Source organism: Paenibacillus sp. MCAF9 (genome assembly GCF_052114265.1).
In the GTDB taxonomy this organism is placed as follows: domain Bacteria; phylum Bacillota; class Bacilli; order Paenibacillales; family Paenibacillaceae; genus Pristimantibacillus.
On the sequence record NZ_JBFREL010000002.1, the window covers coordinates 346,030 to 576,715 of the forward strand.

Consider the following 230,686-nt stretch of genomic DNA (forward strand, 5'->3'; position numbering starts at 1 on the left):
AGCAAAATATCAGGATTTGTAAGCAGCCAGCGAGCTAACAGCACCTTCTGCTGATTACCGCCGGATAGGTTGCGAATCAGTTGATCAACAGACGGCGTCTTCGTCTTGAATTTCTCAACACCTTTTGCTGCTTCCGATCTCATCTTTGATTCATTTAAGAAACCAAAGCGATTCTGATATAAATCGAGATTAGCGATCGCTGTGTTCTCGGTTACGGACAACACCGGAAAAATCCCCGTCACCCTGCGCTCCTCAGTTAATAGTGCAATTTTGTGGCGCTTTGCATCGATTGGCGACTTAATCGTAATCGATTTTCCGTCCTTGTAGATGACACCTGATTTTACGGATCGAAGCCCGAACAACGCCTCAATCAGTTCAGTACGCTGAGCCCCAACCAGTCCGCCTATTCCGAGAATTTCACCTTTTCGCAGCTCGAACGATACATCCTTGAAGGAATGTGCATGCGGCGAGGTTAATCCCTCCACGCGCAGCATGATTTCTCCTGGGATGTTCGTACGCTCCGGGAAACGATCCGATAAATCGCGGCCTACCATACGTGTAATAATCGTATCGATGGTCAGCTCAGGTGCTGGCCATGTACCGATATATTTACCATCGCGCATGATCGTCACGTCATCGGAGATTCGTAATATTTCTTCCATTTTGTGCGAAATATAAATAATCGAGACGCCTCTTGCACGCAGCTTATTGATGATGTCGAACAGCTGCTCTACCTCATTGCCTGTAAGTGATGAGGTGGGCTCATCCATTACGATAATTTTTGAATTGAAGGATACCGCTTTGGCAATTTCGAGCGATTGGATTTTGGATACCGATAATTCACCGACCAGCTGGTTCGGATCAATCGTCATATTCAAATCCTCGAACAGCTGAGCTGTGTCGCGGTACATCTTTTTATGATCAATGAACCGGAAAGGCGCAATGCCTCTTACCGGAAATCTGCCAAGCCAAATGTTCTCCATCACGCTGCGCTGCGGCACCGGATGCAGCTCCTGATGAATCATTGAGACGCCGTAATTCAATGCGTCCTTGGAGTTTTTAATATCAACCTTTTGCTCATCGAGAATGATTTCGCCGTTATCCGGCTTATAAATCCCAAACAAACATTTCATCAATGTAGATTTACCTGCACCGTTCTCGCCCATGAGCGCATGAACCGTGCCTGGCCGTACTTTTAACGTAACATCATCTAGCGCCTTAACACCTGGAAACGTCTTGGTAATTCCGTTCATTTCTAGCAAATAAGGATGCTGCTTTGCCATCGTTTAGCCTCCTTTTGTCCAGCCCGCCAAGAAAGTAGGCGAAAAAAAACAGGGGCAACGCAAGTGACGTTATTCCCCCGCTCTTGATCATCCATCTTTACCGCTTATCTTATTTGCTCTCTTGTGTTACTTTTTGGTATGGAATCCAAACATATTTACCGTCTGTAATTTCAAAGCCTGTATTTTCTTTCGTTGGTGTTTCGCCTGCAGCAAGAACGCGCATAAGCTCAACCGTTGCTTTGCCTTGGTTCGTCGCATCGTTTAGAACGGTTCCGAGCAAAGTGCCTTCTTTCAGCGCTTGCTTTGCTGGGTCTGTTGCATCTACGCCAACAACCGGCATAAATTTATTGTCTTTAAAGTAGCCAGCAGCCTTCAATGCTTCAATTGCGCCAAGCGCCATGTCATCATTGTTTGCTAGAACAGCTTCGATTTTATCGCCTTTGGAAGCAAGGAATGCTGCCATCTTTTCTTGGCCCTTAACACGATCCCACATCGCAGTATCTTCAGCTATGTTCTCGACTTTGATGCCAGCATCTTGAATCGCCTGGACAGAGAACTTAGTCCGAAGTTCAGCATCTTGATGCCCCGGCTCGCCTTTCAGCATTGCATATTGCAGCACGCCGTCACCGTTTTTGTCCGCTTCCGGATGCGCCTTCCAATACTCAGCGATGATTTCGCCTTCCATTGTGCCTGACTCTTCCGCTTTTGCGCCTACAAAAAACGCTTTGTCCCATTTACCCAAATCATCAGCAAGCGGCTCGCGGTTAATGAATACTACCGGAATATTAGCCTTTTGTGCTTTATCAATAACGATGCCAGCAGCTGTACGGTCAACCGGGTTAACTGCCATTGCTTTTACTTTTTTAGTTATAAACAAATCTACTTTATCATTTTGTGTGGGCTGCGAGTTTTGGCTATCTACGATATCTACTGCCAATTTACCTTCTGCCGCTGTATCGATCGCGCTGCGCACACCGCTCATAAATGTGTCGTCAAATTTATAAATGGCTACGCCTGCCTTAGGCAAGCTGCTTGCGCTCCCGTCACCATTTGCGCTTCCGCAACCTGCTGCTGTAACTGCTAATGCTCCAATAACGAGCGCTGCTGTCCACTTTTTCATTATTTATATCCCCCTGGTGGATGAATTAACTACTGCTTCATTATGTCGTAATTTTGGAGGGATTCACATGTAATATCCTCATCACTTTTATTAATATCCTCATCTATTTGTATATAAAATGAGCATTATTGCACAACAGGGAACAATAACTTCTGATTTTTAAGCCAAAACATATTCTCTTCCGTTATAAGCTCCATACTCATTTCCACCTTCTCGGGAACCGCTTGTCCATTTGCTGCTGCTAATGCATGTTTGACACTTAGATAGCCCATGCTGAAGGGATTTTGTACAATTAATGTTTGCAGCTGATTTTCCTGAAGCAGCTCCAGCAGCTCCGGAGAGCTATCGAAGCCTACTAGCTTGATCTTATTGCCCGCTTGCCTGCGCTTCAGTTCATGCGCCGCTCCTATCGACGTTTCTGTGTTAAGTGTTAATATGCCGTCTACCTTCTGCTTATCTAAAATACTGCTGACGGTTTGCTCACATTCTTGGTACGCCTCCGAGCACAATTGACTGCCCACAAGGTGGAGGCCCTCATATTCGTTAACTGCATCACGGATGCCCCGCTCCCGCTGAATGCCATTAATTCCACCCTTGCTATACGTTACTATCGCAACATCGCCATTGCCCCCAAGCTGTCTAGCGATTTCCCTCAGCGCTTCTTTGCCAGCCAAGTAATTGTCCATACCGACATAGGAAGCTGTCTTCCCCGAGGTTAGCAAGCTGTCCATTGCGATAACTGGTATATTCCGCTTTGCTGCTTCCTCCAAAAAAGGCTGAAATGCTGAATCATCATTTGCTCCAAGTACAATTGCATCTGGCCGAGTCTCCAGCGATTGCATGGCTGATTGCAGCTGCCCTTTGATGTCCCCTTCATCCGCGCCAGCAGAAACATGCAGAGTTATGCCAAATTCTTTGACGGCGGCCTGTGCGCCCATCGTCACATTTTTCCAGTAGTCGCCTTTGCTCGTCCGAAGAATAAGCTGAATTGTCTTCCCCGTCTGCTCCTGCTTTGGCACTTCTGGACCCGGGTAAAGAGCGGAATACAATAAGAGGGCAGCTATGATGAAGAGCAGCAAGCTTATGACCCAGCCTTTGAAATTAACCATTTTGCTTTCCCCCTCCTTCTGCTTGCTGCAGCGTAAGCGCAGGGAACCGAATCGTGACGGTTGTGCCCACTTCCTGCTCGCTCTCGAAATGCAAGCCATAAGAAGGACCGAAGAACAGCCGAATTCTCTCCTGCACATTCATAACCCCAACACCTGATCCCTTCGAGCTTACGACTGCACCTGTGAGAATTTTACCCAGTCTCTCCTCCGACATGCCAAGCCCATTATCAACGATCTTGACCACAATTTCACTGCCTTCAAGCCTCATGGAAATAGCAATATGCCCCTTGTCAACGGAGGGCTCAATGCCATGCAAGAGCGCGTTCTCAATTAGAGGCTGAACAATAAGCTTTAAGGTAGCAAGCGACAATGCCTCCTGCTGCAAATCAAAGGAATAGTCGAATTTATTTTTGAACCGCATTTGCTGGATAACCAAATAGTTCCGTGCATGCTCCATCTCATCTGACAGCGTGATTAGGCTTTTCCCCTTGCCTATACTAATGCGAAACAGCTTAGACAGCGACGTAATCGTCGTAATCACTTCTTCATTTTTGTTCATGCCCACCATGCGTACGACCGTATTTAACGTATTGTATAAAAAATGTGGATTGATCTGCGCTTGCAGCGCTTCCAGCTCATACTTTCGTTTGCTCTCCTGTTCCCTTACAATTCGGTCCATCAGCTGCTTGATCGTACCGATCATAATGTTGTACCGATCTGCAAGACGCTTGATCTCAAGCGGCCCTTCGCCGCTGGCGGCCAGGTTGAAGTCGCCCCGCTCTACGCTTTTCATCGAAAGCTCCAGTCTTTTGATCGGTCTTGAGATTCTCCGTGCCACTAAACTTGATATCAAAAATACGATTAGCGCTAGTCCGATAACAAGCTTGGACATCGAACGGTTCAATTGCCCGCTTGTCGTCATCACCTCATCCAAATAGGATACGCCCACTACCTTCCAGCCGACGTTGCCAATCGTTTGAACGCTTATCATTTTTGCTTCATCCGTAGAATCGTCAATAAAGCTGCCGTATGTATGCTTAAGCGCCAGCTCGACATTCTCATCTTTCAGCTTCGCATAGATGAGCTCCAGCTGCGGATGATATACAATGTTGCCCGCAGACTCATCCAGCATGTACACGTAACCCTTTTGCCCCAAGCTCACTCGTTCCGACAGCTCGTCAATCGTATTGAAATTGACATCCATCAGCAAAACGCCATGAACCTGCTTGCCCTGATGCTGGACAGTGATGTTTTTACTCATGGATACGACCCAGCGAAATTGCTGCTTGTACAAATTTTGAACATGAGGAAGCGATATGGATAAGTGACCTGCTGAATCGAGTGCGCTTCGAAACCAGCCTTCTTCCGTCACTTTCAACGTTTCCTTCAGCTCTACATTAGGTAAATCGATTAGCATCTGACCTTTCTCATCGAATAAGGCGAGTGATACCGTGTCCGAACGTGTCGACATCATTGACTCCAACTGATGGCGCATCCCATCAGACTTTACATCAGCGCTTTGTCCGATGGAATGATGCATCATGTTGAATAAGTCAGAGGTGACCTCTATATAATTTTCAAGATTATAGCTTACTTGATCGACAATTTGCTGTGAGTTGCGAAAGGCATTCTCCTGCGCGGTTGCAGAGAAACGGCCATATAGTACAACGCTGACAAGCAATATAATAAACACAGAAAATATCGTAAAAGAAACGGTTAAAATAAACTGTATGCTTTTTCGTTTTATCATTTCTCTTGTCCCATTAAGCCGCTGCGATATTCCTTGGCAGACAATCCGGCATATTTCTTAAAGCTGAGGCTAAAATAATTCGGATCGGCAAATCCGATTTTCTCCGCAATCTCAAATGCTTTGAGCTCTGTCGTGCGAAGCAGCTCCTTCGCCTGTTCCATTCGAAGCTGCAGCAAATAAGCACCGAACGTCATTTTCAATTCTTTCTTGAACAAGCCGCTAAAATACCCTGCGCTGATATGCAAATGAGCACACACCTTCGCAATGGACAAATCACTATCGTGATAATGCTCTTTCGTATAATGAATGGCATCCTCTACGATTTGTTTATAGGTATGCTGCCTGCGGCTGGCGATACGAGCTCTCACCTTAGCACATAAATCTCCAAACCAAGCCTTCGTTTCCTGCATGCTGTTCAGCTTCTGGTATTGATTCAATATGCCCCACCCGCCTGCGAAAATATCATCATTGTCACTCACATAGGCTTTGGTCAGCTTAATAATTGCCGTTACCATTTCGAGCAAATAATGCTGATACTCGTGAACAGGAGCCTGGACACGGGATATTTCATCAAACAGTCCATCAATTACTTCTTCCAGCTCTTTCTCGGTACCAAGCTTCACTGTTCGAACTAGATTCTGCTCCTTCCATTCGTCGAAGAGAAGCTTGTCATGCATGCGACTTTCCATATCATCGATACAAATGATAAGGTTATTGCCAAGAATCCGGCGATAATCAAGAGCAACTGTTGCTGCCTCATAGACATACTTGAGGTTTCCCACATCTTGTGTGAAGGTCCCAACGCCAATCATAACTGGAAAACGCAAAAACCTCTCGATGCTTTGCAACACTTCCTTTAGCGCATCCTGCGTTTGCTCCATAACCAGTCCCTTATTGGGCTCTGGGCTGACCGTGAACAGTACAACTTGATCTTGATGAATAAAAACTTTGCCAAGCTCATGCCTATTCCATATTTCAGCCGCAATATTGCATACGGAGAACAGCTTTAGGTCCAAATCCGTTGACGAAGCGAGTGAATGTGAGGGTGGCTGAAACTCTCCATCCTTCTGATGCTCAGAATGATTAACTGCAATAATGGAGACAATGTACCCCTCGCCATCCAGCTCCATGCCGTATTTCGCTGCTTTTATAAAAATGTCCTTATGAGACTGTTTGCGAGTAATTAAAGAGGAAAGAAATTTCTCACGAACGATAGGCAGACTGGTGCGGTAATGCTCCTCCAGAAGCTCAATATTGGTTCGCTTCTCACGCTCCTCATCCATGCGCTTCGCTACTTCCGCAATTGTGTCCGTCAGCTGCTTTGCCGAGAACGGTTTCAAAACATAAGCCTCTACCTGCAAATGTATGGCCTGCTTCGCGTATTCAAATTCATCATGACCCGATAAAATGACAATTCGCGTAATAGGATACAGCTTTCTAGCCCATTCCGAGAGCTCCAAACCGTTCATATATGGCATGCTAATATCTGTAATGAGCACATCAGGCTCCATTTTTTCAAAAATCTCCATCGCTTCCTTGCCATTCCCTGCCGTTCTAACTTCTGAGAACCCGCAGCTCTTCCAATCAATCTCACTCATTAATCCTTCCGTAACTTCCGGCTCGTCATCAACGAGCAGCAGCTTGTACACATGTACCCCTCCAAAATTATTGCTTTTTGACGAAGCACCTGTTCAAACACCTCGTTTCGCCACTCCCCATTTAACCATAGATTTTATGAATGTAAATAAGAAATCAATGGATTAGGTTAGAGTATGTCTTACTCCTGTCTTCTTATTCATGCATGAAAATAACTTTTGAAGCCTAGAAGAGCATGCAAAAAAACCGTAATCCTCAAGAGGAGCTTACGGCTTATTTTTTGCACATTTACACCCTATAAATACAACATCCTTGCTTCCTTTATTGACGACGTCGTGCCCGCACAACAACAACCCCAATGATCATAAAAAGGGCTAGCGCACCTATGATGATCTGCAGCTTTGTTACTCCGCTTTCGTTAGCATGCAAAACCTCGCCAGCGCTTAAGGGCAGCGGATTATAACCATTGCCTAGTACCTTCAACTCTTCTCCTGCAGCAGAAACCAGCTTCGTTAAATCACATATTCCTGTTTCAAGCTTTCCTGACCTGTCATTAGCAGACACGATATAGGTATCACCTGCATTAAATTTTTCATATCCGCAGCTTGCAGAGCTCATCGCTGTATATACAGCTGTCTGCTGCTTGAGTTTTCCTTTCCATACCGTTGCTACTTCAAAGTCTACTTGAACGAGATCAGCAGATGACATCGTTTTTTTCTTAGGAGGCTGTGTTACCTTGATTACTTTTCCAGTGAAAATGGCGGTCTTGCGTTCAAGCTCATCTTTTACCTGCGTCTCTGCAGACGGCGACATTGCACACGAGCATGCGAAAGCTGCTTTAGGGTTAACAATAAGTGCTGTACTTAACAGAATGACTCCACATAAAAGGTATATCAGAATTTTTTGGTTCATCATCATCACCTCATAACCTAGACGGGCTGAAAATGATAAATGTTCCCACAATAATGGATCGTTATGAAATAACGTTTACCTTAGCCGCTGGCTATTTACTCATTAAATTGATATATTACCTAAGGTGAGCGAGCTTCATGCAATGGCAACGAGCTCCTTAGACTAAAGAACCGTAGGTGACTAACATGATTGAGGTAAAGACTTCTAAGCTTAGCGATGGAGAATTTAATAGAGGAGTATTTGCGAAGGTTGATATTGCAAAAGGCGTTCTGTTTCATGAAGCCCCAGTCATTCCTTTCCCGAATGAGGAGCATGAGCACATAGAGAAAACGATGCTTGCTGATTACGTGTTTGAGTATGGCGCTAATCACACTGCGATCCTGCTTGGATACGGCATGTTGTTCAACCATTCCTATACCCCAAATGCTTATCACGATCTTGATTTTGACAATCATGTCGTTAACTTCTTTACTTACTCAGACGTAAAAGCTGGCGAAGAGCTTCTTATCAACTACAACGTGGATAACGATGATCCGATGTGGTTTGATGAGAAAGTGAATGAGGACGAAAAATAGCAAGTGAGCTTTCAGCCCTTATTCTAAGCTTCACGGCGTAACAAAAGACGAGTCCTTTCCGCAGAAACTGCGATCGGACTCGTCTTTTTCGTTTACAACAATATTATACAAAACCGCCGTTCACCCGGATCGTCTGACCTGTCATCCACTGTGACTCGTCACTGGACAAAAACAGCACCACACTCGAAATATCCTCAGGTTCACCCAATCTTCCGAATGCATTCATATTGGCAATACCCGATATTTGCTCCTCTGATTTCCCTACCTTAAAGAGCTCCGTGTTAACAGGACCAGGTGCAATGGCATTAATGGTAATCCCCTTTGGACCAAGCTCCTTCGCCAGCTGGCGAGTGATCTGTTCAACTGCTCCTTTCGTTGCTGCATACACGCTATACGTCGGAAACATCGCACCAACAACCGAAGTCGAGAAATTAATAATTCTTCCGTTAGCGTTCATATGCAAAGCCGCTTGCTGGCAAGCAAAAAATGTGCCCTTCACATTAATAGCGAACTGCTTATCGAAGTCTTCCTCCGTCATATTAGCAATCGGCTTCGTAATCATAATACCCGCGTTATTCACAAGAATATCTATTTGTCCAAAAGCTTCTAATGTTTTGCTGAACATAGCCTCTACTTCCGCCACGATGCTAATATCAGCTTGTATCGCTATAGCCTCACCACCTAAACGCTTAATGCCATTTACTACTTCTTCTGCTTTGCCTGGGCTACTCGTGAAGATCACAACAACCTTTGCACCGTTACCCGCTAATTGCTCAGCAATCTCCCGACCAATTCCCCTTGACGCTCCCGTTACCAATGCTACTTTCCCAGCTAAACGCTTCTCCAAAAACATTCCCTCCTTGGCCTCTACAATATTATGCTCTGATTATATTCTCGCCACAGACAAATATCAAGTGACAATTTTTATTATTTGTCATTAAGTTTGAAGAAGATTTATCTTTAAATAAAAAAAGCCCCTCTGATTAAAATCATCATGGGGCTTCACATTATAGGATTCCACTAAGCAGTAAATTCCATACGAAATTGAACTGTTCATCAATGTCTTCTGCCAACCATTCATTGGCGTGTGCAGGATGATGAAATTTCGACGTTGCAAAAAACACGGCCTTCGCTAAGTTCTCAGCTTGTCCAGACTTGAATTCGTTTGAACGTATTCCTTCATCTATGATTTGCGTGATCTGCCTGATCAAGCGGTTCACATGATCGGTGATCATTTCAACCGCATTTACAGTGACAGCCGCGTACATCGCAAACATCTCTGAATCATTGGCTGCATAATTCCGTTTGCTGCGGATAAGCGTCTCCATCCATAAACGCAAACGATCTGAAGAGCTGCCGCCGGTTTGATTGGCTATCGCTTCTAAAGGCAATGCGATGCATCTCTCCAGCCAGCGCCCCGTTACCGCTTCTCGCAATGCAGCTTTACTTGCAAAATGGCGATACAACGTTCCATGGCTCACTTGCAGCACCTTAGCAACATCCACAACCGAGCTTTTATCGGGCCCATAGCGTCTAAGCACCTGTTCAGCTGCATCTAAAATCGTTTCCTTATTCAACGGAAGATCATTTGTCATATTGGGCAGCGAGCGATTCATCCGCTTCTGACAGCTGGATAATCCAATAGCTCAGCTCTCTCCCCCTCTCGGTGATTTTAGCCTACTATATCAAATCAAGAGTGTAATGACAATATCGTTATTTTGTTATTCGTTTTCATATTGTTACTGTCGTTTTAAATCTTGTAATAAGCCATTAAACATCAAAACATTGAGGTCATAATATTACAATAAAGCCGAATGTCCTCCAATAAGAGGCATTCGGCTTTATATAGAGAGCTATTGACCAATAAAGGTTGCAGAGCCGTTATCACCTGTAAAAGGAGGTGCGCCAGGCGTTGTTACATAACAAATAATCATTTTGTAGGACTTACCCTTGGAAATGTTCTGGTTAAAGGTAAGCACAAAGCTTTGGTTTTGACTGTCTGCCGCAGCTATCGATACTTTACTCGCTGTTAATGAATTGCTAGGATTCACTTGATCATTTTTACCAAGGGTTGCGATGCCTGTTGGCATAACATCCGTTGTGCTCTGAATCCAATAATTTGTTGGCGTTATGCCTTTTGTTTTATCAACTGGCTGGTCGTAAGTGATGAGCAGTTGATTAGGTGCTGTTTGTTTCACCTCGCGCAGCATTGGTATGGTCTGCTCCCTAGCGCTTGCTGCCTGAGGAGCAACAATCGCCAGAGCAAAAATACTGATCAACACGAGCCTTGTCATAAACTTACTCATTTTGTTCCTCCCTATTCAATAAGTGAAGTATTTGTTGCCTTTAAGCATAATGCCCTTACGAGTAATCATTTATCCAAAAAGAGAAAAAAATGTATATCACAAAAAAAGACCAGGTCCCCCCTCATAAAGGGGAAACCTAGCCTTCTTTTTCTTTATGTATGAACATTTAATGATAGCGAACAGCTTAAAATTAATGATCAATAACGATGCTTTCTAGTTTCACGTTAACCGGATGTGCGATTGTGTCGCCAACTGGACATTTGCTCTCTAGAAACTTCACGAATTCCTCAACCTTTTCTTTTGGCGAATCGGTTTTGATATAGAAGGTATAGCGAATATCCGAGTAGCCAGGACGCACATCCGATTTATTGAAAAATCCATCAAGATCGATGTCGCCTTCTACCTCTACTCGGAAATCATCCAGTTTAACATCAAACTTTGGAGCGTAAACTCTAGCAACAATCGATTGGCAAGCTCCTAATGAAGCGAGCAGCGCTTCAACAGGATTCATCCCCGTATCTGTCCCGCCCAAGCTTTTGGGCTCATCGATCGTGAGCTCGAAATGTCTAGACTTCGTTAAAACCTTTACTCCCTCTTGTAATTGAGCAGTTGCTTTAAACGTTTGAACAGCCATTTTGTAGTCTCCTCTAGTTCATTTGTTTTTTTGTAGACCAATTACAAAAAACCAAGTTATTTACTAGGTATTATATGTTTATTCTAAATTTATGTCAATCCTTGGAATCGCAGCCATGCAGCTTTTCTACTCTTTATTATTCCTCGAATGAAAGATTAGACGGCCCATCCAGCAGCTCGCTTTCCATCTCAAGATTAGTTGTTGGCACGCTGAGATCAACCTCTTCGAACTTGAAGCTATCTACCCATACATGCCCTTTGCCCATAAGCAGTACACCAATAGATATGGTCGCGCTGTTAGCAGGAACATCCAATACGATAGCGTAATGATTCCAGCCCGTATCACCAATAATTTTTCTATTATTCATATTATCAAACTGCAAAATATCCTGAGCGTTGTTGTCCACCCTCATCCACAAGCCGCAATATTCCTGTACCCCGCTTGTCCTTACAAAACCTGTGAATCTCATTCTGCGACCAACAAACTTCTCAGCTTTAAATTGCTGCATCATCGTACCAAATTGACCCGGGTCCTCTGCAATAAGCGCCTTCAAATACCCCGATGCATTTCCTTGATGAACAATGCTGCGGTCAACCCCCATTTCATAGTTTTGAGGCTGGCTTCCCGTCAGGAACCAGTCTTTCACAGGTGAAGCTTGATCCATATAATCTCCTCCTAAAGTAGAATACGTATGTGGTGCAAACATTTTACGGTAACGGCCCGGCGGCATGCTGTACATCTTCTTGAACGCTCTTGTAAATGCTTCCTGGCTTTCAAAATAGCAGGTCAACGAAATCGCAATGATCGTTTCATCCGTGTTTAGCAGCAGTCTAGATGCATAACAAAGTCGGCGGCTTCTCAAATAATCCGCTATGTTTATGCCTACTTCCTTTCGGAATAAACGGTGAAAATGGTATGGAGAAAAACCAGCGTGTGCAGCTATTTGTTCAAGTGTCAGTTCATCCTGAAGGTTTTCCTCCATGTACTGGATACTTTTTTGAATGATGTTGTGAGTAATCAACGGTGCGCCTCCTTTGACTCTAGAATAGCAGAAGGAAGAGGGCTGTTTTTGATATTTTTTGCTAAGTTATCATTGCTGCAAGCTTAATTCTCTATTTTAGTAAAAATCACTTTTGGTGAAATTACACTTGTGTGAAATCAGTAAAGTTTAAGTATAAATAAACAGCACCTTGCCGTGCCTATTTCCACTAAGCATAATAAATTTAGGCATGGTATCAACAGCACCTAGAGTATCACCTCTACTACGTTAAAAGGAGTGATGATGTTTGAATAAGAGCAATCAAATCAAAAAGCATGTGAGAGGTTTACATTTATAATTAAATAAACCTCTCACATACTTCTGGGAGGAAATAAGTTTATGTATATTTCGAAAGCGATAGGAACGGAACTTGCCAGCGAAAACTTCTCTAAAGCAGCAGCACTTTTTGGAGCTTTGAAGCACCATTTATCGATTCAAGGTGTCATTGAAGGTGTTTTGCACGGCAGAGTTTTCTTGTCCATTGACAGCGCGACAGCTGTATTAACAAGCCCTCAAGGTATATTTTTAGGCGGGAGCCCGGAAAACCATTTATTTTTTGAAGAAGTTAACAAGCTGTTTAAAGAAGAGCTTTTGCCGAAGCTTGCAGCGGTCGGACGGCTGGATTATGTGCTCTTCTATCCCTCGGATGAGAAATGGGAAAATATGCTCAGACTCGTGATGAAGGATCTGCTGCCTCTGCGAAGCGGCCGAATGACGTTTACTCACGATCTTGACGGAATAGAGACTACGCTTGCTGATCATATTTTCCCGATAGATAGCAGCTTTCTTAAAAGAAAAGATTTAATAGGGCTCGATGGCGTCATCAGTGAAATTCAAGGCGGCTGGGCCTCCATTGAAGCTTATGAGGATAGAGGTTTTGGATGCGCTGCAATTCAAGACACGGATGAAGGACCCTCCATCATCAGCTGGTGCCTGACCGATTGGGTAGTCGGGGATGAATGTGAGCTTGGCATTCAAACAGATGAACATTATCGAGGCAACGGATGGGCGCGAAAAACAGCGTTAGGCGCACTGTCACTTGCGAAGCAACGAGGCATGACAAGAGTAGGCTGGCATTGCTGGTCAAGCAATATAGGATCGCAAAAAACCGCTATAGCTGCTGGGTTCAAGCTGCTTATTGATTTCCCCGTTTTGTTCGGATGGAATCTGCCTCTAAACAATCTCCTCGTTAACGGGAACCACTATCTGCGCGGAGACACGAGATATGGCGTGGAACGAGACTATGCCCGTGCAGCATGGAGCTACGCACAAGCGCTTGATCAAGGCTGGGATTGGAACGGAGATGCCGCGCTGTATTGGAATGCCGCTTGCTTGTTTTATTTGACCGGAGAGCAGGATCGTGCCATACATTATTACAAAAGCGCGGTGGAAAAAGGTTGGCAGGGCATTCATAAGCCCCATTATCATGATTATGTCTATAGAGAAGCGGACAGTGAGCAGATGGCTCGTATTTTCGCTGAAGCATGTAAGTCATAGAGGTTGACCTCTGTTACCCTCCGCCAATGTCTAACATACAATGCATGGTGGAGGTGATTCTTTTATGCTTCAAATGTCATGGTATTCGAAGGCTTTGGGATTAGTCGGCCAGCCAGTTGGGGTCTCTTTACTGAACGGACAAGGTGTAACGGGCGTTTTATGCAGCATTACCGGGGGTAATTTAGTGCTGCAGGAATACTTGTATCAGAGTCAATTTGCGACGAAGCAATATCCCCTTAATACGATTCAAGATGTTAATTCCTTTCCAGGCTGCAGCGTGCCTGGTCCTTTATTCTAATACCAAATCAATGATCACCAAGAGCACGGGGCGTTTTAAAAGTCATATTGCGATTTTTGAGCACTACTTATAACTTATTTTCTTCGAGAAAAAGGACCTCCAGCTCCACTATACAGTGGAATTAGGGGTCCTTTCATTTGAAAACGAGGATGTTCCCCTGTCATGCGAAGACTTTTGCGGCAGCGCCTGCAGCAGCTTCATCTAAGCACAGAAATGCACTTATTTAACCAAATCTTTTTCAATTCTGCTCAATTAGAGGTATTTGTACACCTATTTGCATCATTTCAATCTTGTTTATTAAAAACAGGTGCACTTTTGCACTTGTTTACTCTCCACTATCGGTTCACGCACATTACAATCATACAACATGCATCGCAGATGCTGGATATGGTGGAGAAGAGAATTACGCTAAAAATAGCAGTACAGGAATAGATCTCCTGTACTGCTATTTTTCATATATTTTCCAATACTTCCGTTCAACGCGAGCTATTCCTCCGCGAACTTGATGCTTATGGGACAGCCCCTTTTCTTTATGATGAGCGCTATCCATTGTAATTGAGAATAGTTATCATTTATAATGATAGAAGTCGATGGAATTATCATCATCCAGAAAGAGTGAACTGCCTATGTCCCCTGCTTGTGAAGAAATGTCCCTTGCCTCCCATTTATTTTATATGCCTGTCCAAGTAACTAGAATAGATAATGAAACGGTGGCAGACCGCTTCTTTGAAGAATTGGCGCCATTTTCCCGTATTCTCATCGTATCAAGCGGTACAGCTGAGCTTTCTATTAACGATCAGCTGTATGAGATAACGCGTGGAAGCGTCGTGTTATGCGATGCCCATCAGCGATTAAAATGGAAGGCATCTCCCTCGCTGCGCGGTATCCAGATTGCTTACCGCTGCTTGACTTCGGAGGGCTCCGAGCATCGTGGGCTCAATCACCCTGCACCGCTGCATCGCTGTCCGGTCGGAATCCTTAGATTAGCCGGCGAGCTGGAAACGGTGTGGAGAGAGCCCCAATTAAGTGTACCGCTTCAGTCTCAACAGTTGTTTATTGAGCTGCTTGCCGAGCTGTACAAAGAACGTAATGCTTTGCAGCAGCCGTCCAACTACTGGCTGGAGCATGCCATTCAATATATGGAGACGCATTATAATAAGGATCTGACGCGGGAGCAAATGGCTGAACAAGCTCATGTAAGCCAAGAGCATTTCTCACGTACATTCCGCAAAAATACAGGACGCACCTTCAATGCCTATCTGACCTTGCTGAGAATTCGCAGCGCGCAGCGGCGTATCCTTGTCGGAGCTCCTGATCTGAATACTCTCGCTCAAGAAGTCGGCTATAAGGAAGGCTTTTATTTAAGCCGTAAATTCAAAGAAGCTGTCGGGCTTTCCCCCACCGCTTATCAACGCAAGCACAAACGGATTGCCGCATTGAATCTAAATCATACCGCTAGCCTAATGGCGCTCGGCGTTATCCCAGAGCTAGGCGTCTATACAAACTGGTTGGAGCATTCCAATAACAAGTTGAATGTAAACACCAGTCAGAAGTTAAATACCTATGGCCAAACTCCCTCCACCTATTATGAAGCGATCGCCGCTGCAAGGCCTGATGTCATTATCAGCTACAACATGGCTGAAGAGAATAAAGGCCTGCTTCCGCTCGCGCCAGTGGTGGAACTTCCTTTTATGACGATGAACTGGCGCGAACAATTCCTTATGATTGCTGACATTGTAGATAAACGTCAGACAGCTGAAGCGTGGCTCGCCAATTATGATCAGTTGATCATTAGAAGCAATCATAGGCTGGATCGCCAGCTTGGCTTTCGCGGTACCGCCGTCGTATGGGAGATTCATTCGAACAAAGCTTATTGCTGCAGCAGCAGTCACGGCAGAGGTAGTCAAATTCTTTATGATGATCTCGGCTTTCAGCCTCCCTCCGAATTGCTGGAACAAGGCTTTTTCGCTCGCGGATATGTGGAAGCAGATATCGAAACCATTGCTTCTTATCCGGCCGACCATATTTTCATTACTTCATTGCCTTCTTGCCCGCGTGAACTGAGCCAAATGGATCGTTTATTTCGCTCCCCTCGCTGGATTGAGCTGAAAGCTGTCCAGAATAAGCAGGTATACCTGCTCAATGAGCCAGATATGTTTTGCGGATACGACCCGATCTCTACGCAAGCGCAGCTTCGAGAGCTGCTTCGTGCGATGACCTCACGTCACAAATTTGCATGACCAAACATCATTTTTGTCCATAGTCATTTCCAAGATTACACGGTAAAGTGTTAATGAGAATGATTATCGTTTTAAATAAGGGGGATATGGCATTGTTTTCTTTTCAACAGAAGTTTTACAGCAGCCGTCGTTTCATTTTTGCCGTTTCATTACTATTGTTAGCGGTTCTAGTTTCCGCTTGTGGAACAGAAAAAGCTTCAACCAACGCTGGAGCACCATCAAGCAGCACCGAAGAGACCACACCGGAAACGGCCGTGCCGGAAGCTGCGAAATTCAAGACGGTGTCCACGGTTAAAGGCGACATCGAAATTCCGGTTCATCCGAAGCGAATTGTAGCTGAAGAATACTTGGGCAGCCTTATTGCTCTTGATGTAATTCCGGTAGGATCTCCGGGTGTTACGATAGAAAACTACTATTTCAAAGAAGCGCTGGCTGGCGTTGCAGATACAGGAGTTTATGGAGAGCCATCCGCTGAAAACATAATCAGCCTCTCCCCCGATCTCATCATTACAGCCAACGGAGACAGCTACGAGCAGCTCCGAAAAATTGCGCCAACGATTGTTATTCCATACGGAGAATTAAAAAATGTTCACGCAGAGTTGACCTATTTCGGAGATTTATTCGGCAAAGAAGATGTAGCTAAGTCATGGCTGGCCGAATATGATCGCCGCATTGCGGAAGCCAAAGCTAAAGTTGATAAAGCTATTCCAGCGGGTGCAACCTTCTCCATCATGGAGTACAGCGATAAAACGACTTGGGTTTACGGTGACAACTTCGGTCGCGGCGGCCAGCCCATCTATCAATCATTAGGCCGTAAACCACCTGCCGATGTTGCCGATGAAATCATGAAGAAGCAGTGGGCTGAAATTTCATCAGAAATGCTGTCCAAGTACGCTGGCGATTATATTATTTTGACATCCAATGACCGTACGTTAGAATATTTTCAAAATGATCCGATCTGGGGCAATCTTCCGGCTGTAAAAAACGGTCACATCTACATATGGCCTGAAGAGCGATCCTGGTATTTTGACCCCATCGCTGTTCTAGCTCAATCTGAAGAGCTGACAGAGTGGCTCGTGAATCGGGTCAAATAAAACGAAAAAAAGCCTTCAAAACCACTGATAAGGTGGCTCTGAAGGCTTTTTTAATAGAACAGCAAATACCGATTTAAGACATCTTATATATATATGTAAGGATGTCTTTGCTATTGACCATTGATCCAATAATCGATGAATTGCTGCTTTTCCGTCTCGTCATCCTTCGCTTTCTCCCACCACCATACGCCAGAACCTGCTACGTTTGCTCCTGCCGCAATCGCATCATTCACAGCAGTAGAGTGGTTCATCGAATTCTCATAAGCCGGGTGATAAATATCTATCGTATCTACACCAACTCCGAGTGGTATAAACTGGCAGTTGGTAGAGCTCAAAGCATTACTGATTCGAATCGTATTCTCTTTTATAGCAAGCTGATAGGATTCGGCATCTGTCGTAAAAGGGTTAGCAGGCCAAGGCGCTCCTGGCTCATCTGCACCTGTGTCATAATCCATCATAATGATCATATCCAACAAAGCGCCGTATTGCGTTAATTCATGATCCGGCATATATTGCGGGAACGGGTTCCCACAGATTGAGAGATGTTTGCCGGGACCGATGGCTGCTCTAACTTTAACAATTAAAGCCCGATAATCATTGGCCGACGAGCCTGATCTCAGCGGTTCAAAATCAATGTTGATGCCATCTAAGCCAAATGTATCAACCAAATATTTGGCTTGCGCTGCAATTCTATCATGCATCGTCGCTTTATCTACAGCAGGAGTATGCATATTGCCAAACCGATCGGTCCAAGACAGATTCTGAATGTGCATAAAGCTGTTCCCACTTAATGCCCCGATTAATTTAATATCAGGATTAGTCGCTCTTGATACGGTAACCCAGTGCTGAAGTTCTGCATAGGCAGCAGGATCAAGCGTTCCGTCGATCGCACCGTCCTCGACTGTATCCTCGAAGGTTGCTGTATTCGCCACCCGATCAAAAAAGCCTACATCTATCATTTGATATTTGATTTGATAAGAAGTCATTTTTTCTACCGTTTGCTGAATGAAGCTATCCGTACGCGGGAACATCACCCATTCCGGATTTAGGAATGTGACATTATTCGTTCGGTATTCAGGAGGCTCCGCCCATGCTTGAACCTCAACATAATGATTGTACGGATTAAGATCCCCATTTGGCTTGGTGCTTCCATTGGAGTAAACTCTTAAATACCTAGCATTAACCTTAGCAAATGAGATAGCCTTCCCTTCGCTTGTTTCCGCGTATTCCCCGTCCATGCCTATGCCCAAATCCGCGGAACCATCTGTATCGTTATTATAAACCGTCGTGGACGAGCCAAATGAAGGATCATCGGATAACTGAACAATTACATCATGGTAGGTTCTTCCATCACCATAATAATGCCAGAGGTTAACCGCATTAATATTATAGCTAGCGCCAAAGTCAATTTGGATATAGCTTAATCCAGAATCCGCATCTGTCAACAAGTTAAGATCGTCTGTGATCCCGTCAGTAGCATACACTGAATCAACAACTGCAGCATTAGAGGTCAAAATTTTGCCAGCAGCCACATTTCTCGGTTTAACTGGTGACAATATAGGCTCTGGCAGCTCTACTGGTCTTGTTGCAGTCGTCCATGCCTCAACTTCAACATAATGGTTATACACGCTTGTACCTCCGTTTTGTTTGGTACTGCCGTTAGAGTAAATTCTTAAATATCTTGCGTTCACAGCAGGAACAGCAATCGCTTTGCCTTCTTCGGATTCAGCATATTCAGCATCTGTGCCTTCATTAAGACCAGCAGAACCGTCTATGTCATTATTAAAAACAGTTGTGGAAGCAGTAAAATCAGCATCGTTGGATAGCTGGACTATGACATCGTGATACGTTCTACCATCTCCAAAATAATGCCATAGATAAATGGAGTTGATCGTCTGATTTGCACCAAAATCTATTTGAATATATTTCAGCCCGGATTCCGCCTCGGTAAACAGATCGGTGTTATTTATTTTCCCGTCAGTTGCCAACGTACTGTCTACTAGTAGCGCATTTGAGGTCAGGCTCTTCCCTGCTGCTGCGTTAAAGGGCGTTGGTGATGGTGACATGGTTGGGGCTGTTGTTGGTGCTGTTGTTGGGGCTGTTGTTGGGGCTGTTGTTGGGGCTGTTGTTGGGGCTGTTGTTGGTGCTGTTGTTGGTGTCGGTGTAGGTGTATACGTTGGAACGGACTCTTTCGCACGTAAAGCTCGGCTTAGAGATACAACCGCTTCCGCTCTAGTAATCTCTCCCTCAGGGCGATAGGTTCCATCTTCATACCCTCTCATCAATCCTTTTTCTGCGACGGCTGCGATTGCCGGTTTGCTCCACGCTGCGATTTTCTGCATATCCTTATAACGATTTAAACTCTCAAGCGGGGCAGTCTTTGTTTCAAGCTTGAGCAGGTTGCTTAAGATTTGTGCTGCTTCTTGACGGCTGATCTTTTGATCTGGGCGAAATGTATGATCCGAATATCCGCTTATGTAACCTTCTTTCAACGCTTTCCCGATCTCTGCATATTTCCAGCTGGAGCTGGCAACATCCTTGAAATCAATGGAAGCCTCCTCTGCAAAACCGAAAGAACGGTTGATCATCGTCACAAACTCAGCCCGTGTCACCGCTTTGTCCGGCTTATAGCTGCCATCCGAATAGGCGGTAATATAACCTTTGGCTATCCAATCCGCTAGCTGCTCCTCCGCCCAATGGCCTAAAACATCAGAGGCTTTTGCGCCGAATACTGTTCCGTAAGAGAAGACCGTTGACACTAGAATAATCAATGAGAGCGTTAAAGAAGTTGTTTTTTTCAATAGCATCACTATAACCTCCATTTGTTAACGTCTGTTATGAGATCGCTTTCATGTTAATCTGATAAATGATTGACTTCATTACCTATTTTAATGAAAGGGCTATTCCAATAGGCCAGAACAGACCTATCGGAACAGCCCTGCTGCTTCAATTCATGGATACTAATTGCCGTTCATTTTCTTCAAGTTATTTTGCCATTTGTCAGTCATGAAGGATTGGAGCTTGCTGTAACCCATAGACTGCGCATCTGCTTCTGCTTTGTCCAAGATAGATATAACATCTGCCTCACTCTTAGCCAGCAATGCTTTCGCACGTACCTCTTTAAATAGGTCATCTAGTTGCTTCCAGATAATTCCTTCTTCTGATTCCGGCAGCGGATCTAAATTAACAAACTGCGTAGCATCCGACTGTGTTTTCCATGTAATTGTAGTTTGCTGCTCCGTAGCCCAACTGCGCTTATCTTCCGGCAGCGACATTTCAAATTTCGCTTTAGACTTATCCACGAACACAGTATTACCTGCCCATTGGAAATCTGTAATCGCAGCCATTAATTTGTCTCTGCCTTCGTTGTCGGACGAATATTTTTCGGTGAAGTTTGGTGAACCTTCCGTATCAAATCCATCCCAATACAGACCAGGAGGACCCCACATGCTTACACTTTGCCCTTCAGGACCAGTGAGCCAATCCAAGAAAGCAAAGATGGCTTCTGGGTCTTTAGCCGCTTTCGTAATAACGCTCACATTCCAACCAAGCTGATTATACGTACCTGGCCAAATTTTATTTTTGTCTAAGCCTGCTTTATGGATCGGCCAGATCATGAAATACCCAGCTTCAGGATCATCTTTTTTCAAAATGGCATTCCCTGGATCAGCATATTTAGTAGGGCTAGCTCCAGCAAACACAGCAACTCGGCCGTTTAGTACCTTCTCCTTCACTTGATCAGCTGTTTGATTCATCGCATCTTGCGTCATTAATTTTTCGCGGAATAACTTATTGGAATATTGCATGGATTCACGAAAAACCGGATCTGTGAAAAGAGATGTCAATGTGTCGTCTTTCGGCACCGCCCGCATACCGAGATATCTGACCGAATAATCTTCGCCGAAAGCGGAGAACAGCACATCAAGCCCATCCCCTTGCGCGGCTAAACCGACTTCAAACGGAACAACGTTCTTATATTTCTCTTTTACTAATTTAAGATAGTTATAAAGATCGTCAGTCGTTTCTAAAGCAGGAGAACCAAGCTCCGTGTAGATTTTTTTGTTGATGACATATCCGGCATTTCCGTTTGGCTGACCCGTATACCAGTTCGGGAATTGATATAACTTGCCGTCCTCGGAACGAAGCATATTAATGCCATCTTCTCCAAGCCATTTTTTTAAGTTAGGATACTTATCTAAATACTCATCGAAGGATACAAGCATACCAGCCTCACGAAGCTTCTCAACATCCGGCCCCCGCTCCATCCACATCACGTCAGGCAGCTCATTAGAGGCAATCATCATGTTGTATTTGGTTGCTGCATCGCCGCCGGATTGCACTGGGGTAATATTAACTTTCTTGTTTTCTTTAATCCAGGCAGTCGCTAGATCATTTCCCCATGGCGGCATCGTGTACCAGTCATAGTTGCCATAGAAAGTAAATTGCACAGGCGTGGTTCCAAGCTCAAATGCACTTTCTGGAGCGGCGGTTTCACTTGTCTTCGTGCTTGGAGTGTTCGTGCTCTCTTCGCTCGAATTTGTTCCATTTCCTTTTGAACAGCCGCTCAATACCACAGCAGAAACAAGCAATGCCATAATGGAGCTCATTAACAGCTTCTTCATCTCTTTAATCCCCTCTCTCATGTAAACCTAATCTTCTATGTGCATAAGCCATATGGCTTCAAACACCACACATTAAGCCCTCGGCTATTCCTTCATGGAGCCGATCAAGACACCTTTGACGAAATACTTTTGTACAAAAGGGTAAACCATGACGATCGGGAGTGTAGCGACCATCATCGTGGCCATTGAAAGAGATTTGGACGTAACGCTTTTCATGCGCTCTGCGGCGCTTTGTGCTGCGGAGTCGAGCTGCGCCATTTGTTCGGACATAATATTAGCATTTAGAATTTGCTTGAGCATGGTTTGAATAGGCAGCAATTTTTCATTTGTGATATAAATACTAGGTGTAAACCAATCGTTCCAATGATAAATCGCGGTAAAAAGGGAAAGGGTTGCAATGACTGGCCCTGATAACGGAAGAACGATTCTAAGGAAGGTTCCCCAGTTGCCGCAACCGTCAATCTTCGCAGACTCATCAAGACCCGGCGGCAGGCTCATAAAGAAAGTTCGGAAGATAATCATATTCCACACACTGATAAGGCCAGGAATGATCATGACCAAAAATGAATTCGTTAACCCAAGCTCTCTCATCAGCATGTATGAAGGAATCAATCCTCCGCTAAAATACATCGTAATAAGGCCGACAACCATGTAAATCTTGCGTCCGGCTAGTTCGCGCTTCGTCATGCCGAATGCAAAAACCGCCGTACACAGAATAGAGGTGAATGTACCTATGGTCGTTCTCAGTATAGAGATAAAAAAAGCATGCGTAATTCGATCATCTTGAAAAACGATATTGTAGTTTTCCATCGTAAACGCGCGTGGCCAGAAGGTTACTCCACCTAATGCTGTGTCAGATCCGCTGTTTAACGAGATAACCATTGCATTCCAAAAAGGATAAAAGGTAACAAACGCAAGCAATACGAGAATGATATAAATCGTCACCGACAAAATCCGGTCACTCACACTGTAGTTCATCGACAACCCCCGCTTTTTTGTTCTACCACAAGCTGTTACCTGACCTGCGGGCAATAAGATTAGCCATGGTCAGCAAGCCAATGCTAATTATTGCTTTAAACAAGCCAACCGCTGTTGCGTATGAAAATCTCGAGCTTTTGATCCCTACCCGGTACACATAGGTATCAAGGACATCTGAGACATCCCGTAGAGCTGGATTGGCTGCAAGCAGCAATATATCTTCGAAGCCGGCGGTCAGAAGATTGCCGACTGCCAGAATCATGAATATGATAATAACGGGCATAATGGACGGAATGGTAATTAGAAACATTTGCTTCAGTCTGCTAGCACCATCCATAGATGCCGCCTCATACATATCGGGATTCACTCCTGCAATCGCTGCCAAATATATAATCGACGCAAATCCGATTTCTTTCCAGATGTTCGTGCTGATCAGAATCCCCCAGAAGTAGCTCGATGTTGAGAGCCAATTAATTGGTTCATCGATTAAATGGAGTGATTGAAGCAGCATGTTAACGCTTCCGTTATCTGTTGAGAGCATCGACATTGTGAATCCAGCAACAATGACCCATGACATGAAATGTGGTAAATAACTAATCGTTTGCACGATTCGCTTGAACGCTATTTTTCGAACCTCGTTCAGCATCAGAGCAAGAAAGATTGGTGCAGGAAAACCCAAAGCAAACTTCAACAGGCTGATTACGACGGTATTCCGCATGACGTTCCAAAAATCCGGTGAATGAAAAAACATTTCAAAATGTTTAAATCCAACCCAAGGGCTCTGCCAAAAACCTTTGAAAATATTAAAGTCTTGAAACGCCATCAGCGTACCATACATGGGTATGTAGCTGAAGATCAATATAAATAATATGGCCGGGACAACCATCATCTGAATGTCCCATTGCTTGAGCACTCTCCTGATCAAATGCACTCCTCCTTACCGGAAATAGACGTTTTCCAATTCATTACGCGTGTTTGTATTTCACATGGTAATATTAATATTATTTTATTTTGTACTGTGTCCTTATTAATTATATGGTACTCAGGACTTTATATTAAATTTCTGCAGAATATGGACTTTTTCCTGCCCATTACCTTACCGGTAGACCAGAAACCTTCCTTGCCAATGCCTTCATACTTTCATTACCCGAAGTACAAACGAGGACAACAGAGCTCTCTTCCGGCAACTCATCAGCATCATATGGATTGCGCAACACGATACACACATGCGGCTTTGAAGCAGCGCATAATCGCGCAAGCGACAATTGATTTCTAAACATATGAGCGTTTCTCGTTACTTGGAGAATCGCATCAGCCTGCTTGATCCTCCTCTCTACCTCCAATAGCTCTGCTTCATCGGGGTTCATGGAGGTATAAACCATTTCCACCTTTATTCCTTTATCCTTCAAATAATGATGCAGCATAAACGCTTTATTGAAAGTCGTATCCGCCTGCGTAAGCTGCTTCGTCTCAGGCACAATCATGATGTAATTGCAATCATGCAAGGGAAGCAACTGCAAAGGATCTCGATGGACGACAATTGCAGCCTCAGCGATTTGAGCTGCATAAGACTCCCATGCCGACTGTGGAATAACCTTCGCATCTTCATGATATTGCAGCATCGTATTTTGTAATTTTCGGATGCGTTCGACGGATTGATCAATCCTCTCCTCCGTAATGACCCCCGACTTTACCGCATTGACAATCCCTAAGCATACTTTCTCTTGGAAGTGCCGTGTATGGCACATGATGATTTGATCATTGCCTGCCAATACAGCAAGCACGCCTATTTCTTCAGGCTCGTAATAATTCTTGATCGCTTGCATTTCAATATCATCCGTACAGATAACGCCTTCAAATTGCAAATTCTCTCTTAAGAGATGAGTAACAAAAAATGGGGATAAGGACGCGGGTAAATTGTTTGATTGCAAAATATTCGGAAATACGATGTGAGCGGTCATGATTGCCCCTACTCCTGCTTCAATCGCCGCTTTGAAAGGCTTAAGCGTGCGCTCGTGCAATTGCTCCAGAGTCAAATTACAAATAGGAAGCTCGACATGTGAATCTGCATCAACATCTCCATGTCCTGGAAAATGCTTCGCAGTGGAGACTATACCACTCTCCTTCAGCCCTCTAATATAGGCTGCTCCATATGTAGCTACTAGTTCGGGATCCTCACCGAATGAGCGGATACCAATGACGGGGTTCAGCGGATTTGAGTTAACATCCAGAACCGGTGCCCAGTTCAGCATGAAACCTAGCTCGTGAAGCTGGCTGCCAATTAATCTTCCGCTTGCATAAGCGAGCTGTGGATCATTCGCCAGACCGATCGCTCGATTGCCGGGAACGTCCGTGTAAAATTCTGTGAAGTTCGCGAGTGACCCGCCTTCTTCATCGATGGCAATCATGAATGGTTCCGGTAACAGTAGGTTGCTCTTAGCCCAATAATTCAAGTCGGACATTATGTTCTTCAATTGTATTTCATTCTCGAAATTATGTGGGAACAGTCCAAGTCCACCATAGTGTCTGCTGGTTAATGTCTTCTTAACTTCCTCGGTCACTTCGTTCGAGGGCATACCCACAACGCACATAAGCCCCACTTTTTCTTCCAAGGACAGTGCCTTCACTAGCATTCCCCTTCCAAAACAATAAATATTGAACTATCAAATATTTAATTCGTACACTTTACAAATTAAATATACAATCAACTTTACATGTTGTCAAACAAAAAATTAAGGCTGTTTTCAAGGTCATTAATACCCCTAGAAACAGCCCATTTAAATCAAAAATAATCTTCAAATACTTTGTGCAGCATAAGTATTGATGCCCCAATGATGAAGTTTCTCTCTTCAAAAGTCGCGGGTACCACTCTATTCTGTTCGAAAGGCAGCGGAAAAGGAAACGATGCAAGTCCCTTCTTTAGTTCATTCATAAACTTCTCGGAATGACACATCCACCCATGCAGCACAATAAGCTCGGGACTGATAAAGTTTATAAATACGGATAACGTATTTACGAGCAAGGAGCAAACTTTAGAGACCACCTCTTCAGCAAGCGCTTCCCCTGCTTCATACCTTCTTAGCAATTCATCAAACGTCTGTGGAACGTTATCTATATTTCTCAGAATTGCCAGTGCTTCCGCTCTTGCCAAAACAGCAGGTTCCGTAAGCACCATCGCTATGCATCCGTTTTGACCGCAATCCTCACATCGCTGTCCCTCAGGGTCAATGAGCATATGCCCGATCTCACCTGCTAATCCATTGTATCCGGAATAGACTTTACCATCTATGACTAGTCCCATCCCAATGCCCGAATCAATAGACAAGAATAACAAATTATCTGTTCTTATTTTCCCTTCAAAATACTCAGCATAAGCCGCTGCCTTCAAATCATTGACCACGATGACCGGGTATTCAAACTCCCTGCGAAGCATTCTCTTTATTTCCAAGTTATCGATTCTAAGAAAGGTGGACTTGACGATGACCTCCCTCTGATCGTCGATCACGCCGGGGGTAGAAATTGCAATCCCTTTTACCTGCAGGGGGTCTTTGACCATTGCGGATTCGAGCAATCGGTTTATCGCAGTGACCATGAATGCTAGTACGTCACTATTTCCTTTGACGACTGGCTCCGTAAATTCAAAAACGATCTCATTTCTGAAATTCAACAGCGCTCCGTGGAAGTAATTGTTGCCGAGTGCAATGCCAATGATATAGCCTTTGTCTCGACTAATCTCTAACGCAATCGCTCTTCGACCCGCACCAGGCGACGACTTCTCCCCAACCTCGTCGATAAGGCCTTGCTTGATCAGTTCATCAACCAATGAAGATACCGTTGTTGCGCTCAGTTTCGATTTCTGAGCTATTTCAGCTCGGGATAAACTACCTTCCCTAAGCAACATATGAAGAATAAGGGAGCAATTAATTTTTTTCATCAATTGTAAATTACCTTTTTGAGCTTTCATACTCTGCATTTTCCTTTCAAGATAAAGATTGTTCATCCCATCCATTATGCCTGACAAGGTCTCTATAATTAATAAGGACTCTTTAATAATATCCACAAACTCTCAAAATTTCAACCTGTTACATTGTATAGACTAGACAAACTGATCAATTAAGTATTGACAAGTAAAAGAAAAATGAATTATTTTATTAATTAGTACAGTGTGCTTATTAATTAATTGTCTTGCAAAACACGACGAAAGGATGACCGTTATGAAAATGAAATCGTTTCGCACAAGCCTCATTTTGACGCTAGCTATCGTACTTGCCACTACCGTTTTTGCTTCTGAACAGCGCGTGCACGCAGCAGCCGCACAGAACATAGCTGCGGGTAAAACCCCTACCTCCAACGCCAGCCTTGTGAATGCCTCCCTTGCAACCGATGGAGCCAGCAATAACAGCAATGCTTTCACGGAAGCAGGAACGGGTAAGAAATACATCCAAATTGATTTTGGAGGAAGCTATTATGTAAACAAGATTATGTTATGGCACTATTTCGCAGACAGCCGAACATACAAGGATGTCATCGTTAAGCTTTCAGAGAACTCCGCGTTCAGCAGCTCTACTACAGTGTTCAACAATGATGCGGACAACAGTTCTAGTCAAGGCGCCGGATCAGATGCCGAATACGCGGAGAGCGCCGCAGGCAAAACGATTGTATTTAATCCTGTTAAAGCACGCTACCTCCGAATCTATTCCAACGGTAGCAGCATCAATGCCTACAACCATTACGTTGAAATTCAAACATGGTCTGTTGACAACTCCTATCGCGAAAACAACGTCACCTTTACCAATCCAGAATGGGTCATGTCACCTCAAACCGATGCTTTCATTCAAAACGTTATTAGCAAAATGAACAATTACAAAATCAAATATCAAATGATAGACGCTGGTTTCTTCGATAGGGATTCCACTACAGGTCAATACGAGGATGAAGACAGTCAGCCCATCGACGGAACGATGAGCTGGTACGCCTACGATGAACTAGAAAATTGGGTTAACAAATCCAGGCAGTACGCTCCCAATATGAAGCTGATTGGCGTCGTCAACGGTAACAAGTGGCTGCATGTCCAAGGCGTTCCATATACAGATAGAAACAATGTTCTGCACACACCAGCCGTTTCTAAGTCCGCAATGCACGATAATATCGCGGCGCATTGTGCTTTCCTTGTCAATTACTACGGTCTTGATGGTATCAATCTCGACTTTGAGCCTGTTAGTGCAGGGACGGCGAGCATCGATTACAGACAGCTGATTCAAAAAGTAAGAGCTGCCATAGGTCCGAATAAACATCTTTCTATCGACGGCAATCCTTTCTCCAATAATATGCCCGATAATGAAATCGCTCAGTTTGGCGCATTGCTCGATATGATTGTAATGATGAACTACGATACAGCCGACTTGACCGTTTCAGCTTATCCAGCTAACCCTTCTACAACAAACGCTGCTAATTATAAGCTTGCTATGAAAGAAAATATTAAAAGAATCAGCAATGCTCTGCCTGCATCCTGCGCCTTCATACCACTTGGTCCCGGCGTTTACAATCTTACCGATTCCCATCAATCTTACGAGAATGCTCAGAACCATTCCGTTGCCGTCAACGATGCGATCTTGGAGGGCGCTCGCGTCGCTGGATCCGGAGTTTGGTGGTTTAACGGCTCGATGAACAATGTAGCCGAGACGCAGCAATTTACGGACTACTGGATTAATGGCACACCTTAAAATTGACTTCACAGGAGGCACTTCCATTGCATTATCAACCCAGCAATCAAAGATACGAAAACATGAAATACAACAGATGTGGCGAAAGTGGCCTAAAACTTCCTGCCATATCACTTGGCCTATGGCATAATTTCGGAGACGGCTATGTTTTCAACAACAGCCGTGAAATGGTGAGCCGAGCGTTCGATCTAGGGATCACACACTTCGATGTCGCCAACAACTACGGCTGGCCAGGCGGTTCCTCCGAAGAAACCCTCGGTAAAATATTAAAGTTGGACTTTGCATCTCATCGCGATGAAATGATCATCTCGACCAAAGCAGGCTGGGATATGTGGCCGGGACCATACGGGGATGAAGGCTCCAAAAAATATTTGGTGGCGAGCCTCGACCAAAGCTTAAAACGTTTAGGACTTGATTATGTAGATATTTATTATCATCATAGACCAGATCCGAACACGCCGATTGAAGAAACAATGGGCGCACTTGATCTTCTCGTTCGTCAAGGAAAAGCCTTATATGTTGGTATCTCATCCTACGACGAAGCAGAGTCTAAAGCAGCTATAGATGCACTCAATAAGCTTGGAACACCTTGCTTAATTCATCAGCCTTCTTACTCCATGCTTGATCGGACAGTTGAAAATGGACTTCTTAACTTGCTTGAGGATGAAGGAGTCGGAAGTATCGCATTTTTCCCTCTGGCGCAAGGACTTCTAACGAATAAATATCTGACGGGGATCCCTGCCGATTCAAGAGCCGGAAGCGGAGTCAGATTCCTAAAGCCGGAGCATATTACGGAAGATGTTTTGAATAAAACTCGCCAATTAAACGAAATTGCTGCATCAAGGGAGCAATCCTTGGCCCAAATGGCCATCGCCTGGGTTCTGCGCGGCAACCGTGTTACATCTGCGCTTGTTGGCGCAAGCAGAGTTATCCAGATTGAAGAAAACGTTGCTGCATTAAATAATTTGGAATTTACTTCAAGTGAATTGATAGCCATTGATCAAATCTTAAATGCGGAATAAGCCTATACAACAAGTGGCCCAACCTTTAAAGGTTGGGCCACTTGCACTGTAGCAATCTTTTTAGAATTATAACTCAGCCATTTACTTCGCTACAACCGGTTTATCTTGAGATACGGCAAGCTGATGCAGATAAATGCCCGTTCCATCTCCAATGGCGTAATTGAGTATACGTTTATTAACTGGAACGATAACAGCGCGATACAGCGTTGGAAATACAGGAATATCTTTCACCATCAGCTCCTGCCATTCCTTGTAGATGCCTTGACGTACCTTCACATCAAAGGCCGCTTCTGAAATCCCTTCTTTAAGCAATCTATCCTGTTCGTCACTAGCATAACGCGGGAAGTTATAGATCGCATCGCGCCCATACAAGCCTGATGGATCGACGTCAATGCCTACGCCCCAAGCGCCTTGATACACATCTACTGTTGGATCATCTTTTCCTGTGCTTCCGACACGATCATAGAAAGTGTTGAACTCCACCATTTCCAGATTTACATTCAAGCCGATTGCTTGCCATGACTGTACATAATACTGGGCCAGCGGCTGTGCAATATCCCCGCCTGTCATGGAAATAAAGTTAATAACTAACTCGCTGCCATCTGGATTTGTACGGAATTTGCCATTCATTTTGTAACCGGCATCGTCCAAAATTTTGTTAGCTAGTTCTTTGTCAAAGGCAAGGCCTTTATTAGTAGCATCATGGTATTCAGGGTGGGAAGGCGGAATAAGTGTCGTCGCATTCCAGCGCAGGCCGTGATAGAATTGTTTGCCGACCTGATCGTTATCAACCGCATGCCACATCGCTTTCCGCAAGTTCACATCGCCCATTTTGGCTTTTGCATCAGGAACGACCTTGCCAGCCTCGGCATCCCACTTGCCTAATTTAAAGCCAATATACGTATATGCACGATCAATTGCACCTAAGAATTCAAGATTAGATATATTTGCATTATCTGGATATTGATCTGTCGGGAATGCATCAACAAGATCAACTCCGCCGGTTTTTAATTGTTGAACGACAGTCGTAGGACTAATTACTTTCAGAACAACCTCATCCAAGGCTGGCTCTCCGCGCCAGTAATCTGTATTTTTTTCAAAAACAACAGATTCTCCTGGAACGATGCTTTTCACTTTAAACGGCCCGAAGCCGATTGGTTTCACACGAACCTCTGGAGAAGCAGAAATCTTAGCAACGTCCATATTGCCGAATATATGTTTTGCTAGCGGATAGTTCCACACACCACCAGTCAAAAGGGAAGGTGAAGATTGAATATAGGTAATTTTCAGCTTCTTCTCACTTAATACTTCAATACCAGATATCGTTTTTGCTTTACCTTCATGGAACTCCGTCATCCCTACGATATTAGTGAAATTTGAATCATACCGCGGTCCATCATATTTGGGATTCCCGATGACTTCATGAGCGAACAACCAATCCTCTGCAGTTACAGGCTTGCCGTCATGCCAGTTTACATTATCGCGGATCGTAAGCGTAAATGTTTTGCCATCCTCAGACACTTCATACGTTGCTGCTCCATCATTTGTATAAACATAACTTTTATCCCATGTAAGCAGCCCTTCATCAAACCAGTTTAGCACTTGTGAATCCGGATCGCCGGAATAAAAGTTCCAGTTCAGCGTCCCTTCAAATGGCGTATCTGATACAAGGCCAAATGTAATGGAGCCCCCCTTAATGGCTTCACCCTCATTTTTCTTCACATTGCTGAAATCCGAAATAGAATAAAGACCATCGTCAGGAGCAGGCTTCTCGGTTTCCGCAGGAGCGGTACTCTCTGTCGGCTTCGCGCCATCAGTCGGACTCGGAGTGTCTACTTTTCCATTGTTAGATGAACAAGCTGCAAGAAAGACTAGTAATGCGAGCATAAGCGGTAGAAACAAAGACCTTGATAACATTGTTTTCTTCTTCACCATCATTTTCCTCCCTTATCATCCTTTTCTTTGTCTTGCATCCGTCGCACGCTTTAGCGCTTGACCGACATTGTTTATACTCAACATCAGTACCAGAATCAGTATCGATGCAGGTAACCATATCCACCATCTCATCTCTAGCGTTTGCGGGTCTCTAGCGTAACTGACTAAAGTACCTAAGCTCGGCATGCTCTCTGGAAAGCCAAAGCCGAGGAATGAGAGCCCAGATTCTAAACCGATATTCGCCGCCAAATTCAAAGTCATCGTTACAATAATAATGGAGCTTAAATTCGGCAAAACCTGTGCCATCATAATTTTAAAGTTAGACGAGCCTAACGTTTTGGATGCCTGAACATAATCAAGCTCCTTCTCCTGCAGCGCTTTCGAGCGAATCAATCTGGCAATCCCCATCCATAAAAAAGCGGTCATAATAAACGAAAAAGACCAGATATTATATTTGGGCACAGCTGTCACAAACGCAATAACGATCATTAAAGTCGGCAATATCATAAAAAAATCCACAAAACGCATAAAGATGTTGTCTACTTTTCCTCCGTAATAACCGGAAATGAGTCCTATAAAAATACCAATAATACCTGTTAATACAGTAACAATGAAAGCGATCGTTAATGAATTCCGAGTTCCGACAATTAACTGCCCAAACACATCGCGGCCTCCATAATCCGTACCTAACCAATGCTCGGATGACGGCGGCTTCTTCAATGAAAACAAATCCACCGTTACAATCTGCTCCTGATTCAGAACAGCAGATATTCCGTATACAGATAAAATAATTAAGCTTATGAACAGCAATGATATAAAGGCTATTTTGTCTCGAATAATTTCTCGCCAAACGATTTTCCACCCTGACGGACTTTTGTCCGACTCTTGCAGCGCGTTTATAGGAATGCTCGTCTTTCTCATTTCTTTCACCTCAACGTTTCGAGTTCTTATTTAATTCGAATACGCGGATCAACGATACTTAATACGATGTCAGAGATTAATGCTCCGATAATAGAGGCTACTCCGTACAATAAAACAAGCGCAGTAACGACACTGAAATCCCTCAGCGCGATAGAGTTTAAGAAAAGGTAACCCATACCCGGATAACTGAAGATGCTCTCTATGAACACCGAACCTCCGATGAGACCCGTAATTTCATAACCAAAAAAAGCAGCGATCGGCAGTAACGAATTCCGTAAAATATGGCGATTATAAACGCGGGATTCAGATGCCCCCTTTGCTCTTGCCGTTATAATAAAGTCTCTTTGCTTCGTATCGATAATCTCGCTTCGAAGATATTGTACAGTTGATACTGTGGCGATAAGCGCCATCGATATGGCTGGAAGCAGCAAATGATAAAGTTTGCTCATAAAATGTTGGAAAGTACCAGGCACCAGACCCGGTGCAACGCTTCCTCCCGTCGGAAACCAACCAAAATGAAAGCCAAACACCCACAACATCAATAAAGCGAAAATAAAAAGCGGGGCTGCAAATCCAATATAGGTATACCCGGTTATAAACCGATCCGCCCATGTGTCGTTATATCGTCCGCTTGTAATCCCAAGCGGTATCGCAATCAAGTAAGTAAGTATTAATGTTACAATGGATAACCAAATGGTGTTCATCATACGCTCGCCAATTAATTCAGACACCGGCATTTTGAAGCGAAACGATTGCCCAAAGTCACCTTGAACAGCCTTTGTAATCCAGTCCCAATATTGCACATACCATGGGTTGTTGAGCCCCAGCTTCTCACGCTGGGCATCAAGCGCAGCCGGATCTATGCTCGGATCAAGCAGACCCGTCAGCGCGTCCCCCGGCATAGCCTTGGCCATTATAAAAACGAGAACGCTTAATAATATAATTTGAGGAATCATAATGACTATTCTTCGTAAGACTGTGCGCCACATCGTCCTCACCCTCTCCCAGGCAAAGCCACGAAATGTGTTTCTGAAACGGGTTTTAACGGATAAGCCAAACCATCCTCGTCAAAATAATTCTCATAGGCTTGTTCATATTCCACCTTAACCGCCTTCCGAAACGAGTGTTTTTCCTCTCGTTTCGTTGGATCAATGTCAGGAATAGCCGAGATAAGACGCTTCGTATAAATATGCTGAGGTTGATTGAATATATCAGCTGTCGTTCCTCGTTCAACGTAACGGCCTTTGTACATAATGCCAATATGATCGCACATATGCCTTATAATGCCGAGATCATGACTAATGATCAGATAAGTAAGGTTTAACTCCTTCTGAATATCCTGCATGAAGTTTAGTACCTGCGCTTGAACGGATACGTCCAGCGCAGACACAGGTTCATCGGCTATAATCAGCTTTGGTTTTAAAGCGATGGCTCTCGCAATTCCGATTCGCTGCCGCTGGCCTCCTGAAAATTCATGAGGATATTTATAAATCGATTCCGGGCTCAAGCCCACTTGCTCCAGTAATTGTTGTACACTGCGCTTCTCTTCGCCAGCAGACTGCTTTTCAAAATTTCGCAGCGGCTCAGCGATAATATCAAGCACGCGTTTCTTAGGATTCAAGGAGGAATAGGGATCTTGGAAGATCATTTGAATATCTCTGCGGAAGCCTGCATGGCTTCGAAGTCCGCCAGCAGCAAGCTGCTGGCCTTGGAAGAGAACACTACCTGATGTAATTGCATTTAAGCCTATGATGGCCCTGCCTGTCGTGGTCTTGCCAGAGCCAGACTCGCCTACTAGTCCATAGGTCTGTCCCTGCTCCAAGGAGAATTGTATACCGTCTACCGCTTTGATCGGTGGACCCTTTTTACTGAAAAGACTCCCGCGATTCGAAAAATGTACCTTTAGATCGCTGATCTCAAGAAATGACATGTTGATGATCCTCCTTCTCGTCAGGGAAGTGAAAATGCTTGTAGCAGCTGCATCTGACGAAATGGCCCGGAGAAATCTCATGCATTTCCGGGTTCGCTTCATGTGCAGCCTCAGCAATCCAAGGCGTCCTTAATCGAAAACGACAGCCCTGCCTCGGGAGGTTCTGAAGAGAAGGCACAATTCCCTGAATAACATGGAGCTTAGACTTTGCTTCATTGACAGTTGGTATCGATTGCAATAATGATCTAGTGTAGGGATGCTGCGCTTTAGCAATGATTGTGTAGATATCGGCAATTTCAACAATTTGTCCGGCATACATAACAGCGACTCGGTCAGCCATCTCGGCCACAACGCCTAAGTCATGCGTGATTAAGACGATGCCAGCCTTGCTTTCATCCTTCAATCGCCGCAGCAATTCAAGAATTTGCAATTGTATCGTTACATCCAGCGCTGTAGTCGGTTCATCTGCAATTAATAGCTTAGGATCATTGGCAATCGCGATGGCAATAATGACACGCTGCCTCATCCCGCCGGACAATTCATGGGGGTAACGCCCGTATGTATGCGCTGGGCGAGGAATACCCACTTTAGTTAAAAGCTCGATCGCCCTGTTCGCTCTTTCCTTGCTAGAGAGTTTGGGCTGGTGCAGGAGAATAACTTCTTCAATCTGAGAACCGATAATCATAAGGGGATTTAATGCGGATAATGGGTCTTGGAAGATCATGCCTATCTCTTTCCCTCTCAGCTTATTTAGCGTGGAGGGCGACATTTGGACAATATCCTGTCCTTGGTAATAAATATTTCCTTCTATCTTTGCTCTCGTATGGAGGCCCATGATGGAGTAGGCCAGCGCACTCTTGCCGGAGCCCGACTCCCCCACTATGGCAAGAACCTCATTTTCTTTTACCGTTAGCGTCACATCATCCACTGCTGCGTAATAACGATCCGCAATTCGAAAAGAAGTCGTCAAATTCTCAATTTTCAGCAGCTCTTTTTTCAATAGAATCCTCCTAACGTAGTGATTCTAAACTTACAATATTCATAATTTTCCGAATTTTCAAACCATAGATTTATCATATCTAATATAAGCATAAAACAATTTAACTGCAACTATAATTTATAGCATATTCAATATATATATTCTTGTTTTTGGATTTCATTACTCTAATGGATCATATACTAATGTCTATAGTAAACGCTGTCAAGCTTTAATGTGATGTATTACATTTTTGTGGTAGTTATTTGTTAGGTTTATACTGTTATATAATTACATTTTATAAAATATGTATTTTCTTTTTGTAAATATAATCTCCGTTTTACTCATTACTTCAATCATTACTTTAAAAATATTTAAGAAATTTTCAGCAAACGAAACTCTTATTAACTATTTTTCAATATTAGTTTACGAGTTAGATTCCTCTCTGTTTTTATGCAATAATATGTACATAATCTTTTAAAATGAAACAGAAACAGAAAAGATTTCCCTTAGTCTAAACGAATTTATTAATGGCGATAATAATATTCGATACTAAAAACAATTCATAGCAGATGGAGTGAGCGCCCTGATTTCTTTAAACCGATTTATTAAAATTTGTTTCGCTGTTATTTTAGTTCTTGCCATTATTTATTTAGCTTCACTTGTCGATTTTATTTTCAAGCCCTTCGTTTCTTTGTTCAGCATTGTGATGATTCCGTTGATGCTCGCCTCTTTTTTCTATTATCTATTACGCCCGCTTGTAAACTGGATGGAGCGGCCTAAATTAAAGAGACCTTGGGTTATTCTCATCATTTATTTAGCAGCAGCTGTGCTGTTTAGTTTATTTATCGTTGGCGTATTTCCTTCGCTTCGCACTCAGTTTTTCAATTTAGTAAATAACGCGCCTAATCTTTTCAATACGTTGGGCAAGCAGCTGCAAGATCTGGAACAGAACGGGTTTTTAGCAGACATTTTACCTGAAGATGTAAGTCCTTTTTCAAAAATAACCGAATACCTGAATAAAGGATTTTCATTGTTGACTAACTATTTAACGGGGATGTTTTCTTTTATTTCTAATTTCGCACTCATTTTGTTCACCTTCCCTATTCTTCTTTTTTACATGTTGAAGGAAGGGGATAAATTCGGCCAGAAAATCGTCAGCTTCATGCCTAAGAGATACCACGCTGAAGGTGAAAAAACGATGCAGGAGATTGATACGGCTCTAAGCGGATTCATTGTGGGAAGAGTCGTTGTAAATCTGGCGCTCGGTGTTCTGATGTATATCGGCTTCCTTATCATCGGTTTGCCCTATGCTCTTTTACTGACTGTCGTTGCTGTTATTATGAACTTTATTCCTTTTATAGGTGCCATACTGTCTGCTGTACCGATCGTCATTATTGGTTTAATTGAATCGCCATCTGTTGTGATTTGGTCATTAGTGGTCATTCTGCTCTCACAACAAATACAGGATAATATTATTTCACCTTATATTTTCGGAAAACAGCTCGATATTCACCCTATTACAACTATTCTATTGGTGCTGGTGGGCAGTGACGCTTTTGGAATCATAGGCGTAATCATTATTATACCGGTATATATGATGCTGAAAATCGTTGTTACCAAGGTATATCAGCTGTTCTTCAAACAGAAATGGGAAGACGCGTAAGTATTAAGCTTTACAAGCAAAAGGGGATCACATTGATGTGGTCCCCTTTTGCTTACCCGTAGCCATTGTTGATTTCTGTTTTTGCCAAAATCGTATTGCCGTCATCCACCACCAATCTCGATTCTAGTTTATTCACCCTCATATATTCTATGATAATTAATAGATTTTGGTGTTACAAAACATCCCTATTCTCGATATGCCGAACCGTTGACCAGGCGATCGCTACGCCAAATACTGCTAAAGCAAGCGGAATGTAAATGATGGTTGCCAGTGAGAAGACAGGATTGCTCGAACTCGTCAGCATGACGATTAGGAGTGAAGAGAGAATAGTTGCTGGGACCGAATGCTTGCGCATGCCGAAATAAAGCGGCACTAAACTTGCTCCTGCTGATGCAAAGGCAAAGCTTACGATGCTTGCTAGCTGCGCAGCATAATTCATCGGTACAGGCGCTTCCTCTATAATATGAAAAAAGTGATTTATGCCAATAAGCATAGACAATGTGAAAATATGCGAGATGACGATTGCAACAAAAGTAAGGATAGCTACAATTGCCAGCTTGGAAGCAAACAGCTTTTTGCGACTAACCGGGTACATAAACATAACTAGAATTGTCTTTTTCTTATACTCATCAATAATTAACTTGCTAATTAGAACGGCAGCCATGACGATAAACGTCGATCTAACCATAGCGCCAGCTATAATATACAGCTCTCCAATATTTGCAATCTCGTTTTTAACTTCTACACCCTCAAAGTAGCCGATCATGAACATTAGCGTAACAATTACGACATTCGCTATGATCGCTGCCTTCATATACCAGCCTAATCCCATTTTCGCTATTTCCAGCTTCATAAGTTTAATCACGGATGCTTCACCTCGTCCCCTTGAATCAAATCGAGGAAATACTGCTCCAAAGAAGTGTACTTCTTGTTCAGCGACTCGATATTCACATCGTTTAGTGCAAGCGACTTTGAAATCGTCGTCTGCATCGCTCCCGATTCAAAGATGCGAATCATATTGTCATTTATAATTTTAAAATTAGTGAGCCTCAGCTCATTGGCTAGCACAGCGCACGCCTTTGTCCGATCCGGCGTTATGAGCTCGATATATTCTGAATTCTGCCCCCTTACATCTGCCATCGACACCTGTTTAATGAGCCTGCCTCCGCTGATCACGCCAATCGTATTGGCCATTTGTTCTATTTCACTGAGCAAATGGCTCGATATGAGAATAGTAACTCCATAATCTGTACTTAGCATTTGAAGCAGGTTACGAATTTCTTTAATGCCGGCAGGATCAAGCCCATTAATCGGCTCATCCAATATGAGCAATTCAGGCCTGTTCATAATCGCTCTAGCGATCGCCAGTCTTTGCTTCATCCCGAGCGAGAAGTTTTTGACCGCTTTATCATCCACGTTACGCAGGGCAACCATGCCGAGCACCTCTCCGATAACCTTGTCATCATGGCAGCCCATGTACTCGTTATGCAGCTGCAGGTTTTGTTTGGCAGTCAGCTTGTCATAAAAAACCGGCATTTCAATGATGCTTCCCATTCTTTTAAATACATCATACGTGTTAGGCCTAAGCGGCTCATTAAACAATTCGATCTGCCCCGCAGTCGGCTTAATCAAATTCGTTAGCATTTTCATAACGGTCGTTTTCCCTGCGCCATTTGGGCCAAGGAAGCCGTATATTTCGCCCTTCCGCACGCTCATGCTTACATTGCTTACGACTTCTTTGCCCTCAAATGCTTTCGTCAGGCCGCTCGTTCTCAAAATATAATCCACTCGTTCTCTCCTTCTTTCCATGTTGTAACTAGTTCTCAGTTTATCGAACACCTTTATCTTATTTGTTGCTTATTTCTAACAAAAATCTTAAGTTGCTAATAGGTCATGCGTTTGAGCTTAACCGTGAACGTCGTTTTCTCAAACGGGATGCTATGCAATGTGATCTCGCCATTCATTTCCTCCACGAGTCTTTTCGTAATCGTTAAGCCCAATCCACTTCCCTGGAAATCCTTGTTTCTAGACTCCTCCAGCGTAAACATCCTTTCAAAAACAAGCTCCTGATTTCGAGCGCTAATGCCTTTGCCGCAATCCGAAACGTCAATCCTAACATGCGAATCGTCAACGCTCATAACAATCCCAATTCTCTTCCCATCGCTGCCGTAACGAATGGCATTGGACAATAAATTGCTGAGCACCCGCTCCAGCGCTTCCTCATTCCCTAAAGCATAGATCGCTTCTTCTGGAATTTGAATATCTGCTTCATAACCGCTTGCCTGCACCAGATCGTAAAAGGACAAAATGCTTTTTTTGCACAGCTCGTTCATATGTATTCGCGATAGCGTGATGTCGTTGTCACCCGCTTCTAATCTAGCTAAATCGAAAAAAACGTTCATCAGCTTAATGATCTCCAGCGTTTTTTCATGAATCAGCCGCAGAAGACGCTCTCTTTCTTCAAATGCCATCTCACGGCTGCCTTGTATCATCTCGGCATAGCCGAGCACGACGGTTAGCGGTGTTTTTAGATCATGCGAGAAGTTAGCAAGCATTTTCCTCATGGAATGGTTCGTTTTAGTAAACTGTGCCAGCTTATTTTGATTATCTGTGAAGAGGCGGTTTAACTCGACCAGCAGCAGCTTCAATTCGCGATCATCTGTCATGAGGAGCAGCATTTCCGAAGAGTGCTGCTCCAGCTGTCTGCTGATCTGGTTTGCAATATACCGTAAGTCGGAGCTTCTAGCCCGCTTCATTTGATACTGAATGACATTTAAAATGGCGAGTATGACAATGATACCTACTAAGCTATAAACCATATTAAAATTCTCCCAGCTTATATCCGATGCCCCATAACGTCTTTATATATTGCGGCGATGATGGATCGTCTTCGATCTTCTCTCTCAAACGGCTGATATGAACGTTTATTACGTTCTCATCTCCAAAGTAATCATCGTTCCATACCGACCTGTAAATTTGCTCCTTCGTAAACACTTTGGTTGGGTTCATCGTTAGAAGCTTTATGATCTGCCATTCCTTTGAAGTAAGCTTAATCGACTTGCCCCGTTTGTTTACATCAATATTGTCCGTATCGATTGTAAGCTCATGAACATGAAGTACACTAGGCGCTGCCTGATTCTGAACACCTGAGTATAGCGTTGCTCTGCGAATTGCAGCTTTTACTCTTGCGAGCAGTTCGATCATAGAGAACGGTTTGGCCAGATAGTCATCCGCTCCGAATCCTAATCCTAAAGCTTTGTCCACATCGCCATCCTTAGCAGATAAAATGAGAACTGGAAGAAGACTATGCTCCCTAATCTTCTTCAGAAAATCAATGCCATTCAGCTTAGGCAGCATGACATCCAGCAATATTAAATCATACGTTTCCTGAGAAAATAACCGCAGTGCTTCTTCACCATCTGCCGCATGTACGATATGAAAGCCTTCTAACGTCAAATAAGCCTCTACCATTTCGCTAATCGATCGATCGTCCTCTACGAGCAATATGCGTTGTTTCAAGCCGTCCCACCTATCCTATCTATGTAAAGTCATTATATATTTTCATTCTATTTCCTTACTATACCATAGCCTATTTGTGTCAGATGACAGGAACATTGTCCAATAACTAAAAAAAAGCCCGCGATTTTACGCGGACTTAAGATTCATTTATTTCACTTCAACTACAAAAGGGCTGATAAACGTTTTACCGTTTCGTTGAAATTGCCCCCAGATCTTATATACACCGGCACTCGGGAAAGTCGTCATGAATTTCGCATCCGGGCCTTTCGCTTTTTCCTCCAGCGGGTGTACATGCAAATACTGCTCTGTATCTTCGCTTAGAATCACAACGTGCCCAACTGCGCCTAGGTAAGGCTCTAAATCCGTTATCGGATCTTTGGATTTCGCATCCGAAAGTTTGAAGTTCAACTCCATTTCTTTACCGGCTTTCGGATGATTGTTTTCGAGTGTGATTTCTACTCCGTCCACGATTACGGAATGTTCATCCGATGGTTTAATCGGAACTTGTTCAGCGGCTAGCCCTTCTACCTTGATCCATTCAGACTTCGTTGTGGCGGAGCCGCCGGTAGGAATATAGTCGGCGAATAACTTATAGTCTCCACCGAAAGGGAACGATGTCGTGATTTCGAATTGCCCATTCCCTTTGTACTCCGGATGGATGTGGTCAAAGTAAGATAAATCTTTGCTGACTGCGATGAGATGGAGCTTCTTCTCGTGATTAATATCAAATGCCTCGATGGCCTTTCCGTCCGTATCTTGAATTTGTACGGTTATTACGGTTTTCTCTCCAGATTTCGGCGTTTCTTCTGACCATTTCCAAACGGGATTCGTCTCTAGCTTCTTCGTCTCGCCAGCATGTTCTCCTCCGTGAGCTCCGTGCTCTCCGGCACTGGATGCAGCGGGTGATACAGCTTGAGAATGCCCGCCATGAGCACCATGATTTTCTGTTTCTTGTTTATTTTGTTTTCCGCAAGCAGCAACAAAAACGAGTACAGCTAGCAATCCGATCAAATAAATTCGTTTCATCTTAGCCTCCAGGATATGAATAACTTTAAACTTTTGCCCTTTGTAGACGCAGCGCATTCAGCACAACGGAGACGGAGCTTAAAGCCATAGCTGCTCCAGCGAGCCATGGTGCAAGGAATCCAAGCGCTGCAATCGGGATGCCGATGACATTATAAGCAAGCGCCCAGAACAAGTTTTGCTTAATGTTTACCATCGTTTTCTTACTCATCGAGATCGCGTCCGGAATACTGTTCAAGTCACCGCGCATTAAGGTAACATCCGCAGCCTCCATGGCCACATCGGTTCCCGTTCCGATTGCCATCCCGATATCCGCAATTGCCAATGCTGGTGCATCGTTAATTCCATCTCCAACCATTGCGACCTTCTTACCGCTCTCTTGCAATCGCTTGACCTCGTTGGCTTTGCCATCAGGCAGCACTTCCGCCAGCACATGGTCGATTCCAACTTGGCTCGCAATGGCTTTCGCCGTACGTTCATTGTCGCCAGTCATCATCACGACTTCCAAACCGAGCTGCTTTAATCTGGCAACTGCTTGCTTCGACGTATCTTTAATCGTGTCTGCTACGGCTACCATTCCAGCGTACTTTCCGTTAACCGCAACCAGCATCGCTGTTTTTCCAACCGACTCCAGTCGGCTCATTTCCTCAAAAGCGGACTCCGCGTTCACGTTAGCTTTCGCCAATAACTTTCGGGTTCCTATTAGCAATTCGTTCCCTTGAACTGAAGCTTCAATGCCAAAACCAGGTATCGCTTGAAAGGAATCGGTCGATGGGAGAGAAATACCTTGCTCTTGAATGCCAGCCACGATTGCTTCCGCTAACGGATGCTCCGAATTCTTCTCCGCTGCAGCAATCCAGGACAAGAGCTGTTCCCGATTATAGCCTTGCTCAATCCGTACATCCGTCAATTCCGGCTTGCCTTTCGTTACCGTTCCCGTTTTATCCAATATAATGGTGTTAATGCGATGCGTGGATTCTAAATGCTCGCCGCCTTTGAACAAAATACCGAGTTCAGCGGATCGACCCGAACCAGCCATGATCGATGTTGGCGTAGCAAGACCTAGCGCACACGGGCATGCTATAACCAGAACGGCAATTGCCTTCTCCAACGCCTCTGCGAAATTGCCTGCATCAACAGCGAAGTACCAAATCAAGAAAGTGACGATCGCGATCCCTACAACGATCGGGACGAATATGCCAGAGATCACGTCAGCTACCCTTTGAATCGGCGCTTTCGAGCCTTGCGCTTCCTCTACGACTTTGATGATTTGGGAAAGCGCCGTTTCTTTTCCGACTTTAGTCGCTCTAACTTTAAGCACGCCATTTTTGTTCAGCGTTGCTCCAATGACTTGATCTCCTGTCTGCTTATCTACCGGGATACTTTCACCGGTTAACATCGATTCATCGACTGCCGATAACCCTTCAAGCACTACACCATCGACTGGCACTTTCTCGCCGGGTTTAACTAGGAATACATCTCCAGTTACTACGTCTTCTATTGGAATACTAACTTCCTGACCATCCCGTATGACGATAGCCGACTTGGCTTGTAAGCCCATCAATGCTTTAATCGCTTCTGAAGATCGGCCTTTCGCCAGCGTCTCGAATAATTTACCCAGCAAAATTAATGTAATCAGCACAGCACTCGTCTCATAATACATCTCAACCTGATGATGTGCGGATGCATTTATTGATTCGATCGTTAAGTAAACACTATAGAAGTAGGCGGCAGATGTGCCGAGCGCTACCAATACATCCATATTCGCACTGCCATTGCGCAGCGCCTTGTAGGCTCCGACATAGAAACGGCTGCCAATAATGAACTGTACCGGGGTAGCTAATATCAATTGAAACCATGGATTCATGAAAATCTCAGGCACCCATATCCATGACGTAAAGGAGAAATGCCCAACCATAGCCCAGAGAAGCGGCAAAGAGAGAATAGCTGATACAATCAACCGTATCTGCAGGCTGCGGACTTCCTTTTTCTTATGATCGCTTTCATTCGTCTGCTCGCTCTTTGGTTTAGCTTTATAGCCGATCTGCTCGACTTTCTTGATCATATCCGCAGCACTTGTCATGGATGGAATAAATTCCACATGCGCCGTCTCCAAAGCTAAGTTTACCGTCGCTTTTACGCCGCTCATTTTGTTTAGGCCCTTCTCGATGCGCGTGGCGCATGCTGCGCAGGTCATGCCTACAATATCGAAGTCAATGGACTCCTTTACCGTACCGTACCCCAGAGCTTGAATTTTCTGTTCCAATTGGGACATGTTCACTTGAGAAGGGTCAAAGTTGACGGATGCTTGCTCCATGGCGAAGTTTACGTTTGCTTGTGCAACGCCTTCCAGCTTATTCAGACCTTTCTCTATACGGCTCGCACATGCTGCGCAAGTCATGCCAGTGATCTGTAGTGTGGCTTGCCCGGTAGATACTGCTTGATTAGAACTGCTCATGATCATCACCTATTCTTCTGTCGTATTACCATCTTATCTATGCGACGTTTTTATTTCACGACATCGTAACCCTGTTTCTCAATCGTTTCGACAATGGCATCCAATGAGATTTCACTGTCGTCATACACCAATTCAACCAGGCCTGCGGCTCGATCAACAGTTGCTTTTGCACCGAGAGTTTCGACTGCACCTTCAATCCTACGAACACAGCTGCCGCAAGTCATTCCTTCTACATTTAACATTACGTTTTTCATTTTTAATTCCTCCGTCTCATTTGTTTCGTCAACATACAATACCCCACTATAGTATATTAACGACAAAATAATAAATTATTGATGGCTTCCTTGAAGTTGATTCAACCGACAAGCTTAGTAACACTTCCCTTTCGCAAACGGTTCACTTGTTCCAAGGGTGCAGCCTGCATACCCGATTTTATTAGAATCGACACTTCCAAGCCGGTGAATGCTTCATCCAGCCAATGAACGAATGGCATGCCCACTTCTTCCGCACCTTTATGAGAGTGGGGTTGCTAAAGCTGCTTTACGAAGACTCCAACACGATCTTTGTAATTAATGGTAACGATAAGTATAGAATACCCCCGTACCCTATATTTGTCAAGCGAAGTTGATGAATAAAATTTAAAAGCAAATGTGCAAACGCACATTTGCTCCGAACATCATTTCATTAGTTTATTTATTGTCGTCAGCAATTCATCAATGACTCCATGTTCGCCCGATTGAATTTTTTCAACGACACAGCTTTTCATATGGTTCTCGAGAAGTAATTTTCCGACGCCGTTTAGAGCCGATTGAACCGACGCGATCTGATTGAGCACGTCATCGCAGTACGTATCTTTTTCGATTAACCCTTTGATCCCTCGAATTTGTCCTTCAATTCGGTTCAGGCGACTGGTCAGGTTTATCTTGGTCTTCTCGGAGTGATGGCTATGTTGATGATGGTGATGATTTTCATGTCCAGCGGATGCAACCGTTAATTCATTTTCCATGGCTTATCCCCTCCCCTTATGCCCTATTATACCCCCTAACCCTATCTGATGCAAAGCTCTGATAAAGCAGCAAATCAGCCGTGAATAACACGACTGATTATTATGCTATCTCATTTTCAATTCTCTGACGTTTTCCCTTTACGGATAAAAATCAACGCGATAAGCGCACCCACGATAGCTATGATAGCTGCTCCAACGAATGCGGAGTGAAAACCCGTATTTAATGCTGCGATTTGATCGATCCCTTTATCTAGCTCCCCTTTTGTCCAGGAAGAGGATACGGCAACCATGACAGCTAATCCAATGGCTGAACCAATCTGATAGCTCATATTCGATAAGCCCGACGCCAAACCGGATTCTTCCGGCCTTGCCCCCGACAAGGAGGAAATTGTTGCCGGGATATAAGCCATTGACATGCCAAGTGCCCCGAGTAGAGAAGCCCATAGTACGTTGGTAACGAAGTTTCCATCCTCTGGCGTATTCCCAGCGAACAGCAACAGTGATCCTGCTAATATAAGCATACCAATGACGAGATTTCCTTTGATGCCGAACTTGCCGACAAGCCTTCCCATGACTGCGACCATCAAGATCATGATGAGGATCGTCATCGGCACCAGAGCAACCCCGCCCATGAATGCCGAATACTTCAAAACCTGTTGAAGATACAGATTTAAGAAAAACCAAAGCGGAATCCAAGCACCTGAAAGAGTTGCCAAAATGACATTGCTCGCAAGTAGATTTGGAGCTCTAAATATCCGTAGAGGTACGAGCGGATCTTTTTTCTTCGCTTGCACGATCAGAAACAGAATGAACAGTACAGCAGCAATGGCCAATAGACCAAATGTTTGCGCCCCCCATCCGTTATGCTCCGAAGTGACGATCGCATATACCGCCAGCACCAACGCAGCTGTGACCGTCAGTGAGCCTAAGATATCAATGCTGCCTTTGCTTTTTGTTCCTTTTGGAAGGACATACAGACTGTACAAAATAGCGAACAAACCAACGGGGATGTTGATTAGGAATGTCCAATTCCAACTGAGCCATTCCGTGATGACTCCTCCAAGGAAAACCCCGGCGGTTCCGCCTGCTGCTGCGGATGCTCCCCAGAAGCCGAAAGCTTTGTTTAACTCCTTAGGGTTAGCGGCAAAGAGTTGCATGATGATGGTCAATGCAGCTGGAGCGATTAGCGCAGATCCAAATCCTTGAATGGCGCGGCCGATATTCATCGACTCCTGGGACCAAGCTAATCCGGCTAACAGCGAAGCAAGTGACAAAATTATAAATCCGAGCATAAACATCTTGCGTTGACCGAATAGATCGGAAAGTCGGCCCCCTAGCAGCAATAATCCCCCGAAGAAAATGACATACGCATTAAATACCCATTGCAGGTTGTTTTGCGAGTAACCAAGTGCTTCTTTAACAGCTGGGAGAGCAACCCCGATGATGGATGTATCCATGATAACGATGAACTGAGCCAAGCATAGCAAAAACAATGCCTTCCATCTTAGCGGATTCACATTAGTCAAAGCTTTTGAATTTCCTGACATTTCGTATTCCTCCTTGATTTGATTTACATTCGTATAGTATACCCCCCTACCCTATGTTGTCAATAACTATTTCCATAAAAAAGCTGCTGACTTTAGATCAGCAGTGGCTTGATTTGATTTAAATCCACTATGGGATGAGTTGATTGATGGCGCCCGTTAACGTTTCTTTCGGTACAAATCCTGTCACTTTCCCGACTAGCTCACCCTTTTTGTAAATAAACAAAGCTGGTAAACTCATGACTCCCATTTGCTCTGTCACTTTCGTTTCCATGGCTACATCCACCATGGCCACCGTTACTTTACCTGCATAAGCTTGATCGATTTCCTCTAGAATCGGCTTCATTTGTTTACAGAGCGTACACCATTCCGCCCAAAATTCCACCAAGACGGCATCCTGTTCAGAAACCAACTTATCGTAGGTGTTGTCCGTTAAATTTAAGATAGTCATTGCTATATTCCTCCTCTTATGTAATTCACCCTGATAGGTACATAACCACCACACGCAACACACAGTTTATGTTGATGGAGAATCTTAATATACTTTTACTTCATAAAATTAGACAAACACTATAATAACTCAAATACCGCCAATTTAAAATTTAAGATAAAAATCTATTTGTAAGTTAACATGATCTCCGTCGGAATTGAGGCAATTTTGTCTTTATCAGCGGATCGACCTATTAGACTTAAGACGTAGCCGCAGCTCCGTCGCCAGCCGCTTGAGGCGGAATAAGCTTAAATGATACATTTTCATTAACAGTAAATAACGATGAAATTCGGAGGTAAACTGATGCGTGTACGAGGAAGTGCCGGTCGTTCGTGGTCGCTTGGAATATTGGCTTTTTTGGCGTTAGCGGTTGGGGCATACGCTTTGCTTTTGTACGGATCACCTGACGGCATTAAGGAGCAGGGCTTTGTCACAGAAAAAGGAAGCATGCCTGACCTATGGTACAGCGTTCTATGGGGCCATGCCGTTTCTGCTGGAATAGCGATTGCAATCGGCTGGTTTCAATTCATCAAGCGGTTTCGGCATCGCTCGCCAAAAGTACACCGCACGATCGGCTATATTTATGCTGCAATGATTGGAATTGGCGGCATCACTGGCCTGTATCTCGCTTTTTACGCGAACGGCGGGCTGGTCGCAAAGGTTGGCTTCGGCACCTTATCTATTTTATGGCTGTATTCCCTTTATCGCGCGTTAAAAAGCATTATCGCCCACCGGAATAAGGCTGAGCATGGACGCTGGATGGCGAGAAACTATGCTCTTACCTGCGCTGCAATTACACTCCGCTTGTATACTGCACTCGCAGCTGGTATTTGGAAAATAACGGATACGAATGAATCATTCTTCGTTATTGCTTGGATTTGCTGGGTACCAAATCTACTGTTTATTGAAATGCTAATGAGTAGAAAAAAGCGTATTGGCACGACGCATGAGACCGGTATATATCCAAAGATATAAACAGAAAATGAGCAAGGACGGCTAGAGCCCATCCTTGCTCTTTCCTTGTTATCGTCCTGCTTTTAAACGCGGTTATGATCCGCTCGCCACTTCGTAATCGATTTCTTGATCGTCCCGGAATTCATTCCCGCTTCAACAGCCTTCACGCATAATGCAGGAAAAGCATCATCCTCCGCAAAACGCAAAGCAATGATTTGCTGCACGCTAAGTCTTGTATCCAATGGTTTGCCTGTAAGCCTGAAATGCCGAAAATTCTCCTCGTGAACAATGCTGCGATCCTGCAGCTTCGTTGCGAACTGACGGACAACCGCACCCAATAGAACTGCACATACAGAAAGACCAAAAATTAATAGCGAAGAGAAGCTGAATTGCTCTTTAAATATATGAACAATCGACGCAACAAATAGGATAAGCGCAATGGGCGCCAGTATAAAATGATACAAAGGTGCATATTGCCCATGGTTCTCATAGCTTTGCGTTTTCACATTGCTCATAAATATTCCCCCAATATAATGACTAATTCATTCTTTTTTGAAAAACTGAATCACGCCAAATGCAAGACCTTCAGAGTCTTCGCAATAAGCAAAGTCGCCGACTTCAGCAATTTCCATCTTGGCGGAGGTAACTTTGCCGCCTGCCCGCTCGACCTTGCCCAAATATTCATCCAGATCCGCCACGGTAATTGAATTAACGGTTCGCAGTGCCTCTTCTGTAGAGCTGCGCATGAGCCCACCGTCAATTCCTTCCTCTCCATCCTCGCCCGTAATGATTATCCAGTACCCCTCCATCATCTCTTGGAACTTCCAACCAAAAACCTCTTCGTAAAATGCCATTTTTCCCTCTGGATTTCTAGTTTCTATTTCAAAATGAATAACGCGTGACATAACGTTCACTCCTCTTTTTGCAGTAGTCTGATAAGACTCTACAAAAAGAATAGCCATAAACCGTCAATTTTGCTTCTTCTAGTTTGCTATCTTTTATCCCTCCAGCCTATTTAGAAAAGCTTGAACGAGAACGGGAAAGGAAATCAATATAGGCGGATCATAAAACGTTGGAGGTCGAAGGGTAACATTGGATTCGCCTTTAGCAACGCCATCTGTTACAGTGATTTTCCCGCTTGCCTTGCCACGCCAAGAGTGCTGCGGATGCAGATACTCATCGAGAGAAGCATCCCATGAAAATGCGATAGACATGATATAGTACGTTCCATCGGGAACATTCGGTATCACGTATGCTCCTGACTCAAACACCATGGTGCATCCCACTGGCTTGCCCATAGGAATTGGCCTAGGAAACAAGCCGATACAAATCACGCCATGAAGCGATTCTGACGCCATAACATACCCCTCTACGGCCGAAAGAGTCTTAATGCCCTCTGGCAAACGAATGGATCGAAGTTCATTGAGCCCAAGCGACCTGCTCTCTATAAAATGTCTAAACTGCTGCGGCGAAAGCCCGATAAAACTTGAGAATTTGGAAGAAAAGGTGCTAAAACTGCTGTATCCCACCGTTTGACCAACATCAGTGGCTGATAAAGTAGATTTCAATAGCAGCTTTTTACTCCATTGAAAGCGAAGAGCAGATAAATACAGCCGAGGCGGAATGCCTGTGGTGGAGCGAAAGATACGATCAAAATGAAAAGGACTGTACGAAATAAGCTTTGCCAGCATCCCCGTCGAAAGAGTCGAATCTTCCATACGTTCTACCATCTGAACAATTGCTGCTTTTACAGCGGCTTCATGATCAGATTCCGTCGTTTGCTTCAAGCCTGCCGTCTTTTTTTCGTAAACTTCTTGAACGGAGTGACTCACACCATTACTCCCCCACCTCTGCCATGTAGTCTACCTATTAGAATCATTAAACATGGTGACGTTGAACACTTACAACATATGTAAATCATTATACATGATAACTTTCTATTGTCAGAAAAAAATAAAGTATTTTTAATAATGCTATCTGCATTTCCCTTACTGTCCATCCTGTTTTATGATTCTATAAAAAGGGAAGGGATTCTTCTGCCTATGGAATTATCCTGCTCCACGGTTTGGATCATGTTATTTTCTTTTATCCGCTGAGGTCTCTCATCGTTGCACTTATACTTATTTGGATTCTCACCAAAACCCTAAGGAAAAGGGGACGTATAAGGAATTTGACCTTATTTTGGCTGCTCTCATGAGGGATGCGTTCTATAATAATTTTGCCATTGGTGAAAACAATCTGACGGTTCGAAAGTTAATCGACCATATGCTCGTCAATCTTGAAAAACCATTCCAAAATCCATCAAACAAAGAGCCAAATCAAAATCTGGACCACTATATCGAAGCTCAGGTTCATGGTGACATTTCACTTAAAAAAGACGTTAAGACGCTTATTGCCGATCCATCATTTAAGGGCACGCATACAGGACGAATCTTAGAACAGCTATGTTTAAAGTATTCCATTGATCTTTACTGGCATAGGGGCTTTACCCTTTTAGTGGATGAGGTTCCTATCCATTTTAGAGGTCCTTCGATGCCTTCGCTAGCCAAAAGAATTGCGCAAAGTGATTTTATTGATGTCAATATGATTGGCGCAGCAGCTATGGACTTGAAACGAAATCCAAATCATTGGAGCGATAGAGGAACCTACAAAGAAGTTCTGCAAGAATTAAAATTACTCTGGCATGTTTTAGTGAGATATGGAAAGCCAATGGAAAAGTGAAAGTTAGCGTAATCGGAGGTTAACAAAGGAAAATAAAAAAAGAGGAGCCCGCAGCTCCTCCCCTCTAAACCCTATGTTCTACCGATTCTTTGCTCTGATCTGCATCTGATCTAACCTTGATTCGATATTCCTGCGGCGATATTCCCTCAAGCTCCTTAAACACACGAGAAAACTGCTTGCTGTTCTCAAAGCCAACGGCGCTGCCGATTTCCTGCATCTTCTGATTGCCTTCGAGCAGCAGCTCTTTGCTTTTGCGAATACGAATTTTTTTCAGAAACAATACAAAATTCTCGCCTGTATGAACCTTGAACGCTTCACTGAAATAGGAGTAATTAAGGCCAACATAATTGCTCACAACAGCCATATTAAGCGAACGATAATAGTTATCCTCCATATAATTAACCGCTGCTTTAATCTCTGAATGCTCACTATACGCTGAGCGTATGCCTCTGACATAGTCGTTCACGCTTGAGAGCAGCAGCTCCAAGCTCCGATAATAGTCGTGAAAGCTGCGGAAATTATCCATACTGCCCACTTTACGATACAGCTTCAATACCTCGATCGACTCTTCACCGTAAATACGAAATACTTCGTCCAGAACCTGCTCATTGATCATTTTGCCTACCAGCTTTAAGTAGCCAATATCTACATTTGGTATATCCTCGGTATGGAAAATTTGCTTCAGCAGCTCCTGAACCTCCCGTTCCCGATCGGTTCCGAGCATGTTGCCAAGCTTGCGAATTTCTTCTTCTGGCACCGGATAATACTGCCGCTTAGCTCGAATGTCTTCATGATGCAGCAGACGGCAATTCGAATAAATGAATGAATATTGCAGCGCCTCAGAAGCTTGCTTATAACAATGAAACAGATCTTCGATTTCATTCCCCTCGGCGCTTATCCCCATGCGCAGTCCATCCAGTTCCTTCCCGCCAGCCTGCCTAAACAATTCTTCGAACTGCAATGCTGGGCTGCCAATCAGAACGAGCTTGCCTTCACTATCTAGAAACGAGACATCCAGTACGCCTTTAATCGGCTGCATCATTTTCTCCACTAGCAGCTTGAATTCTTCTTTGTTCATGGAGTCGCCGCTCTCCGATTTATATTTCAGGACGGCAACAGTAAGCGGTCTAGTAAACTGCTCAAATCCGATTTTAGCTTCCAGATCATTTGCAAAATCGTAAGCAGGGTCATCCTGCCTGAACCATTCCTTCAGCCTGTTTATCCGCAGCTGTTCACGGTACGTATCGCTTACCGCTACCCGCTCAGCTAATTCAGCTTGCGCTTGCAGCGTGTGCTCGCTCTTTGTGAGTGATTCAAACAGCTCGTCCCGCCGAATCGGCTTAAGCAAATAATCTTTAACCTGGTATTCAATCGCAGCCTTCGCATAGGAGAAATCGTCATAGCCGCTTAAAATAATGAAGATCGGTTTCTGCTCAGGCTTAGGCTCCTGAGTTAGCTGCTTAATGAGTTCAATTCCATCCATCACCGGCATGCGAATATCTGTAATTACGATATCTGCTCGTTCATTGCGATATTGTGTTAACGCATCTTCTCCATGAATCGCCATTCGAATGTGATACAATTCGGGAAATTCTCTCTCAATCATTGTCTTGAGCCCTAAACGGATATTTTTCTCGTCATCTACGATCAGCATTGTTCTCATATCCGGAACTTCCTCCCATCAACAGTACCTTAGGAAGGGTAATGACTACTTCTGTGAATTGCCCTTCTCTGCTATATACCTGTAATCCATATGGCTTGCCATAATAAAGCCGAATACGCTGATGAACATTGCGCAGGCCGATTCCAAACGCTTGTTTTCCTTTTCCCGCTTCTTTCTCTGAAGAAATCCCGTTACTATTATCGGTGTGAATCATTTCATTTAACCGCTCCAAGCGGGCCGCTTCAATACCCATGCCGTTATCTCTTAGCCTGATGATAATGCCTTCATCCTCATCCTCAATAACATCAATTAATATTTTGCTCGTACTCTCTTCCACACCCGTCCACGCATGTTTTACTGCATTTTCTACGATTGGCTGCAGGGACATCTTAAGCACTTCAATCTCCAGCAGCTTCGGTGGTATATTTAGTTCCAGCTGAATCGGTTCGTCGAACCGAATATTCATGACGGCAATATAATTCTGAATATGGCGAAGCTCATCCTGTAAGCTTACATACTCGCCAGACCACTTGAAATTATAACGCATCATCCCGCCAAGCGAGGTGAGCGAATCGGATATCGTCCGCTGGTTTTCCATCTCTGCGAGCATCTTAATATTCTCGAGCGTATTGTACAAAAAATGCGAGTCGATCTGACTGTGCAGGGTGCGCAGCTCCGCCTCTTTCGTTAGCGCCTGCTTCTTAACTCCCTGGGCAATTAGCTCATTAATGGTATGAATTAATTTGTTAAAATGATGCGCTAGCTCGCCTATTTCTCCGCCTCCGCCCAAAGGAAGCCCCGTTGGCATTTCTCCTCTTCTTACTTTCTTCATTGCCTCTGTGAGACGACTCAGATTTTTGAGAATAAAGGAGTTCATTAAATACGTTATGAAGGACAATAGACCGATCAAAATAATATTAGCAGCGATGATTTGTCTCTCGGCTCTGGATACGCGTTCATCAACATTTTTTAACGACACCACATTAAGAATATGTGCACTGACTTGTTCCACAGGCGTGGAGACCAGCAAATAAGGATGTTTATTTACAGAAAATCGCTTTTCCTTAACCCCTTGCTCATTCATTTCACGGAACTCTTGCAAAATGGCTTGATGAAGCTCTGGATCACTGCCGACAAACGGTTGATTGTCATCCATAAAAATAGTTCCGTTGCCATCAGCAAGCATCATCTGTGACCCGTCATCCTTAATATTGGCAAACGCTTTAGGCGAGAACTGCTTCAGCAGCATTTCGACTTGGATAATCCCAATACGCTTGCTTCCGGAATTCACGACGCGCAGGAGTGAAACCTTCGGCATTTGCTCGTTAACATCCGTCACGTAACGATGCAAAATGTCGAGATCCTGCTCTTTGAATATCCACATCTCCTTGCCATCCAATTGATCCAGCTTGGCGTACCACGGCTCTTTTTGAATCCGGCGTTCATGGAAAATAATCGGCCAAACTTCGGACATATGATCATTGTTTGCAAACAAACGAAGATGGGCAATATTCGGATTATTGATTTGAATGTTGATCATGTCGGTAAGGGCGCCGCGATATAATTCGAGGAGCTCTTCAACAGGAAGATCTTCATCCTTTGAAATATAATCCAAAATTTCAGATTTCGATAGCGTGAGCTGGGCAGCCCGTTCCATAGCTTCAATCTGATTTAGAACATTCACTTTCTCCATTTCAAGCAAGTATTGGCTTTGCTTAAAGGTATCGTTAATATAACTATCCCTAATCTGATTAAAGAGATAGTTCGATACGCCGATGCTAGGGATTAATAATATGACGATATAAGCCGCCACAAGGCGGCTTTGCATCGATCGATGTCCCAGCCAATTCGTAGCAGACTGAAGATGTAACCGAAATTTTCTGCCCATAATGCTCTCACTTCCGCTCTGTATTTCATTAACTCGATTAACTTCTCCATCAAGCAAAAACAGCTATTCTTATATTGCACAAAAAGCACCCCAGACCGTTTCCGGTTCTGGAGTACCTTTCGCTGGGGTCTTCCCTCTAAGTGGTAGAAATGATTATATTATTTTGCTGCGTCCAACTTCGCAACATTTTCTTCGTATTTCTTTTGTTTGTAGGCTTGTACTTTGCTGAATCCAAGAGTCTCACGTTTCTTTAGGAAATCGCCCCAAATTTTATCGAACTCTGCATCCGATTTAGCAAGCACTAGTTTTGGCAACACTTTTCCAAACTCTTGATCTATCTTTGTGTTCATAATACCTTCAGCTGAAGTGCCAGTTGGGTTCAACTGGTCGAATTCCGACAAGCTCTTCGCCTTGCCGCGAGTCCAATCTTCCAATTGCTTGAATGGCTCAACAGCTGGCGGAGACCAGATTGGCGTTAGGTTCGTATCCATCATCATCCAGAACGTGTGGGATGCGCCAAGCTGCTTGTCGAAAGCGCCACGATCTGTATTCAATAGATTCAATGCGTCTGGCAAGAACTGATCTTTGCCATCAATGTTATCCCAAGTTACGCCTTGTTTACCGAAGAACGTATCATGCTGTCCTTCTTCCGAGATCAAATAGTCTAGGAAACGAATCGCGCGCGCTTTGTCTTTCACATCTTTGGAGATCAGAGTTACCGTCCAACCTGAGATCGATGGACCAGCAAGCGTCGGCTGATCAAGGTTAGTATTAGCAGGACCGTCTACAGCAATGTAGATGGAGTTCGGATCATTTGCAAATAGTGCATTTTGTTGGTTTGCAAGGTCAGATCTAGCGTAAAGCATTGCGAAATAACGGCCTTGTGCAATTTTTTCTTCCATTTGCGGGCGCTTGTCAATGAAGATATCTTTCGACAGCAAGCCGTCTTCGTTCGCTTGACGCATTGTTTTCAGCCATTTTACGTATTCAGGATCTGTATTGCGATCATACAGCTGACCATCTTTATCGTAAGGAATAGCAAGGAAGTTCTGAATATAATGTTGAAGCGACGCGTTGCCTGTGTCGCTGAAATCATACATGCCTAGTGGAATAAGCGGTTGGCCATTCACATCAGGATACATTTTTTTCGCAGCCTCAAGTGCATTCAAGAAGCCTTCCGGCGTACGCATATCCGGTTTGCCTAGTGCTTCGTACATATCTTTGCGCACAAGGAAGGTTTGCGTGGATGTAATGTTGTCTCCGAATTTCTCATAGTCCTTAGGTGATGAGGAAGAGTTCGGATAACCGTATACATTGCCGTTTTCTTGTTTGTACCAAGAAAGCTTAGCAGGGTCTGTTACTTTGTAGAAGTAAGGGTCATATTGATCAGCAAGCTCGTTCAGCGGAAGGACTAGATCGCCTTCGATCATTTTCTTAACCGCATCTTCGTACCAGCCTAGTGTAATAAAGTCAGGCAAAGAGCCCGAAGCGATCATTGTATTCATCTTCTCAGCTTCGTTGCCGGCTGGAACGATGAAGTTAATGTTAACGCCAGTTTTTTCAGTAATATATTTCGAAGTCGCATCTACGCCCCATTTGTTCGGGAACCAAGAGAAGTTGATGTACCAGTCGAACGTAATTGGGCTTTTGTCCACTTCCCAGCCCTTATCGTCCTGAGTAAGCTTCACTTGCTCAGCAGGAGCGCCATTGCCCTCTTCCTTGCCATTGTTTTTGTTGCCGCCTGAAGAGCAAGCGGTCGTAAAGACTAGAACCGTTGCGACCATCAGCATCAATACATTTTTGAGCTTAAGCTTCTTGTTCATGTTTGTCTTCCCCTTCTCTGTATGAATGATTATATATGCAATCCTCTGCTCAATAAAGGGCGGAAGGTACTGCCATAAGTTAACCTTTAATCGAACCGATCATCATTCCTTTTACGAAATACTTCTGCAGGAACGGATAAGCGATAACGATTGGAAGGGTCGTGACAACCATCGTAGCCAGCTTGATGGATTGTGTAGTAACGGATTTCCCTATACCTCCAGGGATAGCGGCCAACATTTGGCTAGAGCTGGACTGAGCAACAATACGGTACAAATAAGTTTGGATCGGCTGCATGTCCATGTTGTTCATGTAGATAACGCCGGCAAAATAATCATTCCATTGGTATACCCCGTGGAACAAAGCGATTGTAGCGATAACCGGCATCGATACGGGCAAAATCACTCGCACAAAGATCGACCAGTCATTTGCTCCGTCAATTTTGGCTGCTTCCTCAAGGCCATCCGGAATATCCCGGAAGAAGGTCATGAAGATAATAAGATCGAAGAAGCTGAACATGGCAGGAATGATATAGACCATGAAGTTATCCAGCAAATGCAGATCTCTCATAAGCAGGTAGGTCGGAATTAGACCGCCGCCGAAGAACAAAGTAACCGTTCCGAAGAGAATATATATTTTGCCGCCGATGAGGCCTTTGCGTGAGAATGCATAAGCAACCATCGCCGTAAAAAACACGTGAAGCACCGTGCCAAGCAGTGTTTTGGCTACGGTAATTCCCATCGCAGTCATGATGCCGCTGCTTTGGAATACCGCGTCGAAGCTCTCGATGCTGAAAACCCGCGGCCACCAGTAGATCCCGCCGCGCATGCCGTCCTGCCCTTCATTGAAGGCATTGACCAGCACATACCAAATCGGATATAGGGTCGCGAAGCAAATGAGCAGCATACCGAAATTGTTGAAGATATCGAAAAATGCTTCTCCTTTTGTTTTACGTTTAATATTAAACACGGTTAGTCGCCTCCGTTTCTAGAACAGTGAAGTATCGTTCATTTTTTTCGTTACTCGGTTTGCAATAAGCAATAGAATTAATGCGATTAAAGACTTAAACAATCCGACAGCAGTCGAGTAAGAATAACGTCCTTGCTGCATGCCCGTCTGATAAACATAAATATCGATAACGTTGCTCGCGCTCTCGTTCAATGAGTTGCGCAGCACTAGAATCTGGTCAAAGTTCGAGTTAAGCACGCCGCTCACTGCTAGAATGAACAGGATGGAGATCGTCGCCTTAATGCTAGGCAAAGTGACGTACCACATTTTTTGAAAACGACCTGCGCCATCAATCGTTGCTGCTTCATACAGCTCTGGCGATACGCTGGCAATAGCCGCTAGATAGATAATGGCGGACCAGCCAAGCTCTTTCCATATATCTGATGTAATGATGATGCTCCAGAAGTAGCTAGGCTCTGCCAAATAGGAAATCGGCTCATCGATGAAATTAAGCGCAAGGAGCACATTGTTAATGATCCCAACATCTGAAAGCCAAGTGGCAAGAATACCGCCGAGAATAACCCATGACAAAAAGTGAGGCAAATACGAAATGGTCTGAATCGCTTTCTTGAAGCCGACCGAACGAACCTCGTTTAGAAATAATGCAAAAATAATAGGCAGTGGAAATCCGATTGCAAGTTTGATAAGACTAATGCCGAGTGTATTTTTCATGACATCAACGAAGCTCTCATCCTGGAAAAACTCCTTAAAGTGCATAAAGCCAACCCAAGGCGCCTCGCTTATGGATTTAACAATGTTGAATTCTTTAAAGGCGATAATAACGCCATACATAGGAACGTAGTTGAATATAATCATCCATAGCACGCCTAGTAACGCCATAATTTGAATGTGCCGTTGGCTGTACAACTTTTTGAACCATTTGCTTCTTGCTGCCTTTGCGTCCGCAGCAGGCAAGGAAGCAGGCGCTGAACCTAGCTGTGTTTTCAAAATAATTACCCCCATGCTGTTGAAAATCTGATGTAAGCCCTTGCATCTCTTATACTTTAATTGTAGATTGTTGGCTCCTGTCTCGTAAGGCTTTAGATTTCGTATTCAGGTGACCATTTTTCGGTTTTGGGTGCAACTACCGTTTTTTTGCGCACAAAAAAATGTGATGCTGGCAGAACCTGCCTCGCATCACATTTTAGTTTTTTTATTTTATTTAGCAAACGAAAATTCAATCCAATCCAAATCCACGCTGCCGCTTAAAATACGGATAATGACACGAACTGCTCCAGCTGGTAGATGGATGTCCTTTAGTAGCAGGCTCTCCGTCCACTCCTCACCGTTTACCTCACAGCTCACCGGCTCTTGGCCTTCCAGTTTAATGGATAATGTCGCTTGTCCCGCAGCGGCTAGCAGGCGTGCATGCAGATCAAATGACCTTGCTTCAACGCACAAAGCATCATACGCGAGCCAATCCCCTTGATGCAGCTCTACACAAAGCGTATTATCCTCTGCCCAAACCTTGCCGCCCTCTGAATGATAGCTTGGCATCTCGGTCTTGCCCGTAATCATTCTCATCGGTACGCCATCACTTGCACGCAGCCCCGTCTTGTTCGTTTTTTTGTTCACGATGCCGAAGCCGACACCCTCGCCTTGTCCATAAAATTCAGCAGGAATCTGGAGCGGAAGGTGACGCAGCAGCGCACGGGATATGCCTGGGAACGCATCACAATTGTCCACTTTCAGATTATCGAGATATTCATTTAAGATCGCTTCCGCTGTTGCTTCATCCGGTTTAGCGCCGCCTTCCAAATAAGCCGTCAGCAGATTCCAGCCTTCCGGCATACGAATAGAATATGGAGAATTTGATGTGTTCATCTTCTTCCACGTCCAGAAATTCCACGAAATCTGATGGTCCTCGAACATTTGGAAGGCTCCGCTGTACCACTGTGCGTTATTTTCACCGCCTTCGCCCATGAAGATCGGCACATTCCACTCCTCGCGCTTATCTATATATTTCTGAATACTTTCCGTATCGGGGTTGTTCCAATACTTATGGAATTGCAGCATTAAATTATCATCAAATTTCTCTGTGAATACACTCCAATCAGTTGACCAATGCACCCCTTCAATAATGATCATATGACGCTTGTCCACTTCACGGATCGCTGCTGTAATTTCCTTGTGCAGCGGCTCTACAAGGTCGTTATATTGGTTAAACCAATCCGGAAGAGGTTCATTAAAGAGGTCATATCCGGCAATAATCCAATCGTCTTTATAGCGCTCTGCGAACATTCGCCAAATCGCAATCGTCAGCTCTTGGTTGCGGCGATCCGTAAACAGCTCCGGCAAATCATTTTCCGAATCATCAATGTTGGCACCTGTCTGCCCGCCTGGCGCCCCGTGCAAATCCAAAATGACATACAGCTTATACTTTCTGCACCATTCAATCACTTCATGAATTCGTGCAAGCCTCTTTTCATTAAAAATGATCTCTTCGCCTTGTTCTAGAATTCCGCGGGCATTGATTGGAAACCTCACGGAATTAAAGCCCTGCTTCGCCACTTCGCGGACATCAATCTCATCCACATAACGCTCCACATAACTATCCCAGAACTGTGCTGCTTTCTCTTCGCCGATTAATTCCTTGACCATCGCCTCGATTTTGCGCGGACGGTCTCCGCCTTGCGGAAACTTCCACATATAGCCTTCCGGCAGCAGCCAGCTTCCGAACCCAACGCCTCTCAGCACAATTTCTTTGCCGTCTCCATTAAGCAACTTTTTACCTTCCGCCCTAACGAAACCGCTTACATCATTGTTGTTGCTATACACGCTCATCATCGGATTGCCTCCTTATATGTATGGTTTGGAACTATCATTGTCACTCTCTCAAAATATAGCACAAGACCGCAGTTTACGGTGAGCATTCCGAAATACGGAGAGCATATCCGAAAGGCGCAGCCTTCTAGCAGCCGATTTGCGTTTTAGTTTGTATATAGCGAGCAATACGTCTAACTGCATTTGTATGCGAAAAGGTAAAGTAGCACGGCGAACTGTCCACCAGAAGTATCATGAGTATCAGTGAAGTGACAGCAAGTACCAGCGGTACTAGAAGTAATAGAGGTAATAGAGGTACCAGAGATACCAGAGATACCAGCAGTATCAACACTTCCAGCAGTTCCAGAGGTACCTTCATTATCTCTAACGAACCTGAGAAACGTTATTTGCCTACATTTCCGCTTTTAAAAAATATAACGAACACCAGCAACCTTATTTCCTTCAAAACATCCCTTTTCGTGATCAAATGTACCTATTAGCGTTGCTGTAATTCGTTAGCATCTTTAAACATCACTTTTCCGCAAAATAAGCTCTTTACGATTCGTTAGACTTTAACTCTTTCCAAATGGTTAATCCATCCAAATAATGCAACCTTATCAATCATTAAGGTGTCTATATGATTACAAGTAAATGTCGCAAGGCAGCATTATTATTATGTTGGGGGTGTACTATCGGTTATGTCGAAAATAAAACCAGTATTTTTCATTTTATTATGCATCATCATCTTATGCGGATGCTCCAAAGATACAAATAGCAAGGAAAATAAGTTTATTTTAGAGGATGTAATCAAAGCGGTTGAAGCTCAGAAGTTAGAGCTAATATCCTATGGGATAACAGGTTACCCGCCGAAATTAAATGACGTTATTCCCGAGGTCTATTCCGTAGGAATGCCACTAGATAAGAAAGAAAATGAACCTGAGTTTATGCATTTTTATATTTTTCAATCTGAAAAAGATCGTATTAATGGTGCTGAAGAACTCAATAAACAAACAGGAAATGCTGCTTCCAAATTATTCGCAAGATTATATCAGGAAGGAAATATTCTTATCGTTTACTGGAGTGACATCAAGGAGAACACACGGCTAGATAAACCTATTGAAGCGGCTTTAGAGAAGCTCAAGAATGCCTAATAATCTCATCCGCTACCGCTTGAGGCGGGGATGACAACATCGTGTAACCCTTTGTTTTGATCGTTACTCTTTCGCCGATCCTCAGGTCATTGTAAAGCTCTCTATCATCAACGCGAATAATCATCACATCGTTATGATCTTCGTTATTCAAAAAATCAGAAAGCGTCTTTGTTTTGGCCTCTTTTTTGGAAATGTTATAGACAACAAATAGGGTTGGAGCGTCATTGCTGTTAAGTTGTTTCTCTAGAATATAATCGCCTTTTTCGAATGGTTTGTTAATGCCAATGATTAACCCGCAGACTGCAACTGCGACTACCAAATACGCTATCCATTTTCTCATCTTTTTCCTCCCTATTTGATTTGGTTGTTATTTTATTTCCAGACTAAGCCACTCACAATATTTCAAGAAAAGCTTGTCCAATAGCTCAGCATTGACCATCGATAATTGTTTGACCAATGCGTAATTAAAGAAATCCAATAGATCAGCTTCAATACTCTTAAGTTGTTCAATCAATTCAATATCCAAAATGTGTTTGATAATGAAATACCCTCATGATATATTTAGCAATATTTAGGAGAGATTGAAAACAACGCGAATGACATAACTATTTCATATGACTAAGGAAGCGAGTGTTGTTTGGTGGAAAATAAAGCTGTCATACTTGGCTCAAACTTTTACACTGGTTTAAGCATTATTAGAGGCCTCGGCTCCAAGGGCATCTATACAGTAGCAATGGATTATTCCAAGCAAAATACATATGGCGCCAAATCCAAATACTTAAGCGAGCAAATTATTGTTCCTCATTATAAACAGCAGAAGGAACAGCTTCTGCACTATTTAATCGACTACGCCAAAAAGCAGGACAAGAAGCCTGTCCTTTTTCCGAGCGTCGACCCTTATGTGGAATTCGTTGATTCTTATTTGGATGAGCTCAAAAAGTACTACCATATTAATATGAACGTACAAGGCTTTTGGAGCAATATTATGGACAAGGAGTATCTCCATACTCTTACAACAAAACACGGTGTATTAGTTCCAGAATCGATCAGCCCAGCTGAGGAACGATTTGAAGAACGAGTCGTTGCTGAGATCGGCTTTCCATGTATCGTGAAACCTACGGATTCCCCAGCTTTCGTGGACTTCTTCCGAGCCAAAATATTCACATGCCATAACTTGGAGGAAATGAGAGCTGCAATCGAGAAATCGCGGCAAGCTAAACTTCAGGTTATTGTGCAAAGAATTATTCCCGGCTTCGATGACCATGTCTACACCTTTGATGCTTACTTGGATCAGAATTCAAAGGTTACCCACTGGATGACCTGTCAAAAACTACGGCAATTCCCGATTAACTTTGGCGCATCTTCCTTCACAAAGCAAAAGTACATAGAGGAGCTTTACCACATCGGAGCCCCTTTTCTAGAAGCGATTGGCTACAAAGGCTTCGCCGAAATTGAATTCAAGAAGGATGCGTTAACCGGCAAGTATTATTTGCTGGAGATCAATGCAAGAACGACTACACTGGACCCTCTCCTTCAAAAATGTGGCGTTAACTTCCCACTGCTCGCCTACAACGAGCTTGTAGGCAAGCCGATTGGAAGCTATGCGATTACAAGCGATACAGGGATCGCCTTCTGCTTTTTGTTTGAAGATCTTATTTCATCGCGCGATTATGTCCGAACCAAACAGTTAAGCGTCCTGCCAATCGTTAAATCCCATTTTGTCAAAAGAGCGCCTGCCATCTGGAGCCTAAGCGACCCAGCGCCTGGCGTATCATTCTGCTATATGGTATTCAAAAAAATAGTGAGGAAAGTCTCACAACGGAGGGTAATACGGCAGCCGTAGCTTTGAGGCAATAAAATCTCACAATAGGAAACCTCCTGTTAAAGCAGCTGAATCAGCTCAATTAACAGGAGGTTTTTATGAAATTATGCTATAAGTTAGGCTGTTCCCTCCATCAAGCTTCATTCCCTTTTGAATCTACAAAAAACCAATAAACGATAAATTGTAAAACACTCATCCAAAGGACGAACAGCAATGAATTTCCGTTTAGTGAATCAAGCACTTGTTTCAATAAAGACAAAGGCTCCGTAAACAAATGAATAGAATGAAAGCGTAAAAATCTTCCTATATATATCCCTAGGCCGCCGAGCAGCATAAATACAAATAAAATTAGTTTATTCCACTTTGTATTTATAAGAAGCAGTTGAATCTCTTTGATCATTACTATGTAAAAAAATAGAGCTATGAAAACCCCGCTGATTAACACAAAGAAGTTCCACCACTCATTAACGTGAAGTCCCTCCATATAATCAAACGAAAAGAAATTGAGATGAATCAGATCGGTTACAACGTAGAACACATTTGGCGAGAGCAGTATAAAAACGATAAAGAAAACAAAACTAACCAGCATATTTCTTTTCTTATGCGACTTAAATAAAGGCAGCAAAAAAGACAGCTCCAGTGCTGCAAAAGCAAGAAATAAATTAAAAATCATAAATGAATAATAGTTATCCAAAGTAAACAGAAGCGCTATATACGCAAAAAAAGAAATTCTCGCCTTAAAACGATTATTCATCCAAACACTCCTATTGGTATCCATTTTTTGATTCGCTGTTTCATCGGAATGACGCATTCCCTTGGGCTTTGATCGCTGGACTGGACTTGGTTCATACGTTCCGTTTATTAACGAATCGATTTCCAGTTTTGTTGCAGGTGCCTGCGTAATTTTATACCGACATCCCTCCAAAACTTGGCTTTCTTTATTCATATCGCTTTGAACCCTAGAGATAGCGTACATGCTGGGCGCACGCAAAAATGCCTTACGAATTGGGTTCGCAAGGCATTTTTGTAAGTACATTAATACAAAATTATACGTTGCTGTTCAAAAACAACTCCATATTCTCACAGCCAATTTTATAATTCACTAGTTTCCCTAATTGATTGTACACATAAAAAGAAGGTAAAAAATCACTTCCAAATCTAATAATCCATTTATGATGATTATCTAATAGCAGTGGCCCTTCAATACCTAGCTTATCAGAAATATCCTGAATAATAAGGTTATCCAAGTCTTGGTCTCCCATTGGAACATGAATGGATAACAAAGTGAAATCTTTTTTGTTCCTTTTATGAAAGTTAAGGATATCAGGAATAATCTCTTTACAATACCCGCAGCTTATTGACCACAAATATACGAATAGAAATTTTTTCTGCAACAGCTCATCCCTAGATTTATTAAGCCCTAACCAATTTTCATCTTCAGATATGCTTGGGAAATCATTCATATTATTATCCTTCATTATGAACCCCTTACTTTATTTTTGGAGTCTATTAGCTAATATTTTGCCTAATGCTTCTTCAGCTGCAAAAACTTCAATCGGGCTATCCGGTGTTTCTCGGGTAAGCTTCAACCTCTCAATTGATTCATCATTAATCTGGCTAGGATCAATGAATGACAAGGCCCAAGCCGCCCAAAAACATGCTTTTTCATTTTCACTACCAAGAATTTGCAATAAATGAGGAACGCTTGAACTACCGATTCTCGATAAAGTTAGAGCAGAGGCCATTCTGAGCTGCTCATTATCCTCCAGCAGAAGTTTCGAAACTTTAGAGGCAGATTCAAACGCGTCTGTGCCAAACTCACCTAGCACAACAACGATCATAGTACGTACAGAATCATCAGTAACATCCAATTGCTCGATTAAGGCAGGTATCACACGAGTTCCTTGTCTTTTTAAATCATTTATGGCATTGAAAGCTTCTTGAGTATTTGAACTGCCTAGCTTCATCATATTAGCATCAAACGGTATTAAGTCAGTCATCGTTTAATCTCCTTAATTTGAGATATATTTTTTTATACTTATTCCGCCATATGCAATCCCAATGAATAAAAACGCTAAAATATAATAAACAATATCTTTATGTATTAAAGTCTGCAGCAGGTAACCGGCTAAAAATATGAAGCAACTAATTCCGATACCATGAAACAACATTGTTTTATAATATCTAGCTGCACTCAAATTAGAGTCTTTTAAATAGGCCCATATAAAAAAGCCTACTCGAATGAAAATCAGCACAATAAATATGGGCGGCAGCCACATCAGAAGATATGCCTGCTTATAGATTAGATCAGAATCGAGCCATAGTCCAATTAGTGTATATAAAAATAAAGTAAAAAATGTTGGAAGTAAATCAACGATCTCAAGTAACAATATCTTACTCATCCTCTTCCCAGGGTGAAGGAAGAGATCTCCCGTTTGCGCATGTCGTATTAAACCTGAAAAGAACGCGCCGAATACCGCCGAAGCGAGTATGAAACCCTGCAATATCCAAAACCATGAAGGAGACCATTGAAGGATAACAACAATTAATCCTGCTCCTAAAGCAAATTGCCATAAAAGCGAAGTTCGATGCTTACGCCATAACAAAAACTCAAACCAAACAAACGAAAATATTCCTGTAAGCCATTTTCCTCCCCAATAACTAGGTCGGTCTGAACCCTTAACACTAGAAACTAAAGATGAGAAGCTATTAAATGAGGACCAAAAATCTGCTTCCTTCGTTAATTTTTCTTTTAGCTCCAGATTACAGGTTGCAAAATAGATAACAATAATAGCTAGGACGAGTAAAACAAACACCATACTAGTACCAATAACGTTAAAATTTCCAAACAGCAGGGTACCTACATTAAAAGCAATCTTTTGTACAAAGATGATTAAATCTGAAGAAGTATACATACCCTTTTGAAAGAAATAGATGGTTACTGCTAATGCAGCTAATATTAAGATGCTACTTGATCCTAATAGAAGAGAAATTCGCCACTTCCCTCGTGACGATGAAGAAGCGAATAGCCAAATGTCTAATAAACTAATTACACAAAAGCTAATAAACGCATGAGCAAATAAGTGATTATAGGACAGCCCTGACAACCATCTAATGAGATCTGCCAGTAAAGCTGATCCGAGCCAAAAGCTGAATCGTAAAACCAATTGATATACGATGCAAAACCAAACGATGTAATTCATTGACAAGGGGAGCGTGTATATCCACATAACATCAACCATACGTGAAGGAAGACGGTTTGATATCAGACCAAATAAAACAAAAAGGCAAAGCAATATTAAAGTGATCCAACCCGCATTTTGTGTATATGTTATTTCAGGACTTGTTACGACACTCATTTGGAAAACGGTAAAAGCAAGGAGAACAAGAAGCGGAAGAATGATATGCGACTTGAAACCACTATCACTTCGAAGCCATTGGCGCGTACTATTTTTAAGAAAAAGGATGGCCAAATAAATCATTCTTCAAATTTCCCTCCTAACTCTTTAATGACATCGGATCGCCATGGCCCTCTATCTAACTCTGTTATGGGAACCTTTTTCTCACCGATAAGCCTTCCGCTTTTAATAAGTATAATTCTCTGCGCTGTCTCCATTACAAACTCCAAGCTATGTGACGAAATAATAATTCCCTTCCTTCTATCCCTGCTCCTCCTTAACCAATCAGCTAGCCACTCTTTTGAGGGTATGTCTAGACCAACTGTTGGCTCATCGAATAAATATAGATCAGCATCCTGAATGACCGCTGCAGCCAGCATAACTCGCTGTTTTTGGCCTCTAGATAGATTGCCAGTAGGTCTGTCAGCGTACTGCTCCAGATTCACTTCCTGTAATGCGTACATTATTTTAGCTTTAAGATCAGATTTTGGAATTCTATAAGCCTTGGCTTTAAACTGTAAATGCTCAGCGACGGTAAGCATCGGATATAATGAAGGGCTGTCAGGAATAAAGGCAATTTTCCCTTGTGATTGCTTCTCGTCTAGATGATAGCCATCAATTTTTATTGAACCATTTTGCGGCTTGTACAATCCAGCAATGCATCGCAATGTCGTTGTCTTTCCGGCTCCATTTGCACCTAAAAAACCAACTATTTCTCCATGTTCTATTGAAATTTCAATATTATTGACACCATCGCCATTAGGATATAATTTCACTAAATTTTGCACATGAAGTAATTGTTTCATCTCATTTCTCCTCATTATTCTGAAAAGGATTTAGATAATTTAGAATCATTTATATGACGAGACTCATGATTTAACTGCAGCCTATAGTTAAAAATCGGCATATAAAGCAAAATGAAATTATGTACAAAATGGGCAATAACCACAGCAAGAAAACCAAACAGTAGAAATGCGTATCCTAAAATCAAACCAAATACGACTAACTGGAACCACCTAATCCAAGCTGGATTATAGCCGCTTCCTTGATGAAGAAAAGCCCAAAGAATAGAAGTAATTACAACAGCAATCAGTTCATTATTAAAGAACCATAACAGAGTGGAAATTCCAAGCAGCCGGAAGATTGTTTCTTCTATTATTGAGCTTTGCAAACTGATGCTTAAACATTGCTTGAGTCTAAATCCTGAAAGAAAAATAGAACGATCAGATAACTCAGGCGAAATACGGACAATATCGCGAGATTCAAGAACTTTGAATATTATGGCAAACAACCCTAGAGTAGCCATTGCCAAACTAATGCCAACTGATATTTGAGAAAAGGAATTGCTAAAGAGAACTAATGATTGTTTAAGAGCGAGCTTCATTCCTGCCAGCGAAGTTATGAATGCCATGCTTCCATAGGCGATACTCGCCATAATAGAAGAAACAATACCAATGAGATAGACAGATTTAACTGACAAACGAGAATCAAAAGCATTGACAATACTCATAGAAATATCGTCAACGGCTGTTAATAGAACTGCTACAACGATTACAAGAGCAATAAACAAGCTTAACATCGTGTCATGTTGCCCCTCTACATAGATCAAAAGCAGCACTCCTGCAATTGTAGAAAGGAAAGATCCAACAAATCCTGATAAATTAAGTGCAGAGTCCCGAAACTCTTGTTGAATAACTTGACTCATCGTCGAGGTTAGTATCTCTGACTCGCTTAAAATTCTTACTACCCGATTGTCTTGTGTTTGTACTGAAAGCTTCATTCTAATTTCATCTGATTCCACGGTATACCAATAAGTAATAATGTCAGAGAAATCTTCCTCGCGCTTACCTTCTCCAGTAATTTTAGCAGTGCTCCAAAGTCCTCCATACTCTAAATCAAGCATCTTTTTGATTTCTTCAGCAGACTTTCTTTCAATACTATCCGTTATGGTTGATCGTTTTAACGCACCTGCATCTACATGCAAAAAAGTGATCTCCCCTTTTGCATTAATGCCTACAACTGCTGATTTCCCACTGCTAACGAATCGAATTCTCCATGATTCCACTAATCCCCAACTATATAAAATATTTCTTAGACGATTAAGCATATTTAAATGATGCAGACGATTTACCGTCTCTCTGTCATTCCAATACATTCCGTAGTTTCGCCAACCCGTGACATCGAGTCCGCACAATATTTTTAAATAATTTGCTGCTACAGCTACAGCTCGTTCCTTAGGCAGCATAATCGAAGGATAAGCTCTCGGCCGATTTTTAATAAATAATATAAGACCAATAATAGCTGCTATCGATAATATAATAATTTCCAAAACAAGCTCCTCCCAAAATTGCGACTTCGTTTGTCATCATACAAAAGGCAAATCAGCTTCTTGTGGCAGCATAACTTTTGCAATGCACTTACAAGATTTAGCCTCTTTTTGAGCTTGTAATAACCTTTCTGGTGTTCCTATTTCATGAAACGAATCCCTTAATATATGTCCTAGGCTTCTATCCTCAATCTGACAGGGAGTAACCTCTCCATCGGCACGGATATACCACGCCAAATAACCAGGTGTACAAAAATCGTTACATCCCTCATTGCCATCGTTACTCCAATCGGTAATAAACAGTTGGTCACCAAAGCAATTAACAGCTTCTTTCAGTTTGCTATCCACGATGGTGTACTGCTCATCACTTAACTCAAAATAGTTATGATCCGCTCTTCCTACTGGCAAAGTAACACCTGCCCTAAAAGCTTTAGCTCCAGCTTTCACTGCGTCCTGTATGACACTCTCAATATCAGTATAGTTTACTGGATTAACAGTCATAGCGATTAAACAAGGAACACCATTGGAAGCTAATTTATGGACGGAGTTCATGGATTCAATGTAAGCTCCTTTCTTGCCTCGCAGCTTATCGTGGGTATCAGCTGAACCATCCACACTGACTTGAACAAAAATATTGCCAAGAGCGCTTATTAGCTCAACTTCATCGTCTTTCCAAAACAATCCATTACTAAATAAATGTACATTCGCAAATAAAGTACTGGCTGTAGTAATGATTCTCTTGAATCCTTTGGCAAGCCTAGCTTCCCCACCCGTTAAAGTAATATCCGTTACTCCATGAGCTGCAAGTTTCTGCAAAATCTCTAACCAATCTTCCGCATTAAGTTCTTTTTCAAGAGGCTTCCCAGAACTGGCATAACAGAATGAACAAAATAAATTGCAGCCATTAGTTAACTGCAGCGTACAGCTTATAGGCAAATATGATTTTGTAGATCCCGTTAAGCGTAGTTTATCCAGCACCCCATCCTTCCAGCTTTCTGTGAGTGGATGCATGTCTAACTCATGAATTAATTGCTCCTCTGAATATGTAATTCCATTCATATTAGCCCATATACTTGCTGTTTTTTTTAAGGATTTCGTCTTTGATAACAACAGCGCTAGCTGTGTCGCAACGCCGCTTAAGCGGTAATAATACATTGTGTTGCGTTCTACCAGCATCGCTCCGTCGGGTTGTAGATGAATGAAATAGTCGGGATTATAAGAAATAGACGAAACACTGCTCACGATACAGCTCGCCTCCTATTTTTATGACAATATTATTAATGAGGTTAAAAATGAAGAAACGAGAGTTTTAGCTCCCGTTTCTTCATTTTTGTATTATATGGCTAAATTAATAGGCGTTGGGGGTAAGCAAGCACGCGTTAAGGATATACTTTTAGCTCCCCAGCATGCAGCGCATCCGATAGATTTTACAAGCGATGTACCTGCGGGCTTGTCCAGTATTGAAGTAGATGATTCCCAAGTTGCATTAACGTTCTTTTCCTTTTCCTTCATTTCATTCATCTCCTTTTTTTGATTCAATCCAATATTAGCGCATCATTTTTAACGAATAGGAAAAACTAATTTGGATTGAATTAGCATTTCGTTACCACTACATTTTTCCATATATTGAAGCGAATTGTAAAATGGTATTTTCCGAAATGGATTTTGCGTAGCGCAAAATGACAAACCAATAGGTTCACTTATGAAGTCGAACCAATATTAGGATTGAACATTTGTTCATTAATGATTTTACATATGTTCAAAGTCGTGTTATTATAAGCGTGAAATTAAGCATTCGTATAAGGGGAAGGTGAACTGGCTATGTTAAATTTGTCTGGAATGATTGATCATACGCTTTTGCGTGCAGATGCAACAAAGTCTGAGATTACAAAATTAACGGCAGAAGCGAGAAAATATAGTTTTGCTTCCGTTTGCGTCAATCCAACTTGGGTAGCTTACGCTGCTGAGCAATTGGCAGGCAGCACCGTTAAGGTTTGTACAGTAATCGGATTTCCATTAGGGGCTTCCACTACGGAGACAAAGGCCTTTGAAGCTAAGAACGCTATTGCAAATGGAGCGACTGAGGTTGATATGGTCATTAACATTGGTGCACTAAAAGATGGCGACGACGACTTTGTACAAAAAGATATTCAAGCCGTTGTTGAAGCCGCTGCTGGTAAAGCCATTGTGAAAGTAATTATCGAAGCATCGCTGCTTACAGACGATGAAAAAGTACGCGCTAGTCAGCTGTCTGATCGTGCGGGTGCGGATTTCGTGAAAACATCGACAGGTTTTTCAACTGGCGGAGCAACTGCTGAAGACGTAGCGCTTATGCGCAAAACCGTTGGGGACAAGCTCGGCGTTAAAGCTTCCGGCGGCATTCGCAGTCTTGAAGATATGGAAAAAATGATTGCAGCAGGCGCATCAAGAATCGGTGCCAGCTCAGGCGTGAAGATTATGGAAGGCGAGCAATCGACCTCTTCTTACTAAATAGATATGATGGCGCTGCTCCAATTTGGAGCAGCCTTTACAGGAGGATTGTAGGATGAAGGAACAGTTAATTAAAGAAGCCATTGAAGCCCGTCAGCATGCTCATATCCCCTACTCGCATTTTGCAGTTGGTGCCGCTCTACTAACAGGCAGCAAACGCATTTATCGAGGCTGTAATATTGAGAATGCATCGTTTGGATTAACGAACTGCGCGGAGCGAACGGCTATTTTTAAAGCGGTATCCGAAGGTGAACGCATCATTGAAGCTATTGCAGTAGTGGCAGATACCGAAGGTCCTGTATCTCCATGCGGCGCTTGTCGACAGGTATTGGCTGAATTTTGTGATGAGAATACAAAAATCTATTTAACAAATCTCCATGGGCATACAGAAGAATGGACCATGGCACAGCTGCTGCCAGGTGCTTTTCAAGCCTCCGATATGAAATAGTAATCTGTGAATCTATTGTAAGCGCTTCATAGTAATTCTAAACTCGCACAATATTAACTAACTAGGAGAATGAACCATGAAATTTTTAATCGCTATATTAGGTTTGCTTGTTGTACTTGGGCTTTCTTACATCGCGAGCAATAACAAAAAGAACATTCGCTATAAACCACTCATTATCATGGTCGTCCTGCAGGTGATCTTAGCCTTCGTTCTATTAAATACGGTTGCTGGTGCTGTCTTAATTAAAGGCTTCTCCAGTATGTTTGAGAAATTGCTTGGCTATGCCCATACGGGGATTGAATTCGTATTTGGCGGCTTATTGAATGAAGGACAGTTTTCTTTCTTCTTAAGTGTGCTGCTGCCTATCGTGTTTATTTCCGCGCTCATTGGTATATTGCAATACATCAAGGTTCTGCCGTTTATCGTCAAATATATCGGTCTTGTCTTGAGCAAAATAAATGGCATGGGCAAATTGGAGTCCTATAATGCGGTAGCTTCTGCAATTTTGGGACAATCAGAGGTTTTCATTTCCGTTAAAAAACAAATCGGGCTGCTGCCTAAACATCGGTTGTATACATTGTGTGCTTCGGCGATGTCTACGGTGTCGATGTCGATTGTCGGCTCGTACATGCAAATACTCGATCCAAAATATGTAGTAACGGCGCTTGTGCTGAATCTGTTTGGCGGATTCATCATCGCTTCCATTCTTAACCCTTATAAGGTTGAGCCGGAAGACGATATTTTGCAGGTGCAAGAAGAAGAAAAACAATCTTTCTTTGAAGTGTTGGGCGAATATATATTAGATGGCTTCAAGGTTGCTATCATCGTCGCAGCTATGCTTATCGGCTTTATCGCCATGATCGCGCTCGTAAATGGACTTTTCAGCGGTATCATTGGCATCTCGTTTCAAGAACTGTTAGGCTATATTTTTGCTCCCTTCGCTTTTATCATGGGTGTTCCATGGAAAGACGCAGTTGACGCAGGAAGCATTATGGCTACAAAAATGGTATCCAACGAGTTTGTCGCTATGCTTGAGCTAGAAAAATATCCTAATTTGTCCGCGCGCGCTGTCGGCATTGTCTCAGTATTTTTAGTTTCATTCGCCAACTTCTCATCGATCGGCATCATTGCCGGTGCTGTGAAAGGCCTGCATGAAAAACAAGGTAACGTCGTGGCTCGATTTGGGTTAAAATTGTTGTACGGAGCTACTTTAGTTAGCGTCTTGTCTGCCATTATTGCCGGACTGTTTATTAAATAACAAGGAGCCTAAAACCAATGAACAAGTTTCAAAGAATTCACCTTGTTGTCATGGACTCTGTAGGTATTGGCGAGTCGCCGGATGCAGCCAGCTTCGGGGACGTTGATGTCGATACACTCGGTCATATCGCACGGGAATGCGGAGGTCTGGAGATGCCTAATATGGCTAAGCTCGGACTATCCAACATTAAGGAAATTGCTGGAGTGAAGGTCGCAGACCAGCCGCTTGCTTATTATACAAAAATGCAAGAAGCATCCAATGGCAAAGATACAATGACGGGTCACTGGGAGATCATGGGACTCCATATTGCAGTACCTTTTCGTGTCTTCGCAGACGGATTCCCGCAGGAATTGATTGCTCGCATTGAAGCTCATACCGGTCGCAAGGTCATTGGAAACAAACCTGCAAGCGGCACTGAGATTATCGACGAGCTTGGTGAAGAGCATATGCAGACGGGCGCGCTGATTGTCTACACCTCTGCTGATTCCGTGCTGCAAATTGCTGCTCATGAAGAGGTTGTTCCACTGTCCGAGCTTTATGAAATTTGTGAATTTTGCCGAGAAATCACACTGGAAGATCCCTACATGCTGGGGAGAATTATCGCACGTCCTTTTGTTGGTGAGCCAGGCCATTTCAAAAGAACGTCCAATCGCCATGACTATGCATTGAAGCCATTTAATAGAACAGTTATGAATGAGCTAAAAGATGGTGGATTTGATGTCATCGCTCTTGGTAAAATATCCGATATATACGATGGTGAAGGTGTTACGAAAACGGTGCGTACAGTGTCCAATGCAGACGGCATGGATCAACTTATCGCAACCCTTGACGAATCGTTTACGGGAATCAGCTTCTTGAACCTCGTTGATTTTGATGCGCTATTCGGGCATCGCCGCGATCCAAAGGGCTATGGACAAGCATTGGAAGAATATGATGCTCGTTTGCCGGAGGTTTTCGCCAAATTAACGGATCAGGATTTGCTGATCATTACAGCCGATCACGGCAATGACCCGACTTATCATGGTACGGATCATACTCGTGAATATGTGCCTCTACTCGCATACTCGCCGCGTTTTCAACAAGCTGGTCAAGCTCTGCCGATAAGCGAAACCTTTGCCGATATTGGAGCAACCATTGCTGAAAACTTCGGAGTTAAGATGCCAGAGCATGGCAAAAGCTTCTTGGGACAATTAAAATAACGATTTTAGAGGAGAATGTTGATGAGCGTTCATATTGCAGCCGAACAAGGCCAAATTGCAGAAACTATTTTATTGCCAGGAGATCCGCTGAGAGCCAAATATATTGCGGATACGTATTTGGAGAATGTCATCTGCTATAACGAAGTTAGGGGCATGCTAGGTTTTACAGGTACTTATAAAGGAAATCGCATATCCGTGCAGGGAACTGGTATGGGCGTCCCTTCCATCAGTATTTATGTGAATGAATTGATTAAGGACTATGGCGTTAAAAATCTAGTTCGTGTAGGCACTTGCGGCGCTATGCAGGAAAGCGTACATGTTCGTGAAGTTATTTTGGCGCAAGCCGCTTGTACAGATTCCAGTGTGAATCGCCATGTTTTTGGCGGATATGATTTCTCGCCCATCGGCAGCTTCTCCTTGTTGAAGGCAGCCTATGAGCGCGGTATTGAAAAAGGGCTAAAATTGCATGTCGGCAATATTTTCTGCTCGGATACTTTCTACCGCGATGATAAAACAATTGTTCAAAGACTGATGGATCACGGCGTTCTAGGTGTAGAAATGGAAACAACAGCACTTTATACTCTTGCAGCTAAATACGGCGTCAACGCACTAACGATTCTAACGGTAAGCGACCATCTTCTAACTGGCGAAGAAACGACTTCGGCAGAGCGTCAAAGCACCTTTAACGATATGATGGAAGTTGCTCTTGAAACCGTAATTTCACTATAATTTGATATTAAATAATCAATGAACAGCGAGGAGACACCAACATGAGAATGGTTGACCTAATTGAGAAAAAACGTGACGGCGGAGAGCTTACAACAGAGGAAATCAACTTTATTATTGAAGGCTATACGAAGGATGAAATTCCTGACTATCAGGTTAGCGCCTTGGCTATGGCTATTTTCTTCAAGGATATGACAGAGCGCGAGCGTGCTGACTTAACGATGGCGATTGTGAATTCCGGTGATACGATTGATCTGTCGGCAATTGAAGGCGTGAAGGTAGATAAGCACTCCACTGGCGGTGTTGGCGATACAACTACGCTTGTACTTGCTCCACTTGTTGCTGCACTGGATATCCCTGTTGCCAAAATGTCAGGCCGCGGCCTTGGCCACACTGGAGGTACAATCGACAAGCTGGAAGCCATTGCAGGATTCCATGTGGAAATCGGCAAGGATGAATTTGTGAACCTCGTGAACAAGGATAAAATTGCGGTTATCGGACAATCCGGCAATTTGACGCCAGCTGATAAGAAGCTATACGCTTTGCGCGATGTTACAGCAACGGTTGATTCTATTCCGCTCATTGCCAGCTCGATTATGAGCAAGAAGATTGCTGCCGGTTCAGATGCTATCGTGCTGGATGTGAAAACAGGCGCTGGCGCATTTATGAAAACAGTTGAAGATGCCAAAGAGCTTGCACATGCTATGGTAAGCATCGGCAATAACGTTGGCCGTAAGACGATGGCCGTCATCTCCGATATGAGCCAGCCGCTTGGACTCGCAATCGGCAACGCGCTTGAAGTGAAAGAAGCAATCGATACACTTCAAGGAAAAGGACCTAAAGATTTGGAAGAGCTTTGCCTTGCACTAGGCAGCCAAATGGTGTTTCTTGCGAATAAAGCTAGCTCTCTAGAAGAAGCCGAGGAAATGCTGAAGGAAGTTATTCGCAACGGCAAAGCACTCGAGAAATTCAAATCATTTATCGCTAATCAAGGCGGCGATCCTTCGGTTGTGGATCATCCTGAGAAATTGCCGCAAGCGCCTTATCTGATTGAAGTGCCTGCCAAAGCAGACGGCGTGGTCACTGAAATAATTGCCGATGAGATCGGAACTGCAGCGATGCTGCTTGGAGCTGGACGTGCGACGAAGGAATCGGAAATTGATTTGGCTGTAGGCCTCATGCTGAACAAAAAAATCGGCGATGCGGTTAAAACAGGTGAATCCCTCGTTACGATTCATTCCAACCGTGAGAATGTTGATGATGTGCTTAACATCATTTACGAAAACATCCGCATCGGCAGCAGCGTAACACCACCCGTACTCATCTACGGAATTGTGACAGAATAGTATTTCTAAAATGATCAAAAAGGACTGTTGCAGCTTGCCCTTCGGCAGCTACAACAGTCCTTTTCTTTGGCTCCTGCAACTATTGGCTGCCCTCTACCTCATTGCCTTCCTTACGCCAATATTCCATGCCGCCAAGCATCTCCTTTACCTTAAAGCCAAGCCCAGATAAACGAGCGGCACCTTTGGCAGCTCCATTGCATGCCGGCCCCCAGCAGTACACAACAATGACTTGTTCCTTTAAGAAGGATGAAGTCCTCTCCTGATTAATCATATTGGACGGCAGGTTAATCGCACCTGGAACATGGCACTCTTCATAAGCTTTTGCGCTGCGAACATCGATGAGCAGAAAGTCATTAACGCCCCGCTTCATATCATGACATACATCAGATACATCTGTTTCTACAGCCAGTTTGTTCATAAAATGACGATGGGTATCCTCCGGTGAAGCTGCTGGTGTTTCCAGAACAAGCGATACATAAGATTCGTTTTCCATTTCCGCTGCCTCCATTTGGGCTGTTATATTTAAGCCGTTCGATTTCTTAAATACAATGTAGCACAGCCTTAAACAATGGAGTTATCGATAGAAATCTATACTATACTTCATTAATTTTGATGATTAGCCCCGCCAACAAGCTCTAGGAACCCCGTAAACGCCTTGGATTTCCATTTCTTCTTGGCATAGATGAGCTGTGTATAGAACTTACAATCGGGGTGCGCAAAAGGAACAGCAATCAACTCGCCTTTCTGAACCGCATCAGCAACGACAATACGCGGCAATAAAGCAATTCCAAGACCGTACATCACACACTGCTTAATCGCTTCTAAATTGCCAAACTCATACGATAATGTATAATTCACATGGTTATGTTGGAGTACCTTAACTGCCCCATACGATTCTTCAAGCTTCTGAATTTGAGTCGTAATACTCGACTGCGCATAACCCAGAGTTTCAGCAGCTCGTGTGAAGCTCCCCCACTTTGCTACTTCGCGAAATGTTTTTAAGTACGTTAATTCCAAGGCGCTATTCCCCTTTCTATAGGGAGAATCGTTCCCCCTATTGTAGCTAGGATTTAGCTGTTGTTCATTCGTATTTCACAACATTAAATACGTCCTAACATGATGCGCAAGCCGACTACGATCATGGTCGGCACTAATAATTTATCGCTTTTTCCCCAAATTGGAGATGTGCTATGTGGCGACTGTATCTCGTAATTCTTTGAATCTGCAAATTCCTTCAACCGATCTTCCAATGAGTCCTTTTCATCATTAGGATATCCAACGACGACCTGCCCATTTTCTACTTTAGACGCCGTTATCCAGCTTGGGGAAAGCAATTTAAGATTAGGAGGGATGTCAGATAAGAAAAAGACGTATTCTTCACCGGATTTGAACTTCATAGAAAAATCAGGACATGCATTTCCAGCTGGATATTTGCTTCTATTGTCTATCGTTTCTGGCAAATAAATCGTCTGCGGCGCTTTGCCCGGTCCAGCATATGAAGTAACAGCCAGTGTAACTTTTCTTCCGTCCTCACTTATATCAGCCACCTTGCCATAAACCATAGCTTTCGACTCATACGCCTCTTCAAAGTTCCATGGGATAGGTGAGCAAGCATGGACAAAATTAGCGTTCACTACGATAAACAAACAGATGCAGCTAAGTGTTAGTAATAGTACTTTATTTCTCATGTTCATCACTCCCATTCATTCTTATACCCTATAACGATGGAATGGAAATAATTGTTGCTAATCTGCTGCCGACTTCAAAGCAATAACCGCAGTCGCATCTGATTTAAGTCAACGGACTAATATCTTTTCGAAAATAATAATGTTTGCTGCCTAAGGGCGCGTCTTCAAAAACCGCCACTTCTTTATAACCGTTTTTCTTATAAAATTCCGGTGCCTGAAAACTAAACGTGTTTAGCTTAATGAAGGTGCATTTCTTCTCTTTAGCTATTTTCTCTATTTGGGATAGCAGCTGGCTGCCAAGACCTGTGCCTCTAAGAGCTTGATCTACCCACAAAATATCGACCTCTATCCAATTCCAGCAAAAGACGCTTAATAGTCCGCCAAGGATTTTACCTTCGTCATCCTTTATCGTCAGATTTATTTCCTCATAATTGTTTTTCAACTCATCAGGGACATGCCCATGATTATACTCGATCAGTTTTCTTTTCACGTATTCGCTTTCTTCTTTGCTTCCATAAGTAATTTCAGCTGACACTAGTTTCCACCGCCAAATAAGATAATATAATGATCACTTTCCAATTATAGTATATTGCACATTCAAGATGAAGCGTTTTGCTTAATCATGGAAACGGCTGCGGAAGCTGCTAGGCGACTCCCCCGTCCAGCGCTTGAACTGCCTGCTGAAGTGCGCAATATTATGGTAGCCAAGCCTCGCCGATATCGACTCTACCGTTGCTTCGGGATTCATCAGCAGCAGCTTCGCCTTTTTCAGCATCAATGAGGACAAATATTGTCGTGGAGATACGCCATACACTTGGGTAAACATGCGATTAACCGATGACATGCTGTAACCAACCGAATCCGCAATTAATTTTATCGTCTCCACCTCATCCTCCTTCTCCCCCCTCTCAGCCGCGCTTTCAACCGTACGCTCCAGCATGGCTGCGATTTGAGAGGCTGCAGCAGATTTCCGTGCGCCAGCTGCACCGCGATTAAGCTCAGATAATGTGCCGCTCAACCCGGCAAACAGCTCAAATAGCGCGGACAAAATATTCATGCGAGACTCGACTCGCACGACTGACTCTTCGGAGGTTAATGCCATTAATTTATCCAAAGCTGGCTTGATTGCTACTGCCAGCTCACTGCCAGCTTCGTGAAAACAATGGCTATTGCGAATAAGAAGCTCACGGAAAGACCTCTCATCGACGTCAAAATGCAAGCAGTAATAGGTCATTTCATCATTACAAACGACAGAGCTTTCATGATTGTCCCCCGGATTGAGCAATATAAGATCACCTGGACCTTGCTTGTAGGCATGTCCGTTAACCTTCATCTCCTGCGTTCCCGATAATACGAGATTCACTTCAAATAGAGGATGCTTATGAAGCGGATATTTCCAATCCGGGTCCACTGTACGCCAGTGTGCCGCAAATACACGGAAGGTCGAGTCCATATCAGGCAGCATAAATTCCTTTCTTGCCGGTTCTCGTTTTGCTTGCATACGTTGCCCTCTCCTTCCGAAATTGCGAGTCTAATAAACTGATTGATTTGGGTAAATATCAACATGGTATGGATATGGGAACGGGTTAAAATCATTGCTATGATATAGATAGTATAGATTACAATTCATTTCCTAAAAAGGAGAAAAGATATGACTGCCATCCAAAATCCGATTTTACCTGGCTTTAATCCAGACCCCTGTATTTGCCGTGTAGGAGAAGACTACTATATTGCGGTTTCAACCTTCGAATGGTTTCCCGGCGTTGGCATTTACCATTCTAAGGATTTAAAAAACTGGAGGCTTGCCGCAAGACCTTTAAGCAGGCTCAGCCAGCTGAACATGATGGGCAATCCTGATTCTGGCGGTATTTGGGCTCCCGCACTATCCTATAGCGACAATAAATTTTGGCTCATCTATACCGATGTGAAAGTAACCGAAGGACAATGGAAAGACTGCCACAACTATTTGGTTACCTGCGACACGATTGATGGCGAATGGTCCGAGCCCATTCATGTGAACAGCTCCGGCTTCGATCCATCGTTGTTCCATGACGAGGACGGCAAAAAGTATTTTGTAAACATGATGTGGGATCAACGGGTCGGCCATCATAACTTCTATGGTATTTTGCTGCAGGAATACAGCGCGAGTGAGCAGAAGCTAATCGGAAAACCTGAAATTATTTTCAAAGGAACCGATATTAAGCTGACCGAAGCTCCTCACCTCTATAAAATGAATGGCTACTATTACTTGCTTACGGCTGAGGGCGGCACCAAATATGAGCATCAGGCGACCATCGCTCGCTCCAAACAGCTTACCGGGCCATATGAGGTGCATCCGGAAAATCCGTTAATCACATCGTTCCATGCACCGCGTATTCCATTGCAAAAGGCGGGCCATGCTTCCATCGTTCAAACGCATACGGGCGAGTGGTTCTTAGTGCATCTAGTTGGACGACCTCTCTCCAGAGAAGGCCAGCCGCTGCTTGATCCGCGTGGATACTGCCCGCTTGGCAGAGAAACAGCTATTCAGCGGCTCGAATGGCGCAATGATTGGCCTTATGTCGTTGGCGGCAACCAGCCTTCCCTTGTCATTGAAGGACCGAACATTCCCGAAGTGCAATGGGAGCGCGATTACCCAGTTAAGGACGATTTCGATAGCAGCACGCTAAATCTGCATTTCCAAAGCCTGCGCATCCCTTTAGGAGATCAAATTGTTTCGTTGACCGATAACCCTGGACATCTTCGTCTATACGGCAAAGAATCATTGACCTCCAAATTTACGCAGTCATTTATCGCAAGGAGATGGCAGCATTTCAACTTTACAGCTGAAACAAAAATCGCATTTCATCCGACGTCCTTCCAACAATCAGCTGGGCTTGTGAACTACTACAACACGCAAAACTGGACATCCTGCCAAATCTCATGGAATGAGGAAAAGGGAAAAATTTTGCAGCTTGTTGCATGCGATAATTTTTCGTTCTCTGAGCCGCTTCAAGGTAGCGAAATAGCAATTCCAGAAGACGTTGCCTATGTGCATATCCGTGTTGACGTAGAGAACACACTGTACTACTACTCTTATTCGTTTGATGGCAAGAGCTGGTCTCGTCTGCCTGTAAACTTCGAATGCTACAAGCTATCGGATGACTACATTCAAGGCGGCGGCTTCTTCACAGGCGCATTCGTCGGCATGCAGTGTCAGGATACATCAGGACGCAGCCTGCACGCAGACTTTGATTATTTTATATACGACAATCATTAATGAAGCAAGAAAGCTATTGGGAGCTGAGCATCGTTCCTAAGAGCTTTCTTTTTTTTATCCTTTGCATAAACGAAAGAACCTCCATAACCACTGCTGTGATTGGAGGTTCTTGTACGATTCAGATACTGCCAATGGACGACGTCCCATCATCAGCTTTAGCCTTTGACTGAACCTGCCGCTATACCTTCAACGATACGATCGCTTAAGAATAGGAATGCAATCAATATTGGCAATATACTAATCATTAATGTAGCCCCGATTGCGCCCCAGTCCGTCGTATACTGCCCGATAAAGTTTTGCACGCCGACCGTCAGCGTCTTATAGGCATCTGAGCTTATAAATGTATTAACGAAAATAAATTCATTCCAATTATATATCATGTTAATAATGCCTGTCGTTGCGATAACAGAGCCTGTCATCGGCAGTACGATTCGGAAAAATATTTTGTTTACGGAGCAGCCGTCGATAACCGCCGCTTCCTCTACCTCGCGCGGCAAAGCATAATAGAAGCCAAGCAGGATCATAATCGTGATCGGCATATTGAACGCTACATAAGACAAAATAAGCGACAACGGATGATCAATGAGATGTATTTTGTTGAAAATGCTGAACAACGGAATGAGCGTCGAGTGAACCGGAATCATCATCGCGACCATGAATAGACCGAGTACAAAAGAGCTTCCTTTCCACTTCAGCCTTGTTATCGCGTAGGTAACTAGGCTGCCTAACACAATCGTAAGCACCGTTGCAACAACCGTAATCCATACGCTGTTGAAAAAATAAACATCAATATTTCCAGCGCTCCATACCTTCTCGTAATTTTCCCACCTAGGATTCATTGGCAGTGACAGCGGAGGAAGATTGAATACTTCCTGATTGTTTTTAAGCGAGAAAAACAACAGCCATACGAGCGGGAAAATTTGCAATATGGCAACGACCGATAACACGATATATAGTACGGAATATCCCAGTTTGCTTGCTATCCAAGCGCCGGAGCTTTTGTTTCCGTTCCTCAGCTGTCCTGCAGTTCCGGGCATCATGAAGCTTCCCTCCTTACGAATATTGAATCGTATCTTTTGTAGCAGTCAATTTTCGGATTATCCAGGTTACGATGAGACAAATGATAAGCAGGAAGAAACCAATGGCACTGCCATAACCAAAGTCATATGCCCGGAAAGCTTGGTGATACATGTACGATGCCATCACTTCACTGGAGCCATTTGGCCCACCATCTGTCATGACATAAATCAGATCAAAGTATTTAAGCGATCCAACAATCGCCAGCACGATCGTTACTTTAATGACCTCCATCGCCAGCGGAAGCTTGATCTTGTAGGCGATTTGAAAGGCGTTCGCGCCGTCAATCTTCGCCGCTTCCTCAAGTGAAGCTGGGATGTTCTTAAGCGCAGCGTAATAAATTAAAATATAAAAGCCCGCATACTGCCAGAGAATTGGAATGAATAGAGCAAACAATACCAGTGAAGACTCAGCCAGCCATGCGGGAGGATTTGCAAACCCAATGGATTCGAGAAAGCTGTTCAGAATCCCATTCGTTGGATGATAAATTTTCAGCCAAAGCTGTGCAATCGCTACGGACGACAGCAGCATCGGAATCAAATATATTTTACGAAAAAAATTGACGCCCTTTAGCTTGGCGGACAACACCATAGCAATAACTAAATAGAGAATGAGACTAAGTGTTGAAAAAACAGCTAACATAAGTGAGTGACCAGCGCTGTTCCAAAACATTTTATCCTTAATTAGAGCTTGATAATTATCCAAACCAATAAATTTCATCGCTCCAATGCCATTCCACTGGTTTAATCCATAATAGCCAGTCAGAACGATTGGAATGTATACAATAGCTAATATCAGAAGCAGGGAAGGCAGCACATACAGCGCAATTATTCTTTTGTTCGACATGACCTTATCCAAATTAGCCGACTCCTTTCTCATTCTCAAGCAGTAAGCGTTTACCCGGCATCCTCTGCCGGGCAAACGGCTTCCCTGCTCCCTATTCTAGAAGCTGTCAGTTTCCTTTGGAAATGGCCGCATCATGCTCTTCAGAGAATTTCTCTGGAGTCACTGCTTTGCCGAATAACGCTTGAATTTGGTTGAGATGCGTTTCTGCGGCATTTGCTTGCATTTGTACATCTGCAAACAAGGTAATGCTGCTAGCTTTGTTCATTTCATTGAACAGATCTACATATAGCTGAGGCAGCTCAAGCTTGGAAGTATCCACCTTCGTTGCTGGAATAACACCTGCTCCAGTAACGGATTGCTCTCCCCATTTTTCCACAAAATATTCTACGAAAGCTTTCGCTTCTGCTTTGACGTTTGAGCTTTCTGAAACGAACAATCCAACGCCTGGTCCGCCTACCCAGCTGTTGATATCGCCTTTGCCGCCTTCAACCGTTGGGAACTTGAAGAAACCAACGCTGTCGCGGAACTCTTTAGGAATATCTTCATTTGTTGTGAAGTTAGGAAGCTCCCACGTACCCATCATGTACATAGCTGCTTTGCTGTTCAGAAACTCTGATTTTGCTTCTTCGTTGGACAAGCCGTTAAAGCCTTTTACGAATGCGTTGCTGTCTACTAGCGATTGAACCTCACTAGCCGCTTTTACTAGGTTTTCATCCTTGAAAGAACCTGACCCGCTAATTGCTTTGGACAATGCTTCTTGTCCTGCAAAACGATCTGCAAGGTACATGTACCACAGTGATCCAGTCCAACGATCCTTGTTGCCAAGAGCGATTGGCGCGACACCGTTTTCAGAGAGCGTTTTCACAACTTGCTTAAATTGCTCGTAGGTTTGCGGCACTTCCAGCTTGTATTTCTCAAAAAGCGCTTTATTGTAATATACCGGTGAAATATTGAATTCAAGCGGCAAACCATACGTTTTACCGTCTACAGCATAAGCCTCTGTTGTGCCGCTGACGAATTTGCCATTAAGATTTCCGCTTAGCAAATCATCCAGCGGTGTGAACAGCTTGCCCTCAACATACGGTTGAAGGAAGCCCGCTGCCCAAGTCACGCCTACATCCGGCAGTTGGTTTGATGCTGAAAGCACTTTCAATTTATTTTTATATTGTTCGTTATCCAGCACTTCTTGTTTGATCGTAACGTTAGGGTTCTCTTTTTGATATTCAGAAATAATTTGATTCACAATTTTGTTTTGTCCAGCCGATACTCCCTCAGGCCATAAGTGCATAAAGTTAACCGTTACTTTCTCGGAACCGCTTCCATTTTCACCATTCTTTGAACCCTCTTTACCGCCATTGTTCGAATTTTGACCGCAGCCTGCTGTAACAACTGCAAGACATAGAGTCAATAGGAGAATCGTCCATTTCTTTTTGAACACGTTTACAACCCCTTTTCTGCTGGTGATAGATTTGAATCTTACAAATCCATTTTATCAACACGATGTCAGCATCGTAAGGGTACATGAATTGGGGAAAATACTACTTTTATTGGATTGTCTCCTCGGAATGAGCGATCGTTCTTCGGTATTGACCCGGGCTAGTTCCTTCGAGCGAACGAAACACTTTCACAAAATATTTCGCCGTTTGATAACCGACTTGTTCAGCAATATCTGCAATCGCAAGTCTTGTCGTAGACAGTAATTCCTTAGCTCTTTGCACCCTTTTTCTCGTCAAATAATCGCTAAACGTAAGCCCCGTCTGCTCCTTAAAGAGCACGCTGAGATAGCTTGCATTCATATGCAAATGCTCTGCTGTATCGCGCATAGTGAGCGGCTTCTGCAAATTGTCTTTTAAATACTGAATCGCTTCTTGCACCTGCGGGCTGTAGCTGTCTTCTTCCTGCGCAATATCCAGCAGCTTCGGGTCCATTAGCTTCTCCATGCGCTCAATCCGGTGTTTGCTTTCTTCTCTCTTCATAGCAAGCTCTACCGCTTTAATAAGTTTAGTTTTATCCAAAGGCTTGAGCAGATATTCGACCACGCCAAACTGCAGCGCCTTCTGCGCGTAATCAAATTCAGGGTGACCCGAAATAATGATGACGACAGGAGGATGCAGCAGCTGCTCGTTTATTCGCTCCACTAAATCGAGCCCGCCGATTTCAGGCATGCGTATATCGGTGATTAGCAAATTCGCCTCGTTATGCTTCAGCCACTCCATCGCTTCTATCCCATTGGATGCGGTCTCTATCCGATATTGTCCAGCCGACCATGCTTCAAGTACTTTGCGTACGCCTTCCCTCGTTCTCGGTTCATCATCCACGATCAGTATGGTTTTCAATTGGAATTCCCCTTCCATGTTCATTCGGTATCTCAAAGGCGACGGTTGTGCCACTGCCGATCTCGCTCTTAATTTCCAAGCCTTTGGTTTCCAAATGATAATAAAGCAGCAATCTTCGTTCCACATTGCTTATGCCAACTCCAGTTCCTTTGGAGGAAGCTTGATGCTGACCTTTGTCCATTGCTGCGTATAACGCCCGAATTTTCTCCTCATCCATGCCTGGTCCATTATCCGTTACAGCGATGCGAGTATAACCCGTCCGCTCAGACGGCTCGACCCGAACAACAACGGTGCCTGCCCCAATTCGCTGCTCAACGCCATGCAGAATAGCATTTTCCACGAGCGGTTGAATAAGAAGCTTAGGAATCGGCACACTGCGGCAATTTTCATCTGATTCAACCTTCCATGTCAGCCTATCGATCATGCGCATATCCATTATTTTTAAATACCGCTGCGCATGCTCAAGCTCATCACCGATCGTTACCCATTCATCCTCATCCGCGTGTGAAATGACATATCGGAACAAACCAGACATTGCAATAACAACATCCGCCAGCTCCTCTTCGCCTTTCTCATCCAGCGCCCAATAAAAGGCTTCCAGTGTATTAAACAAGAAGTGCGGATTAATTTGCGCTTGCAGCGCCTTCAGCTCCGTCCGGCTTTGAACAATCTCCTTCTGATAGACAACATCAATGAGCTCATTCAAAGAGCCAACCATCTGATTGTACGTATTATTAAGCTCATTAATTTCCATCGTTTTGGACGTAACCGGTATCGGCTTCAAGGTTCCAAACTTCGCATTGCGCATCACTTTAATCAAATTCAATATTGGGCGAGTAATCATCGTTGATAAAATAAAAGTTAAAATAAGAAATAACATGCCGCCTACTAAAATCGAAACAATAATAACGGTACGCAAAATCGAAATGCCTTCGGCAGCATACTTTATCGGCGTTAAAATAATAATTTTCCAGCCGGTCATTTCCGATTTTTTCTCAATGGCCATGAACCGTTCTTTGTCCAGCGTTACCGTCTCATCTCCTTTATTAAGCATCTTCTCAACGTCTACTTCCTTCGAAAAATCGGAGGTAATCGTCTGATTCTCGGCATCGAATAAACCCATCATTTCGCTGGAACCATTGTCAGCGTTTCCATTCGATTCGGTGAGCTCAAAATATTTTTTATCAATTTGCACCATCAAATACCCTGCATGCGAGAAGGAATGGTCAATAAGCCGAACATGGCGAATCGCAATGATGGAATCGGGGTACCTAGGGTCCATCCCGAACCAGACCAACCTGCCTCTTCCCTTGTCCACAAGGCTAAGCCAGTCCATAGATACCCGGTTGTCCAAGCTTATATCCGTGAGAGGGAACAGCATCCGATAGTCCGTTGTGTACAGCTCCAATGAGCGAATCCCCGTTGCATAAGCTTCTTGCTTTCGTATCTCCTGCTGAAGGGATTGACGCTCTTCAAAGCTGATCTTTCGTCCTTGCACCTCTTGTGCCATCAACCGCTGGATCGTTGCGCTTGTTGCTACCTGCATCGTGAACGTATCGATCTGCCGCAGCAGCACATCCAGCTTGCCTGTCGCTTGAACAGCCGTTTGTTGAATATGTTTTTCCGCATTGTTGCGCAGCAGAACCGAAACTTGATCATACGTAAAAAAGCCGACCGCCCCCAGCACGATAACCATAACGAGCATGAAGCCAAGGAAAATTTGATTACGCAATGTATTCATTTGTCCGAAACGATTCATGCCTACACTCCTTGTCCCATTCATTTCGTTTTTACTATACACAATTAAGATAATAAAAAGAAAGCCCTATCATTTCCACTGCTAATATATTAATTAATTAGATTAATAATCCATTGTTCACTGTAATCAGATATAATGATCATAAGCTTATGGCTATCAGAGTATCTGCTTACTAATCATTTTAGAGAGGGGAATTCCGATGACCGTCGATTTCCTAGTACGCAATAACGTAAAGGTTTTAGGCAAAGGTGAACAAACGATTGTATTTGCTCATGGATTCGGCTGCGATCAAGATATGTGGCGCTACATCGTCCCGGCCTTTGAAGATGATTACCGCATCATCTTGTTTGATTATGTAGGTTCTGGAGAATCGCAAATCGATTATTATGATCCCGAAAAATATAGTAGTTTACATGGTTATGCGCAAGATGTCATTGAAATTATGGATACGCTGCATGTAAAGGATGCTATATTTGTTGGCCACTCCGTTAGCAGTATGATTGGGATGCTTGCATCCATTCGCAATACGGAATATTTTAAACACATCATTATGCTGGGTCCTTCTCCGCGTTATGTAAATGACCTTCCTGATTATTATGGAGGTTTCCATAGGCATGAAATTGATGAATTGCTTCATATGATGCAAATGAATTTTATTGGCTGGGCGAGCTACCTTGCGCCAATCGTTATGCAAAATCCAGAACGCAAGGAATTAACTAGCGAATTGGAAAAAAGCTTTTGCTCTAGAGATCCCCATATTGCAAGGCAATTTGCTGAGGTAACTTTTTTATCCGATTGTCGCGCTGATCTCAGCCATGCAACCGTCCCTGCCCTCATTCTTCAATGTTCTGACGACAGCATTGCTCCTATTGAGGTTGGCGACTATTTGCATGCTCATCTTAAAAACAGTACTCTTCAGCATATGCTCGCAAAAGGCCATTACCCGCACTTAAGTCATCCCGAAGAGACGACGCAGTTGATCAAACAATATCTATCGAGCAACTAGAACTTGAAGAGAGGCAGTCGTTACATGGATACCCAGTTAAATTATGCCCCCTGTGGATTTTTCACTATTTCAAGTACAGGGGTAATTCTAGAGTTCAATCAAACGCTGTTAAACATGCTTGGTTTTGACCGGCAAGAACTGCTGAACCGACATCTTGAAACCACTATGTCTCTTACGAACAAACTGTTTTTTCATACCTATTTTTATCCGTATATCCAGCTGTATGGGCATGTGAATGAAATGTATTTCTCGTTTAAAACGAGAGACCAGCTTGATGTGCCTGTACTGTTAAACGGTATTCGTCACGAACGGGATGGCGAAACTGTTATTGATTGTGTCGTTGTGGAAATGCGCAAACGCATTGAACATGAAAACGATATCCTGCAAACCAAAACAAAGCTGGAGGAGCTTTATCGGGCAACCAATGAAGCGAACAAAAAGCTTGAACTTCTGCATGAAGAATATGAAAGCAAACAATCGCAATTGCTAATTTTGAACCACCAGCTGGAAAAGCTAGCCTCAACCGATCCTTTAACAGGGCTCAAAAACCGAAGGTTTTTTCAAGAGAGCTTGCTCGCGTATATCGCATTATTTCAACAAACTGAGCTGCCATTTTCCCTTTTAATTATCGATATTGATCGTTTTAAAAGCATTAACGATACCTACGGGCATCCGGTCGGTGATTTGGTTCTTACAGAGCTGGCACAATTACTCGTATCCGCGTCAAGAGAAGACGACATTGTGGCTCGATTTGGAGGAGAGGAATTCGTCATTATTATTCCTAATACCAATCAGGAGAATGCCATATTAGCGGCCGAAAGGTATCGCAGCAAGACTGAAACAGCTCATTGGGGAGAATATCATGTGACGGTTAGTATTGGCGCAGCAACGATTACGCAGGAGGATACCGATCAATCCTTGCTTCAAAAAGCTGATCAAGCGCTCTACAACTCCAAAAAAAGCGGGAGAAACCGGGTTACACACTACTCCAATTTGGAGGAGGTCTAATCGCTTGTTCTCCATTTTAAAAATAGGAAATAGACCGAGAACCACATTATCGAATGGTTTCGGTCTATTTTGATTTCTAATTATTACAAAAAGTGATCATACTCAATTCGCATTCTATATAAATTCAAAATTCGAATTTGTTCCTCACTTAATTGTTCATGATTCCAATACATATGCATCAAGTTGTATTCAAACAGCTGTTTCAATTTCAAAAAAAGAGGCAATGTGTCAACCATCTCCGGAGATAGCTCGTGCTCTTCTCTATACCCATCAAGGAGAGCTGCCGTAATGGACTGTCGATAGTCCTTGATGTTCCCTCCGCCTGAGAATGAGTATTCCATAGCAGAATAGATGGGGACAGCTAAATCAAAAATATTAAAATGTTTTTCACAATCTTGGAAATCAATCATCGTAATTTCAGAGCCGTCCACTAAGATGTTTTCTAGCCATAAATCACCGTGGATCAGTCCGTAGTTTGAATTATTTTTAGGTAAACCCTTGATCTTTGTTAAAAGATGATCCGCCATTTCTCGTATCGCTGTTTCTTCCTTCGGGATATGTGTGAGAAAATCGTATTCCTTGTTTTCATACCAATCCTTAAGATGTGCCGTAGACTCACGATAGGACTCGGTTACACGATGCATCTTACCTATTTGCTTTCCAACCTTTTTAAGTACGGATTTGTTCCACTCCGCCCGTGGCAAATGAATGCCCGCCGCAGCTTTATATACAACGGCCAGCTTTTCTTCATCCAGCATGATCTTTTCAATATATTGATGATTAGAAGAGTGGACAGCTTCAGAAGCGCCAACGCCTTGATGGCATAAAAAATTCGTCCAGCTCACTTCTTCTGACTGCTCGTGATAGGTTTTATAATTCGTTATTCGAACATAAAAGGTGCCCTGCTCTGCAAGACAACGATAGATTTCATTGGTTACCGTCTCCACCTTATAACAACCAATAGAATAAGCTTCCTTAAGAAATTTCAATATTTGTTCTTCCATATTTGTATCCGCCTCGTTATAGATAGTTATCTAAACCACTTCTTTAGTTTACCATTTATAAACTTCGGGCTCCGATAAAATACAATTATACTTGTTCTTGGCATGGCCGAACTTATTGCATCTATTTTCTATAATTTATAATGCGTGAGCGGCTAGAAGCAGGCGATTCGCAGGTGACTGCGCTTGTACGCCAAGCAGGTCAATATTTGGGCTACGCTTTAACTAACCTGCTTCATCTGTATAATCCAGATGTCATCATGGTTGGCGCTAGAGAGTGGATAAGGAAACTTAAACAATAACCATATTTGCGTAGCTTAATTTATTCATAAAGAACAGAAAAGCCGGACACCATTCGATTCAATGGTGTCCGGCTCTCTTAGAACTGCTCCTTATGCTCATTCCCGCTTCCAGGAGCAGCCTCTATGTCATTGTCCTTATTTCTTGAAAAACACTTCAGCTTCATCCAGTGCCATCTTGTTTCCAATGGCTGAGTAATCCAGCCAAGGCTGCTCACCGATGACGTAGACATGTCCGTTTTTAACAGCCTTCAATCCTTTCCAGATCGGACTGCTTTGCATCTCATCATAAATTTTCTTAGCGTCTGCCTCCACATTTACAACGACAAAGATTGCATCTGCATCGAAGTCAGGCAATACCTCTTGAGATATTACTTCGTAAGGAGCTGAGGTAATCTTCTCTACACCGTTTGCAGGCGTGAAGCCGAGATCATCGAATAAGATAGGTCCCATTGGACGAGGCGTACCAAATACGCGCAGTTCCTTCGCTGTTACTCGAATAGCCATTGCCTTCGGGTTATCGCCCAGTTCCGCTTGAACCAGACCTTTGACGCGCTTAAGCTGCTCTTCATAATCCGCAATAAATTTTTCAGCTTGCTGCTTGCGACCTAGATCAGCAGCCAGCAGCTTCAAATGATCTCTCCATGTGCCTTCATCCAGATCGAACATTTTGACCGGGGCAATCGCCTCTAGCTTAGCCGTATCTTGACCAGCAAATTCTTTATCGGCATAAATAACGTCCGGCTCAAGCTGCAGCAATGCCTCCATGTCTACTTCCTTCGCTACACCAAGCTTCGCTGTGTCCTTCAAGCGATCAGCGACATGTGAAAGAAAATCCTTTGCTTTCCCGCCCAAAACACCGCCAGCCGCTGTTACATCCAGAGCAAGCAAATTATTCGTAATATGGATCGATAACGAAGCGATTTTGGGTACCTCTGCCGTCTCAGGTGTATTTGTCGCTGTGTTTTGTTCTGGTGCAGCAGTTGGAGCCGTATTGGCTCCAGACTGATTATTATTTTTTTGACCGCAGGCAGAGAGCACAAGCACCAAAGCCATACAGATAAGCAGCAAAACATTCATTTTTTTAAACATCGTTATATTCAACCTCAATTCGTTTTGTTGGGTGCTGCCAGCAGTAAATAAAGGAAATAGGGTGCGCCGATAGCCGCAACCAATACGCCAGCAGGAATTAAACTTGGTAAAAATAAGGATCGGCCCGCTGTATCAGCCATGACTAGAATGACGAGTCCAAGCATCCCGGATATAGGAATAACGTATTGGTGCGAAGAACCAACCAGTCTTCTCGCCAAATGCGGCGCAACAAATCCGATAAAGCCGATCCCCCCCGCCATCGCAACGCTTGCGCTTGAGAGGGAGACTGCCGCTATAATGAGCCAAATCCTCTTACTATGAAGTGATACGCCAATACTGACTGCGGTGTCGTCTCCTAATGCAAGAGCATTCAGCGTTTTAGCATGCAGCTGCGCAAATACACCAAAGCCAATAATCCAAGGAAACAACGCATACACATGAATCCAATCTCTGCCCCATACATTTCCGACAAGCCATCTCGCAGTAAATGTGTAGGTTTCGGAATCAAGCCTAAGCGATAAGAACAAAGATAATGCGCTGAACCCAGCAGCGATTGCGATACCAACAAGGATGACCCTGGCAGGCTGCAGCCGTTGACCCCGCTCATAGGATAACAAGCCAATAAGCAGAGCGGTAAGCATCGCCCCGCAGAAGGTGAATAACGGGATCAATAGCGCGGACATTTTCTCCAGCGTTTTAAAGAAGCTGACAAACACAATAAGCCCAACAGCCGAGCCTGCATTAAGCCCAACGACACCCGGATCAGCAAGCGGATTGCGAAATACACCCTGTAGAATGGCACCCGATATACCAAGACCAATCCCAGCCAGCATCGTAATCAAGATTCGCGGCATGCGATAATCGAACAGCACGGTCGCTTCCTTCGTTGTGCCAAGTCCCATCAATGTTTTTAGAACCTGCATAGGAGACAGCTTAATCGTCCCTGTATTCAAACTAAAAATCAGAACCGCCATACATATAACCATTAACACAAATCCGACGAAGAGCGCCCGCCTTGTCTGCTTGCTCTCGGAATGCAACGATTTCACTCCCATTATAAATTCCTCTTCTCTTTCCTAGCCAAATAGAGGAAGAAGGGAACTCCGAGAAGCGCTACCATAGCGCTTAAAGCAAATTCTCTAGGCGGATTAACCATCCTTGCCGCCAAATCCGCAAGCACTAGCAATATCGCGCCGAGAATTGCAGAAAGCGGAATAATGCCCCGATAATCTACACCGATCAGCTTACGGACAATATGAGGAATGACAAGGCCGACGAATGAAATGGACCCAGCAGCAGATACGGATACACCAGCAAGTATGACGCCCGCTGTAATGGCCAATATTCTTGCACGTTTTATGCGGCCGCCTAAATTAACGGCTACCTCTTCCCCAAGTGAGAGCAAAGAGATTGTTCTGCTCAGCGCAAATGTAAGCAGCAGCGCCGCTATAATAATGGGAACAAGCAGCTTTAGGTGCAGCCACTTGATTCCTGCAACCCCGCCAGAAAACCAGAACGCCAAATCCTGGCTAAGGTCATAATAGATAGCGATGCCTGTGCTGATCGCTCCAAGCATAGCTGCCACTACCGATCCGGAAATCGTCAGCCTAAGCGGCGTCATTCCTCCCGGCACCCTTGAGCCTATTGCAAAAATAAAGATGGTGCTAATCATAGCCCCTGCGAATGAGCATCCGATTAGTCCTAAGTAAGGCATATTTGGTGCAAAAGCAAAGCAAAGCGCTACAACGAAGGTGGCGCCAGCATTCACACCCAAAATACCTGTATCTGCAAGCGGGTTTCGCGTAACCCCTTGCATGAGCGCACCAGCCACTGCAAAAGCGGCACCAACCACAGCGGCACCAATGACCCGCGGAAGGCGCAGCTCATGAATGACCTGATGGCTGGTTAATGTCGCATCATATTGAAATACGGCTGTCCATATTACAGAAATTGAAAGCTCCTTCGCTCCATACGATATCGCTAGAAACATAGCAGCAAGAAGAGCCAGCAGCGCTAAAATAAAGATAGCTATTCGCAATGACAGCTTGGCGCTCCACGTTCTTTCCCAGCTGTTTTTACCGATATCCATTTCACCTCGCCCGTATACTGATTATCATTATCAATTATATGAAGTGTCATAAAGACCGTCCATGGCTTATTTTAAGAGTTTCTATTTKGAATATTCTTAGATTCATGTATTATCGCTCACCTATTAGTTTTTTAACCGCCTCGTCCAACTGACTCTGGACCGACGTAGGAGCATAGACGATCCACTTATCCCAGTCCAGAAAATGAACCTGACCGCGGCGAACTGCTGCATGCTGAAGCCACGCTTCCTGTGACTCTAATTGACGCAAATACTCCATCGCTTTCACATCCGGACGAACAACGATAAATAAAAAATCCGAATCATATTCGATAAGCTGCTCCATCGCGATCGCTTTCCAATTGAAATGTTTAGGACCCGTGTGCTCTGCGATATTTTGCTGAAGCCGCTTAGACGGAATAAGCTCCAGTGATTGATAAAAGACATGGCCGATATTGCGTGTTCCGTAAATTCGCAGCCCAAAGTGCCCTATAACACAAATGGTCACTACAGCCTCTCCGATCGTTTCCTTCACCTGCTTACGTGCAGCTTGTACCTTACGAGCATGCTGCTCCAACCACTCGCTCGCTATTTCCATTTTGCCCACAATTCTCGCAACCTCATGAAACTGCTGGAACATATCTAGTGTCCCCCATGGAATCGTAATAATCGGAGCGAGGTCACCAATTAATTCTCTCGCCTTGGAGGTCACATTGTCCTTGCCTAATATCAGATCCGGTTTTGTCTCCAGAAACGTTTGCCGACTTACCTGCCATACATCCGATCCGTGAAAGGGAAGCGCCAGCGTCCGCGTTGTTTCTGGAATATCCTTGTACACTTGAGCAGCTACGGGTGTAATGCCAAGTGTCAGCAAATGATCCGTATAAGCATAAGACAAAGAGATAATATTCGGCTTTGGCTGTTGTTTGTACATCGTCGGTGCATAGCCGGCATATTCCTTGAAACGGCGGCTGAAATAAAATGAATCCTGATAGCCTACACGCCTTGCTACCTCGCTCATTTTGCGATTCGTTAACAGCAGCTCTTCCTTGGCACGATTCATTCGAATGTGCGTGAGAAATGTAATAGGCGACATATTCAGCTCCTGCTTAAACATTTGCGAATAATACGAGGGGTGCATCCCTGCCAGCTCAGCCAGCTTCTCTAGTGTAAGGTCAGAGTCATAAGCCTGATGCATATATGGAATGGTCATTTGTATAGCCCGTTTTTCTCCCCCAGGCAACACGGCAGGAGTACTACCCAGCAGCAGCTCAAGCAATTCATACATATATAATTGAGTCCGTTTTTTCCCTATACTGCCTGAATGTACATTCCGATAGGCTTCCTTTTCTTCCTCTGCAATCGCAAGGACAAGCCTTTGAATTTGATACTGATCCTGCTGTATATTACCCGTTATTGGAAAAAACAGCAGCTGATCAAACACTTTTCGCAGCGCGGTTGCTTCCGACAATTGATATAAATCAAAGGTAATCCTATAGAGCTTTGTATCCTGTCCGCTCACACTTTTAGCTTCTATTGTCATGCCTGGCTCAAGCATAAATGAGCTCTTGCGATTCAACTGAATGGGAACCCCATTTAATACAAAGGTACCTTGGATTTTCTCAAAATATATAAAGGTGAACTTCTTGATCGTTTGTGACTCCAAATGCCATTCATCGGAATCTGAAAAATAGTTAACATCCTCAATTTCAATGATAGTATTCGTTAAATCCAGCTGCTGTTTAAGTTCCAGCTCCATAACCTGCCTCCTTAAGGAGATATTCCGTCGTTTTATTTCTATTATAAACTAATTTACTTGTGATACACCTGAGACAAGCAGTCTCAGCTAGATTTAGCTGTTCAATACATGTACATTAAACATCGCAAAACGCAAAAGAAGAGGCTGTCCCATAAGCATCAAGCTCGCTGAGGAATAGCTCGCTTTGAACGGGAGTATTGGCAGCAGTACAGGAGAGCTATTCCTGTACTGCTATTTTTCTATTCGGTCTATGCTTGCTTCATAGGATTATGGGCAAGCGAAAGCCACCCGACCTCCAGACTTACCTTAGGTAAGCTGCGAAGCAGAAACGCCGGAATCCTTGGTTAATCTTTATCTGCCCTAAAACACTTTCGGGTTCAATCATTCATCTTACCGACAGCGAATATCCTTCCTCGCAGCTCAGTTTTCCCCTTGCTTGCTGCTTGTAGCGCATAATAACTCAGACTGACTATATCCAGCATCAGCGATGATCGTCGTATGATTGTAATGTGCGCGAACCGATAGGGAGAGTAAATAAGTGTAAAAGTGCACCTGTTTTTAACAAACAAGATTGGAATGTTGCAAATAGGTGTACTAATACCTCTAATTGATCAGATTTGAAGAAAATTTGATTAAATAAGTGCATTTCTGCACTTAGATGAAGATGCTGCAGGCGCTGCCGCAAAAGTCTTTGCATCAGGGAAACATCCCCGTTTTCAAATGAAAGGACTTCAAATTCCACTGAATAGTGGAGATTGAGGTCCTTTTTCTCGATGAAAATAAGTTCTAAGTAGTGCTCAAAAAATCGCAAAATGACTTTTGAGACAGCCTCTTCTCATTCAAAATACACTCTTATAATGTCGAGGCGACTTGACCGACTAACGATGTCAGTTGATCATAATCAACTGTATTCCCCTGTTTAAGTTTAATGGTTTTCCGTTCAGGAGGACCGTCAAACAATGGCTCCGGAAACGATAGTTCACTTGCGTTAAAGATCGTAAAGCTCACCGCATCCTATTTCTCCTTTGTAATTGAAATTCTACCTGACTCTATCATTACGTCGAACGAGGATTAACAAAATCGACAGCTTCATTAAAAAAAATCAACTTTTATTTAGCATGCCAATTTGGTCTCTCAAATCCGCTTCCAGTGCCATCATTCTTGAGCCTTGCAGCAATTTCATATCTTCAAGAAGCAGGCGGAGTCGATTTCGCCCGCAGCATTTACCCATGCTTTGAAGCGTGACGATTGAATCTCCATTAAAGCAACCAAACCATGCACTTCAGGCTCGGCGGGTGCAATTTCCGCAAGGATACGCCCGCCCTAGCCTTAGCGCTTCCTTGCAGAGCAGCGGTCGAAACCAACTGCCGCCGGAAGTCGCCGTATACTCCTCATTAAACATTAAATAGATCACTTCGAGTACAGTAGTGAGCCGTTCCTTGAGTTCATCGCCTACAGGAACCTCGAAACCAACTCGCAAGCTGCTTAACGTACGTTTCGCTCGAACAATCCGCTGTGCAATAGTCGACTCTGCTACAAGATAAGCATGTTCGATTTCATCCGTGGTCAATCCTCCAAGCAAACGCAGCGTCAAGGCTACTCTCGCCTCCTGAGATAAAGCAGGATGACATGTTGTGAAAATTAAGCGAAGGAGGTCATCTCCAACCTCTCCGTCTATCGCAATATGAATATCTTCCTCGGTGTATAAGACAGTTCCCCGTCCAAACTCCTCGTATTTCTGGTCGCGCAGCTTGCTCCTTCTAATCATATCTATCGCTCGACGTTTCGCTGCAGTCATAGCCTCTATGTCCGCCGCCTTCTGCAAAAGAGAAGGAGCGAGGCAAATAGAGGCTCTCGTGTCCGTTAACATATGTAATTTTATGCTTTTAACAATTAATCACATCAACAGTTTAAGTGGATGCTTTGCTTTTCATCTCGCTTAAATGAATGCCTTTATTTCACGCAGCATCCCACCTGCAAATGCCTCTAAAAGCTCACGATCAAACGATTGTTTCCCTGTAACTCCGGCGTATTCGTCTAGGCACTTTCCAATCAAGTCCCGATACTCTTTTGGAAGAGCTTTGACGCCCCATTCCCCTCCTTCTTTTTTGGACGATATATTCCCTTCTCTCAGGTAGAACAGCACTCTACACAGGTTCAAGGTAACATACATCGGTTGATCCATAATGTCTTCCGAAGCCCCTTTAATATCATGATAAATGGACGCTAGAAAATACGTTTTATCGATAGGCTCATACAACTCGTTAAGCGGCTTGCCATATAAGGCAATTCCGCGATAATAAGCGACAGCCAGCTGCGATGCAAAATCATGATCCTCGTACCCGCCGCAAACATAGTTTTCGTCTGAACGATATCTCTCCTTGTGGAAGTCAGAATAATGCATTTCACAGGGCGTAGGATAGGCGAAGGAAATCAGGTGCGATTCCAGAACCATACTAAACTCCATACCTCTAGCATTTGGCATTTCATCATCCAGTGCCAGCACTAACCTAGCCGTCCTCTTTTTGTTTTCCTCGGTCAAACTCTCTTTGATCACAACGATAAAATCGATATCGCTTCTTTGGGGATGGAAGCATCCCATAGCGAGTGAACCGTGTAAATAAATGCCCGACAAATTGTCGCCGAGCTCCCCTTTAAACAAAGAAACGATTTTATCCAAGTACAGCTGCATGCTTTTGCCTCCCCCAACTCATCTGTCCGCATTATTAAATCTAAACACCTTTTATGACCGTCAAATGTCATGCCAACCGCTTCTTCAAAATGGTTTTTTGTGTAGCTTGATACTGTTTTTCTCCAAAATTTTTGCCCTGTTATATTTTGCTCCATCGGGCTTTAATTTCAAAAGAAGATATATTTCAAACTTATACCAGCATGTAGCTGCACGCAAGGTACAGTTTGATTGTAACTAAACTGCACGTTTTTTCGGTGCTGCCTCTTCTAGAAACAAAAAAAGGTTCAGCAAAGACTAAAATCATCTTCGCTGAACCGGAACATATTAAATTTAGAGCTGTACCGTTGCTTTCGTTTCACTTGCCTTAATAATAGCATCTAAAATCTCTTGATTGCGGTAGCCATCCATAAAGCCAGCAATGCCATCCGGAATGCTTCCCTCAAGCAATGCCGTAAAATCAGCATACTGCGTCACTTTACAACTTGCAGGAACTTCGACAACCACTCTCGCAAGCTGACCAGGAGCTTCCTCACGAATCCAAATCAACTCATTCGGATTTAGCGTTGAAGCATGAAGCGTGCCTAAATCTCCATATATGGATACTTCGTGCTGATTGCCCGATCCAATCGCATTGCGAGTCGTTTGGAAGACGCCCATAATACCACCCTCCATACGAGCCTGGAAGCTTGCAAAGTCATCCACCTCGATGGTAACCATGTTGCCGCTCGCTGAATCTTGCCGCTGCGGAATAATGGTATGCAGCTGTGCCGACAGCTCTTCGAATTCCCCAAAGAGAAAACGCGCCATATCGATCATATGCGAGCCCAAATCGCCAAGCGTCCCCGTGCCGGTAATATCTTTGTTAAAACGCCAGATATAAGGGACATTATTTGGCGCTGCGCCCCATCCCTGCAAATATTGGACACTAAAGCTGCGAACCGATCCGATTTTACCCTCGCGCACAAGCTGCCGTACGTAACGGAATGCAGGTGTATAGCGATAGGTGAACGCCATCATTGCTGGAATGGGCTGCTGTTCATACAGCTGGAGCAATGACTCAGCTTCCTCAAACATGCGGGTAAAAGGTTTCTCCGCCATGAATGGCTTTCGTGCTTGCAGGCAAGCTCGGATAATGTCCGCATGGACGTTGTTCGGCGTAACGGACACTACGGCATCCACATCCGCATCTTCAATCAGATGGTTGTAGTCCAAGTAACGCTTGCCCTCAGCAACATCAAGCTGGTCGCCCACCTTGGCTAACGCTTCTTCATACACATCGCTTACCGCAATAATGTCAAAGCGGCCTTCCGCTTTCATCCACCGAATATGCTCCTGAGCCATTCCGCCCAAACCAATCAAGCCGATACGAAATTTTCTCATATTTCGGTTACCTCTCTCGAGTGCGGCTTGGATTTAATAGGCTCCAGCGGAGCTGCATTGCCATATACAGGCTCAGCCGTTTGACTTGGCACTGCCCATCGCACGCCGTTCTCGATTACCTTCTGGATTTCTTTATTGTAATAGGTCGGATAAGTCTCATGCCCCGGACGGAAGTAAAAGACTTTCCCTTGTCCGCGGTGGTAAGTAACGCCGCTGCGGAATACTTCTCCGCCTTCAAACCAAGAAACAAACACCAGCTGGTCTGGAGTCGGAATATTAAAATGCTCACCGTACATCTCTTCCTGCTGCAGCTCGATGTATTCGCCAAGCCCAGAAGCAATTGGATGAGCCGGGTCAATGACCCAAATCCGCTCCTTTTCATCCGCCTCGCGCCATTTCAGCTGTCCTGTCGGTGTGCCAAGCAGCTTGCTGAAAATTTTCGAAGCATGCCCTGAATGCAGAACGATAAGCCCCATTCCTTTCAGCACCCGCTGGTACACCATGTCAACGATACTGTCCTCGACCTCATGATGCGCCAAATGCCCCCACCAAATTAATACATCCGTCTGATTTAATACCTGCTCAGTTAGTCCATGCTCCGGCTCATCGAGCGTAGCTGTTCCGACTTCAAAGCCTGCTTTCGTCAGGAAGTCTGCAATAGCGCCATGAATCCCATTCGGGTAAATGCCGCCTACAACCGGATTGTTTTTCTCATGACGATTTTCATTCCATACCGTTACTCTCACCATTACGTACGAGCTCCTTTACAACAGTTACTTAACACTTGTGTAGCGTTTATAGGCATCACTGCGAATCTCAACCAATCGTTCAAGTCCCATGCCGTTCAGCTGTTTAATATACGCGTCCCACTCTTGATCGATGTTTCCTTTTATAATCCATTTTGCACGGTTCGTTTTGACGTAGCTGTCAATATCCGTAGTAAGCGTTGGAAGTTCTTTGAATTCTTCTACGTTGTACATAACATTCGGGAATGGCGTCGTTACATATTCACTTACAAGCTTGTCGATTGCAAGCTTCAGCCCGTCGCCTGTCGTTTCATCCAAAATAATATTTTTCTCAAAGCTTGGGCTTACATATTTTGGACCAAAATCACGGACCGATTGATCCCAGTACCAAGCATCCGCGCTTGTGCCTTCTGGAGGATTCATCAGCGCATAGCTGCCATCGCCTTTTTTATCAATAACGGTACCGATTGCGCCCCAGAAATTTTGAATGCTTGCTTCATTTGTGTAGAACTGATCTGCCCAGCGCGCAGCGACTTCCGGGTTTTCACTGAATGTCGTAATCAGCATTTCATTGCGTCTTAAGCTTAGTCCAACAGGATCGCCGGTTTGATAACGTTTGCCATCTGGTCCAGCAATGGACGGAATAGCTGCATATTCATCCTTCCACTTTCCAAAGACAGCATCCGGTATCCATTGATTCGAGAAGCCGATCATAGCCGCATCCGGATTTTGCTGTTTAGCAGAAGACATGGTATTGTCCTGAGTGAACAGCTCCTGATCGATCAAACCTTCTGAATACAATTTATGCGTCCATTTCAGCGCTTCTTTATATTCGTTTGAAGTCGGATAGAAAACGGGCTCACCGTCCTTGAGCATCATGCTGTTGCCGTTCAAATCCGTTATGCCAAATGGATTTAGAAAATCCATGCTAATATCTACCGAGCCGCTAAAAGGAATTTCATCCGCTTTCCCGTTTTGGTTCGGGTCCTTTTCTTTGAATCCTTTGAACACATTGTACAAATCTTCAATGTTATTAGGAACTTCAAGGCCGAGACGATCGAGCCATGCTTTATTGATTACAGGCTGCATCGTCGATAGAGGACGTGAAGGCAGCCTAGCAGGCAAAGAGTAAATTTTGCCGTCTGGGAATGTGCTGATTTGCTTCAGCTCTGGCGTTTCGTCCATTGCCGCTTTCAAGTTCGGCATATATTTGTCGATATAGTCATCGAGCGGGCGGAAATAGCTTAGGTTGTTGACGATATCGGAATCCGAGAAGGCATTGTCTCCAAAAATAATATCAGGAAGCTTGCCGCTCGCCAGCATGATCGATTTTTGCTCGCCCCAGTCATTGGAGGACATGACCTGCCAGTTTATTTTAACGTTCGTTGCTTTTTCAAGGTCCTGCAGCCATTTATTATTTTTGAATGTATCTCCCATATTGCCCCAGCGCACAGTCAACACGTCCAGTGTGATTGGCGCCGTTACGATCGGCAGCCCTTCTGAGCTGAATTCGGAGCCTGCTTGGGCAGGTTCCTTCTCCGTTTTGCCAGAAGCGCAGCCTATAAGACTGATTAACATGCTTAAGCTTAGAACTAGTGCAATGAACAATTTTTTCTTCATTTGAAAGTTCCCCCTAGTACTTATTGTGAATGGCAAATGGCTAAATTACTTCACAGCGCCAATCATCACCCCCTGATTGAAATACTTTTGAACAAATGGATACATACACATGATTGGAAGCGTCGAGACGATAATAACCGAATAGCGCATTAGGTTCGCTAAGCGCAGGGCAATAAGCGCCGCTTCGCCTGTTCCCATGCTTGACTGCATTTGGTTCGTAATTAATATGTTCCTAAGCACAAGCTGCAAGGGATACAAATCCTGATCCTTTAAGTAAATAAGTGCATTAAAATAGGAATTCCAGTAGCCAACGGCCGTCCATAAGGCTAAAACAGACAAAATGGCTTTTGACAGCGGCAGCACGATTTGCACATAATACTTCAGGTTGCCGCAGCCATCAAGCTGTGCGGCTTCCCACAAATCGCCAGGTATGCTGGACTGGAAAAACGTACGCGCCACAATGATATTAAACACGGCAACAGAGAAAGGCAGTACCATAACTAGAAAAGTATCATACAAATGAAAGTCGCGGATCGTCAAAAATGTAGGAATGAGACCGCCATTAAAAAACATCGTGAATATAAAAAATATATTGATGCTCTTGCGGCCTACAAGATCTTTTCTAGAAAGCGCATAGGCTGCCGAAACATTGATCGCCAAGCTAATAATCGTCCCTACTACGGTATACAGGAGCGTATTTCGGTAGCCGATCCATATGTTTGAATGATTCAATAATTCCTTATAGCCATCGAGCGTAAAACCTTTTGGCAAAACCCACATTTGACCGTTAGCGACGGCGGCGGGATCACTAAATGATGCGATGACGATAAAATAAATCGGATAAACGATTAGGATCAGCATCACAATCGCAAACAAATATAGCAACCATTCCATGGCGTCGAAGGAACGCCTTTTTTGTTTATGCAAAGCCGGTTGTGCTGCGGTTTCCATTGTGCTCATCCGTATCCTTCCTTTCTGTTACCACAGGCTGTTTTCGCTGTATTTTTTGGCTGCCTGATTAACTAGAATCAGTAATATAAAGCTAATGATTGTATTAAACAGGTTGATTGCCGAGGAGAAGCTGTACTGGCTGCTCAGCATCCCGATTTTATATACATAGGTAGCAATAACCTCGCTGGAGGAAATGTTCAAATTATTTTGCATCAAATAAACCTTTTCAAATCCGACACCTAGCAGTCCGCCAATTCGAAGGATCAGCAATGTAATGGCCGTCGGGAGCAGCATCGGAATATCAATGAAACGAATTTTTTGCCAGCGGCTTGCCCCATCCACCTTCGCTGCTTCATAAAGGCTTGGATCAACAGCGGATAACGCCGCAATGAAGATAATGCTGTCCCATCCAGCATGCTGCCAAACATCCGTCCATACGTAAACGCTGGTAAACCATTCCGCTGAGCCCATCAAGTTAGGAGCTTCAGCCCCAAACAAACGAAAGATATTGCCCATTAGCCCGGTGCTCGGTGAGGATAAAATGAGGATCAGGCCCACCATAACGACGGTAGAAATAAAATGCGGCATATAGGTTACCGTCTGAAATACTTGCTTAAACCGGTTCACTCGCATTTGATTAATCATCAGCGCGAGCATAATCGGTATTGGAAAAGTAGCTATGCTATAGAAGCTAATAATCAACGTGTTTTTAATTGTGCTGGAAAATTGATAGGAGTTGAAAAACTTCTCAAAGTACTTGAACCCTGCCCAAGGACTGTCCATAATTCCGAGAGCGGGACTGTAATCTTTAAAAGCAATCAGCACCCCATACATCGGCTTATAAGAAAAAAGCAGAAGCAGCACAACTGCTGGCAGCAGCAAAACATACAAGCCCCAATTCTTTATTATCCGGCCAATCGTTTGCTGCATATTCATGTTTAATTGGCTGGTCTTCAATGAAATTCCCCCATCCTTCATTCGTCTGCGTCCATGTTGTTTCGTCACACTCTCTCTTGCCTCTTTATTATAGAGGCTGCTTTGAGAACAATTCGGACTATTCTAAATCGCTATTCGGACTTTTCATCCCATTCATCTAACGGTTTGGCAGCAGGATGCTAGAAATAAAAAAAAGACTGACACTATCCAGACTTTCTTGCGTTTTTTTCGGACTTTCATATGAAAACGGGCTAGACCCGCCTCTCATTCTACTGCGTTTGCATTATAATTGGTTTTACTAGCAGACAGAAAGCCCGAAAAGAGAGGAAGCTAATGAGACCTATGACAAAACACAAACCCGGCAAATCCTATCCGATTAGGCACTACGTAAAAGTAATGCTCTTGATTTTAATCTCTGTATTAGTACTGGATTGCATTATTAGCATCGTCGCTATTTCCATGGTCAAGCAGCAAACGACACGGTATTTGCAAAACACCGCGAATATGTACATTAATCAAATCAATCTTGATTTCTCCAATATTAATCAATACATGGGCTGGACGCTTGCAAACGATGAAAACGTAAAAAAGATGAAGCAATTTCGCTCCACCGATAACGAATTTATTAAAGCAAATACAGAACTGTACAGGCGTTTCTCCGAGCTCCAAAAAAATTACGAGAAAAAGTATAATTTTTTCATCTATTTAGAAGATCAAAAATACTTTTTAAATTCCTCACCAACCAATGTGTTGTACCCTGATTATTTATCATTAAAAAAACAAATTGCAGCCTATGTACAAGATAAAAATTCGCTTGAAACCTATTATTCCAACTGGTCGCTTATCCAGCTGAATGCGAAATATTTTATCATTAATATCGTTCCGTTTCATGAAAGCTACCTGATTTGTCTCATTTCGGCTGATGAACTGATTGGTCCGCTCCAGCAAATGGATCTTGGCGGCAACGGGTTTGTATCCTTAATCGATCATACAGGCAATGTCATCAATAATCTGTCGACGGATAAGGGCACTGAGGTCCGTAACAACGAGCAAAAGAAAACGCTGCTAGGCATGATCCAGACCACAACAACCGTCAGCAAACCATTTGCAAACGCAACCTTTGGCGTGAAAATGTTCATCAAATTTGGCGCGTTTGAGAAAATTATGATTGCCCAGCTGCTCATTATGCTCCTTGCTGCTATTGTTGCCTGTGCCCTATGCGGCATCATGGTTTATTTCAATATTTTGATTCTAAGGCCGCTCAAAAACTTTTCATTCAGCCTGACGCAGTTTAATGAAGACAGCAAACCGCTCGATCTCAAGATGAATAAAATTGTTGAACTCGAATATGCCAATAAGCTGTTCAAAAACCTGCTGGAGCAAATTCGAATTTTCAAAATCGATATTTATGAGCATGAAATTGAAAAACAAAAGATTCAGCTCGATTATATGAAGTTACAGATCAAGCCTCACTTTTTTTTGAACTGCTTAACCAATATTCACAGCATGGCTCAAATGCAAATGTTCGAGGAAATTCAAAGCATGGCCATTTCAACGTCCAATTATTTTCGTTATATTTTTCAAAATGGGGAAGATTTCGTGAAGCTGGACGATGAAATTGATCATGTTCGCATTTATTTGGAAATTCAAAAACATCGTTACAGAGATGCCTTCTCGTATCATATTCATCAAGGCCAAGATACGGGCAAGATGAGAATTCCGCCGCTTGTGCTTCAGACCTTCATCGAAAATTCAGTGAAATATGCGGTTTCGCGTGTACATGAGGTTCAAATTAGGCTGGATGTTGATGTGGAAAGGGAATCCGAGGAAGAGGTTGCTGTTATTCGTATATCCGATACCGGCCCTGGTTTTGACCCGGATATATTGGAAAGGCTTGAAAGTGGACAGCCGCTTGATCAAGCAGACGGGAATCACATCGGCATCATGAACACGATACAACGTTTGGAGTACTTATATCACCGCAAGGCTAAAATTCATTTTTCCAATATTGATGCTGGAGGGGCTTGCGTAACGATATACCTTCCTCATCCTACGCAGGATGCACCGTGAAAGGAGTAACAACAAATGAATGTACTGCTTGTAGACGACGACTATTTTGTTGTGACCGCACTAGAAAAAAAGGTGAATTGGCAAGCACTATCGATTGATCATGTCTATACTGCTTTTAATATCGCCCACGCGCAGGAGCTGCTCAAGCAGCATCCGATTCACATTTTACTTTGCGACATCGAAATGCCGCAGGGCAGCGGGCTTGAGCTGCTCGCTTGGATTCGTGAAGAGAAATACAATATTCAGACCATATTTCTGACCAATTATGCTGATTTCAACTACGCGCAAAAAGCGATTGAACTGCAGAGCTTTGATTATTTTCTAAAACCAATTGAATTCGACAAGCTGACGCTAATTATTCAGAAAGCCATCTTCAAAGCTAACGAACAGCAGGGTGTCGCCAAGGCGGTTCAAGAAGGCTACTACTGGCAAAAAAATCAAAAAAACGTACAAGAGCATTTCTGGCGCAAGCTCGTGACGGGGAAAACAACCTATTCTACCCCCTCCAACATTTCCTATTTGATTGCAGAGCAGAATCTCCCTTACGCCTTAACAGACTTGGTACTGCCTGTCCTTATTCATGTCTTTCCTCATGAGGAAAGCCTAGAAAAAAAAGACAAGGATCTATTTGATTTTGCGCTTATGAATGTACTGCATGAGCTGTTCCAGAATAAACGTTTTACAGTCGAATCGATATTGGAGTTCAAGGAGTCCAATTGGATGGCGATACTGAAATGGAAGGACATTCCCGACAGCGGAATTATAGAAAGCATTTGCGCTACCTTCATCCAAAGAGCAAGTACATTTCTCAAATGTGATGCAAGCTGCAATATAGCAAGCACCGGAAAACTGGAGGCCATCCATCACGTCATGAAGGAACTGCTTAGCATGAATGAGAAGATCATTAAATATCGAAATCAAACCTTTTTGCTGGAGCATTTCAATCAGCAAGAAACTTCTTATATACCGCCTAACTTAACGCTTTTGGAGCAGCTGCTGGAGCAAAATAACCCAAGCTCCTTCCTTGCGGAAACGAGCTCATATTTGCACAATATCACCCAAAAGCAAATGCTGAATGCTTCTGTGCTGAGTTTGTTTCGGCTGGATATCGTTCAGCTTGTTTATGCGTATCTCAAGAGCAAAGAAATTCAAGCACATAAAATGTATACGGGAAGAACCAACGACCAAATGTTTATGCAATCGTTGAACTCCATAGAGGATATGGAGAACTATCTTCAATATCTAGTGAATACGGCGACAGAGTACCGGAATTTCACGGAGCAGCCCAAGTCCGTCGTAGAAGAAATCAAGCAGCATATTCACAGCCATTGCGGAGATGAGCTAACCAGAACGAGCCTGGCGGAAACCGTCTATCTTAATCCTGATTATTTGGCTCGATTGTTTAAGAAAGAAACGGGCATTTCATTAGGGAATTATATCATTCAAGTGCGCATCAAGGCCGCCAAGCATTTGCTCGAAACCACACAGTTATCGGTCAATACCATTGCCAGCAAAACCGGATACACGAACTACTCTTATTTTACCAAGCTGTTCAAGCAGGAGATCGGCTGTACGCCTAATGAGTTTAGGAAAATGCAAAATGAAAATAGATCTACAAAATAGGAAAAAAATAAATCTAAAATATAGATCTATTTTCGCCAAATGAGTCTTACTTGCAAAAATAGATCTAGATAATAGATTTATCAGCTTAAATCATCCAATGAGAGCTTTATATCATTAAAGTGGCCGATATACTCATGTTAAGAAACTCTGAATCTTCTCAAGCAGCCTATTCCATTCGATAGGCTTCGTATCAAAATCATCGCATCCCGCTTCAAAGGCCTTCTCACGATCACTTGCCATCGCATGGGCGGTCAAGGCGATAATTGGAATATGACTTGTCCCCTCAGCTGCCTTCAGTTCCGTTGTAGCATCCCAGCCGTCAATAACGGGCAAACTCATATCCATTAAGATGAGATTAGGCGTTTCCGACTTTGCCATCTCTATCCCTTGCAGGCCATCCGATGCCATGACCACTTGATAACCTTTGCGGATCAAGCGGCGCGACAGCATATCCCGGTTCATCTCGTTGTCTTCGACCAACAAAATTTTATACATGTTCTCCCCCCTCTGCGAGCGAGAGCGCAATCAAATGGCGTACTTCATGCAAGAGAGCCTTGCGATCCAGATGCCCCTTTTGCACGATGTTCTCTACGCAGCCATTAAGCCTCCGTCGATCTTCTTCCGTTATGCTCTTTGCTGTCACAACGACGACCGGGATCGCTCGCCATTCCTCGTGCTCACGCATCGCCGCAACAAACTCAAAGCCATCCATTTCCGGCATCATGAGATCTAATAAAATTAAATGAGGCGCTTCCTCTTGCATGCGCTGCAGTGCGTGATGCCCATTGCCTGCCCTTGTCACGCGGTAGCCTTCCCGCTTCAGCAGCTTAGTCATCATATCACTTGTCACCGCATCGTCTTCGATGACCAATACAGAATGCGACTGGCGCTCAGGTATATACTTATCTAATGTGGAGATCAATCGCTCCCGATAAATGGGCTTGGTTAGAAATTCTGACGCGCCAAGCGCATAAGCCAAATGCTGCTCGTCCATCATGGAAATCATCACAACAGGAATGTGCGCAAGCTCAGAATCATTCTTTAGTGCTGCCAGTACGTTCCAACCGTCCATTCCAGGCATGAGCACATCAAGCGCAATGACTGCCGGCTTCAGCGTCTTCGCTAAGCGGACACCCTCTTGCCCTGATGGGGCGAGCTGTACGTTCCATTCCTCATTCCCCAAATAATGCTGCATTAGGCGAAGCATAGCTGGATCATCGTCGATGACGAGAATCGTTCTAGCCCCTTCCATGGGAAAGCTTCCATCACTATGTATTAAGGCACTTAGTTGTTCTGAATCCGCATTCTCCAGCAGGGGAAGCCAGATGGTGAAGGTTGTGCCCTCTCCTACTACGCTGCTCGCGCTTATGTTGCCCCCCATCATATAGCATAGGCTTTGGCTAATCGAGAGCCCCAATCCAGTACCGCCATATTTTTTCGTTGTCGACGAGTCCGCTTGTTTAAACGCTTGGAAAATTTGATCCATCTGCTCCGCGGTCATCCCGATTCCAGTATCTTGTACCCGGAATACAATGCCAGGCAGCCCCGCCTCACTCTCAAATTCCACTTGCAGCGTTACCGTTCCATCCTTCGTGAACTTGCTTGCGTTGCTGAGCAGATTAAATAGTATTTGACGGAGCTTTGTTATGTCGGTTTTGATCGAGCCTTCCGTGCATTCTACCTTGATTTGATTCTTATTCACTTCCATCAGCGGATGTACGGTCGTTACAATATCATGAATAATGCTTGGAATATCACATTGCTCCAAGTACAATTCCATCTTGCCTGCTTCGATTTTGGACAAGTCGAGTATATCGTTTATGAGTGTGAGCAAATGCCTGCCGGCATTATTAATCTTGTTAAGATCTTCGGCAAAAGCAGGTTCGCCCATCTCTTCCATGTCTTCCTTCAGCATTTCGCTATAACCGATAATCGCGTTCAGAGGAGTCCGCAATTCATGGCTCATGCTCGCAAGAAATTGGCTTTTGATTTGATTGGCTTCAACCGCTTCATCGCGGGCTTTGGACAGCTCTAGCGTCCGTTCTTTTACAAGCTCCTCGAGCTGATCATTTAATTGCCTCAGCTCTTGATTCACATAATAGATTTCACGAGTTTTTTCCTCGGCAATCTTCTCGGCAGCTTGGCGAGCCTTCTTCTCCCGTTCAAGCTGCCTGCGGACTACATCTATATCATTCATGGCATGGCTCACCCCACTTGGGTTAATTCAAAACGGGCAGACGTTCCATCTGCCAAATCGATTCTTTTCACATCTATTGCTTCTCCATAGTGCGCCACGCAGCCTAAAATAAGTCCTTCAGCCAAATCAGCGAATGGCCGTGAGGAGTTGTACGTCATAATCAAAGTACCCGCTATAGAGGTGTCATATTGAAACGCAGGAAGCTCCGCTCCTGGATAAAGCTTGCGCACTTCTACATGGATATAGCTGTCGACCTTCTGCAAAAACTCAAATACAGTGCTATTTTCCACCATAAAGTCAGGATGCATATCTAGCAGCTGGCCAAATAAATATTCGCCAAATGTTCGAATGAGGTCAGGCACAGGGATCTGGGTTCGAGCGTTAAGCTCCACGATCAATTTAATCATTTCATGGTGGTCATAAGTGCCAACCGTTGTGTAGCTTCCTCCTGAAGGCAGCTCCGCTGCTTCAATAATTTCATCTACCAGCTTTAGGGAAAACTTGTTTTCTACCATTTCCAAAAAAGAAGTGAACACCATACCTTTCACAACTGAACACCCTCTCGTTCTCTCTCATCTTCACCGTTGCTTTCTATTACACGCAAGAAGGCCTCAACGACCCTAGGATCGAAATGGACTCCACTCTGAAGCTTAATTTCAGCAATCGCTTCCTCTTGTGTCCATGCCCGTTTGTACGGACGCTCATGCGTCAGTGCATCGTAAAAGTCAGCGATCGCTACGATTCTGCCGGCAAGTGGAATATCTTCTCCGCCAAGCCCATTCGGATAACCTGTCCCATTCCATTTCTCATGATGAGACAGCGCAATGCTTTTAGCTAATTGCAGAACCGGGAACTGGCTTCCCTCCAAAATGCTTGCGCCAATTTCCGTATGCTGCTTCATCATTTCAAATTCCTCCGGCAAAAACCTTCCCGGCTTCAGCAGAATGCTGTCTGAAATTCCGATTTTTCCGATATCATGCAAAGGTGCTGCCCGTCTAATAAGATCAGCTTCCTCTGCCGGCAACCCTAGGTCGCAAGCAAGTCTTCCGGCCAAATCACCGACTCGCTGCGTATGCTGCCCGGTCTCATCATCACGATATTCCGCAGTACGACCCAGTACGTTCAAAATTTCATTTTTGGCCCGTTCGATCTCTTTGGTCCGTTCGCGAACTCGCTGCTCCAAATTGTAGTTCTGCTCTTGAAGCTTCAAATGGTAATAGCGTGTCTTCAAAAAGTTCTGAATGCGCAGGATTACTTCCATTCTATCAAATGGTTTTGTAATAAAATCGTTGGCACCTTCATGCAGAACCCGCGTTCTGGCCTCGGGTGTCACATCCGCTGTTAGGACAAGAACCGGCAAATATTCGCCTTCTTGCTTCCATTTTCGCAAATGCTGCAGTGCCGATAAACCATCCATAACAGGCATATGTAAATCTAACAAAATAATATCGGGTTGATTGGCCCGGTACAGCGTCTCCAGCTGCGTGGCATCTGTGGTCGTGAACAAATTTGTATAACCCGCTCGTGACAATATACGCTCTAGGAGACTGATATTATATTCCTGATCATCTACAATCAGAAACTTTGCGGATTTCATCCATAGCTCATCCATAATTTATCCTCATTTGTTCGTCTGTTATTAGATAATCTTTCCATACTTGCTATCATTATAGTTCATCATTCGACATTAATCGAGAGACTTCTTAAGAGCCATTTTATTTTGAAAATAGAATAAGGAAGGGGAACTCTCATATTTTGTCGAAATGTAATCATTGCCATAATGAACCGAGTAGGAGTTGGTTAGCAAATGAATCATGCTCATGGAACATACGACATCGTATTGGTTATCTTTTCATATCTTGTAGCCGTCGTTGCTTCTTATACGGTGCTTGACTTGGTCGGGCGAATTAGTACTACGCATGAACGAAAACGATGGTTATGGCTCCTGTTTGGCGCTTGTGCTATGGGTATGGGCATTTGGTCGATGCATTTTGTTGGGATGCTCGCTTTTTCGCTGCCTGTCCCCATCGCATATCATATGCCAACCGTTATTCTTTCGGTCGTTGTAGCCATAGTGGCCTCTTTTTTGGCCCTTCATATCGTCGGTAGAAATCAGCTTTCGCTGCCTCAACTGCTGAGCGGGGGAATATTGCTGGCAAGCGGTATTGTGACGATGCATTACATTGGCATGGAAGCTATGATGATTGAGATCACATACGATCCTATCTACTTCTCGTTATCTATTATTATTGCTGTTGTGGCCTCAGTTGCGGCCTTGTGGCTTTCATTTTATTTTCGCAAAAGCAGTGAGAACAAGCGCGGACATATGTGGAAGAAGCTGAGCAGTGGATTGTTAATGGGAGCTGCAGTCGTTGGCATGCATTATATTGGCATGATGGCTGCGCATTTTGATATAGAGAATATCCATTTACACAGGGCGGATTCTGGGATGATTCTGAATCAGCAGTGGCTCGCTTATATCATTTCCGGAGGAACGCTGTTTACATTAGGAATGTCGCTTATTGGTATCTATATTTCCAATAAATTCTCGGTTAAAGACTCTGAAATACAAGATAAGTCTGATGAAATCCTAAAAATTAACCATGAACTGCGGCAGCTTAATGAGCACTTGGAGCAGATGGTTAAGGAGCGGACAGCACAGCTGGAGAAAGCCCATGATGAAGCGATTAAAGCCAATCGAATCAAGAGCCAATTTCTTGCCAATATGAGCCATGAGCTTCGGACGCCGCTGAACGCCATCATCGGTTATAGCGAGATGCTGATCGAGGAGGCAGAGGAGCTCGGTGAGCAGACGTTTGTAGAGGATTTAGGCAAAATCGGAAAAAGCGGAAGGCATCTGCTCTCCCTGATTAACGATATTTTGGACATTTCAAAAATTGAAGAAGGCAAGATGGATATACATGATGAGATATTCGAGGTTCACGACGTGGTTCAAGATGTAATTACAACGATAAAGCCGCTTATTGAAAGCAATGGCAACCAGCTGCAGACGCAATATGTACGAGGTGAAATGATGGCTGATGTTACAAAGCTGCGCCAGATTCTATTAAATTTGCTTAGCAATGCTAGTAAGTTCACCCATAATGGAGCGATTCAATTCAACGTCTATGCAGAAGATAAGGAAGGACAACCAGGCTTTAGCTTTTTTATCAAAGATTCCGGCATCGGCATGAGCCCTGAGCAGCTGGACAAATTATTTCAGCCGTTTACCCAAGCCGATGCTTCCACCACTCGCAAATATGGCGGTACTGGGCTTGGACTTGCCATAAGCAGCCGATTCTGTTCCGTAATGGGCGGACATATTTCCGTTGAGAGCGAGCCTGGGGTGGGAAGCATCTTCATTTGCTGGATTCCAATCTCGCGAGCCTAGAATTCGTGAAAGCTCAAATACAGAAGAGCAATTTAAGCTCGTCGTAAAAGGCTTGATCTAGGGCTAGAGACAGGGTCAAACAAAACAAGTTTAATAGCCGTTCTCCCTCCAGTATTCACTGGATGGCGAGCGGCTTTTTTTTCTATTCATTCCACTGAATCGTATGTTTAGATCTTGTATAGAAGCATAGTGTAAAATAACCATTGTTGTATGTATTTTGCCATTTAAACTGGTCTTTTTGAGCTACGTTCTATTAAATACTTCATTTTTTGGCGCTATGCACAAATTGGCAGTATATGCGAGTTGCATCCGGAGCATTTTGCATACTGTTGAAATGGCTGTTTAGTCCCATTCCACATGTTGGAACTTGTCGGATAAAATAGAATCAAGTTGAGAATAAAGGGGAAAACGTGCTTGAATCAGAAAATTACACGCAGCAATAACCGTCAAAAAGGCAGCTTTGTATCTTTGAAAAAAACGACTCTCATCATCTACTTGGCAATCGTCATTATTCTCATTGGAGTCTGCGGCGTTCTGTACGGCAAATATTTGAGTGTGCTTGATTTCAACCTGCAATCCGCTGTTGCTAATAAGCTAGAGCAATCAAATGAGCAAGCGCTCAATAATGAAACTGCTAACTCGAATTCAAGCAAAAATGCAAATGGCGGGCTTGAAACGATTACAGACGAACTTATCCCCGCAGGATCTGTAGACGAGGAAGAAAAACAAGAGTCAACTGAAGAGAAGCAGGATACCAATACGGGTTCCAAACCTGTTGAGACTAATAATCCAAATCCACCGGTCAAAGAGACCGTTAAAACACCTGACACTTCTAAGCCCGTTGTGACAGAAAAACCAGACAAGGTTGAAAAACCTGTACAAGAGCCGAAGGAGAGCGACAAGCCCACAGGCTCCTCCAATGAAACGATAAAGCTTCCAACTACCTATATCGTCCAAAAAGGCGACACCTTAAGCTCAATATCCGAGAAATTTTATCAATCGAAAGACCACTATGCACTGCTTGCAGAGCATAACCATATTTTGTTTATTAATGATATGAAAGCTGGAGATAAGCTAACTATTCCTGCATTATCCTCTGGCACTGGATCAACAGGCGGCAGCTCGCAAGGGTCAAAGGATTATTCCAAAATCACCCTGCCAGCAACCTATTTGGTACAGGCTGGCGATACCCTCTCCAGCATATCCAAAATGTTTTATAAATCCGCGGAATATGTAAGTTACATTGCGCAGGAAAACAAAATTGACAAAAACGCCGGATTGAAAGCAGGCAGCAATCTCATCATTCCTTCTCTTAAAAATTACAAGAAAGAGGAAGATGACAGCTCATGGGGCGTTTCTCCAGGTTTTGAGACAGTAGATCATACCGTTAAAAACGGTGAGACGCTTTACAGCATTTCCAAAACCTATTATGGCTCTAACAAATACGCAATGTTTATTGCCGACTTCAATCAAATCGTAGATATTGATAATGTAAAAGCCGGCACGGTATTAAAAATCCCTAAATGATTAGCTAAAAGAAAAACGACGCCCTCTTTCGCGAGAGGCGTCGTTTTTTTGTCTATTTCTTCCTTCCATATTGCTTGGCATAAGATGTAATGCGTCGATACATGCTTTTGTCCTTTAAATGCTTCAGCGGATAGAACTGCGGTCTCGTATTTACCTCAAGAATCCAAGCATTTCCGGTTTTGTCCAAGGCGACGTCGAGACCCAGCTCACGAAATCTACTTCCATGTCTATCAAATATACGTCCAACTGATCTACCAAGCCTCTTCAGTTCTGCTTCCTTTCTTTTTACTCTAGCATAACTGAACCCTGCTTTAGAAAGTGTATTCTTGAAATATCCGATCTGACCGCCTTGGTGATAGTTTGTTGTAACTTTCCCCCGCTTGCCAATTTTCGTGAAGAGCGCACTGCTCTTCCATATGCCGTTGTTCGTCTTTTGAACCATGACCCTTATGTCGAAAGAGTTGCCATTCACAGTGGCAAGATGAATACCTTTTTGCAGCAAATAAGAACGTTTCCTCGCATGCTTTTTCAATTTTCCATAAAGGGCGTCGAGCGTGGAGCAGTGATTTTTTTCGGAGTTGTGTTGGATCTGATAACCATTTCCCTGCTTCTTTATCCGTATAATATTAAAGCCGCCTGAACCAGTGGTCGGCTTGAAATAGACAGTAGGATATTGAGAAAGGATCATACTAAGATTCCTTCGGTTAAAGCGCAGCGTCTTAGGAACGTACGCTCTTACATCTGCATTCTTAAGCAGCCATTTCGTTTTTGTCCACTTGCTCTTTATCGTGGTACTCTTGTAGTTCATAATGTACATTCCCTCCTTATCCCTAACATATGAGGAGGTATGATTGTCTGATCGTGCTCTTGTCTAGTTGGTGATATTATCTATGCAGCTCACGAAGAAAATCTACCCGCTTTAACTTGTTCAAGCACTGTAAAAAATGCGATACATGTGTTTAAAGGATGAGGCTTGTATGGCATATCATGCGGCTGATACTCATAATCCTATAGTAAACAACTAAGAATCAGCGCACATGCATCAGGCTTTTCAACAAAAAAGTTAGGAAACCCCATTAAGGAGGTTATTTCTGATGAAGGCACTTAACGTAATTAGTCTTATTCTGATCATCCTAGGCGGCTTAAATTGGTTATCCGTGGGCTTATTCAATTATGACGTCGTCAGTGAGGTTTTTGGGGGAACAGAAGAGGTTGGATCACGAATTGTATATATCGTCGTCGGTGTCGCTGCGCTTTACGCTCTATCCCTTTTTGGAAAGGTAACAAGCGAGGACTAACAAACAACGGCAGTAACCACAGGCCACGCCTGGCTAAGCTAGGCGTGGCCTGTCGTTGTTTACTATACTCTTGTGACGATGTAGGAGATACTTGCACTTTTTTAAAAATTCGTTCTGCAAGCAAGAGCATCATCGTTCTTATCTCACTCGAAACGTTCTCGGCCCGTACCTGCGGACAAGCACTGGCGCAGCAGCTAAGTATATCAGCGTCAAAGCAGCTATACTCACCGTAAATGGCACTATCGGAATTCGCAAAAAGATACATGCCCCGCTAGCTGCTGATATCCCCATATTCACTATATAATATAGCGGGTTTTTCACATTCAGCTCTGTAGAATACGGTTGAAAAATATAATACATAAACAAATGATGTATGGTGAAAAACACGGAAAGCGAAATAACACAGATCCAAAGCATGAACAGTTCTCTGTTTAGCCACTCCCCGCCCGCTGCTGCGATAATTGCTGTTAGTGACACCCCAAAAGCAGCGGCAATACTCAGGTTCAAGCCCATCATTTTTTTTAGCCGAATGAGGAAATGACCAAATGCCGAGCCGCGATAGAAGCTATAACGCATTAGGCTAAGATCGCAGTTGTAGAACATGGCCTTGCAAATGTTTTCTCCAACGGACATGTAATACATAATTAGAACTAAGAACGGAAATACCGTTCCCACAGTCCATTTTAGACTCTGCAGCTGCTCTCGGAATAGGAAGGTAAGCAGAATACCCACCACACCAAAAGCACCAACGATAACTAATCGTTTGTTAACCGGGCTGCTGATTAGGCTGCGATGCCGGAGAAAAAATATAGCGTTCAAATAAGCATAACCTTTTTTGCCGTCTAACTTGCCTTGCTCATTTACGTCTATGATATAATCGCTATCCTTTGATTTGACGCTCTTCTTCTGTGACTCTGTCACCATACGACCCAGATCGAGCAAAGGGTCATCCCTCTTAGTTGCCGCATCAACTACTCCACTGTAACCGGTATAACGGGCCAGTTGAAATACAGCAAACAAGCCTACAGCTATAATGACAATACTAACCGGCAGACTCAGAAGAAGCGTACCTGTAAACGGAACTTTGCCGAGCAGCAGTGGGAGATACGCGCCGGCATAACCAATTAAAATAATCATCCATACCAGAGCTGTTTGTTTAATCAGTACAATCCCTGTTTTCTCAAAAAGCTTGAGATGTGCATACTCCGCAAGAACTCGCCACATTGTGACCATAATGGTTAGCAAAACCCCTTGCAAAATGGAGACTCCCGCGAGTGATCCGAACAAAAGCATGGCTGGCAGCAGATATAACAAAAAGGTTGTATAACGATAGGCAAGTGACGCCTGCATATATTATTTTCCAGACAACCTCATCAGCTTCACCGCTACGTACTTCTCTCGCTTTGGTTCGAGTACAGTCGCGCTGCTGATCGCTGCCACTACAAAGCTAATGATTGCAAAAATATGTACAAATTGCTGGTGCTTTTCTTCCTCAGACAATCCCACAACGATTTCCGCTATAGGCATGTAGATAAGTATCCCCAAATACGCGAATCGGAGTATGAATCCCCACAGCTGGGTAATGATGAGCGCTATAATAGAAACGGCCTTCTTGAGCCCCAAATTGGCGTAGAAGCTATTGTGCACCAGCTTGCCGAGCAGCGGCAGCTTCTGAATATAATAAATGAGCATGTTTGCCGTAATGGAGGTTCGAATGGCGAGCAGCGTATTAAGCGTTCTCAGCATGGGCTTCATCCTTCAGCAGGTTAATGACGGATTGCTCAAATTCCGCGCTATGCAGCAGCTCTGACGGTACGGCAGACAACTTCCCTTTGTTCAAAACAACCAGCTCATCGCATAGATCTGAAGCTAATTGCAAAATATGCGTAGAGAATATCAGAATGTGATCACTCTTCATCTCCCTCAGCATGTTCTTCATCTCCAGAGCAACAATAACATCGAAGGAAGTAAGCGGCTCATCGAGCAGTATAATTGGCGGTTTCGTTATGAGAAATAGCAGCATTTGCAGCTTATTCTTCATGCCGTGCGAGTAGCCTTTGATCAGCAGATGGCGATCCTCCTTTGTCATGCTCATCATGTCAAAATAATAATCAATGCTCTTATCCATTTGCAGCTTGCCTTTGTTAATATCCATAAAAAACTTCACGAACTCATAGCCCGTAAGAAACTCGGGAAGAATCGGCAGCGAGTACACATATCCGACATCCTGCTCGCTTAGCTTCCTCGTGTGGCCATCCACTTCCAACAACACTTGCCCGCCATCCATGTCCTTCTCTCCGCTCAGACAGTCGAATAGCGTCGTCTTGCCTGCACCGTTTCGGCCAAGCAGACCATATATTTTTCCTTTCTCAAAAGTAAATCCGGCTCCTTGGAGCACTTGTTTATCCTCAAATCGCTTGACGATATCTTCAATAATCAGACGCAATTACAGCTCCTCCATTCATCCCGCATTTTTCATCTCCTATTTTGTACGATAATGAGAACGAAAGGTCTCGAATTGTAAGGCTGCTGAAGGAAAATTATATGTAAATACGTAGAATTACTTGCGGGGAGTAAGCACAAAAAGAGCAGCCAGCCTCCCTTCGACGGGAGAGCCGACTGCTCCTCATTGCAAATTATAAGCAGCTGATAATGATTGGTACCTGTACACCGCTAGGCAGCCCTTCCGCCAACCTATTGGCTCAGATGCATACATTATCGTCCATTCGCTACTTGCTGATTTTTTCCTTCAGTTCGCCAAGCTTCTCCTGCGCAGCACCCTTCAGCTTATCCAACTTGCCTTCCGCCTGCAGCTTCTTGTTATCTGTCGCTTTGCCATAGCTATCCTTCATTTCGCCTTTGCTTTGGTTCGCAATACCCTTCACTTTATCTTTCAGTCCGTTTGTATTCATCTTCATCATCTCCTCGATAATTGTATGCTTCTTCTTACCTCCAAGGGGTGATTTTGAAACAGGGCTATATTGGAAGACGGTAGTTTTACGGATGAATTACCCTTTATTTAGTCTATTAAACACTCAAGATAAAGCTCGTTTACAATGCCATTTTTGATATCGATATAGAGATTAGTGGTGTGCGTGAACCGATAGTCGAGTGTAAATAAGCGCAGAAGTGCACCTGTTTTTAACAAACGAGATGAAAATGATTCGAATAGGCGTATAAATGCATCTAGTTGAGCAAAATTGAAAAATATTTAGTTAAATAAGTGCATTTATGCTCTTAGATTCAGCTACTGCTGACTGATGTGCACATTTAGCTAACCTGCTTTGCAGAGTTAAATTCATAAGACAGTGTCTTGGCAAGTTTTTTCATAAAGCGTAGTTGCTTATTTTCAACTGAAACCCTCTATTATATAGACCCCGTTTATCTAAACAATAATATTACACACGATAATCGTAGGAATGCATATTCAGCAAGCTGTATAACTGATTTATGCTAGTACTATAAGTTTGTTTGCAATATCGTTTGATCGTGCAGCATTATCCGCCTATTTTGTAAACCAATATTAAATAAATATTGGTTTTATTGCATTGTGTTCTAGAATCATGATGACTTCACACATTTAAGGAGGTGATTAAGAAAGAATGAAATGATGTGCAAAAATGAAAGCGCATTAATTCGAGGTTAAAACATCTGACTAGGAGGTTTTTTATGTTATCAATGAACGAATTGGTAAAAAGAAATCCATTCGTCATCATGTCTTTGGCATTTGTTTTATTGCTGTCGCAGCTTACGCTGTACCCCTCCGTATCTTCAGCCGCCGGAGGCCCTAATCTTGCTCTGGGCAAAGTTGTATCAGCCAGCGGCTATGCCGATGTTTATGTAGCGAGCAACGTTAATGACAACAACCAGGGTACCTATTGGGAGAGTGTAAACAATGCATTTCCACAATGGCTCCAAATCGATCTTGGTGCGAATACGAGCATTGATCAAGTTAAACTAAAACTGCCTGCGGGCTGGGAAACACGTTCACAAACCTTAGCTGTTCAAGGCAGCACAAACGGCACAACGTTCTCTAATATTGTTGGTTCTGCATCCTACACATTCAATCCAGCAGTGAGCAGCAACACCGTAACAATCAACTTTACAGCAACCAGCACCCGTTATGTTCGCTTAAACTTTACGGCTAACACGGGTTGGCAAGCTGGACAAATTTCTGAATTCGAAATTTACGGTTCCACAGTAACGCCAACACCTACTCCTATACCAACAGCTACTTCAACCCCTACACCTGTGCCTACACAAACGCCAACTCCTACACCGACGATTACACCTACACCTACACCGATGCCTACAATTACACCAACGCCACCTGCTGGCGGCAACTTAGCTCTAGGTAAATCAATCACTTCCAGTTCTACCGTCCACACATTCGTAGCAACGAACGGCAACGACGGCAATACGGCTACATACTGGGAAGGCGGCAGCAATCCTAGCCAATTAACCGTCGATCTCGGTTCCAATCACAACATCACATCGGTTGTTGTGAAGCTAAACCCGTCTAGCGAATGGGGTACGCGAACCCAAACGATCCAAGTGTTAGGCAACACCCAGAACTCTTCCACATTCAGCAGCTTGGTTTCCGCGGCATCTTACACGTTTAACCCCGCTAACGGCAACTCGGTAACGATTCCGGTAACCGCTACGGCGAAACAGGTCCAATTGAACATAACGAACAACTCCGGCGCTCCTGCTGGCCAAGTAGCCGAATTTGAAATCTATGGCGCTCCAGCTCCAAATCCGGATCTTACGATTACAGGAATAACTTGGACGCCTACAGCTCCAGTAGAGACGAATGCGATTACCCTTAACGCAACCGTTAAAAATATCGGCACTGCAAACGCCCCTGCGTCTACAGTCAATTTTTATCTCGGCAACGAGCTAGCAGGATCTGCTCCAGTAGCCGCATTGACGGCTGGCGCTTCAGCTACCGTATCGCTGAATGCCGGAGCAAAAAATGCTGGAACCTACGCCGTTAGCGCCAAGGTCGACGAGAGCAATGCAATTATTGAGCAGAACGAGACTAACAACAGCTATAGCAGCCCGACTGCATTAACCGTAGCTGCCGTGTCCAGCTCCGACCTAATCGCAACCGCCTCTTGGAATCCAAGCAATCCAAGTGCAGGCAATACAGTAACCTTTACCGTAAATCTTAAAAACCAAGGAAACATTGCTTCCGCTGGTGGTGCTCATGCCATAACACTAGTTCTTAAAAATGCTGCTGGTGCAACCATTCAAACCTTAAATGGTTCCTATAATGGCTCATTAGCAGTAGACCAATCCGTCAATGTCAGCCTGGGGACTTGGACCGCTGTCAATGGCAGCTATACAGTAACTTCCACTGTTGCAGCTGACACAAACGAAGTACTCATTAAGCAAGCTAACAACTCAAATACAACAAGCCTTTATTCCGGCCGCGGCGCTAATATGCCGTTTACCATTATTGAAGCAGAGTCCTCTTCCAATACAACAAACGGAACAAAATTAGCTCCGAACTTCAAGCCTGGCGATTATGCGGGTGAAGCTTCTGGACGCTCCGCCGTGCATCTTGATGCAACAGGCGAATATGTAGAGTTTACGCTGACTTCTTCTGCTAACGCTTTTGTCCTTCGCAACGCAGTTGCAGAAAATACGACCGGAACGATTAGTATTTATGCTAACGGTGTGAGTAAAGGCAAATTCACGGTAACCTCCAAGTTCTCTTACGTATATGCAACACCAAGTACGCTTGGCCGCCTGGGTTACGACAATGCGCCTGGGGCAGGATTAACTGCTTACTGGCTGTATGAAGATTCTCAGTTGCTGCTTGATCAAGTGTATCCAGCAGGAACGAAGATCAAAATTCAAAAGGATGCTGGTGACGTTTCGGCAATCTATGTTGACATGATTGAAACCGAAAATGTCGCTCCTCCAGCCGCCAACCCTGACACGACTAAATATATTTCGGTTTCCTCCTCCAAATCCATAGAGCAAGCGCTTAATGAATTTAGACAGGATTCCACGAAAAAGGGGATTTACATCCCTGCAGGCGAATGGGTGATCAACAGTAAAATATTCCTTTATGGACGTGCAACCGAAATCATTGGTGCTGGTCCATGGCATACCAAATTGGTTGCGCCACAGAACCAATCCAATACGGATGTAGGCTTTAATATTGGCTCTACCGCTAACGGTTCAACGATTAAAGACCTGTCTGCATGGGGCAACTATGTATACAGAACTGACGGTCCTGGTAAATTCATCGATGGCAACGGCATGCAGAACGTAACCGTTCAGAACGTCTGGGTTGAGCACTTCATCTGTTTATATTGGGGCGTGAATTCCTCCAACAACACGTTCAAAGACAATCGTATCAAAAACACATTCGCAGATGGAATTAATATGACCAACGGCTCATCCTATAACGTGATTGACAACAACTACTCAAGAGGCGCCGGTGACGATGCCTTCGCCTTATTCAGCGCAGTTGATGCAGGCGGTTCCTACAATGTTGGCAACAAATACACGAATCTTACGGCAACCTGTGTAAGACGTGCAGCAGCTTTTGCCGTATACGGCGGCTCGGATAACCTATATCAAAACCTCTATGGTGCAGACACGTTGACTTATCCAGGCATTACCATCAGCAGCTTAAGCTTTGGTTACAACACATTAGGATTTGGCGATAAGGACACTGTAATTGATGGCGTAACATTAGACCGGACGGGTGGAGATTTCTGGACCAGCGTTGGTGCTGATGACAAAATCAATGAATATCAAAACTTCGGCGCCATCTGGTTCTTCGGAGGAGACAGAACCTTCAAAAACATTCTCGTAAAAAATGTGGACATTAATAATCCCGTGTACTTTGGTCTAATGTTCCAGACAAAATCGCCAGAGAACCTTGCTATGCAAAACGTTCGCGTAGAGAACGTTAACATCAACAACCCTTCCCGCTACGGCATCAAGCTCGTGGTCAGAGGAGAACAAGGCCAAGGGCCAGCTGTCGGCGGAGCAAGCTTTACGAATGTCAAAGTGAATAATCCAGGTGTCGCAGCCATTTATGGTGAAAGCGGCAGCCCGAGCTTTACAGTGACAAGAGTATCCGGAAACAACTGGTAATCTAGCGCAATGAAGAAGGAAACAGCGTACTTGGGTAACTGAGTACGCTGTTTTTTTCTAGTAATATACGATTCGAATGATTGCTGCGGCTGACGGAATGTAAAAACATTTTCAACAGAGTACACTACAGCATGTTTATTCATTGAATTCAGTGCATCGGAGCTATCGGATAGAAATACGCATCTTCTTCCGCTCCCGCATAACAAGGAAAACAATTAAGCATAAACTAACCGCTATAACGCTGAAGCTAGTCCACTGACCGGCTGTCCAATTAAACAAGTATCGCGGCGAATCTCCCCGCAGCCATTCCAAGTTAAAACGTCCGAATGAATACAGGATATTGTAAGTTAAGAATAATACCCCGGCTCCCCACTTCCTGCTTTTCAATAAGATTAGCAAGACGAATACGATGAGATCCCACTGTCCCTCCCATATTTCCGCAGGCCACAACGGTTGTGAGCCGTAAACGTCGTAAGCCATCGTTCCTTCTGGATAAACAATACCGAAGCCCGAGCTAGTTGGCGAACCATACGCATCTCCATTCAGAAAACAGGCAATTCTGCCAATCGACTGCCCCAAGACGATTGCTGGAGCCATTATGTCGGCCAGCTCCCAAAAGGATAAACGATGCTTCCTCGTATAGACGATCAAAGCCACGAAGCTGCCAATCAATGCTCCTTGAATCGAAATTCCGCCATGCCATATGTATATGATTTCGATAAGATGCTTCGAGTAATACTCCCATTGAAAAAAGAAAACATGCCAGATTCGCGCAGACAAGATTGCACCAACGAATAGATATGGAACCATGTTCAGTATATGCTCCTGATACAAAGTACCGGCAGCCAAATGACGAGCCATCCCCAGCGCTAGCAGAACTGCCAAAGCCACCACTACTCCGTAAGAATGTATTTGGAACTCTCCAATTGAAAATAAAATAACTCTCATTCACTTATCCTCCCTAGGTTCATATCACCATGACCTGTCGCCTTCCACAATACTACAACGTGTAGTATGATTGCGTAAAAAAATTTATGAATCTCCGCCCAACATAAATAGCAGCAGCAACGATAAAGAGGCAAGCAGTGGTCTGCGCAAGGCTATCTTTACCTTCACTGTTTTGTCAGGCTCTAGAACTTGCATGATGCGATAATGCATCGTTGTATTTGCAAAATGAACAGATGCCGCATGCTGCTTCATTCCCACCAGCTTTGACAACTTCAATAGTACACTAGCCAAATGCAGCTCCGAACCCATTTGGCGGATCGCAAAGCGGTCGGCGAGCAGCTCGGTCCATGTTTGATAATAGCGAAATATCGGCTTCATAATGGGCCAATACGCAAAAGCTTCCGTCAGCATGGTCATCAGAAACAGCTTGAAATTATCACGATTGAGACAATGATGCCATTCATGCAGCAATATCGCCTTTACCTCATCATCACTGAATATATCAAGAACCGCTGTTGAGACCACAATTTTCGGCCGTCGCATGCCGATCGCCAGCGCGACAAAAGCATCATCCTTCACCACGATGATTTCTGTTTTTAAGCTGCGATACTTATAGTTAAAGCGTTTCGTTAGTCTGTCATGTTTAATGGCATAAAACAGCTTTAGCCATTTCCTCGAAAAATACGTCTGCGTTATCATTCGCCAGATTACCCTTATGAGTGTATACAAGGCGACCATGATAAGCAGGACAAATGTCAAAGTAAAACCATGTAGCTTCTCGTCTCCCATTTGGCGTGCAACAAAAATCCCCATCTGCATGCTAAACAAAGCCATGCAGATGATCATTAATGCAAAGATCCATTTCAGCTTAACCGGAGGGTTCATTCTTTTTTTCCTCTCTTGATTTCGCTTAGTTTGCGTTCCAGCTTCGCGATCGTTTCCTGATCAACGTCATCCAGCGCATCGATCATATGGTTCACGACTAAACTGCCATACTCCTGTATAAGTCCCTGTGATACTGCTTTCGTCTGTTCCGATAAAAATTGTTCCCTTGACTGCACAGTGCTGAACTGTGCAGCTTGGTTTCTCCCCGTTCCAGTCTGCCTTTTCGTAAGATGGCCTTTGTCCAGCAATCGGTTCATCACTGTCATCACTGCGTTAACAGAAATCGGATTCTCCTGATTTAAAATTGCCTGTACCTCTTTGATACTCAAACCATCGAAAGACCATAGAATATCCATAATTTTAGCTTCAAGCGACCCAAAAAATCGATTCAGTCCCTCACCGCTCACGTTCAGTCTTTTTATTTGCATGCGATCACGTCCTAACACACTACATAGTGTAGTATGTTAGGACGTTTGTGTCAATATTTGTATCTTTATTCAAGGAGTATTCGGAGCAATGTAGTATTAGATCACTGATTCCATCTCGTTTATTTCTCCATAACTAACTAAGAGGCGCAGAATGAACCTAGGTTCATTCTGCGCCTTTATACCTTAATTGCTTTGTTGCAGCTTTTCTAGATGAACATCCAAGTTTTCAAACGTTTGCGTTATGCCTGGAATCATTCCCATATCAATCACCGTTTGCAAAGCTTCTGGCGATGCATATTTCGCGGTGTTAACTAGCTTCGTCTTGCCATCTTGCTCAATAAAATCGAGTGTAACCATCATTTGCGGCATATTTTCCGCAATATTGCCTTCCGCATCCGAGAAACAATCTCTATAGACGATCTGCTCCGGTGCTGTAATCTCCTGATAGAATGCTTTACCCCACGATTCCATACCGTAGAAATCGCCTTGGTTCTTATCTTCACACTTCATGCAATAATGCCAAGTTCCACCTGGACGGAAGTCGATGTTGCATATAGGTAAAGTCCAGCCTTTTGGTCCCCACCAATGTTTTAAATGCTCTGCCTCCGAAAAAGCTTTAAATACAAGCTCACGCGGTGCTTGAAACACACGCTCCAATATAAGTGTACTTCCTTCCACTTTCGATACCAATTGATTAGTTAGGTTAGGGTTATTCATATTAAACTTCCTCCTCATATTTGTATTTATATCATTAATCCGTTTATGTCTTATTGCTAATCTTATTTATCTGTTTCCTTGTTTTGCAGCTCCAGTAAATAATCATCCAGCCGATCGTAGCGCTCCTCCCACATACGTCGGTATGATTCAAGCCAAGCGTCTAATTCCTTAAACGGATCAGGACGCAGCTTGTAAATACGACGGTTAGCAATCGCCTGCACCTCAACAATACCGGCCTCGCTAAGGACACGCAAATGCTTGGAAGCTTGGGGCTGGCGTAGGCCAAGCCTTTCAGCAATCTCCCCAACCGTTAGAGGACTCGCTCGCAATAGGTCAACAATCTGCAGGCGGTTAGGCTCAGCCAAGGCACTCATAACGTTAGCATTCATAAGAAAAACATCCATTCACTTGATTTAATTAAATAAGCCTTCTCTAAAGCAATCATTACTTTATTGAATCCTTTAAGCCCTCCCTCCTTGTATTTCCTTTTGTTGAATCAAATATACCACAACGGGAATATTCCTGTAAAGGAATATTCAAATTATTTTTAAAGCTTGCTTATGTTCCATGAAATCAACCTAGCAGCGGATTTAAGAACCATCGATATCATCGATGTTCTTTTTCATCCTACATCGCCTCATCTAATTCAGTTTAAAGAAAATAAATCAAATCGCCGTTTTCACTCGCAGCTATCAGTTAAAATACTATACTTTCCGATATAACATTAGGAAGTTTTTAACAATATAAAAAACGGTACTTATTTGGATTCGGAAGGATGAATTTTATGTTTAAGATTAAGCGTATAGTCACATGTCTGATCATCGTATCTTCATTATTTTGGTTAACAACAACAGCAACTTTGCATGCTCAGGATCAAAAAGATGACGGAAAATACGATTTTCTCATTATCAAGCCCTATGGAATGAAAGGACACTGGGCTGAGCGTTTGTTTCAATGGGCTATGGCACAAAATATTATAAATGGATACCCTGACAGCAGCTTAAAGCCTGACGAGCCAATAACTGAAGCAGAGTTTTTAAAAGCTCTTTATAGAGCCTTGGGTATGGCTTTGCCATCCGCAAGTTCCCCTGAGGGTAATGATGATTGGACAGGCGGCCCCTATCGCCTGGCAGAGAGCTTTAATCATCCTACATCTGGCGCTTCGAACCATAAGCTGCGAATGGAGCCAATCACGAAGTCACGAGCTTCAGAAATCATTTGTGCCGTGCAAGGGGTTCATTTTGAAGGCGAAGACGCCGTTGTTTACCTTATTGGAAACGGTATGGCTAACAGTGAAGCTATAACGCCAGAGCAATTCAATGGACAGGACTCTTTTTCACGAGCAGAAGCCATTCAGTGGATTAGACAGCTCACCTTTAAAGGAGTACTGGATATAGAAAAAAGGCCAACCGCTCCATCGGATCGAACACTTCTACCGTCTTTACCATCTGCAGCCGTCCAGCGTATTCCAGATTTCAGCGCCGAACCCGTCACGAGAAATGACTTCAATTTATTTGGAAATAGTCCTTTTACTGAGGTGAAGATAGGAGACTCAAAAAAAACAATAGAGGAACTATACGAGGTTTCCGATGATAAGGATGTCTTTAATAATAACATTTACTCTTTATTCTCAGCACACTACAACAAAGATGGGCTGATTGATTCTTGGAAAATAGATCAAGACACTATTGAACCTGCCAATACAAATCCGTCATTACGTACATATAAGGGGATTGTCCTTGGAGAAAGCACCATGTTCGATGTCCTTCGCCTATATGGAACTTTTGGTTTTAATGCAGATCAATCAGCTACCTATTTCTACGAGAAGACGAGCGACGGAAATTTCCGCGACATTTCCATTCATGATAAGCTTAACAACCCTGATAATATGTATTCAATATCGTTCATATTCGATAAGGAGAGCCATGCTGTTGTGTATGTCTCGACTTCTTGGTTCCCCTATTCTTATTTTGGATGGGAAGATGTTTAAGGTTATACAACAAACCCAGTACCGATGCGGTACTGGGTTCGTTGTATAGGTATAACATTCGTTCCAGAACCCTAAACGAAGAGCATTTTTAAAAAAAGCATCCTTCTTATAGGTCCAATTCTGTTCACCGAAACCATAATTATAAATTATTCCTTTTTTAATTCCAGCCAACCCTTATGCTCTAACAGGTGCCACCTTATACGCTGCTCTACCATCTGAATCTCGCTCTCCCTCATGAGGGGATACTCCCCAGCCGAATGAAAGGACGGAAGCGAGGCGCTGTGCTTCAGCTTCTGACAAATGGGCGATGACCGCTTCGTTCTCCGGCTCCAGAATAAGCTCTGCTTCTTGCTTCAGTGCGACAAGTATCCAGCTGTGAATGCCGCGTATCGTGTTGTACTTGATTTGATAGCCGCTTGTTACAGCTTGTACGAAAGTATCTTGTTCCTCATTCGCCAAAGCGGTTAAAGCGGTGTATTCGAAATGGAACTTGCTTTCATCTGTCGGCAAATTGCCAGCCTGCACTTTGCTAATCAGTTCATCATTTGGCCAGCCGTAAGCCTTCAGCGATTCCAGCATCAAGGCATCCCATTGTGAAAGCTTCGTTTCGGGCTTCAGTGTGTCAGCCATTCGTATTCTCTCCTTTGCGCTCGCATGTGAGCAGTCCTATGTGAAAGAGACTGCCCCGGTCATCATGGATAACCGGAGGCAGTCTCTTGCCAATATTAAAAGTTACTTGCTTGCTTTGTAGGCGTTTAGGAATTCTTTCGCTTTCGCCGGATCAGCTTTCAGCTCCATGCCTGTATTCACAAGCGGGCTAAGCGTGGAAACGGCTTTGAACTTGTTGCCATTGTAGAAAGCCAAGATCTCATCCTGGTTGATGGAGTATAGAACTGCTTTCCGCAGGTCTGCGCTTTCCGCAACTGGACGGTTTTTTGTATTGAACAGCAAGTAAGAAACAGCATTGCTTTGTACGGTTTGAAGCGCCAGCTTGCTGTCGCCCTTCACAACGTCAAATTTCGTCTCGGATACGCCGTAGTAGATGTGAATCTCACCACTGCGGAGCGCGGACAAGCTGCTGTCTGCGTCTTTGATAAAACGGATTTTAATATTAGCGATATTCGGCTCATTTTCTGTACCCTTCATATACGCAGGGTTTTTGTAGAAAATGGCTTCGTAATCATTTTTGGAGGACAGGATGTAAGGACCGCTTGTAAACAATGTGTTGTTATACGCGCTGCCTTCTGTTACCGTATTTTGGTCGCCGTAAGGAATATCTTTGTTAACATCGAATTTAGCTACATCGTACGTGTTGATGCTCTCTACTTGTTTCTTGGACACGATACCTGCCGATTGGTGAGCCAAGTAGTTCAGTACTTGCGGGAAAGGCTCAGTAGTCGTAAGCTTAACGACTTGGTATTTACCCTCTTTGTTGTTCGCTTGCTTCTTATCCGATACGAGTGCGGATATTTTTGAACCAAGACCTTTTTCAAGAGCTGCTTTTACAGTGTCGCTGCCACCGGAAACCTTAACAGCATCTAGTGCTGCAGCATCCGTTACAAGCTCCACGTTATTGATATGCTCGTGAAGAGTAAACGTACGGTGGTCAGGTACAGAGTTTTTGTCCTTCGCGCGGTTCAGCGAGAAGATTACATCGTCAGCACCAACGCGTTCGCCAGTATCAACTGCGAGCTTGTTTTTGATTTGAGCAAAGTTGATATCGTCTCTTAGGATAAAGTAATAATCGGAATTGCCATCAGCAATCGCATGATTCAACGATAGGGAACCTTCGGAAGTGATTTTATCATCATCTGTTAGATTCACTAGACGCACATACATATTCGTATTAATAATGTTGATGGAGCCGTCGTTGCCTTTGATTGGATCAAGCGACGTCAGCGTCGGCATAGTCGATTGAAGCACTAGCGCATCTTTTGCACGCTTTGAAGTGTCTTTAAAATCAACATCTTCCCAAGGAAGGGAACGTGACTTCGAGATGCGTACGGAATCCTTGTTCAGTACGTCTTGATTCAAGGCCTGTGCTTTCAATGAGTTGTATAGCGGCGCGATATAAGCCTTGTCAAAGACAAGCTGCTGCTCGAATTGCTTGTACGTTTCTGTGTACTCTTCTGGCGTTTGAGCACCAGCCGCATCAATCAATTTATCGATTTCTGGATCAGCAAGGATGCTGTAGTCTCCGCCTGTTTTGAAGAGCGAGCGTACTGCATAGTCGGGGTTACCTGTAACGGTAGTCCAGCTGGACAATGCGATGTCATAGTTGCCAGCGTCCTGCTGTGATTTGAAGCTGCCGTAATCAGCTTGTAGATTCAATTTCACTTTAAAGCCGTTTTTTGTAAGCTGATCGCGAACAATGTTAAGGTCTGCCTCGTTTGAGCTCATGCCAAGCAATTCTATGTCTACTGGGTTACCGTCAACGACTGCCTCAGTTCCTTGCGTTGGTGCTGGTGATTCCTTCACGTCGTTCTTTGTTGTTAATTTGCATCCGCTGAGCATAATCGAAAGACTGATTAGCAACAATGCGGCGAATTTGCCTTTGTTCTTCATGATAGTAGTCTCCTCCTGGTTTATCTTTATCTTGTATGTTAACTCACATTCAGTTATCGCCCATTCCGGTCTCGTAACGTAGAAGTCGATGGAATATGAATGAGGTTAAGAAGAAACGACTTCGTCATCCTTGTTTAAGGACAAGAAGTTTCTCGCAAAATATAGGCGGAGTACAAATGTGAAGCTTATACTTTCCTATATTTTAAAAAAGGGATGAAATCTTTAATCCAGCTTCGGATCCAGCGCATCGCGCAAGCCGTCGCCAAGAAAGTTGAATGAGAGTACAAGCGCGATAATCGCAAGTCCCGGATAAACAGCCGTATAGGCATGCGTTTCCAGATATGCGCTTCCGAGCTTTAATATATTTCCCCACTCCGGAATATGCGGTTCGACGCCAAGCCCCAAATAACTCAAGCTGCTGGTCGAGATGACCGCAGTGCCAATCGTCAGCGTAGATTTTACAATCATCGGCGCGATGGAGTTAGGTACGATATGCTTGAACAAAATAGTTCGGTCACTGGAGCCGAAAGCTCTAGCAGCCTGTACATATTCCAGCGTAGATACGAGCATGACATTGGCTCTCATTGTCCGGGCATAAGTTGGAATCGCACCTACGCTTAATGCCAAAATGAGATTGACCGTACTTGCGCCAAATGCCGCAATAATTGCAATGGCAAGCAGAATGCCAGGAATCGCATAGAGGATATCTAATATCCTCATAATAATATTGTCCGTATGCCGCCCGTAATAGCCAGAGACTGCACCTAGAACGCCCCCAATCAAGACGGGGATGAGCGTTGACAACAAGCCGACAGCCAAAGAGATTCGTGCGCCGAAGACGATACGCGAGAACAGATCTCTTCCGAAATTATCCGTTCCTAGCGGGTAAGCCAGCTCAGGAGATTGAAGAATTAAGCTGTAGTTGTTCTCAACCGCAAGGCCGTAATCAAAGGTCAGGTAACTGGTTATGGCCAGCGTGAGCAGGAACAGGATAAAGAGCAGTCCCAGCATGGAAGTCGAGCTTCTCGACAGACGCTCCACAACTTCTCCAAGCTTAGAGCCGGATGAATACCCCTTGTCCCGCAGCTTCGCAATCAATAATAACCCTAGAAATAATGCGAACAAGTTGCCGGATACCGAAGTTAAAATAAGGATGCCAGCAACGATTCCCATCCAGCGCGGCATCACTGCTTGATCTGCATACTTAGCGACCAGCAGCAATGCTGCGAGCTGCAGGAGCGCGGCAACAATCAACAGAAACATACCAATCATAAACCCGTTAGCCACATAAGGCTTAAACAAGTTAAGGGCTGATACTGCGAATACGAGCAGAGTCGTAAGGAGCGAATAAACAGCCAACGTATACGCCGCGCTTTTTTTCTGCTTGATGAGCTGGAACGCCGTGGTTGCCACGAATACATTCGCTGTTAAAAGGCTTAACAGCAGTACATAACCAAGCATCCTTGTGGAACGTCTGATTGCGCCAAAGCGGATAAGATCGCTTCGAATGAGCGCCCATACCGCCAGCTCGAGCAAAGCGAAAGCAAAATATGCAATGCTTGCAATGAGTACTGCAGGCTTAAATGACCCGTCACCGGGAACATAACTGTTTAGCAGAAGAACAAGACCAAGCGCCAGGGATACGATGCCAGCGAAGCTTGCCTGACTGTATTCTTGGCTCGATTTCAGCCTGAACTTGACTTCTTGCTTGCTGATAGTAGGATTCGTCAAGAGTAGCACCTGCTTTAGTATTGTTTCATTTTCGAGCGGATTCTAGGATCAAAAAACGCATACATCAAATCGACGATAACATTCACGATCGAGATGGTAATGGCTGTATAGACGACCCCGCCCATCACGCTAGGAATGTCGGGAATGAACTGCTTATCAACGATATAACTGCCGATACCGCTAATATTGAATACTTTCTCTGTGACCGCCGCTCCCCCGAGCATACCGCCGAACTGCAAGCCAATGACAGTAATAATTGGGATAAGCGCGTTGCCAACGGCATGCTTCCAAATGACGCTTTTGCGGGCAAGCCCTTTGGCCCTTGCGGTTGTAATGTAATCCTCATGAATAACTTCTAACGTCGATGAGCGGGTCATTCGGGCTACGGCAGCCGTTAGCCCTGTGCCTAGAACGACAATCGGCATAATCGCAGACAGCCAGTTCTCAGGGTTATACGTTGCAGGCAGCCATGGAAGCTTAATTGAGAAATTCAAAATAAAAATAAGCGCCTGCCAGAAGTTCGGAATCGACAATCCGAGCAAAGCAATGAACATAAAGGTATAATCAAAAAAGGAATTCGGTCTCGTAGCCGAAATAATGCCGATTGGCAAAGCAATCAATACTGCGATCAGCGTCGAGATAACCGTTAACGTGAGCGTTACCGGAAATTTATTCGCGATAGCTGCAGTAACATTCTCGTTGCCTGCAAATGACTTGCCGAGATCGAATGTAAATATACCTCTAATTGTGTCCCATAACTGGACAAGATAAGGTTGATCCAATCCGTACAAATGGTTGAAGGCTGCGATCTGCTCGGCAGTGGCTGTCTCTCCTAATAAGTTAGCCGCTGGATTCATCGGCGATATATACAGGATTGTAAAAACGAGAAAAGCGACGCCCAAAATAACGAATACTGACATCACGATTCGTTCCGCAACGTATTTCAAGTAAGGCATCGAGTAAATGGCCATGAACACATACATTGGAAAACCGATAATGAGTGATAAGATGAAGAAAGCCGGATTCAAGGCTAACGTATGATACGTATCGCCAAATGAAAACTTCAGCCCGTTCTCGCTGGCAAGCCGTTTGTCCAGCTCATGGTTGAACGACTCGTTAAATTTGATTTCAGCCAACCGCTTTGCTTCTAGTTCGGTCTGCTCTGCACTTACGGTTTGCCCGAAGAAACGATGCTTGCGGACAAGCTGTTCTTTAGCCTCGATACGCAGCTTATCGAGGTGCCCGGTTGCAAGCAGCTTGCTCCTCGTCTCCGCGGCGATTGCTTTGTAGCCGTACTTAGACTTACGATATTGATGAACGCCATACACGATGGCAGATACAGGAGCTCCTAACAGCAATATAAGCAGACTGTAGGCTGGATGTAATAACATTTTGCGGTAGATGGCGGCGATATGATCAATAAAGCCATTACCCATAGCAGTTGCGTGCCCTTTCAAGCTAGTCCGCTTCCTTTCCATCTAGTAATTTTAAATTGCATTATTCCGATCAATATAGTAGATTTTATTTTATGGACTGGAATATGTCAATAACTTATAACTTTGTTACTTACTTTTTTTCATTATACATGATATAAGGAATATCAGGTATAAATAAGAATCTCTCTTTAAATTACCCTATTCTCAATTGGAAAACCACAGAATTGCAGGTGCATATATGGATACATTATTACAAGTTAACGATTTATCGGTTTCTTTTTTCGCCCGTAACAAAGAAATAGAAGCGGTACGTCACGTCAGCTTTGAGGTCCGTAAAGGCGAAACGCTCGGCATTGTAGGCGAATCCGGCAGCGGAAAGAGCGTTACTGCGCGTACAATTATGAGGCTTCTGCCCTCTCCCCCTTCCATGGTGAAGAACGGTGAGGTGCTTTTTCAAGGTCAAAATTTAGCCTTTAAAACCGATAAAGAAATGGAAGCCATACGCGGAAGAGATATTGGGATGATCTTTCAAGATCCCATGTCATCGCTCAATCCGACCATGCGGATCGGCAACCAAATTGAAGAAAGCTTGATCAAGCATCAAAAGCTGGACAAGAAGCAAGCCCGTACTGAAGCGATCGAGATGCTGAAGCTCGTAGGCATTCCGAACAGCGAAGCCCGCTATCATCAGTACCCTCATGAATTCTCTGGCGGGATGCGTCAGCGGGTCATGATCGCCATTGCGCTGGCATGCCGTCCTTCGCTGCTAATCGCAGATGAGCCGACAACGTCGCTTGACGTTACCATACAGGCACAGATCCTTAACCAGATGAAGGATATACAGAAGCAACTGGGAACCTCCATTATTTTAATTACGCATGACCTAGGTGTCGTAGCCGGCATGTGTGATCGCGTCGTCGTCATGAAGGACGGAGAAATCGTCGAGACAGGAACAACGGAGCAAATCTTTGCTAGTCCCCAGCATCCTTACACTGTTAAGCTTCTCCATGCATTGCCTCGTTTAGACGAGAAGAAAAAACCGAAGCCTATCCCTCCGATTATTCAGCGGGAAGAAGGCGTGCCTTTGCTGCAGGTCCGATCATTGAAGCAATATTTTGATATGGGCAAAGGGCAAATTGTTAAGGCCGTTAATGATATCAGCTTCGATATACAGGCAGGTGAAACTCTCGGAGTTGTCGGTGAATCGGGCAGTGGAAAGTCAACGACCGGCCGCACAATTCTTCGCTTAAATGAGGCGACGGGCGGCGAAGTGCTTTTCAAAGGAATACCGCTTCAGCAATTAAATCGCTCGGAGATGAAGACGATGAGACGCCATATGGGCATGATCTTCCAGGACCCATACGCGTCACTAAATCCACGGCTTCGCATCATTGATATTATTGGCGAAGCGCTTGACGTACACGAAATAACGGCCTCCAAACGGGATCGTCAGAAACGTGTCGAGGAGCTGCTTGAGATGGTTGGGCTAGATCCATCTCATGCCATGCGCTACCCGCATGAATTTTCCGGCGGCCAACGGCAGCGGATCGGCATTGCACGGACGCTTGCTGTAGAGCCTGAATTTATCGTCTGCGACGAGCCATTGTCCGCACTCGACGTTTCCATTCAAGCTCAGATTGTGAAGCTGCTCGAGGAGCTCCAGCAAAGGCTTGGTCTGACATACCTGTTCATCGCCCATGATTTATCGATGGTGAAGCATATTAGCGACCGCGTCGCGGTCATGTATAAAGGGAAGATCGTTGAGCTTGCCGAAAGCGAGGAGCTTTACGCGAATCCGATCCATGCTTATACGAAGTCGCTTTTGGCAGCAATCCCAGTACCCGATCCCAAGGTTGAATCGCAGAAGAAGCTGGTAGTGCATGAGGAAGCTGCCAAAGCTGATCCCTACGATCTAGAGCACTCCGAATTCGTTGAAGTGAAAAAAGGCCACTGGGTGGCCGTTGCAACCAGCTAAGCTGGCGACATTAAAGAATCGTGCCCCGTTAGATGAATGATCTTTCGGGGCACGGTTCTTTTTATTTTAGCCATTTTACCCTTAAGAAGGATACTTTGAAAAAAGCACACCTCTTGTGGGTCAGTTAAGGGCTGTAGTATTGGACTTATTCTACAAGATAATGGTTTAATATAAGCTGGTTAGGTAATATGAGGATGAACAATTCGAGGAGGAATGGCAAATGCCAACGGTTCAAGTAGAAGGAAGAAACGCCATTCAGGCAGTTGAGGGCACAAAGCTTGTGCTAATGTTAGAGGATAATGGAGTCGACGTCCTGCACCGATGCGGCGGGAACGTTAAGTGTACGACATGCGCTGTAGAAGTGATCTCTGGAGATGCAGGCGAGATGAGCGAGGCAGAAGCGACAGTTCTTCGCAGCAAAGGAATCGAGGATGCAGCTATTCGGCTATCCTGCCAAATTCGGCTGCATAGCGACCTATCGGTTCGGCTTATTAAGACAGCGACTTCTACTGGCCTAGAACCCGGCACTCGTCCCCAAGATTAATCATTTTCCCGCATTATATGGTGATGGAAAAGCAAGCTTCGATCATAACAATAAGAGAACTAACTCCATCTGGGTCATATCTACGGCAATAAGGGCTTCTAGCCCTTTTTTGTTTTTATTGGTAGGAATACCGAAAAAACCGTGATACCCAAACAAGCAAATGAACACGGCCTTCTTGCTAACAGTACGGTTGTTATATCCAGTGCGTACACACATTTAGCTTATGTTTTTCTGCATTTCCACGACTGTTTTCTCTTACACTTTCTATTGACTTTAACACCTAACTCTACAGCCGTTATAGAAGTTATTTTAATATATGCTACGACACCCCTTACATTAAGAATGACGCTGCCATCTGAAATGCCCAAATAAACCCCTACATGCGATGTTCCATCAAAATGAATCCGAACATTGGGTGTTCCTACACCGATTCGCAAAAGAATTTTTAAAATATTGCTGTTGCTTCCACTGCTTTTACTGCAGCAGCATTTATGGCCTCCGCTCTTGTTACCTTCATTTTTGTGGCCTTCGCTTTTATGTCCTTCGTTTTTGTGACCTCCACTCTTGTGGCCTTCGCTGTTATCGCCATGGCTCCGGTTCTTTGAGCATGTGCAGCCTGAGCTTCGGTCTCCTCCGCTCTTGCTTCCTCCTGTTCTCATCATTCCTATCATCTCCTTAATATTAGTAGAATTACTACTATCATATGGAGATTAATAGATTTTGGTGTGTATACAGCAGCTCAATGTGTTGGGACGGCATACCCCTGATAGATAACCTAAAAATCTTGTGACATTCACAGACATGCTGAATAGTTTAATTGGAAGGCATATAAACTGCTCATGAGGAGAATAAGACATGGGGAATAATGTTAAGCTTTGGAAACCATCATTCAACAATAACACCAAGATAAACAACGCCAAACGTCTTCCAAAAGGTCCCTTTAATTTATTCGCGCGCTTTATTAGTCCGAATCCCAAAACATCATTTAATCCCGTTGCACGGTTCCCTAAAATAAATCGGACGGCCTTTATTAGTCCATTTACGAGCGTTATAGGTGATGTGGACATTAAAAGAAATGTATTTGTCGCTCCCAGCGCTACTCTGCGGGCAGATGAAGGATCCCCGTTCTCTATAGGGGCGAACTCGAATATCCAAGACGGAGCCATTTTACATGGACTCGTTAACGAACGTATTCGTGTAGGGAATAAACGATACTCCATTTATATCGGCAAGGAAGTATCGATCACCCACGGAGCAATTATCCACGGCCCTTGTTATATAGGCGATAAAGTATTCGTTGGATTCAAATCGATTGTTTTTAATGCGATTGTAGGTCACGGATCTTATATTTCAATGAATGCCATCGTTACGAATGGCGTTCGAATTGCTCCAAATCGGTTCGTTCCTCCCGGAGCGCATATCGATACGCAAGCAAAAGCCAACAAGCTGCGTAGAGTTCCAAGGGATAGCAGAGAGTTCTCGCGCGAGGTTCGCCGTGCAAATCGCGAGTTCCCTCCATCCTATAACTCGCTTTTCGGTACTCATCGCTGTTCATGTGGGATCTCCTATGACCGCAAACGCTTGTTGAAATGATCTATCCTTACGAAAAGCAAAGGTGGGAAGCTTTCCGTTGAACTTGCCCTAATCTAGGCAAGATGAACGGCAAAAAGGGCTCCTAGCCCTTTTTCTGCATATACCGGCAGGAGAGTATACCCCTCGCTTCTTATTTGACAATGCCCTAAGTTTGATCAGTTGACAGGTGACACTTGTTCTCGATCCAATTTGATTCACAATCATCAAGTTCGTATTCTTAATCACAGCGGGATGTTCTTAGGCTTAGCAGCCGCCTCTCCAACATTCTTGACCTTCTGCACACTTGAAGCAATCAACATTTGGGCTGCGAAGTAAGTAGACATAATAAGGAGACCTGAATTAGGCACATCTGCGACAAACTTATTCCAAGCCAGTATCGAGTCAGATGCAATGAACAAGATCGCACCAACAATCGCAAACGCATTGCGGCTCATAATTGCCGTAAAGCACATCGCTCCAATAACGGTAATGTAGACAACGACGGGAATCCATAACCCGCTTAAGCTTTCATCCCCTGAAATTCGCTCATAAAAGCGACTGCCCAGCAGCACCGAGTAAATGACGATAATCAAACCCGCAAGCACACCGTACCAGCTTATAAGCGATTGCTGCTTAAACCAACGAGCAACCATTGCGGCCACATAAAACAAATGCCCCGTTAGAAACGCACCCAATCCGAACACAAACCACGGATCATCGGGAAGCAGCAGGAACGCATCTCCCAATAGGCTAAACAGCAGCCCTGTCAGAATCAGCTTCCTATAAACCGCTTGGCCGCGTCCATCTGGTACACTGCAAACAACGAGCGTAATAATGAGCGCCATTGGCAGAAGCTTGAATATCCAATGCAGCACCGTGCTGTCCACTGATAACGTCGCAAGATGAATTAAACCTGTACACACAATAAGTCCCAGCAGCCAACTTCTACGCATATGCGATCCCCCTTATTCCATCACTTTACCCGAACCTAGATACGATGTAAACGCTGACATAAACATGAATATTTTTGCTTATTCAAAGTAGAACAAAGGAATGAAATAAACGAAAATAGAGAAAGAGCAGCCTTTTTTTCGTAACTTATCGCCATTCCTTAATTTAAAAAAGGGCTGTCCCAAAAGTAGAATTACCTACGCTTGAAACAGACCCAGCTTTGTTATTCGATGGAGCTTACGCAGAAGGATGTCCTTCTCTTACCATACCAAAGGCTTACGAACCTTATAGCTCTTATTTAAACCATTTGAAGAGCAATACGGTTCGTTAGTAAATAATCTCGGGATGAAAACTGGATCAAAACAATGAAAGCTGCATCCTCAATTATCGTGATCTGAGCTTCTAGCTTCTATGCCACGTGAGGCTTTCATAACACTTCAATGTGTTCATCTTCGTCTTTACTCATTAGCTGCTGCACTTAATAAAATCTGCCCTTTATCATAAACAATATCCGATATAAAATCAGTTTTCTTCCTATCGAAATGAGCAAAATCTATTAGATTTGATATGTCTGCGCCATATAGAGACAGACTGCCGTCACCATGATCCACGAGGGTCATGTCCTTATTCATATTTGTGTAGGGTAAGGTTACAATTTCTTTGGTAGACGGGTTAAAATAACCCGCATGAGAGCGATGAAGGCCAGAACCCCATGAGTATGTAAAATACAATTCGGAATCCCCATCGTTGTCCATATCGGCTAGAGCCATACTTGTTACGCCAAACCCACCAAACCACTCGCCAAGCGGATAGACAACTCCCTTATATAACAAAAATGATGCGGCAGATTTGTCATATTTGAAAATGCTATATTCAGAGTTTTCAATAATAGATTGCGGTGTGATGTTGTAACACTTATCTGAGTCGTAGCCTGAATTAAAATCCTTTTGCAAAGCTAAAAAAGCATCCACACCGTTCTGAGTTCCCACTATAGCTTCCGATTGTACTATTGCCTCGTCTAGCTTCGAAATTTTGTAGATGCTCCAAATATATTCACTCTTTAGAGTATTGACGTTATCCTTATATGTTTTTGCCAGCCATATCTCATCATCCAGCAGAAAAAGACGATATTCAGGATCAACGGCCGAATCGGTTAGTACATACTCATATCTTTCTTTATAACCTAAAATATTAGGAACATTAATGTTAGGCATAAAGCTTTCATTAAACTTTTGCACATCTAAAGCTTTCCGTTCATAAACAGCCTTCATTTTCTGTTGTTTACCGGCTCCGTCGGTTATAATAAGCGAGTTTTCGGTAAATGTATAGTACTCCTTAAACCCATCGACAGCTACAAACGAGCTCAGTAAATTCATATACACTTGTTCTTCAAAGCGATAGCTGCCATACGGTTCTCCAGTCTCTTGCAACGCCCCATTCACGATTGGATTTGTTGCACAGACGGCAACAGCGATTATACAAGCAGCGGCTGAAAATACAACCACACGTTTTTTGGGCGCCTTAAAGCGCAGTATATTTTTGACGCGCTCACGGATGCCTGTCTCTCCAAAGGCTAGCGGACTAGCAGAAGGTAAGCGGCGGTTTGCCGCAAAGGAGAGCAATGATGTGCAATAATCCTTCGCGATTCCCGAACCCGTCTCCGACAGCACCTTTTCATCGCAGCTCATCTCCATGTCTTTGGCCATTAATATAAAAGCAAGCCAAGCAAGCGGATTAAACCAATGAAAAGCAAGAACCACAAAGGCAAGCGGCTTGATTAAGTGATCTTTCCTCTTTATATGGTAGGCTTCATGCTTCAGAATGTAGACTCGTTCTTGCTCCTGAAGCCCAAAGGGAATATAAATTCGCGGTTTCATAAAGCCAAGAATAAATGGCGACCGGATGCTGTCGGACTCGAATATATGTTTATCCAAACGGACTGCTGTAGCCATGCGGCGTTTCAATCGGAAATAGGTCACCAAACTGTAAACAAGCAGCGAAAGGGTACCTAAACACCATAGAACTGTACCGATCTGTATCCATATTTGCAAAGGATTTACGCTAGCAGTCGGGTCCGCTTGCGGCAGCGTGTCGCTTATCATGACATTTACGGTCGGTATTCCTACCGTCATTCCCGGCGTCTCCATATAGCCGATGTCCGCTGGGACATAGCTCAGTGCCGCTTCGCCGCTCTTTTGCGCTGCGGTCATATCAAAGGGGGGAGCATTAAAGAGGCTGAGCTCAGAGGAAATAGACACCGGACAAACAAGGCGAAACAGTACAATCGCCCATAGCAAATAGGAATATTTCTTTGGTGCCCGTTTCAACAGCAGACGGATGAGAAGCACGGCGATAATGACATAAGACGCCGTGAGGGACATATTGAGTATTTTTAAAAACAACGTTTCCATACTCACCCCTCCTTATGCTCATCAATTAGACGCTTTAGCTCATCAGCTTCCTTATTGGAGAGAGCTTTATTGCCGAAAAAAGAGACGAGAAACTGGGGCAGCGAGCCTTCAAAAGTCCGCTCAATAAAATGCTCGCTTTCGTACGCCTGGATCTGCTCTTTTCGAATAATGGAGCTTACCATCGTATCCTCATTTTTAAGAAGTCCTTTTTCACACATTTTCCGAAGCATGGTATAGGTGGTTGGCTTCTTCCATCCGAGCTTCTCTGAACACAAAGTTACCAGCCTCCCGGATGCCACCGGCTCGCTCTCCCACACAACTAGCATAAAGCGATAATCACTTTCACATAGCTTCAAGTTACTCATAATAACCTCTCCTATCTGGTTTATAATCATAAACCCATGTAACGAGTTTATAACTATAAACCAGAATAGTCAATAAAAATAGGAGAGCAAGGCTAAACCACTTCTTCAACCGACACCAGGTACAATAAGCTTCCTTCACTGAAAAGCACTCGATTCTCTCGAAAATCCTGTGTTAACGGGACAAGCGGCTCGGCTTTTTCATTCAGAAAATGGATCCGGCACCCTGCGGATAAACTCCCCGGTTTTTCATTTTTCTTAAGAATATAAGTTCCGTGTTTTCCGTAACCGCCATCGAACAGAAAGTGATAACCATCCGTACAAAACCCCGAAGAGCCGGAAATCTCAGGATTTATAAAGGTGACCTTGGGCTGCTCGATTCCGCCGGAAATACAGCCCATCAAAAAGTCCGTATAATAATAAAACCAAACTTCCTCATCGCTAGCTGCATTGAGCGCATAACAATCAGCGATATCCGACACTTGGTCCTCATACAATTTGTTGCCGTTCTCATCCCAAGCCAGAAGACCTTGCGCACCTATAGGTTTATCCCAACCGTTGTTTCCAAACACGCCTTCGTCGAAATAACTGGTCCAAATAATCCCTTTCTCCGTCACCTGAACACTTTGAATGCCGTCTCCAAGCAAAAATTCTCGAATTGTATTTCCTTTAAAATCACACACTTTAGCATTCAGATCATACTTGCCTACGCCATAGTAAGAGCAGCGCGCTCCGACTAACAGTAGACGATTATGAAGCGGCTGAACATAATGATAATTGAAATGTTGATCCGCAAACACCACTTCATCAACATAATCTTTTTCTACGAGCAGCACTTTGTAGGTATATGGTTTCTTTAGAGTCGATGGGACGAACATGCCTCGTTCCCGTACAGGGATCTGGTTAATGAGCAAAACATACATGCAGCCATCGGAGCCAATCTGTGCCGAGACAATCTTGAACCCCTCCGTATACGCAGAAATATCAGCAAAAGGTTGAAGCGCCACCGTTTTATTAAACATGCCTATTCCTCCTTAAAGACAGTTATAAAACAAACTAAATTCTGTACTTATTAACTGAATTATGTCTGAGAAGAACGCTCCTGAACATGGCGAAAGTATGGCAAAGGAAAATGTGTTACATGAAATTATGCTGCATGATCCCTCTTGATAATAACTATGAAAATTAGACCTCACCTTAACAAAATTTGTTTTTTAGGCATCAAAAAATACAGCGCATATGTATCAAAGATCCATTATGCACTGTATTTTCAGTGTCTGACCTATGAAGCTTCTCAGCTCTTACTCTCATCATGAAATTGAGCACTCATTTTTCGGCATAGAAACGATGCTTCAAACCCAGACACGGCATCCAATTCGACGCGAATCTGATCGCCTTCATAGGCGAGACTCAGCTGCAAACAGATATTGCACTCCTCGGCAGTGCTTATTTTCTCATGCTGGATGTCTTCGAAATACAAAGCAATAGGCTGCTCCAGCCCAACTGCGGATGTATGTCTGATCGTTACAGACAAGTTTTTCTGATTGCTATACAATCCTGCTGCTTCCATACGAACGTTCGTTATTACATCGTAATGAAACGGGGGGAAGAAACCGAGCTTATCAATAACATTTTGGGCTCCCTCTATAGAAGTGAGCGGTGAGAATAGGCGTTCAAGCTGCCTTGTGTTCATTAGACTTGACTCATATTGGGGACTCGTATAAAGCAGGATGGAATCAGGACTGCAATCCACTACCGTTCCGATAAAAGCAGCCCAGTCGGGTCTACCTACATCGCCAACAGTCATTCGAACCTGATCCTGCGCACGCAGCTCTGCTGCCAGATCCATATTAACATATAGCCGATAGCCCTGTGCCTGCACCTGCCACTCCGTGCTTGGGGCAAAGCAGATTTCTTCCCGTTCCACAGAGTGAACACTAACGTTCCATTCCCGATTATCTAGCATCAGCTTCGATAAAAGGACAACACCCAGCATATGCCGTTCCGGTCGGTAACGATAGCCAGCAGACCGTTAAATGGAGCTTCGTACATTTCCGTATTCACTGTCCCGCTGGAGGCAAATTCATTGTAAATCCCTCGATAAGTCTCTTCCGTCTCGATTTTCAGAAAGACTCTTACATAATCGCCCTTCAGTGCTGGTTTCGCTGCTTGAGTATCTGCAAACTTAAGGATTGCATCCCCCACCTGCAGGTCCGCATTGAGTACCTCTTCCCCTTGCTTTCGTAGAATCGCAATCTCGCCGCCAAAAACGCTTTGATAATACTTCATTTCCTCCTTGCAGTTGTCCACTACGATAAACGGATATGCTATCATCCTTTACGCCCTCCTAAGGTTCGTTTGGTCATACGCTGCATTTGCAATTTCAATCGCTTATGTGACATTTTTCATTACAGCATTTCATCCTGCCTGCTCAGATTGCTAAGCACAACCTTCAACAGGCTTATAAATAGATCATAATCCTCATCGGAAATCCCCTGCTTGGTTCTACTCTTGACCCTGTCTAACGCTTCCTGTACTTTCGGTACCACATCCTGTGCCGATTCTGTCAAATAAAGCTGCTGATAGCGGTTATCCGCGGGATCAACTTCCCTGCGCACGTATCCTTCTGCTTCTAGCTTTGCAATCGCCTTAGCGGTAGTCGTCTTGTCAATAAGCAGCTTCTCGCTTAAAGCTTTTTGAGTAATGGGCTGCTGAGATGCTATGGCCATTAGGAAAATATACTGCCCGCTGCCGATTCGGTAAGGTGCCAGCTCTGCTGATATCAAGACTTGCATATGGCGGTAGATGGCAGAAATGTATTGTCCGTGAGATTCCGATTCATGCTTCTCAGCCAGCTTCCTATATTCGCTCAGTTTTCTCACCCCTTAAATAGTATGTCATTGCAACTAATATCAGTATATGAAATATAGAATGTTATTGCAACTAATTTTCTGCTGACTATTGTAGACTGTCATTTTTGTTGGTATACTATTGAAAAATAATTCCATTTTGAGTAATTCAAGGGCTATGCTTTTCTGGCAATGCTAGAGACAACCCCGCTACCTGTAGCGGGGTTGTTTTGTTTTCCAAATGAAATGGAGGATGCACAATGACTGGAAACGAAGAAACGAGAATGATTTTAACGAAAGAGGATTTAATTACACAGTTCAAAAACTGCGGATTAACGGAAGGGCAAACCATATTTGTACATACTTCATTAAAAAGCTTGGGATTTGTTGTAGGCGGGGCTGAAACATTGATTAGGTCACTTCTTGAAATCGTAGGAAAAGAAGGAACATTGATGATGCCTTCTCAGACATGGAAAAACCTTGATCCCTCTACTGGAGTTCATTGGAATGAACCGATAGAATGGTGGCCTATTATTCGAGAAAACTGGCCTGCATATGATAAAGAAATAACACCTGCGATCGGTATGGGTGTCGTGGCTGAAATGTTTAGACAGTGGCCAGGGGCAAAAAGGTCAGATCACCCGGCAAGGTCGATAGCAGCAGTAGGGAAACACGCGGAATATATAACAGAGAAACATGATTTAAGTAATATTTTTGGCAGCGACTCCCCTGTAGATAAATTGTATAAATTAGATGGACATGTCCTATTAATTGGTGTTGGCTATGACAAAAATACATCCCTGCATTTAGCGGAAACGAGAGCAAATTTTTCTTCCAAAAGATTTGCAGATGAGAGCAGTGCAGTCATGATTGATGGCAAGAGAACGTGGGTTACTTATTCTACTCAAGCAGTCGACGACGAAGATTTTAGCAGATTAGGAAACGAATATGATCAACAAAAAAATATGAAAATTCATAAAGTAGGAAATGCTGATGTGCGATTTATGGAAGTAAAACCCCTGATAGACTGGACCGTTTCGTGGATGGAGAAGAATAGAGCGTGACGGCCTGCGCCCACTAATCACTCTAGCTAAAAAAGGTACCCATACGCTAAACACTCTTTTAAAAGTGTCTGTTTGTATGGGTACCCTTTTATAAATACCAGCTGAGCTTCCGAGATGTGCTTTCAGGGATATGGGATCAAAATAAAATAAGTCCAAATCAGCTTTTTTAATTCTTTGCATCAATCAAGGTAAACCAGTTGGGATCACCATTATATGTTCCATTAACCTGATATACAGGCCGATAAAAGTCTTTTGAATCATACATATAGGTTAGTTCTATTCCTTTTATTTCTAGATGGTCACCCTTTTTTATTTCAAGCTGATCCTTTGTTAATAAAGCATTTCTTTTCAACTGCTGAAATTCCCCATCCTCTATGCGTTTATATACTTCGGCTGGAGATAATAAATCCAACGCCCGCACAAACTGATTGTGATTAATTCCGCTATTGATCGCGTAGATGCTGCCATCCTCTTTTAGGCCAATGGAGAAATCGCCTGACCAGTAATCCTCGCTCATTCCGGGGATCTGCGAGAGTGACCATGCATACTCACCGTCATCTACTCCTCGCAATTCAGCCTTCTCGGTAGGCAAGCTCAAATCATGCGCAATCGTTTTCGCCTTCTCTAACATAGATTCCGAATCAGTTAGCGAGGCTTGCCCTGGGACGTAATCATTTTCGGTTAACGACCAGTTACCCTCTTCGGATTGAAATAAAGTGAAGTGTGTACCGCTATTACTCGTTAACACACTTTCACGATCACTTCCCCACTTCTTGACGCTTAACTCGGTCAATGCTAGTTTTTGCCGCAGCAGTGCTGCAATTTCATCATTAGTCACGACTCTTTTGTATACCGCAGCAATATTTGGTTTTGGGCTAAACGTGAGTGAAGTGCTAAGCTCAACGCCTTTCATATTCCATTTGTGATACGAATTAATGGCTAGTTGACCAAACTCCTGCTGATTGTAGACGATACTCATTGCACAAAACATCAAACCGATTGCTATGGGTATGGACAGATTGCCCAGCAGGCTCTTGATCTTAACTTTTTTGTGCTTAATGATAGAAGCAGCAAGTCTGTATAACTGGTAGCCCATAATGCCGCCAAGTGTATTGTTAATAAGATCATCAACCTCAAATAGACCTGCGCCAGTAAGCGTCTGATACGTTTCGATAGCTAATGTTGCACATACAACAACAAGAAGAAGCCGTTTGAACGCTCTGAACTTGTAACTCAAACAAGGCAGCAAAATCCCCAATGGCACAAACATTAAAATGTTAAAAATGCCGTTCTGAAATTCTCTTAGCGAGTATTTTTGCCATGCTTCGATATAACCACCGAAAGGATACAGGTTCATTTCCAAGAAATGCGAAGTACCTCGGCCGATAACGGTCAACTGGAGAACAAAAACAATATAACCGATGAAAAGCGCACCTAGGATAAGCTTACTCATAGGCAGCCAGTGCTCTTCCTCTCGCCTTCTTTTGCGATAATAAAACGTATAATAACCTGCAATTAGAAGCAGCTCGATTCCAACTACAATGACCACTGGCAATCCCAGAAAGCGTAAGTAATTGAACATACCTGTAATGCTCACAATATTCCTCCTCATACCGAACACAAAATCGTACTGTCTTACTCTCTTGTGGTTTTTCATTATAACACGGCACTATAAATCATCTTTTGCTAATTCCTTAAAAAACCTTTAATAATATTTAAGGTTTATAATTTAAAAGATCTGTCTTCGACAGGGCTTTATTGAAAAATATAGCGATGAGCTTTCAAACGCTAAAATACATCGCCCTAGGAAAATACCTCAGAAGGCGATGTATTCTAATGTGATGTCGTTATGCTATTTTAAGCCTTATCCTCTCTTTCTGTAATCACTCCGTCGCTTATAGCCTTCTAATTTCGAGCGGTTTTCTTGATGTCATCCATGCGGCTATAAACAAGGCGAGAGCTACAAATATTCCCGATTCTCCTGTCCACAGCAGCACATTCTCACCGCTGGAAAATAAATCGAATGCATCCTGAATCACAGCATTCCATGAGGCATGCAGGAAAATCGCAGCCCATACGCTTCCCGTTGATAAGCGTAAACGACTAAGAATATAACTGAAGGAAGTAACAGAAATCATGAATAAAACAACAGACAAAGCAGGGTATGGTCCAGAATAATAATTCCCTACAAGCATGACGGGAAGATGCCATAAGCCCCAAATAATTCCGCTGGTAAGCACTGGTTTAGGAATGCGGGCGTCTATTAGTCGAGTAAGCATATATCCCCTCCAGCCAAGCTCCTCACCGGTACTGCTGAGCACACCTATTATCGTGCCAAATAACATTTGCATAAGTACAGTTCCCACAAATATAACTGCAGATGGCGCTTTAATGAATGTGTCCGGTGTAACGTATTGTACCAGCCCTGTCACCCAGGCTATTCCGTAAGCAAACAAACCAATGATGACTGGAAGCAGCAAAATCATCGGCAATTTCTTGAGTGTTTGCTTCCCTCCAATACGCAATGAAATATCCGATATCCCTTCACGAAGCACGATTCGAGCGAATATAGAGGACAAGCCCGGTGCCCACATGAGCAGTAGGACAAAAATTGGCGATGTCATCAATAACGCATAACTAAGTATAGAGAGTGGGACGAGCATAGCGAAGAAAACAAGAAGTCCTCGCCTAGCCAAACGAACACGCGCCTTCTCCTCGTCTGATCCGGTAGTTAAAATGTTGCTAAAGTATGTTTCCATGACAATAACCCCTTAATCTAAGTATGTAAGTCTGTTTAGAAGTATAGCAATCGGGCCGCCTCCATAGGAACTAACCCAAGCCCAGTCTTTGTCCCAGACCCAAGCCAAGTAAAAACAGGACTATAGTTTAGTGCGTCTGGGCCAAGTAGTCTTGGAGCATAAAAAAATACATCACCCAAGGCACGCGGCCTACATGGTGATGTATTCAAATCATTCATACTGTTATGCCTCTCTGCAACTACTCGTCGTTGGCTAGGCGCGCTTATGTCAAAAAAGACACCCCCACGGTGTCTTTTCCTCCTTCTATTCGTATGCAAAGCCAACACTTGAAAGGCGATGCATATTCGCTGTATTAAGAATTAGTTCGTGGTTGAGGTTAGTTCCTTGTTCGACGTCCGGCCAAGCAGATTTAGAAATTCCCGCATAAATCCAGGGAGATCAGGCCATGCGTGACCCGATACTAAATTTCCGTCTACATGCAGTGTCTCACTTGCATATTCTGCGCCGAGCGATTCGACTTCTAGCTTGCACGCATTGTATGCCGTTAACGTTCTGCCTTTGAAGTAGGAACGATCGGGCAGTGCCAAGAATACCTGAGCACCGTGACAAATCGCGCCTACAGGCTTGTCCGCATCCAGAAAGTGCTGGACAATTCGCGGAAGATCTTGATCGTTGCGGATGAACTCAGGAGCGCGTCCGCCTGGGATGATCAAGGCATCGTAGTCAGCAGGCTCCACGTCCGCAAAGGCTATATCAGACGGCAGCAGATGAGCTGGCTTCTCCGAATAAGTATCCCATCCCTCAATGAAGTCGTGGCATACCGTATTCAATGTCTTCTTTCTCGGCGAAGCGATCACCGCCTCGTAGCCCTCTTCCTTCAACCGATAGAATGGATAATAAACCTCCAGAACCTCTGCACCGTCGCCGGTTAGAATAAGCACGCGTTTGGACATTTTACCCTCTCCCAACTGTAAATTTATGTAACACCTTTTTCTATTATGGGGATAATCTGCAAGCACCGTCAATGGTCCTTAAGAACGGGAGGAAGTTGTCAAATTACGCAAAAACACGTCGTACCAGCAGGTAAGCTGCAGATACGACGTGTTTTTAATAGTTGAAACCTAATAGGATGAGTTAAGGCTTCACTACAGATACGAGAAACTCGTTTTCACCTGAAATAAGTGTAACTTCTGAAGACAAATCCAAATCCTTCACATAGACGGATTCACCGATATTCATACCGCTGATATCATATTCTATCACCGACGGCAAATGCCTTGGCAATGCTTCTACCTCAATAAACTCGGACTGAAGTTGTACAATCCCGCCCTGCTTCAATCCGATTGGCTTGCCTATGAATTTTACTGGAATCTTTGTGCATACGATTTCGTTATTCTGCACTTGCTGGAAATCAACATGAATCAAGTCACGCGTTACCGGATCTCGCTGGAGATCCTCAAGCAATACGGACACCGAATCTTTCCCGTCAAGCTGTATATCGATAAAACCAGATGCACCTTGCTTCAACCACTTATGAAATTCTATCGTTGAAATATGAACCATCTTATTTTCTACATTCCTACCAAACACAATACCAGGCAGACGACCTGATTTACGTAGATTACGAAGCCCTGATGTATTCAAATGTGTACGTTTCTCTGCTTGCATAAATGTTGTCATGCTTAACTCTCTCCTCTTTATTAAAAGATCTTTGCGCTCGTTTCTTAGTCGCTGAATCTTCCCCAATTGGGGATAAAGAGCGAAACATAGCATCACCACCTCCATGTTCTGCCGATTACGGCACTATACATTTAATGTAAAAACTCCGTAAATATACAGGAAGGCACCCCACTTCGGAAAGTGGAATGCCTATCTGTAAATCACACCATATCATAGAAACCTCACGTTGTCTAATCCAAGAAGCTGGCCAATTACGGGCGAAGAGCCCGGCATCTTTGCGCATTTAGAATGAATAAGAGCTTACACTAGGCTTCTGAAAATAATACATTTCACCATTCTAAATCCATATGTTGACCTCGTGTTGCTTCACGATATAAAAAAACACCGCCGCAGCTTACAAACTGCATGGCGATGTATTCATCTAATAGGTACTTCTATCCTTCTTTCCGTTCTTCTTCATCCCCGATGGCGATGGGGTTGTTAGAGAAACTAATCCAATCACTCCAGCTTCCTGCATACAAGCGCACTTTCGTGAAGCCTGCTTCCTGCAGCGCAATGACGTTTGGCGTGGCTGTGACGCCTGATCCGCAATACACGATCAGCTCGCCGTTCTTTTCCAGATCATGGAACCGATCGGTTTGAGCGGCGACGTCCTTCCAACCACCGGATTCCGTTAGACTCTCTTTCCAGAAACGATTAATCGCGCCTGGAATGTGGCCTGCGACGCGGTCGATCGGCTCGACCTCTCCGCGGTAGCGTGGAGCTTCGCGCGAGTCGATAAGCGTTACTCCCTCGCTGCCAAGCAGCTCCCTAACCTCATCCATTTCAACTAGCATATTGTGCTGCACCGTTGCAAGGTATGTCGTAGGCTGTACCACTTTCTTCTCGGTTGATAAAGGCAACCCTTCATTGATCCAAGCAGAGAAGCCTTTGTCCAGCACATAGACCTGCTCATGCCCCATATACTTCAGCAGCCACCACAGCCGAGAAGCCATCGCTCCGCCTTGATCGTCATACGCGACCACAATCGAATCGTTGCTTATGCCCGTCCTGGCGAACGTCACTGTCATTGCAAAAATATCGGGAAGCGGATGGCGTCCGCCATATTCCTCGACCTCACCGGATAGATCCTTCTCCAAATCCATATAAACAGCTCCCGATATATGCGACTCTTCGTACGCTCTGAGCCCCGCATCGGGATCGTCCAAACGAAAACGGCAATCCGCGATGACGAGTTTCGGCTCACCGAGTTTCTCTTTTAGCCATTCCAACGACACGATGTTATTCATTTTGACTCGCCTCTTTCGTTCATTTATGTAATCCATTATGGAACCTTTAGCCTTAGATTGCTCTATTAGCCTTCATATCTATAGTATATGGTGTGATTCCAATCTTCAATGGAGCGCTTCTGCCAATTATATAACAAAGACCGGGAGTCTCTCCACTTAGGAGGCTCCCGGTCTGCTATTCCAAATTCTAGATCACATCGTTATAATCTTGATTGTTTGTGCCGCACCCGATCTTACATAGATGCAGCCGACGGTTGTTATTATTTAATCATCTGAAATACTTGCTCGACATCTTTGTCTCCACGTCCGGAAAGGTTAATGATCAGGATTTGATCTTGATCCATCGTTGGCGCCAGCTTCTTGGCATAGGCAACTGCGTGCGCACTCTCCAGTGCAGGAATAATTCCTTCCGTACGAGAAAGTTCTTGGAACGCTTCCAGCACTTCCTGATTGGTAACCGTCGCATATTCGGCGCGCCCTGTCACCTTCAAGTGGCTATGCTCCGGCCCTATACCCGGATAATCGAGCCCCGCGGCGATCGAATACGTCTTCCGCGGCTCTCCTTCTTCGTCCAGCAGTACCAAGCATTTGAAGCCGTGAATCATGCCCGGAACGCCTTCCGTTAAAGTCGGTGCTTGATCGGGTTCAACGCCGATTAAGCGAACGCTCGGCTCGTCGATGTAATGAGCGAACGCTCCAATCGCATTGCTGCCGCCGCCCGCACAGGCTACTACCGCATCAGGCAAACGACCTTCCTTCTCCAAAATCTGCTGCTTCGACTCTTCACTGATGACCGCCTGAAAATGCTTGACCATCGTTGGAAACGGATGTGGACCAACCGCAGAACCGAGCAAATAAAATGTATTTTTATAATTGCGAACCAGATCGCCCAGCGCTTCGTCCACCGCGTCCTTCAGTCGACCCTGCCCCTTATCAACCGGCACAACAGTAGCACCGAGCAGTTCCATCCGGAACACGTTGAGCGCCTGGCGGCGCATATCTTCAGCTCCCATATAGATGACGCATTCCATATTAAACATTGCGCAGGCCGTAGCAGTCGCAACTCCGTGCTGACCCGCACCAGTCTCGGCGATAATCCGCTTGGCGCCCATTCGCTTGGCGAGTAGAATCTGGCCAATAGCGTTGTTAATCTTATGCGCACCAGTATGGTTCAGATCTTCGCGCTTTAAGTAGATCTTAGGCCCTCCCCAAGATTTGGACAGCCGCTCCGCATACGTCAGCGGGCTCTTGCGGCCAACATATTCACGCAGGTAATAGCTGAGCTCTTCCTGAAAGTCCGGATCTTCCCTGAACTTGTAAAATTGCTCGCTCAAATAGTTTAGCACTTCCTGCAATTCCGGTGGAACGAAGCTGCCTCCGAATTCCCCGAAGTACCCCTCTTGCTGCAACTGTTGGTCCATAAGTAAGCGCCTCCATAAATTAAAATGGTAATCTATCAGAACTATATTACCATAATTTTCTTTGATATTTTATATACGTATTGTGTTATCCGATAGAATGATAACACTCTAGCTTGCAGTCATGCTCTGAAAATGACTTCAGATCGTAAACTTGTCCTTAACCTGTTACAGCCTTCTTCTCTAAAGCACGATACTGAGCTTATCCCTAATCAAAGCAACAAGCTTTTCCGCTTGTGCATCTGATAAGGCGCCCGATGCGAGTTGTCGAGCGGCGACGGGAACGTACCAAGGGAATATTTCATCTTCTGTCATGCCAGACAGCTCGCAATATTCATCGACGAATATACGGTAAGCTGTCTGCCGCGAGAATTCAAAGAATGCGATAACGTCAGGCGGCGTTTCTGAGGGCAGCACAGCATACAGGATCGTCACGCATACTTCCGCGATATCCGCTGCCGGGTTGCCAATCACGGCATGCATCCAATCAATCATGACTGGTTTTTCTTCTCGTAAAATGAAATTATTGACGTTCGTGTCGCCGTGGCATAGCATTCGTTTATTAGGCAACTGATCCACATAAGCGTGGAGGGCAGTTATTTCGTCTTCCGTCAGCAAGGAGGGTCTACCGATGATTACTTTCAAATGCTCCTTTTGCTCAGTAACAATCCCGCTGATGTCTCCATTATGAATGTTATACAGGACGCGAGCAAATTTCCTTAAATCGCTGTCTACATCGTCAAAATCAATTTCATGAAAAGCATGCAGTTGTTCAAAAAAACGATTCACGAATGTCGATCCGACTACTTTCTCGAAGACGATACCAAGGCGGTTATCCCACACGACTTGCTCGAACGGGCGCGCTGCCGGTAGTCCGCTTGCCCAAGCAGCAGAGCTGTTCCGATATTCGAGCTGAACAGCTTCCACTGGTGTGCCAGCATGAAACAACTTTACTACTTTTCCCTCTTCGCCCCACTCATGCACCTCACAACTGGAGCCAATGCCTATGCATTTGCCTAGCATAATAAATCGTTGCCCCCTTCATTTAACATGACTTATGCAGTTCATCCCAACTGATGGAAAATCACCAAAAGTCAGTATATCGTTGAACAAATCAAGAAAAATCCCTTAACTTTTCTAAATCATCCCAATAATCACGAAGAATACCACTTCAACTGGGCATATCTTAGCGGATTTTAGGTGATTTTTTTGAAACAAACACTTGAACAGCCACGGTTTCGCGATCTTAATCTAAGCCGTTTGCATGGAGATCGTTTGGTCATAAACGTGTGGCAAGGCTTCAAGAAGATAGCGCTACGGCTCTAAAACCAGGTGACGTCATAAACTTGGATGATACGCATATTGCCCATCCCTACGCAAAAAATTACCTTTCTTATGCTGGTTGTTCGAGTTCAACCAAAACGTATAGCTGGTGTATGAATCTGGTGGACAGTTTATTCAAGCATAGATTCACACAATTTTCAATTAATCCAACGAACTGCATAAGTCATGTATCAAAACTATATTACCATAATTTTCTACTTTTTTTGTATACGTGTATTTTCATCCGAAAAAAGTATTAATAATCTGAATTACTAGATTTCATTCACCGGGATGAGACAAAGTCTCCTTGAGCCTGCAGGATTCAATGAGTTTCTTTTTATTGGGGATTGTCGCTGCTCCTATTTCTTGACTAGGAACGCTTCATTCTAAGAAAATTCCTAGATTTACATTTGGGACAAGAAATACACCGTTCAAATTCAATTGGATTCAAAGTATTAGGTATATTAATCATTTCAAGATATTCATATTCGCACTCTGGACACTGAACGCATTCATTGGGGTCTGCTCCTAAAATCTTTCCTGCCTCCACCCACTTCGATACCTTATCTTTAATCATCCTCACCCCGCAAATAACCTCTTAAATAATTGTTACAACTGCAATATTCTTTCCCGACCAAATATTGAAGCTATATCCTGATTCGAGTAATTGCCAAGGGGCTTCGTCAACTATAAAAGCAACATCAGCATATGTATCCCACGTACCATTAATTTGTTTTGTTATCCTAACTAGCACAGTCCATGTATCACCATAAAATGTCTTATCCTTAAGTTCACCGTAGTTTACAACAATATCACGTATCCATTCATTTTCCGGAAACTTACTCGGATCTTTTTTCCAAGTAATGAGGGCCTTTTTAAACCTTCTGTTTTTCACAGCAATCCTCCTTGTTTAGAGTAAGGTACGAGTTCTTAATCTCTTATTCCGCATTCAAGTTTAATTCCACTAAGAACCCAGCATCTCCTACTACTCCATGGACGGATTTCTCGAATACTTGTTACCTGCAACTGCAAGTTCGTTGATCAGAGGCCATCCCAACGGGTGGTCTCATTTTTTCACAGTTCCCAAAAAAAATTCCTTTTCGTTACATATATGTATTTACAAAACGAACTAAAGGTAATAATATGTAACTATACGGACGAAGGAGGTGTTTAAATGGCAGATTTACTAACAGTCGATCAATTAGCCCAAATGCTCGACATGCATCCTAGAACGATCAGAAGATACATCCGAGACAACCAACTAAAAGCAACAAAAGTTGGAGGCGAATGGAGAATTAGAAAGGAGGATGCAGAAATGTTTATTGGCAGTAAGGTTGATGAGTTAAAATCAGAAGCCATGAACGACATTCAAGGTTTCATTGACGGAAAAGACAGTGAGGTTGAAGGAAAACTTCAAGTATGTACTGTGCTTGACTGTTACGTTGAAAACCAAGAAGCGGTTAAAATCTCTGAAATCATCATGTCGTATATGAATCAACCGGACCCTACTCGAGGAAAAGCGAAGTTCCAATACTTTTTTGATGATACAGAGAAAAAAGGACGTTATATCATTTGGGGAACACCAACCTTTGTTGGTAAAGTTCTTTCAGCCGTTGGCGAATCCGTACAGTAAAATAACGATTTAACCAAGTTTTAAGAGTTGTGCCTCTTACCTAGCCCCCTCTACAAGGGGGCTAGGTTTTGTGGAGCTAGTGTTAATCCCGTATTGATTCTAACTTTATAAAATACTTATATTCAAGTTATAGATACTTTTAAAAGCCTCTCAACTATTACTCTTCCTCCGTCGCAACCACACCACCACCGAAGTCCAGTCACTCCAGCTAGTTACTGCCGCCAAAGTCTATTATATTTTCGTATAAACCTTTTACTGCGAACACTCCCCTATATGCTTCTCATAACCTCTGTAATTAAATCGTAAGCCATCTTCTCATACTATGACGAACCTATTGTCGTCATCTTTTTGCTTATCAATGACTATGGTGTCTTCTAAAATGCAGTATATGGTTTACATTTTGCCATGCACAAATTACAATAATTTCTAACCAACAACTAGAAAGTTCCCCTCGTAGCGGTCAGCTTTGCTTTTTAGAGTACGGTGATGACGGTAAGTGCAGTATATGGTTTTGCTTATATGAAGTGGATTTAGACCTATTAGGTGACAGATCAGCACAAATATTATCCATAACTAATCGAATTTCTACCGAGGGGAGATCCAATTTCTATGAATATAGCCGGCAAGTTGATGCAAAAATTCAAAGAGCGCGATACCCAGCATAAGCTGCAAGTCTATCAGGACAAAGTGGAGCTCATTAGGAAACGGAATTTGGAAGCATGGGACGATGGGCAGCTTCAAGAGGAATCCCTCCGGCTGAGAGAGAAAGCAAAATCGGGTACGCCTTTGGATGAGCTGCTTGTCGATGCCTATGCGTTAGTCTGTGAGACAGCGAAGAGAACACTCGGATTACTTCCTTACGATGTCCAGATCATGGCTGCCATCGCTCTTCACGAGAGTTTTTTGATCGAGCAGCATACCGGTGAAGGAAAAACGCTCTCTGCTGTTATGCCTGCTTATCTAAATGCGCTAACCGGCGAAGGCGTTCATGTGTTGACTTTCAACGATTATTTGGCAAATCGAGATGCGGAGTGGATGGGCCCGATCTATCGTTTCCTAGGGTTAACTATAAAATCGGTTCAAGCGGACATGAACCTGTCCGAGAAACGTGAAGCGTACGCCGCGGATATAACCTATGTTACAGCGAAAGAGGCGGGATTCGATTATTTGCGAGACACGATTGCACTGGGCGAAGCCGATACCGTACATCGTCCTTTTCACTATGTCATCGTCGATGAAGCGGATTCACTGCTTCTCGACGAAGCACGGGTGCCGCTAGTCATCGCCGGAGAGTCGGGTTCTTCCAGCAACGACGGCATTCGTTTCGCAGAAGTAGCTCGGCACCTCGAGCAAGTAGAGCATTACGACTTCGACGAGTTTGAGCGGAACGTATATTTAAATGAAGCAGGCTCTGCGAAAGCGGAGTCGCTGCTCGGATGCGGCAATTTGTACGATAGCCATAATAGTCATTTGTTAACGTCATTAAATTGCGCGCTGCATGTGGAATTGTTATTGAAAAAAGACGTCGATTATATCGTCCGGAACGGTAAAATCGAGCTGATCGACGAATATACCGGCCGCGTCGCGGAGAACAGGCATCTGCCGGACGGGCTCCAAGCTGCACTTGCGGCCAAAGAAGGGCTGCAGTCAATATCCGGCGGGGAGATTCTCGGGACGATCACCCTTCAACACTTCCTTAGCCTATATCCGAAGATTTGCGGAATGACAGCTACCGCGCACGCTTCCGCAATGGAATTCGAAGATATTTATGCGCTGCAGGTCGTACAAATTGCGCCGAACCGGCCGAACATACGGATCGACCATCCGTACCGGATTTATACACATAAAGAAGCCAAACTCAAGGCACTTGTAAAAGAAATCTTTTCCGTTCATGCGACGGGGCGTCCGATTCTCATTGGTACGTCAAGCGTCGAGGAGTCTGACATGCTGGCGAAGGCGCTAGCGGTTGCCGATGTACCTTGCCATGTTCTGAATGCAAAAAACGACGCAAAAGAAGCCGAGATCATAGCCAAAGCAGGAGAAATTGGCGCCGTGACGGTGTCTACGAATATGGCAGGGCGGGGCGTCGACATTCGGCTCGGCGGCGGCAACCCGACGCAAGCAGAAGCTGTCGCCAAGCTGGGTGGGTTGTACGTGATTGGCACACATGTGAACGAAAGCGTGCGGATCGACGACCAACTGCGCGGGCGTTCTGGCCGCCAAGGCGACCCGGGAGCTTCCGTCATTTTCGTAAGCTTGGAGGACGAGTTGCTGCTTCAGTTCGGCATCGATAAAGCGTTTCGCAATCTGAGGCAGGATGAGGCTCTCGAAAAGCCGGGGCTCCGCAGCAAAATCGCGCATATTCAGCGCGTTGCTATGGGGCAAAACTTTCATATCCGCCAGGAACTGAACTGTTATTCGGATATGGTGGAGGATCAGAGGCGAATTCTATACGAGGAGAGGCTCGGAATTCTGAAAGGCGAGAAGCCGATGAGCCCTTCGGAGCAGCGGGTACGACTTTTTTATATCGACGAGTTCTGGGCTGACCATCTGGCATACGTTTCTTACATTCGCGAAGGCATCCACTTGGAGAGCCTTGCTAGCCGCAATCCGATCGACGAATTTCATGTGCAAATCGCCCAAGCCTACGAGCAAATTTCGGCTAAAATAAATAGTGAGTCGGAGAATATGCTTGTAAGACTCGAAGGTTCGAATGATCCGGCGAAGTGGGAAATGTTTGGTCTGAAGAGCCCCACTTCCACTCGGACTTATATTATCAACGATCAATACATCCAGAACAAGCGCAGCTCTTGGACCCCAATGACGATAATGGCTTATTATATTCGCAAGATTTTGCAACCGGTATTCGGGTGGTCAAAAATTTGATATAGCGTAGCTTTGCGCCTGTTCGTGAATGGACGGAAGCAGTAGCGACAAGCGTTCAACAACCACCTGACCCGACTGCTAAACTATGGCTGACTCCGAACCTTATGCGACTACTCACTTCTCGCTTTGTTTGCAACCTGTTGAACGGAAAGCCCAAAGAGGGCCGAAACAGGTCACCAACCAGTAACCTGTCACAGCCCCCATCCTGCTTATTGATTAAGCAATTATTTTGTTATTTTAGCGGACTCCTGTTTACGGAATCGACGAGACGATGACTCGGCTCACGTTAGCTCCGCCCATGCCGCCGCTCACCCGAATAACGTTGCTGTTGCCTGTATTCAAATCGATGATGCGGCTGGCCCGACCTGTGTAGGAACTCCAGCCTCCCGTGCCAGGCAAGGTAAGCGAATAGCCGTTCCCCGACTGGTCGCCGCTGGCGTTCACTTTAAAGGTTGTTTGGGCGTCCGCTGAAGCATAAACCACGGTTAAAAGCTTCTGGCCGCCCGTACCACCGGCAACCCCAGTCAGCTCGAAATAGGAGCCTGGGATATGCATATTTTCAATATTTCCACCCGACTTCGTCGCCCCTCCCCCTACGGACACGTTAGCTGCGCTCATCGGATATTCAGCTTCCTGCGTCGTTTGCGGGATCAAGGATACGATGACGCGCGATACGTTAACTCCTCCCATACCGCCGCCTAGCCGGATCTGATTGTTCGTGCCCGAATTCAAATCGATTAGACGGTTCGTTCGGCCAGTATAATTGCCCCACCCTCCCGTGCCAGGCAGGGAAAGAAAATAACCGTCTCCGGCCTTGTCGCCGCTCGCATCTACCTTAAAGGCTGACCCGCTGTCCCCGGAAGAATAGAGCACGGTAAGAAGAGCCTTTCCGCCTGCGCCGCCGTTGATTCCATTCAACTGAATGTAGGAGCCTTGCGTATGCATATTTTCAACATTTGCACCCGATCGGGTCGCCCCTCCTCCTATGGATACGTTGCTCATGTTCATGGCATACTCCGTTTTCTGTGTATATGCGTCAAAGCTTTCGTTAATCAAATCGTAGTACTTGACCTCGGTAGCGGTGGAGCGCGGTCCAACAGCCGGTACACCTTCGGACGTCTGTATGACTTTTTGGATTGTCCCGTCGGAATTGAAATACAACCGATCCACAGCGACGGAACGCAGCGTACCGTTAGAGGAAATTTTCGCATTATGATAAAACATATACCAGTTCCCCTTGTATTCCACAACGGACCCATGCGAAGTTTCACTGCCGAATACCGGATCAAGTATGACGCCGCGGTTGGTCCATGGTCCAAGAGGATTGCTGCTGGTTGCATACCGCATCCGGTTCGCGCCAGGATTATTATCGGAGTACATTAAATAATAAACGCTTCCCCGCTTAAACACCCAAGTAGCCTCGTGGAAATCCTCCAGCTCGGTGAACTGCTTGACGGGACCATCTATCGACACCATGTCGCCACCAAGCTTCATCCCGTAGCTGGTACCTCCTCCCCCGGCATACAGGTAATAGGTTCCGTTGTCGTCGCGGAATACGTTAGGATCAATTAAATTACTGCCAGGAAGCCCCTGTATATACCCTTGAACCTCGAAATCTTCAGCAGGCTTGTCGCTTGTTGCCACGCCAATCTTCCAAGAGCTATTCCAATTCGTGTCGCTAGGATGCGGAAAATAGAAGTAGTAGGTTCCGTTCTTGTATGCGGCATCCGGAGCCCACATAAAGCCTCCTTCCGGCCGTCCCCACGGCACATCGTCCGCGCTCAGAATCTCTCCTTCGTCCACCCAGTCGACCATATTGTCCGACGAGAAGACGTGATATTTATCCATCAAATCGCTTCCTCTGGAAGGAAAGATATCGTGTGAGGCGTATACATAAATACGTCCGTCATTCCACACACGAGCAGAAGGATCGGCGGTGAAAATACTAGTAAAAATGGGATTTCCAGAAGTGATGATTGGATCCGCGGCTGATGTAGAGGGATTGAATCCGATAAGGACGGACAGCAGCATCGTTGCTGACAAAAACAAACTTAAAAACCTTTTACGCATAATTGTTACCTCCCATTTCTTAGGTTCGGCTTATACCATTAGCTTGCTTGGCAACCAGACAGCGAAGAGGATTCCAACATCACCCCTAAGTATTCATAATGGAAGAGCTGTAAATATAAGGACTACTATTAGCTTACCGTATGAGTAACCTAGTATGTAGTGAGACATTTTTAAACTTTTCCAGTCATTCTTAGCCTTTTGGAACCGTTTTCACGAAAATCGATGAGTGCTGTATCCCCAAAACAAACAGATTCCCCTCTACAGAACTCCAATTACTCCAGCTGCCTGAATATGTTATTACGTCTGTGCCCCTAAGGGAGGAACTCCACTTTCAAAAATTAAACCGAGAGCAGCTTGAGGCATTGTAGCCGATTCTAAAGGAATATCCGAATGAAGCGATCTTTGTTAGCGAAGAAGGTGCGGTAGACCCTATAGGGGTAACTGAGCTGTTGCTCAGCAAAGCGCGGGAGTACGGAGCAAAGATTCAGTTCGGCACTAACGTTACACAGCTGCAGCAAGAAGATTCCCGCTTAGTCGGCGTCCATACGTCCAATGGTTTTCTGGAGTCGGATGTCGTGGTATTGGCCGCAGGTACAGCCATACCCGAACTTTGCGACCCCTTAGGTTGTCACGTGCCGGTAACGTCGTCGCCGTCCATTCTAATTCAGATGAAAACGACGAATAAATTGATACGCACATTAATCTCAAATGCGCAATTGGAAGCGCGTCAACTGACAGATCATATACTGCTGGCTGCGGAAGATTATATCGACGAGTCGGAGGAAAACGGACCCGAGGCGGTCGGTAAGCGAGCGTTCGACACGCTGCGTCGCAGTCTGAAGGATGGGAATCAACTGGAACTGGAAAGCATAAAGGTCGGGATGAGACCCATGCCTGAAGACGGCTATCCGATTGTGGGCTTCCACGATCACATAAAGGGACTTTATCTGACGGTGATGCATTCTGCGATTACACTGGCGCCGTTGATTGCGCATCTGGCTGCAAGTGAAATAATCGATAAGGAATCAAGGAGTGAATTAGCCCCTTGTCGACTCTCCCGATTTTCGGACCACTCGAGGGATATTCCCGATGCTTCTCTGGCGTGACGTGGGTGCCAGAATGTAGAATACAAATTTCCCCAAAATAAACGTTACCTTTTTGTAAGCACATTCACCCCATTCGTTGACTGCGCGTTGGCTTCGATACTCCTGAGCACAACGCAAAAGAGTACATCGCCACATGAGCGATGTACTCCAAATTACATACTATATATCTTTCTACTAATTTTCCATTTTTGAGCTTGAAGCTTTGGTCAAGCTAATCACTGCATGTTTAGAACTGTTATTGAGCTGTATATCCACCATCAACGGTTAAGCTATTTCCAGTCATAAAAGAAGAGTCATCGCATGCCATGAAAAGTACAGCTTTTGCCATTTCTTCCGCTTTACCGAGGCGCTTCATCGGAGTGAGCCCGGCTAATGCTTGTTTACTTTCTTCGGGAATAATGGGTGTGTCAATGAACCCTGGGCATAATGAGTTAATGCGGATATTTTGTTCTGCATATTCAAGAGCAAGAGAGCGAGTCAAATTAATCACGCCGCCTTTTGCAGCATTATACGCTGCCGAGCCGGGCGAACCAACCCAGCCGTACATAGACGCCGTATTCACTATCGTACCTCCGCCTATTTTTAACATTTCGCGGATGGCTTCACGTGCTACCAGGAAGACGCCATCCAAGTCGACATTTACTGTGTTGCGCCACTCGGAGTACTCCAAATCATGCGAAGGATGAACGCGCCCAATCCCTGCATTGTTGAATACAACATCCACTTTGCCGAAAGCTTCAACGGTTTGTTTGAAGATATTGGCGACTTCTTCTTCACTTGTAATATTTGCTTTAACAAATAGTGCTTCAGCATTAAGCGCCTTTAACTCGTTCTCGAACGCCTTTCCTTTTTCTTCATTTAAATCAACAAGAACCACTTTGGCTCCTTCTAAAACGAATAAACGTGCTGTAGCCGCACCGATTCCGGATGCTCCCCCAGTAATCACAGCTACCTTGTTTTGTAGTTTGCCCATCGATGAATCCTCCAGTACAATATTTTTAATAGTACTATTTGCGTTTTTATTAATTAACATTCATTAATAAATATTTGTACTATTTTGTTCTCATCTTAATTGTAGTTTTTTGTTCACATTTAACAATCATTAAAGTATTAATATATGTCTAACTAGTAGACACTTACATCAAAATCGTCTTTTTGCGAGGAGATATTTTCATGAGTGATGAACCAAACGTGACATCTGAGCGAAGAAATCGAACAGAAGAACATCTAAAATCAGCTTTTATAAAACTAATAAAAGAGAAGGGTTACCATCTCGTTTCTGTAAAGGACATTGTAGATACAGCCTCCTATAACCGTAGTACTTTCTATGTACATTACCAAGATAAAATTAAATTAGCTGAAGATTTACTTACTTCTATGTTTCAGGGGTTGGAAGATTCCGTAGGAAAACCATATGTTCCTGGACACAAAGTATACACGGAAAGACTCAACGCACCGTCCTTTAATATCGTTTCCTACATTTATCAACACCGTGATTTTTTTGAGCTGATAAAATATGATGATACTTTACCAGGATTGCACACGGGATTCCCTCAAACCATTCTAAAGATCTATAAGGAACAATTTATTTTTGAAACGATCAATAACATCCCCGTCAACATGGATTATTTTAAGCGTTATACAGCCTATGGCTTTTACGGACTCATTCTGAATTGGATCAAGACTGATTTCAAGGAATCTCGGGAGGGATTTATCCAGGAAGTGATTGATTTAACGAAAACGCATATTTATTCGGTTAAGTATGTAGGAAAATAATAAAAAGGCACCCGACTAGGTGCCTTTGATACGGTTCACTGCACTGTCTGTAACGGCAAGATTTAAGGCCATCCTTTTGCGGGATGTCCCTTTCTTTGATCTCGATATGTTTTATCGTGATCTGTTAGCGCAATATTTAGTTCTTTATCCAATCATTGAAATGATCTGCTACAAATCGAATCTCGCTCTCATAGTGAGCCAAGTGTCCCTCATCAACCATTTTTTTAAAAGCAAGATTCCCTTCGGCAGCGCCATTTCTCAACGTGTCGCACATTGTAGTCAATCGTTGAATAATCCACTGACACAGTTCATTGGGGACGGGAGTTCCATACGATTCAAAAAACAAATGAATTCGTTTACGGCGCTCCGTAGCGTGTATATCCGATTGGTACTTCACCGTTTTTCCCGAAGAATGGTCAGGCTCGAAGCTCGCAAGTGGAACCGATGTATAGAGGGAATAAGCAATGTCCCACATACGTGGACCTGGACCAGCCATATCAAAATCAATCAGCCCCACAGGAATCCCCTTTTGAAAGACCACATTGTACAATGCAGCGTCATTATGGCATATCACTTCGTGCTCACGTTCGTTGACATAACTAAGCTGCCATTTGCTCTTCGTCATGAGAGTTGATCCTGCAGTCGCATCATGAAACTGGCGTAAAAGACGCGCTAAACCTACAAGCGTTTCATCCGACCACATGTAAGGCTCAAGCTCAGGGTACTCATTCCCTGGAACTTCCCCTGAAATGAATGTTAGTATTTCACGATCAGAATCGTCGATTCCGAGAAAACTTGGTGCTCCCTCAAAGCCTTGCTTCTCTAGATGTTTAAGAAGCTCATGAACACACGGGCTCCAATAACCTGTGGGACGGAGAACAGTATTTCCCCTACGGACAATGTGATTAACATTTCCGCCTTTTAACACTTCTTCCTGAGTCACTATGCCTCACCTACTTATTTCTATGATATTTCTCTCTAATCCTAGTTCACCAAACCAGTTATAGAAATTTTGGTACATATATCATATTCCCGACTTAAAACCCAGAACCCTTTTCGTGAACGTGAGTTGTGGTAAGGATGGTTGCTCCATGGTAGTCACTACGAAATAAGATAGTTAGCGTTTAAAAGGAGTGTGAACGATCAAAAGTGGAACAAACCAGCTTCTGTATCCGAATACCATGTGGACTTCCTTAATCAGCAATTCTTTGTACCAAAACTGTTGACAGTGGTACACTTGCTCATTTATTGTATAAATTGGAAAAAATAATCCTTTGGAGCTTATTTTAAGCTATTTTAAATTCAGAGAGGAGCACCGCCCTCATGGATCAACATATTAAACAAGCGATAGTCAGGGGAGAAACCTCGCTTGGCATCGAATTTGGATCCACACGAATGAAGGCTGTACTGATTGATTATAAATTTGAAACAATCGCTTCCAGCAGCTATGAATGGGAAAATCAATTGATCGATGGTTATTGGACCTACCATATCAATGAAGTGATTCACGGGTTGCAAGCAATCTATCACCAATTAAAGCAAGAGGTTGAGAATAATTATGGCGTAACACTGCAAAAAATCGGATCAATCGGATGTTCCGCCATGATGCAGGGCTATATTGCACTTGATCAAGCAGGGGAGCTATTGGTTCCGTTCCGGACATGGCGCAATGCCACAACAGGTACAGCTGCATCGGTGCTAACCGAGAAATTTCAGTTTAAAATTCCAGAGCGCTGGAGCATCGCACATTTGTATCAAGCCATATTGAACGATGAAGAGCATGTCACTAACATCAATTATATGACGACTTTGTCGGGTTACATTCATTGGCGGTTGACCGGCATCAAGGCACTTGGTATAGGGGATGCCTCTGGTATGTTCCCAATTGATGAATCTGCACAGCAATTTAATGAAGATATGATAAAGCAGTTTGCCGACTTAATTGCCGATAAAGACTACCCTTGGAATCTTAAAGATATTTTACCTAAAGTTTATACTGCTGGTGAACATGCCGGTTATCTCAATGAAGCTGGTGCCCGACTATTAGATCCATCAGGCACCTTGCAAGCAGGTATTCCCACATGTCCTCCAGAAGGCGATGCCGGAACAGGCATGGTCGCTACGAATAGTGTCAAAAAGCGTACCGGCAACATTTCCGTAGGTACGTCGATTTTTGCCATGATTGTACTGGAGAAAGATTTATCCACGGTGTACCCTGAGATTGACATCGTGACTACACCTGATGGCAGCCCTGTCGGCATGGTTCTTGCTAACAACTGCTCCAGCGATATTAATGCATGGCTCGGATTGTTCCGTGAATTTTATGAAGCAATGGGGCTGAAACCCGATATGAACCAGTTATTCAGCGTCCTGTTCAACAAAGCACTGGAAGCAGACGCTGATGGCGGAGGCTTGCTGAGCTACGGCTACTATTCAGGCGAGAACATTACCGGGCTTGCAAAAGGTCGTCCGCTGTTCGTTCGTTCTCCAGAAAGCCGCTTCAATCTGGCTAACTTTATGAGAGTACATTTGTTTACCGCGTTTGCTGCATTAAGGCTCGGGATGGATTGTTTGACACAAAAGGAGCATGTAACGATTGACCGTATTTTGGCGCATGGCGGATTGTTCAAAACGCCGCTAGTCGGTCAAAAAATATGTGCCGCAGCACTGAATGTTCCCGTTTCGGTTATGTCTACGGCTGGTGAGGGCGGCCCATGGGGGATGGCAATTTTGGCATCCTATATGGTTAATAAGGAGCAGCACGAGTGCTTGGCTGATTTCCTTGCCAATAAAGTGTTCCATGATGCAGAAGGACAAGAGGTTTATCCTGACAGCGCAGATGTGAATGGCTTTGCCTTGTTTATGGAGCGTTACACGGAAGGGCTGGCAATTGAGCAGGCAGCGGTAGATCATTTGGTGGAAAATTGGAAGGAATGAGAAATGAGAAGCGTGTACCGATTTCACACGTATAGCGTATGAAGCTCCGATCTGCAGGTTTAGCATGGAATCTTCAGCCTATGTACTCATTGGGTACCTGAACGGCGAATCGCTGTAAAGCCAAGCCTATATAAGAGGTTGCCCACGATGGGCAACCTCCTTTTAATAGAAAAAAATCCGATACAAATAGACATAAGTCTCTTGGAGAAAGATCCTCAACAGATTGCTATGGCCAAAAATGTGTTGAGAGAGATTTTTAATAATAAGTGAACCACTGACCACGGCAAGAGTTATCAAGAAACCAATCCAGTAAAAAGACACTGAGATTCTATCCATCAGTGTCTTTTTATTGATGCTTTTTCGCCAACATCATGTTTTATCGTTGAACTCGGACTCATTCACTTTAGCCATATTCTTGTAATCTTTTTAATCAGTGGGTTTTCATTTAAAGCAACTTAATCAGCTCTTCTAGCTCATCAACCAATACTTTTGCAAGTTCAAAATTAGTATCTTTTAAAGCCAATTCTATTTTCATTTCAACTGATTTTTTATTTTGTTCATTTTCTAGATAGTCTTTATCAAAATGACTAGCATAAATCATCTGTCTAAATTCTGGCATACTCATTTTTCTAATCGACTTATCGTCAATGATTAAAACATAATCCATACCATTTACAACTGTATAGAAATCGTGAGAAATCATGAGAATCGCGCCTTTATAGTCTTCAATGGCTTTCTCCAGTGCGATTTGTGTATAGGTGTCTAAATGGCTTGTCGGTTCATCAAGAAGCAATACGTTTGCTTTACTGGCTGAAACTTTAGCTAATTGAAGCAAGTTTTTTTCTCCACCAGATAAAGCTTCTATCTTTTGATTAACGATTTCTCCTTCAAAACCATAGTTTGAAAGATACGATCTAACCTCATCATACGTTTTAAACCCAGCATCGATGAATTCTTCTAGTATGGTATTAGAATCCTTTAGCATTTCGCCTTGAATCTGACTTAAATAAGCCACTTTAACATCAGCATTTATTTCAATTGATTCATGATTATTTTTAAAGATATCTCTGAGTAAGGTCGTTTTACCGGTTCCGTTTGAACCAATAATGGCTACTTTATCAGTCGATTTTATCTCAAAGTTAACATTGTCTAAAAGCAACTCATCAAAGGCAACACTATAATTATTAACATTTACAACAATGGTGTCTTCCATTTCATTATCAATACCAAAACTAATATTCGGTTGCTTAATAGCAACAAATGGCATTTTAATTCTACGCGCTTCCAATCTTTCTTGAAACCGAACTCTAGCTTTTAATGCTTTCCCTCTAGATGCATGTGAATTATAAGTTGCGATAACTCTAAGATTAACGATTGTTTTATCGTTTCTCTTAATTTCTTCATCATCAGCGATTGCGAGTTCTTGCAACTCAACTTTAGTCTGAAGTAATGAGAAGTTATAATCAATATATCGCCCATCAAACTCTTGGATTTCCGTGTTTTCAAGGTGTATAATTTTGTTGAAACAATGATTCAATAGATAACGGTTGTGCGTAACAACTAGCAGTATTCCTTTGTGAGCATTAATAAGATTTTTAAGTGCATTTAGGTTTTCAAAGTCTAAAAATACATCTGGTTCGTCCATAATCATTAAGTCTGGACTATTAAGCATTTCCTTCATCACTTGAATAAGTTTGAATTCTCCACCACTCAGGTCAGATACCCTAACATCTTTTAGCTTCATGAGGTTTGCTTGATTTAGTTTCTTATTAATGTTGCTTTCAAAATCATCCCCACCGATGGCATCAAATGCGTCTAAAGCGAATTGATACTGTTCTAATAACGAATCAATATCCGCTGATGTTTCCATTTCAGTACAAATAGATGTTATTTCATTTTGTATCTTAATAAATTTTTCCCCTATATATTCAAAAACGGTTGTTTCTTTCGTTTTGTCTAGTTGTGAAAATTGACTTACATACCCTATTTTGCAAGTCGGATCTATTTCTAATTTGCCCTCGAACAAATATCTTTCTGGATCCATCAGTATATCTATCAATGTACTTTTCCCACTGCCACTTGTTCCTATAAAAGCACAGTGTTGTGCCTCTTCTAACGTAAACGAAATGTTATTATATAGTTCTTTTTGCGGAAATGAGAAGGATAAGTTATCAACTTTTATCATAGTATTACCTTTCTTATAACTGAAATGGTGACTATTATTGGATGTATTGAAGAGCATAGATTTTGAGTTTACCTTTGTTAGAGTAACACTGTTTACAATCAACTACAATTGATTTGTATTCCCATCCCTGGGCGGGGGGGCAAAGTTCCATGTTGTACAATAAAAACTTGCCGTTACTTATGATACGCTTCAGTTTAACGGGGCTATCGGCGAAAATGCAAAAGGAGCTGCTGCGGCATGCTCCTCTTTAAATCACTTATTTATCACCTAGGCTAGCTTTATCCCCGCTATTCAACCTGTTATATACATGAAAAGTTACCTTTGTCCCTATACCTAACGTACTTTTGATATGAAGTCCTGTTCCGAAGTGCCGTTTTAATCGCTGATCCGTATTTATCAATCCGACACCTGAACAACTATTTGCTTTTCTTTCTAATATTCGTTGCAATTGAACTTCGTCCATTCCAACACCATCGTCTTCAACGGTTATCTCTACATGCGTCTCATAGACAGAAATCCGAATAAAAATCTTTCCCCCACGAATGCGCTTCATAACGCCATGTATTATCGCATTTTCAACGAGAGGCTGGATCGTAATAAATGGGACTTTTATTTCCTCGCAGCCATCTATCTCCCAAATAACCTGTAACCTTTCTTCAAACCGAACCTTTTCAATATATAGATAAGAACGCACCAGACTTAGCTCCTCTTCGATCGGAACAAGCCCATCCATATTTTGAAATTTAAATTTATTCCTCAGATAATTGCTGAACTCATCGAGCAAATTACGCATCTTATCCAAATTAATATCGCTTAGAGCTGTTACAGCATTCAACGCATTATATAAAAAATGAGGCTGGATTTGCGCTTGCAGCCATGCAGCTTCTAATCGCAGTTGTTCCCGAACAGAATGTTTAATCGTAGTTAGCGCCTCGATTCGCGATTTGATTTCTATTGCTTCCACTGGCTTCGTCACATAATCGTTAGCCCCCGCTATAAAACCGCTCTGAATATCTTTCGGTTGGCTTCTTGCGGTAAGGAGCAATACAGGGAGCTCCGTGAGTGTAAACCGTTCGCGGATCAAACGCGTCAGCTCATAACCGGACATCTGCGGCATCATGATATCGGAGATGACCAGATCCCATTCCTTTGTATTCAGTAAAGCCAACGCTTCTTTACCGCTCGTTGCCATCGTTACCTGATATTCGTCTGGCGGTAGTATGGATTCAAGCACTTGAAGATTGATAGGATCATCATCAACAATTAATAGGTGCGGACGATCGCGATCCATTTCTAGTAAAGTTGGTTGTTTCGCCGCTTGCGGGATTCCCACTTTGTCCAAATCGACCGAGGAGGCAATTTCTTGAATCGCCATAGACTGTAATGTATACGGTTTGAATGAGTTGGATACATCATTTTCTTCTTCCGCTTTCAAGTCTGCTAGCTTTAATGAAAACGTAAATGTTGAGCCTTCTCCTAAAGCAGAGGACACATCTAACGCACCTCCATGAAGCTCAACCAGTTGCTTGCTTATACTTAAACCTAACCCAAAGCCACCTTCAATCATGGTCTCACTCGCGCTCGCTTGCTCGTATGGGCGGAATAGGCGCTTAAGCATGTCCTCGTCCATTCCGATTCCCGTATCGGTAATAACGATATAAGCTCGTCCATCCTTTGCAAAAGCTTGAATCAAAACAACCCCATCATTCGTATATTTCACAGCATTATGAAGTAAATTGAACACGATTTGGATCACCCTATTCTCATCCGCAATGACTGGAGGGAAATCTTCCGAAATCTGATTTGCAATTTGGACAGACTTTACTTCTGCATTAAATTGCAGCATATTCATTACTCCGGTCACGATTGACTGGATAAATACGGCTCTTTTCTGAAGACGCGGATTGCCTTCCCGTAAACTCATCACATCAATCAAATCGTTCAATATCAATGTCAACCGACGTCCTACGGATAATACCGTTTCAAGCTCCTTAATGCTCCGTTCCTGCAATAAATGCTGTTCCCTTTTTAAAACGGATTGTGACATGTTAAGCATGCTATGCAGCGGATTTTTAAATTCATGCGATGTGTTTGCCAGAAATTGATCCTTATGGTCATTCATTCTTTGCAAGGTTGCAGCAAGCTCTTTGGTCTTCGAATGCATGATAAAGTATCCCTTAAACCATTCAGAGGCTAAACAACCCATCGCAATAATCATATCGAACGGATAGTAGACAAGACTCAAACTGCTGTCTATCAAGATAAACGACCAAAGAGAATGGTTCATCAACGCAAGAAGAGAGAAAAGCAGTAAAAGATTGCTCTTTAAACCTTTGATTACTTTTTTAAACATTGTAATCAACGTGATAACTGTAGCAATACCAATTAATAGATAATAAACCGGAAAGAGCATAATCACTTGAGATGGATCTAAAAACAAAGTGATGCCGACAGTCCCTAGATTCATTACTTTATAGACAGGGTACATCCTACGCCAATATGGAAGCTCGCGATGATTCGTACACTGGAGCAAAGCATAGGCTGCCATAATGAGAGCAATGTTCGTTATCCGAAAATCCCAAACACTTCCAATATAAAATATTTGGTGGAACAACTTCTCATCAACACTAAATACACTCGTGATCGTTACACATAATGCAAGCAAACTGAAATAAAGCAGCTTCTTTTCCTTATTTCCTAATAAATACAAAATAAGTGCATAGACTGCATGCATAATGAATATAATCGCTGCCAAAAGCTGCATAGAAACGGAAGCTTTCATCTCTTTGGCAATGGCTTCTTCTGATCCAAATTTAATGGATCGGACAATGCCCCCGCTTCGACCATCCACATAATTTGCCGCCTGAATGACGAGTTCGATTACACCGTTTTCGTCTGCTGTAAAGGTTGTAGAATAAGGTAGATCCTTCGAAATATATTCATCCTTTGTTGTCGCCACCTGTCCGGATTTCATAAGCAATCGACCGTTTACATATAATTCTGATGCAGTGCGTACGCTGAGTACACGAATACTATAATTAAGGTTCTTTGCCGGGTCTACATAAAGACGCAAACGATAAGAACCATACCCGTATGGAGATGGCTTGTCAGCATGCAAAGCTTCACTCCATCCTCCCGGTACCTGAATATGCATTGGCGCATTATCACCTAACAATTGTTGCCGACTACCATCTATTAACCATTGCGAGGGATAAAACTCCCATTCCCCATCAAGTAAGAGAATACTACCATCTTCTGCATTCCAATTGCGCAAATCGAATTGCCCATTATGAATTGACGCCTGCTTGGGATCATGAAACGTTCCCATCCATAAAATGCGCAAACCGGTTAAAACAACTAATATCAACACTAGCAATAATATAATATAGCTCTTTTTCATTTGATATTTGGATGAGTGAGTTTCCAAGAAGTATTTCTCCCCTAGTCATTTTCTTTTAAGACATTTAGTAAAGAACTCTCCATAACTTACCACAGTTAGCATAGCAGAGAAACGGACGAGAGAGAGGCCTTTATGTCTATTATATAGCAATACCTACTTGGAGAATTTTAGTTATTCAATTCGGATAGAAAAACAATGAACAAGGCATGTCATTCGACGATATTGATATTTCACAGGCTGATTTCGCCTTATTTGTAATACGGTTCACCTTGATTAATCTTAAAAGTATTTCATTCCATTTAGAAGACTAGTTAACTCTATGTTGATTAAACCCACACAAAATAAGGCTGTTGGCTTGGTGTGACAATGCAAACATAGCTCTGACAACACATATGCATAATTCTGAATCCGTCTATTTCTCCATGACTTTGTAGAGTACTTTCAATAATTAATTGTTGACTCCGTGTTGACTTCGACGCCCCCAAGCACAACGCAAAGAAGTACATCGCCACATAGGCGATGTACTCTAAGTTTCATACTACTATGCTGATTAAGCGTTCTATTCGCCGCCAGTGGCAACAGGATTTTCAGGACTGGAACTCCAATCACTCCAGCTGTCATCTGTCGCATGCAAATGGTTTCAAGTAAGGCACATCGAATCGTGTTCAGATACATGATCAAGAGTGATACGCATGCTTTTAACTTGTTGCTTCATTATATGTACGCAATGAGAGAAAAATACCCTTGCTCAAGGTCATCGCCACCAAACTCAAATTGCTTTGCACGCCAGCACCATTGATTCAGAGAGTGAGAGATGTGTGCAGAACCGACCGCTCCTATTCAACCTTGCCCTTGTTGCCACGTTGGCCAATTTGTCATACGTAAAAGGAGTAATGGTTGGGGGAAAGTTCGGCATCTCTCTGCGTTTGGATAGAAGACGTATCTCTACGTCCCCCTATTCGAATACAATGTACGAGACGTTGTCTAGATTTTGTCTGGATATACGGCTTTGTTTTGCCTAAACGCCGTCACAGCTTTGCATAGTACTTTCATGCAAGAAGCTCCGGTGAGTACGGTGAGCCGCATTCATTAGAAAATACTGAAGAGCGAAAATCAGCGTATAGGAGAGAAAGCTTGACAGCAAGCTGAACATTCGACCAAGTTGGTGCTTAGCTTTGATGATTTCGCCGATTTTTCAGTTGTACTGAACCTGTAATAGAAAAACTGCTCCTCCAATTGTTAGATGGTATCTAACAATCGGGGTGCAGTTCAGATTCGAAGCGGTTTCTTTATGCGAAAAAAGGTTTCTTAACGACAATTTCGGCCTACTAATATGAAATGATAGCTAAATCATGAGGCAACAAGATAAATTCCAGTAAGACTCAAATCGTTAAACGTTGTCCAAATTGGCTCGTACACTTTATAGGTTCCTGCTTCAATGCCGCTTTCCATGTCTGGTAACGTAACTACACCTGTATGGGTACCGGCTATATCGAATGTCCAGCCTTGGAGATTACTGTTATAGGCATAGTCCGTTAATATCGGCCCTCCGCTGTCACCGCCCATTGATGTATAGCCAGTAGCCATGACTTCATTATTTTTGTAGCCATATCCTTCTCCACCCCACCAAATATCAACGTTGGCATACTTGATTGTACCAGAAGTTGTTGTGCCACTATTTGCGCCTCTCAAATAGATGGTATCGCCCACCGTATCGTTTGTATACACACCTGTAATCATTGCCATATTGGTTGAAGTAGGGTACGGCACTCGTGGTCGCCCTAAATAATTAGAATTTAAAGTAATATATCCGGAATCGGAAACTGCAAATGAACCATCGCCAGGAGAAGTGGTTCGAAACGTATAATCACCAATCGTATTCGTTGCTCTAGTGGGCTGATGCCATGCGGACACTGTTCCAACAGTTTGACAATGACCGGATGTAACCAAAACGTCTTGTTCATCTGAATTTGTACCATAATATCCGCCTGTACATATGGAATAAATTGTTGATGCCGGATCACCTGGTTTAGGACGGTAATTGCCTCCAATTTTAGACCCCATTGGAATAAGGGCACCCCAGTTGGTATTGTCAGTTTCTACTTTAAGCGCCGAGGCTGGGAGTGTTGTAAATTCAAGCAAGTCCGGCTTCGTAAGCAAGGATGAAACGGCTAGTTTCTCCTTTAAATCCGATTTTTCATCTAAAGCAATAATCAGCTTGTTATTTTTAATATCCGGGATGAGTGCACGAACTGTGCCCGGTTTAACGCTTTTTTTAATTTTTTCTTTGGCATCTACAATATCCGCCCATGAGAATTTGCTCACGTTGAATTCGACTTTATCCTTATTTTCAATAGAATCCCTCACAAGCGATTTAAGCGATTCTGAATCCTCGGTGAGTTGAACGACTACCGTTCCTGTATCAGCGTCGTAATAGTGGCCAGCGAATCGGGAAGGAGCTTTTTCAATCAATTTCTTAATGGTAGGGATGTCTTTTTTCACCCGTTGTTTATTAGCATAATCGTAAAGAAATGTACTGTTTTTCAGTTCTCCGAGAGGTGCGGTAATGTCTACCGGATGCGGATAGGGTATTTCGTTCACCTCATTTTTTTGAGTCGCAGCAGCGATTTCCGAAATGGATCCTTTAAACACCTTCATCGTAGGAGTAGACGCATCCTCTGCACTCACAGAGTAAGTAGACATGGAGCTGGAAAATAACGAGCCAGCTAAAATAACGGCAAGCATAACTCTTCTCTTGATCATTCGGTTATCATCCCTTCACCCTATATAAATTTATGATATTGTAATCTGTAGGAGGAGTTCATAAAAAAGCAGACGACCGTATGGCTATGTCAGTTCCTTTCCGGTCTTTATTTTTGCTTTATTGTTGAACTACTCGGTCGTAGCCGATGGAGGTCAAGTTGCAGAATCTCCTGTCTATAAGTGCTACTATTATTTATAACGATGTTTCATCACCAAATCTTACGATGTTCCTAAAATATGTTGAAAAACGCTTTACAGCGTCAATGAAACTAACTGGCTGAAACAAAAACATAGTTCATAACGTCTGTAAGGCTGGAGGTGCTAAATTTGAAAATTCTGGTGATAATTCTGCTGTTATCTTTGCTTGGCTGTCAATCTTCAGAACCAGAGTCTGTAGCAAAGACACACGATCTCTCATCTACAACGGAAAGCACTGAAAACGATCTGTTTTCCGTTCATATTTCTGTTCCGGAGCTAGTTGAGACAAGTGAGGCTTTTACAATTGAGGTTGAATTAACAAATGAGGCTGAGCGAACAATCGAAATTATGAGCGGGGAGCCGGTTTTCTACTTGATCATACGGGACAGTACCGGGAATCTGATTAACACGATTGCAAGAACGGATATCGGGGTTATACGTCCTATGTCTGTGAATGAGGTTATATCAGAGAAACATCCCTATCAGTTTAAAAAGCCGGGTTTATATGATGTTTCGGCAGTTGCGGAATTTTCGCTTCAGGATGGAGAAGACAGCAAGGTCTATAAGTTGGAAACGGTTCAGAAGCAGATCGAGGTTGTTGAATAAGCATACCTATTTGTTTCTTACAGTACGCGGCTTTTTGAATAAGAAAATCATTAGACTTCGAAAAATAATTATTAGACTGGCCCCAATTGAAATTGCCAGTTGATGCCGACAGCCATATTGTGGTGTGTTATTGAGCAATTATTGATCGATGTAAACCAAGATCAAAACTCCATAGATAGTATAGTTAACTAACAAACTCCCATCAGAATCGACAAATTTTAAAAATCTTCTACCTTCCTTTACTGGTGGTGCTTGTGGGGCATCATTTACATATAATAAGATCATAAATAGATTAGGAAATAATCCTATTACTTTTTTGTAGGTATCTTCAGGTGTCGGGAATTAAAATACAGTTGCAATAAACGCCCACCGCATTTTTAATTATACGCTCTGTCTCATTAAATTAATTCATCTACATCTCTCCATTTTCTCAGAAAGTGATCATGCAGTTTTTTTCGTGCCCGAAATAACCGCTGCGAGAGAACGTTCTCAGAAATTTGTAATTCTTCACAAATTTCCCGATAGGATTTCCGTTCCATATAAAACAACAGCAGAACGGTTCGATATTCCGGTTTTAGTTCGTCAATGGCCTGACGAAGCAGATCGTTTCTCTCTTTGGTTTCAATTTCACTTGCGACACTGATTTCATTTACAGAAGCTTCATTTACACAAATGTAGGAAGTGTTTAACGTCTTACGGTTATCTTTTAATTTACGTAAATAATCAATGGTTGTATTCCGTGCCACGACCTTCGCCCAACCTGCCAGATTCGCATCTGGATGTAGCCTGGGACCATTGGCTGATATTTTGATAAAGGCATCTTGAATGATGTCCTCGGTCAAGGTATGGTCACGCATCATAAAAAATGTATCTTGATAAACGAACTGATAGAAGGATCGATAAACCCATTGTTGTGTGTCTATATCCAAGTCTTTAATTGGACTTCGCAGCAAGTTAAACCATTGTTTCATATTACTCCCCCGAGGTTTGTTATGAAGGGAGGGGCTAATAATGAAAGTTAAATTTCTTGGATCCTCTCCCCGTTGCATGAGTCATGACCTGACAAAGAGCATGTCACGAATACAGGTTCACCCTTTTAATTTTATTATATAGTTACAAATATGGATTATTAATCCTTTTATTGTTTCATACATCCCCTTTTTTTGCACCGAAAAATTTTATTGGTTTTTTGCGTGATTAATCTCCTTGCAAATAGGGATCTAATTATCAAAAAAGCTTATAAACGGGGACTTAAACAGCATTTCACATAACCCTAAAAATACAATTCGAAACTTTCTCATATGTCAACGAAAACATTATTAGTATTTTCCGAAACAAAATTTGTGGAATTTATAAAGCACGAATAATTTCAATAAATCTTCCAATGATTGTAGTAATGGAATAAATTCATTCGTTTATTTCCTGTTGATTGATTATTTCAAATACGGAAGTTGTTGATTTTACAAAAGAAATTTGATTCGGCTTGACAAGTAAATTGAATTTGTAAACAATTTCAATTCATATAAAACAGCGTCGGCCTTCTCTGTATAAAAGGAGGGGATAAAAGCGACAAGCGAGAACCTGTACAATACATCAAAGCCATACGAGCAGTCGCTCGATTTAGGGCACTCTGAAAATATTTTCAGGGAGCGAGCGTTGACTTCATTTTGACTTCGAACATAAAAAATACACCGCTCAAGGCACACGGCCCACATGGCGATGTATTCAAATCTTACAAACTATTATACTTCTCTCAGCTCTTATTCTTCACCCGTAGCCACAGGGCTCTCAGATCTGGAACTCCAATCACTCCAACTCCCCGCATACAGCTTCACATTGCGGAAGCCTGCGTCTTGCAAAGCGAAAACGTTCGGCGTAGCCGTCACGCCTGAGCCGCAATAAACGATAATCTCATCGTCCTGCGACAATCCGTTGAAGCGAAGCTTCTGCTCCTCTGGTGATTTCCAACTGCCGTCGGCGCGTTTGCCCTCGTTCCAGAAGCGATTGATCGCGCCTGGAATATGTCCAGCCTTAGGATCAAGCGGCTCTACTTCGCCGCGATAGCGAGGGGCTTCACGGGAATCGATGACCACCGTTCCCGCTTTGCCAACTCGTGCCTTTACATCCGCTTGGCTAACCAGCATCTCATCACGAACGTTTACATTAAAATTAATTCCTTCTATTAAAGAAGGGACATCCGTGCTAACCGGATACCCCGCCGCTTGCCAGCCTGCGAATCCGCCTTCTATTAGATAGACCTGTCCATCATGCCCAAGCCATTGCAGCAGTCAGCGCAGACGGGATGCCATCGCGCCGCCTTGATCGTCATATGCGATAACTGTCGTATGATTGCCAATGCCAATCCGTTCAAGAATATCTGCTAGCACCTGCGGCTCCGGCAATGGATGACGACCGCCTTCTCCGCTCTATTACTCCGACGGCCGCTGCAGCAGCAGCGCAAAAAACGCTCCCGTTATTTCAATCGCCTTCTCCAGATCATCCGTCGTCCCGGCAAAAGGATGCACCGCTCCGAAAGTATGGTTCGCTCCTTCCAGCGGTGAAAAACGATGCTGCGGAGCAGCAGCTTGGAGTAGATAGTATCCTGTTAGCAATCGCCCAGCATCCCCCGTTCCTTGAATGAATAACACAGGCGTTCGAAGTGACGCCGCTTTAGCTGTGATAGCGAAGCGCATTCGATTCCGATCCAAATCCTCAAAAAACGCAGCGTTGATCGGCATTTCCTGCTTTGTCCTTGCATTCGTCACATAGCCTATCCCATCCCGCAATACCTGCTCGCGGAATTCTTCTCCAAACAGATTGGCCTTCGCTATTCCGTTCCATGTTACTACGCCGCGAATTTCAGGATGCTCGGCTGCGAATATTACGCTATTTCCTCCGCCGCGGCTATGCCCTACTATGAAAATTTGCTGCTTATCCATCTGTTTATCAAGCGGAAGTTTGCCCTCGAGCAAGGCTGCAAGCACAGCTGACAAATCCTTTTGCTCCTGCGAGTAGGTGTTCATCCCGAACTTTTCCAGCTCGTCAAAATCATGTTCATTAACGCCGTTAAACGAAAAGTTGAACGTAATAACCGCAAAGTCCTGACCCGCGAATTGCTCGGCTGCATAAGGGAAGAACGCCCAATCCTTGAACCCTTTAAAACCATGCACAAAGAGGAGGACCGGCTTGCGTCCCCCATCTTCCTTCACTCTTATATCGCCTCTTACATACACTCCCGGATCCAGCTCCAACGTAAATGTCTGATGCAAAATACTCCCATTACTCAATAACAGCACCTTCCCCGTCACCATATTTCATTCTATAGAGGCTATTCACTCGGTTTATACCATATCTATCTACCCTGATCATATCACCAACGTGCATTATAGAGGCGGGATTACCTATAAAATAATACAAAAAAACTACACCCACGCATCGTTCGCATATCCGCGCGCTTCCCAGTACCCCACATGCTCGCCTTTAATCAGCTCAATTCGGTTTAACCATTTTACGGACTTATAGGCATACATTTTCGGTACAATGAGACGAACCGGTCCGCCGAGATCACTCGGGATCGGCTTCCCGTCATGCATGACCGCCACCATTACATCATCCATGTCGGCCTGCTCAAGTGTAAGGGTATCTGTATATACGCCATCACCCGAGTAAAGCTTCACCGTTTCCGCACCGGACTGCACACCCGCCATTTTCAGCAGCTCTTTAAGTGGAATACCCTCCCACGTGTTTTTGTAAACGGACCAACCGGTCACACAGTGAAAATCACTGACCTGCACCGTTCGCTTCAGCGCCACAAACTGTTTCCAATCCCACTTAAATGTCTTATCGACTAACCCGTCTATCGTAAAGTTCCAATCCGCATTTGTAAAAGAGGGAATCGGCGTTACCGTGTATACACGGAACTGTCCAACAGCTCCGCCACCCGTTGGCGGGGCTGAAGCAGGCAGCGGCTGCGGGGCCGGCAGAAGCATATTTGCATCATTTTCGATCAGCTTATCGATGCTCTGGCTTCCGCCTACACTTCCAAGCGAGTTCCCGAGCCATTTCAGAAAAGAAGGCCCGATCGTGACAGCCAAACCTATGCCAATTGCACTGCGAATGAACGCTTTGCGCGTATACACCGGCTGAGGCGCTCCCGCTGGATGGATGACGCCCTCTTCCTTTTGCTCGTTTTTGACGGTACGTCGATTCGGCTCCTTCAGCCATTTGACCCGCGTGATGGAATGATAAATGATATAAGGAAGCCCAACCCATGTAAGGAGATCATGGATGACTAATGCCACATTAGACACGCTTGGCCCGACGGCTCTAAACTGCCACAGCAGCACGCCCGATCCGAACCAGCCCAGTAATAAGCCTAACACGACAAGTACGTTAAATCTTTGCCATGGTTTTTGCTTCAGCTGCTTCCAATGCTTGCCCGCCAGCGCCAGATAATAGACTACAGGCAGGATGGAGGCTATACCAACAACGACATGCGCCCACTTGATCCAAACACGAACCTCCCCAAGAACGCCGCGCCAGAAGCCGCCCACCAGTATAAGCCCGGTTAATGCCAAAATTACGACAATCCAGCCGTTCCAAGCATGCAGCGAAACGAGCTTTTTACCATATCCCTTGCGAAGACGCTCCATCAGTCCACTCATCGGTTAAGCCTCCTCGTAACGTTTTTGTATTACATCTTATATCCATATTATAGCGCTGTTGAGACGCCGATACGACTCTAGCTTAAGCAATAGCTCCCTGTTGATTCAGAGCATAAAAAAATACACCGCTCAAGGCCTATTGCCTACTTAGCGGTGTATTCAAATCCTACATCGTATCTCCACTGTTTCCTTAATTCCCTCTTAAATCGATCCCAAAATAAAATAAAGCAAGAAGAAAAATGCGATGACATACATCGTTATCGATACTTCTTTCCTTCGGCCCGTGACCAGCTTCAGAATGGGGTAGGCAATGAAACCAAACGCAATCCCGTTCGCGATACTAAAGGATAGCGGCATAATTGCCATCATCAGATAAGCAGGAAAAGCTTCTGTAAAATCATTAAACGGAATTTCCTTAATGCTCTGAAACATAAGGCAGCCAACAATGATGAGTACAGGCGCAATTGCACTGTTTGGGATTATTTTGAAAAGAGGGATCATAAACAAAGCAGGAATAAACAAAATTCCCGTTGTAAATGAGGTTAGCCCCGTTCTCCCGCCTGATGCAATGCCTGTTGCAGACTCAGCTGCTGTTGTCATCGGACTGCAACCCAGAAGCCCTGCACTTATAACCGATACAGAGTTAGCCTGAAAAGACCTGCGGAACTTCGCCTTGTCTGGAAGCATCCCAAGCTGGGCGCCCATATTTTGAAAAATAATGACCATCGATAACGAAAAAACAGCTGTCCAAAAATTAAGCGTGCCGATCCCGCTAAAGTCCAAGGCAAGAAACAGCTCTCCGTACCCATTAAAGGAAATACTAAAATCACGTAAAGTTGAAAAATCGACGATACCGAGCAATGCGCCAATGCCTGTGCCTGCAATAATGGCAATTAAGAAGCTGCCTTTTACATTTCGCATGAAAAGCGGTATCGCAATCAATAAAGTCAATATCGTCGTTAGGGCATAAGGATCACTGAGCTTCGCTAAAGTAACGAAAGTTCCTTCGCTCGCAACGATGATCCCCCCATTTTTCAAGCCTAGAAAAGCAATAAAAAGACCAATACCGGCGGTCATGGCGTTAATCATCGACGTCGGGATCGAGCGCGATAGATAGTCGGCCCCTTTTGTTACCGCAGTTAACATAAATACAATACCCGCCAAAAATACAGCTGCAAGTGCTTGCTGCCACGTAAGTCCTAACGAGAATACCAATGTGAAAACAAAAAATGCATTGTCTCCCATCCCAGGCACGAGAATTAACGGTGACTTCGCCCAAAGTGCCATCAGCATACAACCGATAAAAGAGCAGATTACTGTAACAATCGTAGCTGCTTCATAAGGCATGCCGGCTAGCTGCAAGATGGCGCCATTCACCGCAATGATATAGGCAACCGTCATAAATGAAGTTGTTCCTGCAACTAACTCCGTACGTACCGTCGTGTTTTCTTTTTCAATATGGAACATTTTCTGCAATCGACTTCCCAAGTGTATAACCACCTTTATCGTTTCCCAACATCATAGGGTTCCCCTAATGCTTTGGGTGAACGAGCTTTCCCTACTGCTCCAATTAAAACGAGTAATGTTAAGACGTATGGAAACATATAGAAGAACTCATTTGGAATGCTAGCAGCAAAATCAAAGATTTGCAATTGGTCCTTTGCTGCTTGGGCTAAACCAAAAAATAGTGAAGCAAGCATCACACCTATCGGATTCCATTTTCCAAAAATAACAGCCGCAAGCGCAATATAGCCTTGTCCTGAAATGGTATTAAAAGCAAAGTTGCCATTTGAGGTAAGAACAATCGTTGCTCCGCCAAGAGCTGCAAGTGATCCGCTTAAAATAACAGCGATGTAGCGCGTGCGATTTACTTTTATTCCAACCGTGTCTGCTGCGCTTGGATGTTCACCAACAGAACGAAGCCTTAGTCCACCTGAGGTCTTAAACAAATAAGTAAATAGGATGATGACTAATGCAATGGCAATATACGTAGTCGGATAGGCATTGAAGAACACATTGCCAATGAACGGAATGTCGCTTAAATAAGGAATCGTCACCTTATGAAATACAGTCGTTAGAAGCGGTGTTTCTGCTGAGCCATCAAAAAGTAATTTTACGAAAAAGAACGTTGAGCTTGCAGCGAGAATATTGATAACAACCCCGCTTACAACCTGATTCGCCTTAAACGTAATGGAGGCGACCGCATGAATGCTAGAAAAGATAATGGTAAATAGGAAGGCTCCAAGTAAGCCTAACCAAGGGGAGAAACCGCCAAAACCCGCTATTTCCGCATAATGAGTCGTTATTGCAGAGAAGAAGGCTCCCGATACCATAAACCCTTCCAGTCCAATATTAATGACTCCCGAGCGTTCGGAAATGAGTCCACCGAGTGCAGCAAAGATAAGGGCAGTTGAGAATACGAGCGTCCCATTTAGTAAATTGCCAATTACCTCCATCTGTCACACCTTCTTCTTTGATTTTAGTTTAATCGTCCAGAAAAGCAACTTAACGATGCCTGGTGCAGCAACAAAAAAGATAATAAATGCAATAATCATCCGAATAATTTCGCCTGGCACCTCTGCACCAAAGCTCATGCCTTGCGAACCATAGGTAAGGCCCCCAATCAGGGACGCGGAGAGGAATACGCCAAGTGCGCTATTGCCGCCAAGCAAAGCTACAGCTATACCATCAAAACCTAGACCAGATGAAACCGAGTTGATAGCCACATAGTTGAACACGCCTAACACTTCAAAGGTACCAATCAAACCGCCAAATACGCCTGAAATAAACATGGTACGAACCATAACATTCGAAACCTTCATTCCTGCATATTTTGCAGCATCAGAATTAAGCCCAACTGCCCGCAGCTCATAACCCCATGTGGTCTTGGTTAAATAGATGTGGTAGAAAATTACCGCAATAATCGCAATCACAAATCCCCAGTGGATACGTGCGCCATCCATCAGCTCAGAGAGCCAGCTAATCTGAATACTCGCGGATTCATGAATCAAGGCAGATCGTTGTGTACCTGCTTGCGGCATGAACGTCCGAATAATGTAATTCGCCAAATAAAGCGCAATAAAATTAAGCATGATGCTGGTAATCACTTCATTAATACCACGTTTTGCCTTAATATAACCCACTAGCGCTCCCCACATCCCGCCAAGCAAGGCGCCAACTAGGACAGCCAGCAGCGCATGCAGCACAGGTGGCAGGCTAAACTGTGTGCCTACTATTAAGGCGCCGAGCGATCCCATAATAATCTGGCCGTCTACGCCAATATTAAACATGCCAGAACGAAAAGCGATCGCTACGGCCAAGCCGCTCATCATAAGCGGTACAATCGTACGCATAGCTTCTCCAAAATCGTAACGGCTGCCGAATATTTTATCGATTAGCGATTTATAGGCCAGCACGGGGTCGTAGCCGCCAATCCACATAATAATGGCGCCTAATAGCAAACCCATAACAATGGCAACAAGAGGGATAAGTGCAGATTCCCGTTTGAAAATACTCATTATTTTATTCATGGATGCCTTCTCCTTCATGCTTGCCTGCCATCATCATTCCTAATTGCTGATCATTGGTTGTTTCTGGCGTGGTTTCTCCAACAATTTGTCCGCCGAATAGGACCAGAATACGGTCTGCTACATTGAGTATTTCATCCAGCTCAAACGAAATCAGCAAAACAGCCTTGCCTTGATCTCGTTCTGCGATTAACTGCTGATGCACAAATTCAATCGCGCCTACGTCCAGCCCTCGCGTGGGCTGAGCCGCAATCAAGACCTGCGGATTTTTATCGATTTCGCGTGCGATAATGATTTTTTGTTGGTTTCCTCCTGACATCGAACGAACGAATGTATCAATGCCTGGTGTGCGTATATCAAACTCGTTCACTAACCGCGTTGCCATGTCATCCATCGTTTTCTTATTAATAAAACCATGCTTGCTTATTTCTGGTTGATAATACGTTTGCAAAATTGTATTTTCACTGACAGAAAAGTCCAGAACGAGTCCATGTTTATGCCGATCCTGCGGAATATGTGACATTCCCGCTTCAGAAATCGTACGCGGAGCAAGATTGGCGATGCTTTTGCCTTGCAGCCAAATTTCACCTGATCGTATGCTTTGCATACCCGTTAAAGCTTCGATTAGCTCTGACTGGCCATTGCCGTCTACACCAGCAATACCGACAATCTCGCCCGCTCTTACGGAGAAGCTGAGATCATTAACAGCGGCCTTGCCGTTACTGCCTGTAACCACTAAATTTTTCACTTCTAATAACGCTTTTTTCGGGTTAGCTGCTCTTTTGGCAGTTTTAAAATTAACTTCTTTACCGACCATTTTTTCCGCTAATTGCTGCGCATCGCTCGATGCTACTTCCACACTTTCAATTCGCTTACCACGCCGAATAATGGTGCAAGTGTCCGCTATTTCCATAATTTCTTTAAGCTTATGAGTAATGAGGATTATAGATTTGCCCTCAGCGACAAGACGTTTCATAATAGCCAGCAATTCTGTGATCTCTTGCGGAGTTAACACAGCAGTAGGCTCATCAAAGATTAGAATATCTGCTCCGCGGTATAGTGTTTTTAAAATTTCTACGCGCTGCTGCATCCCTACACTGATCGATTCGATGGTTGCCATTGGATCAACATCAAGCTTATAACGTTCAGATAGTTCTTTTACCTTTTTACTTGCTCCTTTAATATCAATCTTCATCCCCTTTTTGGGTTCCATTCCGAGAATGATATTTTCCGTTACTGTAAAAGGCTCTACCAATTTAAAATGCTGATGCACCATTCCAATTCCAAGCTCAATTGCCTTGTTTGGACTATCCATCAGCTCATGCTTCCCATTTACATGAATCTCGCCTTCGTCTGGCTGATATAATCCGAATACGATACTCATTAGGGTGGATTTCCCTGATCCATTTTCCCCGAGCAAAGCATGAATTTCTCCACGCTTTAGCTGCAAGCTAATCGAATCGTTAGCGACTACGCCGGGGAATCTTTTGGTTATCCCTTTCAGCTCTAACACGACATCTGTCTTAGTCATATAAGACCCTCCCCAAAATATTCGTCCCCTCACTCTATCAAGGACAATGATAGAAGAGGGGACGAAATCGCATTATTTTTCCGGTACGACGATCTCGCCATTGATGATTTTCGTGCGATATTCCTCGACCTTGGCAAGAACTTCCGGCGCTACATTCGTTTTCGAATTTGGAGCAATATCGACTCCGTTTTCTTTGAGGCCCATTAATGTCACTTTACCCGCCGGGAAATCGCCTTCAGCTAATTTTTTTGAGGCTTGGTAAACAGCCTCATCTACTTTTTTGATCATCGAAGTTAATGTAACATCATCTCCGAAGGTTAAAGATTGATCTTTATCCACGCCAATGACCCATACTTTTCCGCCCTTGCTGTTACGTTCCTTCGCTTCATTAAATACACCATTGCCTGTTAGTCCTGCTGCATGGAATATGATATCTGCACCATCGTTATAGATGGTAGAGGCTGCAGATTTCCCCATATCTACCCGGTTGAATAGCCCTGTATAGTTAACGATCAATTTTGCATCTGGATTTACAGCTTTTATCCCTTCGCGGAAGCCCGCTTCAAATCGTTTAATAACGGGAATATCCATGCCGCCGATAAAGCCGATTTTATTTGTTTTTGTCGTTAAACCAGCGATAACACCAACTAGGAACGAGCCTTCTTGCTCTTTAAAAGAGATAGCTGCTACATTCGGGAGCACAAGGTCAGAATCGACAATTCCAAACATCTTATCTGGATTTTCTTTGGATAGCTGTGTTACTGCATCAGCTAAAGTGAAGGCAGTTGCCCATGTTAAATCATAGTTTGCTTTGACAAATTGATTTAAGTTAGGAACAACATCGCCATCTGTTTTTGGTTCCAGGTACTTCACTTCAAAACCAAAGTCCTTCTTTAATTTCTGCAACGCTTCCCAAGCACTTTGGTTAAAGGATTTATCATTCACACTGCCAAGGTCAGTAACCATTCCGACTTTCAGCTTTTTAAGCTCTTGTTTATTATCTGTACCTGCAGCCCCTGCGTTACCCGTATCGCTTTTTTGACCGCATGCAGTTATGACTAACGTAAAAATCAGTATTAAAGGCAATAATGCTTTCATTGTTTTTTTCATTGTGAATTCCCCCTAATGTTTTATTCCTCGTTATTGGTTTGTTTTACTAACAAATCCAAGAAGCTTTCCCCGATAGCTGGTTTAGTGACCATGAAATTTTCTGCAATCGTTGCAGCTAAATCAGCAAATGTGTTTCTTATGCCAATAGAAACGCTATCCTTTGCTAACGATGGGCTGTAGATCAAGATGGGTACATATTCACGGGTATGATCCGTTCCTGGCGCAGTTGGGTCGTTGCCGTGATCAGCCGTAATGATAAGTAAATCATTGTCGCTCATTTGCTGCATAAGCTCTGGTACATATTGATCGAACTCTTCAAGGCAGGCAGCGTATCCTTTAGGATCGCGGCGATGGCCGTATAAAGAATCAAAATCAACTAAGTTTGTGAATAACAATCCGTGGAAAGGCCGATTCAGCAGCTTAATCGTTGCCTTGATGCCATCCAAATTGCTCTTTGTTGGATAGGATTCACTAATTCCTTGCCCTGTGAAAATATCGTTGATCTTCCCGACCGAAATAACATCGAGGCCTTCATTCTTCAGATGATCAAGCACGGTTTCTCCAAAAGGCTTGAGTGCATAATCATGCCGATTAGGTGTGCGTTTATAAGCGCCCGGCTCACCGATGTAAGGCCTTGCTATGACTCGGCCAACTACATAAGGATCATTCAAGGCTAGCTCACGCGCAATTTCACATGCATGATATAGCTCATTTAATGGAATAACATCCTCATGAGCTGCGATTTGGAATACGCTGTCTCCGGAAGTATAAACAATCCATGCGCCCGTTCGGAGCTGCTCTTCTCCATACTCGTCCAAAATTTCAGTTCCAGAAGCCGGCTTGTTTCCAATCACCTTGCGACCGGTCATGGCTTCGAACTTCTCAATCAATTCCGCTGGAAATCCATCGGAATAAACTTGAAAGGGCACCTTTACTTCGAGTCCCATGAGTTCCCAATGACCCGTCATCGTATCTTTGCCTACCGATACCTCCGCCATCTTGCCATAACATGCTAGAGGCTTAACCGCTTTCAAGATGGTAGCCAGTGGTGCAATATTACCTAGACCCAAAGCTGTAAGATTTGGTAATTTCATGTCTGGTACTTGCTCGCAAATATGTCCTAAGGTATGGCTGCCTTCATCTCCGAAAGCTGCAGCGTCCGGTAATGCACCGATACCAACACTATCCAGCACAATTACGCTTATTCGCTCGAATTTCATAAATACACCTCATTTCTCAAAAAAAAGCTAAGGCCATGCATTGCTATTTTCCACCCAATCCATGCTACAATACGTTTCTAGCCGTTTCGCAATCTCTTACCTAAGAGTTGCTTAAATATTGAAATGCGAAAGGAAAATTCTTATGATCGACAACATCTCAGACATCTCGATTTTCTCGGACATTCCTAAGGATGAATGGCAAAAAATAACCCCATTGCTCAAAGAACGACGGTTCAAGAAGAACCATGTTCTAATGTTTGAAAATGACCAAAGTGACGAGGTTTATCTTATTCGCTCAGGTATGATCAAGATTTATCGCATGTACGAAGGAAAAGAAGTCGTTCTGAGTATTACTAGTGCCGGCGATATCATTGGAGAAGTAGAAGCCCTCTCCAGCGATAATCATCGGATCTCATCCATAGAAGCCTTAGAAGACGTTAACGTTTGGCTGCTGTCAAAACGGGATTTCCTGCAGCTTGTGGATCAATATCCTTCCATCCTGCGAAACGCTTACAAAATTCTTGTAGAGCGAACTCGGATGCTCAATCGCATGATTCGTTATTTGACCTTCCATGACGTACGTGGAAAAGTAGTTAATCTCATTATGGATCTCTATTACAACTATGGAGTCGCCAGTGATAACGCATACAAAATCGATTTAAAAATTAATCAATCCTTGTTCGCCAACATGCTCGGAGTCACGCGAGAATCCATCTCCAAAACGCTGGGTGAGTTTCAAGCCGAAGGACTGATCGACATTCGTGATAAGTACTTATACCTCCTTGATAAGGAAATGATAGAATCGATCTGTAATGAAACCGAAGAGCTTCCTGCAATGCGTAAGTGGCATAACATTTAACGATGCCGTGCACCTAATAATACAAATGACAGCGCTTTATTTCCGTAACTGCGCTAACAGTTATTTTGTGAACCAGTTCACAAAAGTATAGTAATCCCTTTAACATAATGTGGATATCGAATCATGCTATGATTCTCGTGCATTCTTTTTTGTGATGCACGATAAGAAACATTGGAGGGAATTCACATGAGTTTTCATATTGAAGCAAAGATTGGCGAAATTGCAGAATCCGTCTTATTACCTGGAGATCCGCTGCGCGCAAAGTATATTGCGGAGACCTTCCTCGAAAATGTCGTCTGTTACAACAATGTACGTGGCATGTTAGGCTTTACAGGCACTTATAAGGGCAACCGAGTATCGATTCAAGGTACAGGAATGGGTATGCCTTCTGCGTCCATATATATTCAAGAATTGATCAACGATTATGGTGCCAAAAATCTCGTTCGTATCGGAACATGCGGCGCTATTCAAAATGATGTGAATCTCCGCGATGTTCTTATTGCGCAAGCAGCGGCTACCGATTCAGCTATCATTCGCAACCAATTCCCTGGGTTTGACTTCCCTCAGATTGGAAACTTTGATCTAATTAAGACCGCTTATGAAATTGGAGAGGCTAAAGGCCTTAACCTGCGCGTAGGTAACGTGCTGTCTTCTGATGTTTTCTACACGGAAGACAAAGATGCCGTGACCAAGCTAGGCCGCCATGGCGTATTGGCAGTAGAAATGGAAACAGCCGCACTTTATTATTTAACAGTTAAATTCGGCGTAAAAGGCCTCAGCCTCCTAACGGTAAGCGATCATATTCTTACTGGAGAACAAACGACTGCACAAGAGAGACAAACGACCTTCAACGATATGATTGAAGTCGCACTAGAAACTGTAGCTAAATAGATCTTTTACTAATAATCAGAAACCTGTCACAGCTCATCAAACTATACATTGGATTAAAAAAAGAGCTCGATTCCGAAGTGGAATCGAGCTCTTTTTTTATTGAATTTTTAATCTACCCTGTTGAAAACAAAAAACAGATCATCCTCCTAAGAGGAATGATCTGTTTTCTTAAACGGTCTTATTTAATGCCTTGCTCCGTAACATACGCTTGCCATTGTTTCGTGTATTCCGCTTGAATTTTCTCAAGGCCTGCTTGTTTTGCTTTTTCCATGAACGTTTTTACGCCATCTTCTACGTTTTTCACGAGACCTGCATTCAGCGGGAACAGGTATTGTTTCTCTACTTGCTCAAGTGCTGCTCTCTCTGCTTGGTAAGGTGTGTAATCCTCTGCGAAACCTGTGAATTTATCAGGTACTTGAATTTTATCAAGCTCATCGAAGATCGCTTTTACGCCATCATAGTTTTTGTCGAACAGCATGAACTCAGGGTTTCTCCAAGCCCAACCGTTCATTCCCTCACGAGGGAAGCCGTTCGAGTTCGAATCGCCGATCATCGAGTAATAACCGTCTTTTACTTCATAGTTTTTGCCTTCTACACCGTATTGCGTAAGCATGTTGTAGCGTTTGTCCGTAACCAGCTTCTCGTAGAACGCAAGCGCGCGCTCAGCGTTTTTACTGCTAGCTGGAATAGCGAAACCGTTGTGGATTGGGTGAACTGGCGTTGCAATTCCATTTGTTTTTGGGAATGGGTGGTAGCCGAGCTTCCAATCCGGGTGAGTTGCTTGAATTTTGATTACCATATCATTATAGCGAGTCGGGTTGTCCCCAATAATTGCTGCAGCTTTGCCGCTTGTGATTTGATCCTGCAGCGTATCTTTAACAGCCAGCACGTTTTTCACCATGTAGCCGTTATCCTGCCAACGCTTCATTACCGTCAAATCTTGAACTTGCTCATCTGAACCCCAGTAGGAATGTACTTCATTAGGTGTTGCATAGTCGATGCCGATACCGTATGGCAGCGCACCAACTGGAGAGTGGGAAATACCAATGAAACGATCCATTAGGTTTGTTTTCACATCCGAGTTCATCGAAAGCGGTGTAACCGTTGGTTCATTTTTCTTGATTCCATCTAGGTATTGCTCGAACGTTGCAATATCTACTGGTGTAGGCAGATTGTATTTCTCGCGAAGATCTTCACGCCATACAAAACCATCTGTTACATACTCCTTGTACGTAGCTGGAACCGTGTAGATTTGACCGTCGATTTTTACAGCTTCCCACATATCTGCTGGCACGTAAGAGTTAAGCGTAGGCGCTGCTACGGGAAGAATCTTGTCGAGCGCTTGGAAAGCGCCTTTCTTCGCATACGATTGGTATTGCGTCCAATCCGCTGTGAAGATCAAGTCAACCTGTTGGCCTGATCCAAGCAATAGTTTGTACTTTTGATCCCAATCTGTCCAAGAAGTATAGTTGAATTTAACAGTAGCATTCAAATCTTCCAATGCCATTTTGTTGACTTGCTCTTGAATAGAAGCGATATCTTTAGGAGCATCGCCTAACATATAAAATTGCAATTCCACTTTTTTCGACGTATCGATACCTGATTTTTCGCCGCCTTCATTCGTTGCGCCTTCGTTAGTTGTACCCTCTGTGTCTTTTGGAGCATCGGTGGCGCTACTGCCGCTGTTTCCATTGTTATTCGATCCGCAAGCTGCTAGTACTGTAATAAGCACGATGATGGATAGAAACATGGAGACCGCTTTTGCTGCTTTCTTAGTCATGTGAATCCTCCCTTTAATAAGTTCTTATCTATGTTAGCTAAACGCGGAATGATTGATCCCTTGTCTAGTTCTAACCTTTAACCGCACCAATCGTCAATCCTTTTACAAAATAACGCTGCACGAACGGATACAGGAAAAGGATTGGTCCTGTAACGATAATGGACATCGCCATCTTCGTTGATTCTGTCGGCATGTCGGAGCCTAGCGAGACGCCAGTTCCCGAGCCCATTTGCGCAACGAAGCTCATCGCATTAATCACGTTGTACAAGTAATATTGCAGCTGGTACTTCGTCGTGTCGTTAATAAACAACGAGGAAGTAAACCAGTCATTCCAATAATGAAGCGCCAGGAACAAACCTACGGTTGCGATACCCGGCATCGATAGCTGAAGCACAATCCGGCTATAAATGGTGAAGTCGTTTGCGCCGTCGATTTTAGCGGATTCAATAACCTCATCCGGTACTGCGGAGCGGATAAAGTTTTTCATCAGAATAATAAGGAAAGGCGTCATAAGACCCGGCAATATCAACACTTCAAGCTTGTCAGTCAGCTTCAAATACTTGGTCATTAGGATGTACCAAGGCACCAGCCCGCCGCCAAACAGCGTCGTGAAATAAATCATAAAAGCAAAGAAATTGCGATATTTGAAATCCTTGCGCTGCAGGACGTATCCAGCCATTGTCATCAGGAACAACCCAAGCGTCGTGCCGATAACCGTGGTTAGCGTGGTGACGCCATAGGCTTGCAATACCTGCTTCGGAAAACGGAACACCGTCGCATAACCCTCAAATGAAAACACGGTTGGAATGAGATGGTAGCCATCTCTTATAATGGCTTCATTTTGCGTAAAGGAAGCAGATATAATGAGCAGGAACGGAAACAAGCAGGCTACAGTTGAAATGAGGATGACTATAAAAGCGATGAGTCTAAACCATTTCATATAATTGTCGTCTTTGATTTTCATGGGTACCTCCTACAGTTAGCTGATAGCGATTGCTTCAGATCGTTTAGAACAATGCGTACTCGTCGTTGATTTTCTTGATGATATAGTTGACGGTCATGATGAGAACGAAGCCGAATAGCGATTGGTATAGACCAGCGGCTGTCGACATGCCGATATCAAACGTCACTTTCAGTGAACGGTACACATACGTATCGAGAATATCTGTTGTATTGTAAAGCACGCCGTTGTTGCCGATCAGCTGGTAGAACAAGTCGAACTGGCCTTTCATGATGCTTCCGAGTGCGAACAGCAGGAGCATAACGAATGTTGTCTTCAGCATCGGAACGGTAATGTACCAGATACGCTGGAAAATGTTCGCGCCGTCGATTTTGGCAGCCTCATAATACTCTTCGCTAATTCCAGTAATCGATGCCAGGTAGATAACCATGCTGTACCCGATATTTTTCCATAGGTAGAAGATGATAATGAGGAACACCCACACCCATGGCGTATTGTATACGTCCAATGATTCGTATCCGAATGACTTCAGCGTCGAATTCAGAAATCCGCTCTCATAGTTGAACACGTTGTAAACGATGACACTTAGAATAACGAAGGACACGAAATACGGTAGAAACATGATCGATTGCGTCAGCTTCTTAAACCATTGCAAGCGCAGCTCGCTCAGTAGAATGGCAAGCGCGATGGCGAGCACGTTTCCGAGTAGAATAAATACGATGTTATAGCCGACCGTATTTAAGGTTAGTCTTGCGAGAACCCCCGATTTCCATAAAAACTTGAAGTTGTCGAGTCCAACGAATTGGCTATTGAACAAGCTTGTGTTGAAGTCGAACCTTGTGAAAGCGTAGTAGATACCCACCATTGGAACATACGAGTTAATTAGGAAGAAGATAAGCGCCGGCAATAACATAAGGAAGAGTATACGATTCGTTACAAGCTCCCTAAGCACTCCATTTTTTTTTAACATGCAGATGATGTCTCCTCTCAAAGCGTTCTTTTCTATTTCGTGTTGTCTGCTGTTCTCACTGTACGCCGCCCCTGTTTTGGGAGAAAGAGTAAGATTGCAAAGTCAGTGAACGAATTAGCGAAATGAACAGTGAACGATTTAAACTTTTATGTATTAACAAGCCATTTCACACGGAATAGGCGTCAAAAAAACCACTAGATCGTCTGCTCGAAGTGTCATTCGAGACGAACGAAATCGTGGTTTTTAGAATCATTGCTTATGCTTTTTGCAAAATCATAACGCCATGCGGCTCTATTTCTACCGTCCCACTCACCTGACGATTAGTTAATAGGTCGAAATAGCTCGCATTTTCGAGAGAAATCGTCGATTGATGGCTGTTATGGTTCAAAACAAACGTATATACCTGATCCCCTTTGACTCTCTGCGCGAGTTCTACACCTGCTGCCGCTGTGAACGGAGCAACAATTTGATGTTTTGCACACAACGTTTGAATCAGATCCGCTAACAGCTTTTGTTCCGGCGCTGTAGCTACGTAATAGGCTTCCCCTGAACCAAATGAGTTTACCGTCAGCGCTGGCATGCCCGCGTAAAAATCTTTGCCATACGTCCCGATTGCTCTCGCTCCCTCAAGATGAAGAAGATCACATAGCAAACCACACTCATACGTTCCTGCTACATGGCCAAATGCCTCGCCAATGTCAACACTATTGCGCATCTCAGGCAGCAGGCTGTCAATCTCCTCCACCCATAGTCCCAGCAAATTGCGGAGCTTGCCCGGGTATCCGCCAAGCGTAACCAAGTCGTTCTCGTTGACGATGCCGCTGAAGAAGGTAGTGATGAAGGTGCCTCCATTTTGTACAAACGCTTCAATTCGCTCAGCAACACCTGGCTTTAACATATAAAGCACCGGAGCTACAAGTATTTTGTATTTGGAGAAATCGCTCAGCGGACTGAGCACATCGATCGCCACATTCTGATCGTAAAATGCTTTGTAATACTTTTGCGCTTGATCCAAATAATTCAGGTCAACACTCGGTCCGCTCGTAATTTCTACCGCGTTCCATGTATCAATATCGAACAATAACGCGACCTCGGCATGAACCTCCGAATCAAGCAAACGATCGCCAAGCTCATCAAGCTCATGCCCGAGCGCAGCACATTCACGAAATACTCGCGTATCCTCGTGACCGACATGCTCGATAACCGCACCATGATATTTCTCGCATGCCCCGAATGAGCGGCGAAGCTGGAAGAACATTACCGTGTCAGCGCCATGCGCAACGGCTTGATAGCTCCAAAGCCGCATCACGCCGGGACGCTTCAAGCTATTATATGGCTGCCAGTTTTGCTGGCTCGGCGTTTGCTCCATCAGCATAAAGGGCTTGCCGTCCTTTAAGCCGCGCATATAGTCATGGCGCATCGCCACATTGCCCATAGGCTCATTCATTTGCGGATAGCTGTCCCAAGAGACAACATCCATCGCTTCGCCCCATTTTTTCAGATCAAGACCGTTAAATAAGCCCCAAATATTCGTCGTAATCGGAATATCCGGCGTAACCGCCTTCAGCTCCGCATATTCAACTTGGTAGCAGCCGAGAATAGAATCGGACATAAATCGCTTGTAATCAATCGCCATGGGCTGGAAATTACGGTTATCTCCGTTTAAATTGGATGGCGGTACGATTTCCTCCCATTCGTAGACGGTGTGTCCCCAAAAGCTCATATTCCACTCCGCGTTCAGCCGCTCAATCGTCTCGTATTTCACCTTCAACCATTCACGGAATTCCGCCGCGCAGCTGCTGCAATAACAATGCGTGCCGTATTCGTTGTTAATATGCCAAATGAGCAGTGCCGGATGATCCTTGTATCGCTCGGCTAATTTACGCGCCAGCTGACCCGATAATCTGCGATAGGTCTTGCTGTTTGGACAAAAGTTCGTACGTGCGCCATGCGTGCGCTTCCTTCCATCCACATCAACAGGCAGCACATCCTCATATTTGCGCGACAACCATGCCGGCTGTGCAGCCGTTGATGTGGCGAGACAAGCATAAATTCCATTTTCCGCGATGAGGTTCAGCAGCTTGTCCAGCCAGCCAAAATCATACGCATCCTCCGATGGCTGCAGCTTTGCCCAGCTGAATACAGGAAGCGTCACTACATTAATTCCCGCTTCCTTAAACAGACGCATATCCTCATGCCATATCTCCTCTGGCCACTGATCCGGATTATAATCTCCTCCATACCAAATCTGCTTCAGCTTTGTATTAATCATATCTTCACGGTCCCTTCTGCCATCAGCGCCATATTCCGTGACATTCTAACGGATAAAGCACCCCGTTGTCATCCAACTTTCAGCGTTTCGCCGATAAGTTCACTGTGGTTTATATTGTTCACACCATAAAATCAAGTTCATTCACCTTCATTTATTTGGTTCATTGCACCAAGCTGCAAGTGAAGATTATAATGTTCCTTGTATCAGCGAGCTGACTAGTGAAATATTTAAACTAATTCCTAAAAGGCACACGAGCAACGTTTGACTAAATAGGGAAGCGCTTACGCTAATACAGTTAACCCTGTTAATTCCAAAATGTTCTACATATATAAAGGGGGAGCCAACATGCCAGCAGTTCAATTGAAAAACAACGGAAAACTATACAGTAAGCTGCTGTTCACGATCACTTTGTGCATCGTACTTACTCTAATGGTATCCTCCTTGTTTAATTTCTTCACTTACATGCAGATCGATTTGAAGAAAGCCTACCAGTCAGACGTCAGCAATCTAACCCAAACCAGTAAAGAAGTTATCAGCATGACCGAGAGCGCACAATCCCTCTCCTTCCAAATCTATCGAACCTTCAGTGTTTCTAAGCTAATGTTCTACAATGACCCTAACATCTATGATGTCACGGCAGCGATGAACGAATTGAACAACTATTTGAACTCTATGCCGTTCATTGAATCCATTTATGTGTACAATTCGGCCAATGGCTTGTTCTACACTGCCAGCCGTCAAGCCGAAGGGGGCACGTTCAATAAAGAGGAGCTTGCGGATAAAGGGATACTGGATATTCTCGATAACTACCAGGAGTATCGTCCATTCACGCCTATTCCAAGAACGTATAAAACGGTTAATCTCACCGGTGAGCAGTTAACGAAGGCTTATACCTATTTAGGTTATGATGCTATCGGTCGAACGCAGACGATTAATTCTGCTGTTATTATTAATATTTCTTCCGCTTGGATCAACAAAGACATTGGCGTGAATAAGAGCGACAGCGAGGGCAAGTCCTATATTCTCGACAATCAGAACCTTCTGTTATCCGGCGATACCCTTTTGCCTAAAAAACTAAGCAACGAGGATAGCCTCATCATTAACGAAAAAATTAAAAACAAGGAATCTGGTTACGTTGTTGCCGACTTTGACGGAAAGAAGTCTCTTATCTCGTATACTTCTCCCGATTCCTTGGACTGGCAATACGTACGTGTGACACCATACAAGCATGTAACTAAAGCTATTTATTCCATCCGAAATACAACGATTATGATTGCTGTCATTATTTTGGTCATCGGCTTGCTTATCTCGTGGCTGCTCTCTCTTATGCTATATCGCCCTATTCATCAAATTATGAATAAGATGAACATTCTCGAAACAGAAAAACGCAACAGTTCCTATACCATTAGGCAAAATATACTGCGCAGCCTTATCCAAGGCTCGCAATCGCTGCAAACAAACGCACAGCTGCAGAAGCTGATGGTCAGCGGAATTACATTCGACTTTCATGCGCGTTACCGCGTCGTCCTCTTAAAAATTGACGAGCTCGCGGCTCTGAAGCAAAATCGCGGCGACGATCTGCATGTTTATAAATTTGCCATTATGAATATCGCTTCCGAGATTGCTCATAACGATTATCGCGTAGAAACCGTCGACATGGATGCCGATTATGTCATCATGCTTCTAGGCCGGCCCGACGAATCCGATGAGCTTGATGACGAGATGCTTCGAAACATGCTTGCTAAAATTCAGCGTTCCTCGTTGGACTTTTTGAAAATTGGTCTCTCGATTACGTATAGCCCTGAGGCCTTTCAGGCACAGCAGCTCTCTACCCATTACAAGCTGGTGAAGGAAGCATCGCAGCATCGCTTGTTCTATGGTCTTGGCTCTTTAATTAACGGACAGGATATCATAGCTCTGAAATCGAAGGAATATATCTTCCCTGCTGACAAAGAGCGGAAATTGACCGATGCCTTAATGACCTCAAAGACCGAGGAAGCCAAAAAACTGTTTGCAGAAATCGTACAGGAAACGGCGCAATATCCGATCCATGTCGTTCAGCTCGCCATCTCGCATCTAACGATGACCGTCAACAATATCTTGTTTACGATTCAGAAAAACAACAGTCTGGACGTAGAAGCGAGCTTGAGCATCCATATTCCAACGCCGGATCATTTTGAAACGATTAATGAGCTTAATGAAGTTTTCTTCTCCTTGTTCGATGACATTCAAATGAAGCTTTCCATGAAGCGCTCCACCAAACAAGGTGATTTAATTCGCAAGATTAATGATCTTATCCAAAAGGAATACGCAAATCCGAATTTGAGCCTGAACTGGATTGCTGATGAATTAGACATGTCATCCATCTATTTGAGCCGGGTATATAAACAGCAGACGCTGGCTACTATTGTTGATGTCATTAATAATGTACGTATGGAACGTGCGAAGGAGCATTTGGAGAATACCGATTTGTCGATCGTGGATATCGCGGTAAAGAGCGGCTATACGAGCAGCTCCTACTTCCACAGAATGTTTAAGAAAAGCTTTGGCGTAACGCCTTCCGATTATCGTAAAACGAAGCTGGGCTAAAACTTTCTGCTCTCTGCGAATAATCGCGACGCAGTTAGATTATTTATAATGCACCCCTTTCCTTTGCTTTATATAGAGCAGAAAGGGGTATTTTATTATATTAGGCTAGTAATGCGTGATTTCAACATAGAGCAGTTGTGTAAAGCCAGGTTTATTGATAAATGAGTAAAGTTCAGTTAGCATGTTGGTGAAGGCTATTTTAGTATATGGGGGTACAATGGAATGAAACAAAATAAATATGATGATTCAACTTTTTTCTCACAATATAAGGAAATGGCTCGTTCCACCCATGGACTTGAAGCTGCGGGAGAGTGGCATGTATTCAAATCCTTACTGCCAGACTTAAATGGTAAAAGCGTACTTGATTTAGGCTGCGGCTTCGGCTGGCATTGCCTCTATGCTCGTGAACAGCAAGCAGGCTCAGTCGTAGGTGTTGATATATCCGAGAACATGCTGCAAAAAGCTCGGGAACAAACGAATGACGCCGCCATTACCTACATACAAATGCCGATTGAAGATATCGCATTCTCAGATTCTCAATTTGATATCGTTATCAGCTCATTAGCTTTTCACTATATCGAATCTTTTGATACCCTGTGCAAGAAGATACATGCTTGTCTAAAGCCGGGAGGCTCCTTCATTTTTTCAGTGGAGCATCCTATATTCACTTCCCGCGATGAACAAGATTGGCATTATGATGACCATGGAAACCGTCTGCACTGGCCAGTTGATCAATATCAGACAGAGGGCTTACGCAAAACCTCCTTCCTAACCGATAATGTGATTAAATATCATCGTACCGTTTCAACCTATATGAACGACGTAATTAGTGCTGGCTTTGAGTTAAAAGCCATTAAAGAACCAATGCCTTCAGAGGAAATGATGAATAACCCGCTGATGTTTGATGAGAATCGCAGACCAATGTTCCTGATAATCTCAGCGCAAAAGGCTTCCAACTAGCATAGAAACATTGCAATTATGATGCGACTCAATCGCCGATTGTTTCGATTCTTCGGTGTAATGGGCGCTTGAGTCGCGTTGACTTCACCCTAACCAGCTCAGATGGTGTTGAATACACAAAATAGCATTCAAACGTGTGGAAAATCGCAAAATAAGCGGTGCTGAGTTCGTTAGATTGGAAAACAGGCCGATTTATCGCAAATAAGGTGTCTGGTGTTCGTTACGCGATTGTAGAATTCAGAATTCATCTTTGAATGACGATGGTTGGGTCTGAAGCATTCGTTTTGCAGATTGCGTCGTGTGGTTTGTGGTTTGTGGTTTGTGGAGGCAATTGTTCCATCGGCAACAAACCAATTAAAAGTAAAATGGCTGCCTAACGGCAGCCATTCGTATAATTAGGTCAACCAGAATCTTATGGTTGGCCTTTTTAATATAACAATGTGCAATAGCACACTTGGGCATTATTCGTTCATTTTCTATGCTAACCAGTGTGCTGGACGAGTAAGGGTCGGAGGAATTTTGGTATCTGCATTCCCTTTGGCTGCGTTAAGCTGAAACTGCGTAAGAAAGAGACTTTTTGAGAGGTTTGCGCCACTGAGGTCAGCGTCTCGAAAATCAGCTCCGATAAGGTCAGCCGCTCTAAGATCAGCATCTCTGAGGTCCGCAGCAATCAGATAAGATCCCCTTAAGTTTGCTCCGATAAGATCAGCACCTCTAAGCTTAGCTCCAATGAGATCGGCGCCTCTTTCGTAGGTCTTCTTACGGCCTCGAGTGTTACTCTGCTTATTCGCACGAATGGCTTCCTCGCGTACAAGCTCACTTGCTTTAAGAAGCAGCTTGTTGATTTCCATACGATGTGCTGACACATTCAATTCCAACAGTGAATCTGGGTTCAGACGAGTGAACCGTTCTGTCTCTTCGAGCATAAATCTAAGCTCATCGTAAATCGATTGTGTCGTTTCCCGTGCAAGCGCCTCGTTTAAATACCAAAGCAGCTCATAGAGTTGCCGCATGACTCGGAATGCCTCGAACATTTGCTCCGCGGTATTTGGCATCTGCCGCCAATCTTGTCCGCCATAGGTCACCTGAGAAACCTGTTGTCCAGCTCCAAAACAATCGTAAACTGTACAACCTTTAAATCCCCGCTCCCTAAGACTATGATGAATACCGCAGCGAAAGTTCGATTGCAAATTGCTGCAGGGCTGACCCGCATCTTTATCGACTGCAAAGTCTATAGAAGCTGTGAACGGCAATGAAACACAGCATAAACCAAAACAATTCTCACAGTCAGCATGCAGGCTGCCTCTATTCCATTCAGGAATGGATTGTGAAAATTCGTGTATCACAGTCAATGTGAGACCTCCTAACCAATACTTGGTGCAGTTAAATGAACTTTCATCTATATAAACAGATTGTTTTTATCCCAGTTCTTATATCCTATTACTGTAAATTCCTTCCGTCAATACCGACAGCAGCACATGTGCACGGAAAAAATTATTTAAAATAAACTTTACCAAAATAGCAGAAGTTTCGTATCGAAAAGATATATTCTCACATGAAAAAAGGATACAGATCACGGCAACGTGTCTGCATCCCTTTTTATAAATTTATCCACTTATCATTTACCAGGCAAAAACTCTGTCGTAAATATCTCCTTGGCGTCGAACTTATTTTTGAGCAGCCCTAGATCAGCAAGCTGATTGATCAGCGTCGACCAACGCTCCTCTGTCATATAGCCAAATCCATGCTCGGCAGCATCCCCGCCATAAACAAATTCCTTCTGAGCTTGATCCTCAAAATCGATCGCATCAAGGTCAATATTCGGATTAGCTGCATGAATAGCGGCATTCACTTCCTTGGAAGTATCCTTATAAGACATCCAGCCCTCGGAGAAGGCAGCGACAAAATTTCCAACGGTCTCTTTATTTTTCTCTAAATACTCTTTTGTGACGAACAAGACTACATTGTATGGATTATAACCAGATTCGGAAATAAGTAGAGTTTTTGTTTTTACGCCTTCCTTCTCCATGAAGAACGGCTCTGAAGTAAGGAATGCTTGAGTGACCGATTCTGGATCAGCAAGAAAATTGACATGCTGGCCAGTGTAGGTCATTTCTTTTGCTCCGCTCAAATCATATTTGCTCTTTAAAAAGTCCCAATACGTAATGCCCGGCTGAATAAATACGGTTCTGCCATTGAGGTCCTCGAAGCTATTTACTTCCGCACTTTCTTGAAACATGAATGCTTGCGGACTGCCTTGAAGCGCCGCTGCTACGACAACCAAATCAATCCCCTGATTTTTGGCGATAACGATTTGGTCCGCATGAGCAAGACCGAATTCCGCTTTTCCAGAAGCGACGATTTGTACAGCTGAAACCTGCGGGCCTCCCGGCTCAAGCGTAACATCAAAACCATGCTTCTCAAAAATCCCCTGCTCCTTGGCCGCATATACCCCGCCATGCTGTGCCTTCGGGAACCAGTTCAGAACAAGCTTTGCTTTCTTCGTTTCTACAGGAGCTTTGGGCTCTTCTGTAGCAGCCGTTTCTACTGTTGGTGAATTCTCTGTTGTACTTGCCGGTGTGTTATTTCCAGACTTCCCTCCACATGCTGCGAACAAGACCATCATTAGCGTTAGCGATAAAGCAACTCCCCCGAATTTCATCCATTTCTTCATTTTGTCTCTCCTCCACTTTTTCTATTTATTTTCTTGTCTTCATCGCGGACTCATGCCATGAGCCCAGTACTCGCTTAGCGATCATACTGACGATGAGATAGAAGCTGATGCCTAAAATAGCTGAAGCAATACCGCAAGCAAATAAAAAAGGTGTTTTCATCTGTACAGCAGCTATCGTAATGGCGTAACCGAGCCCGCCTTTGCCGCCCCCGATTCCTGCCACATACTCCCCTACAATGACTCCGACAATCGATAGGGTACACGATATTTTCAAACCAGCCATGATGTAAGGCATTGCAGCAGGAAGGCGAAGCTTCCACATTTTTTGCCACTTTGACGAATTGTAAAGCGTGAACAACTCATCCATATTGGAATCCACTGAATTTAATCCCATTAAAGTATTGGAGACAACAGGGAAAAATCCGATTAAAAAGGAGATAACGACAATAGAATTGTAGCCGGCGCCAAACCAGATCACGACAAGCGGCGCTACAGCAACAACGGGAATGGTCTGAAGAATAATGGCGTATGGATAGATGCTTCGCTCCATAATGAGTGAACTGGCAAGTAAAATGGAGATAAAGATACCGATCACCGCGCTAAGCAAAAAGCCTACTACCGACTCCAAAACAGTAATGCGCACGGCTTCCCACAAAATAGACCAGTCCTCGATTGCTGCTTTCAACACATCCGTCGGTTTAGGGAAAATAAAAGGTTTCATGCCAAGCCAAGCAGGAATGAGCTGCCAGAGCGCCATGACAAGAACAAAAGCCACAATCGGTCCTAGATAATAATGTTTGAATGTATATCCGAAATTTCGGCTTGTTTTCTTCACAACAACTGGCGTCTCAAGCTTAGGCTGCAAGGTTTCGAATGATGAGATCGACATTACCCCAGCTCCTTCCGATGAGCACCATGCTCCAAATAAGTTGAGGCAAGCTCAACATATTTACCGAAATCCCGCTCGGTTCGCATGCCAAGCGTCCTTGGATAAGGCAGCCGCACATTAATTAAAGCAGATAATTTTCCTGGACGTGCCGACATGACGGCAATCTTGGAGGATAGCAGAACCGCTTCAAACACATTGTGCGTCACGAACAAAACGGTCATTTTCTCACGTTCCCATATGTCAAACAGCTCCATTTGGAGGGTTTGCCTTGTAATTTCATCAAGCGCTGCAAAGGGCTCATCCATGAGCAGAAGCTTTGGCTTCGCTGCTAAAGCGCGGGCAATGGAAACTCGCATTCTCATGCCCCCAGAAAGCTGCCTTGGATATGCTTTAAAATGGTCCTTTAAACCAACCATCTCCAGCACTTGTTTAGCCGCTTCTTTATTTTCTTTCATATTTCCTCCTCTGAGCTCCAGAGGTAAAATGACATTGTCCAGCACAGTACGCCAAGGCAATAAATTAGCTTCTTGGAATACATAGGCAATATCGTTCGACTCACGGATCAGCTGCTTCGGCTCCTTGCCATTTACCAGCACACCACCAGAGGTAGCCTCCTCCAGCCCCGCTACCATTCGAAGCGCTGTAGACTTTCCACAACCAGACGGTCCTAGAAAGCTGATAAACTCTCCCTCTTTTATGGAGAAATGAACATCACTTAACGCGATGGTTCCGGTATTATATATTTTACTTACATGGTTAAAGGCTACGATTTCTTTCCCTGCCGCATCATTCACATCGTCTCCCCCTTTTCCGCTTAACAATCGTCAGATGGTATTGGTTTTTATGTTAATTTATATGACATATTATCATTCGAAATACCTATGAACAATAGCTAAGTTAGCTAAAATTAGGCGTTCTTCATTGTGCATTTCAAATAAAAGTAACTTGAATGCGTTATATTTATGGTGAAAATAAAGTCATTTATGTTAGAAAACCTAACTTAAACTGACTATTTTTATAAAATGCAAACAAAAAAAGTGATCATCCAAAAAAATCAGATGATCACTTCTAAATAATTAGCAGCATTAACATGTTCACTATGTGCGTTGATTGTGGAGATGGACAAGCTTTCTTTTCCACTCCTCTTCCCGCTCGCGTTCCACAGATTAGAACTCTTAATCCATGACTGCATTGGGCATTATCATTGAATGCAAGTGGGGAACATTCAGCCAACACACGTAAATAGGCAAACTAAAAAAGCCGAGCAGCAGTTATATCCTGCACAGGCTCGACTTTTGATTATGGTTAGTTAAGATTAATATCATTATTCCCAGCGGGTCAACACGATTGGACCTTCCTTCGTAATCGCCACGGTATGCTCAAATTGCGCCGCACATGCCCCATCTCTAGTCCGAGCCGTCCACCCATCCTGTGCTATATATACGTCGGCTCTTCCTGCCGTAAGGATCGGCTCTATCGTTATCACCATGCCTTCTTCAAGCAAGATCCCCTGACCAGGCAAGCCATGATGCATCACCTGAGGAAATTCATGCATGCTTCTGCCGATGCCATGGCCAACAAAAGCTGTTACTACCTCAAAACCAGCTCTTTCCGCTCTTCTTTGAATCGCGTATCCGATATCTCCCAATCGATTGCCTAGCACAGCTTGCTTTATTCCATCTTTTAACGATTGCTCTGCTGCAAGGAGCAGCTTTTCTGTGGCCATATTCGTCTTGCCAATCGCATAGGTCCATGCTGAATCAGCCTTCCATCCGTCCAAATCAGCTACCATATCAATCGTAACAATATCACCAGCTTCCAGCGGCTCAGAGTCTGGAAAGCCATGGCAAACAACCTCGTTAACGGAGGCACACGTAGCAAATGGATATCCTTTATAGCCTTTCTGCGCCGGAGTCGCCCCTCGATCCAGCATGAACCGCTCAACAAACCGGTCAATCTCCTGCGTGGTGACACCAGGCGCTATCCGTTTCGAGAGCGCTTTGTGACAGGCAGCGACAATACGGCCAGCTTTGCGAATGCCCCGAATATGTTCCTTCGTCTTCAAATCCACTGCCATGTGTGTACGTACCTCCTCCAGGTTTTACGATAGTAAAATCCACTTCGAAAGCATAAGCCTAGGTTTTACGATAGTAAAATCCACTTGCAAGCGTATCCCGCCTATAACAACGAGTAGATTTGTCTATGTATAACTTATTCGAGAAAAGGGAGACACATGCCCATCAGATATGACGAAATTATGATCATAATTCAAATAAAACCTATATTCTCATCAATAATCGAGACGGTAGTCAATGATCTTGTTATTCACAAGCAGCTTCGTCCCTTCAACACTCCTGATACCATCAGAAGGAACAATAACAACGAGCACAGCAGAGTCAGCAGGTATCGCGATCATCGTTTCACCATTGCTATTTTCGCAGAAATAAGAATGAGTTATTGCATCATAGACATCACATGCTTCCGCACCAAGCTCCAAGCTCACATGTTTCTCTTCTTCATAAGGGTTATAGTACAGGTACGTTGGATAGGCATCATCTCCGAAATAATCCGTTCGCAAACAGTCCAAACGCAAGATAGCAGGAATATTCGTATAAGATATAATTCCTCCGAATATACCGACATGAGAGGAACCATAGAGACCGAGGTCGATGGATCCCCAGCTGTAACGAATGGCATCACCTGTCGCATAGGGACTTTGATGATCCCATTTTTTCCGCAATCCTTCATAGGCAATAACGTGCTTCGGATCACTTCGGAAGAAATGGCAGGATTGTTGAATGGCCGGCAAGGCGTCTGGATAAAACAACCTGGCATTATTGGCAGCATTCAGCATCCACTTCCCAATATCACGGGCAAACCTTGCATCATATCTCACAAGCGGAATCAAGGATGCCGCAAGAGAAAATGTATTCGCTGCAAATGCGTAACCGCTTGAATCCTCATGATATTCATTAGATGCATTATCCTGCATCTGATCCCAGCGCTGACCGAAGTCCGTCAAGCTTCCGCAGAGACCGTGAGCATCGTACTCTCCCCAGCGTTCGGAAATAACCCCCCAGCCAGAACGGCATGCGCTATCGCCGTCAAAGCACCAGTTCAGCATTTTTGCAACGTCGTATTCATAACCTAGCTCTGCATTCATCCGAGCTGCGGTGTAAGCTCCATAAGGCAATAAAATCTCATAAAAAGGATTATCGGTTGACCGCTGTAAAAAATCCATGCACCATTCCGCTGCTTGCAGATGACGAGGGTCTCCCCATTTGGCATAAGCTGTATACTGTATCCATGCAATGCCTGCCGCCGCTTCCGGCTCCTTCCACTTGCCATTATCGACTGGCTGCTGAAGCTTGAAATCATAAGATAAATGATTAAAATCAGCCGCTCCATCTTTACCGCCTAATATATAGCAAGCTTCATACCATTTATCTGCTGTTTGCTGCATTATGGACTCTAGCCTGCCAACACTGGGGTAAAAATGTGCGAGCGAGTAAATAAGAATATGAGGATAAACCTCATACCAGAAGCTGCTTCCCGAATTCGCATCGGTACGATTTAAGACTAAATTCTCACCGTTATCCGTATTGTAATAGCTTTCACACATTTCCACCCAATTTTGTCCGTTTTGGTCACTTTTATCAATCCCAGCTATCGTTGCACCCAGCACAGCAGTCACGCAATTGATCGCCTCATGATTGGAAGCCTCCCTTGAAGCTCCAATATAGGACGGGAGTGCAAAAGTTGCCCTTCCCGTGTTTTTACCTGTCTGATCCCACCAAATGAGTGGAAGAAAATCACCAGCGGCTTCAAAATTAAAGATTAGCTCGTCATAGTCAACTGCGACCTGTTTCCAGTCTCTCATATGGAAGGGGGTAGGCATGCTCGGCATATGTTCCACTTTTCGAATCATAGTGTTGACACCTTTCTAGGTAAAATTAATCAAGATAGCGGTTTTATCGTCTGATTTTTTAACACGCGGAAAACGAAGGCACTGTGGATCACCTTCTTCAAGCCCAATAAGATGCTGAATGTAGCCTTCAAGTCCCATAGCCGATACAAGACGTGCGGTTTCCTCCGCATTTGCCGGCTCGTGGCCGCTTGGCTTCGCCTCATATAAACCGTCTGACATAAGCAGCAGCGTTTTTAATTTAATATAATTTATTTTCCCACTCTCCAAAAATCGAGACAAAGCAGGATCACCATTAAGTACAGCATAACCTTCCTCCGTGTTAGCGGTATGACGACCGCTAACGATTTGAGGTTTTACGTAAGCCCATAAGTCTTCGCTAGATCGTAGACCAGCTTCAATTCCTTCCGCCCAAAGCGCTCTTGTCTTATTGTCCACATGTGCGAGTTGATCATGCGTGACGGTTCGAACTGAGCCATCCTCATACTCCGCTATCAGCATACAATCGCCTGCTTGCGCGTATTCAATGAAGTGATCGTCCAAACGAATCAGAATGGCGCATGCTCCCCACAATTCTTCCTTACGATCCGCGTCAATGCCTTGCCTCGTCATTTCTTCGCGCAACTTACGATTTGCTTGCAGCAACGCTTCCTCCGGGCTCCATTCTTTGTTCGGGAGGTTTTGCATGCCTTGTAAATAATCAGATATGATTTGGGCAGCATAATAACCGCCAGTCTCGCCGTTCTCACCCTTAAAGGGCACAAGCGAGGTTGCACCGTCAATGACTCCATACATATTTAGTGAAGGATTTAAAACGAGCGCATCCTCGTTCCAAGGGCTGCTGCCTTTTACAGATATCTTAGTTAGCCTCACGACTTTTTTTCCTCCTCATCATAAATCCGAGTACAAGACCCCCTGCTACCACAATAGCTAGGATTGCATACAGCCACATAGACAGACTGTCGTCCTCCTCATAAGAAAGCTCGAATGAACGAACGCCCATATTCGCCTTTTCAGTGCCTTCCGCAAGAAACCACAATTGCATTTCCACCGTTTCATCTTGCTTAAGATCAGGATAAGCAGCCAGTATCTCATCTTTTAATTGGTAGGAAACCGTGCCCGTTTCTTTTGATGGAGCTTGGATACTCACCCCTTCGGGTTTTCCGCGTAAATAAAGCATAAGTGACCATTGATCCGTAACGTTCGCTATGTCAACCGTTAAGATTGGATTTTTGGAAACATCGACTGTCATGAACGGTGAACTGATACCGCCTCGATTAAGGATACTGTCCTCCTGAATAATCGCCGTTTCTTGATCAATAACAACGCTGCCTTGAAGAGAAGGCGCCGCTTGCCAGTCTATCATTGAAGCTGCGTCTTTCTGACCCGCCCATTGCTCTTCATGAAGAGGTGCATCGTCTTGATAAAACATATCTACACGTTGGAATTCAGCTTTTGCGCCTTCCTCGCCCGCAACAATTAACCACATTTCTACATCCTGGATCCCCAAATATGCAAGATCCGGATGCATCCGGCGCATTTCCTTCATGACATCCAATATAAAATGACCGGTTTCCGTTCCGTCCGGCTTCACATAAAAACCCCACGGCTCATCTTTCACATGAATTTGCAGTGCCCATTTTGAACTGACATTTTCAACATCCACAATCGCAAAAGGTTTTCTGCTAAAATCCAACTGGAACGTCGGACTAGTTATTCCCCCGTACCCTCCAGCTTCATTATTCTCAGTTACCATAACCTTGCCTTGCTCAGCAAACGCAATTCCGGGCATGGCTTCAATAGGCTTCCATTCCGCCAAGCTCTCTGGTCCAGCCGTCAAAATAGATTCGCCGCCTTCGTTGCGAACAAACAACTCAACCTCCGCTTTGTCGCTTTTGTTAGCAGAACTCTCAAACACTGCTTCAAGTCGGTGGAAGCCGTTCGCAAAAGCGGTAGTATCCAGCTCAAAAGGGACTGGCAGCGCAGCTCCGCTGAAGATCTCCTTGCCTGCGAATGTGAGCGTCAGTTTTTTTTGAGTTTGCTCCATTGGCACGGTGGTTTCCACATCAAGCTTTAGCTTGCCGCTGACAAGCTGCTGCTTTTGCAACGTACGAATATTAACCGCTGGTTTGGCTGCAGGCGCTACGAAAACGTCATTAATGCGTGTCTGCTGCTCCTTTGATGAAATTACTCCACCTACTGGAACGATAACGATGACTGCTGCCGAGTCGCCGATCATGCTAAGCGTCGTCTTCTCCTTTACATCACTCGCCACAATACTTCCTGTAACCGAGTCATATAGATCAACAGGCTTGCTGCCCAAGCCGGCGATTTCGACCTTCTGTTCCGTCTCATAAGGATTATAATACAGAAAAGTCGGGTATGCCTCTTGATGGAAATAATCTGTTTTCAATACATCGATTTTCAAAATGCCTTCCACATTCGTTTTCTCGATTAAGCCTCCTAGATATCCGGCAAATGATCCGCTATAGAGTGAGAAATCGGTATTCCCCCATGCATAAACCGTCGGGTCGCCGCTTGCGTAGGGTGATTTTCCTTTAAGCTCTTTTCGCAATCCCTCATAAGGAATGACATGCTGCGGATCTCCCTTCCAATCTGATCCGGATTGAAGCTCTAATGGAAGCTCATCTGCATAAAACAATCTCGATTGATTAGCTGCATTAAGCATCCACTTTCCTATATCACGAGCATAACGCGGATCATATCGAACAACCGGAGCAAGTGCCCCGAACGCTGCAAATGTGTTCATAGCAAAGGCATAACCGCCATTATCGTTAAGACTGCCTAACAAGCCATGGGCGTCATAATCTCCCCATTTCTCTGTAACTGTCCCCCAGCCATTCCTCGCCTTGCTGCCGCCGTCGAACACCCAGTTAATCATTTTGCTGACATCATATTGTTTGCCCTGCTCCGCATTCATCTTTGCGGCTATGTATGGAGCAGAATAAAGCAAAACCTCATAAAGCGGATTCTCCTGCTGCCGCTCCAAAAAATCCATACTTAGCTCTGCAGCTTTCAAATAACGAGAATCGCCGAATTTCGAATAAGCCATATACATCAGTAAGGCTGCTCCTGCAGCAGCATCCGGCTCCGTCCATTTCTCATTTCGGAATGGCTCCATCTTGTGAAAATCAAAGGCCGTGTAATTAAAATCCGCTCTTCCGTACTTTCCGCCCAGCTCTTGAATGGCCGCCTCCCACTTATCCGCAGTGCCTTGCATGATTTCCTCTGCATTCTCGACTTCAGGATAATAAGAGGTCAAAGCATAAAATAATACATGAGGCAGCAATTCATACCAAAACGTCTGACCGCTTACTGTTTTCGGATTGTTCAAAATAACGTTTTCGCCATTGTCCTTATTATAAAAGGTTTGCAGCATTTTAACGTAATCATGTCCGTTTTGGTCACTCTTGTCGATGCCGACCAGCGTTGCGCTCAGCACCGCAGCCATCATGTTTATCGCTTCCTGTGAACCGTCCGCTCCCTGCGAGAATTTGCCTACATACGACATAAGTCCAAACGTATTTCCATCCAAATTATGATGTGTTCGATCCCACCAGCCTACCGGCAAATACGGCCCTTTTTTCGTAAAATCAAATACGAACTCATCATATGCGAGTGCTGTCTTCCTCCAATCCTTCATTAAGTAAGGCTCTGGAATATTAGGCATTTGATCAATCTTATTTATCCGCTTTTCTACCATGCGAGGAGACTTCTGCTCCTGCTTCTGCTCCTGCTTTTGCTCACCTGCTGCGCGTGCGCTCTCCCCCCCTATTTCTCCCAAACCTATGCTTCCTATCAGTATGGCTAATGCCACAACTAAACCTTTTCTCAACATGAATAACTCTCTCCCTTCACCCTTCTTATAAAAAACACCCGCCGTTACAGGAGTGTTTCCACTCCATTGGCGGCAGGTGTTTCTTCAAGTTAATCCTATAATTGAATAAAATTATTTTACAATCGTGTTAATTTTATCGATAGTACTCTTCACGGCTGTATTCACGTCTTCACCTTTTTCGATCGCTTGGGTCAACTTCTCCCAAATCGCCCCATCAATTTCACCCTGCTTCGGTTGATTGTTGAAGCCCCGAGCTACTTCAGATGCTTGTCGAATAGTTTCAACTGCATATTCTTTTTCTGGGCGGCTTGTTTTAATAAGATCAAAACCGCTTTTTGTAGGCGCTACTACTTTCCATTGATGAATGGCATTTGTCATATCTACTAATGCTTTTGTCGCAATCTCCGGGTTTTTCGTGGAGCTTGCCATTGCCGTAACTCCGATCCAGCTGAAGGTTACTCTCTCTGTTCCTTGTGGAGGGACAACCATACCGACTTTGAAGGTTGACGTTTTTTCGAAATCATCGCCTGCACCTCCTACAAACATAGCTACTTTTCCTGTTTTGAACATATCGCCGTTACCCATAGAATCAGCTTGGGCACGCGCTGGAGCTATACCTGATTTGATAATGGATTGATACATTTCCAAACCTTTAATCGATTCTGGAGAATCCAAAGTGATCTTCCCTGTTTTATCAAAGACATCGCCGCCATAAGACCACGTGTACATCGCAGTTGGGATATTGTTCAGCAAAGCGCCCCATTCACCGTCTTTTGTCAATTGTTTGCCGGCTGCAATAAAGTCATCCCACGTCCAGTCATTTGTCGGAAGCGCAACGCCTGCTTTTTCAAACATATCTTGATTGTAATAAAGCATATACGGTTGAGAAATCCACGGCAGTGCATACAATTGATCTTTGTATTGGCCTACATCAATTGTACCTTGGAAATAATCGTCAGCTTTATAATTGCTTAATCCAGACAAATGCTCATCCAGCGGAGCGATAGCGCCTAAGCTCGCATATTGAGCAATATATTCTTGGGACAACCACATGAAATCAGGAGCCTGTTTACCTGCAATCATCGTTTGCAGCTTCTGATAGTAGTCTGCCGGAATGCTTTGTACTACGATTTCATAATCTGTCGCGCTTGTATTCACCTTCGCTACCAAGTCTTCAAATTCTCTGAGCTCTTCCGCTCCTGCCCAAGTCGCTACTTTCAGCTTTACTTTTCCAGCAGGCTGATCGGTGCTTGCTGGTTCTTTGTCAGGAGCGTTGCTGTTATTTGAACCGCCGCATGCAGCCAATACAACCGATAATGCCAGCACCATCGCGAGAAGAAGTCCAAACCTTGCAGTTACATTCTTTTTCATGTGTAAGTTCCCCTTAATTTATATTTGAAATTGATTCCGACAGCTTCGTCTAGAACCAAGCTTCATTCTGATCACCAATGTTTACCCCTTAATACCGCTTAATTTCACGCCTTCTACAAAATGCTTTTGAGCGAGGAAGAAGACGATAAGCACCGGAAGAAGAGCCAGTATCGATCCTGCCATAAGCGGCCCCCATTCAACCTTCATAACCCCTTTGAACATAGATAGACCAAGTGTCAAAGTGAATTTATCTACATCGTTCAAATAAATCAACGGACCAAGCAAATCGTTCCAGCTTCCTTGGAAAGAGAAAATACCGATCGTAACTAATGCTGGAATAGATAAGGGAAGGAAAATTTTCAGAAAAATAGTAAAGCTGCTTGCCCCATCGATAACAGCTGATTCCTCCAGATCCTTCGGAACCGATAGGAAGAACTGACGGAGCAGAAAGATAAATACCGGTGCCCCGCCAAAAAAACCAGGCACAACAAGCGGCAGAATTGAATTGCTCCAACCGATTTCGCTAAAACCGATAAACACCGGAATCATCGTTACTTCGCCTGGAAGCATGATTGTGGAGAGCACGAGCATAAACCATATGTTCTTACCTGGAAAGTTGAACCTTGCAAACCCATAAGCTACGAAGGCAGAAACAAATACATTAGACAGCAGTTGGAAAATTGTGATGACGAGCGTGTTCTTAAAAAGAACAAAAAAGTTGATTTCTGTTATTGCCCTCGAATAGTTTTCCCAGTGAAGCCCATTCGGTAAAAACTGAGGTGGGATTTGAAAAATGACATCTCCTGATTTTAATGATGTAGAAATCATCCAAATGAGCGGAAACAAGGTGCTAATGGCGAAGAGCCCGAGCAAGAGGTATAACACCACACTTCGCAAAATCCTCTTCTTCTTTCTTCCTATCCCGTAAGAGACCATTCATTTCACCTTCCTTTCCGCTTTTTTGTTTTGGCTTCACTCTCATAGTAAACCCAAGCTGAGGATGACTTAAATGCGATCAGCGTAAGAATCATGATAATGACGAACAATATCCATGCCATTGCCGTTGCATAACCCATTTTGAAAAACTTGAACGCATTCTCATAAAGGTAGATCATATAAAAGCGTCCCTCGTTGTCTGCCCCGCCGATAATATAAGCATCACCGAACTTACGCATCGCACCAACTATACCCATAATGAGGTTGTAGAAAATGACCGGGGTCAGCATCGTTAACGTAATATGCTTGAATTTCTGGAAGGCATTAGCCCCATCAATATCAGCAGCCTCATACAAATGTCCGGGGATATCTTGCAGACCGGCTAAATATGTAAGCATGCCGCCTCCCGCGCCCCATACCACCATCATTAAATAAGATGGCATAACGAGCGATCCTTCTGTTAACCAGCCAAGCGGAGCTATACCGACCTTGGAGAGCAGGAGATTAATAAGCCCAAAGTCCGTATCCAGTATCCATTTCCACAGCAAGGAGATAGATACCCCAGAAACGATAGCCGGCAAATAGAGTGCCGTTCGAAAGAAATAAACCCCTTTCACTTTTGTATTGACCAAAATTGCGATAAGCATTGAAGTCGCAATGCCTAATGGGACGGAAATGATAGCAAATCTTATCGTCACCCACAACGCTTTGCGGAAATCTTCATCCTTGAACAAATCTACGTAGTTTCCAAAACCGATGTATTTTGGTTTATTGAACGTATCCCACTCGGTTAAGCCAACATAAAAAGCAAAGATGAGCGGTGCGACTGTAAATATAAGAAATCCAATGATCCACGGAGATATATAGATATAACCCGTAAATTTTTTTGACCGCACATTCTCTCCCCCTATAAATCATTTATTCGGGTCAGCATGACAGCTAACCAAACAAGATGAATTGTAATGTGAAATGTAAACGTTTTATATCTATATTTTAGATTACTTTCTCGTTTTGTCAACATTATTTTATTGAAAATAATTACTCAATACAAGCGTTTGTAATGTAATTTTGTAATGTTTAGTCATGTACATATGACTTTATTAAGTAGCTTTATCTTATTTTGAGTAAAATACAAAGAGAAAATAATAAAGAAAACAGTCTGTTCGACTGTCCTCTTCCTTCATTCTTCATTTACTCATATACGAGGCTGTCCAATATTTCCTGTAGACTGAGCTCAGCGCAAGCCATTGAAGTATCAGCTACGCCATAATACATTCTCACGATATCCCCGTCCACAACAACCCCGCAGGAAAAAACGACATCTCCAAAAAAGCCTTTCTTTTCATAATCAGCCTCTGGCTCCAGAACAGGCGCTGCCGAACGCGCGATCACCTTCTCTGGATGCTCCAAATCAAGCAGCACAGCTCCCATGCAATAACGATGTTCCATCGTCGCTCCATGATATAATTCTAGCCAGCCTTTATCTGTTTTTATCGGTACCGCCCCTCCGCCGATCCGACCGCTATCCCACATGCCTTGCCTCAAGCCAAGCAAATGCTTGTGATTTCCCCAATAAAGCAAGTTGTCCGACTCTGCAATCCAGATTTCCGGCGTGCCGATGCTCTTCATCGTTGGACGATGAAGCGCGTAATATTTGCCGCCAATTTTTTCGGGAAAAATAAGCACATCCTTGTTGTCTGGACTAAAGATCATCCCGTGATGAGTAACGTTACTAAAATCTCTGGTTGAAACCATCGATTCACCAATTCCTTTTGGCGAAACGACTGAGAAATAAATATAATAATCTTCTCCTATTTGCGTTACGCGAGGATCTTCCACTCCAAAAATTTCTTGTTCATTGGATGGGTAGATAAATGGCTCATTGTCTATCGTAAATCGGTGTCCGTCCTTGCTTCGTGCAATGCGCACATATGATATAGAAGTTAAATAAGCAAATGTAGCATTTTGTGTAACGTCTCTAACGACACGAGGATCTGAAAAGTCGTATCGCTCATCTTTCCGATCCAGCTCGACAAGATCAATTTTCCCAGTGCCCGTATTATATACGGGTGCCAATACTTTATTCGGATCATCGCTTATTGGTTGTTCAGCAACTCTCAGAAGCAGCAATGTTTCGCCGTTATATTCAGCAACACCCGCATTAAAGGCTCCAATGACTTGAAAGCCCTTATGATATGGCTGTATATCGGCTGGCGTTATAATCGGATTTTCTTCATAGCGGTAAATATTCATCCCTCGTCCACCTCAAGCTCTTCAAATTTTAGAAAAGGATCTGGAATTGTAATTCTATGAGCCTCTGCATCGCTGATTCCAGCATATAAGTCAGCCATCCCATCGTTCCGTCTTACAAGTCCCCCACTGAAAACGACGTCAATCAAATCCGTTCTTTTGGCATCGCCTGGTAAAAAATTATCGCGAATTGCAATTAATTCAATATCGGACAATTCACCCGTCATTGGATTTATAGCAAATACCATGGGGTAATAATGACGATCCTCTGCTTCATCAAAGCTAGCGATATGACCCAAAATTCCGATTAGTCCATTTGAAAGTACATGGATTTCATTTGCGCCTCCCCACTCTGCTTCAATAAATTGCCCTTGCAGAAGCGGGGCTTCTTCTACTCGCTTAATGGTTAGCTCCTCTAAAGAAGCAGCCCGAACGAATCCAATTTTGCCGCGTCCACCCTTTTCACCCTGAGGTCTTGTAAATATGGCGACGCTTCCATCTGACAGCTGTGCTATTCGAAGATCCTTCATTCCATTAGGACCAGTAAAAAACAAAGCTAAATTTTGAAGAACATTGCCTTTGTACATTACCGTTCTCCATGCAAGCGCGCCCACATTGACAGGATGAGGATACACCTGTACACCGCCTAGAACAATTTCACCATCGATTCTCGTATAGAAGGGGTCTTGAAGCGTCAGCTTCGGCATTCCTTCTTTAGGCACCCATGCCCCATCCTGCTCTATGAAAAACATAACCTGAGAATGCTCACTGTCTCTGGACTCTACACGTCCAGCAATCACCAGCTCCCCTTGGTTTTCAAAAGGAGCTGTAATGTTATAAACATCACGTTCTCCAACGCCCGAAAAACGAAGCTTTACCGCGTCCTTAACCTGCTCATTTTTGTTTAAATATTCATTTAAGAGCGTTGCACAGACTTTAACACCATTTTTAATCAGCTTGGTCACACTATTTTCCCCTTTGCATGAATTTAATTTTTCCCTGCCCTAAAAATACAATTAACATTACTTATTTGTTTTGTAACGTTATAAATACAATTACTTAACATCGTTTAATTAATTTACACCCATTATTAACGACAAGAAATAAAAAGTCAATTAAAACTGAAAAAGTGAGAGATCCTTATAAAAACAGTTCCTTTTTCGTGTGGAGTGAGATATAATTTGTAACGTTACAAATTATTTGCATAATAGAGTATTATGCAATGGGAAAGGAACGGTGCTTTTGAAGCAGCAAAAAGTGACGATGCAAATGATTGCTGAAACTTTAAAAATCTCTAAAAACTCCGTATCGCAGGCTCTAACGGGGAAAGATGGGGTCAGCGAGGAAACCAGGCAGCTGGTAATACAAACAGCAGAACAACTGGGATATTCATACTCCGAAACCCGAAAAAAAAGACAATCCGAGCGGAGCGGAAGCATCGCTTTGATTGCATCGGACTTCGCTTTCTCACAAAGAAGCTTTTTTGGAGAAATTTATTTAACAATAGAGCAAGAATGCTCAAAAAACGGAATGACATTACAGATCCAGCCCATAAATCCTCATACCCGAGATCATCTTATTTTGCCGTCCTTTCTGCAAAACCAGACCGTTGACGGCGTACTTGTTCTCTCACACATTAGTACGGATTATACGAATGCGATCTTAGCTACTGGCATTCCGACCGTACTAATTGACCATCATCATCCGAAAATCCATGCGGACTGTATCTTGACCAATAATCGCTTTGGAGGGTATGAAGCGGTACACCACTTAATCAATCTTGGCCACAAAAAAATTGGGTTCTTAGGAAACACCTCTTTCTCACCTAGCTATCACGAGCGACTGGAGGGCTACAACCTAGCTATGAACGAGGCTAATCTGGATATTAATCCGGAATGGTTGATAAAGGATATTGTCGAGGAGGCAATTGATGTAACCGACAAGCTATCAAAACTGTCTTCAATGCCAACAGCTTGGTTTTGCGTCAATGATGGGTTAGGATTTTTATTGATTTCCTCCCTGCAGCAAATGGGATTCAAGATTCCCGATGATTTCTCCGTTTGCAGCTTTGACAACGGGCAACTATCGCGGATCAATACGCCTACGACTACTACAATCGCTGTGGATTTAAGTAAATATGGCCGAAAAGCGTTTCAACAGCTCCTTTGGAGAATGAGCAATCCCGCAGAACCCTTCATCGAGATTCATCTTCCAACCACCTTGATCGAACGAGAATCGACAAGCCGGCTTTTGGACCATGATCGCTAAATCGCATTCTAAATACTAAAACAGCTCTTTTACGGGAAGGATCGCGTAAAAGAGCTGCTTTGGTTATATATTCATTAATCCATTAGTTGTTATTGGCAAGCAAAAACGCCTTCGGCGTCCTAGATTCTTATATTTCAATAAAAAAGCTTTGCAAGCTGTCTTATATGACAGGCTGCAAAGCAATTATTCATGATGAGTCTAGCTGACCGAGGAGTTGATTCTGCACAATTCATTTTCCACCAATGTCGTTAATTCATCTTCGTAGCCCCCGGTAATCCGGTACTTGCGAATATACTCTTTAACAAATTTACGCGGGTCCTTGGGTTGAAAAATTCTCGTGAGTTCTTTCAGGCTTTCCTTGACTTCATTCTGGCTATGCTTCGCCATGAAATCTCCTCCCCTTTACGTTGGATGGTCGTCCTAAACAGCATTATACGAGACCGCATGCGGCGGTTACACCGCAAGAACCCCCACTCGGTGCAGGCAACTCCATGGCCAATGAGTCACAATGTTCGCATTTTTCTTACTATTATAACATTTAGGTTCAGAATATGAAAGTTAACAATTATTAATCTCTTGGCGCGGCTTTTTTGGATTTGGGCGGCTTCTTATGCTCAGAATCCCTTGCGGTTGTTATGCTAATTACGTTTGGAGGCGAGACATCAGCTGACTGGTGAGACGTAGATGAAAGCCGATCTTTACGAAACATTCTTAAATATGCGATCACGCCAATAATGGCGACCAAAATTCCGAATGCTAAAACCAATGTCGTTACCCAGCCCTGAACCATGTCCTCGCCTCCTTCCCCTATTACTTTTATCGGTATATTACGCTTAATTATTAGTTCTGTTCCACTCGATTTATTTTTCCATAATTAGGTATTATTATATCGTACCAGAAGCAAGCAATCAACTTGCGAAAATGTGAACTAAATGATCCGATACGCACCAATTCCGCAAACGAGCAGCTTGCCTGCGTCATCCTTGACCTGCGCTTGCAGCGTCAGTGTACGTTCTGTTCGGTGAACCAGTTCTGCTTCGCAAAGCAGCACGCCGCCCTTGGCGCTGGCGAGAAATTGTGTGTTCAAATTTGCTGTTACCGCGCTTTTCTCAGGTGCTGCTAGCATCACCACAAGTCCCATCGCATTATCCATAAGCGACATCAGTACTCCGCCGTGAACGATGTTTAGCAGATTAAGGTGCCGCTCAGTTGCATCTAGGCAAATGGCTGCTTTGCTTGCGTTTGCCTGAACGATTTCACAGCCAAGCAATCCCCAAAAGGTGGCTTGCGCACGTTCTGCGAGCCTAGTCAGATGACCGGCTTGATCTGCCTGTTGAACAAACCAATCCTCATCCATACCGCTCACTCTCCCTTCTTTTCCGCCTTTCTCGCCTTTTCAGCTTCCGCCTCCTCCTCCTGCAGTTTTCGACGAAGCACTTTGCCGACCATCGTTTTTGGAAGCGTTTCCCTAAAGGAATAGTGGTGTGGCACCTTATAGGAAGCGAGCCGCTCTCTGCACCAACGGTCAAGCTGACTGCTTGATACTTGCCAGCCCTCCTTAAACACAATAAAAGCTTTTACCGTTTCGCCTCTGTACTCATCCTTCACACCAATCACTGCCGCTTCCCTTACGGCCGGATGCTCGAACAGTACCTCCTCCACTTCACGCGGATAAATATTAAAGCCGCCTGCGATAATAACATCCTTAATTCGATCCATAATTGTAAAATATCCATCTTCATCCATCGTAGCGAGGTCGCCAGTATGAAGCCAACCATTCCGCAATACCTGATCCGTTTCAGCGGGCTTATTCCAATATCCTCGCATGACCTGTGGACCGCGAACAATTAATTCCCCAAGCTGGCCGCTAGGCAGTGTCTCACCACTCTCAGGATCGATCACTGCCGCATCCGTATCCGGAAAAGGTATGCCGATCGTACCGATTTTGCGTTTCTCCCATACCGGATTGGCATGTGTGACGGGAGAAGATTCCGACAAGCCATAACCTTCAACGAGCCTTCCGCCAGTTAAAGCTTCGAACTTCTCCTGCACCTCTAGCGGCAAAGCCGCTGATCCGCTAACACACACATTAATAGAAGAAAAATCGATTTTTGCAGCGGACTTATGATGGATGAGTGCGACATACATCGTTGGCGCGCCTGGAAAAATGGTAGGTTTCTGCTGATTAATCGTTTGCAGCACCGTCTCCACTTCGAAGCGCGGAAGTAATATAAGCGTTCCCGCACGCAGTACCGACATATTCATTAATACCGTTAATCCAAACACATGAAACAGTGGCAGCGCCGCTAAAAATCTCTCTTTAGCATCCTCCGCTTTATAGCACCAAGTAGATATTTGTATCGTATTGGCAACGAGATTGCGATGAGTCAGCATCACACCTTTTGGCGTTCCTGTCGTGCCGCCTGTATATTGCAGCGCCGCGAGATCAGACCCTTTTGCCGAATCAGGCAGGCTCATATCCGTATGCTTTGCTGCAAGCAGCTTCTTATAAGAAACGACACCAAAGCTGCCATATGGAATATCTGCGCGAAAACCCTCTTTTCGCTGCTTAAGAGGATAAAGCAAGTTTTTCGGAAACGGCAGCCCATCCTTAATTGATGTGATGATCGCATGCTTCAGCTGCGGCAGCGGACCCGACTCCGGCTGCTTGCCTCGAACCCGAGACAAGCGTGCATAAAGCAGATCAACCGTAATGACAGCAACAGCCCCGCTATCTGCCAGCTGATGCTCAAGCTCCCGCTCCACATAAAGCGGATTCGTCTGAACGACGACGCCGCCTGCAAGTAGCACGCCATAAAAAGCAGCCACTGCTTGCGGGCAATTCGGCAGCATGATTGCCACCCGGTCTCCTTTGGCTATGCCAAGGGAAAGGAGACCATAAGCGAGATTAACCGCATTCTCGTGAAGCTCGCGGTATGTTAATATTTTGCCAAGGAAATGCACGGCAGGATGATTTGGATGATGATTAGCCGCATTTATTAAAAACTGGACGATACTCTGATCGGGATAGTGCAGTGAAGGAGAGACCTCTTTCGGGTAATGTTGAAGCCATGGGCGCGCTTGCTCTTCAGATTGAGTGGACGGTTGCTCGGGCAAAGACGGATCTTCCGGTCTGAGCGAATCCATTCATGCTCTCCCCCTTCACACGACATAATGCTCACTGTTAATGACACGAGCGGCAATTGTTCGCTTCAAAGCAACCGTATCTGAGATAGGCGCGCGCATCAGCTTTTTGAGGACGGACAGCTGCATCTGCAGCCCGTCTCCCGTCTCTAGCGCAGCGAGTGCCAGCTTAGCTAGTGACTCGACCCGCTCCATGGCCTCCTGCACAAAAACTGTCGTCATCGCTAAAACATTTTCCGTCTTTTCCGAAGCGGCTCCGCGGCTAGCCTTCCATATTTTTTGTGAGCGCAGCAGCGCGCTTTCCATAGCAAAGATGTTGATCATAAGATCAGCAAGAGAACACAGCACCTCTTGTTCCTGCTCCAGCCGCAATCCCAGCTTCTGAACAGCAAGCCCGCCGATGGCGAGGAAGATTTTTTTCGCTTGACCTACGCGGAACGCTTCTTTGCTAAGCGGCTTTTCAAGGGGCGGAATCGGCATCGGCTGCATCAGCTCTGCTTGCAATGAACGAGCTTTGCGCAGCAGCGGAAGCTCGCCCTTTAACGCTTTTTTCATCAGCGTGCCAGGAATGAGCATCCGATTAATTTCATTCGTGCCTTCAAAAATCCGGTTAATTCGCGAATCTCGATAAATTCTTTCCACCTTATACTCGCGAATATAGCCGTAGCCGCCGTGAATCTGCACCCCTTCATCCGCTACAAAATCAAGCGCCTCAGATGCAAAAACCTTTATAATCGAGCATTCGATGGCATACTCTCCGATTGCCTTAGCGACCGTCATGCCTTCAACTGCCGCCCCGCCTTCTTCCGTCGTCCGCAGCATCGAATCGATCCAGCCCGCAGTTCGGTAAACCATGCTCTCCAGCACATAAGTACGAATGTTCATATCAGCCAGCTTGGCGCCTATTAGCGGATAAGAGGAAATCGCCTTCCCAAATTGCTTCCGCGTATTGGCATAGGCCGATGCAAGCTCAATGGTCTCCTTCGACGAACCGAGACAAGCTGCTCCAAGCTTAAAGCGTCCTATGTTCAAAATGTTAAATGCGATTTGATGCCCTTTTCCAACCTCCCCAAGCACGTTTTCAACCGGTACCGCCACATCTTCAAAAAATAAAGGGCGTGTTGAAGAACCCTTGATGCCCATCTTATGCTCCTCCGGTCCAATACTGAACCCCGGCATGCCTTTCTCTACAATAAATGCTGTAAAATACTCACCGTCTACCTTCGCATAAACGATAAATAAGTCAGCAAAACCTGCGTTTGTAATATAGAGCTTTGATCCATTGAGCACGTAGTGCTTCCCATTTAGCGATAATCTTGCTGTCGTCTTCGCCCCTAGAGCGTCTGAGCCCGATGCTGGTTCCGTTAAGCAATAAGCAGCGATGCGCTCCCCCGTTGCAAGTGCCGGGAGATACGTTTCTTTTTGCTTTGGTGTTCCGAAAAAAACGATCGGCAGCGTGCCGATTCCCGTATGAGCGCCTACCGACAATGCAAACGAGGAGGATCTTGCCAACGTTTCTGCGAGCAGCGTCGTGCTTACCTTGTCGAGCCCCAGCCCGCCGTAAGCCTCCGGCACATCTGCGCCCAGAAGGCCAAGCTCGCCTGCTTTGCGCATCAGCTCTACGGTCAGATCATAATTTAAAGCTTCCAGCTCCGCATCGCGCGGCGTTATTTCCGCATCCATGAACTGCTGCGCCGCATCCGCCATCATTTGTTGCTCTTCTGTAAAATCCTCGGGCGTCACGACCGATTCCGGCACACTGTCTTCCACGACAAACCGACCGCCAAAACGTATCGTCTCCGTCATGCGCAGTTCTCCTTTCAGCCAACCGATTATTTTATTTCAGGATGCTGCCAAACTCCCTTATCCGCCTGCTGACCTTATTGGTCTGAGTTATACACTTCAATTACGCCTGCTGCTCCCATCCCTCCGCCTATACACATCGTGACAACGCCAATACCGCCGCCTCTGCGTCCAAGCTCATGAATAAGTGATACCGACAGCTTTGTTCCTGTACAGCCAAGCGGATGTCCGAGTGCGATAGCCCCGCCGTTCACATTGACGATTTCAGGATTAATGCCAAGCTCCTTAATGATAGGGACGCACTGCGCCGCAAACGCCTCATTAAGCTCAAACAGATCGACCTGCTCAAGCGTTATTCCCGCTTTCTTAAGCGCTTTAGGCACAGCTTCGATGGGACCGATACCCATAACCTCAGGAGCGACGCCAGCTGCACTAAAACCGCGGAATACGGCGAGCGGACGATAGCCCAGCTCCTCCGCACGCGCCCTGCTCATCACGATTACCGCAGCTGCACCATCGCTCATTTGGGACGTATTGCCCGCTGTAACCGTACCTTCTCTTGCAAAAGAGGGCTTGAGCGGCGCCAACGTCTGAACCGTCGTCTCCGGCCGGACGCCTTCATCTGTATCGAAAGTGATCACTTTCGACCATGGACGGCCAGCATCGTTCACGCCAGAGCGGCTGGTCGTTATCGGTACGATCTCAACTTGGAAGCGACCTGCTTCAATTGCTGCTGCTGCCTTGCGATGGCTGGATGCAGCAAACGCATCCTGCTCCTCACGCGTCACCCCATACCGGCGGGCAACCTCTTCAGCCGTATGTCCCATCCCCATATAAACCTCTGGCATCGCATCGACAATCGCAGGATGCGGCGACAGCCTGAAGCCGGTCATCGGCACATGGCTCATGCTCTCCACTCCGCCAGCAGCAATAACGTCCGCATCGCCAAGCCTAATTCGCTCCGCTGCATAGGCGATAGCTTGCAGGCCCGATGCGCAAAAGCGGTTAATCGTTACTGCTGGCGTCGTCACCGGCAATCCCGAATAAAGCGAGATCGTGCGCGCCATATTCAAGCCTTGCTCGCCTTCGGGCATTGCGCAGCCAATGATGACATCCTCTATAAGCTCGGGCGACAAGCCGGGCAGTCTCTCAAGCGCGCCTTGCAGAACAGCTCGCCCTAGATCCTCTGCCCTCGTCTCCGCAAGGCTCCCCTTCGATGCTTTGCCGACCGCCGTCCTCACCGCAGCAACGATAACGGCATCACGAGCGTGATCTTCAAACGGTGATGAAGCTGACATTTCACTCTCCCCCTTCGGTTTAGGCTAGTTGCGCAGCGGCTTGCCTGTCGCGAGCATATGGCTCATACGCTCCTGTGTCTTGCGCTCGCCGCATAGGCTGAGGAATGCTTCGCATTCCAAATCGAGCAAATATTGCTCGCTCACTTCAGCGCCCGGCTGAATGTCCCCGCCCGCGAGTACAGAACCAAGCTTGCCGGCGATAAGCGCGTCATGCTCACTAATATGGCCGCTAAGCTGCATCGCTTGCACCGCTACCTTAAGCACCGCTCTGCCTTCTCGTCCAGCAACGCGAATACGCTCCTCCGCTGGCGGCGAGTAGCCCGCCCGGTCCAGCTCCAGCACCGCCCGCTTCGCCTCGGCTATCCTTGCCTCCTGCCGCATAATGACCTTATCCTGCGGCCGCATCAGTCCCAAACGGCGCACCTCGTAGCCGCTGGTTGATGATTTGGCCAGCGCAATCGTCTCAAACAGCGCATTCAAATGCGGCTGCAGGTCTCCGCCTGGCTTGCCGCCATTCGCAATAAAGGCCCGTTCAGCTGCCATCGCAGCCGCTTCCTTGCAGCCCCCGCCCGCAGGAATAAGGCCAACTCCCGTTTCCACCAATCCAAAGTATGTCTCTGGCGAATAAATAATACGATCAGCAGGCAAGCATGCTTCTACTCCGCCGCCCAGCGTCATTCGGTGCGGAGCAGCTACGACAGGACGGTCAAGCCGCTTGAGGCCAAGCATACTGCTCTGGAAGAAACGAATAATATCCTCCACTTCATCCCATTCGCCGCTTTGCGCCTCCATTAATAGCAGCATCAGATTTGCTCCTACACAGAAATTGCGCCCTTCATTCGCTATCACAAGCCCGCGCCAATTTTGTGACACCTCCTCTGTGCTTTGCCGAATCGCCGATAAAATATCACCCCCAATGGCATTGTTAGGCGAATGGAATTCCAGCAGTACAACGTCATCGCCAATATCGATTAGACTAGCGCCTGAGGTGGACAATACCGTTTTTCCGGCAGCCTTTAATGCCGTTAAGGAAACCGAATCTGCTTCCTCTACCTCCCTCTTGTATGCTCCGCTTGCAGCATAAACCCGCTCTGTTCCCTCCACCTTATAGAAGCTTTCATGTCCGGCTTCCAGCCAAGCTGCCACCCACTCTGGGATCGCATCGCCCTCCTTTTGCATTTGCTGCACCGATTTGCGAAGCCCTATCGCATCCCACAGCTCGAATGGTCCAAGCTCCCAGTTAAAGCCCCAGCGCATTGCGCGGTCGATATCCGAGATTGAATCCGCAATGACACCGACTTGTGCCGCTGCATACAGCAGCGTTTTTTTGATAGTGGACCATGCAAATTTAGCGTAGCGGTCCTGCGGGTCTGTGCGAAGCAGCGCCTTCACTTTTGCCGCCGCACCCTTCGCAGCCTTAGACGCATCAATAACAGGGGAGTTGACTGACCGCTTAGGCCCATACTCGAGCGTATCCAGCTTAAGCGATTCAATCTCACTGCCTCCCTTCCCCTTCACCTTTCGGTAAAAGCCCGCACCCGTTTTCTCACCTAGCCGTCCTGATGCTGCAAGCTTCTCAAGCAGGGGCGGCCTTGCAAAAACCTTTTGCTCCGCTCGATCGCTGCTCCGCTCCCGCACATTATCCACGACATGCAGCAGCGTATCCAACCCAACCAAATCGAGCATGCGCAGTGTCGCCGTCTTCGGCCTTCCCATTGCCGGACCGGTCAAGGCGTCCGCTTCCTCTACCGTCAGCCCAAATGCCAGCGTATCCTCAAGCGTAACGAGCATGCCGTAAGTGCCAATTCGGTTCGCAATGAAGTTAGGCGTATCCTTCGCCAGTACGACCCCCTTGCCAAGCCGCTTCTCGCACACCTCCGTCAACAGCTGAATAACCTCGGAGGTGGTGTCTTCTGTAGGCACGATCTCAACTAGCTTCATATACCGCGGCGGGTTAAAAAAATGGGTTACCGCAAAATGCTGCCGAAACTCCTTGCTCCTCCCCTCTGCCATGGACGCCGCTGATAATCCCGACGTATTCGTAGAAACGATGCTGCCTGGGCGGCGTGCGGCTTCAACCTTTGCAAGCACATCACGTTTAATGTCGAGCCGCTCCACAACCGCTTCTACAATCCAGTCTGCCTCGCCCAGCAGCTCTAGATGATCGGTCATATTACCCGGCGTAATGCGTGATGACCAAGCGGGATCGTAGAGCTGGGCGGGTTGTGACTTGCCCATTTTTGCTATCGCCGCATTTGCGAGGCGATTGCGCACCTTGGCATCAGAGAGCGTAAGCCCCTGTCGTTCTTCCTCTGCCGTCAGCGAATGCGGAACAATGTCCAGCAGCATCACACGCATCCCCGCATTGGCTAAATGTGCAGCGATGCCTGCCCCCATAACGCCGGAGCCGATCACAGCGGCTCTGCGAATCGTACTTGAGTTATTTTGCGATGCTTGTGTCGTCATAGCCTCCTCCTCCTTTTTGACAAATAGCGGCTTATTCGCCAAAAACACTTTCGGCAAGCAGCTCAGCCACATCACGTGCGATTACCTTCTCATCCGCACCCAGCGCCTTTAAACCGTCCTCCATCATCGTTAGGCAATAGGGGCAGGCGGAGCTGATAACCGATGGTTTTACTTCAAGTGCCTGAGCGGTTCGAGCATGGTTGATGCGAGTTCCAGAATGCTCCTCCATCCACATGAGACCGCCCCCCGCCCCGCAGCACATGCCGTTTGAGCCCGAGCGCTCCATCTCTTCAATCGATACGCCTGGAATGGAGCGAAGCAGGCTGCGCGGCGCTTCATACGTATCGTTGTAACGGCCGAGGTAACAAGAATCATGTACGGTTACTCGCTCCTCAATCTTATGCTCCGGCTTCAATAAACCTTCCTCAAGCAGGCGAGAGAGCATTTCGGTATGATGCTCCACGATGATGCTAGGGCTAAGACCGAAGTCAGGATATTCATTTTTGAACGTGTTATACGTATGCGGGCAAGCGGTCACGATTTGTGTAATGCCATATTTGTTAATCGTTTCTATATTCTCGCGGCATAACTCTTGGAAAAGCAGTTCATTGCCGATTCGTCTAGCTGTATCGCCAGAGCTTTTTTCCTCCAATCCCAGCGTAGCGAAGCTGATACCCGCATGATCCAGCAGCCTAACCACATCGTACAAAACACGGCGGCTTCGCATGTCATACGCGCCCATCGATCCCGCCCAGAGCAGCACATCTGCTTTTTTGCCCTGCTTCTTCAGCTCCTGCATCGTCGGCACTTGAATGCCGGTTCTGCTCTCGCAATCGTTAATCCAAGCCGCCCGCTCGGCACGCGGCAAGCCCCAAGGATTGCTTTGCCGCTCGATGTTCTGCAGCGCGCGCTGCCCGTCAGACGGCAGCCTCCCTTCCATCAGCACCAAGTAACGGCGCATATCGATAATTTTGTCGACATGCTCATTGCCTACCGGGCATTGCTCCTCGCAATTCCGGCAGGTCGTACATGCCCACAGCTCCTCTTCGGTCAGCACCTCGCCGATCAGCTCGACCTCCTCTGGTTTAGCACTCTCTTTTATATTCCATGCCCCAGCCTGCGCAGCCATGGTTGGCGCTATGTTTGTGCCCCATTCGGATTCAGCTTCCCAAGCAGGAAGCACCGCTCCCATCACATGGGCATGAGGCTCACGAAATTTCGAATGCAGCAGGCTGGCTGGAAGCCATGGTGACTTGGACGTTATGGCAGCGCCTTTTTCGGTCAAATGGTCCCTCAGCTTCACAATAAGATGCATCGGCGAGAGCAGCTTGCCTGTGCTCGATGCCGGACAAACATTCGTACAGCGACCGCATTCCACGCATGCATACAAATCTAGCATCTGTTTTTGCGAGAAATGCTCCACCTTCCCTGCGCCAAAGGACTCCGCTTCCTCGTCCTCTAGGTTAAGCGGCACAAGTCGGCCAGGAGGCGTACTGCGTCTGAACCAAAGATTCACAGGCGCTGTCAATAAATGAAAATGCTTTGATTGCGGCACGTACACAAGGAAGCTAAGCAGAACCAGAAGATGCAGCCACCAAAACAATTCAAAGCCTGCATGGGCTGCTGTGCTCTGCGGCTGTAAACCTGCACTCTCAAGCATAGTAGCCAAAGGAGCGCTCACTGGTGCGAACTTCGCCTCAACGATGGCCGCAGTGGACCCAGGCGCCGAAGCCAATCTCTCGAATGCTAATGAGAATAAAACAGTCAGCATCAACGAGCCAATAAACCACATAACGAGTGAAGGTTTCCACCCCCGCTTAAGCCGCGGGAGCCGTTCCCCATAACGCCGGAAAGCACCGTACAGCACAGCTGCAAAAACGAGCGTAACGGTCATCTCCTGCGTCAGCGAAAACCAATTATAATAGGGCAGCGGCAGCGGTACACCTTGGTTCAGCCCTTTCCAAACCAAGTCCGCCGCACCAAACTGAAGCACAATAAAGCCATAAAAATAAACCAAATGCATCACGCCGCTTCTCACATCGTTCAGCAGCTTACGATGGCCTAGCACTTGTGAGGCAAAGCCGGATTTACTGCCTGACTTGCGTCGATACCGCGAAAAAACCGCCGGCACCCCAAGCCTCATATACAGGATGCGCCGCTGTACAACCATCGCGAACATGGTAATAGCAAACAGCACAACCACCGCGAATAATGCCCATCTTCCCCCTATCAACCATTGATCGACATTCCTAAGTGCCAAAAAAGATGGCATACGCCCCGCCTCCCTTATATGCCGGCTATAAAACCGAGCACCTACGCGCGCAGTAGTCGGACAAGTATTGAAGCGCTTACAAAAATAGCCGCGGTGCTCCATGTATATGAGCTTTCGGCCTTGAACATGCCGCACAGCAGGCAATTGCAGAGCGGTCTATTCAATTCCAAGACAGCATATCCTAGCACTGATGGACAGTGTCAACAAATTAGCGGTACAAGTGAGGGAGCTTCTATGCTGAAAATAGTTGTGCTTCTCAAGCAAACGTTCGATACCGAGGAAAAAATCATTGTAACACCCGCTGGCGTTGACGAAAGAGACGCCAAATTTGTAATCAATCCCTACGATGAATACGCACTCGAGGAAGCCATTCGCCAGCGGGAGCAGCTCGGCGGCGAAGTGATCGTGATCACCTGCGGTGCCGAGCGCTCGCAAGAGGCGCTCCGAACCGCTTTGGCTATCGGAGCAGATGAAGCTATTCGGCTTGATAGCGCAGATTTGTCCGATGACAGCTCAGCCGTTGCTGCTGCTCTTGCTGCCGTAATTAGGCCGCTCGCTCCTAATTTGCTGCTAGCCGGCTTGTTTGCAGTAGACAGCGGCGCTGGAAGCGTAGCTCTGCAAATTGCCGAGCTGCTGCACTTGCCTCATGCAGCTTCAGCAGTGAAGGTCACCATCTTGTCTGCGGAGGAGCTTGGCTCCCTGCCTGCCGATGGGCTTCTCAGCTCACCTACTGCTCGGAGCGCTGAGCGTTACGCATTAGTTGAGCGCGATGTAGAAGGAGATACCGAAACAGTATCGATACCACTCCCTGCGCTCATTACCGCTCAGCAAGGACTAAACGAGCCGCGTTATCCGTCGCTGCCAGGCATTATGAAAGCGAAGCGCAAGCCGCTTCGCACAATAACCGCTGCTGAGCTGATCGCCAGTGGCGAGCTTTCACTTGAAAGTGTAGCGCCTCGCACGACGCGTACGCAGCTGCTCCCGCCGCCTCCACGCGCAGCGGGCAAACGGCTCCCCGGCGACCCGGCCGAGCAAGCCGCAGCTCTTGTGTCTCTGCTGCGGGAGGAAGCGAAGCTTCTTTGAGTTCGTGACTATTTTATAGTTGGGCGCGGTTTAGAGGTAGTGGAGTTGGGCTGGGGTTTAGGTAGTGGAGCTGAGATGATCGCCAGTGGCGAGCTTTCACTTGAAAGCGTTGCGCCGCGAACCGTGCGCACGTAGATGCTCCCGCCGCCTCTTTGCGCTGCGGGCAAATTACTTCCCGGCGAGCCGGTCGAGCAAGCAGAGCAAGCAGAGCAAGCAGAGCAAGCAGAGCAAGCAGAGCAAGCAGAGCAAGCAGAGCAAGCAGAGCAAGCAGAGCAAGCAGAGCAAGCAGAGCAAGCAGAGCAAGCAGAGCAAGCAGAGCAAGCAGCAGCAATTGTCTCGCCACTGCGGGAGGAAGGGAAGCTTCTATAGGAACGCAACTTTTTATTATAGTTGGGACTGTTCAGGGGTAGTCGAGTTTGGCTGGGGATGTTGGATTTGAAGTTGAGCGCCAGTGGCGAGTTTTCACTAGAAAGCGAGTTTCGCCAAACACTGCGCACACGCAGCCCCCCCCCTCCACCTCCGTGCACTGCGGGCAAATGGCTTCCCGGCGAGTCGGCCTAGCAAGCAGCAGCACATGACTCGCCCCTGCAGGAACAAGGAAAGCTTCTATAGGAACATGACTTATTTAGTGTAGTTGGACTGTTCAGGGAAAGTGGAGTTGGGCTGGGGGATTTAGGTAGTGGAGCTGGTAGTGGATTTGTGCTGAGGCATGTTGGTATTGGGCAGGTAGTAAATTTGTGTTGAGGCATGTTGGTATTAGGCAGGTAGTGGATTTGTACTGAGGCATGATGGTATTGGGCAGGTAGTGGATTTGTGCTGAGGCATGTTGGTATTAGAGCAGGAATGATGCAGAGACATTTGACGAGAACTGAATAGTTACTGGTTACTAGACAATTTAGTTAGTTCTCTTGTTGATAGAGTGGCTCAAATCAAAAGCAGTGTTTGACCAACATTGGACTTTGGTAATTAATTAAACCTTCCCAATTAACGGACATCAGATACCTTATTTGCTGCAAAACCTTCTATTTCTCAATCTAACGGACATAGGTTCCCTTATTTCATAAAATATCGAACGTTTGGGTGCCATTTAGGGCAAATAACGGATCTCATGTCCGTTAAATTGTAATTTAGCCCTTAAATACAGAAATAACGGATCTCATGTCCGTTAGAAAAGTAACTTCGCCCTAAAACCCACAAATAACTGCTGTAATGTCCATTAAGACGATACCTAAACAGGTCAAGCACTGATTATAGAGTTGAATGCATAAAGAGCTACGCTTATTCGTAAAAGCTGTGGAAGAGGAGCTGTATCCTATGTCCAAAACCATACTCGTATTTGCAGAAAGCCGGAATGGCGCGCTGCGCCGAGTGGCGCTTGAGGCACTCGGCGCAGCACGGCGGCTCGCAGGCAAGGACGGCCATGTCCACGCCGTCCTTGCCTGCTTCGGCGGTGCGGCGGATGAAGCCGCCGCACTGATCGCGCGGGGCGCGGACGTCGTGCATATCGCCGACGATCCGGCCCTTCGCGCCTTTGCGCCCGAGGCGTACATCGCCGCCCTCGGCGCAGCCATAACTGCGGTGCAGCCGGACGCGCTATTGCTCGGCCACACCGCTTTGGGGCGCGAGCTCGCGCCCCGAGTGGC

At 44.3% G+C, this 230,686-nt stretch carries 193 protein-coding genes and 4 pseudogenes (2 of these 197 running past the window's edge); 47 read left to right on the forward strand and 150 right to left on the reverse strand.

Annotation, left to right across the window (positions count from 1 at the left end; genetic code table 11):
* The 6 genes from AB4Z45_RS04350 to AB4Z45_RS04375 form a co-directional block, all read right to left on the reverse strand.
* On the reverse strand, positions 1-1,283 hold the 5' portion of the coding sequence (locus tag AB4Z45_RS04350; RefSeq protein ID WP_441908064.1) for a sugar ABC transporter ATP-binding protein. It extends 235 nt beyond the left edge of the window; only the first 1,283 of its 1,518 coding nucleotides appear in the window; it begins with the start codon at positions 1,281-1,283; its stop codon lies off the left edge, out of view.
* Positions 1,284-1,392: 109 nt separating this feature from the next.
* Complete coding sequence (locus AB4Z45_RS04355; protein WP_441908065.1) at positions 1,393-2,403, reverse strand: galactose ABC transporter substrate-binding protein; 1,011 nt, start codon at positions 2,401-2,403, stop codon at positions 1,393-1,395.
* A gap of 125 nt (positions 2,404-2,528) precedes the next feature.
* On the reverse strand, positions 2,529-3,512 hold the full coding sequence (locus AB4Z45_RS04360; protein WP_441908066.1) for a substrate-binding domain-containing protein: 984 nt from the start codon (positions 3,510-3,512) through the stop codon (positions 2,529-2,531).
* The gene (locus tag AB4Z45_RS04365; protein ID WP_441908067.1) at positions 3,505-5,262 is read right to left on the reverse strand and encodes a cache domain-containing sensor histidine kinase; all 1,758 of its coding nucleotides are present in this window, start codon (positions 5,260-5,262) and stop codon (positions 3,505-3,507) included. Before AB4Z45_RS04365 ends, AB4Z45_RS04360 begins: the two co-directional genes overlap by 8 nt.
* Positions 5,259-6,911 (reverse strand): response regulator transcription factor, encoded by a 1,653-nt coding sequence (locus AB4Z45_RS04370; protein WP_441908068.1) that lies wholly within the window; start codon positions 6,909-6,911, stop codon positions 5,259-5,261. Before AB4Z45_RS04370 ends, AB4Z45_RS04365 begins: the two co-directional genes overlap by 4 nt.
* Before the next feature lie 268 nt (positions 6,912-7,179).
* Positions 7,180-7,770, reverse strand: a complete 591-nt coding sequence (locus AB4Z45_RS04375) for a hypothetical protein (RefSeq protein ID WP_441908069.1) — start codon at positions 7,768-7,770, stop codon at positions 7,180-7,182.
* A gap of 185 nt (positions 7,771-7,955) precedes the next feature.
* Here AB4Z45_RS04375 and AB4Z45_RS04380 point away from each other — a divergent pair, with 185 nt between their 5' ends.
* The gene (locus AB4Z45_RS04380; protein ID WP_054026376.1) at positions 7,956-8,345 is read left to right on the forward strand and encodes an SET domain-containing protein; all 390 of its coding nucleotides are present in this window, start codon (positions 7,956-7,958) and stop codon (positions 8,343-8,345) included.
* Between the two features lie 103 nt (positions 8,346-8,448).
* Here AB4Z45_RS04380 and AB4Z45_RS04385 read toward each other — a convergent pair whose 3' ends face one another.
* The 5 genes from AB4Z45_RS04385 to AB4Z45_RS04405 all read right to left on the reverse strand — a co-directional run bounded on the left by AB4Z45_RS04385 (position 8,449) and on the right by AB4Z45_RS04405 (position 12,306).
* Positions 8,449-9,192: an SDR family oxidoreductase gene (locus AB4Z45_RS04385; protein ID WP_441908070.1), complete on the reverse strand. Its 744-nt coding sequence runs from the start codon at positions 9,190-9,192 to the stop codon at positions 8,449-8,451.
* A 160-nt stretch (positions 9,193-9,352) separates the two neighbouring features.
* Positions 9,353-9,961, reverse strand: coding sequence for a TetR family transcriptional regulator (locus AB4Z45_RS04390; protein WP_441908071.1), 609 nt, complete (start codon positions 9,959-9,961; stop codon positions 9,353-9,355).
* Between the two features lie 237 nt (positions 9,962-10,198).
* Complete coding sequence (locus tag AB4Z45_RS04395; protein WP_441908072.1) at positions 10,199-10,651, reverse strand: hypothetical protein; 453 nt, start codon at positions 10,649-10,651, stop codon at positions 10,199-10,201.
* A 190-nt stretch (positions 10,652-10,841) separates the two neighbouring features.
* The gene (locus AB4Z45_RS04400; protein ID WP_441908073.1) at positions 10,842-11,285 is read right to left on the reverse strand and encodes an OsmC family protein; all 444 of its coding nucleotides are present in this window, start codon (positions 11,283-11,285) and stop codon (positions 10,842-10,844) included.
* A gap of 136 nt (positions 11,286-11,421) precedes the next feature.
* Positions 11,422-12,306: a helix-turn-helix domain-containing protein gene (locus AB4Z45_RS04405; RefSeq protein WP_441908074.1), complete on the reverse strand. Its 885-nt coding sequence runs from the start codon at positions 12,304-12,306 to the stop codon at positions 11,422-11,424.
* 357 nt (positions 12,307-12,663) lie between these two features.
* Between AB4Z45_RS04405 and AB4Z45_RS04410 the strand changes: the two genes are divergently transcribed.
* The 4 genes from AB4Z45_RS04410 (at position 12,664) to AB4Z45_RS04425 (ending at position 17,453) form a co-directional block, all read left to right on the forward strand.
* Entirely contained in the window at positions 12,664-13,821 is a 1,158-nt protein-coding gene (locus AB4Z45_RS04410) for a GNAT family N-acetyltransferase (protein WP_441908075.1), read from the forward strand.
* A 73-nt stretch (positions 13,822-13,894) separates the two neighbouring features.
* Positions 13,895-14,119, forward strand: a complete 225-nt coding sequence (locus AB4Z45_RS04415) for a hypothetical protein (protein WP_076268884.1) — start codon at positions 13,895-13,897, stop codon at positions 14,117-14,119.
* A 626-nt stretch (positions 14,120-14,745) separates the two neighbouring features.
* A complete protein-coding gene (locus tag AB4Z45_RS04420; protein WP_441908076.1) occupies positions 14,746-16,359 on the forward strand; it encodes an ABC transporter substrate-binding protein in 1,614 nt (537 codons plus the stop codon).
* Positions 16,360-16,445: 86 nt separating this feature from the next.
* Positions 16,446-17,453, forward strand: coding sequence for an iron-hydroxamate ABC transporter substrate-binding protein (locus AB4Z45_RS04425; protein WP_441908077.1), 1,008 nt, complete (start codon positions 16,446-16,448; stop codon positions 17,451-17,453).
* Positions 17,454-17,563: 110 nt separating this feature from the next.
* Here AB4Z45_RS04425 and AB4Z45_RS04430 read toward each other — a convergent pair whose 3' ends face one another.
* From AB4Z45_RS04430 to AB4Z45_RS04455, 6 genes are all read right to left on the reverse strand, one after another.
* Entirely contained in the window at positions 17,564-20,260 is a 2,697-nt protein-coding gene (locus tag AB4Z45_RS04430) for an S-layer homology domain-containing protein (protein WP_441908078.1), read from the reverse strand.
* Between the two features lie 153 nt (positions 20,261-20,413).
* Complete coding sequence (locus AB4Z45_RS04435) at positions 20,414-22,084, reverse strand: extracellular solute-binding protein (RefSeq protein WP_441908238.1); 1,671 nt, start codon at positions 22,082-22,084, stop codon at positions 20,414-20,416.
* Positions 22,085-22,159: 75 nt separating this feature from the next.
* Positions 22,160-23,053 (reverse strand): carbohydrate ABC transporter permease, encoded by an 894-nt coding sequence (locus AB4Z45_RS04440; RefSeq protein WP_441908079.1) that lies wholly within the window; start codon positions 23,051-23,053, stop codon positions 22,160-22,162.
* A 22-nt stretch (positions 23,054-23,075) separates the two neighbouring features.
* Positions 23,076-23,942 carry an ABC transporter permease gene (locus AB4Z45_RS04445; RefSeq protein WP_441908239.1) on the reverse strand — a complete coding sequence of 289 codons (867 nt, stop codon included), beginning with the start codon at positions 23,940-23,942 and terminating at the stop codon, positions 23,076-23,078.
* Between the two features lie 202 nt (positions 23,943-24,144).
* The gene (gene nagZ, locus AB4Z45_RS04450) at positions 24,145-25,680 is read right to left on the reverse strand and encodes a beta-N-acetylhexosaminidase (RefSeq protein WP_441908080.1); all 1,536 of its coding nucleotides are present in this window, start codon (positions 25,678-25,680) and stop codon (positions 24,145-24,147) included.
* Between the two features lie 155 nt (positions 25,681-25,835).
* Positions 25,836-27,017: an ROK family transcriptional regulator gene (locus AB4Z45_RS04455; RefSeq protein WP_441908081.1), complete on the reverse strand. Its 1,182-nt coding sequence runs from the start codon at positions 27,015-27,017 to the stop codon at positions 25,836-25,838.
* A 250-nt stretch (positions 27,018-27,267) separates the two neighbouring features.
* Between AB4Z45_RS04455 and AB4Z45_RS04460 the strand changes: the two genes are divergently transcribed.
* Positions 27,268-28,776: a glycoside hydrolase family 18 protein gene (locus AB4Z45_RS04460; RefSeq protein WP_441908082.1), complete on the forward strand. Its 1,509-nt coding sequence runs from the start codon at positions 27,268-27,270 to the stop codon at positions 28,774-28,776.
* Positions 28,777-28,802: 26 nt separating this feature from the next.
* Positions 28,803-29,798 (forward strand): L-glyceraldehyde 3-phosphate reductase, encoded by a 996-nt coding sequence (gene mgrA, locus AB4Z45_RS04465; RefSeq protein ID WP_441908083.1) that lies wholly within the window; start codon positions 28,803-28,805, stop codon positions 29,796-29,798.
* A gap of 81 nt (positions 29,799-29,879) precedes the next feature.
* Here mgrA and AB4Z45_RS04470 read toward each other — a convergent pair whose 3' ends face one another.
* From AB4Z45_RS04470 to AB4Z45_RS04490, 5 genes are read right to left on the reverse strand one after another with little or no spacing between them, the layout of a single operon-like run.
* Positions 29,880-31,715, reverse strand: a complete 1,836-nt coding sequence (locus AB4Z45_RS04470; RefSeq protein ID WP_441908240.1) for an oligopeptide ABC transporter substrate-binding protein — start codon at positions 31,713-31,715, stop codon at positions 29,880-29,882.
* Positions 31,716-31,748: 33 nt separating this feature from the next.
* Complete coding sequence (locus AB4Z45_RS04475; protein ID WP_441908084.1) at positions 31,749-32,654, reverse strand: ABC transporter permease; 906 nt, start codon at positions 32,652-32,654, stop codon at positions 31,749-31,751.
* Positions 32,655-32,680: 26 nt separating this feature from the next.
* Entirely contained in the window at positions 32,681-33,643 is a 963-nt protein-coding gene (gene opp4B / locus AB4Z45_RS04480) for an oligopeptide ABC transporter permease (RefSeq protein WP_441908085.1), read from the reverse strand.
* 5 nt (positions 33,644-33,648) lie between these two features.
* Complete coding sequence (locus AB4Z45_RS04485; protein ID WP_441908086.1) at positions 33,649-34,584, reverse strand: ABC transporter ATP-binding protein; 936 nt, start codon at positions 34,582-34,584, stop codon at positions 33,649-33,651.
* Positions 34,571-35,584 (reverse strand): ABC transporter ATP-binding protein, encoded by a 1,014-nt coding sequence (locus tag AB4Z45_RS04490; protein ID WP_441908087.1) that lies wholly within the window; start codon positions 35,582-35,584, stop codon positions 34,571-34,573. The genes AB4Z45_RS04485 and AB4Z45_RS04490 overlap by 14 nt, the downstream gene beginning before the upstream one ends.
* 562 nt (positions 35,585-36,146) lie before the next feature.
* Here AB4Z45_RS04490 and AB4Z45_RS04495 point away from each other — a divergent pair.
* On the forward strand, positions 36,147-37,226 hold the full coding sequence (locus AB4Z45_RS04495; protein ID WP_441908241.1) for an AI-2E family transporter: 1,080 nt from the start codon (positions 36,147-36,149) through the stop codon (positions 37,224-37,226).
* A 172-nt stretch (positions 37,227-37,398) separates the two neighbouring features.
* On the opposite strand, the gene AB4Z45_RS04500 is transcribed toward AB4Z45_RS04495, so the two are convergent.
* The 11 genes from AB4Z45_RS04500 to AB4Z45_RS04550 form a co-directional block, all read right to left on the reverse strand.
* Positions 37,399-38,091 carry an ABC transporter permease gene (locus AB4Z45_RS04500; protein ID WP_441908088.1) on the reverse strand — a complete coding sequence of 231 codons (693 nt, stop codon included), beginning with the start codon at positions 38,089-38,091 and terminating at the stop codon, positions 37,399-37,401.
* The gene (locus AB4Z45_RS04505; protein ID WP_441908089.1) at positions 38,088-39,014 is read right to left on the reverse strand and encodes an ATP-binding cassette domain-containing protein; all 927 of its coding nucleotides are present in this window, start codon (positions 39,012-39,014) and stop codon (positions 38,088-38,090) included. The genes AB4Z45_RS04500 and AB4Z45_RS04505 overlap by 4 nt, the downstream gene beginning before the upstream one ends.
* 95 nt (positions 39,015-39,109) lie before the next feature.
* Positions 39,110-40,045, reverse strand: a complete 936-nt coding sequence (locus tag AB4Z45_RS04510) for a sensor histidine kinase (RefSeq protein WP_441908090.1) — start codon at positions 40,043-40,045, stop codon at positions 39,110-39,112.
* 1 nt (position 40,046) lies between these two features.
* A complete protein-coding gene (locus AB4Z45_RS04515) occupies positions 40,047-40,745 on the reverse strand; it encodes a response regulator transcription factor (protein ID WP_441908091.1) in 699 nt (232 codons plus the stop codon).
* 147 nt (positions 40,746-40,892) lie between these two features.
* Positions 40,893-41,771, reverse strand: a complete 879-nt coding sequence (locus tag AB4Z45_RS04520; protein WP_441908092.1) for a hypothetical protein — start codon at positions 41,769-41,771, stop codon at positions 40,893-40,895.
* Positions 41,772-41,796: 25 nt separating this feature from the next.
* A complete protein-coding gene (locus AB4Z45_RS04525) occupies positions 41,797-44,226 on the reverse strand; it encodes a heavy metal translocating P-type ATPase (RefSeq protein WP_441908093.1) in 2,430 nt (809 codons plus the stop codon).
* 50 nt (positions 44,227-44,276) lie between these two features.
* Positions 44,277-44,480, reverse strand: coding sequence for a cation transporter (locus tag AB4Z45_RS04530; RefSeq protein WP_054026361.1), 204 nt, complete (start codon positions 44,478-44,480; stop codon positions 44,277-44,279).
* Between the two features lie 101 nt (positions 44,481-44,581).
* Positions 44,582-44,719 carry a hypothetical protein gene (locus tag AB4Z45_RS04535; RefSeq protein WP_441908094.1) on the reverse strand — a complete coding sequence of 46 codons (138 nt, stop codon included), beginning with the start codon at positions 44,717-44,719 and terminating at the stop codon, positions 44,582-44,584.
* A gap of 183 nt (positions 44,720-44,902) precedes the next feature.
* Entirely contained in the window at positions 44,903-45,232 is a 330-nt protein-coding gene (locus AB4Z45_RS04540; protein ID WP_076268759.1) for a metal-sensitive transcriptional regulator, read from the reverse strand.
* Positions 45,233-45,348: 116 nt separating this feature from the next.
* Positions 45,349-46,779, reverse strand: coding sequence for an MFS transporter (locus AB4Z45_RS04545; protein WP_441908095.1), 1,431 nt, complete (start codon positions 46,777-46,779; stop codon positions 45,349-45,351).
* Positions 46,780-46,906: 127 nt separating this feature from the next.
* Positions 46,907-47,227 carry a thioredoxin family protein gene (locus AB4Z45_RS04550; protein WP_441908096.1) on the reverse strand — a complete coding sequence of 107 codons (321 nt, stop codon included), beginning with the start codon at positions 47,225-47,227 and terminating at the stop codon, positions 46,907-46,909.
* A 342-nt stretch (positions 47,228-47,569) separates the two neighbouring features.
* Between AB4Z45_RS04550 and AB4Z45_RS04555 the strand changes: the two genes are divergently transcribed.
* Positions 47,570-48,241, forward strand: coding sequence for a DUF2306 domain-containing protein (locus AB4Z45_RS04555; RefSeq protein WP_441908097.1), 672 nt, complete (start codon positions 47,570-47,572; stop codon positions 48,239-48,241).
* Positions 48,242-48,303: 62 nt separating this feature from the next.
* Here the strand turns inward: AB4Z45_RS04555 and AB4Z45_RS04560 are convergent, their stop codons facing one another.
* The 3 genes from AB4Z45_RS04560 to AB4Z45_RS04570 all read right to left on the reverse strand — a co-directional run bounded on the left by AB4Z45_RS04560 (position 48,304) and on the right by AB4Z45_RS04570 (position 50,052).
* Positions 48,304-48,735, reverse strand: coding sequence for a DUF6526 family protein (locus AB4Z45_RS04560; RefSeq protein WP_441908098.1), 432 nt, complete (start codon positions 48,733-48,735; stop codon positions 48,304-48,306).
* Positions 48,736-48,762: 27 nt separating this feature from the next.
* Complete coding sequence (locus tag AB4Z45_RS04565; RefSeq protein ID WP_441908099.1) at positions 48,763-49,125, reverse strand: VOC family protein; 363 nt, start codon at positions 49,123-49,125, stop codon at positions 48,763-48,765.
* A 93-nt stretch (positions 49,126-49,218) separates the two neighbouring features.
* A complete protein-coding gene (locus AB4Z45_RS04570) occupies positions 49,219-50,052 on the reverse strand; it encodes a helix-turn-helix domain-containing protein (protein ID WP_441908100.1) in 834 nt (277 codons plus the stop codon).
* A gap of 220 nt (positions 50,053-50,272) precedes the next feature.
* On the opposite strand from AB4Z45_RS04570, the pseudogene AB4Z45_RS04575 reads away from it, so the two are divergent.
* A pseudogene (locus AB4Z45_RS04575) lies at positions 50,273-50,941 on the forward strand (DUF3626 domain-containing protein); the annotation flags it as partial.
* Between the two features lie 64 nt (positions 50,942-51,005).
* Here the strand turns inward: AB4Z45_RS04575 and AB4Z45_RS04580 are convergent.
* The 6 genes from AB4Z45_RS04580 to AB4Z45_RS04605 form a co-directional block, all read right to left on the reverse strand.
* Positions 51,006-52,604, reverse strand: coding sequence for a response regulator transcription factor (locus AB4Z45_RS04580; RefSeq protein WP_441908101.1), 1,599 nt, complete (start codon positions 52,602-52,604; stop codon positions 51,006-51,008).
* The gene (locus tag AB4Z45_RS04585) at positions 52,579-54,492 is read right to left on the reverse strand and encodes a histidine kinase (protein ID WP_441908102.1); all 1,914 of its coding nucleotides are present in this window, start codon (positions 54,490-54,492) and stop codon (positions 52,579-52,581) included. The genes AB4Z45_RS04580 and AB4Z45_RS04585 overlap by 26 nt, the downstream gene beginning before the upstream one ends.
* A gap of 158 nt (positions 54,493-54,650) precedes the next feature.
* The gene (locus AB4Z45_RS04590; RefSeq protein ID WP_339206686.1) at positions 54,651-56,315 is read right to left on the reverse strand and encodes an extracellular solute-binding protein; all 1,665 of its coding nucleotides are present in this window, start codon (positions 56,313-56,315) and stop codon (positions 54,651-54,653) included.
* Between the two features lie 79 nt (positions 56,316-56,394).
* The gene (locus tag AB4Z45_RS04595) at positions 56,395-57,219 is read right to left on the reverse strand and encodes a carbohydrate ABC transporter permease (RefSeq protein WP_083682147.1); all 825 of its coding nucleotides are present in this window, start codon (positions 57,217-57,219) and stop codon (positions 56,395-56,397) included.
* Positions 57,220-57,300: 81 nt separating this feature from the next.
* Complete coding sequence (locus AB4Z45_RS04600) at positions 57,301-58,236, reverse strand: ABC transporter permease (RefSeq protein ID WP_339209495.1); 936 nt, start codon at positions 58,234-58,236, stop codon at positions 57,301-57,303.
* Between the two features lie 243 nt (positions 58,237-58,479).
* Positions 58,480-60,108, reverse strand: a complete 1,629-nt coding sequence (locus AB4Z45_RS04605; protein WP_441908103.1) for a cellulase family glycosylhydrolase — start codon at positions 60,106-60,108, stop codon at positions 58,480-58,482.
* Between the two features lie 674 nt (positions 60,109-60,782).
* Between AB4Z45_RS04605 and AB4Z45_RS04610 the strand changes: the two genes are divergently transcribed.
* Entirely contained in the window at positions 60,783-61,235 is a 453-nt protein-coding gene (locus tag AB4Z45_RS04610; protein ID WP_441908104.1) for a hypothetical protein, read from the forward strand.
* On the opposite strand, the gene AB4Z45_RS04615 is transcribed toward AB4Z45_RS04610, so the two are convergent.
* Positions 61,222-61,575, reverse strand: coding sequence for a DUF3221 domain-containing protein (locus AB4Z45_RS04615; RefSeq protein WP_441908105.1), 354 nt, complete (start codon positions 61,573-61,575; stop codon positions 61,222-61,224). The two genes, AB4Z45_RS04610 and AB4Z45_RS04615, sit on opposite strands and share 14 nt — an antisense overlap.
* A gap of 300 nt (positions 61,576-61,875) precedes the next feature.
* Here AB4Z45_RS04615 and AB4Z45_RS04620 point away from each other — a divergent pair, with 300 nt between their 5' ends.
* Positions 61,876-63,078: a carboxylate--amine ligase gene (locus AB4Z45_RS04620; protein ID WP_441908242.1), complete on the forward strand. Its 1,203-nt coding sequence runs from the start codon at positions 61,876-61,878 to the stop codon at positions 63,076-63,078.
* 112 nt (positions 63,079-63,190) lie between these two features.
* Here AB4Z45_RS04620 and AB4Z45_RS04625 read toward each other — a convergent pair whose 3' ends face one another.
* The 8 genes from AB4Z45_RS04625 to skfA all read right to left on the reverse strand — a co-directional run bounded on the left by AB4Z45_RS04625 (position 63,191) and on the right by skfA (position 70,302).
* Positions 63,191-63,811, reverse strand: coding sequence for a DUF1361 domain-containing protein (locus AB4Z45_RS04625; protein ID WP_441908106.1), 621 nt, complete (start codon positions 63,809-63,811; stop codon positions 63,191-63,193).
* A 292-nt stretch (positions 63,812-64,103) separates the two neighbouring features.
* Positions 64,104-64,535 carry a TlpA family protein disulfide reductase gene (locus AB4Z45_RS04630; protein ID WP_441908107.1) on the reverse strand — a complete coding sequence of 144 codons (432 nt, stop codon included), beginning with the start codon at positions 64,533-64,535 and terminating at the stop codon, positions 64,104-64,106.
* Positions 64,536-64,550: 15 nt separating this feature from the next.
* Complete coding sequence (locus AB4Z45_RS04635; protein WP_441908108.1) at positions 64,551-65,057, reverse strand: HEAT repeat domain-containing protein; 507 nt, start codon at positions 65,055-65,057, stop codon at positions 64,551-64,553.
* 12 nt (positions 65,058-65,069) lie between these two features.
* The gene (skfF, locus tag AB4Z45_RS04640; protein ID WP_441908109.1) at positions 65,070-66,539 is read right to left on the reverse strand and encodes a sporulation killing factor system integral membrane protein; all 1,470 of its coding nucleotides are present in this window, start codon (positions 66,537-66,539) and stop codon (positions 65,070-65,072) included.
* Entirely contained in the window at positions 66,536-67,261 is a 726-nt protein-coding gene (locus tag AB4Z45_RS04645; protein WP_441908110.1) for an ABC transporter ATP-binding protein, read from the reverse strand. Before AB4Z45_RS04645 ends, skfF begins: the two co-directional genes overlap by 4 nt.
* A 14-nt stretch (positions 67,262-67,275) precedes the next feature.
* The gene (locus tag AB4Z45_RS04650) at positions 67,276-68,784 is read right to left on the reverse strand and encodes a CPBP family intramembrane glutamic endopeptidase (RefSeq protein ID WP_441908111.1); all 1,509 of its coding nucleotides are present in this window, start codon (positions 68,782-68,784) and stop codon (positions 67,276-67,278) included.
* A 36-nt stretch (positions 68,785-68,820) separates the two neighbouring features.
* Positions 68,821-70,023, reverse strand: a complete 1,203-nt coding sequence (skfB, locus tag AB4Z45_RS04655; RefSeq protein ID WP_441908112.1) for a sporulation killing factor system radical SAM maturase — start codon at positions 70,021-70,023, stop codon at positions 68,821-68,823.
* A gap of 93 nt (positions 70,024-70,116) precedes the next feature.
* A complete protein-coding gene (gene skfA, locus AB4Z45_RS04660; protein WP_441908243.1) occupies positions 70,117-70,302 on the reverse strand; it encodes a sporulation killing factor in 186 nt (61 codons plus the stop codon).
* A 300-nt stretch (positions 70,303-70,602) separates the two neighbouring features.
* Between skfA and deoC the strand changes: the two genes are divergently transcribed.
* The 6 genes from deoC (at position 70,603) to AB4Z45_RS04690 (ending at position 76,248) form a co-directional block, all read left to right on the forward strand.
* Positions 70,603-71,271 (forward strand): deoxyribose-phosphate aldolase, encoded by a 669-nt coding sequence (gene deoC / locus AB4Z45_RS04665; RefSeq protein ID WP_339206677.1) that lies wholly within the window; start codon positions 70,603-70,605, stop codon positions 71,269-71,271.
* 55 nt (positions 71,272-71,326) lie between these two features.
* The gene (locus tag AB4Z45_RS04670; RefSeq protein WP_076268745.1) at positions 71,327-71,719 is read left to right on the forward strand and encodes a cytidine deaminase; all 393 of its coding nucleotides are present in this window, start codon (positions 71,327-71,329) and stop codon (positions 71,717-71,719) included.
* Positions 71,720-71,795: 76 nt separating this feature from the next.
* Complete coding sequence (locus tag AB4Z45_RS04675; RefSeq protein ID WP_441908113.1) at positions 71,796-72,977, forward strand: NupC/NupG family nucleoside CNT transporter; 1,182 nt, start codon at positions 71,796-71,798, stop codon at positions 72,975-72,977.
* Between the two features lie 17 nt (positions 72,978-72,994).
* On the forward strand, positions 72,995-74,176 hold the full coding sequence (gene deoB / locus AB4Z45_RS04680) for a phosphopentomutase (RefSeq protein ID WP_441908114.1): 1,182 nt from the start codon (positions 72,995-72,997) through the stop codon (positions 74,174-74,176).
* Positions 74,177-74,197: 21 nt separating this feature from the next.
* Complete coding sequence (gene deoD / locus AB4Z45_RS04685; RefSeq protein WP_441908115.1) at positions 74,198-74,905, forward strand: purine-nucleoside phosphorylase; 708 nt, start codon at positions 74,198-74,200, stop codon at positions 74,903-74,905.
* A 41-nt stretch (positions 74,906-74,946) separates the two neighbouring features.
* Complete coding sequence (locus tag AB4Z45_RS04690; RefSeq protein WP_339206672.1) at positions 74,947-76,248, forward strand: pyrimidine-nucleoside phosphorylase; 1,302 nt, start codon at positions 74,947-74,949, stop codon at positions 76,246-76,248.
* Between the two features lie 79 nt (positions 76,249-76,327).
* Here the strand turns inward: AB4Z45_RS04690 and AB4Z45_RS04695 are convergent, their stop codons facing one another.
* The 5 genes from AB4Z45_RS04695 to AB4Z45_RS04715 form a co-directional block, all read right to left on the reverse strand.
* The gene (locus tag AB4Z45_RS04695) at positions 76,328-76,741 is read right to left on the reverse strand and encodes a rhodanese-like domain-containing protein (RefSeq protein ID WP_441908116.1); all 414 of its coding nucleotides are present in this window, start codon (positions 76,739-76,741) and stop codon (positions 76,328-76,330) included.
* Positions 76,742-76,851: 110 nt separating this feature from the next.
* Positions 76,852-77,265 (reverse strand): LysR substrate-binding domain-containing protein, encoded by a 414-nt coding sequence (locus AB4Z45_RS04700; protein ID WP_441908117.1) that lies wholly within the window; start codon positions 77,263-77,265, stop codon positions 76,852-76,854.
* Between the two features lie 83 nt (positions 77,266-77,348).
* Positions 77,349-77,936, reverse strand: a complete 588-nt coding sequence (locus tag AB4Z45_RS04705) for a hypothetical protein (protein WP_441908118.1) — start codon at positions 77,934-77,936, stop codon at positions 77,349-77,351.
* 103 nt (positions 77,937-78,039) lie between these two features.
* Positions 78,040-78,471, reverse strand: a complete 432-nt coding sequence (locus AB4Z45_RS04710; RefSeq protein WP_441908119.1) for a GNAT family N-acetyltransferase — start codon at positions 78,469-78,471, stop codon at positions 78,040-78,042.
* Between the two features lie 81 nt (positions 78,472-78,552).
* Positions 78,553-79,437, reverse strand: a complete 885-nt coding sequence (locus AB4Z45_RS04715; protein WP_441908120.1) for a helix-turn-helix domain-containing protein — start codon at positions 79,435-79,437, stop codon at positions 78,553-78,555.
* 150 nt (positions 79,438-79,587) lie between these two features.
* On the opposite strand from AB4Z45_RS04715, the gene AB4Z45_RS04720 reads away from it, so the two are divergent.
* Positions 79,588-81,195, forward strand: coding sequence for a glycoside hydrolase family 43 protein (locus AB4Z45_RS04720; protein WP_441908121.1), 1,608 nt, complete (start codon positions 79,588-79,590; stop codon positions 81,193-81,195).
* 155 nt (positions 81,196-81,350) lie between these two features.
* On the opposite strand, the gene AB4Z45_RS04725 is transcribed toward AB4Z45_RS04720, so the two are convergent.
* From AB4Z45_RS04725 to AB4Z45_RS04745, 5 genes are all read right to left on the reverse strand, one after another.
* Positions 81,351-82,235, reverse strand: coding sequence for a carbohydrate ABC transporter permease (locus tag AB4Z45_RS04725; protein WP_076268734.1), 885 nt, complete (start codon positions 82,233-82,235; stop codon positions 81,351-81,353).
* A gap of 13 nt (positions 82,236-82,248) precedes the next feature.
* The gene (locus AB4Z45_RS04730; protein WP_076268733.1) at positions 82,249-83,130 is read right to left on the reverse strand and encodes a carbohydrate ABC transporter permease; all 882 of its coding nucleotides are present in this window, start codon (positions 83,128-83,130) and stop codon (positions 82,249-82,251) included.
* A 94-nt stretch (positions 83,131-83,224) separates the two neighbouring features.
* On the reverse strand, positions 83,225-84,556 hold the full coding sequence (locus AB4Z45_RS04735) for an extracellular solute-binding protein (protein ID WP_441908122.1): 1,332 nt from the start codon (positions 84,554-84,556) through the stop codon (positions 83,225-83,227).
* Between the two features lie 106 nt (positions 84,557-84,662).
* Positions 84,663-85,454: a response regulator transcription factor gene (locus tag AB4Z45_RS04740; RefSeq protein WP_441908123.1), complete on the reverse strand. Its 792-nt coding sequence runs from the start codon at positions 85,452-85,454 to the stop codon at positions 84,663-84,665.
* On the reverse strand, positions 85,429-87,213 hold the full coding sequence (locus AB4Z45_RS04745) for a sensor histidine kinase (RefSeq protein WP_441908124.1): 1,785 nt from the start codon (positions 87,211-87,213) through the stop codon (positions 85,429-85,431). The genes AB4Z45_RS04740 and AB4Z45_RS04745 overlap by 26 nt, the downstream gene beginning before the upstream one ends.
* Positions 87,214-87,412: 199 nt before the next feature.
* Between AB4Z45_RS04745 and AB4Z45_RS04750 the strand changes: the two genes are divergently transcribed.
* Positions 87,413-88,219 carry an alpha/beta fold hydrolase gene (locus AB4Z45_RS04750; RefSeq protein ID WP_441908125.1) on the forward strand — a complete coding sequence of 269 codons (807 nt, stop codon included), beginning with the start codon at positions 87,413-87,415 and terminating at the stop codon, positions 88,217-88,219.
* A gap of 24 nt (positions 88,220-88,243) precedes the next feature.
* Positions 88,244-89,227 (forward strand): sensor domain-containing diguanylate cyclase, encoded by a 984-nt coding sequence (locus tag AB4Z45_RS04755; protein ID WP_441908126.1) that lies wholly within the window; start codon positions 88,244-88,246, stop codon positions 89,225-89,227.
* Between the two features lie 83 nt (positions 89,228-89,310).
* On the opposite strand, the gene AB4Z45_RS04760 is transcribed toward AB4Z45_RS04755, so the two are convergent.
* A complete protein-coding gene (locus tag AB4Z45_RS04760) occupies positions 89,311-90,231 on the reverse strand; it encodes a phosphotransferase enzyme family protein (RefSeq protein WP_441908127.1) in 921 nt (306 codons plus the stop codon).
* A gap of 173 nt (positions 90,232-90,404) precedes the next feature.
* On the opposite strand from AB4Z45_RS04760, the gene AB4Z45_RS04765 reads away from it, so the two are divergent.
* On the forward strand, positions 90,405-90,530 hold the full coding sequence (locus AB4Z45_RS04765; protein WP_441908128.1) for a hypothetical protein: 126 nt from the start codon (positions 90,405-90,407) through the stop codon (positions 90,528-90,530).
* A 135-nt stretch (positions 90,531-90,665) separates the two neighbouring features.
* On the opposite strand, the gene AB4Z45_RS04770 is transcribed toward AB4Z45_RS04765, so the two are convergent.
* From AB4Z45_RS04770 to AB4Z45_RS04830, 13 genes and pseudogenes are all read right to left on the reverse strand, one after another.
* Positions 90,666-91,619, reverse strand: a complete 954-nt coding sequence (locus tag AB4Z45_RS04770; protein WP_441908129.1) for an ABC transporter substrate-binding protein — start codon at positions 91,617-91,619, stop codon at positions 90,666-90,668.
* Between the two features lie 14 nt (positions 91,620-91,633).
* Positions 91,634-92,674: a FecCD family ABC transporter permease gene (locus AB4Z45_RS04775; protein ID WP_441908130.1), complete on the reverse strand. Its 1,041-nt coding sequence runs from the start codon at positions 92,672-92,674 to the stop codon at positions 91,634-91,636.
* The gene (locus AB4Z45_RS04780) at positions 92,674-93,708 is read right to left on the reverse strand and encodes a FecCD family ABC transporter permease (RefSeq protein WP_441908131.1); all 1,035 of its coding nucleotides are present in this window, start codon (positions 93,706-93,708) and stop codon (positions 92,674-92,676) included. Before AB4Z45_RS04780 ends, AB4Z45_RS04775 begins: the two co-directional genes overlap by 1 nt.
* A gap of 109 nt (positions 93,709-93,817) precedes the next feature.
* Positions 93,818-95,464 carry a helix-turn-helix domain-containing protein gene (locus tag AB4Z45_RS04785; protein ID WP_441908132.1) on the reverse strand — a complete coding sequence of 549 codons (1,647 nt, stop codon included), beginning with the start codon at positions 95,462-95,464 and terminating at the stop codon, positions 93,818-93,820.
* Positions 95,465-95,712: 248 nt separating this feature from the next.
* A pseudogene (locus AB4Z45_RS04790) lies at positions 95,713-95,918 on the reverse strand (transposase); the annotation flags it as partial.
* Between the two features lie 398 nt (positions 95,919-96,316).
* Positions 96,317-96,478, reverse strand: a pseudogene (locus tag AB4Z45_RS04795) (DUF1801 domain-containing protein); the annotation flags it as partial.
* Positions 96,479-96,673: 195 nt separating this feature from the next.
* Positions 96,674-97,262 (reverse strand): annotated as a pseudogene (locus AB4Z45_RS04800) (DUF6596 domain-containing protein); the annotation flags it as partial.
* Positions 97,263-97,403: 141 nt separating this feature from the next.
* Positions 97,404-98,156, reverse strand: a complete 753-nt coding sequence (locus tag AB4Z45_RS04805; protein WP_441908133.1) for an aminoglycoside adenylyltransferase domain-containing protein — start codon at positions 98,154-98,156, stop codon at positions 97,404-97,406.
* 330 nt (positions 98,157-98,486) lie between these two features.
* Positions 98,487-99,536 (reverse strand): Gfo/Idh/MocA family protein, encoded by a 1,050-nt coding sequence (locus AB4Z45_RS04810; protein ID WP_441908134.1) that lies wholly within the window; start codon positions 99,534-99,536, stop codon positions 98,487-98,489.
* Positions 99,533-100,285: a ThuA domain-containing protein gene (locus AB4Z45_RS04815; protein WP_441908135.1), complete on the reverse strand. Its 753-nt coding sequence runs from the start codon at positions 100,283-100,285 to the stop codon at positions 99,533-99,535. Before AB4Z45_RS04815 ends, AB4Z45_RS04810 begins: the two co-directional genes overlap by 4 nt.
* Before the next feature lie 24 nt (positions 100,286-100,309).
* Positions 100,310-101,902, reverse strand: a complete 1,593-nt coding sequence (locus tag AB4Z45_RS04820; protein ID WP_441908136.1) for an extracellular solute-binding protein — start codon at positions 101,900-101,902, stop codon at positions 100,310-100,312.
* A 45-nt stretch (positions 101,903-101,947) separates the two neighbouring features.
* Positions 101,948-102,853, reverse strand: a complete 906-nt coding sequence (locus tag AB4Z45_RS04825) for a carbohydrate ABC transporter permease (RefSeq protein ID WP_441908244.1) — start codon at positions 102,851-102,853, stop codon at positions 101,948-101,950.
* A gap of 27 nt (positions 102,854-102,880) precedes the next feature.
* The gene (locus tag AB4Z45_RS04830; RefSeq protein ID WP_441908245.1) at positions 102,881-103,789 is read right to left on the reverse strand and encodes an ABC transporter permease; all 909 of its coding nucleotides are present in this window, start codon (positions 103,787-103,789) and stop codon (positions 102,881-102,883) included.
* 342 nt (positions 103,790-104,131) lie between these two features.
* On the opposite strand from AB4Z45_RS04830, the gene AB4Z45_RS04835 reads away from it, so the two are divergent.
* Together AB4Z45_RS04835 and AB4Z45_RS04840 are read left to right on the forward strand one after the other, a co-directional pair.
* A complete protein-coding gene (locus AB4Z45_RS04835; protein ID WP_441908137.1) occupies positions 104,132-105,859 on the forward strand; it encodes a sensor histidine kinase in 1,728 nt (575 codons plus the stop codon).
* 15 nt (positions 105,860-105,874) lie between these two features.
* Positions 105,875-107,482 (forward strand): response regulator transcription factor, encoded by a 1,608-nt coding sequence (locus AB4Z45_RS04840; RefSeq protein WP_441908138.1) that lies wholly within the window; start codon positions 105,875-105,877, stop codon positions 107,480-107,482.
* 132 nt (positions 107,483-107,614) lie between these two features.
* Here AB4Z45_RS04840 and AB4Z45_RS04845 read toward each other — a convergent pair whose 3' ends face one another.
* From AB4Z45_RS04845 to AB4Z45_RS04860, 4 genes are read right to left on the reverse strand one after another with little or no spacing between them, the layout of a single operon-like run.
* The gene (locus AB4Z45_RS04845) at positions 107,615-107,977 is read right to left on the reverse strand and encodes a response regulator (protein WP_441908139.1); all 363 of its coding nucleotides are present in this window, start codon (positions 107,975-107,977) and stop codon (positions 107,615-107,617) included.
* On the reverse strand, positions 107,970-109,679 hold the full coding sequence (locus AB4Z45_RS04850; RefSeq protein ID WP_441908140.1) for an ATP-binding response regulator: 1,710 nt from the start codon (positions 109,677-109,679) through the stop codon (positions 107,970-107,972). The genes AB4Z45_RS04845 and AB4Z45_RS04850 overlap by 8 nt, the downstream gene beginning before the upstream one ends.
* Positions 109,680-109,687: 8 nt before the next feature.
* A complete protein-coding gene (locus tag AB4Z45_RS04855) occupies positions 109,688-110,218 on the reverse strand; it encodes a heme NO-binding domain-containing protein (protein WP_441908246.1) in 531 nt (176 codons plus the stop codon).
* 5 nt (positions 110,219-110,223) lie between these two features.
* Positions 110,224-111,291, reverse strand: coding sequence for an HD-GYP domain-containing protein (locus tag AB4Z45_RS04860; protein ID WP_441908141.1), 1,068 nt, complete (start codon positions 111,289-111,291; stop codon positions 110,224-110,226).
* A gap of 195 nt (positions 111,292-111,486) precedes the next feature.
* On the opposite strand from AB4Z45_RS04860, the gene AB4Z45_RS04865 reads away from it, so the two are divergent.
* Entirely contained in the window at positions 111,487-113,070 is a 1,584-nt protein-coding gene (locus tag AB4Z45_RS04865) for a sensor histidine kinase (RefSeq protein WP_441908142.1), read from the forward strand.
* 414 nt (positions 113,071-113,484) lie between these two features.
* Positions 113,485-114,597: a LysM peptidoglycan-binding domain-containing protein gene (locus tag AB4Z45_RS04870; RefSeq protein ID WP_441908143.1), complete on the forward strand. Its 1,113-nt coding sequence runs from the start codon at positions 113,485-113,487 to the stop codon at positions 114,595-114,597.
* 52 nt (positions 114,598-114,649) lie between these two features.
* Here the strand turns inward: AB4Z45_RS04870 and AB4Z45_RS04875 are convergent, their stop codons facing one another.
* Positions 114,650-115,405: a YheC/YheD family protein gene (locus AB4Z45_RS04875; RefSeq protein WP_441908144.1), complete on the reverse strand. Its 756-nt coding sequence runs from the start codon at positions 115,403-115,405 to the stop codon at positions 114,650-114,652.
* A gap of 286 nt (positions 115,406-115,691) precedes the next feature.
* Between AB4Z45_RS04875 and AB4Z45_RS04880 the strand changes: the two genes are divergently transcribed.
* Positions 115,692-115,895 (forward strand): DUF378 domain-containing protein, encoded by a 204-nt coding sequence (locus AB4Z45_RS04880; RefSeq protein WP_339206614.1) that lies wholly within the window; start codon positions 115,692-115,694, stop codon positions 115,893-115,895.
* Positions 115,896-116,033: 138 nt separating this feature from the next.
* On the opposite strand, the gene AB4Z45_RS04885 is transcribed toward AB4Z45_RS04880, so the two are convergent.
* From AB4Z45_RS04885 to AB4Z45_RS04900, 4 genes are all read right to left on the reverse strand, one after another.
* On the reverse strand, positions 116,034-117,245 hold the full coding sequence (locus tag AB4Z45_RS04885) for a hypothetical protein (protein ID WP_441908145.1): 1,212 nt from the start codon (positions 117,243-117,245) through the stop codon (positions 116,034-116,036).
* Positions 117,246-117,248: 3 nt separating this feature from the next.
* Positions 117,249-117,641: a hypothetical protein gene (locus tag AB4Z45_RS04890; protein ID WP_441908146.1), complete on the reverse strand. Its 393-nt coding sequence runs from the start codon at positions 117,639-117,641 to the stop codon at positions 117,249-117,251.
* On the reverse strand, positions 117,625-118,341 hold the full coding sequence (locus tag AB4Z45_RS04895) for an ABC transporter ATP-binding protein (protein ID WP_441908147.1): 717 nt from the start codon (positions 118,339-118,341) through the stop codon (positions 117,625-117,627). Before AB4Z45_RS04895 ends, AB4Z45_RS04890 begins: the two co-directional genes overlap by 17 nt.
* Before the next feature lie 283 nt (positions 118,342-118,624).
* Positions 118,625-118,813, reverse strand: a complete 189-nt coding sequence (locus tag AB4Z45_RS04900; RefSeq protein WP_441908247.1) for a CsbD family protein — start codon at positions 118,811-118,813, stop codon at positions 118,625-118,627.
* A 751-nt stretch (positions 118,814-119,564) separates the two neighbouring features.
* Between AB4Z45_RS04900 and AB4Z45_RS04905 the strand changes: the two genes are divergently transcribed.
* A complete protein-coding gene (locus AB4Z45_RS04905; protein WP_441908148.1) occupies positions 119,565-123,014 on the forward strand; it encodes a discoidin domain-containing protein in 3,450 nt (1,149 codons plus the stop codon).
* Positions 123,015-123,176: 162 nt separating this feature from the next.
* Here AB4Z45_RS04905 and lgt read toward each other — a convergent pair whose 3' ends face one another.
* The 5 genes from lgt to AB4Z45_RS04930 all read right to left on the reverse strand — a co-directional run bounded on the left by lgt (position 123,177) and on the right by AB4Z45_RS04930 (position 126,381).
* Complete coding sequence (lgt, locus tag AB4Z45_RS04910; protein ID WP_441908149.1) at positions 123,177-123,962, reverse strand: prolipoprotein diacylglyceryl transferase; 786 nt, start codon at positions 123,960-123,962, stop codon at positions 123,177-123,179.
* 84 nt (positions 123,963-124,046) lie between these two features.
* On the reverse strand, positions 124,047-124,847 hold the full coding sequence (locus tag AB4Z45_RS04915; RefSeq protein ID WP_441908150.1) for a M56 family metallopeptidase: 801 nt from the start codon (positions 124,845-124,847) through the stop codon (positions 124,047-124,049).
* Positions 124,844-125,275, reverse strand: a complete 432-nt coding sequence (locus AB4Z45_RS04920) for a BlaI/MecI/CopY family transcriptional regulator (protein ID WP_441908151.1) — start codon at positions 125,273-125,275, stop codon at positions 124,844-124,846. The genes AB4Z45_RS04915 and AB4Z45_RS04920 overlap by 4 nt, the downstream gene beginning before the upstream one ends.
* A gap of 183 nt (positions 125,276-125,458) precedes the next feature.
* Positions 125,459-125,992: an SRPBCC domain-containing protein gene (locus AB4Z45_RS04925; RefSeq protein WP_441908152.1), complete on the reverse strand. Its 534-nt coding sequence runs from the start codon at positions 125,990-125,992 to the stop codon at positions 125,459-125,461.
* Positions 125,993-126,054: 62 nt separating this feature from the next.
* On the reverse strand, positions 126,055-126,381 hold the full coding sequence (locus AB4Z45_RS04930) for an ArsR/SmtB family transcription factor (protein WP_144376785.1): 327 nt from the start codon (positions 126,379-126,381) through the stop codon (positions 126,055-126,057).
* A gap of 395 nt (positions 126,382-126,776) precedes the next feature.
* On the opposite strand from AB4Z45_RS04930, the gene AB4Z45_RS04935 reads away from it, so the two are divergent.
* Complete coding sequence (locus AB4Z45_RS04935) at positions 126,777-127,982, forward strand: S-layer homology domain-containing protein (RefSeq protein ID WP_441908153.1); 1,206 nt, start codon at positions 126,777-126,779, stop codon at positions 127,980-127,982.
* Between the two features lie 174 nt (positions 127,983-128,156).
* Here AB4Z45_RS04935 and AB4Z45_RS04940 read toward each other — a convergent pair whose 3' ends face one another.
* The 4 genes from AB4Z45_RS04940 to AB4Z45_RS04955 all read right to left on the reverse strand — a co-directional run bounded on the left by AB4Z45_RS04940 (position 128,157) and on the right by AB4Z45_RS04955 (position 133,735).
* On the reverse strand, positions 128,157-128,612 hold the full coding sequence (locus AB4Z45_RS04940; RefSeq protein WP_441908154.1) for a hypothetical protein: 456 nt from the start codon (positions 128,610-128,612) through the stop codon (positions 128,157-128,159).
* 102 nt (positions 128,613-128,714) lie between these two features.
* Complete coding sequence (locus tag AB4Z45_RS04945) at positions 128,715-130,547, reverse strand: ABC transporter substrate-binding protein (RefSeq protein WP_441908155.1); 1,833 nt, start codon at positions 130,545-130,547, stop codon at positions 128,715-128,717.
* Positions 130,548-130,769: 222 nt separating this feature from the next.
* Positions 130,770-132,278 (reverse strand): ABC transporter permease, encoded by a 1,509-nt coding sequence (locus AB4Z45_RS04950; protein ID WP_441908156.1) that lies wholly within the window; start codon positions 132,276-132,278, stop codon positions 130,770-130,772.
* A 14-nt stretch (positions 132,279-132,292) separates the two neighbouring features.
* Entirely contained in the window at positions 132,293-133,735 is a 1,443-nt protein-coding gene (locus AB4Z45_RS04955; protein ID WP_441908157.1) for an ABC transporter permease, read from the reverse strand.
* Positions 133,736-133,952: 217 nt separating this feature from the next.
* Here AB4Z45_RS04955 and AB4Z45_RS04960 point away from each other — a divergent pair, with 217 nt between their 5' ends.
* Together AB4Z45_RS04960 and AB4Z45_RS04965 are read left to right on the forward strand one after the other, a co-directional pair.
* A complete protein-coding gene (locus AB4Z45_RS04960; RefSeq protein ID WP_441908158.1) occupies positions 133,953-135,689 on the forward strand; it encodes an ABC transporter ATP-binding protein in 1,737 nt (578 codons plus the stop codon).
* Between the two features lie 220 nt (positions 135,690-135,909).
* Positions 135,910-136,233, forward strand: coding sequence for a 2Fe-2S iron-sulfur cluster-binding protein (locus AB4Z45_RS04965; RefSeq protein ID WP_441908159.1), 324 nt, complete (start codon positions 135,910-135,912; stop codon positions 136,231-136,233).
* 221 nt (positions 136,234-136,454) lie between these two features.
* On the opposite strand, the gene AB4Z45_RS04970 is transcribed toward AB4Z45_RS04965, so the two are convergent.
* On the reverse strand, positions 136,455-136,895 hold the full coding sequence (locus tag AB4Z45_RS04970; protein WP_441908160.1) for a hypothetical protein: 441 nt from the start codon (positions 136,893-136,895) through the stop codon (positions 136,455-136,457).
* 193 nt (positions 136,896-137,088) lie between these two features.
* Between AB4Z45_RS04970 and AB4Z45_RS04975 the strand changes: the two genes are divergently transcribed.
* A complete protein-coding gene (locus AB4Z45_RS04975; protein ID WP_441908161.1) occupies positions 137,089-137,826 on the forward strand; it encodes a carbonate dehydratase in 738 nt (245 codons plus the stop codon).
* 221 nt (positions 137,827-138,047) lie between these two features.
* Here AB4Z45_RS04975 and AB4Z45_RS04980 read toward each other — a convergent pair whose 3' ends face one another.
* The 7 genes from AB4Z45_RS04980 to AB4Z45_RS05010 all read right to left on the reverse strand — a co-directional run bounded on the left by AB4Z45_RS04980 (position 138,048) and on the right by AB4Z45_RS05010 (position 144,411).
* The gene (locus AB4Z45_RS04980) at positions 138,048-138,758 is read right to left on the reverse strand and encodes a lysoplasmalogenase (RefSeq protein WP_441908162.1); all 711 of its coding nucleotides are present in this window, start codon (positions 138,756-138,758) and stop codon (positions 138,048-138,050) included.
* Positions 138,759-139,214: 456 nt separating this feature from the next.
* Positions 139,215-141,167 carry a M56 family metallopeptidase gene (locus AB4Z45_RS04985; RefSeq protein WP_441908163.1) on the reverse strand — a complete coding sequence of 651 codons (1,953 nt, stop codon included), beginning with the start codon at positions 141,165-141,167 and terminating at the stop codon, positions 139,215-139,217.
* Between the two features lie 2 nt (positions 141,168-141,169).
* Positions 141,170-141,532, reverse strand: coding sequence for a BlaI/MecI/CopY family transcriptional regulator (locus AB4Z45_RS04990; protein ID WP_441908164.1), 363 nt, complete (start codon positions 141,530-141,532; stop codon positions 141,170-141,172).
* A 92-nt stretch (positions 141,533-141,624) separates the two neighbouring features.
* Positions 141,625-142,551 carry a hypothetical protein gene (locus AB4Z45_RS04995; RefSeq protein ID WP_441908165.1) on the reverse strand — a complete coding sequence of 309 codons (927 nt, stop codon included), beginning with the start codon at positions 142,549-142,551 and terminating at the stop codon, positions 141,625-141,627.
* A gap of 272 nt (positions 142,552-142,823) precedes the next feature.
* Positions 142,824-143,525, reverse strand: a complete 702-nt coding sequence (locus AB4Z45_RS05000) for a hypothetical protein (protein WP_441908166.1) — start codon at positions 143,523-143,525, stop codon at positions 142,824-142,826.
* Positions 143,495-143,863, reverse strand: a complete 369-nt coding sequence (locus AB4Z45_RS05005) for a VOC family protein (RefSeq protein ID WP_441908167.1) — start codon at positions 143,861-143,863, stop codon at positions 143,495-143,497. Before AB4Z45_RS05005 ends, AB4Z45_RS05000 begins: the two co-directional genes overlap by 31 nt.
* Before the next feature lie 74 nt (positions 143,864-143,937).
* Positions 143,938-144,411, reverse strand: a complete 474-nt coding sequence (locus tag AB4Z45_RS05010; protein WP_441908168.1) for a MarR family winged helix-turn-helix transcriptional regulator — start codon at positions 144,409-144,411, stop codon at positions 143,938-143,940.
* A gap of 227 nt (positions 144,412-144,638) precedes the next feature.
* On the opposite strand from AB4Z45_RS05010, the gene AB4Z45_RS05015 reads away from it, so the two are divergent.
* A complete protein-coding gene (locus tag AB4Z45_RS05015) occupies positions 144,639-145,442 on the forward strand; it encodes an aminoglycoside N(3)-acetyltransferase (protein ID WP_441908169.1) in 804 nt (267 codons plus the stop codon).
* A gap of 166 nt (positions 145,443-145,608) precedes the next feature.
* On the opposite strand, the gene AB4Z45_RS05020 is transcribed toward AB4Z45_RS05015, so the two are convergent.
* The 8 genes from AB4Z45_RS05020 to AB4Z45_RS05055 all read right to left on the reverse strand — a co-directional run bounded on the left by AB4Z45_RS05020 (position 145,609) and on the right by AB4Z45_RS05055 (position 154,806).
* Complete coding sequence (locus AB4Z45_RS05020) at positions 145,609-147,039, reverse strand: VanZ family protein (protein WP_441908170.1); 1,431 nt, start codon at positions 147,037-147,039, stop codon at positions 145,609-145,611.
* Positions 147,040-147,337: 298 nt separating this feature from the next.
* A complete protein-coding gene (locus AB4Z45_RS05025) occupies positions 147,338-148,201 on the reverse strand; it encodes a CPBP family glutamic-type intramembrane protease (protein ID WP_441908171.1) in 864 nt (287 codons plus the stop codon).
* Positions 148,202-148,560: 359 nt separating this feature from the next.
* Positions 148,561-149,154 carry a DJ-1/PfpI family protein gene (locus tag AB4Z45_RS05030; protein WP_339206579.1) on the reverse strand — a complete coding sequence of 198 codons (594 nt, stop codon included), beginning with the start codon at positions 149,152-149,154 and terminating at the stop codon, positions 148,561-148,563.
* A gap of 181 nt (positions 149,155-149,335) precedes the next feature.
* Positions 149,336-149,881 carry a 50S ribosomal protein L25 gene (locus AB4Z45_RS05035; RefSeq protein ID WP_441908172.1) on the reverse strand — a complete coding sequence of 182 codons (546 nt, stop codon included), beginning with the start codon at positions 149,879-149,881 and terminating at the stop codon, positions 149,336-149,338.
* Positions 149,882-150,315: 434 nt separating this feature from the next.
* Positions 150,316-151,170 (reverse strand): sulfurtransferase, encoded by an 855-nt coding sequence (locus AB4Z45_RS05040; RefSeq protein ID WP_441908173.1) that lies wholly within the window; start codon positions 151,168-151,170, stop codon positions 150,316-150,318.
* A 260-nt stretch (positions 151,171-151,430) separates the two neighbouring features.
* Positions 151,431-152,591, reverse strand: coding sequence for a tryptophan synthase subunit beta (trpB, locus tag AB4Z45_RS05045; RefSeq protein ID WP_076268660.1), 1,161 nt, complete (start codon positions 152,589-152,591; stop codon positions 151,431-151,433).
* 180 nt (positions 152,592-152,771) lie between these two features.
* Entirely contained in the window at positions 152,772-153,611 is an 840-nt protein-coding gene (locus AB4Z45_RS05050) for an aminoglycoside phosphotransferase family protein (RefSeq protein WP_441908174.1), read from the reverse strand.
* An 898-nt stretch (positions 153,612-154,509) separates the two neighbouring features.
* A complete protein-coding gene (locus AB4Z45_RS05055; RefSeq protein WP_441908175.1) occupies positions 154,510-154,806 on the reverse strand; it encodes a hypothetical protein in 297 nt (98 codons plus the stop codon).
* A 279-nt stretch (positions 154,807-155,085) separates the two neighbouring features.
* On the opposite strand from AB4Z45_RS05055, the gene AB4Z45_RS05060 reads away from it, so the two are divergent.
* On the forward strand, positions 155,086-155,544 hold the full coding sequence (locus AB4Z45_RS05060) for a helix-turn-helix domain-containing protein (RefSeq protein ID WP_441908176.1): 459 nt from the start codon (positions 155,086-155,088) through the stop codon (positions 155,542-155,544).
* A 609-nt stretch (positions 155,545-156,153) separates the two neighbouring features.
* Complete coding sequence (locus tag AB4Z45_RS05065) at positions 156,154-158,430, forward strand: preprotein translocase subunit SecA (RefSeq protein ID WP_441908177.1); 2,277 nt, start codon at positions 156,154-156,156, stop codon at positions 158,428-158,430.
* 252 nt (positions 158,431-158,682) lie between these two features.
* On the opposite strand, the gene AB4Z45_RS05070 is transcribed toward AB4Z45_RS05065, so the two are convergent.
* The gene (locus AB4Z45_RS05070; RefSeq protein ID WP_441908178.1) at positions 158,683-160,500 is read right to left on the reverse strand and encodes a family 43 glycosylhydrolase; all 1,818 of its coding nucleotides are present in this window, start codon (positions 160,498-160,500) and stop codon (positions 158,683-158,685) included.
* Between the two features lie 398 nt (positions 160,501-160,898).
* Between AB4Z45_RS05070 and AB4Z45_RS05075 the strand changes: the two genes are divergently transcribed.
* Positions 160,899-161,606: an NAD(P)/FAD-dependent oxidoreductase gene (locus AB4Z45_RS05075; RefSeq protein ID WP_441908248.1), complete on the forward strand. Its 708-nt coding sequence runs from the start codon at positions 160,899-160,901 to the stop codon at positions 161,604-161,606.
* A gap of 235 nt (positions 161,607-161,841) precedes the next feature.
* Here AB4Z45_RS05075 and AB4Z45_RS05080 read toward each other — a convergent pair whose 3' ends face one another.
* Complete coding sequence (locus AB4Z45_RS05080; RefSeq protein ID WP_441908179.1) at positions 161,842-162,579, reverse strand: SDR family NAD(P)-dependent oxidoreductase; 738 nt, start codon at positions 162,577-162,579, stop codon at positions 161,842-161,844.
* Positions 162,580-162,779: 200 nt separating this feature from the next.
* Here AB4Z45_RS05080 and AB4Z45_RS05085 point away from each other — a divergent pair, with 200 nt between their 5' ends.
* Positions 162,780-163,382, forward strand: coding sequence for a TetR/AcrR family transcriptional regulator (locus AB4Z45_RS05085; protein WP_441908180.1), 603 nt, complete (start codon positions 162,780-162,782; stop codon positions 163,380-163,382).
* Positions 163,383-163,518: 136 nt separating this feature from the next.
* Here AB4Z45_RS05085 and AB4Z45_RS05090 read toward each other — a convergent pair whose 3' ends face one another.
* A complete protein-coding gene (locus tag AB4Z45_RS05090; RefSeq protein WP_441908181.1) occupies positions 163,519-164,325 on the reverse strand; it encodes an aminoglycoside phosphotransferase family protein in 807 nt (268 codons plus the stop codon).
* A gap of 380 nt (positions 164,326-164,705) precedes the next feature.
* Here AB4Z45_RS05090 and AB4Z45_RS05095 point away from each other — a divergent pair, with 380 nt between their 5' ends.
* Positions 164,706-166,319 (forward strand): xylulokinase, encoded by a 1,614-nt coding sequence (locus tag AB4Z45_RS05095; protein ID WP_441908182.1) that lies wholly within the window; start codon positions 164,706-164,708, stop codon positions 166,317-166,319.
* 445 nt (positions 166,320-166,764) lie between these two features.
* Here AB4Z45_RS05095 and AB4Z45_RS05100 read toward each other — a convergent pair whose 3' ends face one another.
* From AB4Z45_RS05100 to AB4Z45_RS05110, 3 genes are all read right to left on the reverse strand, one after another.
* Complete coding sequence (locus AB4Z45_RS05100) at positions 166,765-168,504, reverse strand: ABC-F family ATP-binding cassette domain-containing protein (RefSeq protein ID WP_441908183.1); 1,740 nt, start codon at positions 168,502-168,504, stop codon at positions 166,765-166,767.
* 256 nt (positions 168,505-168,760) lie between these two features.
* On the reverse strand, positions 168,761-171,904 hold the full coding sequence (locus AB4Z45_RS05105) for an ATP-binding protein (protein ID WP_441908249.1): 3,144 nt from the start codon (positions 171,902-171,904) through the stop codon (positions 168,761-168,763).
* A 1,350-nt stretch (positions 171,905-173,254) separates the two neighbouring features.
* Positions 173,255-174,667: a hypothetical protein gene (locus AB4Z45_RS05110; RefSeq protein WP_441908184.1), complete on the reverse strand. Its 1,413-nt coding sequence runs from the start codon at positions 174,665-174,667 to the stop codon at positions 173,255-173,257.
* A gap of 327 nt (positions 174,668-174,994) precedes the next feature.
* Here AB4Z45_RS05110 and AB4Z45_RS05115 point away from each other — a divergent pair, with 327 nt between their 5' ends.
* Positions 174,995-175,471, forward strand: coding sequence for a hypothetical protein (locus AB4Z45_RS05115; RefSeq protein ID WP_441908185.1), 477 nt, complete (start codon positions 174,995-174,997; stop codon positions 175,469-175,471).
* A gap of 398 nt (positions 175,472-175,869) precedes the next feature.
* Here the strand turns inward: AB4Z45_RS05115 and AB4Z45_RS05120 are convergent, their stop codons facing one another.
* From AB4Z45_RS05120 to deoB (AB4Z45_RS05165), 10 genes are all read right to left on the reverse strand, one after another.
* The gene (locus tag AB4Z45_RS05120) at positions 175,870-176,442 is read right to left on the reverse strand and encodes an RNA polymerase sigma factor (protein ID WP_441908186.1); all 573 of its coding nucleotides are present in this window, start codon (positions 176,440-176,442) and stop codon (positions 175,870-175,872) included.
* 789 nt (positions 176,443-177,231) lie between these two features.
* Positions 177,232-177,615: a sulfurtransferase gene (locus AB4Z45_RS05125; protein WP_441908187.1), complete on the reverse strand. Its 384-nt coding sequence runs from the start codon at positions 177,613-177,615 to the stop codon at positions 177,232-177,234.
* Positions 177,616-177,900: 285 nt separating this feature from the next.
* Positions 177,901-178,758, reverse strand: a complete 858-nt coding sequence (locus AB4Z45_RS05130) for an alpha/beta hydrolase family protein (protein WP_441908188.1) — start codon at positions 178,756-178,758, stop codon at positions 177,901-177,903.
* A gap of 135 nt (positions 178,759-178,893) precedes the next feature.
* Positions 178,894-180,135: a molybdopterin-dependent oxidoreductase gene (locus tag AB4Z45_RS05135; protein ID WP_441908189.1), complete on the reverse strand. Its 1,242-nt coding sequence runs from the start codon at positions 180,133-180,135 to the stop codon at positions 178,894-178,896.
* Between the two features lie 201 nt (positions 180,136-180,336).
* The gene (locus AB4Z45_RS05140; protein WP_441908190.1) at positions 180,337-181,623 is read right to left on the reverse strand and encodes an NCS2 family permease; all 1,287 of its coding nucleotides are present in this window, start codon (positions 181,621-181,623) and stop codon (positions 180,337-180,339) included.
* 14 nt (positions 181,624-181,637) lie between these two features.
* On the reverse strand, positions 181,638-182,591 hold the full coding sequence (locus AB4Z45_RS05145; protein WP_441908191.1) for an ABC transporter permease: 954 nt from the start codon (positions 182,589-182,591) through the stop codon (positions 181,638-181,640).
* Positions 182,592-182,594: 3 nt separating this feature from the next.
* On the reverse strand, positions 182,595-183,665 hold the full coding sequence (locus AB4Z45_RS05150; protein ID WP_441908192.1) for an ABC transporter permease: 1,071 nt from the start codon (positions 183,663-183,665) through the stop codon (positions 182,595-182,597).
* Positions 183,658-185,193, reverse strand: coding sequence for an ABC transporter ATP-binding protein (locus tag AB4Z45_RS05155; RefSeq protein WP_441877941.1), 1,536 nt, complete (start codon positions 185,191-185,193; stop codon positions 183,658-183,660). Before AB4Z45_RS05155 ends, AB4Z45_RS05150 begins: the two co-directional genes overlap by 8 nt.
* A gap of 72 nt (positions 185,194-185,265) precedes the next feature.
* The gene (locus AB4Z45_RS05160) at positions 185,266-186,303 is read right to left on the reverse strand and encodes a BMP family lipoprotein (RefSeq protein ID WP_339206548.1); all 1,038 of its coding nucleotides are present in this window, start codon (positions 186,301-186,303) and stop codon (positions 185,266-185,268) included.
* A gap of 20 nt (positions 186,304-186,323) precedes the next feature.
* The gene (gene deoB / locus AB4Z45_RS05165) at positions 186,324-187,523 is read right to left on the reverse strand and encodes a phosphopentomutase (protein WP_441908193.1); all 1,200 of its coding nucleotides are present in this window, start codon (positions 187,521-187,523) and stop codon (positions 186,324-186,326) included.
* A 142-nt stretch (positions 187,524-187,665) separates the two neighbouring features.
* Here deoB (AB4Z45_RS05165) and AB4Z45_RS05170 point away from each other — a divergent pair, with 142 nt between their 5' ends.
* Entirely contained in the window at positions 187,666-188,382 is a 717-nt protein-coding gene (locus tag AB4Z45_RS05170; protein WP_441908194.1) for a Crp/Fnr family transcriptional regulator, read from the forward strand.
* Between the two features lie 186 nt (positions 188,383-188,568).
* Entirely contained in the window at positions 188,569-189,273 is a 705-nt protein-coding gene (gene deoD, locus AB4Z45_RS05175) for a purine-nucleoside phosphorylase (protein WP_076271628.1), read from the forward strand.
* Positions 189,274-189,451: 178 nt separating this feature from the next.
* Here deoD (AB4Z45_RS05175) and AB4Z45_RS05180 read toward each other — a convergent pair whose 3' ends face one another.
* The 4 genes from AB4Z45_RS05180 to AB4Z45_RS05195 form a co-directional block, all read right to left on the reverse strand.
* Entirely contained in the window at positions 189,452-191,059 is a 1,608-nt protein-coding gene (locus tag AB4Z45_RS05180) for an extracellular solute-binding protein (RefSeq protein ID WP_179089946.1), read from the reverse strand.
* 64 nt (positions 191,060-191,123) lie between these two features.
* The gene (locus AB4Z45_RS05185; RefSeq protein WP_339206543.1) at positions 191,124-192,017 is read right to left on the reverse strand and encodes a carbohydrate ABC transporter permease; all 894 of its coding nucleotides are present in this window, start codon (positions 192,015-192,017) and stop codon (positions 191,124-191,126) included.
* Between the two features lie 43 nt (positions 192,018-192,060).
* Positions 192,061-192,984: an ABC transporter permease gene (locus tag AB4Z45_RS05190; RefSeq protein ID WP_083682713.1), complete on the reverse strand. Its 924-nt coding sequence runs from the start codon at positions 192,982-192,984 to the stop codon at positions 192,061-192,063.
* 256 nt (positions 192,985-193,240) lie between these two features.
* Positions 193,241-195,256, reverse strand: a complete 2,016-nt coding sequence (locus AB4Z45_RS05195; RefSeq protein ID WP_441908195.1) for a beta-galactosidase — start codon at positions 195,254-195,256, stop codon at positions 193,241-193,243.
* 345 nt (positions 195,257-195,601) lie between these two features.
* Between AB4Z45_RS05195 and AB4Z45_RS05200 the strand changes: the two genes are divergently transcribed.
* Complete coding sequence (locus AB4Z45_RS05200; protein WP_441908196.1) at positions 195,602-197,845, forward strand: AraC family transcriptional regulator; 2,244 nt, start codon at positions 195,602-195,604, stop codon at positions 197,843-197,845.
* 222 nt (positions 197,846-198,067) lie between these two features.
* Entirely contained in the window at positions 198,068-198,805 is a 738-nt protein-coding gene (locus tag AB4Z45_RS05205; protein ID WP_441908197.1) for a class I SAM-dependent methyltransferase, read from the forward strand.
* Positions 198,806-199,281: 476 nt separating this feature from the next.
* Here AB4Z45_RS05205 and AB4Z45_RS05210 read toward each other — a convergent pair whose 3' ends face one another.
* The 13 genes from AB4Z45_RS05210 to AB4Z45_RS05270 all read right to left on the reverse strand — a co-directional run bounded on the left by AB4Z45_RS05210 (position 199,282) and on the right by AB4Z45_RS05270 (position 215,674).
* Positions 199,282-200,157, reverse strand: a complete 876-nt coding sequence (locus AB4Z45_RS05210) for a pentapeptide repeat-containing protein (RefSeq protein ID WP_441908198.1) — start codon at positions 200,155-200,157, stop codon at positions 199,282-199,284.
* A 266-nt stretch (positions 200,158-200,423) separates the two neighbouring features.
* On the reverse strand, positions 200,424-201,479 hold the full coding sequence (locus tag AB4Z45_RS05215) for an ABC transporter substrate-binding protein (protein ID WP_441908199.1): 1,056 nt from the start codon (positions 201,477-201,479) through the stop codon (positions 200,424-200,426).
* A gap of 25 nt (positions 201,480-201,504) precedes the next feature.
* Positions 201,505-202,368 (reverse strand): ABC transporter permease, encoded by an 864-nt coding sequence (locus AB4Z45_RS05220; protein WP_076268378.1) that lies wholly within the window; start codon positions 202,366-202,368, stop codon positions 201,505-201,507.
* Positions 202,368-203,162: an ABC transporter ATP-binding protein gene (locus tag AB4Z45_RS05225; RefSeq protein WP_441908200.1), complete on the reverse strand. Its 795-nt coding sequence runs from the start codon at positions 203,160-203,162 to the stop codon at positions 202,368-202,370. The genes AB4Z45_RS05220 and AB4Z45_RS05225 overlap by 1 nt, the downstream gene beginning before the upstream one ends.
* A 530-nt stretch (positions 203,163-203,692) precedes the next feature.
* A complete protein-coding gene (map, locus tag AB4Z45_RS05230; RefSeq protein ID WP_441908201.1) occupies positions 203,693-204,445 on the reverse strand; it encodes a type I methionyl aminopeptidase in 753 nt (250 codons plus the stop codon).
* A 213-nt stretch (positions 204,446-204,658) separates the two neighbouring features.
* Positions 204,659-206,296: a hypothetical protein gene (locus AB4Z45_RS05235; protein WP_441908202.1), complete on the reverse strand. Its 1,638-nt coding sequence runs from the start codon at positions 206,294-206,296 to the stop codon at positions 204,659-204,661.
* A gap of 15 nt (positions 206,297-206,311) precedes the next feature.
* Positions 206,312-207,166: a PP2C family serine/threonine-protein phosphatase gene (locus AB4Z45_RS05240; RefSeq protein WP_441908203.1), complete on the reverse strand. Its 855-nt coding sequence runs from the start codon at positions 207,164-207,166 to the stop codon at positions 206,312-206,314.
* Positions 207,153-210,152, reverse strand: a complete 3,000-nt coding sequence (locus AB4Z45_RS05245; protein WP_441908204.1) for a hypothetical protein — start codon at positions 210,150-210,152, stop codon at positions 207,153-207,155. The genes AB4Z45_RS05240 and AB4Z45_RS05245 overlap by 14 nt, the downstream gene beginning before the upstream one ends.
* A gap of 111 nt (positions 210,153-210,263) precedes the next feature.
* A complete protein-coding gene (locus AB4Z45_RS05250; RefSeq protein ID WP_441908205.1) occupies positions 210,264-211,523 on the reverse strand; it encodes an ABC transporter substrate-binding protein in 1,260 nt (419 codons plus the stop codon).
* Between the two features lie 81 nt (positions 211,524-211,604).
* Positions 211,605-212,411, reverse strand: a complete 807-nt coding sequence (locus tag AB4Z45_RS05255) for a carbohydrate ABC transporter permease (protein ID WP_441908206.1) — start codon at positions 212,409-212,411, stop codon at positions 211,605-211,607.
* 53 nt (positions 212,412-212,464) lie between these two features.
* Positions 212,465-213,355 carry a carbohydrate ABC transporter permease gene (locus tag AB4Z45_RS05260; protein ID WP_441908207.1) on the reverse strand — a complete coding sequence of 297 codons (891 nt, stop codon included), beginning with the start codon at positions 213,353-213,355 and terminating at the stop codon, positions 212,465-212,467.
* Positions 213,356-213,650: 295 nt separating this feature from the next.
* Positions 213,651-214,712: a BtaManbiosPhlase gene (locus AB4Z45_RS05265; protein ID WP_441908208.1), complete on the reverse strand. Its 1,062-nt coding sequence runs from the start codon at positions 214,710-214,712 to the stop codon at positions 213,651-213,653.
* Entirely contained in the window at positions 214,709-215,674 is a 966-nt protein-coding gene (locus AB4Z45_RS05270; RefSeq protein ID WP_441908209.1) for an MTP-1 family protein, read from the reverse strand. The genes AB4Z45_RS05265 and AB4Z45_RS05270 overlap by 4 nt, the downstream gene beginning before the upstream one ends.
* A 298-nt stretch (positions 215,675-215,972) precedes the next feature.
* On the opposite strand from AB4Z45_RS05270, the gene AB4Z45_RS05275 reads away from it, so the two are divergent.
* Positions 215,973-216,977, forward strand: a complete 1,005-nt coding sequence (locus AB4Z45_RS05275; protein ID WP_441908250.1) for a substrate-binding domain-containing protein — start codon at positions 215,973-215,975, stop codon at positions 216,975-216,977.
* A gap of 198 nt (positions 216,978-217,175) precedes the next feature.
* Here the strand turns inward: AB4Z45_RS05275 and AB4Z45_RS05280 are convergent, their stop codons facing one another.
* The 8 genes from AB4Z45_RS05280 to AB4Z45_RS05315 all read right to left on the reverse strand — a co-directional run bounded on the left by AB4Z45_RS05280 (position 217,176) and on the right by AB4Z45_RS05315 (position 227,960).
* Positions 217,176-217,364: a hypothetical protein gene (locus tag AB4Z45_RS05280; protein WP_076268380.1), complete on the reverse strand. Its 189-nt coding sequence runs from the start codon at positions 217,362-217,364 to the stop codon at positions 217,176-217,178.
* A gap of 181 nt (positions 217,365-217,545) precedes the next feature.
* Complete coding sequence (locus AB4Z45_RS05285) at positions 217,546-217,767, reverse strand: hypothetical protein (protein WP_076268381.1); 222 nt, start codon at positions 217,765-217,767, stop codon at positions 217,546-217,548.
* Positions 217,768-217,905: 138 nt separating this feature from the next.
* Positions 217,906-218,334, reverse strand: a complete 429-nt coding sequence (locus tag AB4Z45_RS05290) for a PaaI family thioesterase (protein ID WP_076268382.1) — start codon at positions 218,332-218,334, stop codon at positions 217,906-217,908.
* A gap of 5 nt (positions 218,335-218,339) precedes the next feature.
* The gene (locus AB4Z45_RS05295; RefSeq protein WP_441908210.1) at positions 218,340-220,124 is read right to left on the reverse strand and encodes a long-chain-fatty-acid--CoA ligase; all 1,785 of its coding nucleotides are present in this window, start codon (positions 220,122-220,124) and stop codon (positions 218,340-218,342) included.
* A 15-nt stretch (positions 220,125-220,139) separates the two neighbouring features.
* Entirely contained in the window at positions 220,140-221,927 is a 1,788-nt protein-coding gene (locus AB4Z45_RS05300) for an acyl-CoA dehydrogenase family protein (protein ID WP_441908211.1), read from the reverse strand.
* A 74-nt stretch (positions 221,928-222,001) separates the two neighbouring features.
* Positions 222,002-223,222: an acetyl-CoA C-acyltransferase gene (locus AB4Z45_RS05305; RefSeq protein WP_441908212.1), complete on the reverse strand. Its 1,221-nt coding sequence runs from the start codon at positions 223,220-223,222 to the stop codon at positions 222,002-222,004.
* Positions 223,223-223,246: 24 nt separating this feature from the next.
* The gene (locus AB4Z45_RS05310; RefSeq protein WP_441908213.1) at positions 223,247-225,688 is read right to left on the reverse strand and encodes a 3-hydroxyacyl-CoA dehydrogenase NAD-binding domain-containing protein; all 2,442 of its coding nucleotides are present in this window, start codon (positions 225,686-225,688) and stop codon (positions 223,247-223,249) included.
* A 31-nt stretch (positions 225,689-225,719) separates the two neighbouring features.
* Positions 225,720-227,960, reverse strand: coding sequence for a heterodisulfide reductase-related iron-sulfur binding cluster (locus AB4Z45_RS05315; RefSeq protein WP_441908214.1), 2,241 nt, complete (start codon positions 227,958-227,960; stop codon positions 225,720-225,722).
* Between the two features lie 237 nt (positions 227,961-228,197).
* Between AB4Z45_RS05315 and AB4Z45_RS05320 the strand changes: the two genes are divergently transcribed.
* The 3 genes from AB4Z45_RS05320 to AB4Z45_RS05330 form a co-directional block, all read left to right on the forward strand.
* Positions 228,198-229,043 carry an electron transfer flavoprotein subunit beta/FixA family protein gene (locus tag AB4Z45_RS05320; RefSeq protein WP_441908251.1) on the forward strand — a complete coding sequence of 282 codons (846 nt, stop codon included), beginning with the start codon at positions 228,198-228,200 and terminating at the stop codon, positions 229,041-229,043.
* 135 nt (positions 229,044-229,178) lie between these two features.
* The gene (locus AB4Z45_RS05325) at positions 229,179-229,412 is read left to right on the forward strand and encodes a hypothetical protein (protein ID WP_441908215.1); all 234 of its coding nucleotides are present in this window, start codon (positions 229,179-229,181) and stop codon (positions 229,410-229,412) included.
* 945 nt (positions 229,413-230,357) lie between these two features.
* A protein-coding gene (locus AB4Z45_RS05330; RefSeq protein ID WP_441908216.1) for an electron transfer flavoprotein subunit alpha/FixB family protein crosses the window boundary here: on the forward strand, positions 230,358-230,686 show its start. The gene runs 664 nt beyond the window's last position; only the first 329 of its 993 coding nucleotides appear in the window; it begins with the start codon at positions 230,358-230,360; its stop codon lies beyond the right edge, outside the window.

Coding starts and splice junctions, on each gene's coding strand:
- AB4Z45_RS04355 (WP_441908065.1), bottom strand. CDS start 2,403: ATGAAAAAGTGGACAGCAGCGCTCGTTATTGGAGCATTAGCAGTTACA.
- AB4Z45_RS04360 (WP_441908066.1), bottom strand. CDS start 3,512: ATGGTTAATTTCAAAGGCTGGGTCATAAGCTTGCTGCTCTTCATCATA.
- AB4Z45_RS04365 (WP_441908067.1), bottom strand. CDS start 5,262: ATGATAAAACGAAAAAGCATACAGTTTATTTTAACCGTTTCTTTTACG.
- AB4Z45_RS04375 (WP_441908069.1), bottom strand. CDS start 7,770: ATGAACCAAAAAATTCTGATATACCTTTTATGTGGAGTCATTCTGTTA.
- AB4Z45_RS04380 (WP_054026376.1), top strand. CDS start 7,956: ATGATTGAGGTAAAGACTTCTAAGCTTAGCGATGGAGAATTTAATAGA.
- AB4Z45_RS04390 (WP_441908071.1), bottom strand. CDS start 9,961: ATGAATCGCTCGCTGCCCAATATGACAAATGATCTTCCGTTGAATAAG.
- AB4Z45_RS04395 (WP_441908072.1), bottom strand. CDS start 10,651: ATGAGTAAGTTTATGACAAGGCTCGTGTTGATCAGTATTTTTGCTCTG.
- AB4Z45_RS04400 (WP_441908073.1), bottom strand. CDS start 11,285: ATGGCTGTTCAAACGTTTAAAGCAACTGCTCAATTACAAGAGGGAGTA.
- AB4Z45_RS04410 (WP_441908075.1), top strand. CDS start 12,664: ATGTATATTTCGAAAGCGATAGGAACGGAACTTGCCAGCGAAAACTTC.
- AB4Z45_RS04415 (WP_076268884.1), top strand. CDS start 13,895: ATGTCATGGTATTCGAAGGCTTTGGGATTAGTCGGCCAGCCAGTTGGG.
- AB4Z45_RS04420 (WP_441908076.1), top strand. CDS start 14,746: ATGTCCCCTGCTTGTGAAGAAATGTCCCTTGCCTCCCATTTATTTTAT.
- AB4Z45_RS04425 (WP_441908077.1), top strand. CDS start 16,446: ATGGCATTGTTTTCTTTTCAACAGAAGTTTTACAGCAGCCGTCGTTTC.
- AB4Z45_RS04430 (WP_441908078.1), bottom strand. CDS start 20,260: ATGCTATTGAAAAAAACAACTTCTTTAACGCTCTCATTGATTATTCTA.
- AB4Z45_RS04440 (WP_441908079.1), bottom strand. CDS start 23,053: ATGAACTACAGTGTGAGTGACCGGATTTTGTCGGTGACGATTTATATC.
- AB4Z45_RS04445 (WP_441908239.1), bottom strand. CDS start 23,942: ATGATGGTTGTCCCGGCCATATTATTTATATTGATCTTCAGCTACATA.
- AB4Z45_RS04455 (WP_441908081.1), bottom strand. CDS start 27,017: ATGAAAGCTCAAAAAGGTAATTTACAATTGATGAAAAAAATTAATTGC.
- AB4Z45_RS04460 (WP_441908082.1), top strand. CDS start 27,268: ATGAAAATGAAATCGTTTCGCACAAGCCTCATTTTGACGCTAGCTATC.
- AB4Z45_RS04470 (WP_441908240.1), bottom strand. CDS start 31,715: ATGTTATCAAGGTCTTTGTTTCTACCGCTTATGCTCGCATTACTAGTC.
- AB4Z45_RS04475 (WP_441908084.1), bottom strand. CDS start 32,654: ATGAGAAAGACGAGCATTCCTATAAACGCGCTGCAAGAGTCGGACAAA.
- opp4B (WP_441908085.1), bottom strand. CDS start 33,643: ATGTGGCGCACAGTCTTACGAAGAATAGTCATTATGATTCCTCAAATT.
- AB4Z45_RS04485 (WP_441908086.1), bottom strand. CDS start 34,584: ATGTCATTTCTTGAGATCAGCGATCTAAAGGTACATTTTTCGAATCGC.
- AB4Z45_RS04510 (WP_441908090.1), bottom strand. CDS start 40,045: ATGGTTTATAGCTTAGTAGGTATCATTGTCATACTCGCCATTTTAAAT.
- AB4Z45_RS04520 (WP_441908092.1), bottom strand. CDS start 41,771: ATGAAACGAATTTATTTGATCGGATTGCTAGCTGTACTCGTTTTTGTT.
- AB4Z45_RS04525 (WP_441908093.1), bottom strand. CDS start 44,226: ATGAGCAGTTCTAATCAAGCAGTATCTACCGGGCAAGCCACACTACAG.
- AB4Z45_RS04530 (WP_054026361.1), bottom strand. CDS start 44,480: ATGAAAAACGTAATGTTAAATGTAGAAGGAATGACTTGCGGCAGCTGT.
- AB4Z45_RS04535 (WP_441908094.1), bottom strand. CDS start 44,719: ATGCCATTCGTTCATTGGCTGGATGAAGCATTCACCGGCTTGGAAGTG.
- AB4Z45_RS04540 (WP_076268759.1), bottom strand. CDS start 45,232: ATGGAAAATGAATTAACGGTTGCATCCGCTGGACATGAAAATCATCAC.
- AB4Z45_RS04545 (WP_441908095.1), bottom strand. CDS start 46,779: ATGTCAGGAAATTCAAAAGCTTTGACTAATGTGAATCCGCTAAGATGG.
- AB4Z45_RS04550 (WP_441908096.1), bottom strand. CDS start 47,227: ATGACTATCTTAAATTTAACGGACAACACCTACGATAAGTTGGTTTCT.
- AB4Z45_RS04555 (WP_441908097.1), top strand. CDS start 47,570: ATGCGTGTACGAGGAAGTGCCGGTCGTTCGTGGTCGCTTGGAATATTG.
- AB4Z45_RS04560 (WP_441908098.1), bottom strand. CDS start 48,735: ATGAGCAATGTGAAAACGCAAAGCTATGAGAACCATGGGCAATATGCA.
- AB4Z45_RS04565 (WP_441908099.1), bottom strand. CDS start 49,125: ATGTCACGCGTTATTCATTTTGAAATAGAAACTAGAAATCCAGAGGGA.
- AB4Z45_RS04580 (WP_441908101.1), bottom strand. CDS start 52,604: ATGAGAACAATGCTGATCGTAGATGACGAGAAAAATATCCGTTTAGGG.
- AB4Z45_RS04585 (WP_441908102.1), bottom strand. CDS start 54,492: ATGGGCAGAAAATTTCGGTTACATCTTCAGTCTGCTACGAATTGGCTG.
- AB4Z45_RS04590 (WP_339206686.1), bottom strand. CDS start 56,315: ATGAACAAGAAGCTTAAGCTCAAAAATGTATTGATGCTGATGGTCGCA.
- AB4Z45_RS04595 (WP_083682147.1), bottom strand. CDS start 57,219: ATGCTGCTCATTTGCTTCGCGACCCTATATCCGATTTGGTATGTGCTG.
- AB4Z45_RS04605 (WP_441908103.1), bottom strand. CDS start 60,108: ATGATGAGCGTGTATAGCAACAACAATGATGTAAGCGGTTTCGTTAGG.
- AB4Z45_RS04610 (WP_441908104.1), top strand. CDS start 60,783: ATGTCGAAAATAAAACCAGTATTTTTCATTTTATTATGCATCATCATC.
- AB4Z45_RS04615 (WP_441908105.1), bottom strand. CDS start 61,575: ATGAGAAAATGGATAGCGTATTTGGTAGTCGCAGTTGCAGTCTGCGGG.
- AB4Z45_RS04625 (WP_441908106.1), bottom strand. CDS start 63,811: ATGAATAATCGTTTTAAGGCGAGAATTTCTTTTTTTGCGTATATAGCG.
- AB4Z45_RS04630 (WP_441908107.1), bottom strand. CDS start 64,535: ATGAAGGATAATAATATGAATGATTTCCCAAGCATATCTGAAGATGAA.
- AB4Z45_RS04635 (WP_441908108.1), bottom strand. CDS start 65,057: ATGACTGACTTAATACCGTTTGATGCTAATATGATGAAGCTAGGCAGT.
- skfF (WP_441908109.1), bottom strand. CDS start 66,539: ATGATTTATTTGGCCATCCTTTTTCTTAAAAATAGTACGCGCCAATGG.
- AB4Z45_RS04645 (WP_441908110.1), bottom strand. CDS start 67,261: ATGAAACAATTACTTCATGTGCAAAATTTAGTGAAATTATATCCTAAT.
- skfA (WP_441908243.1), bottom strand. CDS start 70,302: ATGAATGAAATGAAGGAAAAGGAAAAGAACGTTAATGCAACTTGGGAA.
- deoC (WP_339206677.1), top strand. CDS start 70,603: ATGTTAAATTTGTCTGGAATGATTGATCATACGCTTTTGCGTGCAGAT.
- AB4Z45_RS04670 (WP_076268745.1), top strand. CDS start 71,327: ATGAAGGAACAGTTAATTAAAGAAGCCATTGAAGCCCGTCAGCATGCT.
- AB4Z45_RS04675 (WP_441908113.1), top strand. CDS start 71,796: ATGAAATTTTTAATCGCTATATTAGGTTTGCTTGTTGTACTTGGGCTT.
- deoB (WP_441908114.1), top strand. CDS start 72,995: ATGAACAAGTTTCAAAGAATTCACCTTGTTGTCATGGACTCTGTAGGT.
- deoD (WP_441908115.1), top strand. CDS start 74,198: ATGAGCGTTCATATTGCAGCCGAACAAGGCCAAATTGCAGAAACTATT.
- AB4Z45_RS04690 (WP_339206672.1), top strand. CDS start 74,947: ATGAGAATGGTTGACCTAATTGAGAAAAAACGTGACGGCGGAGAGCTT.
- AB4Z45_RS04695 (WP_441908116.1), bottom strand. CDS start 76,741: ATGGAAAACGAATCTTATGTATCGCTTGTTCTGGAAACACCAGCAGCT.
- AB4Z45_RS04705 (WP_441908118.1), bottom strand. CDS start 77,936: ATGAGAAATAAAGTACTATTACTAACACTTAGCTGCATCTGTTTGTTT.
- AB4Z45_RS04715 (WP_441908120.1), bottom strand. CDS start 79,437: ATGCAAGCAAAACGAGAACCGGCAAGAAAGGAATTTATGCTGCCTGAT.
- AB4Z45_RS04720 (WP_441908121.1), top strand. CDS start 79,588: ATGACTGCCATCCAAAATCCGATTTTACCTGGCTTTAATCCAGACCCC.
- AB4Z45_RS04725 (WP_076268734.1), bottom strand. CDS start 82,235: ATGATGCCCGGAACTGCAGGACAGCTGAGGAACGGAAACAAAAGCTCC.
- AB4Z45_RS04745 (WP_441908124.1), bottom strand. CDS start 87,213: ATGAATCGTTTCGGACAAATGAATACATTGCGTAATCAAATTTTCCTT.
- AB4Z45_RS04750 (WP_441908125.1), top strand. CDS start 87,413: ATGACCGTCGATTTCCTAGTACGCAATAACGTAAAGGTTTTAGGCAAA.
- AB4Z45_RS04755 (WP_441908126.1), top strand. CDS start 88,244: ATGGATACCCAGTTAAATTATGCCCCCTGTGGATTTTTCACTATTTCA.
- AB4Z45_RS04760 (WP_441908127.1), bottom strand. CDS start 90,231: ATGGAAGAACAAATATTGAAATTTCTTAAGGAAGCTTATTCTATTGGT.
- AB4Z45_RS04770 (WP_441908129.1), bottom strand. CDS start 91,619: ATGTTTAAAAAAATGAATGTTTTGCTGCTTATCTGTATGGCTTTGGTG.
- AB4Z45_RS04775 (WP_441908130.1), bottom strand. CDS start 92,674: ATGGGAGTGAAATCGTTGCATTCCGAGAGCAAGCAGACAAGGCGGGCG.
- AB4Z45_RS04780 (WP_441908131.1), bottom strand. CDS start 93,708: ATGGATATCGGTAAAAACAGCTGGGAAAGAACGTGGAGCGCCAAGCTG.
- AB4Z45_RS04785 (WP_441908132.1), bottom strand. CDS start 95,464: ATGGAGCTGGAACTTAAACAGCAGCTGGATTTAACGAATACTATCATT.
- AB4Z45_RS04805 (WP_441908133.1), bottom strand. CDS start 98,156: ATGCAGCTGTACTTGGATAAAATCGTTTCTTTGTTTAAAGGGGAGCTC.
- AB4Z45_RS04810 (WP_441908134.1), bottom strand. CDS start 99,536: ATGAGAAAATTTCGTATCGGCTTGATTGGTTTGGGCGGAATGGCTCAG.
- AB4Z45_RS04815 (WP_441908135.1), bottom strand. CDS start 100,285: ATGGTGAGAGTAACGGTATGGAATGAAAATCGTCATGAGAAAAACAAT.
- AB4Z45_RS04820 (WP_441908136.1), bottom strand. CDS start 101,902: ATGAAGAAAAAATTGTTCATTGCACTAGTTCTAAGCTTAAGCATGTTA.
- AB4Z45_RS04825 (WP_441908244.1), bottom strand. CDS start 102,853: ATGGAAACCGCAGCACAACCGGCTTTGCATAAACAAAAAAGGCGTTCC.
- AB4Z45_RS04830 (WP_441908245.1), bottom strand. CDS start 103,789: ATGAATATGCAGCAAACGATTGGCCGGATAATAAAGAATTGGGGCTTG.
- AB4Z45_RS04835 (WP_441908137.1), top strand. CDS start 104,132: ATGACAAAACACAAACCCGGCAAATCCTATCCGATTAGGCACTACGTA.
- AB4Z45_RS04840 (WP_441908138.1), top strand. CDS start 105,875: ATGAATGTACTGCTTGTAGACGACGACTATTTTGTTGTGACCGCACTA.
- AB4Z45_RS04845 (WP_441908139.1), bottom strand. CDS start 107,977: ATGTATAAAATTTTGTTGGTCGAAGACAACGAGATGAACCGGGATATG.
- AB4Z45_RS04850 (WP_441908140.1), bottom strand. CDS start 109,679: ATGAATGATATAGATGTAGTCCGCAGGCAGCTTGAACGGGAGAAGAAG.
- AB4Z45_RS04855 (WP_441908246.1), bottom strand. CDS start 110,218: ATGGTGTTCACTTCTTTTTTGGAAATGGTAGAAAACAAGTTTTCCCTA.
- AB4Z45_RS04860 (WP_441908141.1), bottom strand. CDS start 111,291: ATGGATGAGCTATGGATGAAATCCGCAAAGTTTCTGATTGTAGATGAT.
- AB4Z45_RS04865 (WP_441908142.1), top strand. CDS start 111,487: ATGAATCATGCTCATGGAACATACGACATCGTATTGGTTATCTTTTCA.
- AB4Z45_RS04875 (WP_441908144.1), bottom strand. CDS start 115,405: ATGAACTACAAGAGTACCACGATAAAGAGCAAGTGGACAAAAACGAAA.
- AB4Z45_RS04880 (WP_339206614.1), top strand. CDS start 115,692: ATGAAGGCACTTAACGTAATTAGTCTTATTCTGATCATCCTAGGCGGC.
- AB4Z45_RS04885 (WP_441908145.1), bottom strand. CDS start 117,245: ATGCAGGCGTCACTTGCCTATCGTTATACAACCTTTTTGTTATATCTG.
- AB4Z45_RS04890 (WP_441908146.1), bottom strand. CDS start 117,641: ATGCTGAGAACGCTTAATACGCTGCTCGCCATTCGAACCTCCATTACG.
- AB4Z45_RS04900 (WP_441908247.1), bottom strand. CDS start 118,813: ATGAAGATGAATACAAACGGACTGAAAGATAAAGTGAAGGGTATTGCG.
- AB4Z45_RS04905 (WP_441908148.1), top strand. CDS start 119,565: ATGTTATCAATGAACGAATTGGTAAAAAGAAATCCATTCGTCATCATG.
- lgt (WP_441908149.1), bottom strand. CDS start 123,962: ATGAGAGTTATTTTATTTTCAATTGGAGAGTTCCAAATACATTCTTAC.
- AB4Z45_RS04915 (WP_441908150.1), bottom strand. CDS start 124,847: ATGAACCCTCCGGTTAAGCTGAAATGGATCTTTGCATTAATGATCATC.
- AB4Z45_RS04920 (WP_441908151.1), bottom strand. CDS start 125,275: ATGCAAATAAAAAGACTGAACGTGAGCGGTGAGGGACTGAATCGATTT.
- AB4Z45_RS04925 (WP_441908152.1), bottom strand. CDS start 125,992: ATGAATAACCCTAACCTAACTAATCAATTGGTATCGAAAGTGGAAGGA.
- AB4Z45_RS04930 (WP_144376785.1), bottom strand. CDS start 126,381: ATGAATGCTAACGTTATGAGTGCCTTGGCTGAGCCTAACCGCCTGCAG.
- AB4Z45_RS04935 (WP_441908153.1), top strand. CDS start 126,777: ATGTTTAAGATTAAGCGTATAGTCACATGTCTGATCATCGTATCTTCA.
- AB4Z45_RS04940 (WP_441908154.1), bottom strand. CDS start 128,612: ATGGCTGACACACTGAAGCCCGAAACGAAGCTTTCACAATGGGATGCC.
- AB4Z45_RS04945 (WP_441908155.1), bottom strand. CDS start 130,547: ATGAAGAACAAAGGCAAATTCGCCGCATTGTTGCTAATCAGTCTTTCG.
- AB4Z45_RS04960 (WP_441908158.1), top strand. CDS start 133,953: ATGGATACATTATTACAAGTTAACGATTTATCGGTTTCTTTTTTCGCC.
- AB4Z45_RS04965 (WP_441908159.1), top strand. CDS start 135,910: ATGCCAACGGTTCAAGTAGAAGGAAGAAACGCCATTCAGGCAGTTGAG.
- AB4Z45_RS04970 (WP_441908160.1), bottom strand. CDS start 136,895: ATGATGAGAACAGGAGGAAGCAAGAGCGGAGGAGACCGAAGCTCAGGC.
- AB4Z45_RS04975 (WP_441908161.1), top strand. CDS start 137,089: ATGGGGAATAATGTTAAGCTTTGGAAACCATCATTCAACAATAACACC.
- AB4Z45_RS04980 (WP_441908162.1), bottom strand. CDS start 138,758: ATGCGTAGAAGTTGGCTGCTGGGACTTATTGTGTGTACAGGTTTAATT.
- AB4Z45_RS04985 (WP_441908163.1), bottom strand. CDS start 141,167: ATGGAAACGTTGTTTTTAAAAATACTCAATATGTCCCTCACGGCGTCT.
- AB4Z45_RS04990 (WP_441908164.1), bottom strand. CDS start 141,532: ATGAGTAACTTGAAGCTATGTGAAAGTGATTATCGCTTTATGCTAGTT.
- AB4Z45_RS04995 (WP_441908165.1), bottom strand. CDS start 142,551: ATGTTTAATAAAACGGTGGCGCTTCAACCTTTTGCTGATATTTCTGCG.
- AB4Z45_RS05000 (WP_441908166.1), bottom strand. CDS start 143,525: ATGCTGGGTGTTGTCCTTTTATCGAAGCTGATGCTAGATAATCGGGAA.
- AB4Z45_RS05005 (WP_441908167.1), bottom strand. CDS start 143,863: ATGATAGCATATCCGTTTATCGTAGTGGACAACTGCAAGGAGGAAATG.
- AB4Z45_RS05015 (WP_441908169.1), top strand. CDS start 144,639: ATGACTGGAAACGAAGAAACGAGAATGATTTTAACGAAAGAGGATTTA.
- AB4Z45_RS05025 (WP_441908171.1), bottom strand. CDS start 148,201: ATGGAAACATACTTTAGCAACATTTTAACTACCGGATCAGACGAGGAG.
- AB4Z45_RS05030 (WP_339206579.1), bottom strand. CDS start 149,154: ATGTCCAAACGCGTGCTTATTCTAACCGGCGACGGTGCAGAGGTTCTG.
- AB4Z45_RS05035 (WP_441908172.1), bottom strand. CDS start 149,881: ATGACAACATTTATGCAAGCAGAGAAACGTACACATTTGAATACATCA.
- AB4Z45_RS05040 (WP_441908173.1), bottom strand. CDS start 151,170: ATGAATAACATCGTGTCGTTGGAATGGCTAAAAGAGAAACTCGGTGAG.
- trpB (WP_076268660.1), bottom strand. CDS start 152,591: ATGGACCAACAGTTGCAGCAAGAGGGGTACTTCGGGGAATTCGGAGGC.
- AB4Z45_RS05050 (WP_441908174.1), bottom strand. CDS start 153,611: ATGCTAGGCAAATGCATAGGCATTGGCTCCAGTTGTGAGGTGCATGAG.
- AB4Z45_RS05060 (WP_441908176.1), top strand. CDS start 155,086: ATGGCAGATTTACTAACAGTCGATCAATTAGCCCAAATGCTCGACATG.
- AB4Z45_RS05065 (WP_441908177.1), top strand. CDS start 156,154: ATGAATATAGCCGGCAAGTTGATGCAAAAATTCAAAGAGCGCGATACC.
- AB4Z45_RS05070 (WP_441908178.1), bottom strand. CDS start 160,500: ATGCGTAAAAGGTTTTTAAGTTTGTTTTTGTCAGCAACGATGCTGCTG.
- AB4Z45_RS05080 (WP_441908179.1), bottom strand. CDS start 162,579: ATGGGCAAACTACAAAACAAGGTAGCTGTGATTACTGGGGGAGCATCC.
- AB4Z45_RS05085 (WP_441908180.1), top strand. CDS start 162,780: ATGAGTGATGAACCAAACGTGACATCTGAGCGAAGAAATCGAACAGAA.
- AB4Z45_RS05095 (WP_441908182.1), top strand. CDS start 164,706: ATGGATCAACATATTAAACAAGCGATAGTCAGGGGAGAAACCTCGCTT.
- AB4Z45_RS05100 (WP_441908183.1), bottom strand. CDS start 168,504: ATGATAAAAGTTGATAACTTATCCTTCTCATTTCCGCAAAAAGAACTA.
- AB4Z45_RS05105 (WP_441908249.1), bottom strand. CDS start 171,904: ATGAAAAAGAGCTATATTATATTATTGCTAGTGTTGATATTAGTTGTT.
- AB4Z45_RS05110 (WP_441908184.1), bottom strand. CDS start 174,667: ATGATCAAGAGAAGAGTTATGCTTGCCGTTATTTTAGCTGGCTCGTTA.
- AB4Z45_RS05120 (WP_441908186.1), bottom strand. CDS start 176,442: ATGAAACAATGGTTTAACTTGCTGCGAAGTCCAATTAAAGACTTGGAT.
- AB4Z45_RS05125 (WP_441908187.1), bottom strand. CDS start 177,615: ATGCTGGTTAGCCAAGCGGATGTAAAGGCACGAGTTGGCAAAGCGGGA.
- AB4Z45_RS05135 (WP_441908189.1), bottom strand. CDS start 180,135: ATGAGTGGACTGATGGAGCGTCTTCGCAAGGGATATGGTAAAAAGCTC.
- AB4Z45_RS05145 (WP_441908191.1), bottom strand. CDS start 182,591: ATGGAGGTAATTGGCAATTTACTAAATGGGACGCTCGTATTCTCAACT.
- AB4Z45_RS05150 (WP_441908192.1), bottom strand. CDS start 183,665: ATGAATAAAATAATGAGTATTTTCAAACGGGAATCTGCACTTATCCCT.
- AB4Z45_RS05155 (WP_441877941.1), bottom strand. CDS start 185,193: ATGACTAAGACAGATGTCGTGTTAGAGCTGAAAGGGATAACCAAAAGA.
- AB4Z45_RS05160 (WP_339206548.1), bottom strand. CDS start 186,303: ATGAAAAAAACAATGAAAGCATTATTGCCTTTAATACTGATTTTTACG.
- deoB (WP_441908193.1), bottom strand. CDS start 187,523: ATGAAATTCGAGCGAATAAGCGTAATTGTGCTGGATAGTGTTGGTATC.
- AB4Z45_RS05170 (WP_441908194.1), top strand. CDS start 187,666: ATGATCGACAACATCTCAGACATCTCGATTTTCTCGGACATTCCTAAG.
- deoD (WP_076271628.1), top strand. CDS start 188,569: ATGAGTTTTCATATTGAAGCAAAGATTGGCGAAATTGCAGAATCCGTC.
- AB4Z45_RS05185 (WP_339206543.1), bottom strand. CDS start 192,017: ATGAAAATCAAAGACGACAATTATATGAAATGGTTTAGACTCATCGCT.
- AB4Z45_RS05190 (WP_083682713.1), bottom strand. CDS start 192,984: ATGTTAAAAAAAAATGGAGTGCTTAGGGAGCTTGTAACGAATCGTATA.
- AB4Z45_RS05195 (WP_441908195.1), bottom strand. CDS start 195,256: ATGATTAATACAAAGCTGAAGCAGATTTGGTATGGAGGAGATTATAAT.
- AB4Z45_RS05200 (WP_441908196.1), top strand. CDS start 195,602: ATGCCAGCAGTTCAATTGAAAAACAACGGAAAACTATACAGTAAGCTG.
- AB4Z45_RS05205 (WP_441908197.1), top strand. CDS start 198,068: ATGAAACAAAATAAATATGATGATTCAACTTTTTTCTCACAATATAAG.
- AB4Z45_RS05215 (WP_441908199.1), bottom strand. CDS start 201,479: ATGAAGAAATGGATGAAATTCGGGGGAGTTGCTTTATCGCTAACGCTA.
- AB4Z45_RS05220 (WP_076268378.1), bottom strand. CDS start 202,368: ATGTCGATCTCATCATTCGAAACCTTGCAGCCTAAGCTTGAGACGCCA.
- map (WP_441908201.1), bottom strand. CDS start 204,445: ATGGCAGTGGATTTGAAGACGAAGGAACATATTCGGGGCATTCGCAAA.
- AB4Z45_RS05235 (WP_441908202.1), bottom strand. CDS start 206,296: ATGATTCGAAAAGTGGAACATATGCCGAGCATGCCTACCCCCTTCCAT.
- AB4Z45_RS05245 (WP_441908204.1), bottom strand. CDS start 210,152: ATGTTGAGAAAAGGTTTAGTTGTGGCATTAGCCATACTGATAGGAAGC.
- AB4Z45_RS05250 (WP_441908205.1), bottom strand. CDS start 211,523: ATGAAAAAGAATGTAACTGCAAGGTTTGGACTTCTTCTCGCGATGGTG.
- AB4Z45_RS05265 (WP_441908208.1), bottom strand. CDS start 214,712: ATGAATATTTACCGCTATGAAGAAAATCCGATTATAACGCCAGCCGAT.
- AB4Z45_RS05275 (WP_441908250.1), top strand. CDS start 215,973: ATGCAAATGATTGCTGAAACTTTAAAAATCTCTAAAAACTCCGTATCG.
- AB4Z45_RS05280 (WP_076268380.1), bottom strand. CDS start 217,364: ATGGCGAAGCATAGCCAGAATGAAGTCAAGGAAAGCCTGAAAGAACTC.
- AB4Z45_RS05285 (WP_076268381.1), bottom strand. CDS start 217,767: ATGGTTCAGGGCTGGGTAACGACATTGGTTTTAGCATTCGGAATTTTG.
- AB4Z45_RS05290 (WP_076268382.1), bottom strand. CDS start 218,334: ATGGATGAGGATTGGTTTGTTCAACAGGCAGATCAAGCCGGTCATCTG.
- AB4Z45_RS05295 (WP_441908210.1), bottom strand. CDS start 220,124: ATGGATTCGCTCAGACCGGAAGATCCGTCTTTGCCCGAGCAACCGTCC.
- AB4Z45_RS05300 (WP_441908211.1), bottom strand. CDS start 221,927: ATGACGGAGACGATACGTTTTGGCGGTCGGTTTGTCGTGGAAGACAGT.
- AB4Z45_RS05305 (WP_441908212.1), bottom strand. CDS start 223,222: ATGTCAGCTTCATCACCGTTTGAAGATCACGCTCGTGATGCCGTTATC.
- AB4Z45_RS05310 (WP_441908213.1), bottom strand. CDS start 225,688: ATGACGACACAAGCATCGCAAAATAACTCAAGTACGATTCGCAGAGCC.
- AB4Z45_RS05315 (WP_441908214.1), bottom strand. CDS start 227,960: ATGCCATCTTTTTTGGCACTTAGGAATGTCGATCAATGGTTGATAGGG.
- AB4Z45_RS05325 (WP_441908215.1), top strand. CDS start 229,179: ATGCTCCCGCCGCCTCTTTGCGCTGCGGGCAAATTACTTCCCGGCGAG.